Annotated in this window: 225 protein-coding genes, 4 tRNA genes, 1 pseudogene and 2 riboswitches (1 of these 232 running past the window's edge); of the genes and pseudogenes, 117 read left to right on the plus strand and 113 right to left on the minus strand. The window is 69.9% G+C overall.

The window, feature by feature from the left end:
• Window positions 1-696: 696 nt before the first annotated feature.
• The 4 genes from FH608_RS05450 to FH608_RS05465 all read right to left on the minus strand — a co-directional run bounded on the left by FH608_RS05450 (window position 697) and on the right by FH608_RS05465 (window position 4,427).
• Window positions 697-1,506, minus strand: a complete 810-nt coding sequence (locus FH608_RS05450) for a DUF6461 domain-containing protein (protein WP_226899024.1) — start codon at window positions 1,504-1,506, stop codon at window positions 697-699.
• 201 nt (window positions 1,507-1,707) lie between these two features.
• On the minus strand, window positions 1,708-1,914 hold the full coding sequence (locus FH608_RS05455) for a CopG family ribbon-helix-helix protein (protein WP_139629080.1): 207 nt from the start codon (window positions 1,912-1,914) through the stop codon (window positions 1,708-1,710).
• A 49-nt stretch (window positions 1,915-1,963) separates the two neighbouring features.
• Window positions 1,964-3,148 carry a tyrosine-type recombinase/integrase gene (locus FH608_RS05460; protein ID WP_226899175.1) on the minus strand — a complete coding sequence of 395 codons (1,185 nt, stop codon included), beginning with the start codon at window positions 3,146-3,148 and terminating at the stop codon, window positions 1,964-1,966.
• Between the two features lie 88 nt (window positions 3,149-3,236).
• The gene (locus FH608_RS05465; protein ID WP_193318249.1) at window positions 3,237-4,427 is read right to left on the minus strand and encodes a helix-turn-helix domain-containing protein; all 1,191 of its coding nucleotides are present in this window, start codon (window positions 4,425-4,427) and stop codon (window positions 3,237-3,239) included.
• A gap of 284 nt (window positions 4,428-4,711) precedes the next feature.
• On the opposite strand from FH608_RS05465, the gene FH608_RS05470 reads away from it, so the two are divergent.
• The 17 genes from FH608_RS05470 to FH608_RS54295 all read left to right on the plus strand — a co-directional run bounded on the left by FH608_RS05470 (window position 4,712) and on the right by FH608_RS54295 (window position 17,616).
• Window positions 4,712-4,930: a helix-turn-helix transcriptional regulator gene (locus FH608_RS05470; protein ID WP_139629084.1), complete on the plus strand. Its 219-nt coding sequence runs from the start codon at window positions 4,712-4,714 to the stop codon at window positions 4,928-4,930.
• Between the two features lie 78 nt (window positions 4,931-5,008).
• Window positions 5,009-5,467: a RusA family crossover junction endodeoxyribonuclease gene (locus FH608_RS05475; RefSeq protein ID WP_139629086.1), complete on the plus strand. Its 459-nt coding sequence runs from the start codon at window positions 5,009-5,011 to the stop codon at window positions 5,465-5,467.
• The gene (locus tag FH608_RS05480; RefSeq protein ID WP_139629087.1) at window positions 5,464-6,282 is read left to right on the plus strand and encodes a hypothetical protein; all 819 of its coding nucleotides are present in this window, start codon (window positions 5,464-5,466) and stop codon (window positions 6,280-6,282) included. Before FH608_RS05475 ends, FH608_RS05480 begins: the two co-directional genes overlap by 4 nt.
• A gap of 19 nt (window positions 6,283-6,301) precedes the next feature.
• A complete protein-coding gene (locus FH608_RS05485) occupies window positions 6,302-6,862 on the plus strand; it encodes a hypothetical protein (protein WP_139629089.1) in 561 nt (186 codons plus the stop codon).
• Between the two features lie 76 nt (window positions 6,863-6,938).
• Window positions 6,939-7,352, plus strand: coding sequence for a hypothetical protein (locus tag FH608_RS51260; RefSeq protein WP_193318250.1), 414 nt, complete (start codon window positions 6,939-6,941; stop codon window positions 7,350-7,352).
• Window positions 7,349-8,431 carry a bifunctional DNA primase/polymerase gene (locus FH608_RS05490; RefSeq protein WP_193318251.1) on the plus strand — a complete coding sequence of 361 codons (1,083 nt, stop codon included), beginning with the start codon at window positions 7,349-7,351 and terminating at the stop codon, window positions 8,429-8,431. Before FH608_RS51260 ends, FH608_RS05490 begins: the two co-directional genes overlap by 4 nt.
• A gap of 233 nt (window positions 8,432-8,664) precedes the next feature.
• On the plus strand, window positions 8,665-9,981 hold the full coding sequence (locus FH608_RS05495; protein ID WP_226899177.1) for a DNA primase family protein: 1,317 nt from the start codon (window positions 8,665-8,667) through the stop codon (window positions 9,979-9,981).
• Between the two features lie 334 nt (window positions 9,982-10,315).
• The gene (locus FH608_RS05500; RefSeq protein ID WP_139629096.1) at window positions 10,316-10,669 is read left to right on the plus strand and encodes a hypothetical protein; all 354 of its coding nucleotides are present in this window, start codon (window positions 10,316-10,318) and stop codon (window positions 10,667-10,669) included.
• Window positions 10,670-10,679: 10 nt separating this feature from the next.
• Window positions 10,680-10,985: a hypothetical protein gene (locus tag FH608_RS05505; RefSeq protein WP_139629098.1), complete on the plus strand. Its 306-nt coding sequence runs from the start codon at window positions 10,680-10,682 to the stop codon at window positions 10,983-10,985.
• Window positions 10,986-11,006: 21 nt separating this feature from the next.
• The gene (locus FH608_RS05510) at window positions 11,007-11,438 is read left to right on the plus strand and encodes a hypothetical protein (RefSeq protein WP_139629100.1); all 432 of its coding nucleotides are present in this window, start codon (window positions 11,007-11,009) and stop codon (window positions 11,436-11,438) included.
• A 73-nt stretch (window positions 11,439-11,511) separates the two neighbouring features.
• Window positions 11,512-11,928, plus strand: coding sequence for a hypothetical protein (locus FH608_RS05515; protein ID WP_139629102.1), 417 nt, complete (start codon window positions 11,512-11,514; stop codon window positions 11,926-11,928).
• Window positions 11,925-12,359 carry a hypothetical protein gene (locus FH608_RS05520; RefSeq protein WP_139629104.1) on the plus strand — a complete coding sequence of 145 codons (435 nt, stop codon included), beginning with the start codon at window positions 11,925-11,927 and terminating at the stop codon, window positions 12,357-12,359. The genes FH608_RS05515 and FH608_RS05520 overlap by 4 nt, the downstream gene beginning before the upstream one ends.
• Before the next feature lie 118 nt (window positions 12,360-12,477).
• A complete protein-coding gene (locus tag FH608_RS05525) occupies window positions 12,478-13,917 on the plus strand; it encodes a terminase large subunit domain-containing protein (protein WP_226899026.1) in 1,440 nt (479 codons plus the stop codon).
• 1,219 nt (window positions 13,918-15,136) lie between these two features.
• Complete coding sequence (locus tag FH608_RS05530) at window positions 15,137-16,174, plus strand: hypothetical protein (RefSeq protein ID WP_139629106.1); 1,038 nt, start codon at window positions 15,137-15,139, stop codon at window positions 16,172-16,174.
• Window positions 16,175-16,177: 3 nt separating this feature from the next.
• Complete coding sequence (locus FH608_RS51265; RefSeq protein ID WP_193318253.1) at window positions 16,178-16,336, plus strand: hypothetical protein; 159 nt, start codon at window positions 16,178-16,180, stop codon at window positions 16,334-16,336.
• A gap of 15 nt (window positions 16,337-16,351) precedes the next feature.
• On the plus strand, window positions 16,352-16,846 hold the full coding sequence (locus FH608_RS05535; RefSeq protein ID WP_139629108.1) for a hypothetical protein: 495 nt from the start codon (window positions 16,352-16,354) through the stop codon (window positions 16,844-16,846).
• Between the two features lie 485 nt (window positions 16,847-17,331).
• On the plus strand, window positions 17,332-17,616 hold the full coding sequence (locus tag FH608_RS54295; protein ID WP_139629110.1) for a CPCC family cysteine-rich protein: 285 nt from the start codon (window positions 17,332-17,334) through the stop codon (window positions 17,614-17,616).
• 127 nt (window positions 17,617-17,743) lie between these two features.
• Here FH608_RS54295 and FH608_RS05545 read toward each other — a convergent pair whose 3' ends face one another.
• Window positions 17,744-18,451, minus strand: a complete 708-nt coding sequence (locus tag FH608_RS05545) for a transglutaminase domain-containing protein (RefSeq protein WP_226899027.1) — start codon at window positions 18,449-18,451, stop codon at window positions 17,744-17,746.
• A gap of 153 nt (window positions 18,452-18,604) precedes the next feature.
• Between FH608_RS05545 and FH608_RS05550 the strand changes: the two genes are divergently transcribed.
• Window positions 18,605-19,036, plus strand: a complete 432-nt coding sequence (locus tag FH608_RS05550) for a hypothetical protein (RefSeq protein ID WP_139629112.1) — start codon at window positions 18,605-18,607, stop codon at window positions 19,034-19,036.
• 172 nt (window positions 19,037-19,208) lie between these two features.
• Here FH608_RS05550 and FH608_RS05555 read toward each other — a convergent pair whose 3' ends face one another.
• Entirely contained in the window at window positions 19,209-19,787 is a 579-nt protein-coding gene (locus tag FH608_RS05555) for a hypothetical protein (protein WP_139629114.1), read from the minus strand.
• Window positions 19,788-20,203: 416 nt separating this feature from the next.
• Between FH608_RS05555 and FH608_RS05565 the strand changes: the two genes are divergently transcribed.
• Complete coding sequence (locus FH608_RS05565) at window positions 20,204-20,950, plus strand: phosphotransferase family protein (protein ID WP_139629118.1); 747 nt, start codon at window positions 20,204-20,206, stop codon at window positions 20,948-20,950.
• A gap of 47 nt (window positions 20,951-20,997) precedes the next feature.
• On the opposite strand, the gene FH608_RS05570 is transcribed toward FH608_RS05565, so the two are convergent.
• Window positions 20,998-21,228, minus strand: coding sequence for a hypothetical protein (locus tag FH608_RS05570; protein ID WP_139629120.1), 231 nt, complete (start codon window positions 21,226-21,228; stop codon window positions 20,998-21,000).
• A 264-nt stretch (window positions 21,229-21,492) separates the two neighbouring features.
• Window positions 21,493-21,948: a MarR family winged helix-turn-helix transcriptional regulator gene (locus FH608_RS05580; protein ID WP_139629122.1), complete on the minus strand. Its 456-nt coding sequence runs from the start codon at window positions 21,946-21,948 to the stop codon at window positions 21,493-21,495.
• A 99-nt stretch (window positions 21,949-22,047) separates the two neighbouring features.
• On the opposite strand from FH608_RS05580, the gene FH608_RS05585 reads away from it, so the two are divergent.
• The 5 genes from FH608_RS05585 (at window position 22,048) to FH608_RS05605 (ending at window position 27,745) form a co-directional block, all read left to right on the plus strand.
• Window positions 22,048-22,902, plus strand: coding sequence for an NAD(P)H-binding protein (locus tag FH608_RS05585; RefSeq protein WP_139629124.1), 855 nt, complete (start codon window positions 22,048-22,050; stop codon window positions 22,900-22,902).
• A 355-nt stretch (window positions 22,903-23,257) separates the two neighbouring features.
• Window positions 23,258-23,821 carry a GNAT family N-acetyltransferase gene (locus tag FH608_RS05590; protein ID WP_139629126.1) on the plus strand — a complete coding sequence of 188 codons (564 nt, stop codon included), beginning with the start codon at window positions 23,258-23,260 and terminating at the stop codon, window positions 23,819-23,821.
• Between the two features lie 127 nt (window positions 23,822-23,948).
• Window positions 23,949-25,244 (plus strand): hypothetical protein, encoded by a 1,296-nt coding sequence (locus FH608_RS05595; RefSeq protein WP_139629128.1) that lies wholly within the window; start codon window positions 23,949-23,951, stop codon window positions 25,242-25,244.
• A gap of 84 nt (window positions 25,245-25,328) precedes the next feature.
• A complete protein-coding gene (locus FH608_RS53740; RefSeq protein WP_139629130.1) occupies window positions 25,329-26,537 on the plus strand; it encodes an AAA family ATPase in 1,209 nt (402 codons plus the stop codon).
• Window positions 26,537-27,745, plus strand: coding sequence for a vWA domain-containing protein (locus FH608_RS05605; protein ID WP_139629132.1), 1,209 nt, complete (start codon window positions 26,537-26,539; stop codon window positions 27,743-27,745). The genes FH608_RS53740 and FH608_RS05605 overlap by 1 nt, the downstream gene beginning before the upstream one ends.
• A 12-nt stretch (window positions 27,746-27,757) precedes the next feature.
• On the opposite strand, the gene FH608_RS05610 is transcribed toward FH608_RS05605, so the two are convergent.
• Both FH608_RS05610 and FH608_RS05615 read right to left on the minus strand, forming a co-directional pair.
• Window positions 27,758-28,690 (minus strand): phosphotransferase, encoded by a 933-nt coding sequence (locus tag FH608_RS05610; RefSeq protein ID WP_139629134.1) that lies wholly within the window; start codon window positions 28,688-28,690, stop codon window positions 27,758-27,760.
• Between the two features lie 101 nt (window positions 28,691-28,791).
• Window positions 28,792-29,373, minus strand: coding sequence for a TetR/AcrR family transcriptional regulator (locus tag FH608_RS05615; RefSeq protein WP_139629136.1), 582 nt, complete (start codon window positions 29,371-29,373; stop codon window positions 28,792-28,794).
• Window positions 29,374-29,513: 140 nt separating this feature from the next.
• Between FH608_RS05615 and FH608_RS05620 the strand changes: the two genes are divergently transcribed.
• On the plus strand, window positions 29,514-30,713 hold the full coding sequence (locus tag FH608_RS05620; protein WP_139629137.1) for an FAD-dependent oxidoreductase: 1,200 nt from the start codon (window positions 29,514-29,516) through the stop codon (window positions 30,711-30,713).
• Window positions 30,714-31,149: 436 nt separating this feature from the next.
• Here FH608_RS05620 and FH608_RS05625 read toward each other — a convergent pair whose 3' ends face one another.
• From FH608_RS05625 to FH608_RS05640, 4 genes are all read right to left on the minus strand, one after another.
• Complete coding sequence (locus tag FH608_RS05625; RefSeq protein ID WP_139629140.1) at window positions 31,150-31,842, minus strand: hypothetical protein; 693 nt, start codon at window positions 31,840-31,842, stop codon at window positions 31,150-31,152.
• Between the two features lie 71 nt (window positions 31,843-31,913).
• Window positions 31,914-33,080 carry an FAD-dependent monooxygenase gene (locus tag FH608_RS05630; RefSeq protein WP_139629142.1) on the minus strand — a complete coding sequence of 389 codons (1,167 nt, stop codon included), beginning with the start codon at window positions 33,078-33,080 and terminating at the stop codon, window positions 31,914-31,916.
• Window positions 33,077-33,670 carry a TetR/AcrR family transcriptional regulator gene (locus FH608_RS05635; protein ID WP_139629144.1) on the minus strand — a complete coding sequence of 198 codons (594 nt, stop codon included), beginning with the start codon at window positions 33,668-33,670 and terminating at the stop codon, window positions 33,077-33,079. Before FH608_RS05635 ends, FH608_RS05630 begins: the two co-directional genes overlap by 4 nt.
• Before the next feature lie 85 nt (window positions 33,671-33,755).
• Window positions 33,756-34,034 (minus strand): hypothetical protein, encoded by a 279-nt coding sequence (locus tag FH608_RS05640; protein WP_139629146.1) that lies wholly within the window; start codon window positions 34,032-34,034, stop codon window positions 33,756-33,758.
• A gap of 79 nt (window positions 34,035-34,113) precedes the next feature.
• Between FH608_RS05640 and FH608_RS05645 the strand changes: the two genes are divergently transcribed.
• Window positions 34,114-36,507 carry a glycoside hydrolase family 2 protein gene (locus tag FH608_RS05645; RefSeq protein WP_139629148.1) on the plus strand — a complete coding sequence of 798 codons (2,394 nt, stop codon included), beginning with the start codon at window positions 34,114-34,116 and terminating at the stop codon, window positions 36,505-36,507.
• Between the two features lie 15 nt (window positions 36,508-36,522).
• Here the strand turns inward: FH608_RS05645 and FH608_RS05650 are convergent, their stop codons facing one another.
• The 3 genes from FH608_RS05650 to FH608_RS05660 all read right to left on the minus strand — a co-directional run bounded on the left by FH608_RS05650 (window position 36,523) and on the right by FH608_RS05660 (window position 39,641).
• Window positions 36,523-37,503 carry an LLM class flavin-dependent oxidoreductase gene (locus FH608_RS05650; RefSeq protein ID WP_139629150.1) on the minus strand — a complete coding sequence of 327 codons (981 nt, stop codon included), beginning with the start codon at window positions 37,501-37,503 and terminating at the stop codon, window positions 36,523-36,525.
• A 104-nt stretch (window positions 37,504-37,607) separates the two neighbouring features.
• Window positions 37,608-38,951 carry a glycoside hydrolase family 6 protein gene (locus tag FH608_RS05655; protein WP_139629151.1) on the minus strand — a complete coding sequence of 448 codons (1,344 nt, stop codon included), beginning with the start codon at window positions 38,949-38,951 and terminating at the stop codon, window positions 37,608-37,610.
• 120 nt (window positions 38,952-39,071) lie between these two features.
• On the minus strand, window positions 39,072-39,641 hold the full coding sequence (locus tag FH608_RS05660; protein ID WP_139629153.1) for a TetR/AcrR family transcriptional regulator: 570 nt from the start codon (window positions 39,639-39,641) through the stop codon (window positions 39,072-39,074).
• Window positions 39,642-39,766: 125 nt separating this feature from the next.
• Between FH608_RS05660 and FH608_RS05665 the strand changes: the two genes are divergently transcribed.
• The 6 genes from FH608_RS05665 to FH608_RS05690 all read left to right on the plus strand — a co-directional run bounded on the left by FH608_RS05665 (window position 39,767) and on the right by FH608_RS05690 (window position 44,367).
• On the plus strand, window positions 39,767-41,542 hold the full coding sequence (locus FH608_RS05665) for an MDR family MFS transporter (RefSeq protein WP_193318310.1): 1,776 nt from the start codon (window positions 39,767-39,769) through the stop codon (window positions 41,540-41,542).
• Entirely contained in the window at window positions 41,539-41,955 is a 417-nt protein-coding gene (locus FH608_RS05670; RefSeq protein WP_139629157.1) for a hypothetical protein, read from the plus strand. The genes FH608_RS05665 and FH608_RS05670 overlap by 4 nt, the downstream gene beginning before the upstream one ends.
• Window positions 41,952-42,188: a hypothetical protein gene (locus FH608_RS05675; protein WP_139629159.1), complete on the plus strand. Its 237-nt coding sequence runs from the start codon at window positions 41,952-41,954 to the stop codon at window positions 42,186-42,188. The genes FH608_RS05670 and FH608_RS05675 overlap by 4 nt, the downstream gene beginning before the upstream one ends.
• 12 nt (window positions 42,189-42,200) lie before the next feature.
• Window positions 42,201-42,680 carry a universal stress protein gene (locus tag FH608_RS05680; RefSeq protein WP_139629161.1) on the plus strand — a complete coding sequence of 160 codons (480 nt, stop codon included), beginning with the start codon at window positions 42,201-42,203 and terminating at the stop codon, window positions 42,678-42,680.
• 85 nt (window positions 42,681-42,765) lie between these two features.
• Entirely contained in the window at window positions 42,766-43,506 is a 741-nt protein-coding gene (locus FH608_RS05685) for a M15 family metallopeptidase (RefSeq protein ID WP_226899029.1), read from the plus strand.
• Between the two features lie 12 nt (window positions 43,507-43,518).
• Window positions 43,519-44,367 (plus strand): NUDIX hydrolase, encoded by an 849-nt coding sequence (locus FH608_RS05690; protein WP_139629163.1) that lies wholly within the window; start codon window positions 43,519-43,521, stop codon window positions 44,365-44,367.
• A 9-nt stretch (window positions 44,368-44,376) separates the two neighbouring features.
• Here the strand turns inward: FH608_RS05690 and FH608_RS05695 are convergent, their stop codons facing one another.
• A complete protein-coding gene (locus tag FH608_RS05695) occupies window positions 44,377-44,691 on the minus strand; it encodes an STAS domain-containing protein (protein WP_193318254.1) in 315 nt (104 codons plus the stop codon).
• Between the two features lie 51 nt (window positions 44,692-44,742).
• On the opposite strand from FH608_RS05695, the gene FH608_RS05700 reads away from it, so the two are divergent.
• Window positions 44,743-44,832, plus strand: a tRNA-Ser gene (locus tag FH608_RS05700).
• A 4-nt stretch (window positions 44,833-44,836) separates the two neighbouring features.
• On the opposite strand, the gene FH608_RS05705 is transcribed toward FH608_RS05700, so the two are convergent.
• On the minus strand, window positions 44,837-45,400 hold the full coding sequence (locus FH608_RS05705) for a methyltransferase family protein (RefSeq protein WP_139629167.1): 564 nt from the start codon (window positions 45,398-45,400) through the stop codon (window positions 44,837-44,839).
• A 65-nt stretch (window positions 45,401-45,465) separates the two neighbouring features.
• On the minus strand, window positions 45,466-47,637 hold the full coding sequence (locus tag FH608_RS52445; RefSeq protein WP_226899031.1) for a MinD/ParA family ATP-binding protein: 2,172 nt from the start codon (window positions 47,635-47,637) through the stop codon (window positions 45,466-45,468).
• A gap of 114 nt (window positions 47,638-47,751) precedes the next feature.
• Here FH608_RS52445 and FH608_RS05715 point away from each other — a divergent pair, with 114 nt between their 5' ends.
• On the plus strand, window positions 47,752-48,708 hold the full coding sequence (locus tag FH608_RS05715) for an NAD(P)H-quinone oxidoreductase (protein WP_139629169.1): 957 nt from the start codon (window positions 47,752-47,754) through the stop codon (window positions 48,706-48,708).
• 5 nt (window positions 48,709-48,713) lie between these two features.
• Window positions 48,714-49,232 (plus strand): bacterial proteasome activator family protein, encoded by a 519-nt coding sequence (locus tag FH608_RS05720; RefSeq protein ID WP_139629171.1) that lies wholly within the window; start codon window positions 48,714-48,716, stop codon window positions 49,230-49,232.
• Here the strand turns inward: FH608_RS05720 and FH608_RS05725 are convergent.
• On the minus strand, window positions 49,223-49,993 hold the full coding sequence (locus FH608_RS05725; RefSeq protein WP_317135547.1) for an HAD family hydrolase: 771 nt from the start codon (window positions 49,991-49,993) through the stop codon (window positions 49,223-49,225). The genes FH608_RS05720 and FH608_RS05725 overlap by 10 nt on opposite strands.
• Before the next feature lie 250 nt (window positions 49,994-50,243).
• On the opposite strand from FH608_RS05725, the gene FH608_RS05730 reads away from it, so the two are divergent.
• A complete protein-coding gene (locus FH608_RS05730) occupies window positions 50,244-50,447 on the plus strand; it encodes a cold-shock protein (protein ID WP_043619750.1) in 204 nt (67 codons plus the stop codon).
• 160 nt (window positions 50,448-50,607) lie between these two features.
• Window positions 50,608-51,981, plus strand: coding sequence for an exo-alpha-sialidase (locus FH608_RS05735; protein WP_139629175.1), 1,374 nt, complete (start codon window positions 50,608-50,610; stop codon window positions 51,979-51,981).
• On the opposite strand, the gene serS is transcribed toward FH608_RS05735, so the two are convergent.
• The 7 genes from serS to FH608_RS05775 all read right to left on the minus strand — a co-directional run bounded on the left by serS (window position 51,945) and on the right by FH608_RS05775 (window position 62,939).
• Entirely contained in the window at window positions 51,945-53,207 is a 1,263-nt protein-coding gene (gene serS / locus FH608_RS05740; protein WP_139629177.1) for a serine--tRNA ligase, read from the minus strand. The genes FH608_RS05735 and serS overlap by 37 nt on opposite strands.
• Window positions 53,208-53,696: 489 nt before the next feature.
• Window positions 53,697-54,617, minus strand: a complete 921-nt coding sequence (gene pheA / locus FH608_RS05745) for a prephenate dehydratase (RefSeq protein ID WP_139629179.1) — start codon at window positions 54,615-54,617, stop codon at window positions 53,697-53,699.
• A gap of 62 nt (window positions 54,618-54,679) precedes the next feature.
• Window positions 54,680-55,099, minus strand: a complete 420-nt coding sequence (locus tag FH608_RS05750) for a DUF4446 family protein (RefSeq protein ID WP_226899033.1) — start codon at window positions 55,097-55,099, stop codon at window positions 54,680-54,682.
• 22 nt (window positions 55,100-55,121) lie between these two features.
• Window positions 55,122-56,318, minus strand: coding sequence for a glycosyltransferase 87 family protein (locus FH608_RS05755; RefSeq protein ID WP_226899036.1), 1,197 nt, complete (start codon window positions 56,316-56,318; stop codon window positions 55,122-55,124).
• A 2,970-nt stretch (window positions 56,319-59,288) separates the two neighbouring features.
• Window positions 59,289-60,992 (minus strand): polyprenol phosphomannose-dependent alpha 1,6 mannosyltransferase MptB, encoded by a 1,704-nt coding sequence (mptB, locus tag FH608_RS05765; protein WP_226899038.1) that lies wholly within the window; start codon window positions 60,990-60,992, stop codon window positions 59,289-59,291.
• Window positions 60,993-61,373: 381 nt separating this feature from the next.
• A complete protein-coding gene (locus tag FH608_RS05770) occupies window positions 61,374-62,108 on the minus strand; it encodes a glycosyltransferase family 2 protein (protein WP_139629180.1) in 735 nt (244 codons plus the stop codon).
• 483 nt (window positions 62,109-62,591) lie between these two features.
• Complete coding sequence (locus FH608_RS05775; RefSeq protein WP_139629181.1) at window positions 62,592-62,939, minus strand: STAS domain-containing protein; 348 nt, start codon at window positions 62,937-62,939, stop codon at window positions 62,592-62,594.
• Between the two features lie 187 nt (window positions 62,940-63,126).
• Between FH608_RS05775 and FH608_RS05780 the strand changes: the two genes are divergently transcribed.
• The gene (locus FH608_RS05780; RefSeq protein WP_226899040.1) at window positions 63,127-63,642 is read left to right on the plus strand and encodes a hypothetical protein; all 516 of its coding nucleotides are present in this window, start codon (window positions 63,127-63,129) and stop codon (window positions 63,640-63,642) included.
• Here FH608_RS05780 and FH608_RS05785 read toward each other — a convergent pair.
• Both FH608_RS05785 and FH608_RS05790 read right to left on the minus strand, forming a co-directional pair.
• Window positions 63,590-64,690 carry a sensor histidine kinase gene (locus FH608_RS05785; RefSeq protein WP_139629184.1) on the minus strand — a complete coding sequence of 367 codons (1,101 nt, stop codon included), beginning with the start codon at window positions 64,688-64,690 and terminating at the stop codon, window positions 63,590-63,592. The genes FH608_RS05780 and FH608_RS05785 overlap by 53 nt on opposite strands.
• Entirely contained in the window at window positions 64,690-65,388 is a 699-nt protein-coding gene (locus tag FH608_RS05790; RefSeq protein WP_139629186.1) for a response regulator transcription factor, read from the minus strand. The genes FH608_RS05785 and FH608_RS05790 overlap by 1 nt, the downstream gene beginning before the upstream one ends.
• Window positions 65,389-65,482: 94 nt before the next feature.
• Between FH608_RS05790 and FH608_RS51270 the strand changes: the two genes are divergently transcribed.
• The 3 genes from FH608_RS51270 (at window position 65,483) to FH608_RS05800 (ending at window position 66,579) form a co-directional block, all read left to right on the plus strand.
• Window positions 65,483-65,653 (plus strand): hypothetical protein, encoded by a 171-nt coding sequence (locus tag FH608_RS51270; RefSeq protein ID WP_153260726.1) that lies wholly within the window; start codon window positions 65,483-65,485, stop codon window positions 65,651-65,653.
• The gene (locus FH608_RS05795) at window positions 65,650-65,850 is read left to right on the plus strand and encodes a DUF6412 domain-containing protein (RefSeq protein WP_139629188.1); all 201 of its coding nucleotides are present in this window, start codon (window positions 65,650-65,652) and stop codon (window positions 65,848-65,850) included. Before FH608_RS51270 ends, FH608_RS05795 begins: the two co-directional genes overlap by 4 nt.
• An 87-nt stretch (window positions 65,851-65,937) precedes the next feature.
• A complete protein-coding gene (locus FH608_RS05800) occupies window positions 65,938-66,579 on the plus strand; it encodes a YidC/Oxa1 family membrane protein insertase (RefSeq protein ID WP_139629190.1) in 642 nt (213 codons plus the stop codon).
• A gap of 14 nt (window positions 66,580-66,593) precedes the next feature.
• Here the strand turns inward: FH608_RS05800 and FH608_RS05805 are convergent, their stop codons facing one another.
• A complete protein-coding gene (locus FH608_RS05805; RefSeq protein WP_226899042.1) occupies window positions 66,594-67,025 on the minus strand; it encodes an ATP-binding protein in 432 nt (143 codons plus the stop codon).
• A gap of 186 nt (window positions 67,026-67,211) precedes the next feature.
• The gene (locus FH608_RS05810; protein ID WP_139629194.1) at window positions 67,212-69,062 is read right to left on the minus strand and encodes a sensor histidine kinase; all 1,851 of its coding nucleotides are present in this window, start codon (window positions 69,060-69,062) and stop codon (window positions 67,212-67,214) included.
• Between the two features lie 98 nt (window positions 69,063-69,160).
• Between FH608_RS05810 and FH608_RS05815 the strand changes: the two genes are divergently transcribed.
• Entirely contained in the window at window positions 69,161-69,733 is a 573-nt protein-coding gene (locus FH608_RS05815; protein ID WP_139629196.1) for a methylated-DNA--[protein]-cysteine S-methyltransferase, read from the plus strand.
• On the opposite strand, the gene FH608_RS05820 is transcribed toward FH608_RS05815, so the two are convergent.
• The 5 genes from FH608_RS05820 to FH608_RS05840 form a co-directional block, all read right to left on the minus strand.
• A complete protein-coding gene (locus tag FH608_RS05820) occupies window positions 69,699-71,030 on the minus strand; it encodes a purine-cytosine permease family protein (RefSeq protein ID WP_139629198.1) in 1,332 nt (443 codons plus the stop codon). The genes FH608_RS05815 and FH608_RS05820 overlap by 35 nt on opposite strands.
• A riboswitch (TPP riboswitch) is annotated at window positions 71,021-71,133 on the minus strand. Its footprint overlaps the gene before it by 10 nt.
• A gap of 63 nt (window positions 71,134-71,196) precedes the next feature.
• On the minus strand, window positions 71,197-71,520 hold the full coding sequence (locus FH608_RS05825) for a rhodanese-like domain-containing protein (RefSeq protein WP_139629200.1): 324 nt from the start codon (window positions 71,518-71,520) through the stop codon (window positions 71,197-71,199).
• Between the two features lie 210 nt (window positions 71,521-71,730).
• Window positions 71,731-72,609: an Fpg/Nei family DNA glycosylase gene (locus FH608_RS05830; RefSeq protein WP_139629202.1), complete on the minus strand. Its 879-nt coding sequence runs from the start codon at window positions 72,607-72,609 to the stop codon at window positions 71,731-71,733.
• Window positions 72,610-72,654: 45 nt separating this feature from the next.
• On the minus strand, window positions 72,655-73,260 hold the full coding sequence (locus FH608_RS05835; RefSeq protein ID WP_139629204.1) for a TenA family protein: 606 nt from the start codon (window positions 73,258-73,260) through the stop codon (window positions 72,655-72,657).
• Between the two features lie 10 nt (window positions 73,261-73,270).
• A complete protein-coding gene (locus FH608_RS05840; protein ID WP_226899044.1) occupies window positions 73,271-74,512 on the minus strand; it encodes an LCP family protein in 1,242 nt (413 codons plus the stop codon).
• Window positions 74,513-74,757: 245 nt separating this feature from the next.
• Between FH608_RS05840 and FH608_RS05845 the strand changes: the two genes are divergently transcribed.
• On the plus strand, window positions 74,758-76,110 hold the full coding sequence (locus FH608_RS05845) for a hemolysin family protein (protein WP_139629882.1): 1,353 nt from the start codon (window positions 74,758-74,760) through the stop codon (window positions 76,108-76,110).
• Window positions 76,107-77,117 (plus strand): hemolysin family protein, encoded by a 1,011-nt coding sequence (locus FH608_RS05850; protein WP_139629206.1) that lies wholly within the window; start codon window positions 76,107-76,109, stop codon window positions 77,115-77,117. Before FH608_RS05845 ends, FH608_RS05850 begins: the two co-directional genes overlap by 4 nt.
• Window positions 77,118-77,428: 311 nt before the next feature.
• Here the strand turns inward: FH608_RS05850 and FH608_RS05855 are convergent.
• A tRNA-Leu gene (locus tag FH608_RS05855) sits at window positions 77,429-77,511 on the minus strand.
• Window positions 77,512-77,710: 199 nt separating this feature from the next.
• On the opposite strand from FH608_RS05855, the gene FH608_RS05860 reads away from it, so the two are divergent.
• The 7 genes from FH608_RS05860 to pknB all read left to right on the plus strand — a co-directional run bounded on the left by FH608_RS05860 (window position 77,711) and on the right by pknB (window position 86,414).
• The gene (locus FH608_RS05860; protein WP_026214157.1) at window positions 77,711-78,451 is read left to right on the plus strand and encodes an FhaA domain-containing protein; all 741 of its coding nucleotides are present in this window, start codon (window positions 77,711-77,713) and stop codon (window positions 78,449-78,451) included.
• 17 nt (window positions 78,452-78,468) lie between these two features.
• Window positions 78,469-78,939 (plus strand): FHA domain-containing protein FhaB/FipA, encoded by a 471-nt coding sequence (locus FH608_RS05865; protein WP_139629208.1) that lies wholly within the window; start codon window positions 78,469-78,471, stop codon window positions 78,937-78,939.
• A complete protein-coding gene (locus FH608_RS05870; RefSeq protein WP_139629210.1) occupies window positions 78,936-80,234 on the plus strand; it encodes a Stp1/IreP family PP2C-type Ser/Thr phosphatase in 1,299 nt (432 codons plus the stop codon). The genes FH608_RS05865 and FH608_RS05870 overlap by 4 nt, the downstream gene beginning before the upstream one ends.
• Entirely contained in the window at window positions 80,234-81,613 is a 1,380-nt protein-coding gene (locus FH608_RS05875) for an FtsW/RodA/SpoVE family cell cycle protein (RefSeq protein ID WP_193318257.1), read from the plus strand. The genes FH608_RS05870 and FH608_RS05875 overlap by 1 nt, the downstream gene beginning before the upstream one ends.
• Window positions 81,610-83,070, plus strand: coding sequence for a peptidoglycan D,D-transpeptidase FtsI family protein (locus FH608_RS05880; RefSeq protein WP_139629212.1), 1,461 nt, complete (start codon window positions 81,610-81,612; stop codon window positions 83,068-83,070). Before FH608_RS05875 ends, FH608_RS05880 begins: the two co-directional genes overlap by 4 nt.
• 21 nt (window positions 83,071-83,091) lie before the next feature.
• Window positions 83,092-84,453 (plus strand): serine/threonine-protein kinase, encoded by a 1,362-nt coding sequence (locus tag FH608_RS53745; protein WP_139629214.1) that lies wholly within the window; start codon window positions 83,092-83,094, stop codon window positions 84,451-84,453.
• 83 nt (window positions 84,454-84,536) lie between these two features.
• Window positions 84,537-86,414 carry a Stk1 family PASTA domain-containing Ser/Thr kinase gene (pknB, locus tag FH608_RS05890; RefSeq protein WP_139629216.1) on the plus strand — a complete coding sequence of 626 codons (1,878 nt, stop codon included), beginning with the start codon at window positions 84,537-84,539 and terminating at the stop codon, window positions 86,412-86,414.
• A 180-nt stretch (window positions 86,415-86,594) separates the two neighbouring features.
• Here pknB and FH608_RS05895 read toward each other — a convergent pair whose 3' ends face one another.
• The 3 genes from FH608_RS05895 to FH608_RS05900 are packed head-to-tail and all read right to left on the minus strand — an operon-like array spanning window position 86,595 to window position 87,932.
• Window positions 86,595-87,167, minus strand: a complete 573-nt coding sequence (locus FH608_RS05895; RefSeq protein WP_139629218.1) for an anthranilate synthase component II — start codon at window positions 87,165-87,167, stop codon at window positions 86,595-86,597.
• Window positions 87,164-87,322, minus strand: coding sequence for a hypothetical protein (locus tag FH608_RS51275; RefSeq protein ID WP_193318258.1), 159 nt, complete (start codon window positions 87,320-87,322; stop codon window positions 87,164-87,166). The genes FH608_RS05895 and FH608_RS51275 overlap by 4 nt, the downstream gene beginning before the upstream one ends.
• 4 nt (window positions 87,323-87,326) lie before the next feature.
• Entirely contained in the window at window positions 87,327-87,932 is a 606-nt protein-coding gene (locus FH608_RS05900; protein WP_139629220.1) for a class E sortase, read from the minus strand.
• Window positions 87,933-88,074: 142 nt separating this feature from the next.
• Here FH608_RS05900 and FH608_RS05905 point away from each other — a divergent pair, with 142 nt between their 5' ends.
• The gene (locus FH608_RS05905) at window positions 88,075-88,320 is read left to right on the plus strand and encodes a cell division protein CrgA (protein ID WP_139629222.1); all 246 of its coding nucleotides are present in this window, start codon (window positions 88,075-88,077) and stop codon (window positions 88,318-88,320) included.
• 35 nt (window positions 88,321-88,355) lie between these two features.
• Here the strand turns inward: FH608_RS05905 and FH608_RS05910 are convergent, their stop codons facing one another.
• On the minus strand, window positions 88,356-89,228 hold the full coding sequence (locus tag FH608_RS05910; RefSeq protein WP_193318259.1) for a rhomboid family intramembrane serine protease: 873 nt from the start codon (window positions 89,226-89,228) through the stop codon (window positions 88,356-88,358).
• Between the two features lie 184 nt (window positions 89,229-89,412).
• Window positions 89,413-89,952 (minus strand): peptidylprolyl isomerase, encoded by a 540-nt coding sequence (locus FH608_RS05915; RefSeq protein ID WP_139629224.1) that lies wholly within the window; start codon window positions 89,950-89,952, stop codon window positions 89,413-89,415.
• 211 nt (window positions 89,953-90,163) lie between these two features.
• Between FH608_RS05915 and FH608_RS05920 the strand changes: the two genes are divergently transcribed.
• The gene (locus FH608_RS05920; protein WP_139629226.1) at window positions 90,164-90,598 is read left to right on the plus strand and encodes a hypothetical protein; all 435 of its coding nucleotides are present in this window, start codon (window positions 90,164-90,166) and stop codon (window positions 90,596-90,598) included.
• A gap of 77 nt (window positions 90,599-90,675) precedes the next feature.
• Here FH608_RS05920 and FH608_RS05925 read toward each other — a convergent pair whose 3' ends face one another.
• A complete protein-coding gene (locus FH608_RS05925; protein WP_139629228.1) occupies window positions 90,676-91,152 on the minus strand; it encodes a hypothetical protein in 477 nt (158 codons plus the stop codon).
• Between the two features lie 123 nt (window positions 91,153-91,275).
• Between FH608_RS05925 and FH608_RS05930 the strand changes: the two genes are divergently transcribed.
• Entirely contained in the window at window positions 91,276-91,947 is a 672-nt protein-coding gene (locus tag FH608_RS05930; protein WP_139629230.1) for a response regulator transcription factor, read from the plus strand.
• A complete protein-coding gene (locus FH608_RS05935) occupies window positions 91,944-93,395 on the plus strand; it encodes a sensor histidine kinase (RefSeq protein WP_226899046.1) in 1,452 nt (483 codons plus the stop codon). Before FH608_RS05930 ends, FH608_RS05935 begins: the two co-directional genes overlap by 4 nt.
• On the opposite strand, the gene FH608_RS05940 is transcribed toward FH608_RS05935, so the two are convergent.
• The 5 genes from FH608_RS05940 to FH608_RS05960 form a co-directional block, all read right to left on the minus strand.
• Window positions 93,368-94,327: a GNAT family N-acetyltransferase gene (locus FH608_RS05940; protein WP_139629232.1), complete on the minus strand. Its 960-nt coding sequence runs from the start codon at window positions 94,325-94,327 to the stop codon at window positions 93,368-93,370. The two genes, FH608_RS05935 and FH608_RS05940, sit on opposite strands and share 28 nt — an antisense overlap.
• Window positions 94,328-94,337: 10 nt before the next feature.
• Complete coding sequence (locus tag FH608_RS05945) at window positions 94,338-94,673, minus strand: hypothetical protein (protein ID WP_139629234.1); 336 nt, start codon at window positions 94,671-94,673, stop codon at window positions 94,338-94,340.
• Window positions 94,670-95,068: an SgcJ/EcaC family oxidoreductase gene (locus FH608_RS05950; RefSeq protein ID WP_139629236.1), complete on the minus strand. Its 399-nt coding sequence runs from the start codon at window positions 95,066-95,068 to the stop codon at window positions 94,670-94,672. Before FH608_RS05950 ends, FH608_RS05945 begins: the two co-directional genes overlap by 4 nt.
• Before the next feature lie 110 nt (window positions 95,069-95,178).
• Entirely contained in the window at window positions 95,179-95,757 is a 579-nt protein-coding gene (locus tag FH608_RS05955; protein ID WP_139629238.1) for a PadR family transcriptional regulator, read from the minus strand.
• A gap of 35 nt (window positions 95,758-95,792) precedes the next feature.
• Entirely contained in the window at window positions 95,793-96,587 is a 795-nt protein-coding gene (locus FH608_RS05960; protein WP_139629240.1) for an MBL fold metallo-hydrolase, read from the minus strand.
• A gap of 30 nt (window positions 96,588-96,617) precedes the next feature.
• Between FH608_RS05960 and FH608_RS05965 the strand changes: the two genes are divergently transcribed.
• Window positions 96,618-97,049, plus strand: coding sequence for a VOC family protein (locus FH608_RS05965; protein ID WP_139629242.1), 432 nt, complete (start codon window positions 96,618-96,620; stop codon window positions 97,047-97,049).
• Between the two features lie 22 nt (window positions 97,050-97,071).
• Here FH608_RS05965 and FH608_RS05970 read toward each other — a convergent pair whose 3' ends face one another.
• The 3 genes from FH608_RS05970 to FH608_RS05980 all read right to left on the minus strand — a co-directional run bounded on the left by FH608_RS05970 (window position 97,072) and on the right by FH608_RS05980 (window position 99,794).
• On the minus strand, window positions 97,072-97,710 hold the full coding sequence (locus tag FH608_RS05970; protein ID WP_226899048.1) for a response regulator: 639 nt from the start codon (window positions 97,708-97,710) through the stop codon (window positions 97,072-97,074).
• Entirely contained in the window at window positions 97,701-98,861 is a 1,161-nt protein-coding gene (locus FH608_RS05975; protein WP_139629243.1) for a sensor histidine kinase, read from the minus strand. Before FH608_RS05975 ends, FH608_RS05970 begins: the two co-directional genes overlap by 10 nt.
• A 63-nt stretch (window positions 98,862-98,924) precedes the next feature.
• Window positions 98,925-99,794: an alpha/beta hydrolase gene (locus FH608_RS05980; RefSeq protein ID WP_139629244.1), complete on the minus strand. Its 870-nt coding sequence runs from the start codon at window positions 99,792-99,794 to the stop codon at window positions 98,925-98,927.
• Between the two features lie 66 nt (window positions 99,795-99,860).
• On the opposite strand from FH608_RS05980, the gene FH608_RS05985 reads away from it, so the two are divergent.
• From FH608_RS05985 to FH608_RS05995, 3 genes are all read left to right on the plus strand, one after another.
• Window positions 99,861-100,247, plus strand: a complete 387-nt coding sequence (locus tag FH608_RS05985; protein ID WP_139629245.1) for a hypothetical protein — start codon at window positions 99,861-99,863, stop codon at window positions 100,245-100,247.
• Window positions 100,248-100,249: 2 nt separating this feature from the next.
• The gene (locus FH608_RS05990; protein WP_139629246.1) at window positions 100,250-100,636 is read left to right on the plus strand and encodes a hypothetical protein; all 387 of its coding nucleotides are present in this window, start codon (window positions 100,250-100,252) and stop codon (window positions 100,634-100,636) included.
• 139 nt (window positions 100,637-100,775) lie between these two features.
• Window positions 100,776-102,113, plus strand: coding sequence for a hypothetical protein (locus FH608_RS05995; RefSeq protein ID WP_139629247.1), 1,338 nt, complete (start codon window positions 100,776-100,778; stop codon window positions 102,111-102,113).
• Window positions 102,114-102,201: 88 nt separating this feature from the next.
• Here FH608_RS05995 and FH608_RS06000 read toward each other — a convergent pair whose 3' ends face one another.
• Together FH608_RS06000 and FH608_RS06005 are read right to left on the minus strand one after the other, a co-directional pair.
• Entirely contained in the window at window positions 102,202-102,630 is a 429-nt protein-coding gene (locus FH608_RS06000; protein WP_139629249.1) for a protein-tyrosine phosphatase family protein, read from the minus strand.
• Between the two features lie 115 nt (window positions 102,631-102,745).
• Window positions 102,746-103,411 (minus strand): GntR family transcriptional regulator, encoded by a 666-nt coding sequence (locus FH608_RS06005; protein ID WP_139629251.1) that lies wholly within the window; start codon window positions 103,409-103,411, stop codon window positions 102,746-102,748.
• A 111-nt stretch (window positions 103,412-103,522) separates the two neighbouring features.
• Between FH608_RS06005 and FH608_RS06010 the strand changes: the two genes are divergently transcribed.
• Entirely contained in the window at window positions 103,523-104,467 is a 945-nt protein-coding gene (locus FH608_RS06010; protein ID WP_139629253.1) for a threonine ammonia-lyase, read from the plus strand.
• Between the two features lie 606 nt (window positions 104,468-105,073).
• Entirely contained in the window at window positions 105,074-105,940 is an 867-nt protein-coding gene (locus tag FH608_RS06015; protein WP_139629254.1) for a hypothetical protein, read from the plus strand.
• Between the two features lie 702 nt (window positions 105,941-106,642).
• On the opposite strand, the gene FH608_RS06020 is transcribed toward FH608_RS06015, so the two are convergent.
• Together FH608_RS06020 and FH608_RS51280 are read right to left on the minus strand one after the other, a co-directional pair.
• A complete protein-coding gene (locus FH608_RS06020) occupies window positions 106,643-107,887 on the minus strand; it encodes a glycoside hydrolase family 16 protein (RefSeq protein ID WP_139629256.1) in 1,245 nt (414 codons plus the stop codon).
• Window positions 107,888-108,013: 126 nt separating this feature from the next.
• Window positions 108,014-108,175 carry a hypothetical protein gene (locus FH608_RS51280; RefSeq protein WP_153260709.1) on the minus strand — a complete coding sequence of 54 codons (162 nt, stop codon included), beginning with the start codon at window positions 108,173-108,175 and terminating at the stop codon, window positions 108,014-108,016.
• Here FH608_RS51280 and FH608_RS06025 point away from each other — a divergent pair.
• On the plus strand, window positions 108,174-109,061 hold the full coding sequence (locus FH608_RS06025) for a M23 family metallopeptidase (RefSeq protein ID WP_139629258.1): 888 nt from the start codon (window positions 108,174-108,176) through the stop codon (window positions 109,059-109,061). The genes FH608_RS51280 and FH608_RS06025 overlap by 2 nt on opposite strands.
• Before the next feature lie 82 nt (window positions 109,062-109,143).
• Here the strand turns inward: FH608_RS06025 and ehuA are convergent, their stop codons facing one another.
• Genes ehuA through ehuB form a run of 4 tightly spaced genes read right to left on the minus strand, consistent with a single transcriptional unit; the run spans window position 109,144 to window position 112,264 of the window.
• Complete coding sequence (gene ehuA / locus FH608_RS06030) at window positions 109,144-109,905, minus strand: ectoine/hydroxyectoine ABC transporter ATP-binding protein EhuA (RefSeq protein WP_139629887.1); 762 nt, start codon at window positions 109,903-109,905, stop codon at window positions 109,144-109,146.
• 34 nt (window positions 109,906-109,939) lie between these two features.
• Window positions 109,940-110,593, minus strand: coding sequence for an ectoine/hydroxyectoine ABC transporter permease subunit EhuD (gene ehuD / locus FH608_RS06035; RefSeq protein WP_139629260.1), 654 nt, complete (start codon window positions 110,591-110,593; stop codon window positions 109,940-109,942).
• Window positions 110,590-111,321 carry an ectoine/hydroxyectoine ABC transporter permease subunit EhuC gene (ehuC, locus tag FH608_RS06040; RefSeq protein WP_226899050.1) on the minus strand — a complete coding sequence of 244 codons (732 nt, stop codon included), beginning with the start codon at window positions 111,319-111,321 and terminating at the stop codon, window positions 110,590-110,592. Before ehuC ends, ehuD begins: the two co-directional genes overlap by 4 nt.
• 7 nt (window positions 111,322-111,328) lie before the next feature.
• On the minus strand, window positions 111,329-112,264 hold the full coding sequence (gene ehuB, locus FH608_RS06045; RefSeq protein WP_139629262.1) for an ectoine/hydroxyectoine ABC transporter substrate-binding protein EhuB: 936 nt from the start codon (window positions 112,262-112,264) through the stop codon (window positions 111,329-111,331).
• Window positions 112,265-112,789: 525 nt separating this feature from the next.
• Here ehuB and FH608_RS06050 point away from each other — a divergent pair.
• On the plus strand, window positions 112,790-113,377 hold the full coding sequence (locus FH608_RS06050; RefSeq protein ID WP_139629264.1) for a hypothetical protein: 588 nt from the start codon (window positions 112,790-112,792) through the stop codon (window positions 113,375-113,377).
• Between the two features lie 13 nt (window positions 113,378-113,390).
• Here FH608_RS06050 and FH608_RS06055 read toward each other — a convergent pair whose 3' ends face one another.
• A complete protein-coding gene (locus tag FH608_RS06055; protein WP_139629266.1) occupies window positions 113,391-114,056 on the minus strand; it encodes an HNH endonuclease family protein in 666 nt (221 codons plus the stop codon).
• 153 nt (window positions 114,057-114,209) lie between these two features.
• Complete coding sequence (locus tag FH608_RS06060) at window positions 114,210-114,725, minus strand: CGNR zinc finger domain-containing protein (protein WP_226899051.1); 516 nt, start codon at window positions 114,723-114,725, stop codon at window positions 114,210-114,212.
• 118 nt (window positions 114,726-114,843) lie between these two features.
• On the opposite strand from FH608_RS06060, the gene FH608_RS06065 reads away from it, so the two are divergent.
• Window positions 114,844-115,707, plus strand: coding sequence for an SCO6745 family protein (locus FH608_RS06065; RefSeq protein ID WP_139629269.1), 864 nt, complete (start codon window positions 114,844-114,846; stop codon window positions 115,705-115,707).
• 104 nt (window positions 115,708-115,811) lie between these two features.
• Here FH608_RS06065 and FH608_RS06070 read toward each other — a convergent pair whose 3' ends face one another.
• The 4 genes from FH608_RS06070 to FH608_RS06085 all read right to left on the minus strand — a co-directional run bounded on the left by FH608_RS06070 (window position 115,812) and on the right by FH608_RS06085 (window position 123,551).
• Window positions 115,812-121,376 (minus strand): WXG100-like domain-containing protein, encoded by a 5,565-nt coding sequence (locus FH608_RS06070; protein ID WP_139629271.1) that lies wholly within the window; start codon window positions 121,374-121,376, stop codon window positions 115,812-115,814.
• Between the two features lie 6 nt (window positions 121,377-121,382).
• Window positions 121,383-121,682 carry a hypothetical protein gene (locus FH608_RS06075; RefSeq protein ID WP_139629273.1) on the minus strand — a complete coding sequence of 100 codons (300 nt, stop codon included), beginning with the start codon at window positions 121,680-121,682 and terminating at the stop codon, window positions 121,383-121,385.
• Window positions 121,679-122,062, minus strand: a complete 384-nt coding sequence (locus FH608_RS06080) for a YbaB/EbfC family nucleoid-associated protein (protein ID WP_226899052.1) — start codon at window positions 122,060-122,062, stop codon at window positions 121,679-121,681. The genes FH608_RS06075 and FH608_RS06080 overlap by 4 nt, the downstream gene beginning before the upstream one ends.
• A gap of 235 nt (window positions 122,063-122,297) precedes the next feature.
• Window positions 122,298-123,551 carry a pectate lyase gene (locus FH608_RS06085; RefSeq protein ID WP_317135548.1) on the minus strand — a complete coding sequence of 418 codons (1,254 nt, stop codon included), beginning with the start codon at window positions 123,549-123,551 and terminating at the stop codon, window positions 122,298-122,300.
• Between the two features lie 416 nt (window positions 123,552-123,967).
• Between FH608_RS06085 and FH608_RS06090 the strand changes: the two genes are divergently transcribed.
• On the plus strand, window positions 123,968-124,465 hold the full coding sequence (locus tag FH608_RS06090; RefSeq protein WP_139629277.1) for a MarR family winged helix-turn-helix transcriptional regulator: 498 nt from the start codon (window positions 123,968-123,970) through the stop codon (window positions 124,463-124,465).
• Here FH608_RS06090 and FH608_RS06095 read toward each other — a convergent pair.
• Entirely contained in the window at window positions 124,436-125,269 is an 834-nt protein-coding gene (locus FH608_RS06095) for a helix-turn-helix domain-containing protein (protein ID WP_139629279.1), read from the minus strand. The two genes, FH608_RS06090 and FH608_RS06095, sit on opposite strands and share 30 nt — an antisense overlap.
• Window positions 125,270-125,489: 220 nt before the next feature.
• On the opposite strand from FH608_RS06095, the gene FH608_RS06100 reads away from it, so the two are divergent.
• Window positions 125,490-126,221, plus strand: a complete 732-nt coding sequence (locus FH608_RS06100) for an alpha/beta fold hydrolase (RefSeq protein WP_139629281.1) — start codon at window positions 125,490-125,492, stop codon at window positions 126,219-126,221.
• Window positions 126,222-126,309: 88 nt separating this feature from the next.
• Here FH608_RS06100 and FH608_RS06105 read toward each other — a convergent pair whose 3' ends face one another.
• Together FH608_RS06105 and FH608_RS06110 are read right to left on the minus strand one after the other, a co-directional pair.
• The gene (locus FH608_RS06105) at window positions 126,310-126,777 is read right to left on the minus strand and encodes a cupin domain-containing protein (RefSeq protein WP_139629282.1); all 468 of its coding nucleotides are present in this window, start codon (window positions 126,775-126,777) and stop codon (window positions 126,310-126,312) included.
• Between the two features lie 22 nt (window positions 126,778-126,799).
• On the minus strand, window positions 126,800-127,381 hold the full coding sequence (locus tag FH608_RS06110; protein WP_139629284.1) for an isochorismatase family protein: 582 nt from the start codon (window positions 127,379-127,381) through the stop codon (window positions 126,800-126,802).
• Between the two features lie 131 nt (window positions 127,382-127,512).
• Here FH608_RS06110 and FH608_RS06115 point away from each other — a divergent pair, with 131 nt between their 5' ends.
• The 5 genes from FH608_RS06115 (at window position 127,513) to FH608_RS06135 (ending at window position 130,390) form a co-directional block, all read left to right on the plus strand.
• A complete protein-coding gene (locus FH608_RS06115) occupies window positions 127,513-127,971 on the plus strand; it encodes a MarR family winged helix-turn-helix transcriptional regulator (protein ID WP_139629286.1) in 459 nt (152 codons plus the stop codon).
• 96 nt (window positions 127,972-128,067) lie between these two features.
• Window positions 128,068-128,292, plus strand: coding sequence for a hypothetical protein (locus FH608_RS06120; RefSeq protein WP_139629288.1), 225 nt, complete (start codon window positions 128,068-128,070; stop codon window positions 128,290-128,292).
• The gene (locus FH608_RS06125; RefSeq protein ID WP_139629290.1) at window positions 128,289-128,939 is read left to right on the plus strand and encodes an SRPBCC family protein; all 651 of its coding nucleotides are present in this window, start codon (window positions 128,289-128,291) and stop codon (window positions 128,937-128,939) included. The genes FH608_RS06120 and FH608_RS06125 overlap by 4 nt, the downstream gene beginning before the upstream one ends.
• A 25-nt stretch (window positions 128,940-128,964) precedes the next feature.
• The gene (locus tag FH608_RS06130; RefSeq protein ID WP_139629292.1) at window positions 128,965-129,648 is read left to right on the plus strand and encodes a DUF998 domain-containing protein; all 684 of its coding nucleotides are present in this window, start codon (window positions 128,965-128,967) and stop codon (window positions 129,646-129,648) included.
• A gap of 64 nt (window positions 129,649-129,712) precedes the next feature.
• Window positions 129,713-130,390, plus strand: coding sequence for a DNA alkylation repair protein (locus FH608_RS06135; RefSeq protein WP_139629294.1), 678 nt, complete (start codon window positions 129,713-129,715; stop codon window positions 130,388-130,390).
• A gap of 1 nt (window position 130,391) precedes the next feature.
• On the opposite strand, the gene FH608_RS06140 is transcribed toward FH608_RS06135, so the two are convergent.
• Window positions 130,392-130,727: a hypothetical protein gene (locus FH608_RS06140; protein WP_139629296.1), complete on the minus strand. Its 336-nt coding sequence runs from the start codon at window positions 130,725-130,727 to the stop codon at window positions 130,392-130,394.
• 182 nt (window positions 130,728-130,909) lie between these two features.
• Between FH608_RS06140 and uppS the strand changes: the two genes are divergently transcribed.
• Both uppS and FH608_RS06150 read left to right on the plus strand, forming a co-directional pair.
• Window positions 130,910-131,647: a polyprenyl diphosphate synthase gene (gene uppS, locus FH608_RS06145; RefSeq protein ID WP_139629297.1), complete on the plus strand. Its 738-nt coding sequence runs from the start codon at window positions 130,910-130,912 to the stop codon at window positions 131,645-131,647.
• Window positions 131,644-133,077, plus strand: a complete 1,434-nt coding sequence (locus tag FH608_RS06150) for an oxygenase MpaB family protein (protein ID WP_139629299.1) — start codon at window positions 131,644-131,646, stop codon at window positions 133,075-133,077. The genes uppS and FH608_RS06150 overlap by 4 nt, the downstream gene beginning before the upstream one ends.
• A 9-nt stretch (window positions 133,078-133,086) precedes the next feature.
• Here the strand turns inward: FH608_RS06150 and FH608_RS52455 are convergent, their stop codons facing one another.
• Window positions 133,087-133,560: a hypothetical protein gene (locus FH608_RS52455; protein ID WP_226899053.1), complete on the minus strand. Its 474-nt coding sequence runs from the start codon at window positions 133,558-133,560 to the stop codon at window positions 133,087-133,089.
• Window positions 133,561-133,652: 92 nt separating this feature from the next.
• On the opposite strand from FH608_RS52455, the gene FH608_RS06160 reads away from it, so the two are divergent.
• From FH608_RS06160 to FH608_RS06175, 4 genes are all read left to right on the plus strand, one after another.
• Entirely contained in the window at window positions 133,653-134,279 is a 627-nt protein-coding gene (locus FH608_RS06160; protein WP_226899054.1) for a GNAT family N-acetyltransferase, read from the plus strand.
• Window positions 134,280-134,360: 81 nt separating this feature from the next.
• On the plus strand, window positions 134,361-135,239 hold the full coding sequence (gene lgt, locus FH608_RS06165; protein ID WP_139629301.1) for a prolipoprotein diacylglyceryl transferase: 879 nt from the start codon (window positions 134,361-134,363) through the stop codon (window positions 135,237-135,239).
• Between the two features lie 263 nt (window positions 135,240-135,502).
• On the plus strand, window positions 135,503-137,347 hold the full coding sequence (locus FH608_RS06170) for an endonuclease/exonuclease/phosphatase family protein (RefSeq protein WP_139629303.1): 1,845 nt from the start codon (window positions 135,503-135,505) through the stop codon (window positions 137,345-137,347).
• 317 nt (window positions 137,348-137,664) lie between these two features.
• Entirely contained in the window at window positions 137,665-138,351 is a 687-nt protein-coding gene (locus tag FH608_RS06175) for a hypothetical protein (protein WP_139629304.1), read from the plus strand.
• An 83-nt stretch (window positions 138,352-138,434) separates the two neighbouring features.
• Here FH608_RS06175 and FH608_RS06180 read toward each other — a convergent pair whose 3' ends face one another.
• Window positions 138,435-138,905: a hypothetical protein gene (locus FH608_RS06180; protein WP_139629305.1), complete on the minus strand. Its 471-nt coding sequence runs from the start codon at window positions 138,903-138,905 to the stop codon at window positions 138,435-138,437.
• Window positions 138,906-139,327: 422 nt separating this feature from the next.
• Here FH608_RS06180 and FH608_RS54300 point away from each other — a divergent pair, with 422 nt between their 5' ends.
• Window positions 139,328-139,495, plus strand: coding sequence for a DUF6368 family protein (locus FH608_RS54300; RefSeq protein WP_226899179.1), 168 nt, complete (start codon window positions 139,328-139,330; stop codon window positions 139,493-139,495).
• A gap of 224 nt (window positions 139,496-139,719) precedes the next feature.
• On the opposite strand, the gene FH608_RS06185 is transcribed toward FH608_RS54300, so the two are convergent.
• Complete coding sequence (locus FH608_RS06185; RefSeq protein WP_139629306.1) at window positions 139,720-140,118, minus strand: hypothetical protein; 399 nt, start codon at window positions 140,116-140,118, stop codon at window positions 139,720-139,722.
• A gap of 590 nt (window positions 140,119-140,708) precedes the next feature.
• On the opposite strand from FH608_RS06185, the gene FH608_RS06190 reads away from it, so the two are divergent.
• From FH608_RS06190 to ltrA, 5 genes and pseudogenes are all read left to right on the plus strand, one after another.
• Window positions 140,709-141,311 carry a hypothetical protein gene (locus FH608_RS06190; RefSeq protein WP_139629307.1) on the plus strand — a complete coding sequence of 201 codons (603 nt, stop codon included), beginning with the start codon at window positions 140,709-140,711 and terminating at the stop codon, window positions 141,309-141,311.
• Between the two features lie 66 nt (window positions 141,312-141,377).
• Window positions 141,378-141,612: pseudogene (locus tag FH608_RS52465) on the plus strand (transposase); the annotation flags it as partial.
• 355 nt (window positions 141,613-141,967) lie between these two features.
• Window positions 141,968-142,381 (plus strand): DUF4279 domain-containing protein, encoded by a 414-nt coding sequence (locus FH608_RS06200; protein ID WP_139629310.1) that lies wholly within the window; start codon window positions 141,968-141,970, stop codon window positions 142,379-142,381.
• A 196-nt stretch (window positions 142,382-142,577) separates the two neighbouring features.
• Complete coding sequence (locus tag FH608_RS06205) at window positions 142,578-143,036, plus strand: hypothetical protein (protein ID WP_139629312.1); 459 nt, start codon at window positions 142,578-142,580, stop codon at window positions 143,034-143,036.
• A 638-nt stretch (window positions 143,037-143,674) separates the two neighbouring features.
• The gene (ltrA, locus tag FH608_RS06215) at window positions 143,675-145,096 is read left to right on the plus strand and encodes a group II intron reverse transcriptase/maturase (RefSeq protein WP_139629314.1); all 1,422 of its coding nucleotides are present in this window, start codon (window positions 143,675-143,677) and stop codon (window positions 145,094-145,096) included.
• Window positions 145,097-145,267: 171 nt separating this feature from the next.
• Here the strand turns inward: ltrA and FH608_RS06220 are convergent.
• A tRNA-Ala gene (locus FH608_RS06220) sits at window positions 145,268-145,340 on the minus strand.
• Between the two features lie 463 nt (window positions 145,341-145,803).
• Window positions 145,804-146,451 carry a TetR/AcrR family transcriptional regulator gene (locus FH608_RS06225; protein ID WP_193318260.1) on the minus strand — a complete coding sequence of 216 codons (648 nt, stop codon included), beginning with the start codon at window positions 146,449-146,451 and terminating at the stop codon, window positions 145,804-145,806.
• A 125-nt stretch (window positions 146,452-146,576) separates the two neighbouring features.
• Here FH608_RS06225 and FH608_RS06230 point away from each other — a divergent pair, with 125 nt between their 5' ends.
• On the plus strand, window positions 146,577-148,193 hold the full coding sequence (locus tag FH608_RS06230; RefSeq protein WP_226899055.1) for an MFS transporter: 1,617 nt from the start codon (window positions 146,577-146,579) through the stop codon (window positions 148,191-148,193).
• Window positions 148,194-148,383: 190 nt separating this feature from the next.
• On the opposite strand, the gene FH608_RS06235 is transcribed toward FH608_RS06230, so the two are convergent.
• Both FH608_RS06235 and FH608_RS52470 read right to left on the minus strand, forming a co-directional pair.
• On the minus strand, window positions 148,384-149,112 hold the full coding sequence (locus FH608_RS06235) for an HAD-IA family hydrolase (protein ID WP_139629316.1): 729 nt from the start codon (window positions 149,110-149,112) through the stop codon (window positions 148,384-148,386).
• 15 nt (window positions 149,113-149,127) lie between these two features.
• Window positions 149,128-149,247, minus strand: coding sequence for a DLW-39 family protein (locus tag FH608_RS52470; protein WP_218154143.1), 120 nt, complete (start codon window positions 149,245-149,247; stop codon window positions 149,128-149,130).
• Window positions 149,248-149,675: 428 nt separating this feature from the next.
• Here FH608_RS52470 and FH608_RS06240 point away from each other — a divergent pair, with 428 nt between their 5' ends.
• A complete protein-coding gene (locus FH608_RS06240; protein ID WP_139629319.1) occupies window positions 149,676-149,888 on the plus strand; it encodes a heavy-metal-associated domain-containing protein in 213 nt (70 codons plus the stop codon).
• Between the two features lie 92 nt (window positions 149,889-149,980).
• Here the strand turns inward: FH608_RS06240 and FH608_RS06245 are convergent, their stop codons facing one another.
• Complete coding sequence (locus tag FH608_RS06245) at window positions 149,981-151,231, minus strand: MFS transporter (protein WP_139629321.1); 1,251 nt, start codon at window positions 151,229-151,231, stop codon at window positions 149,981-149,983.
• Window positions 151,228-151,665: a carboxymuconolactone decarboxylase family protein gene (locus FH608_RS06250; protein ID WP_226899057.1), complete on the minus strand. Its 438-nt coding sequence runs from the start codon at window positions 151,663-151,665 to the stop codon at window positions 151,228-151,230. Before FH608_RS06250 ends, FH608_RS06245 begins: the two co-directional genes overlap by 4 nt.
• 79 nt (window positions 151,666-151,744) lie before the next feature.
• Here FH608_RS06250 and pdxR point away from each other — a divergent pair, with 79 nt between their 5' ends.
• Window positions 151,745-153,121, plus strand: a complete 1,377-nt coding sequence (gene pdxR / locus FH608_RS06255; protein ID WP_139629325.1) for a MocR-like pyridoxine biosynthesis transcription factor PdxR — start codon at window positions 151,745-151,747, stop codon at window positions 153,119-153,121.
• A 19-nt stretch (window positions 153,122-153,140) separates the two neighbouring features.
• On the opposite strand, the gene FH608_RS06260 is transcribed toward pdxR, so the two are convergent.
• Entirely contained in the window at window positions 153,141-153,659 is a 519-nt protein-coding gene (locus tag FH608_RS06260) for a universal stress protein (protein WP_139629327.1), read from the minus strand.
• Between the two features lie 109 nt (window positions 153,660-153,768).
• On the opposite strand from FH608_RS06260, the gene FH608_RS06265 reads away from it, so the two are divergent.
• Genes FH608_RS06265 through FH608_RS06270 form a run of 3 tightly spaced genes read left to right on the plus strand, consistent with a single transcriptional unit; the run spans window position 153,769 to window position 159,806 of the window.
• Window positions 153,769-156,966, plus strand: a complete 3,198-nt coding sequence (locus FH608_RS06265; protein ID WP_139629329.1) for a BTAD domain-containing putative transcriptional regulator — start codon at window positions 153,769-153,771, stop codon at window positions 156,964-156,966.
• A 35-nt stretch (window positions 156,967-157,001) separates the two neighbouring features.
• Complete coding sequence (locus FH608_RS51285) at window positions 157,002-157,163, plus strand: hypothetical protein (protein ID WP_153260666.1); 162 nt, start codon at window positions 157,002-157,004, stop codon at window positions 157,161-157,163.
• Between the two features lie 48 nt (window positions 157,164-157,211).
• Window positions 157,212-159,806, plus strand: coding sequence for a LuxR C-terminal-related transcriptional regulator (locus FH608_RS06270; protein WP_139629331.1), 2,595 nt, complete (start codon window positions 157,212-157,214; stop codon window positions 159,804-159,806).
• Here the strand turns inward: FH608_RS06270 and FH608_RS06275 are convergent, their stop codons facing one another.
• The gene (locus tag FH608_RS06275) at window positions 159,807-160,520 is read right to left on the minus strand and encodes a hypothetical protein (RefSeq protein WP_139629332.1); all 714 of its coding nucleotides are present in this window, start codon (window positions 160,518-160,520) and stop codon (window positions 159,807-159,809) included.
• 60 nt (window positions 160,521-160,580) lie between these two features.
• Here FH608_RS06275 and FH608_RS06280 point away from each other — a divergent pair, with 60 nt between their 5' ends.
• Both FH608_RS06280 and FH608_RS06285 read left to right on the plus strand, forming a co-directional pair.
• Window positions 160,581-161,255, plus strand: a complete 675-nt coding sequence (locus tag FH608_RS06280) for a DUF6199 family natural product biosynthesis protein (RefSeq protein WP_139629334.1) — start codon at window positions 160,581-160,583, stop codon at window positions 161,253-161,255.
• A gap of 88 nt (window positions 161,256-161,343) precedes the next feature.
• A complete protein-coding gene (locus FH608_RS06285; RefSeq protein ID WP_139629336.1) occupies window positions 161,344-162,045 on the plus strand; it encodes a DUF899 domain-containing protein in 702 nt (233 codons plus the stop codon).
• A gap of 63 nt (window positions 162,046-162,108) precedes the next feature.
• Here the strand turns inward: FH608_RS06285 and FH608_RS06290 are convergent, their stop codons facing one another.
• From FH608_RS06290 to FH608_RS06300, 4 genes are all read right to left on the minus strand, one after another.
• Window positions 162,109-166,137, minus strand: a complete 4,029-nt coding sequence (locus FH608_RS06290; protein WP_139629338.1) for a S8 family peptidase — start codon at window positions 166,135-166,137, stop codon at window positions 162,109-162,111.
• 54 nt (window positions 166,138-166,191) lie between these two features.
• Window positions 166,192-166,335, minus strand: a complete 144-nt coding sequence (locus FH608_RS51290; protein WP_153260661.1) for a hypothetical protein — start codon at window positions 166,333-166,335, stop codon at window positions 166,192-166,194.
• Window positions 166,336-166,409: 74 nt separating this feature from the next.
• The gene (locus tag FH608_RS06295) at window positions 166,410-169,295 is read right to left on the minus strand and encodes a helix-turn-helix transcriptional regulator (protein ID WP_226899059.1); all 2,886 of its coding nucleotides are present in this window, start codon (window positions 169,293-169,295) and stop codon (window positions 166,410-166,412) included.
• Window positions 169,296-169,426: 131 nt separating this feature from the next.
• On the minus strand, window positions 169,427-170,332 hold the full coding sequence (locus FH608_RS06300; protein ID WP_139629339.1) for a LysR family transcriptional regulator: 906 nt from the start codon (window positions 170,330-170,332) through the stop codon (window positions 169,427-169,429).
• Window positions 170,333-170,369: 37 nt separating this feature from the next.
• Here FH608_RS06300 and FH608_RS06305 point away from each other — a divergent pair, with 37 nt between their 5' ends.
• Both FH608_RS06305 and FH608_RS06310 read left to right on the plus strand, forming a co-directional pair.
• Window positions 170,370-171,245 carry an SDR family NAD(P)-dependent oxidoreductase gene (locus FH608_RS06305; RefSeq protein WP_226899061.1) on the plus strand — a complete coding sequence of 292 codons (876 nt, stop codon included), beginning with the start codon at window positions 170,370-170,372 and terminating at the stop codon, window positions 171,243-171,245.
• Window positions 171,246-171,331: 86 nt separating this feature from the next.
• Entirely contained in the window at window positions 171,332-171,616 is a 285-nt protein-coding gene (locus FH608_RS06310; RefSeq protein ID WP_139629341.1) for a hypothetical protein, read from the plus strand.
• Between the two features lie 211 nt (window positions 171,617-171,827).
• Here FH608_RS06310 and FH608_RS06315 read toward each other — a convergent pair whose 3' ends face one another.
• Window positions 171,828-173,159, minus strand: coding sequence for an aminotransferase class I/II-fold pyridoxal phosphate-dependent enzyme (locus FH608_RS06315; RefSeq protein ID WP_139629344.1), 1,332 nt, complete (start codon window positions 173,157-173,159; stop codon window positions 171,828-171,830).
• Window positions 173,160-173,195: 36 nt separating this feature from the next.
• Between FH608_RS06315 and FH608_RS06320 the strand changes: the two genes are divergently transcribed.
• Window positions 173,196-173,855: an FMN-binding negative transcriptional regulator gene (locus FH608_RS06320; protein ID WP_139629346.1), complete on the plus strand. Its 660-nt coding sequence runs from the start codon at window positions 173,196-173,198 to the stop codon at window positions 173,853-173,855.
• Window positions 173,856-173,951: 96 nt separating this feature from the next.
• Window positions 173,952-174,431, plus strand: a complete 480-nt coding sequence (locus FH608_RS06325; protein ID WP_139629348.1) for a GbsR/MarR family transcriptional regulator — start codon at window positions 173,952-173,954, stop codon at window positions 174,429-174,431.
• A gap of 172 nt (window positions 174,432-174,603) precedes the next feature.
• On the opposite strand, the gene FH608_RS06330 is transcribed toward FH608_RS06325, so the two are convergent.
• The 4 genes from FH608_RS06330 to FH608_RS06345 form a co-directional block, all read right to left on the minus strand.
• Window positions 174,604-175,929: an SUKH-4 family immunity protein gene (locus FH608_RS06330; protein ID WP_139629349.1), complete on the minus strand. Its 1,326-nt coding sequence runs from the start codon at window positions 175,927-175,929 to the stop codon at window positions 174,604-174,606.
• A 116-nt stretch (window positions 175,930-176,045) separates the two neighbouring features.
• Window positions 176,046-176,825 (minus strand): hemerythrin domain-containing protein, encoded by a 780-nt coding sequence (locus tag FH608_RS06335; protein ID WP_226899181.1) that lies wholly within the window; start codon window positions 176,823-176,825, stop codon window positions 176,046-176,048.
• Between the two features lie 122 nt (window positions 176,826-176,947).
• Entirely contained in the window at window positions 176,948-177,124 is a 177-nt protein-coding gene (locus FH608_RS51295) for a hypothetical protein (protein WP_193318317.1), read from the minus strand.
• A 352-nt stretch (window positions 177,125-177,476) separates the two neighbouring features.
• Window positions 177,477-177,914 carry a hemerythrin domain-containing protein gene (locus FH608_RS06345; protein ID WP_139629351.1) on the minus strand — a complete coding sequence of 146 codons (438 nt, stop codon included), beginning with the start codon at window positions 177,912-177,914 and terminating at the stop codon, window positions 177,477-177,479.
• A 22-nt stretch (window positions 177,915-177,936) separates the two neighbouring features.
• Here FH608_RS06345 and FH608_RS06350 point away from each other — a divergent pair, with 22 nt between their 5' ends.
• The gene (locus FH608_RS06350) at window positions 177,937-178,584 is read left to right on the plus strand and encodes a TetR/AcrR family transcriptional regulator (protein ID WP_139629354.1); all 648 of its coding nucleotides are present in this window, start codon (window positions 177,937-177,939) and stop codon (window positions 178,582-178,584) included.
• A gap of 117 nt (window positions 178,585-178,701) precedes the next feature.
• Entirely contained in the window at window positions 178,702-180,180 is a 1,479-nt protein-coding gene (gene hpnR / locus FH608_RS06355; RefSeq protein ID WP_139629356.1) for a hopanoid C-3 methylase HpnR, read from the plus strand.
• Here the strand turns inward: hpnR and FH608_RS06360 are convergent.
• From FH608_RS06360 to FH608_RS06390, 7 genes are all read right to left on the minus strand, one after another.
• A complete protein-coding gene (locus FH608_RS06360) occupies window positions 180,170-181,207 on the minus strand; it encodes a S66 family peptidase (RefSeq protein ID WP_139629358.1) in 1,038 nt (345 codons plus the stop codon). The two genes, hpnR and FH608_RS06360, sit on opposite strands and share 11 nt — an antisense overlap.
• A 5-nt stretch (window positions 181,208-181,212) precedes the next feature.
• A complete protein-coding gene (locus FH608_RS06365) occupies window positions 181,213-182,007 on the minus strand; it encodes a cytochrome c oxidase assembly protein (protein ID WP_139629360.1) in 795 nt (264 codons plus the stop codon).
• Window positions 182,004-182,516 (minus strand): DUF2243 domain-containing protein, encoded by a 513-nt coding sequence (locus tag FH608_RS06370; protein ID WP_226899063.1) that lies wholly within the window; start codon window positions 182,514-182,516, stop codon window positions 182,004-182,006. Before FH608_RS06370 ends, FH608_RS06365 begins: the two co-directional genes overlap by 4 nt.
• Window positions 182,517-182,703: 187 nt before the next feature.
• Window positions 182,704-184,911 carry a heavy metal translocating P-type ATPase gene (locus tag FH608_RS06375; RefSeq protein ID WP_139629363.1) on the minus strand — a complete coding sequence of 736 codons (2,208 nt, stop codon included), beginning with the start codon at window positions 184,909-184,911 and terminating at the stop codon, window positions 182,704-182,706.
• 17 nt (window positions 184,912-184,928) lie between these two features.
• Window positions 184,929-185,885: a hypothetical protein gene (locus tag FH608_RS06380; protein WP_139629365.1), complete on the minus strand. Its 957-nt coding sequence runs from the start codon at window positions 185,883-185,885 to the stop codon at window positions 184,929-184,931.
• Window positions 185,882-186,094 carry a heavy-metal-associated domain-containing protein gene (locus tag FH608_RS06385; protein ID WP_139629367.1) on the minus strand — a complete coding sequence of 71 codons (213 nt, stop codon included), beginning with the start codon at window positions 186,092-186,094 and terminating at the stop codon, window positions 185,882-185,884. The genes FH608_RS06380 and FH608_RS06385 overlap by 4 nt, the downstream gene beginning before the upstream one ends.
• Before the next feature lie 24 nt (window positions 186,095-186,118).
• Window positions 186,119-186,400 carry a metal-sensitive transcriptional regulator gene (locus FH608_RS06390; protein WP_139629369.1) on the minus strand — a complete coding sequence of 94 codons (282 nt, stop codon included), beginning with the start codon at window positions 186,398-186,400 and terminating at the stop codon, window positions 186,119-186,121.
• A gap of 352 nt (window positions 186,401-186,752) precedes the next feature.
• A riboswitch (cyclic di-AMP (ydaO/yuaA leader) is annotated at window positions 186,753-186,894 on the plus strand.
• Between the two features lie 11 nt (window positions 186,895-186,905).
• Here FH608_RS06390 and FH608_RS06395 point away from each other — a divergent pair.
• Window positions 186,906-187,715 carry a glycoside hydrolase family 25 protein gene (locus FH608_RS06395; protein ID WP_193318261.1) on the plus strand — a complete coding sequence of 270 codons (810 nt, stop codon included), beginning with the start codon at window positions 186,906-186,908 and terminating at the stop codon, window positions 187,713-187,715.
• A 213-nt stretch (window positions 187,716-187,928) separates the two neighbouring features.
• Here the strand turns inward: FH608_RS06395 and FH608_RS53750 are convergent, their stop codons facing one another.
• Together FH608_RS53750 and FH608_RS06400 are read right to left on the minus strand one after the other, a co-directional pair.
• Window positions 187,929-188,063 carry a hypothetical protein gene (locus FH608_RS53750; RefSeq protein ID WP_264372877.1) on the minus strand — a complete coding sequence of 45 codons (135 nt, stop codon included), beginning with the start codon at window positions 188,061-188,063 and terminating at the stop codon, window positions 187,929-187,931.
• A gap of 153 nt (window positions 188,064-188,216) precedes the next feature.
• On the minus strand, window positions 188,217-189,341 hold the full coding sequence (locus tag FH608_RS06400; protein ID WP_193318262.1) for an FAD-dependent monooxygenase: 1,125 nt from the start codon (window positions 189,339-189,341) through the stop codon (window positions 188,217-188,219).
• Between the two features lie 64 nt (window positions 189,342-189,405).
• On the opposite strand from FH608_RS06400, the gene FH608_RS06405 reads away from it, so the two are divergent.
• Window positions 189,406-189,858 (plus strand): MarR family winged helix-turn-helix transcriptional regulator, encoded by a 453-nt coding sequence (locus FH608_RS06405; protein WP_193318263.1) that lies wholly within the window; start codon window positions 189,406-189,408, stop codon window positions 189,856-189,858.
• Window positions 189,859-189,875: 17 nt separating this feature from the next.
• On the opposite strand, the gene FH608_RS06410 is transcribed toward FH608_RS06405, so the two are convergent.
• The gene (locus tag FH608_RS06410) at window positions 189,876-190,271 is read right to left on the minus strand and encodes a hypothetical protein (protein ID WP_139629376.1); all 396 of its coding nucleotides are present in this window, start codon (window positions 190,269-190,271) and stop codon (window positions 189,876-189,878) included.
• A gap of 101 nt (window positions 190,272-190,372) precedes the next feature.
• Window positions 190,373-190,981 (minus strand): flavodoxin family protein, encoded by a 609-nt coding sequence (locus tag FH608_RS06415; protein WP_139629378.1) that lies wholly within the window; start codon window positions 190,979-190,981, stop codon window positions 190,373-190,375.
• Between the two features lie 133 nt (window positions 190,982-191,114).
• On the opposite strand from FH608_RS06415, the gene FH608_RS06420 reads away from it, so the two are divergent.
• From FH608_RS06420 to FH608_RS06440, 5 genes are all read left to right on the plus strand, one after another.
• Window positions 191,115-192,344: a helix-turn-helix transcriptional regulator gene (locus tag FH608_RS06420; RefSeq protein ID WP_193318264.1), complete on the plus strand. Its 1,230-nt coding sequence runs from the start codon at window positions 191,115-191,117 to the stop codon at window positions 192,342-192,344.
• A gap of 142 nt (window positions 192,345-192,486) precedes the next feature.
• Window positions 192,487-192,999: a GNAT family N-acetyltransferase gene (locus tag FH608_RS06425; RefSeq protein ID WP_226899065.1), complete on the plus strand. Its 513-nt coding sequence runs from the start codon at window positions 192,487-192,489 to the stop codon at window positions 192,997-192,999.
• Window positions 193,000-193,157: 158 nt separating this feature from the next.
• The gene (locus FH608_RS06430) at window positions 193,158-194,093 is read left to right on the plus strand and encodes a sensor histidine kinase (RefSeq protein ID WP_193318265.1); all 936 of its coding nucleotides are present in this window, start codon (window positions 193,158-193,160) and stop codon (window positions 194,091-194,093) included.
• A gap of 136 nt (window positions 194,094-194,229) precedes the next feature.
• Window positions 194,230-194,553 carry a hypothetical protein gene (locus tag FH608_RS06435; protein WP_139629386.1) on the plus strand — a complete coding sequence of 108 codons (324 nt, stop codon included), beginning with the start codon at window positions 194,230-194,232 and terminating at the stop codon, window positions 194,551-194,553.
• On the plus strand, window positions 194,554-198,216 hold the full coding sequence (locus FH608_RS06440; RefSeq protein WP_139629388.1) for a hypothetical protein: 3,663 nt from the start codon (window positions 194,554-194,556) through the stop codon (window positions 198,214-198,216). It abuts the gene before it with no gap.
• A gap of 111 nt (window positions 198,217-198,327) precedes the next feature.
• Here the strand turns inward: FH608_RS06440 and FH608_RS06445 are convergent, their stop codons facing one another.
• Complete coding sequence (locus FH608_RS06445) at window positions 198,328-201,468, minus strand: BTAD domain-containing putative transcriptional regulator (RefSeq protein ID WP_317135549.1); 3,141 nt, start codon at window positions 201,466-201,468, stop codon at window positions 198,328-198,330.
• Between the two features lie 247 nt (window positions 201,469-201,715).
• Between FH608_RS06445 and FH608_RS06450 the strand changes: the two genes are divergently transcribed.
• Window positions 201,716-202,153, plus strand: a complete 438-nt coding sequence (locus FH608_RS06450) for an ATP-binding protein (RefSeq protein ID WP_139629391.1) — start codon at window positions 201,716-201,718, stop codon at window positions 202,151-202,153.
• A gap of 98 nt (window positions 202,154-202,251) precedes the next feature.
• Window positions 202,252-203,112 (plus strand): TIGR03619 family F420-dependent LLM class oxidoreductase, encoded by an 861-nt coding sequence (locus FH608_RS06455; protein ID WP_139629393.1) that lies wholly within the window; start codon window positions 202,252-202,254, stop codon window positions 203,110-203,112.
• A 30-nt stretch (window positions 203,113-203,142) separates the two neighbouring features.
• Here the strand turns inward: FH608_RS06455 and FH608_RS06460 are convergent, their stop codons facing one another.
• Window positions 203,143-203,643 (minus strand): Lrp/AsnC family transcriptional regulator, encoded by a 501-nt coding sequence (locus tag FH608_RS06460; RefSeq protein ID WP_226899066.1) that lies wholly within the window; start codon window positions 203,641-203,643, stop codon window positions 203,143-203,145.
• Between the two features lie 66 nt (window positions 203,644-203,709).
• Between FH608_RS06460 and FH608_RS06465 the strand changes: the two genes are divergently transcribed.
• Together FH608_RS06465 and FH608_RS06470 are read left to right on the plus strand one after the other, a co-directional pair.
• A complete protein-coding gene (locus tag FH608_RS06465; protein WP_139629896.1) occupies window positions 203,710-204,591 on the plus strand; it encodes a PhzF family phenazine biosynthesis protein in 882 nt (293 codons plus the stop codon).
• Between the two features lie 17 nt (window positions 204,592-204,608).
• On the plus strand, window positions 204,609-205,106 hold the full coding sequence (locus tag FH608_RS06470) for a nucleoside deaminase (protein WP_139629395.1): 498 nt from the start codon (window positions 204,609-204,611) through the stop codon (window positions 205,104-205,106).
• Between the two features lie 293 nt (window positions 205,107-205,399).
• Here the strand turns inward: FH608_RS06470 and FH608_RS06475 are convergent, their stop codons facing one another.
• Complete coding sequence (locus FH608_RS06475; RefSeq protein WP_139629397.1) at window positions 205,400-205,741, minus strand: hypothetical protein; 342 nt, start codon at window positions 205,739-205,741, stop codon at window positions 205,400-205,402.
• 1,032 nt (window positions 205,742-206,773) lie between these two features.
• Between FH608_RS06475 and FH608_RS53755 the strand changes: the two genes are divergently transcribed.
• Both FH608_RS53755 and FH608_RS54305 read left to right on the plus strand, forming a co-directional pair.
• Entirely contained in the window at window positions 206,774-207,142 is a 369-nt protein-coding gene (locus tag FH608_RS53755; protein WP_264372878.1) for a hypothetical protein, read from the plus strand.
• Window positions 207,123-207,257 carry a hypothetical protein gene (locus tag FH608_RS54305; protein WP_394367660.1) on the plus strand — a complete coding sequence of 45 codons (135 nt, stop codon included), beginning with the start codon at window positions 207,123-207,125 and terminating at the stop codon, window positions 207,255-207,257. Before FH608_RS53755 ends, FH608_RS54305 begins: the two co-directional genes overlap by 20 nt.
• Before the next feature lie 67 nt (window positions 207,258-207,324).
• Here the strand turns inward: FH608_RS54305 and FH608_RS06490 are convergent.
• The 9 genes from FH608_RS06490 to dnaA all read right to left on the minus strand — a co-directional run bounded on the left by FH608_RS06490 (window position 207,325) and on the right by dnaA (window position 219,066).
• Window positions 207,325-207,398: transfer RNA gene (locus FH608_RS06490), tRNA-Ile, on the minus strand.
• Between the two features lie 138 nt (window positions 207,399-207,536).
• Entirely contained in the window at window positions 207,537-208,232 is a 696-nt protein-coding gene (locus tag FH608_RS06495; RefSeq protein ID WP_139629403.1) for a DUF3566 domain-containing protein, read from the minus strand.
• Window positions 208,233-208,235: 3 nt separating this feature from the next.
• Complete coding sequence (gene gyrA, locus FH608_RS06500; RefSeq protein WP_139629405.1) at window positions 208,236-210,734, minus strand: DNA gyrase subunit A; 2,499 nt, start codon at window positions 210,732-210,734, stop codon at window positions 208,236-208,238.
• A 12-nt stretch (window positions 210,735-210,746) separates the two neighbouring features.
• The gene (gene gyrB / locus FH608_RS06505; RefSeq protein ID WP_139629406.1) at window positions 210,747-212,690 is read right to left on the minus strand and encodes a DNA topoisomerase (ATP-hydrolyzing) subunit B; all 1,944 of its coding nucleotides are present in this window, start codon (window positions 212,688-212,690) and stop codon (window positions 210,747-210,749) included.
• 338 nt (window positions 212,691-213,028) lie between these two features.
• A complete protein-coding gene (locus tag FH608_RS06510) occupies window positions 213,029-213,529 on the minus strand; it encodes a DUF721 domain-containing protein (RefSeq protein WP_226899067.1) in 501 nt (166 codons plus the stop codon).
• Entirely contained in the window at window positions 213,519-214,763 is a 1,245-nt protein-coding gene (gene recF / locus FH608_RS06515; protein ID WP_139629408.1) for a DNA replication/repair protein RecF, read from the minus strand. The genes FH608_RS06510 and recF overlap by 11 nt, the downstream gene beginning before the upstream one ends.
• 64 nt (window positions 214,764-214,827) lie before the next feature.
• The gene (gnd, locus tag FH608_RS06520; protein WP_139629410.1) at window positions 214,828-215,775 is read right to left on the minus strand and encodes a phosphogluconate dehydrogenase (NAD(+)-dependent, decarboxylating); all 948 of its coding nucleotides are present in this window, start codon (window positions 215,773-215,775) and stop codon (window positions 214,828-214,830) included.
• A gap of 45 nt (window positions 215,776-215,820) precedes the next feature.
• A complete protein-coding gene (dnaN, locus tag FH608_RS06525) occupies window positions 215,821-216,960 on the minus strand; it encodes a DNA polymerase III subunit beta (RefSeq protein WP_139629412.1) in 1,140 nt (379 codons plus the stop codon).
• A gap of 528 nt (window positions 216,961-217,488) precedes the next feature.
• Entirely contained in the window at window positions 217,489-219,066 is a 1,578-nt protein-coding gene (gene dnaA / locus FH608_RS06530) for a chromosomal replication initiator protein DnaA (protein WP_139629414.1), read from the minus strand.
• A gap of 463 nt (window positions 219,067-219,529) precedes the next feature.
• On the opposite strand from dnaA, the gene rpmH reads away from it, so the two are divergent.
• The 7 genes from rpmH to FH608_RS06565 all read left to right on the plus strand — a co-directional run.
• A complete protein-coding gene (gene rpmH / locus FH608_RS06535) occupies window positions 219,530-219,667 on the plus strand; it encodes a 50S ribosomal protein L34 (protein ID WP_020547366.1) in 138 nt (45 codons plus the stop codon).
• A 62-nt stretch (window positions 219,668-219,729) separates the two neighbouring features.
• Entirely contained in the window at window positions 219,730-220,092 is a 363-nt protein-coding gene (rnpA, locus tag FH608_RS06540) for a ribonuclease P protein component (RefSeq protein ID WP_139629416.1), read from the plus strand.
• Entirely contained in the window at window positions 220,089-220,370 is a 282-nt protein-coding gene (gene yidD, locus FH608_RS06545) for a membrane protein insertion efficiency factor YidD (RefSeq protein WP_139629418.1), read from the plus strand. The genes rnpA and yidD overlap by 4 nt, the downstream gene beginning before the upstream one ends.
• A 4-nt stretch (window positions 220,371-220,374) precedes the next feature.
• Window positions 220,375-221,298, plus strand: coding sequence for a membrane protein insertase YidC (gene yidC / locus FH608_RS06550; protein ID WP_139629420.1), 924 nt, complete (start codon window positions 220,375-220,377; stop codon window positions 221,296-221,298).
• Between the two features lie 20 nt (window positions 221,299-221,318).
• Window positions 221,319-221,807 (plus strand): Jag family protein, encoded by a 489-nt coding sequence (locus FH608_RS06555; protein WP_139629421.1) that lies wholly within the window; start codon window positions 221,319-221,321, stop codon window positions 221,805-221,807.
• A gap of 375 nt (window positions 221,808-222,182) precedes the next feature.
• Entirely contained in the window at window positions 222,183-222,854 is a 672-nt protein-coding gene (gene rsmG / locus FH608_RS06560) for a 16S rRNA (guanine(527)-N(7))-methyltransferase RsmG (RefSeq protein WP_139629423.1), read from the plus strand.
• Between the two features lie 146 nt (window positions 222,855-223,000).
• On the plus strand, window positions 223,001-223,772 hold the 5' portion of the coding sequence (locus FH608_RS06565; protein ID WP_317135550.1) for a ParA family protein. It continues 146 nt past the right edge of the window; only the first 772 of its 918 coding nucleotides appear in the window; the start codon lies at window positions 223,001-223,003; its stop codon lies off the right edge, out of view.

The following is a 223,772-nucleotide window of genomic DNA, read 5'->3' on the forward strand; positions in this document are numbered from 1 at the left end:
TTCGTCCCCTTCGTGTTGATATGAGCGAATCGAAGGATTACGGAGTGGCCGTCTCTTGTCACATGGATCTCTCCCACACCACAGCATGGGCTAGATCACCCGCACACCATCTCCCTGGACGTGAACGGGAGCGGTGTGCACGTTCACCAAGTCTGCCTGTACGGACCGCAGCAAGCACCCGATACAGCCGCACGTACAGCAACCCCGCTTCACGCGGTCACACCCCACCGGCCCGTATCTACCGGTTGAGCATGACGAAGAGCGGCCGACGATGCGCCTACCCTTTCCGACGGATCAGATGGGCAACACCGTGGCTAAGGCCGTGACGATCGCGGACTTCGGTACCCGTCGTACGGGCTGGGACGGTCGCCGGCAAGCCCTCCTCCGTCGGACCTTGCCATCGGGTGAGCATGGCTGAGGTGACAGCAGCGCTGACAGCAACGCCCCCACACACCGACGCATGCGCGCCGCCATCCACATGTGCCTGATCACGGTCTCCATCATCCGAGCAGGGCGGTTGTCCCGCCTGAAAAGCGGACGGTCGTGCTGGTCGCTCAGAAAGTCTTCTCCGCCTGAAGGGACGTCGTAGGCGGTCGACTGTTCATCTGCTTGGTCAGGTTCTGCTCAGTGAGTGCAAGCTCGAAGACGTTACCTGGTTGCCGCGGATCCCATCCGTGAGGGAGCGTATGGCTGTGGTTACTGCGAGTTGGGGGCGACTCCACACAGGTAGACCGACTGTTCCAGCAGTTCCGGCGTCACCTTGACCCCAGTCAGGTACTCGGCCATCGCGAAGAACGACTCACTGCTGTGTGCGGCGTCGAATTCGACCTGCCGCGCGATCTCGGTGAATTCCTCCTCCCAGCTGGTGAAGGAGTCGATGTCGGAAAAGCTTGGCTCCAAAGCTAGACGCTCCTGGCCGTCTTCCATCCATAGGAAGTCTTCCTGCCCGTTGACATTGCGGAAATGGGATACCAGCCGCGTGCCCGCCGACAACCGTCCAGCAATGCTGGGGAGAACGCCCATGAAGCCGTTGGGTTCGACGATGAACGCCCAGTCACTGATGGGTGTGACCCCGAAGAAGTGGCTATACCCGGAGCCAGACCTACCGAGGTCGGAAACCCCTGCCTTGATCAGCTCCTTGAGTCCCATGGGCGGAAAGCCTTCGGCCCCGGTCCTGGCCAGAACCTGCTCAGGTGTCAGCCCGCGAACGAGGGTGAAGCAGTATGCCTCCCGAAGATCGGTGTACTCGTCGTAGATGAACCGGCCAAAGGTGAACCAGGCGTAGTCAGCGGCAGTCGCAATCATGCCGACATGCTGCCAGCCGAGGATGACAAAACGCAGCCACAGATGGGCGCGTCCCCTCTGTGTCAGGCTCAAGCGGGACAGGTGACCGCCAGGAGTCAGCATCAGCAGTTGTCTCGGGACAGCCGCGGTCTGGCCGATCTTGCTAACGCCGTTGCTAACAATGTCCCCAGACGCCGGGATACGCCCGTGGAACCCGATCAAGTCGGGGAGGTCGTTGAGCAGGTGCTTCTGACGGTGGTGGACACTTGTGGAAGATCGCGAACTGGCTACGGATCAGAAGGTTACGGGTTCGACTCCTGTCGGCCGCGCATAGCTTGACCAGGGAGTTCCTTGATCGCAAGGGACTCCCTGAGTCGTTTCTAGGGGTCCACTGCAGCAACGGTTGTAGCAACCAGGATGAGTTCACTGCGGTTCACCCCTGTTCGTCTCGGATTCCGCACGGCCCGCTTCTGTGACTAACTGACTAACTTGCTGGGTGCGCCGGGCGATGAATTCGTCCACCGCCTTGCTGATGAGCCAAGAGCGACTGCGCTCCTCGCGCTCCGCGATCGAGTCGAGGGCGCGGGTCTGCTCGTCCGAGAGGCGGACGCTGGTCACCGTCTTGGCCATGACTACAACGTAATACGTTCGGCTACGGAATACCAGAGACCCATGGACATCACTTCGCCCCTACCCTTCCGAGCTTCGCCAGGGCACCGTCCATCGAATCGGCGGCCTTCCGCTGCACCTCGGCTGAGAGATGCGTGTAGATGTCGGACGTCGTCGCCAACCGACTGTGCCGCAGCGCACCTTTGATGCCCTGCATGTCGAGCCCCGCCGCGTGCAGCCACGTCGCAGCCGTGTGCCTCAGGTCGTGAATGCGGATTCGCTGTCCATCTGGACGAACGATTCCAGCCCGGTCGCATAGTGCGGTCCAGGATCGGTTCGCGTTCCGTGGCTCGACCGGGGTCCCCACGTGTGTGGTGAACACCCACCCGGGATCGGCCCAGTACTCCGCCGCCAACCTCTCGACGGCCTGCTCCTTGCAGTGCTGCTTCAGCACCGTGATGAGGGTGGCGGGGATGGCCATAGAGGCGGTGGAGCCGTCCGTCTTGCCCTTCACCACTGCCAGTTGGCCGCGCCGCCGGCCGGTCTCCTGGTCGACGTCTCCCCGCAGACGCTGAAGGGACGGGCCGACGTTCACCACCCCGGCCTCCAGGTCCACGTCCTCCCAGCGCAGCGAGAGGGCCTCGCCTCGCCGCAGGCCGAGCCCCAGGATGGTGAGCCACAGCACGCCCCACCTGTCGTTGACCGCCTCGCTGAACAGCTTCTCAGCCTCTTCCGCAGTGAGCGCCGTACCTCGGGCGCTCCTCCCAGAGGGGGGCTCGACGAGTTCCGCCACATTGCGACTGATCAACTCGTCCTTCAACGCCGAGTTGAGCGCCGCCCGGAGGACCGCGTGGCAGTAGTTCACCGTCCGAGCAGAGAGCAGCTCGACTGGTGGCGGATCCTCACCAGGCTTGAGCTTCCTCTGCCGGGCAGAGGGTTTCTTCTGAAGTTCGAGCAGCCATTCGCGTAACCGAGCCGGCGACAGCTTCGTCAACTGCTCGCCACCGATGTGCGGGTTGATGTGTAGACGCACGTGGTCCGCATAGGAGATCCGGGTGGACTCGGCGAGCTTCCCGGCCGCAACCCGCTGCTTGAGCGTGACGTTGGCCCACTGGTTCAGGAACCGCTCCAGCGTGATGCCCCGACCGCTGGTGATCGGCCTGCCGTCCTCGACCTGGCGCTGTAGCTCGTGCCACTTCTCCCGAGCTCGCTTCTGCGACTTCGAGGAAACAGTGGGCCGTGACCCGTCTGGCATGGTCACGGTCCCAATCCACATGCCATCAGCGCGCCGATAGAAACTTCCTTCTCCGTTTGCGCGCGCCCGAGGTTTGCCACGTCGTGACTCAGAAGATTTCAACTGGCTTCTCCGAGCTAGATGGGGACGAAATGTAGCCATACTCAAAGCTGTTTTTCAGTTCAGCTTCGAGGATTAGAATTGAACGATCGGACCCGCTTATCTCTAGGACTGGTCCCGGAAACTTTTCTTGATCCTTTTGGATCTGCCTAAGCGCCTGATGTCGAGTGTGAAATCCGCCCGCCGCCAGGCCGACCCCGCCCCTTTCATCGTTCTTCCACCGCCGGACATACTCATACTGCCGACTATTGACTTCTCTGAATTCATAAGTGTATTCGGCGTTTTCGGGCACATAAGCCGCCACCGAGAACCACTGCGGGTCATGTGAACCACTGACCTGCCTGATATGCGTTGGCACGTGTGGGGCAAGGGCTTTAAGTAGTTCTATATCCTTCATCACCTTATCTCTATCGGCATATGGTCCCGTCGCTACAGTTTGGCCACTGTTTCCCAATACGACCAGGGCGTGCCCGTTGGATTGAGAGCTTTGCATGACACCGAACCAGCCGATTCGATCATCCCTGCGATCCTCCCCTTTGCAGGACAGATACCTAATAAACGCAATATCCAGCAACACAGAAGCGACGTCGGAATACTTAGACCCTCCAACCAAGAGCATTTCAGAGTCGATCGTGAGAAAAAAGCTAAATTTTCCCTCGGAGTGGCGTTGCACGCTAAACTGGCCTCGTTTGCGGGCTGCCGCGTCTGGGTCAACAGCGGCAAGAGGTTTTCTATAAAGATCAGCCATACGCGATTGCGCATCTACCACTTGCTGTCGGTTGTGCGCCAAAGCCCGCATCGCCCGATCCACAGTGAGCTCAGCGTTCTTCTGCTGATCCTGAAGTGCGCGAATCTTCAGAGACTGCTCTACAAGCTGGTCCCTAAGCGGGTCAGGACTCGCCACTGCTACCGAACTGCCAATCAAGTCCTGCAGCGGCACATTGAAAATAAGCGCGAGAGCTGCCGCTTCATTCAAACGAATCGGCCGAGTTCCAGATTCCACCTTACCGATCTGTGTCTGGTGAAACTGGAGGCCGGCCTGCTGCGTGAGACGATCCGCTAGCTCTTCTTGCGACCACCCGCGAGCTTGCCGAAGCTCTCGGACACGGACCCCGAAGATCGCTTCGAGTCCGCCATCCCTCATGAGGTTCGCTGCGGTTCGCCGAGGTTCATGCTCCATGGGATTGAAGGTAGCAACCTATGCCAAGTTGCGCCATCGGTCCGGCGATGCCACCATGGTCCACACCGGCGAACCTCCTGGCGCTTGAGTCTCTCAAGCTGACTGCGGTTCGTTGCGGTTCGCAACTTGCACGTCGGGGCTCCCAGCCCCTGGAACGAGTACGGCCCTGCCTCAGCGCGCCAACGCCGAGAGCAGGGCCTAGACGCTCCGAGCTCTACCTGCAGGACCAGCAAGACCTTCCCAAGTCAGTCAGTCACTAATTGCAAGCAGAAGAGGAGCGGTGCATGGATACTACCGACGCACCCGTTGTCCCTGGTAAGCGGCTGCTCGATTGGAAGTTCATCGCCGAGGACGCGGGCATCGGGAAGACCCAGGTCTTCGCCCTGCTCAAGTCTGGCGAGCTCCGTAGCGTCAAGATCGGCCCCAAGACCAGGCGCGTCCCCCGCGAGTGGTACGAGGAGTGGCTGGAGAGCCTCAAGGCCACCGCCATCAACGACTGCTGATCTCCCCCATCTGAACCCGACCCCGGCCCGCGTAGGGCCGTGGGCCTCTAACGCACACCGTCTTTCAGATGGGGACCCATGTACACGATCACCGTGTTCGGGACCCCCGCCCCGCAGGGGTCCAAACGGCACGTCGGCAAAGGCGTGCTCGTCGAATCCTCCACCCGCCTCCGCCCGTGGCGTGAGGCGGTAAAGCAGGCCGCCCTCGACGTCCGCGAGCAGACCCTCCAGGGTCCGCTCAGCGTCGAGATCGCGTTCACCTTCAACAAGCCCAAGTCCGCGCCCAAGACGAAGGTGACGTACCCGGTCACCCGCAGCTCAGGCGACCTCGACAAGCTCTGCCGGGCAGTCCTCGACGCCCTCACCGACGCCGGGATCATGCGCGACGACAGCCAGGTCATCGAGCTCATCGCCGCCAAGGGCTACGCCGGCGAAGACGGCGAACTCGACATCCCCGGCGCCGTCATCGAGGTCCGCGAACTCAACGGCCCTGACATCCCTGGCGTCCTCACCGTGCGCGAGGTGACCATCCAGTGAGTCTCGACCTTGTCACCCTTCCTTTCGTCCCGAACGGCGGAGACACCCCCATCAGCCTGGTCAAAGAAGACCTCGACCACATCATCACCAACGACCTCAACAACAGCCCCCGCTCCCTGCAGATAGAGATTGGGCCCAGCGAGATCAACCACAAGTGCGCCCGCTGGCTCGGCTACAAACAGCTCGCCACCCCCACCATCAACGAGCAGGGGTTGGCCTGGCGGCCCGCCGTCGGCACCGGCGTGCACTCCCTCCTGGAAGGCGTCTTCCGCCGCACCAACGAGATGCTCGGCACCACCCGGTTCCTCATCGAGCAGCGCGTCACCATCGGCGACGTGTGCGGCCAGCCGATCCGCGGATCCTGCGACCTCGCTGACCGGGTTAACGGCATCACCGTGGACTGGAAGATCGTCGGCCCGACCACGCTCCGCAGAGTCAAGGCGGAAAAGAAGCCGAGCGACGAATACCGCGCCCAAGCCCACGCCTACGCCCGCGGCTTCAACACGGCAGGCGTCCCCATGGACCGTGTCTCCATCTACTACTTGCCTTCCAACGGCGAATTCGCCGAGGGCTACTTCTGGTCCGAGTCGTACGACGAGCAGATCGTCCTCAACGCGCTCAAGCGACTCGAGGCCATCACCACGCTCACCAAGTCAATGGGCACGGCCGCGCTCGGCCTGCTGCCCACCGCTGACGCGTACTGCACGCGCTGCCCGTACCACCGCGCGGGCTCCCAAGATCTCGCCCAGGGATGCCCTGGCGACCCCGCCGCCCTCAACCGGGCGACGAACAGCATCACCAGCCTCATCGCATAACAGCTAAGGAGCAAACAGCATGACCAGCGCAAACGACTTCCTCATGGCCGGTGGCACCACCTCGGCGAAGTTCGCCACCCCCGGCACCACCGTCTCCGGCACCATCTGCCGTCAGCCCGAGGTGCAGCAGCAGCGCGACTTCACCAGCGGCAAGCCCAAGACGTGGGACAACGGCGACCCGATGATGCAGCTCCAGGTCGTCCTCGCCACCGACGAGCGCGACCAGGAGATCCCCGACGACGACGGGGAACGGGCCATCTACGTCAAGGGCGCCATGAAGAAGGCCGTCCAGGACGCCGTCCGCAAGTCCGGGGCGAAGGGCCTTGAGATCGGCGGCACCCTCACCGTCACCTACACCGGCGACGGCACCCCGTCCCAGAGGGGCATGAACGCGCCCAAGCTGTACTCGGCCGCGTACGTGCCGCCCGCCGCCAAGACCGCCAACGACGTGCTCAACACCCCCGACCCCGACCAGCCCGCCGCTCCGGCCGCCCAGAACGCGGCACCGAACGCGGAGGCGCTGGCCGCCGCCGGGCTCACCCCCGAGCAGATCGCCGCGATCCTGCAGAACGCCAAGTAGCCCGGCCCAGCCCGACCGGTCCGAAGCCGGGGCCCACGTGCGAGCCGTGGGCGGGCACGTTGAAAGGGGGTACACGATGCCGCTCGTCCGCATCGTCGTAGACGGCCACCAGGCCCTGGTCTATTCGCCGTTCGACGCGAAAGACCTGGTCAAGTCGATGCCTGACCGGAAATGGTCGCCCGGCGACAAGGCTTGGATCATCCCGGCCTACGACGTCGACGACCTCAAGGCCGTGCTCGAAGCGTCGAACTACACGGTCGTCATCACCCACAAGCAGCAGACCAAGCAGGAGCAGCGCCAAGAGCCCCCGCCCAAGAGCGGGCGCGGCGTGCAGACGTGGGCCGACCTGATGTTCACCGCACTCCCGGACCCGCTCGCCGAGAAGGCGTTCAAGGCGCTCACCCGGGTGCTTCACCCCGACGTCGGAGGGTCCACCGAACAGATGCAGATCCTGAACGCGGCCCGCGACCGGTTCGGGCGTTCCAAGTGACCGACCTGCTCGACGCCGCACTCGGCGTGCACGAAGCCGGGCTCTGCCTCATCCCGGCCCGAACCGACGGCAGCAAGGCGCCCGTCGTCCACTGGTCCACCTACCAGCACCAGCGGCCCACCGAGGAGGACATCCGCCGCTGGTTCACCGGCGACCGCTTCGACGGGTTCGGCGTCGTCTGCGGCACCGTTTCCGGCAACCTGGAGATGCTCGAGTTCGAGGGCCGCGCCATCGCCGAAGGCATCCTTACCCAGTACATCGAGCTCCTGGAAGACCACGGGCTCGGCGACCTGTGGGAGCGGATCACCCGGGGCTACAGCGAAACCACCCCCAAGGGCGGCCTGCACATCCTGGTCAAGGTGGACGGCGAGCTGCGCGGCAACACCAAGCTCGCCCGGCGCCCCTCCACACCCGACGAGCTCGCCGCCTGGAAGGCCGACCAGCAGGCCGGCATCGACGCTGAGCAGGACGAGGCGGTGCGCCAGCGCCGTCAGGCCGCGCTCGACAAGGTGACCCGCGGTGAGCAGGTGCCGCAGGTGCTGATCGAGACGCGCGGCGAGGGCGGGTTCGTCGTCATCGCCCCATCCAGCGGGCGCACCCACCCCAGCGGCAAGCCTTGGACGCTCGTCGCCGGCGACCCCGCCACAATCGCCACCATCAGCGAGGAGGAGCGCAACGCCCTCCACGCTGTGGCGACCCTCCTCGACGCGATGCCCGCCGTCGAACCCCCCGCACCCGCGCCCCCGACGCGTGGGGCAGAGCCCCACACACGCGGCGATGACGACGTGCTACGCCCCGGCGACGACTTCAACGCGCGCGCCGACTGGGCCGACATCCTCGAACCCCACGGCTGGCGGCACACCCACACCTACGGCCGGGCGCGCGGCTGGACCCGGCCCGGCAAGAACATCGGGCCCTCAGCCACCACCGGCCGCAACGACGGCGACAACCTGTACGTGTTCAGCAGCTCCACCATCTTCGATACGGAGAAGCCCTACTCCAAGTTCACCGTCTACACGCAGCTCGAGCACGGCGGCAACTACGCCAGCGCCGCCCGCGCGCTCCGCCTCCAGGGGTAGGCGGGGAACGGCCCCGCGACGACTTCTCCGGCCTCCTCACCGACCCTCCCAAGGGCGACAGTGACGAGGAGAAAGACGAGGAAGAGGACCGGGACGACGACTTCTCGTTCCTGCTCGGCGAAGACGGCAATCTCGCCACCGTCCACCCCATCCGCCCGAAGACAGAAGCTCAACCCCAGGACGTCGCCGAGTCCACCTACCGCTACAGCGAGGACCGCAACGCGCTCGCGCTCATCGTCCGCTTCGGCGATGTGATCCGGTACTGCCCGGACCGCAGCAGGTGGCTCGCCTGGGACGGCCGCCGCTGGCAATGGTGTGAATCCGGCGGAGGCATCGTCGCCGAGTACGCCAAGAAGATCGCCCGCTCGCTGCCCGAACACGAGAACATCGACCGCAAGTACAAGGCGTCATCCCTGTCCGCCCGCGGCATCAACGCATGCCTGACACTCGCGCGGTCCGACAAGCGCGTCATGGTTCCGTACTCGGCGCTCGACGCGCACCCCTGGGAACTCAACACGCCGGGCGGCATCATCGACCTCCGTACCGGGAAGCTTCTCCCCTCCGATCCGGCCAAGCTGCACACACGCATGACCCGGGCCACACCCGACTTCGAGGCCGACCTCGGACGCTGGGGCGAGTTCCTCACCGACACCTTCGGAGACGAGCAGCCCCTGATCGACTACATGCAGCGCCTGGTGGGGTACAGCGCCATCGGTGAGGTCGGGCCGCATATCTTGCCTTTCTGCTTCGGCAGCGGCGGCAACGGCAAGGGCGTCTTCCTCGAGGCGTGCGCCTACGTACTGGGCGACTACTCCGGTAAGGCGCCCCGCGGATTCCTCACAGTGAAAGCCAGCGATCCCCACCCCCAGGAGATCGCCAAGCTCGCCGGCGCCCGCATGGTGCTCTGCTCCGAGACGAACGAGGGCGACAAGTTCGACGAGTCCAAGGTCAAGGAACTCACCGGAGGTGACAGTCTCACCGGTCACTTCATGCGGGAGAACGACTTCACGTTCATCCCCAGCCACACCTTGTGGCTGATGGGCAACAACAAGCCGTCTGTCCGTAGCGGCGGCCGGTCCTTCTGGCGCAGGCTGCGCCTCATCGGTTTCGAGCACGAAGTGCCCGAGGGTGAGGCTGTCGACGACCTGCAGGGGATTCTCGCCCGCGATCACGGAGCCGTGATGCTGGCCTGGATTGCCCGCGGGGCCGCCGCCTACGCGGCTCAAGGGCTTGCAGAGCCGAAGAGCGTCACCGACGCCACCGCCGAGTACCAGAAGGAGCAGGAGACGGTTGATCGCTTCGTGGAGGAGCGGTGCCACATCGGAGGCGGCGACCGCGTCACGGTCAAGGTAAGTGTGCTATACGCCGCCTACGAGAAGTGGTGCGGCATCGAGCGGTGCGAGCCGGTCACGAAGACCTCATTCACGTTGAAGCTGAAGAAGTACGGCATCGAGAGCAAGCCGCTCGGCAAGAACCGCGACAAGACGTACACCAACGTCGGCTTGATTCCGGATGAGGATCAGCAGAACGCGGACGAGTGGTTCAAGTGATCACCGCAGGGCGGACAGGTTGGCGGACAGGTTTGAAAAAACCAGTCCGCCCTCTGACCTGCAAAAACACCCATAAAGGCGGACAGGTTGGAATGCAACCTGTCCGCCCTCTGACCAGCCTGAACACCGCGACACGCCGTAAAGGCGGACAGGTTTCTCGACCTTGTGCAGCTCTAACGCGCGCGCACACACACGCGCGCGCATTCACCGTCATACCTGAAATCAGTGAAACTTGTCCGCCAAACAAGATCAAGATCTATGTTTCCGCAGCTAACAGCACGTGCGAGCTACGAGGAAACCTGTCCGCCCAACCTGTCCGCCCTCGAGGTGCGAGATGACCGAGCACCTCATTGAACGCCCCCTCCAGCCCGGCATCTGCCCCCGCTGCCGCGCTCTCGTACTCGCCGGCCATAACGCAGGCATCCTCACCATCGTCGACCCGGCACCCCTCGACCGGCGCAACGAGATGCTCGCCCTCCTGGCAGGCCGCAACACCTACGACCTCATCACCGAAGGCATCCCGCCACGCCTCTACGCCGAATGGCGGTGCTCATTCCGGATCAACGGCACCCGCCGCCATCCCGTTGTCGCCGCCCACCCCTGCAAGGGCCGCGGCTTCACCCCCGCCAAACCGCCCAAACCACCTACCCCACCGATTCAGCCCGTACTCGAAGAGATCCCTTTCTGAAAGGAGCACCATGACCATCACGATCAACCCGCGAGAGCTCAGCCATGACGGCTCTTGCGACAACGACAGCCCTCACGGCCACCCGTGCGGACGAGACGCCATCGCCGCCGTCCTGTCCGCCACCCAGCCCGAGTGCTGGAGCGACGGCGCGCCTCCCGCCAGCGTGGCGTTCCTGTGCGCGGACCACCTCACCACCGAGCCGATCGCGCAGCGCGAGCACGCCGAGCACAACGCCCGCGGAGCCGAAGGCCCCTCGCTCGAGCTGTGGGCCGCGCTGCTCGACAACTACCCCCAGCCCATCTACCTCGCCCCGTGACCAAACGACAAGGAGAGAACCGTGACCACCATCGTCATCTTCGACAGCAGCACCCGCTGGGGTAGCGGCGAGACCCGCTGCTGCCTGTGCGCCAGCCTCTTCACCTACGACCTCAACCAGAAGACCATCCCCGGCATCAAGGCGCCCGACCTCTGTCCGCAGGGATGCGGCGACAGCCGGGAGCCGAACACCCACAAGGGCGGATGCCCCGCACTCGGCGGCGACATCTGCGCCACCTGCCTCTCCCAGATCGCCACCGACCCCGAAAGCATCCGGTTTGGTCTCCGCGTCCGCATCAAGGACCTGCTCGCCCAGGCCAACGTCCTGACCGCCTACCTGGCCGCCAGTGAATGGAAGAACGAGCTGGCGTTCTCGGAGATCCCCTGCCCCAAGTGCGGCACCGAGATTTACCGCCGGCCCGGCGAAGACCCCCTCTGCACCATCTGCGAGTGACCAGCGACAAGACCGCCCTCGCGGGTACCGAGGGCGGTCACCCCAACAATCCCACAACCAAGGAGAACGCCCGATGAGACAGGACAGCATGACCCCCGAGTGGGAGATCGACGAGTTCGTCAAGACGTGGCTGCTGCAGCACGCCGACGGCTTCCGCGCCGGCACGATGTGGCTGGCCACCGGCCCGCTCAAGACCGAGGTGTACGAGATCGCGAAGATCCACCGCGACCTCCACGACGGCGGGTTCAGCGGCACCGACTCCTGCGTCTATGACGCCACCCTCGTCCCCGGTTTCCTCGACTACCTGAAGGACTCCCCGAACGAACGGGAGATCTACGACGGCGTCGAGGAGATGGCCGACATCAACAAGCGGCAGGGCACCAACTACGCGCTGAACTCGTGGCCCAAAGAGGCGTACGGCGTCGGTTTCGACGACGCGTTCATGCTCGGCTTCGCCAACGCCTGCTACGTGGCGGTGAAGTTCCGATGACCACCGTCACCGCGCTCCCGCCCCGCGGCGGCGAAGCCTTCGACCTGCCCGCCGGCGCCCGCGAACTCTGCCAGGAGTACATGCGTGGCTTCCAGGCCGGGCTCGCCTGGCTGGATTCCGGGGCGCCCGTCTCCGAAGTCGACGCCATCGCCGACTTCTACGAGCAGACCCGCCCCGGCCAGCCGTCCGAGGAAGCCACCCACTACGAAGACGCCGACCGGTTCCTGAACCTGTTGGCCTTCATGCACCTGAACGGCCACGGCCACCGGTTCGTCATCGCGAACGGTCCCGAGGTGCGGGCCGAGCACATTCGCGACTACGGCCCGCAGTTCCTCGCCTGGGACATACCAGGCCGGGTGTTCACCGTGACCGCGCTCGACTCCTTCGACGACGGCCTGGCCACCGCCGTCTGGCAGGCCCGCCGAGGCTGACGACATGTCACGGGTTCCCAGCGCCGGGAACCCGTGACGACCTGCACCAACGGACCTGCGTATCCCTCAGGGATGCGCAGGTCCACCCGCACAACCAGCACAACCTCAGGGGGACCACATGCGGACTGAGCTCACCTACGACCACCTCGCCGCTGTCCGGAGCTATCTGCCCGAGCTCGACCGGGCTCTCGTCCCCAGCAATGGGCGCCGGCGCCACTGGAACCAGCGCGAACTGTCCTCCGAGCAGCGCGCCCGCATGAACGCCCAGGCCGTAGCCGAGCGCGAAGCGAAAGAGCGCAACCTGGGCCTCGGGTTGAAGGCCCTCGGGAACGCGCCGGCGCCGCTCGACCTGTCCGCCCTCGACGCCCGCGACCTGATCGTCACCTCCGTCGCCGAGCTGGAGGAGGCGGTGTGCGACAAGCTCGGCCTCACCCCGCTCGCCCGACCCACCACCGCCGAGCGGATCACCCGCCTGATCGGCCTCCTCGACCGGATCGCCCTCCACGAAGACCTTGCCGACCACGTCCACGCCGAAGCCGCCCGCCTCCGCCAGACCGCCCGCATCGTCCTCGGAGAAGCCGAGCCCGTCGTACGCCTCACCGCCCGCTGCATCCACTGCCGATCCCTCAGCCTCCGCGCCTACCCCGAGCGCGCCGTAATCGCCGCCCGCAACGCGTTCGCTCCGTTGACGAACCCGGAGTTGTTCGGAGTTCTGGCCTCCCAGGTTCATTACACGAACGGGGCGGCCACGGCCACGATCCTCGGTCGCACCGTCCACGTCATCGGCGCAAACGACGCGAAAGCAGAGCCGAAGGTGCGCGGAATGACGTGCGCCGGCGCGTACGTGGACGAGGCTTCGACCCTGCCGAAGGACTTCTTCGACCAGCTCAATGCCCGGTGCTCCGTCTTCGGTGCGAAGATCTTCGCGACCACGAACCCCGACAACCCGGGCCACTGGTTGCGCAAGGAGTACCTGCTCCGGCCCTCGGAGACGAGCCTTCGAGCCTGGCACTTCCGGTTGGACGACAACATCCACCTCGACCCCACGTACGTCGAGACGATCAAGTCCACGTACACCGGCTTGTTCTACAAGCGGTCCGTGCTCGGGCTCTGGGTCCAGGCCGAAGGCGCGGTCTACGACTGCTTCGACGACGACCTGCACGTGGTGGACATCCTCCCCACGATCACCCGGTGGATCTCGCTCGGCATCGACTACGGCACCGCGGCGCCATTCGCCGGCTTGCTGCTCGGCTTCGGTGTGGACCGGAAGCTGTACCTGACCCGCGAGTACCGGTACGAGTCGAAGAAGGCTCACCGCCAGTTGACCGATGTCGAGTACAGCGAGCGTCTACGGACGTGGCTGACCGAGGTCCCCATCCCGGGAACCACGCTGAAGGGCGTACGACCCGAGTACGTGGTCGTGGACCCATCGGCGCTGTCCTTCCGCGTACAGCTCCACAACGACGGCCTGACCACCCACCTGGCGAACAACGACGTGCTGGACGGAATTCGAAACGTGGCCTCGCTGCTGGCCACGCGCCGGCTGTTCGTCCAATAGCTCGTGCAAGGGGCTGGTCGAGGAGTTCCCGGGCTACAGCTGGGATCCGGACAAGGCGGAGAAGGGCGAGGACGCCCCGATCAAGGCCGACGACCACAGCCTCGACGCGATGCGGTACGCGATCCACTCGACTCGCTCGTTGTGGCGCAACCAGATCGCTCCGCCTACTGCGCAGGCTGCATAAACGGACTGCATGACGCCTGCATAAACGGACATTTGGGGACGTTTCGCTGCCGATTTCGTCTCGACGTTCGCCGCAGCGCTGTGACGTGCGGAAACGACAATCCGCCACCGAACAGTATGTTGATTCTGTGCTGTTACTTCTGAGTAACAACGTTTGAGCCAATCCCGAGGGCGTCCGGCCGACACCCGGGCAGATGTCGGCCGGCGCCCGCCTGGACCACTACCCGAGGCGGGTAACGCCCTCGATCGAGGCCCTACGCACGCTCTTCACGACGTCGCCGCCGACATAGAAGTCGTAGAACCCGTACCGCGGCTCCATGCGCTCCGCCCTGACCGTCTCTCGCCGCCGCGGAGACCGCCACAGAATTTCAAAACTGTGCATTCCTCATGCTCTTTCCTAATCGGAAAACAATTACCCCTTAAGTATCTAGGAATGCTTTCAGAAAACATTAGTCTGCCCCGTTTTCGCAGGTCAGAACGCTAGGAGATTCGATGCCGCTGCCGAGCGGCGGCGCCTGGCCGCCCCCAGCTATCGCCCAGATCCAACCCAAGCTCGCCGAGTGGTCCGCGTGGTACTCCGGCGAACCTGACGACCTTGCCGCGGTGTACGGCGGCCAGAGGGCCGAGGACACCACCGGGTTCTTCGCCTCCGAGCGGGGCGGATGGCGTGCCACTGTAGGTCGCACGCTGGAGCGCTGGTTCTGGGGCACCCGACCCACCTCCGCCCAGCCGCGGACCAAGCTCCACGTGCCGTTGGCGTCCGACATCGCCGCCACGTCCGCGAACCTCCTGTACGGCGAGATGATCTCCATCACGGCCGAGGACAAGACGACGCAGGCACGCCTTGAGACCCTGATCGAGGACTCAGGACTCCACTCGACGCTGCTCGAGTCCGCCGAGCTCGCCGCAGGGCTCTCCGGCGTGTTCCTGCGCGTCTGCTGGGACAAGAAGATCCGTCCCGACGGACGGGCCGTGGCTCGCCGCTGTCCACGCCGACAGCGCCATCCCCGAATTCCGTTGGGGGCAGCTCGTCGCGGTGACGTTCTGGCGCGTCGTCGAGGACGACGGGCAGAAGGTGGTTCGCCACCTCGAACGCCACGAGGTCGGCTCCATCCTGCATGGCCTGTACGAGGGTGACTGCGACAACCTCGGCACCATGGTCCCGCTCACCGAGCACGAGGCCACAGCTCACCTCGCCGAGGCCGTCGACGCCGAGGGTGCGGTCGAGACGCGGATCCCGTACCTGACCGCCAGCTACACTCCGAACATCAAGCCGAACCGCATCTGGCGGAACATCCCCGCCGCGGCGTACCTCGGCCGATCCGACATCCAGGGCGTAGAGCCGATGCTCGACGGCCTCGACGAGGTGTACTCCTCGTGGCGCCGCGACATCCGGCTGGCCAAGGCTCGCCTGATCGTCCCGAACGCGTACCTGCAGAACATGGGGCGCGGCCAGGGCGCCGGCTTCGACCTGGAGCAGGAGCTCTACGAGGGCATCGAGTCGATGTCCGAAGAGGGCGGCCTCGACATCCACCCCCAGCAGTTCCTGATCCGACACGAGGAACACAAGGCGACCGCCGCCGACTGGCTGGAACAGGCCGTACGCGGCGCCGGCTACTCGGTTCAGACGTTCGGCGGAGAGGGCGACGTCGCCGCCACCGCCACCGAGGTCATCGCGCGGCAGGAACGCTCCTACACCACCAGGGCGAAGAAGATCGGGTACAACCGGCGCGGTGTCAGCGATGCCCTCGTCGCACTGCTCGCCATCGACGCCGTGGTGTTCGGCTCAGGCGTGACGCCCGACCGGCCGACGCTCGAATGGCCCGACGGCGTGGCCACCGACCCGAAGGCCCTCGCCGAGACGCTCAACCTGCTCAACCAGGCCGAAGCGGTCTCCACCTGGATCAAGGTCAAGCTGCTGCATCCCGACTGGGACGACCCGGAGGTGCAGGAAGAGGTCGACCGGATCAAGGAGGCCTCGCAGGCGGTGGAGGACCCGTTCGCTCTCCCCCCGGAGATGACCGGCCAAGACCCCGAGCCGTCCGAAGGGCAAGACGGCCCTCCGGAGGAGTAGGTCATGGCCGTCTACGTCACGTACGGCACCATCGAACTGGAATGGTGTGAGCACTGCCTGACCACGTCGCTCGCTGTCGCCGACGTGTACGTGCTGGCCGGCGACCAGGTGTATCGAGCCGGCCGATCCGCCGTCAGGTGCGTGACCTGCGACCAGACGTGAGGTCGGGAGGTCCTCGTGGCAGTTGATCAGGACCTCCTCGACCGCATCGCCGGCACGGTGGCCGACCTGTACCGCGAGGTCGAGTCCGCGCTCGTCGTCGCCGTGGCCCAGCGCCTGCGCGCCGAGCCTGCCCTGCCCTCACCGTTCGAGGAAGGCAAGCTCGACGCCATCCGCAAGCTGCAAGCCTCCGCCCGGCTCATCCTGGCCAGCCTCCAAGCGACCCGAGCCCGGGTTATCCGTGAGGCCATCGCCAAGGCGTACCGCTCCGGCGGCGAGGCTGCCATCGCGGACCTGCCAGCCGACTGGTTCCCGAAGTCGCAAATCGGCCAGCAGGCGCGGGAAGCTCTACAGCAGATCCCGAACGCCCGGACGATCGAGAACATCGCCCAGGCGCTGCACCAAGACGTCGGCAGGGTGGACATGAACATCCTGCGCGCCCCCGTGGACGCCTACCGGATGCATCAGAGACAGGACGATGCTAACGCAGATGCTGACAATGCCCCGGGATGACCATGGACGCTCACCCCGACAGGTCACCGGCTTCGGCCCACGAACGCCACAGCAGAGATCTGACCGCCACCACTGGCACCCTGAAATGTCCGCCTGCCCGATCCCTGCCATCACGCGACGGGCATGTTCGCAACGTGGGCACCCGCGCCTCATCGAGCGAATCAGCGGGCGCGCCGCGCACAAGGCACGTTGCCTGCTCGCCAGGGTTCGGCCCGACGTCGATCGCAGAGACCGCGTCTCTTGAGGCCTTCGTTATGCAAGGGGGTCCCGCGCCGCGCAGGGCGATGCGGACCAGGTCGTGAGAGATTGCAGCGCCTTCCCAGGCCGCCGGGTCTGTCGCGTGGGTGAGGGAGGCGACGTCCCCGGCAGTGTCCATGGTTGCTCCTGAGCCCGGCGATGGCCGAGCATCGCCCGGTGCTGAGATGCACCAGCCGCTGCCCGGTCTCGTCGGTGCTATCCGGCCAGTTTGACATTACGGTGGCCAGATGAAATTCGTAAACGCTCATCGACCCGAGGGTGACGAACCGCATCCGTGTCCTTGCTGCGGTTTCCTCACCCTTGCGACACGAGGCGGATACGAGATCTGTCCGGTCTGCTTCTGGGAGGACGATGGACAAGACGATCACGATGCTGATGACGTTCGCGGCGGCCCGAACTACGAGCTGAGCCTTACGCAAGGACGGCGAAACTTCGCGGAGTTCGGCGCGAGTAGTAGACGAGTACTGCCTCATGTTCGCCTTCCTCGCTCTGACGAGCATCCCAGCAGGTGATCTTGCTAATACCGCTGCCGAACGGCCAGCCCGGACCACGATAGACGGGCACACCGGGCCGCCTTGGCGATGAAGACCGTCGCTCATCGGAGGGGCGAAAATGCCGTACGGACGTATCTCACGCCTTTCAACGGCTCATCATAAGATCCGCTGGAATACGTATCGGCAGGCACAGGGTTTGCCCGTGCTTGCCGAAGAGGTCGTCACGCGAATCGAAATAGCCGAGATCGGTTAGAACATGACCTGACAGGTCACATGAGGAGCAGGTGCTGCCATCCCAGTCCACGGCGGTGCGCGCGATCGCGTCGAAAAGTGTTTCGCCGCCTGTGTTGGTGAATCGGCCTCCCACCTGCAGCGTGCCAAGGTCGCCATAAAGCTCGGAAACGGGCACCCACTGATCCCCAAGGAGGAATTCCGGCCAGGCGAGCACCACCTGCCGGGGAATCAGCGCACGCAGCCGTGGGAACCGCGGATGCCAGAAACGGCCGTCGACCAGTAATCCCCTCACCCGAGTGGCGATCCCGTAGCCGCGTGCCACGGCCTCCAGCAGTGCCAGTCGCTGGCTGCACGAGCCACGTTCCAGACCAAGAGTCGTAGAGGCGGGTTGCGTTTCGTTCAGGGCGTACACCGGCCGCACGCGGGCTGCGATGAACCGGTGGGCCGTGATCAGGAATGCTCGCTCCGCCCCCGCACCGACGTCCCGTATCTCGGCCGTGAATCCCAGCACCCGAGGATGCTTCCAGTCGAGGATGGGCGTGGCCGCCGAGCTTCCCGTAACCGTTTTTCGCGGGGAAACGGGCGCATCACCGCCGCGTCGCAAGAAAGCCGATTTCACTCGATGATCTTATCATCGAGCTCTGATTAACCACCTGTGACGATGATCTCGGACCGGTCGGCTACCCGGCTGTTAGGAGCAGGCCGACCATTCTGCACCATGTCCTCACACATACTGCGCATCGCTCGCATAAACGTCTGATCTGATGACGCCGTGATAGAGCGGCGAACCCCGCAGGCGCGCGAGGTCTACTGGACGTTCGGATGCGGGTTATCCGCGATCATCGCAATAGCATGCGAAACGTTCGGGACCTTTCTTGATATCCGCCTGGTGGCTCGCGCGCAACTCTACTGCCTGGGTGACCTGAGCTCCGGAGAGAATTTCGCCGGCACCATCTGGGCTCTGAGCCGGATCGCGATCTTTCCAGTCGTCTCGGTGCTGTCAGCGCTTCTCGCGCTGTCCTTCCATCTGCTGACCCGGCTGCCCTGGCTGGCCGGCCGCATATGGCCAGGGCTCATTCTGCTGGTTCTTACCGTTGCGGGCTCCATCGCCGGGCCTATGGCGATGACTCTGTACGACGTGGCCGCCGAAGGTACTCCAGGCGATTGCGTCCTACCGTGGTGGCCCTCCTGGCTTCCCTCGTAACGCCACAGGCTTCACGATTAGGGTTTCCTTGTATGAGCTGCTCGAGCACGCTTGTGGACAGCCATGACGGGCTTCCGCAACGCGGAACCCTCCACCCGCGGCTGACGTGATCGCGTCCCTTCCCCGATCGGCCGACGGCCCGGCTCCAGCCGTGTCTATCGTGCGGTGCTTCTCAACAATTGAGGGCGGCGGTGGTCTGGGGCCGGCCAGAGGTGGGGTCCAAGATCATGGAGAACGTCCGCCCGTCGGCCACCTCGATCTCCACCGAACTCGGCCCCGTCCACCTGACCGACTCGTAGGCGTCGTCGGGGACGTCGTCGTTGAAGCAGCCGAGATCCCACTCTCTGCTGAGCAGCCCGCCGTCCCTGCGGACGCTGAGCCACATCACGCTGTCCGGCCCGAGACCCGCCGGTGACCGCTGCAGCCGGATCCTGTACGGGTCCGGTCCGTCGACGAAGCCGACCTCTTCGGTCGAGGTGAACATAAGAGCGACCGATCCCACGAAAAGCGCGGCACACGACCCCAGCACGGCGAGGACGGAGACCAGGATCCGTAGCCGCTTCCACCGCAGTCCGATGGCGGCCGACGCTGTCAGGAGGCAGGCCAGCACACCGAGCGCGAATGGATGATTCAGGTGTTCTCGCAAGAGCACCAGGTCGGAGTCATGGAAGTACACCAAAGCTGCGAGGCCACCCGTGCAGAGTGAGGCGGCCAGTAGTACGAGCGAGCGAACAGGCATCGCGTATCCCATCGGTGAGACGCATCGAGATCATGGCAGCACGTGGTGCCGTGATCGCGGCGTGCACTGAATCTCGACGAAATCTGCACGGCCATTGAGGGTGGTACAAGGGTGTTTCAGGATTGGCTGCTTGATGTTCTGGAGAGTCGGTGCAGGGTGGCCGTGCGGCTTCGGTGTTTTGGCAATCGAAGGCACGTCGGCGGAATTTCGATCGGCTTCCCTTTCAGTGGGGCAGCTGTGCTGACAGCAACATCGCGGCACATGACCGCCATCCTTCCCTAAGGGCTCCTGACAGAAGTGGTGGACTTGACCTGGTCGGCGGTCGGTGTCGCGCACGAGGCCGCCTGGTAGCGGGACGCCGTCAGCCGCACAATCGCACAAGATAAACCCGGTGACGTCGACAATCATCCTCGGGATACTGGTCGCCCATGGATGAGGTCAAAATGGTCGTCGCCCATTCCGAGCGGGCGACCCTGCGCGTCGGCGACGTGTTCCTGAAGGTGGACGCCGATCAGGCACGCATCGACGTCGAGGTCGAGGCGATGGCCCTGGCGCCGGTCCCGACCCCGAAGGTCCTGTGGCGCAAGCCGCCGGTGCTCGCGATCGCCGCGGTCAGGGGGACGGCGCTCGGCCGCCTCGGCGAGCCGTCGACCGCGTCCCCGGCAGCGTGGGCCGCGGCGGGCGCCGCCATCCGGAGGTTGCACGACGCGCCGTTGCCGCCCAGGCTCGGCCAGGCCAGCCGGGGCCTCGACGAGTTGGCGGCGGAGCTCGATGGCCAGTGCGAGTGGCTCGTGACGAACGGCGTCCTGCCCGCTGACCTGGTCACCCGTAACCGGCAGGTCGCCGAGGCCGCGCTCCGGCCGTGGACACCGGTCTTCACGCACGGCGACCTACAGGTTGATCACGTGTTCGTCGATGGAGACGGGATCACGGGCATCATCGACTGGTCCGAGGCGGGCCAAGGTGATGCCCTGTACGACCTCGCCACCGTGACGCTCGGACACGAGGAGCACCTCGGCGACGTCGTCGCCGGCTACGGCACCGACGTAGACCTCGACGTGATCCGCGCGTGGTGGTCGTTGCGAAGCCTGCTGAATGTTCGCTGGCTGGTCGAGCACGGCTTCGACCCGTTCGCGCCGGGCTGTGAGGTCGACGTACTGAGGTCCCGGCTGTGATGCTGTAAGGCTGCGAGGCTGCGCGGGACCGACTGCTCCGAAAACGGTCAGTGGGTGAGGCCTCGCCAGCAGATGATGGTGGCGGTGGCGAGGTCCATGAAGGCTTCGTGGATGTCGTCGCGAATCTCGCAGCGTATGCGCAGGCGGCGGAGCCAGTGCAACAGGGCGATCGTCTGCTCGATCAACCGGTGATGCCCACCTGGGCCGGAGCCGTGCGGGGTGGCACGGCGGACGATGGCCGGTTCGGCCCCTGCGGCCCCCGAGGTCCCCGTGGCCACGCGGCGATCGTCCTGGGGCCGCGCCTGAGCCGAATGGCCGTCCGGTCGCGTGCGTGAAGGCCGGCTACTCACCGGCCAAGGCATGACGTTCACGGTCGGCACGCCGTGAGCGAGGTGGCCCAGCGCCTGGCCAAGGGCGAGGGTCGCCCCGGCCCGTTCACCCTGGCCAGGCTTTTCGGCCCTGAGGTGGCGCCGGCGCGGGGGGCCGAGCGTGTTAACCGCGGTGAATGGTGTAGCCCTCAGTCGCTTCGCGGCAGCGCCACGTCAGGTGCCGGGCGAGTCGCGTTGATCGACGGGGGCGGCCAGCAGAGCGGTCGCCGAGCGGTGGATCTTCGTCAGTGCGCTGAGGAGATGTTCGCGTTCGACCTCGGTGAGGTCGGCGGTGACCTGCTCTTCGAGCAGCCGCCGTTCCTTCTCGATGGGTGCTTGCAGGGCGCGTCCGGCGTCCGTGAGCCACAGCCGGACCAGCCGGTTGTCCCGGTCGTCGCGGCGCCGGGTGAGCAGGCCCGCCGCGGCCATCCGGGTGGCTGCCTTGACCACGTTGGGGGTCGTGACGTTCAGCGCGGCGGCGACCTCGCCCGGGGTGCGGCCGTCCTGCCGCCACAGCACCGCGAGCAGGTGATCTTGCCCTAGGTGCAGCCCGTGGCGCCGCACGGCCGTCTCGGCCGCCGCCCGCAGCGCCTTCGACGCCTTGCTGTGCAGGTCCAGGAACTCGGGCACGTCGAGCCTTCCGGTGATGTCACGGTGCGATTGACAGCAGATCGTGTACCGGTTAACGTTCTGCTCGATCGTTAACCGGTATACGAACTGGGGAATCTCATGATACTCATCACCGGTGCCACCGGGAACATCGGCCGCGAGCTCGTCCGCGAACTGGACGAGCTCGGCGTGCCGTTCCGCATCATGGTCCGCGACCCAGCCCGCGCGGCCGCGTTGCCCGAGCGCGCGGAACGGGTCGTGGCGGACCTGAGCGACCCGGCAACGCTGCCGCCCGCCTTCGCCGGAGTCGACCGCCTGTTTCTGCTCACCCCCGGCATCGGCCTCGACCACACCAGGCACGCCGTCGCCGCCGCCCGGTCCGCCGGGGTGCACCACATCGTGCACCTGTCCTCGTTCAACGTACTCGGCGACCCCATGCCCGCCATGGGCCGCTGGCACCACGAGCGCGAGCAGGCCATCCGGGCCTCCGGCATCCCGGCCACCTTCCTGCGGCCCGGCGGCTTCATGACCAACGCCTTCGACTGGCTGCCCACCATCCGCGAGGCGGGCTATGTCCTCGATCCGGTCGGTCCCGGCCGGTACGCACCGATCGACCCCGCCGACATCGCCGCCGTCGCCGCCCTGGCCCTGACCGGTGACGGCCACCAAGGCCGGGAATACGTCCTCACCGGCGAGGAACTGTTCACCGTCACCGAACAGGTCGAGATCCTGGCCGCGGCGGCCGGCCGGGACATCGCGATCCGGGAAGTGACCACCGCCGAACAGGCTGTCGCCTCCCGATTCCCCAACGGGGCACCTCCGGCGCTGGCTGAGGCCATCATCGAGGGGTTCCACCTCATGCGCGCCGACACTGCCGGATTCCGTACCGACACCGTGGAACGGCTGCTCCAGCGCAAGCCCCGCACCTTCGCCGCCTGGTGCGCACGCAACGCCGACGCCTTCCGGGCCACCTGATCCGCACGTCCGCACTTCGGTGACGTCGCCCCGCGCCTCGCTACGACGTCGGCATGCGTTGCCGGGTTGATCTGCTTCGTCGGCGGTGTTCCCCGGACAGGGCGCGGCGGCGGGACCGGTCGAAGGGCGTGGCAGCACCAGGGAGTGAGCCGCAGCCGGACAGCAACGCCGACTCGTCCGGCTGCCTGGCAGCGCGGGTGTTGCCGTACGGACGCCTCTCGAGCCGCCATAAAGCTAGGACAGTTTTTCTGCGTTCCGTTACAAAGCGCCCCACGCACGAGAGCACATGAGGCGTGCCGATGCGCGTCGACGCCACGGGCGCAGGCAAGGTCCCTTGTTCTACGATCATGGGCTCATGAGCCCATTGCCCACGCTCTCCGCCGCCGAAATCCCCTCAGAACGGCTCCTGCTTCGCAGAGCGTTGCACGATGCCGACCGCGAAGGACTCATCGAGCTCTCGACCGATCCCGAGGTTCGGGCGTACCTCGGTGGTCCCCGGCCTCGGGATGAAGTCGAGCAGCAGCTCGATGCGGTGCTGACCGGCGACGCGACGACCAGGCCGGGCAATTACGTTGTCGCGGACAACGCGACGAACCGAGTCATCGGAACGTTGATGCTCGCCCGCCGGTCGATCGATCGCCCCGGGCATGTCACCGAGGATGGCGAGGAGCTGGAACTGGGCTACGTCCTGCGGCGCCGTGAATGGGGCGCGGGGTTGGCCTTCGAGGCCGCGACGGCCGCGTTGCGCGCCGCGGCTGACGAACTTGCCGACCAGCCGGTCGTGCTCGTGACCCAGACCGCTAACGAGCGATCCCTGAAACTTGCCGCCCGCCTTGGCTTCCGGCCCATCGGCACGTTCGAGGAGTTCGACGCTGAGCAGACTCTGTGCAGCGCTGCCCTGTCCATGTTCCGACTCTGACCGAAGGCGCGTCCGCCGGCGCCCGGCCTGTGATGCTCTTCTCGCTCGGGCCGGAAGACGCTACGCTGATCACGATGAATACCTCCTACATCAGATTGGGGGCCCCGTTCACGCAAGGTGAGTGCTGATGACGCACTCGACCTCGAACGAGGATTCCCGCCTTTCCCTCTGGCTGCGCGTGCGCGAGTTCGCCGTGCCGGCCCCCATGATCGAGTCAGCGACCGTCCTCCGTGCCACGGGAGACTGGGCGGCAGCGTGTGCGGCGGCACACGTGGACGTCGATCTCAACCTGCGCCAGACAGCGCGCCTTCACGGCCGGGAACTGGCCGCCCGCCTCCGTACCGATCTCCGTCATCTGGCGCCTGACCTGCTGCGCTGGCACATGCCGAGGATCGCCCCGAACGGCCTGCTACGTCCGGGTCTGACCTTGTCGCTGGCCCGGTACGGCGAGGGGGACGGCACGGTTCACCTCGTGGCCAGGACCCCGCCGGCCTGGGCGGATGCCGGTCAGCGGATCAGCCTGGCGCTCTGGGACGGTTCGCGCTCCGGACCGTACCCGCACCCGCATCCGAATCGACGCTTCCGGCTCGACCTGCATCGCCACCTGTGGGACGCGCGCAGGGCCGGTGAGCTGCGTGCACGTTCGGAAACGGCGCCGCACGCACGAGGCTGGGCCGTCGATCGGTGGCCGGCCGAGGCTCGGTTGCTGCTCCGCGCCGAGGGGCAGGACGAGGGTACGGTCGCCGTCCGGGTCGGCGGGCGGCGTCAGGTGACCCTCGATGTGGACGCATCCGGGGTCCGTGACCAGGGCAGACAAGGCGGCCAAGGGCCTGCGCCGCCGCTGATCCTTCCTGATGCGGCGACCTGGGTCCTGCCCGACCTGGCGTTGCTGCGGGCCGGGCTGATCGAGGCCGACAGGCTGCACCCGCTCGTCGCGGCGGCGCTCGTACCCAGCGGGTCGCCGACCGCCGAGCCGTACGGCCACCAGAGCGAGAACGGGACGCGAACGGTCGAGTGCCGCGGCGCCCGGCACAGAATCGGGCTGGTCGACGGCGTGCTGGTCGCCCTGGATCACGACGCGACCGAGATCCGGCGCGAAGAACTGCTGGCCGCGTTGACCGGCACCCCGTTGCCCTGTCTGCAGGCGATCGAGACAGCCCACCGTTCCCCGGACTGCCTTCTCGACGTCCGCACACAGCTGGAACACGGCGACGACGCCGGTGCCCAGGCCACTGTCGACCGTCTCCTCGGAGCTGGTACGCGGTTGCCTGAGGGCGCGCTGCGCGACGTACTGGAGGAGGCGGCGCGGCGACAGATCGACCACGGGCTGTTCCGTGCCGGGCTCGGGCCGGGACCGGCCAAGCAGCCGGACCGCAGCCCCCGCAAGGGCCGGGCACGCCCGCGCCACGCCACATACCCCTGACGCTTTCCCGGACCTCCCAAGGTTTCCAAGACCTCCAAGGTCCCAAGAACTCCACGGTTTCCTAGACCTCCAAGGTGATTCATCATGCTTACGTCTGTTCATGCCTCGCGCCTCGAAGTCGCCGACGACCTGCTGTCCCTGCTCCGCGACACCACCACGGAGCCACGTACCGACGCGCAGTTGGAGGCCCTGACCCTGGCCGTGGCGGCCGACCTGCCCGTCCTGCTGTGGGGGGAGCCGGGGATCGGCAAGACCGCGGCGCTGCAGCAACTCGCCGAGGCGCTCGATCTGCCGCTCACGACCGTGGTCGCCAGCGTGCACGAGCCGTCCGACTTCTCCGGCCTGCCGGTGATCGGTGACGACCCCGCCGTGCAGGGCGTCCCGATGGCGCCGCCGGACTGGGCCGTACGTCTGGCTCGCGCGGGCCGGGGGCTGCTCTTCCTCGACGAGCTGTCCACGGCGCCGCCCGCCGTACAGGCCGCCCTGCTCCGCCTGGTTCTGGAACGGCGGGTCGGGGCCCTGCGGCTCCCGGCAGGCGTCCGGATCGTGGCGGCCGCCAACCCGCGTTCCTCCGCCGCCGACGGCTGGGAGCTGAGCCCGCCGCTCGCGAACCGGTTCGTCCACCTGCAATGGCGGCACGACCACGAGGTCGTCGTACGCGGCCTCGGCGGGACCTGGCCGCGCGCGAGCCTGCCGTGGCTCCGCCCGGAGCGGCTGTCCGAGGCGGTGGCGTTCGCCCGGCGTGCGGTGTGCGGGCTCCTCACCGCCCGCCCCGATCTCGTACACCGGCTGCCGAACAACGAGGCGCACCGAGGCGGTCCCTGGCCCTCCCCTCGCAGCTGGGAGATGGCGTTGAGCCTGACCGCCTTCGCCACCGCCGCCGACACGTCCAAGGAGGTGCTGTCCATGCTGGTCAGGGGCACGGTGGGAGACGGGCCCGGGCTGGAGCTGCTCGCCGCCATGGACCGGATGGACCTCCCCGACCCCGAGGCGCTGCTGGCCGACCCGGCGACGGCCGAGCTGCCCCGGCGGGGCGACCTGCGCCAGGCCGTGCTCGACGGTGTGGTCGCGGCTGTGCGGAACCGTCCGGAGAAGGGCCGGTGGGACGCGGCATGGGCGCTGCTCGTACGAGCGCTGGAGACCGGCGCCCCTGACCTGGTGGTCGTCCCCGCCTCCACGCTCGCCGCGCTGCGCCGCGCGGACTGGGAGGTCCCGGCCTCGATAGAGAGGCTTGCCGGGGTGGTCTCCTTGGGCAGGAAGGCGGACGAGGTCGCGGCGCGGGTGGCGGGCTGATGGACACGGAGAAGCTGTTCACTGCCCGGTTGTACGCCGCGCGGGCCCGGCCCTATCTGGCGACGGCGCTGTTCGCGCTGCAGCCGGTGGAGTCGCGATCCGTGCCGACGATGGCCGTGGATCGGCACTGGCGGTGTTACGTCTCGCCGGCGTTCGTCGCGCAGACCTCCGTGGAGGAGCTGGCGAGCGTGTGGGTGCACGAGGTCTCCCACCTGCTGCGCGACCATCACGGCCGCAGCGACCGGGTGGCCCGGCAGCGGGAGCTGACAGGGCCGGGAGAGCGGCTGCGGATGAACATCGCCGCCGACTTCGAGATCAACGACGACGTGTACGGCGACGGGCTGGCCTGGCCGGAGGGCGCCGTCCAACCGCAGATGCTGCGGCTGCGCGGAGGCGAGCTCATGGAGGACTATCTCCGCCGGTTCCGGCTCGGGCCGTACACCCAGTCACTGGTCTGGCTGGACTGCGGCAGCGGCGCCGACGGACTCGACCGGGAGTGGGATCTCGGGCCGGAGGGCGCGTACGGGCTCAGCGACCACGAGCGGGAGGCGGTCCGGTTCCGGGTGGCGCAGGGCATCAACGCCTATCCGGGGGACGTGCCGAAGGGGTGGCGGCGGTGGGCGGAGGAGGCCTTCCACCCGCCGCAGCCGTGGCAGGAGTTGCTCGGTACGGCCATCCGCTCGGCGGTGTCGGGGCCCGGCGTGGGCGAGGACTACACCTACGGCAGGCCGCCACGGCGCTCGGCCGCCCTGCCCGGCGCCATCCTGCCGAGCCTGCGGCGCAGGCCGCCGCGGATCAGCGTGGTCATCGACACCTCCGGATCGGTCAGCGACGCCGAACTCGGGAGTGCGTTGCTGGAGGTCGCCGCGATCGTCCGCGCCGTGGGCGGCCGGCGCGACCTGGTCAGCGTCCTGTCCTGCGACGCGGCGGCCGGGGTCGCGCAACCGCTGTGCCGGGCCGAGGGGCTGACGCTGGTGGGCGGGGGCGGCACGGACCTGCGTGCGGGCATCGCCAAGGCGCTGCTGGCGAGCCCGCGACCGGACGTCATCGTGGTCCTGACCGACGGGCAGACCCCGTGGCCGAAGGAACGGCCGGCGTCCCGCATGGTGGTGGGGCTGTTCTCCCGTCCCAAGCGGTCGTACGAGAACGATGCCGCGTACGTGCCGGACATGCCGCCCTCGTGGGCGCGGGTGGTCGACATCGGTTAGAACAGCCCGCGTTCAACCGAGGTTGCACCGCTTTCTGAGCCAGGCCAGCGTGGCCAGGCCGATTGCGCGTTTCGTCCGGAAGATGGGCTCCAGTCCCTGAGGTGCGGGATGGAGGGAGCTTCCGAGGAACGCGCCGGCGTGGGCGGCGATGACGCCGTTGACGGCGTGGGGGTCGAGTCCGGCGGACGACGGGTGCTCACGCAGGAAGGGGTCGGGATCGATGCCGTCCGCTGCGACGCTGGACAGCAGGATGACCAGGTCGACGATCGGTGAGCCCAACCGGGCGTGCGGCCAGTCGACGAACCAGACCTGGTCCTCGGTGAGCAGGATGTTGTGCGGGAACAGGTCGAAGTGAACGAGGGATTCGCCGCTCGCGATTCGCAGCCCCGTTCGTTCGGCGCCGACGAGTAGGGGGAGGTTGTCGGCCGCCCAGGGCGACAGCTCCGGCAGCCGTACCGACAGGGTGGGGTCTGCGGCGACTTCGGCCCATCCACCCAGGCGAGGATGCTCGTGCGGCAGGGCCATGGGGGACGGAGTGAGCGTTTCCGACAGTCGCGCGAGCTGGGCCAGCACTCGCCTCAGGTCGGCCGCGGTCCAGGGGTGCGCGGGTTCGGCGCCGTCGATGTGCTCGAAGGCGAGTGCGATCCAGTGGCCGTCGTCGATGGTCCCGATGAGCCGGGGCGCCGGGGTGTCCGCCGGCAGGGAGGCGGCTATGCCTGCTTCGTCGCGATAGGCGGCGACCTCGGAGGGCCATTGGTCGGCGTTGATGGCCCTGACGAAGAAGCGCCGGCCGTCGTCCAGGTGCAGGCGCGAGGCCAGGCCCGGGGAGAAGCCGCCGGCGCAGTTGCGGGCGTCGACGACATGCCCGCCGAGCAGGTTCTCGATCGCGTGGCGAACCGGCTCCGGCACTGCTTTCCAGCGGACCCGGTCTTTGCTCGCGGCCATGGGCACAACTCCTCGGGGCGGACGACGGCACGCGGCCGCCGCTCGGCGGGTCGGGGTCTGTCGGTCGGGCGCCCACGGCCTGGCGCGCGCCGGAGGTGCGGCTAGCCGGGCGCGTGCCAGCCATGCGCGAGGATGTCGAAGATCTCCTCGACGGCCGCTCGTGGATCCTGCCGTCCGCGGGTGAGTGCCGGAATTTCCAGGACGAAGCGGGCGAGTGCCTGGCAGGCGACGTTGTCGCGGCTGACGCCGACGTCGTCGGCGATGGCTGCGCTGAGGGCGGCGGTGTGCCGGGTCCACATGCGTTCGGAGTACGCCCGCAGCGTAGGCGTGGATTGCACGAGATCGGTGAACTCGGGCTGCCGCGGATGGGTCGCGATCGGGATCCACGACGTGAGGACGTGGTCGCGGAGCGCGTCGACGATGCCCTGGCCGGCGGGGCGCTCGCGTACCACGGCGACCAGCTCCGCCTCCCGGTCCTCGTCCTTGTCGAAGACCAGTGCCTCCTTGCCGGGGAAGTGCTTGAACAGCGTCGTGGTCGACACGTCGGCGGCTTCGGCGATGTCTCGGATGCCCACCCCGTCGTAGCCCTGCTCCAGGAACAGTTTCAGGGCGGCGTCGGCGATCGCTTGGCGGGTGGCCGCCTTCTTGCGCTCGCGGCGACCGACGGCAGGGGGCTGGCTCATGTGCACACCGTATCAAAAGTGGCCTCGGGCAATAAGTTGAACTGTTGCACTTTTTTACTCGTTCTGCTTTTCTGAAGACTCAGTGCTCGCTGCCCCACAGCCGTCGCGTACGCGCCAGTCATGAACGAGAGGGCCCAACCATGAACTCACCAGCACCGTCCGCCGCGAGAATCGGCATCGTCGGAGCAGGACCCGGCGGCCTCACCTGTGCCCGCATCCTGCAGAAGCACGGCATCCGGGTGACGGTCCACGACCGCGACCCGCACCCGGGAGCGCGCAACCAGGGCGGCACCCTCGACCTGCACGCCGACGACGGGCAGCTCGCCCTGCGCGAGGCCGGCCTGATCGAGGAGTTCTTCAGGCTGGCGCGCCCGGAGGGGCAGGAGATGCGCATGCTGGACACGGCGGGGCGGATCCTGGGCCACCACGTGCCCGGCGAGGACGAGCTGTTCAAACCGGAGATCGACCGCGGGCAGCTGCGCGATCTGCTGCTCGGCTCGCTGGAGCCGGGGACCGTGCAGTGGGGCCACGCCGTCGAGAAGGTCAGCGGCCCGGCCGACGGGCCGCGACGGGTGCACTTCGCCGATGGCACGACCGTCGAGGCGGACCTGGTCATCGGCGCCGACGGCGCGTTCTCACGGGTCCGCCCGGCGGTGACGCCGGCCGCGCCGCAGTACACCGGGGTCACCTTCCTGGAGGCCTGGTTCCAGGACGTCGAGAACGCGCACCCCGGCCTCGCCGCGCTCGTCGGCCAGGGCAGCGCCACCGCGGCCGACGGCGACCGCGCCCTGTTCGCCCAGCGCAACAGCGGCGACCACATCCGGGTCTACATCATCCAGCGCCTGCCCGCCGACTGGATCGCCGCCGCCGGGCTGAGCGCCGACGACACCGCCGGAATCCGCGCCTGGCTGCTCGACGCCTTCTCCGGCTGGTCGCCGCCCTTGCTACAGATGATCACCGACAATGACGGTCCGTACCTCGATCGCCCCCTGTACGCCCTGCCTGTCCCGCACACCTGGGAGCCCGTACCGACCGTGACCCTGCTCGGCGACGCCGCCCACCTCATGCCGCCGCTCGGCGTCGGCGCCAACCTGGCCATGCTCGACGCCTGCGAACTCGCCCTCGCGCTGGCCGGCTCCGCCACGGTGAGCGAAGCCATCGGCCGGTACGAGAAGACCATGCTTCCCCGTGCGGCGGACGCGGCCCGGATCCTCGAAAAGGGCGCCGAGGCGCTGCTCGAGCGGCATGACAGCCATGACGGTCCCCACGGCGGATACGTCCCGGGCCAATACCTCGAGGACCGCCAGGCGGGCCGAGTCACACCGCAGGCTTCATGGTGAGCACGTGGTCGGCGAAGCGAACGATGGCGAGGCGTCGCTCGTGGAGGCGGCGGCCACTCGTCGCCCCGGTCGGCGCAGTCTCGCAGGGCGTCCGTGAAACCAGGTAACTGCTGTTCCAGAGCGGCCGTCGCCTTGGTGATCAGCTGGAGGGATGGGGTGCGGAGCGATTCCCTGATCGTGTGGCCCGCCAGTTCGCCGTCCGGCAGCAGGGTTCCGTAGACGAATCCGGCCACCGTGTGGAGAGGCTGCGGCCACTCCGCCTCTTGCCGTCCGTTACTGGCCGGGTCCTGCGATTACGGCGGCGACCGCGAGTTGTTTCGCAGGGTCGAGGCCCGGCAGGAGCAGCATGATCAATCGGAGTCAGAGTGGCCGATCCGAGCCGGCTTTCATGGCGGCGTGAGTGAAGGGCGGCTCGCGAGTGTGCGGATGACGTGCCTCAGCAGAAGACGATGGCGGCGCCCGTCGCGATCGACTGGCGGGCCGCGGCCATCAGCTGCAGGCAGGTGAAGGACTCCACCCCGTACCGCCGCCAGCCCTCCTTGCCCGCTTTCGAGCCGTCCATCGCTTCGTCCACCTCGTCGGACCACGGGTCGAGATCGTCCGGTAAGCCGAGCCGCTCGGCGATGAGCCGGCAGTCCTCCAGCAGCCGCTGGGACGAGCCGATGTACTCGCCCGTGACCCTGTCGTCGATCAGTATCGGCCCGAAGTCGAGGGGTACGTAGAAGCCTTCGCAGTCGCTGTGCTGGACCAGGTGGTCGAAGCGGCCCGCCGCCGCCTCGGCGGAGCCGATCACGGTGACCCGGTCACCGAGTTCCAGGGCGTGGTGGGGATGGCGGCTGTAGAACGTGGCCAGCAGGGGGTCGTCCGCGGCCTCCTCCGCGTCGGCCGGCGCGGGGAGCGCTCCCGTTTCGGCCAGATGGACGGCCAGGCGGCGGAGGCAGTGCAGCCCGCTGTAGCCGTACATGTCGAAATCGGCCGCATCGTCGAAGGGGAGGTCGGGTTCCGTCCAGGCGGGAAAGCCGGCCTTCGCCAGGGCTTTGCTGATCGCGGCCAGGTCCTCGCCGAATTCGTCGGCCGCGTCGTCCCTTTCGGGATCGGCGAGAATGCCCACGGCGATAGTGAGTGCCATGGCAGGCATCCTGCCGCAGAGGTATCGCCGACGTCACCAAGGAATGTGAGGCCTTTCCCCGGAATAGCACCCTAAGTCCGCGCGGGCAGGATGCTTCCCGCCCCGAACTGGCTGCGCAGCACAGGTGCGAACGTTTCGCGCATGATGACCCGGCTGACCAGGTTCTGTGCCACCAGGCCGGCGCGCGAGGCAGGCACCAGCGTCCGGGTGAAGCGCAGGGCGTTGCGCTGCCGCCGGGTGACCTCGCCGTGCATGCGCTCCTGGTAGCGGGCGAAGGCGCGCTCGTGGTCGCGCTCCGACTCCAGCGCCTCGGCCAGGAGGTACGCGCCCGCCATCGCCATGGACACCCCCTGGGCCGACACCATGGTCATGCAGCCGCACGCGTCGCCGACCAGGGCCACCCGGCCGCGGTGCCAGGAGGGCATCACGATCTGGGTCATCGTGTCCATGAAGATGGACTCCCCGTCCGGGGCGTCGGCCAGCAGCGACGGCGTGAGCCAGCCCATGCCGCCGAAGCGCGAGCGGAGCAGCTCCGGGCGTTCGGCGCGCGGAACGTTCCCACTGTGCGACGACCTGAACAGGAACAGGGCGACCAGCTCGCCGGGCTCACCGGTCGGGTAGACGACGACCTGCCGGCCGGGCTCGGTGTAGTGGGCCCGCACCCGTCCCCAGTCGTAGCGGTCGGCGACCGGGTAGGAGGCGAGGCGGCAGCCGAGGTAGTGGGCGAAGCCCGGCTCGGGGCCGAAGACGAGTTCCCGCGTACGGGAGTGGATGCCGTCGGCTCCCACCAGCAGGTCGAAGCGCTGTGTGCCACCGCCCGTGAAGTCGATCTCGACGGCCGTGCCGGTGTCGCGTACGGCGGCGATGGACTCTCCGAAGCGGATCTCCACGTCGTCGCCGACGGCGTCGAGGAGGGCGCCTTCCAGGGTGGTGTGCATGAGCGGCAGGTGCGGCCCCTTGATGATCCGGTCGAGGAGCGCCTCCGTCATGCGCGCGCCGGGGCGGCCCGAGGCGTCGACGAACGCGACGGTGTCGACCGGTAACCGGTACGGCGTCAGGCGGTCGAGGATGTCCATGCGGGCGGCGACGTCGTAGCCCGTGCCGAAGAAGTCGACGCCGTACCCGCCCAGGCGGCCGTGCGGGGCGCGCTCGACGACCACGGGTTCGTGGCCGTGGCGGCGCAGCCAGTACGCCAGCGTGAGCCCCGCGATCCCGGCCCCGGAGATGAGAACCTTCACGAATCTCCTTCCAGCAGCTTCTCCACCGAGGACAGCGCCTCGTCCACGGGAAGATCACTGTCGATCATGTGGTGCAGCATCAGCCCGTCGATGGCGGCGACGACCAGCGTGGCGACTCCGGTCGCCCAGGCCGGCGGCCGGCCGGGACGCAGCAGAGCGAGGCGGCCGGCGATCTGCTCGCGTGCCTTGCGGAGCTCGTCGCGCAGCATGGCGCCCAGGGCGGGGTCGCGGGTGGCGCCCGCGATCAGCTCGGCGGCCAGGCGGGTGGTCCGCTCGTCGCCGGTCGTGTGGGGGAGCATGCTGCGGATCATGGCCAGCGCCGCCCGCTCGTCCTCGGCGCCGAGGAGCTCGGCGACCATCGGGCCGACGATGAGGTGGGTGGCCTGCCGGAAGATGGCCGCGTGCAGCCCCGGCAGGCCGCCGAAGTGGTAGTGGATCAGACCGGGGTTGGTGCCGGCGCGTTCGGCCACGGCGCGCGTGGTGACGCCGGGCCAGCCGTGCTCGGCCAGCAGGGCGATGCCGGTTTCGACCAGCTGCTCGCGGCGGCGATCTCCTCGCGTCGAATTTGGTCGGTCGGCCAAGTTGGTCACTCGACCAATTTAGCACGAGTGCGAAGGCGCGGCTTCAGGTGATACACGAGCGTGGCGGCGTGGCTTCAGGTGGTAGGTGCGCGACTCAGAGGACGCCGAGGTCGCCGAGCGGCGTGCGCCAGTAGTCCTCGTCGAGGGGCCTGCTCTGGAGCATGGCCTCGGTGTCGGCACGGGTCCGGTCGAGGTCGGCGGCGGCGTGGAGGATCCTGTTGAAGATCCGGAACGCCTCGTCGTCCCCCGGCCGCATCCGGCTGCTGCGGATGCGGTTGTACCAGTACTTCTGCTCCTCCTCGATCCGCGGCAGGAGCTCGGAACGGGTGAGGGTGCGCGCTTCCTCGATGGTCAGCCGTTTGAAGCCCGACATGGGCTCATTGTGGCGTGCGCGGTCGGGCGGCGGAAAGGGCTAGGATTCTGTGGGAACGATCCCACAACCGGAGGCACTCATGGATCAGAAATGGGAGCTCCGGGGCTTCCTCGGGGACGACTGGCAGCTGCACCGGGCGCAGCTCCACGCCAGGGACGGCCGCGACGCCGGGACGTGGATCCCCGCGCGGGTGCCGGGCAGCGTGCTCGCGGACCTGCTGGCCGCCGGCCAGGTGCCCAGCCCGTACGTCGGCCGCCAGAGCCTGCAGTCGGAGTGGGTCTCGCAGCGCACCTGGGTGTACCGAAGGCGCGTCAGCGCGCCCGACCTGGGCGAGGGGCAGCGGGCGTTCCTGGAGTTCGACGGCATCGACTACGCCGCCACCGTCCACCTCGACGGCGAGCGCGTCGCCACGCACGAGGGCACGTACGTCCCGCTGGTCGTGGAGATGACCGGCCGCCTGACGGGCGAGCACAGCCTGGCGGTGGTCGTCGACCCGGCGCCCGTCAGCGAGCCGCAGGTCGGCTACACGTCCAAGGTCGCGGTGCACAAAGGTCGGATGACTTACGGGTGGGACTTCTGCCCGCGCATGGTCCACCAGGGCCTGTGGGGTCCCGTACGGCTGCGCGTCACCGGCCCCACGCGCCTGGCGGACGTCTGGGCCCGCCCCGTGGGCGACACGCTCCATGTGAGCACGGAGCTGGACGGCCCCGAGACCCGGGTCGAGCACGTGCTCAGGGACGCCGAGGGCCGGGTGGTGGCCACGGCCACCGGCGCGCGGGCCGTCCTGGAGGTCGAGCGGCCCCGCCGGTGGCGCCCGAACGGCCACGGCGAGGCTTACCTCTACGAGCTGACCACCACGGTGGACGGCGACGAGCGCAGGATCCGGGTCGGCTTCCGTGACGTGCGGTTCCGCGCCGAGCAGGCGGGCGCGCTCCCGTACCGCCTGATCGTCGACGGAGAGCCGATCACGATCAAGGGCTGGAACTGGGTGCCCGCCGACGCCCTCTACGGCGCGGTCGGAGCGGACAAGGTGCGCCACCTGCTCACGCTGGCCCGCGACGCCGGCGTGACGATGCTGCGGGTCTGGGGCGGCGGGCTCATCGAGAGCGAGACGTTCTACGACCTTTGTGATGAGTTCGGGATCCTGGTCTGGCAGGAGTTCGCCCAGTCCAGCTCCGGCATGCGCAGCGTGCCCAGCGAGGACGAGGGGTTCGTCTCCCGGATGGCGTGGGAGGCCGAGCGGATCGTGCCCGCCCGCCGCAACCACCCGAGCCTGGCCGTCTGGTGCGGCGGGAACGAGTTGCAGCGGGCCGACGGCGTGCCGCTGGCCGACGCCGACTCCCCCGTGCTCCAGGCGCTGCATGACGTGGTGACCCGGCTCGACCCCGACCGGCACTGGCTGCCGACCTCCCCCTCCGGGCCCGCGTTCGCCGACGTGGCCGGCGGCCCGAGCCCGCACGACGCGCACGGGCCGTGGGAGCACCAGGGGCTGTCCGATCACTACGGCTTCTACGACCGGGGCCGGTCGCTGCTGCTCAGCGAGTTCGGGGTCGAGGGGATGAGCAACCTGCGGGCGATCGAGTCGGTCGTGCCCGCGGAGGAGCGCCACCTCCCGACGACCCGCCGCCCGGTGTGGGACCACCTCGGCCGCTGGTGGAACAACGAGCCGCTGGTCCAGGAGGCGTTCGGCGGCGCGATCGGCGACCTCGCGACCATGTCGAGGGCCAGCCAGTTCCTGCAGGCCGACGGGCTGAGGTACGCCGTGGAGGCCAACCTGCGCAGGCCGGAGAGCTGCGGCGTGCTGCCGTGGCAGCTCAACGAGTCCTTCCCCAACGGGTGGTGCACGGCCGCCGTCGACTACTTCGGCGAGCCCAAGGCCGCCTACCACTATGTGCGTCGCGCGTACCGGAAGACCCACGCGTGCGCCGTGCTCCCGGCCCAGCGCGTGGACGGCGAGGTCGCGGCCATGGTCTGGGCCTGGTCGGACGGCCCGGTGGAGGTCACGGCCCGGTTCCTGCGCCTGGACGGGAGCGAGCTCGCCAAGGAGCACTGGACGGCCGAGGCGGGGCCGCCGCGCCCGCTCGGCGAGATCAAGTGCGCCGGCGACGGCGGGCTCGTCCTGCTCGACCTGTCCACCGGCAGCCGCTACCTGCTGACCACCGGCTCCGGCCTCGGCGACCTGCTCGACCTTCCCGAGGCCCGGGTCTCCACCCGGCTGGAGGCCGCCGGCGACACCTGGACGGTGCGGCTGCGGCACGAGGGCGGGCCGGCGGCGCCGTTCCTGCGGCTGCTCGACGCCCGCCCTGCGAGCGCGCCGGGGTGGGCGCGATGGGACGACAACGCCTTCGACCTGCTGCCCGGCGAGGAACGGGTGCTCCGGTGCGTGTGGGACGGCGTGCCGAAGGAGGAGAGACGCGTGCTGCTCGACGGCTGGAACGTCGGCCCGCACCTCATGAGCACCCCGGACATGTAACGCCCGTCGGGCTGATCAGAGGCCGTGCGCCTGCGCCAGCAGCTCGGCCGAGCGCAGCCACGCCTTCCTGTCGGGCGCGGCGAAGGCGACGATCAGCTCGTCGGCGTCAGCGTGCCCGGCGAACCAGTCGACGTACGCCTTGACCTCCGACACATCCCCCACCGCCGAATATTTCGCCATCTGCACGATCTGCTGTCCGGCCGGCGACTCGAGGATCATGTCGGCCTCCTCCGTCGTGAACGAGCGCCCCCGTCCGAGGAACCTGCTCACCCGCAACCGCTTCGAGGCCAGGAACTGCTCCTGCGCCTCCTCCGCCGTCTCCGCCGCGATCACGTTGAGCGCGGCGATGACGTGCGGCCGCTCCAGCTGGGCGGACGGCTGGAAGTCGCGCCGGTAGAGCGCCACGGCCTCCTCCAGCGCGGCGGGCGCGAAGTGGGAGGCGAACGCGTACGGGAGCCCCAGCGCGGCGGCGAGCTGCGCCCCGAACAGGGAGGAGCCGAGGATGTACAGCGGCACGTTCGTGCCCTTTCCCGGCGTGGCGTGCACGCCCGGGATCCGGGTCTCGCCCGTCAGGTAGCCCTGGAGCTCCAGCACGTCCTGCGGGAACGCGTCCGCGGAGGCCGGGCTGCGGCGCAGGGCGCGCATGGTCGCCTGGTCGCTGCCCGGCGCCCGGCCGAGGCCCAGGTCGATCCGCCCGGGATGAAGGGTTTCGAGGGTGCCGAACTGCTCGGCGATGGTCAGCGGCGAGTGGTTCGGCAGCATCACGCCGCCCGCTCCCAGGCGGATCGTCCGGGTGTGGGCGGCGATGTGGGCGATCAGCACGCTGGTCGCCGACGAGGCGATGCTGTCCATGTTGTGGTGCTCGGCGTACCAGATCCGCCGGTAGCCCAGCTCCTCTGCCCGCTGGGCCAGGGCCACGCTGGCGGCGAAGCTGTCGGCCGCCGTCTCTCCCTCGCCGATGTGGGCCAGATCCAGGATGGACAGCGGCAGAGCCATGAGTACGCGCCTTTCGCAGTGCGGTGTGACCTGGGTCTGTGCAACAGCCGCGAAGGCGCCGTTATTTCATGGCGGGCCCCTTCGACAAGGGGCCCGCCGGGTGGTCAGGAGGCCGTGCAGCTCACCGGCGACGGCACGCCGTTCTGGCCGTTCCAGTTGCCGACGAAGCCGAACGTGGTGCTCGCGCCGGGCGCCAGCGAGCCGTTCCAGTTGAGGTTCGTGACGCTGACGGTGCCGCTGCCCGACAGGTTGCCGTTCCACAGCTGCGAGATCGTCTGCCCGTTCGCGAAGCTCCAGCCGACCTTCCAGCCGGAGATGGCCGACGAGCCGGTGTTCTTCACGGTGACCTCGCCCTGGAAGCCACCCTGCCACTGGTTGGCCACCTTGTACGTGGCCGAACAGCCGGACGGCCCCGTGGTGGGCGTCACGGTCGGCGTGACCGTGGGCGTCACGGTCGGCGTGGTCGGGGGGTCGTCGGTGGGCTCGCCGGCGGCGACGGCCAGGTCGTACGCGCGCTGCGGCACGAACTGACCGGCCGCCGCGATGCACCCGTCGGCCTCCCCGGGTGGCTTGACCCAGAGGTAGGCGGCGATCGCGGAATCACCCGTGTTCGTGGTGCTCCAGATGCCGGTCGCGCGGCCCGATGGGTCGCACCACTCGCTGCCCTGCGGCCCGTTGCCGTTGCGGCTGGTGTCGATGACCGCCTTCAGCCCGGACACGCCGGTCGCCGCGATGACGCTCTTCGCGTACGACACCAGGCCGGGTGTGGACCGGTAGTTGGAGGTGTTGACCGCGATGCCGTCGGCGCTGCCCCTCACGTCGGCCCCGTTCAGCCTGGAGGCGGCCTCCGAGGCGCTGAGCCAGGCGTCGTGCCCGATGTCGAAGTACACCTTCACCTGCGACGACGTCGCCTTGAACGCCCGGCCCGCGTACGCCATGGACGCCTTGACCTCGGCCTGCTGCGAGGAGCTCATGCAGTTGGTCATGATGGCCAGCGCGTCCGGCTCCAGCACGATCGTGGCGGGCCGGCCGCCGAGCCCGGCCGCGACCTGGTCGATCCAGGAGCGGTACGCCGCATGGTCCGGCGCGCCCCCGGCGCTGGCGCCGCCGCAGTCGCGGTTCGGCATCTCGTACACGACCAGGATGGGGATCTTGCCCGCCGCGGCGGCGGCGCCGACGTACGCGTCGACCTGGCCGCGCACGGTGGAGGGGTTGTACGAGGCGAACCACCGGCCCTGCGGCACGGCGGCGATCCGGTCCCTGATCACGGGGGTACGGCTGTCGTTGGGGTTCGCGGCGACCCACTCGGCCGCCTTGGTCTGGGGATCCACGTAGAAAGCGGAGTCGGCGGCCTGGGCGGTGGTGGTCGAGGACATGATGACCCCGCCTGCCACGGCCGTGGCCACCGCGGCGAGGAGCGCCGCCAGCACGGGTCTTCTGCGAGACATGAAAGTACTCCGTCCGTCATGTGGGAGCGCTCCCACCGGCACCCGGATGGTAGGTAGCCGTCGCTGTCCACACAAAGACCTCCGATCGCTGCGTGCCGCGTTTGCGCAGCTCAGACCGGACTAAGCAGGTGAAACTTTCAAGCACGCCTCGAAGACCGCGGTGAGCCGGTCGACGTCGGCCGGGGTGGGTTTCTCCGGGCCGAGACGGCGGCGCATCGCGCCGATGCCGATGAGCGTCCCCGTCGCCATGCGGGCCCTCGCGTGAGCGTCGGGGCCGTCGAGGCGCTCCTCCAGCGGCTTGAGCACGGCCGTCATGAGACGCTCGCGGGCCACCGCCTGGACCTCGGGATGCCCGGCCGAGCGTTCGAGGGTGCGCAGGATCGGGCTCTCCGGCGGCTGCTCCATGCGCGCCGCCGCGTATTCGGCCAGCCGTCTCGGCAGGCCCTCGAAGTCGCCGCCGAACAGGTCGCCGAAGGTGGGCTCGCCGTCCAGGACGGCCCCGAACAGGCCGGCCTTTGAGCCGAAATAGCGCCCGACCAGCGCGACGTTGGCGTCCGCCGCCGCGGCGATCATCCGGACGGTCACTCGCTCGTACCCCTGCTCACCGAACAACGTGCGCGCCGCGCACAGAATGCGCTCCCTGGTGGCCTCGCGATCACGTGGCCTGGCGTCCGTCGCCTGGGCGTTCATGCCCGCACTCTACTCAACCGGAACCCACTTGCCGCGCGGCTAGTAAACGCGCGTATACTCATCTGAGTAAAGCTGTAGTAAGGGGATGTGGTGTAGTGGTAGCGCAGATCGCGGCCGCACCCCCCATGAAGCGGCAGTACACCCACCGCGAAATCCTCGAGGTCATGTCCGGGCTCATGCTCGCGATGCTCACGTCGATGATCTCGACTTCGGTGGTGGGCACGGCGCTGCCGACGATCGTGGGGGAACTGGGCGGGCAGGACCAGTATTCATGGGTCGCCTCGGCGACCATGTTGACGATGACGGTCTCGACGCCGTTGTGGGGGAAGCTGTCCGACCTTTTCGGGCGCAAGCTCCTCTTCCAGACGGCCTTGGGGTTGTTCGTCGCGGCCTCGCTGGTGGCCGGTCTGTCACAGAACATGGGCCAGCTCATCGCGGCGCGGGCCGTACAGGGCCTTGGTGTGGGTGGTTTGTCGGCACTCGCGCAGGTGATCCTGGGAGACATCGTCTCGCCCCGCGAGCGCGGCCGCTACTCCGGCTACATGGGTGCGGTCTTCGGCATCTCCACGGTCGCGGGGCCGTTGCTCGGCGGGTTCCTGGTGGACAGCGACTGGCTCGGATGGCGCTGGTGTTTCTATGTCGTGGTGCCGTTCGCGGTGGTCTCCTTCATCGTGATCCAGAAGGTGCTGAAGCTGCCGAAGGTCAAGCGCAGCACCTCGATCGACATCTGGGGCGCGACCACGATCACGGCCAGCGCCAGCGGGCTCATGCTGCTGCTGACCCTGGGCGGCGTCGAGTTCGAGTGGAACTCCTTCTGGACGTACTTCCTCGCGGCGATCACGCTGCTCATGCTGGCCCTCGCGGTGGTGGCGGAGCGGACCGCGCGTAACCCGATCCTGCCGCCGAGGTTGTTCCGCAACCGCACGTTCGTGCTGACCAGCCTCGCCTCGCTGTTCGTCGGCATGGCGATGTTCGGCGCGATGATCTACCTGCCGCAGTACCTGCAGATCGTCAAGGGGCTCAGCCCGACCGAGTCAGGCCTGATGACGCTGCCCATGGTGATCGCGCTGTTCGTGTCAGGTGTGGTCTCCGGAAAGATCGTCACCGCCACCGGGCGGTGGAAGATCTTCCCGGTCGTCGGCCTGCTGATCGTGGCCACCGGGCTGTTCATGCTCTCCAAGCTGCACGTCGACTCCAGCGAATGGCTCATCGGCTTCGACGTGGCCGTGCTGGGCATCGGGCTCGGCCTGACCATGCAGATGCTCATCCTGGCCGCCCAGAACGGCTCGGAGCTGCGGGACATGGCCTCGACCACGTCGGGCGTCTCGTTCTTCCGCTCCCTGGGCGGCGCGGTCGGCGTGGCGGCCTTCGGCGCGATCCTGACCAACCGGCTCAGGGACGAGATGGCCGAGATGCTCAGGGCCGCGCACATCGCGCTGCAAGGTGGCGGCGACGTCAAGCTCGGCAGCCCCGACGCGATCCAGCAGCTGCCCGCGCCGATCAAGAACATCGTGCTGGAGGCGTTCACGCGGGGTCTGGAGACCGTGTTCATGGTCGGCGTGCCCATCGCGCTGATCGGCTTCGTGGCCGCTATCTTCCTCAAGGAACTGCCGCTGCGCAGCGCCTCGGCTCCCCCTCCGGAGACGAAACCGCTCAGCAAGGACGACCTGGTCCTGGCCGGTCTCCTGCTCGAACTCATCGCCCAGCGCATCGAGCGGGTGAACGGCGAGCGCTCGGCGCTGCTCACCGCGGTCGCCAGGATGGCGCCGCCCGACGGTCGCACGGAACGCGAGCGGGCCAGAACGGTCGCACACAACGTGCTGCGACCCACGTCCCGCGCGCTGATCGCCCAAGCCGCGCCACCGCAGAAAGACCTCGTATCAGGAGGAATCACACAATGATTCGCAAGTTCGTGGGCACCGTCGCGGCAGCCCTGGCCGTACTGGCCGGGCTGTGGCTGATGATCGCGCCCTTCGCGCTCGGCACCCAGCCGGAGAACGCCGACTGGACGAGCGCCACGCAGTCCGAGTTCTTCAGCGGCCTGGGCGTGGCCGTCGTGGGGCTCATCGGCGCGATCTGCTTCGCCGCGGCCATCTACGAGGAGCTCGTGGTGCGGGGCCTGGTGGAGGTACGCCAGCGCAAGGCCGAGCCGGAGCCCGAGCCCGTGCCCGTCCCCGCGCCCCAGGCGTCCTCCGCGGAGCTGGCGAGCCTGCTGGCGCCGCTGGTCGAGGCGCTGCGCGAAGACCTCAGCAACTCGGGTGAGCACCGCAGGAACGGCAAGGCTCCCCTGGTCGGAGTGGAGGAGAACCGATGAAGGCAAAGCTGGGCGTCATCGCCCTCGTCGTGCTGTTCCTGGGCGGCCTGTGGCTGGTCGCCGCGCCGTTCGCGGTCGGCTACCAGGCGAGGGGCGCCACCTACGTGGACGCGACGGTCAACGACCTGTGGCTCGGCGGCTCGCTCGCCGCCATCTCGTTCGTGTCTCTCGTGATCTACGCGGCCGACGCCCTGCGCGAGCTGGCCCGCCGCGGCAAGCACTCCGACGCCTGACGCGAGCGTGCCGTGTTCAGCGGTGACCCAGACCCCTCCTCGTGGGAGCCCCTGACCGGTAGGCTCCCCGCTGGGCAGTTCGAGATCGGCAAGGACGGCGCCGGCCTGCTCGTGGTGGGCTTCGACGGATCGGGCCCGAGCCGCAACGCGCTCGCGTACGCGGCCGGGCTCGCCCGGAGAGACAACGCCTCCTTGCTCATCGTCTTCGTGGAGTCCCTCAACGGCGCCCCCATGTGGTTCTTCGCCGGATCGCCCATCATCCCCGACGCGGCGGCCGACCTGACCGAGGACCTGCGGGAGGAGTTGAAGGACGCGGGCGTCCCCTGGCAGTTCGTCAGCGTGCGGGGTGATGCGGCACGCGAGCTGGAGACGCTGGCCAACGCTCACATGGCCGACGCCATCGTGGTGGGGCACTCGCGCTCCACCTGGCACGGCTCGGTGGCGGTCAGGCTGGCGAAACGGGCTCGCCACACCGTGCTGATCGTGCCCTGATCGCGGCGGTCGGGGCAGCGAAACGAGCTCGCCGTATGGCGCTGATAGTGCCCTGAGCTGCCCGAACGTCGCATATGGTGGCGAGATGAAACGTGCTGCCGCCATGGCGTTCGTGGTGCTCGCGTCCGTTTCGTGCGGGACGACGCGGGCCCCTGCCACCGCGGGCTCCTCCTCGCAGGTGCCCGCTCCCGCACAGGAGATGGCCGACACGGCCACACCCACGGCCACACCCACGGCCACTCCGAGCCCTACCGGCCCGCCGAAGTTCAGCGCCAAGGTCACGCGGGTCTCCCGTGACCGCCTGCCGTACTCGTGGCGCCCCGGCTGCCCGGTCCACTACCGTGACCTCCGGCTGATCACCATGTCGTACTGGGGCTTCGACGACAAGCCGCACACCGGCGAGATGGTGGTGCGCAAGACGGTCACCGACGACGTCGTGACGGTCTTCAGGAAGCTGTACGACTGGCGCTGGCCGATCAAGCAGATGAAGCTGGTGGACGCGTACAAGGCCGACGACTACGCCTCGATCGACGCCAACAACACCTCCGCCTTCAACTGCCGCAAGGCGACCGGGTCCAGCAACTGGTCCAACCACGCGTACGGGGAGGCCATCGACCTCAACCCGCTCCAGAACCCCTACGTCACCGCGGACGGCGGCACGGCGCACGAGAACGCCAAGAAGTACACCGAGCGGCCCATGAAGGGCAAGGGCGTGATCAACCCAGGCGACAAGGTGGTCAAGGCCTTCGCCCAGGTCGGCTGGGAGTGGGGCGGCTACTGGTCGGGCACCAAGGACCTGCAGCACTTCAGCAAGGGCGGAGGCTGAGACAATCATCCCATGACCGCCAAGGACGGGGACGGCTGGGCCGAGTGCTCGCAAGGCCATCGGCACTGGGGGCTGCACGGCGCGTCGGGGCTGCTCGCCGTGCACCATGACGCGCTCGGCGTGCCGTACGTGCTGATGCAGAAACGCGCCATCTGGAGCCACCACGGCGGCACGTGGGGGCTGCCGGGAGGAGCGCGCGACAGCCACGAGGACGCCGTCACCAGCGCGCTGCGCGAGGCCCACGAGGAGGCGGCGCTGACCGGCGACGCGCTGCGGGTGCAGGGCGTCTTCCGCGACGACCACGGCGGGTGGGCGTTCGAGACGGTGATCGCCGAGTCGGCCGAGCTGCTGGCCGCGGCGCCCGCCAACGGCGAGAGCGACGAGCTGCGCTGGCTGCCGCTGCCCGAGGTCACCGACCGCGAGCTGCATCCCGGCTTCGCGGCCACCTGGAGCGACATCCAGGTGGCGATCAGGCCGGAGACCGTCGTCCTCGACGTGGCCAACATCGTGGGCGCGCGGGCCGAGCACGGCTGGTGGCGCGACCGGCTCGGGGCCGCGACCCGGCTGCTCGAGGCCGTGGCGGGCGTGCGGCTGGCGCATCCCGTGCTTTCGCAGTGGTATCCGCGCGTGGTGGCGGTCGTGGAGGGCGCCGCCAGGAGCGCGCCGGCCGTGCCGGGCATCCAGGTGGTCGCGGCCACGGGCAGCGGCGACGACGCGATCGTCGACGTGGTGCGGCGGGCCAAGCCGTGGGAGCGCGTGCTCGTCGTCACCGCCGATCGAGGGCTGCGCGAACGGGTGCGCGGGCTGGGCGCCGAGACCACCGGCCCGACGTGGCTGCTCTCCCAGCTCGGCAAGCCTTAGAGGAGCACGTCAAAGTACGTCGTCGAAGGCGGCCTTGAGCCCCGTCACGTCGAGGACCCTCTGCAAGACCCCGTGCACCCCGACCAGGCGTAACGAGCCGGCCTGCGCGGAGACCCGGCGCTGGTGCTCCACCAGCGCCCACAGGCCGCTGGAGTCGCAGAACTCCAGCTCCCCCATGTCGAGGACGAACTGCACCCGCCCCTCCTCCAGGAGCGCGGCCAGGCAGTGCCTGAGCTGCGGCGCCGTGACCTTGTCGAGGTCACCGTCGAGGCGCACGAGCGCGGCCGCGTCACCGCGCTCCACCTCGACGTTGAGATCTGCCACCTCCTGAACGTACACCGCTGTCACCACAGCCGCTATCGTGGTTTCCGCACGGGAGGGTTCGCATAGTGGACGAGTGCAGCCGCCTTGAAAGCGGCCAGGTCAGCGATGGCCTCGTGGGTTCGAATCCCACACCCTCCGCCAGAGTTCAATACACGAACGGGACAAGCCGGGCAGTGTGCCCGCGGTAGGTCGCGTACTCATCGCCGAACCTGTCGACCAGCAGCAGCTCCTCCGAGCGGATCCGCCAGCCGTAGGCCACCAGCATGAGCGCGCCCACGACCGCGAAGGCCATCCAGTTGCCGCAGCCCACGCAGCAGCCCGTCCAGACGAGCAGGCTGCCGGCGTATCCGGGATGACGGATCATCCGGTACGGCCCGGACGTGACCACGTGCTGGCCGCCCGTCACGTGCAGGGTTCGGGTGTAGTACGCCCCGAGCGTGATCATGCCCCAGGCGCGCAGCCCCAGCCCGGCCGCCATCATCCCCACCCCCACCCAGCGCACCTCGACCGGCAGCCATCCGACTCCCAGCAGTCCCAGCACGACGATGAGCACGATGGCCACGTTGTAGGCGGCGACGAGCAGCAAGGTGCTACCCCTGTCACCGCCACGGTCGTCCGGGCCGTCGGCGGCGGCACGGCGGCGGAGTGCGATCTCAAAGCCAAGCCACAGGAGCAGACCGGCGATGGCGAGCCAGTTGGTGATCGGCATGACACCATGCTCACCGGAGCGTGACCGATCGACAAGCGGGTGAGCCCGGCCCGATCACCTTCCGATCACTCGCGGACGCCCGCGAAGCCGTCGCCCACGCAGGCGGCGAGCTGCAGGTAGGCCTCCCTGGTCGGCTCCTGGAGCCGGTCGAGGTCGATCTCCGCGCCCTCCTCCAGGTGCGGGTCGTACGGCACCCGGACCACCGCGCGACACCTGGCCGCGAAATGGGCCTCCAGCTTCTTGATGTCGACCGCCGACTTCGTACGCGGCCGCACGCTGCAGAGCACCACGGTCGCGTTCTTCACCAGGTCGCCGTAGTGGTGCGCCTCCAGCCAGTCGAGCGTCGCCGAGGCCGCCCGCGCGCCGTCCACGGACGGCGAGCTGACCAGCACGATCTGGTCGGCCAGCCCGAGCACCCCGCCCATCGCCGAGTGGAGCAGGCCGGTTCCGCAGTCGGTGATGCAGATGGAGTAGAAGTTCTCCAGCACCTGGGAGACGTCCTGGTAGTCGGCGCCGCTGAACGCCTCCGACACCGACGGGTCGCGGTCGGAGGCGAGCACCTCCAGCCGGGACGGCGCCTGCGAGGTGAACGCCCTGATGTCGACGTAGCGCTTGACCTGGTCGCGCTCGTTGAGCAGGTCGCGCACGGTGGCCGAGGTCTCCAGGACGAGCTTGTCGGACAGGGTGCCGCGGTCGGGGTTGGCGTCCACCGCGATCACGCGGTCGCCGCGGATCTGGGCCAGGGTGGCACCGAGGCCGACGGTGGTCGTGGTCTTGCCCACGCCGCCCTTGAGGCTCAGCACCGCCACCCTGTGGTGGCCGGTGGTGACGGGGGTGCGAGCCCTGGTCATCAGCTCGCGGCGGCGGCGCACCTCCGGCGGCTCGCCCGGCTTGATCCAGCCGCCCGACGCCTTGTAGACCATGCGGCGCCAGCCCTTGGAGGGGGCGTTACGCCGTCCGCGGAGCAGGTATTCGGGGTCGAGGCTCTCCGCCGTGGGCCGGCCGGTGACCGGGGGGCGCGGCGGGGCGGTGAACACCGGGATCGGCGCCTGGTGGCGGCGCCGCTCGGGCGGCGGCGGGATCTCGCGGTCGGCGGGACGCCACGCCTGCTGCTGCCCGGCGGGGATCTCCCGGTCGGCCGGGCGCCATTCGGGCTGCTGCTCGGTGGGACCCCACTCGGGCTGCTGCTCAGCCGGTGGGGGAAGCTCCCGGTCGGCGCGGCGCCACTCGTTCTGCTGCTCGGTGGGACCCCACTCGGGCTGCTGCTCAGCCGGTGGGGGAAGCTCCCGGTCGGCGGGGCGCCACTCGTTCTGCTGCTCGGGCCACTGCGGGCGCTCCTCCTGATGGCGGCCCTCGGGCTGCTCGGGACGCGCCGCGCGCCCCTGCTCGGGCTGGTCGGCCGGGCGCTCCTCCTGGCGGGAGCGCTCCACGTCGAGCGGACGATCCCGCTGCGGGGCGCTCTCGGGCTCGCGCTCCTGCTCTTGGGGCCGCTCGGGCGACTCCAGGGTCTCCTTGGCGGGCAGCGGCAGGATCGGCTCGGTCCAAGAAAGGCGCACATCGGGCACGGTGTGCTCGGGCTGCTCGTCCTCCTCGGTGCGCTCCTCGCCGGCCGGCGCGGCCTCCGGCTCCGTCCACTTCGGTGGCTGGATGCTCGGGAGCGTGTCGGAGGACTCCGGTTCCGGGCGCTCGGCCTCCGAGGAGTCGTCGGCGGCCTCCGGCTCGGGGGCGCGCGCCCACTCGGGGACCGTCGACCAGGACGACTCCGCCGTCTCGCCCGCCGCCGTCTCGGCGGCGGGCGGCTCGACGGGCTCAGGAGGCGTGAACGACAGCGAGTACGAGTCGGTGTCGTCGGGACGTGGCAGCGGCCTCAGCGGAGCGTGGAACGGGTCGTCCGCGCCCGGCGTCGAGGCCGCCTCCTTCGTCCCGGTGCCCCCGGCGGCACCGGTCGTGCCGGCCGTACCGAGCCACTCGGCGGCCTCGGCCTCGCTCTCGGGAAGGTCCTCGGCCGCCGCGGCGCCGTACACGGAGTCGACGGCCGCGCGGAACAGCGGCGGCGTCGGCGTGTCGTGCTGCGCGGGCACCAGCAGCCACGGGTCCTGGGGGTACGGCGAGGCGACCGGCTCGTCGGCCGCTGCGGCCGAGGCGCTGACGGGGACGGGAGCCTCCTCCGACTCCTTGATCGCGTCGAGCCACGCCAGCTGTTCCTCGAGCGATTCCTCTCGATCGTGTCTTGCCACCGTGTTCCCCCTCGGGTGGGTCTAAAGGGGCAGCAAATACCTTGCAGATTAACGTGACGCGCCGCCGCGGAGCCCGGCAACCCACAACTTCTTTGCCCGGCTACCGTAGTTCGCATGCGAGCCATTGAGATCGCCGAGCCCGGCGGACCCGAGGTGCTGGAGTGGCGTGAGGCGCCTGACCCGCGCGTCGAGCGGGGGGAAGTGCTCATCGAGGTGGCCGCCTCGGCGGTCAACCGTGCCGATGTGCTGCAGAGACAGGGATTTTACGAACCCCCGCCCGGCGCGCCGCCATACCCGGGGCTGGAGGTCTCGGGCGTGGTGGCCGAGGTCGGCGCGGACGTGGAGCAGTTCAGGCCGGGCGACGAGGTGTGCGCGCTGCTGGCCGGCGGCGGTTACGCCGAGCGCGTAGCCGTGCCCTGGCAGCAGGTCATGCCGGTGCCTGACGGGGTGCCGCTGCGGGAGGCCGCCGGGCTGCCGGAGGTGGCGTGCACGGTGTGGTCCAACGTCTTCATGATCGGGCGGCTGCGCAAGGGCGAGACGCTGCTGGTGCACGGCGGGGCCAGCGGGATCGGCACGTTCGCGGTGCAGCTGGCCAAGGCGCTCGGCTCGCGCGTCGTCACGACCGTCGGCACGGCGGCCAAGGCCGAGCGCGTCAGGGAGCTCGGCGCGGACGAGGTCATCAACTACCGCGAAGAGGACTTCGCGGACAAGGTACGCGCTGACGTGATCCTCGACATCATGGGCGCCAAATACCTCGCGGGGAACGTACGCGCGCTCCGCACCGGCGGCCGGCTCGTGGTCATCGGGCTCCAGGGCGGCCGCAAGGCCGAGCTCGACCTCGGCGCCCTGCTCGCCAAGCGCGCCGCCGTCCACGCCACCGCGCTCCGCTCGCGTCCCGTGGACGAGAAGGGCGCCATCGTGCGTAGTGTCGTGGACAACGTGTGGCCGCTGGTCAGCGCCGGAGCGGTGCGTCCCGTGGTGCACGCCGAGGTGCCGATGGCGGACGCCGCCGAAGCGCACCGAATGTTGGATTCGGGAGAACACGTCGGCAAGATCCTGCTAGTACGGTGAGTGTTATGAATGCTGAGGACAACAACACCCCCCACATCGTGGTGGTGGGCCCCGACTTCCAAGGTCAGGGCGATAGCGGCGAAGACGACCGGTCGGTCACCAACCTGGTCGAGCAGCCCGCCAAGGTGATGCGCATCGGCAGCATGATCAGGCAGCTTCTCGACGAGGTCCGGGCGGCTCCGCTCGACGAGGCCAGCCGCAAGCGGTTGAAGGAGATCCACGAGTCCTCCATCAAGGAGCTCGAGGACGGCCTGGCGCCGGAGCTGGTCGACGAGCTGGAGCGGCTGTCCCTGCCTTTCACGGAGGAGAACGGCGCGCCGCCGAGCGAGGCCGAGCTGCGCATCGCGCACGCCCAGCTGGTCGGCTGGCTCGAAGGGTTGTTCCACGGCATCCAGACCACGCTGTTCGCGCAGCAGATGGCGGCCCGCGCCCAGCTGGAGCAGATGCGCAGGGCGCTGCCCGGCGTGCCGCCCGGTGACGACCAGCAGCAGCGTCCGCACGGCGGCTCGGGCCCCTACCTGTAGAGGCGCTCGATCACCTGCGCGACGCCGTCCTCGTCGTTGGCCGCGGTCACGTGATCGACCGCAGCCAGCACGTCGGGGTGCGCGTTGGCGACCGCGTACGACGTACCTGCCCAGCTCAGCATGGGCAGGTCGTTCGGCATGTCACCGAACGCGACCGACTCCGACGCCCTGATCTCGTGCTGCCCGGCCAGCGCCGCGAGGGCCGTGGCCTTCGTCACGCCCTGAGCGCTCATCTCGATCAGCCCCTTGCGGCTGGAGTGGGTGGCCGTCACAAGATGGCCCACCAGCCGGTGCACGGTGTCCTGCAACTCGTCGGGGTCCATGCCGGGGTGCAGCGCGAGCAGCTTCGCGCACGGGCGCGCGGTCACGGAGTCAACGCATACCCCCCGAGTGTGCTTGTCCAGGCCACCGAGGAGGAAATCGGACTCATGCGCAAAACCCACTTCATACTCGACCGAAAATGCGAGATCGGACACGTTCGCTCTTAGCTGAGCCACCACTTCCCTGAGCACGTCCACGGTGATCAGGTGGGATTCCACTATCCGTTCGGTATGGAGATCGTAGATCAGCGCGCCGTTGGCACAGATCGCGAGCCCACGGTGACGTACGGCACCCGCGACCCCGCCCATCCACCGCGGCGGCCGCCCCGTCACGAACACGAGCATCCCTCCGTATTCCTCGACCTTGGCGAAGGCCGAGGCAGTGCGGGGAGACACGGTTCCGTCGGTGCGCAAGGCGGTCCCGTCGAGGTCGGTGGCCACAAGACGGGGCGTGGGAAGGCTGTGCATAACAGGTTCCAGTTTGCCCGGTGATGCCGCCTGACAGAAATCTTCGTTGGTACGGGAACACCAACGCTCCAGAATGGTGTTAGATGTGATGGCGTTGTATTAGCTGATCCCGTAGTGAAAACCAGCATGACTTTGTCTGAGCCACCCCGGGTGCTTGCTGTACGACACACCGGGACCCACGAGGTGTGGGTCCCATAGATTCACATCCTGAGGGAGAGCTTTTATGGCTCAGGGAACCGTCAAGTGGTTCAACGCCGAGAAGGGCTTCGGCTTCATCGCCCCGGACGGCGGTGCGCCGGACGTGTTCGTGCACTTCTCCGAGATCGTCGGCAACGGCTACCGCAGCCTTGAAGACGGCCAGCGGGTCGAGTTCGAGATCACGCAGGGCCAGAAGGGGCCGCAGGCCTCTCAGGTCCGAGCCATCTGACCTGTAACAGCTAGACAGACCGGGGTTCGCTTCCAGCGGGCCTCGGTCTTTTGCGTGTTCCGGGTTGGTCACGGCCGCGAACCTTCCGCCTCCTCCGATCATCCACCTCTACATGAGGTACGCCTGGTTATGCCACCCTGTGACCGTTGCCGGGGTTTTCGTGCTGTTGGTCAACGACCATCTGCTCAAGCAGGCCTGGCCCGGGTTCGTCACGGGCAAGCTCAGCGACGTCGCGGGGCTCGTCGCGGCCCCCGCACTGGTGGCCCTGCTGTTCTGGCGGCGGGCCGACCTGGCGGCCACCGTACTGACCGGGGTGCTCTTCGCGCTCGTGAAAACGACGGAGACGGGCGCTGAGGCGGCCTCCCATGTCTGGACCCTCGTGGCGGGTCCGTCGCGCGTCCTGGCCGATCCCACGGACCTCCTGGCGCTGCCGGCGCTCGCCCTGGCGTGGTGGGTACGCCGTCGCAGCCTGGAGTCGGGCTCCTCGCGCTGGCGGGTCGTCGTCACGATGCCGCTGGCCGTCCTCGCGGTCACCGCCACGTCGGCGGCGCCCATGCCCACCGCCCGTTCGGTCGACGTGGACGGGGACCGCATCACCGTCCAGGTGACGAGCGGCGTCACGCGGGTCTCCGAGGACGGGGGCGCCACCTGGTCCGAGTCGTACGACAGCCCGCCCGAGGGCAGGCCCTCGCCTCAGAGCGCCGCCTGCGTGCCGAGGCAGGCCACGCGGTGCTACCGGCTGGTCAAGGACCGGATGGCCGTGGAGCAGTCCGACGACGGCGGCAGGACGTGGGAGCCGTCGTGGGCCATGAGCCAGGGCGACAGCGAGCGGATGGCCAGGCGCTATTCGGGGATCCCCGGGCAGAGCTCCATGGGGCTGGCCGTGCAGGCCCGCCCGGGAGGCCACGTCGTGGTCGTCGCGAACGGCCTGGACGGCATCCTCGTACGCGACGTCTCCGGGCAGTGGCAGCGGCTCGGCTGGCCCGGCGGGACGGAGGAACCGGCCGCTGAGGTCGACCTGACCCTGGAGTTCATCGTGGCGATCTTCCTGGCCGCCTGCATGCTGTTCGGCGGCGTCGGGGCGGGGCTGCGCCGGTTCCACCTCGCGTACATGATCTTCGCTTCGGCCGCCTGCCTGGGCCTCTTCACCATGCTCATCAGCGCGAGCGCGCCCGCTTCGTCCACCACCGAGGCGTTCATGCCTTCGCTCAGCTGGTCGGAACTGGTGCCGCTGATCGGCGGCAGCGTGCTCGTCACCGTGGTCGGCGTGCTGGTGTCCTTCGTGCTGGCCTGCACGGGCCGGGCGCGGGGCGCTCATGTGGCCGTCGGCCTGGTGGCCGCGCCACTGGTCTTCGCGGGCGTCTACACGCCCTTCTACGGCTGGTCACAGGGCGCCCCGGGACCCTACTGGGTCGCGGTCGCGCTGGCCGTGCTGCTGACCGGCCTCGTGGTGCTGGCGGGCGCCCTGCTGATCAGGCACGACGCCCGCCGCCGGTCCTACTTGGACGGCTCCAGCACCTCGAGACCCACGTAGGGCCGCAGCGCCTCGGGAACCACCACGGAGCCGTCGGCCTGCTGGTGGTTCTCCAGGATCGCGACGAGCCAGCGGGTGGTGGCCAGCGTGCCGTTGAGCGTGGCCAGGTGCCGCGGCTTGCCGTCCTGGTCGCGGTAGCGGGCGGAGAGCCGGCGCGCCTGGAACTCCGTGCAGTTGGAGGTCGAGGTCAGCTCGCGGTAGCGGCCCTGGGTGGGGATCCACGCCTCGCAGTCGTACTTGCGGGCGGCCGACATGCCGAGGTCGCCCGCCGCCGTGTCGATGACGCGGTAGGGGACCTCGATCTTGGCCAGCATCTCCTTCTCCCAGTCGAGCAGGCGCAGGTGCTCCTCGTGGGCGTCCTCCGGACGCACGTACGAGAACATCTCGACCTTGTCGAACTGGTGCACCCGGATGATGCCCCTGGTGTCCTTGCCGTACGAGCCGGCCTCGCGGCGGAAGCACGACGACCAGCCGGCGTAGCGCAGCGGCAGGTCACCGGCGTCGAGGATCTCCTGGGAGTGGTATCCGGCCAGCGAGACCTCCGACGTGCCGACGAGGTAGAGGTCGTCCTCGGGCAGGCGGTAGATCTCCTTGTCGTGGGCCACGTGGAAGCCGGTGCCCTGCATGGTCTCCGGCTTGACGAGCACCGGCACGATCATCGGCGTGAAGCCGGCCTCGATCGCCTGCTGCATGGCCATGTTGAGCAGGCCGAGCTGCAGGCGCGCCCCGAGGCCCTTGAGGAAGAAGAACCGCGAGCCGGACACCTTGGCGCCCCGCTCCATGTCGATGGCGCCGAGCCCCTCGCCCAGCTCCAGGTGGTCCTTGGGCTCGAAGTCGAACACCCGGGGCTCGCCGTGCGTCTCCAGCACGACGTAGTCGTCCTCGCCGCCCTCCGGCGCGCCCTCCTCCACGATGTTGGGCACCGTCTGGAGGAGCTCGTCGAGCTCGCCCGCCAGCTTCTCCGCCTCGGCCTCCGCGGCCTTGACCTGACTCGCGAGGTCCTTGGCGCGCTGGAGCAGCGCGGTCTTCTCCTCCCCCTGCGCCTTGGAGACCGACTTGCCCATGCTCTTCTGCTCGGCGCGCATGGACTCGAACGAGGTCAGCGCGGATCGGCGGCGCTCGTCCAGGTCGAGCAGCGTGTCGACGACGGAGTCGTCCTCGCCGCGGGCACGCTGCGACGCCCGCAGTCGGTCGGGATCCTCACGAAGGGTACGCAGGTCAATCACAAGCCAAAGGCTACCGGCGCGGAGCGGCACCTCGCCCCTGGATTACCGCGTACACGCCCACCCGACTCCCGAACCCGTCCCCCAGCTGCCGCCCACCTGGCACCGGCCCGGCCCCGCCTCGCGACGGCCCGGCCCGCCCGGCCCCGCCTCGCGACGGCCCGGCCTGCCCGGTCCCGCCTCGCATCTGCTCACCCGGGCCTGGCGCCGACCCCCAGCCCCGGCCACTTCCGTTCCAGCTCAGCCTCACACCGTGCCCCGGGCGAGCCCCGCGCCATGCCGACACGGCCGCCGTCACGCCGCGGACGCTTCCACGCGAGCCGAGGGCGCGAGCACGGGAGCGCGCGAAGCAGCGGGCACCGGTCTCGGAGCCACTGGGCACCTGGCACGTGAACGCCGCGCGCTCCGGCCGACCTACGCACCACCCGGCCGGACGGACGCCTCGCGCTCCGGCGCCGACCCACACACCAGCCGGGCGGGCGGGCGGACGGATCAGACCTGGCCGGCGCGTATGCGGGCGAGCCAGTCGCCCGCCTCGGCGAACTCGGCATCCGACGTGCCGCGCTTGATCTGCGGCGCGATGCCGTCGGCCCGGGGATAGCTCCCGAGGAAGCGCACCTCGCCGCAGATGCGGTGGAGCCCCGCGATGGCCTCCCCGACCCGCGCGTCGGCGATGTGGCCCTCGAAGTCGAAGTGGAAGAAGTAGCGCCCGATGCCGTCACCGGTCGGCCGCGACTCGATGCGCGTCAGGTTGACCCCGCGCACCGAGAACTCGGTCAGCATCTCCAGCAGCGCGCCCGGGTGGTCGTCGGCGAGGAAGACGACCAGAGTGGTGCGGTCGGAGCCGGTCGGCGCGGGCAGCGGCCCTGGACGGCTCACCTTGACGAACCTGGTCACGGTGTCGGACCGGTCACCGATGTCGGCGGCCAGCTGCACCAGGCCGTAGTGCTCGCCGGCGATGCGGGCGGCGATGGCGGCGTCGTACGGCGAGCCGGGCAGCGAGACCTCCTGGGCCGCCGCCGCGGTCGAAGGGGCGGACACCACGACGGCCTCGGGCAGCTCGCGCGCGACGAAGGCGCGGCACTGGGTGATGGCCGCGGGATGCGTGTAGACCCGCTTGATGTGGGGGATCTCGGTGCCGGGCCTGGCCAGCAGCGAGAACTGCACGGGAAGCAGCAGCTCGGCGGTGATCAGCAACGGCTCGCCCCAGGCGAACTCGTCGAGCGTCGTGGTGATCGCGCCCTCGATGGAGTTTTCCAGCGGCACGACGGCGCCGTCGGCGTCACCGGCGCGGGCCGCGTTGAGTGCGGCGCTCACGTTGGCGCAGGGCAGCCGCTCGGCCGTCGGGTCGAGGAGCCGCAGGGCCTCTTCGGTGAAGGTCCCTTCCGGTCCGAGATAGGCGAGTCTGGGCATGCATCAAGAGTATCCGCAGGTGGGCCGCCCATGCGCCGCTTTCGCTGGTGACGTACCTGGAGTTACAGGGTCTCCGGCGCCCGGGAGAGGATCATCGGACCGAGCCCCAGCCTTGCCGCCCGTACCGCTTCCTCCTCCTCGGGCGACAGCGGCTCGCGCCCTTTGCCGCCCACCACGGGCCGCACGTACGTACGGGTCTCGCTGCGCCCGTTGATCGAGGTCAGCACGATGCCGTCACCCAGCCCGTTGATCATGGCCACCGAGAACGACAGGCGCCCGGTCATCTCGGAGAGCGCGTCGTACCGGCAGACCGCCACATCCCTGATGGCCCTGAGATCGCCCGCGCCCTCGCTGCTCTGCCGGACGAGCATGCGCCGGCAGTCCTCCACGGTCGCCCTGGCCTGGCGGAGCGCCAGATACCCGACGAACACGCCGCTGACCCCGGCGACGACGCCCACGATCACCCATACGGTAACGAGCACGTCACAGAGGGTAATGCTTCGGTCATGCGATCTCGCGGCGTTTCGGCAACCAGGTCACCAGCAACCACACGAGGGCCAGCGCTCCGAGCCCGTACCCGTTCTGGACGATCTTCCCCAGCACCACGCTGACCCCCGGGATGTCGGCCGCCTTCAGCGAGACCCCCCACCAGGGGACCGGCACCACGTAGAACAGCCACACCCCCGCCGCCACCCGCAGCCTGACCGGGTCGCGCCCGTCCCCGACGATGGCGCCGAGCACCACGACCACCCAGGCCAGGTGGTGGATCCAGGCGACCGGCGAGAGCAGCACCGCCATCAGCCCGACCAGCGCGACCGCGGTGAGGTTGTCGTTCGCCCTGTACGCGTCCCGCGCGCCGCGGAACCCGTACCACGCGACCACGGCCACGACGGCGACCCAGATCAGGGACGTCGCCAGATCGGGCAGGTAGAGCCGGATCAGCATGCCGCGGATCGACTGGTTGGTGGTGGCCGCGTTCGCGCCAAGGCGTTCGGGATCGAGCAGCGCCGAGAACCAGAAGTCGGCCGCGTCCCTCGGGATCACCGCGAACGGCAGCAGCGTCAGGACCGCCGTCGTGAACGCCGCCATGAAGAACGTCCGCCACTGCCGCGTGACCAGCAGGTAGATGAGGAAGACGCCCGGCGTGAGCTTCACCGCCGTGGCCAGCCCGATCAGGAACCCGCGCGGCCACCAGGGCCTCCGCGCCACGCAGTCGGCCAGGCAGAGCGCGACCAGCAGGATGTCCACCTGCCCGAACCGCACCTGGTCCCTGATCGGCATCACGTACGCGCACGCCACCACGAGCGCCGCGAACGCCCACGGCGCGTACTTCCGCCCGCGCAGCGCCTCCCTGAACGCGAAACCCACGGTCACGGCCAGCGCCACGAAGATGCCGGCCGTCCAGACCCACTGCGCCGTCCCCCAGGACATCTCAGCCAGCCCCACGGCCAGCATCGCCGCGACGGGAGGGTAGGTGAACGGCAACAGCTGCGGGGCCGGCGTGACGTAGTCGTAGACCGGCCGTCCCTCGAGCAGCATCTGCCCACCGGTACGGTAAACGTCGAGGTCGACCAGGCGTTGGTCGTCGGGGTTGGTGAGCCACATGTGCACCAGAGGAGCCACGGCCGCGGCGGCCACGAGCACCACGACCGCCCACGTCCACCACTGCCGCCGTCTCACCAGCACCTCGCCACTTGTCACGATGTGGCACGTTACCGTGGGCTTGTTTGATCGAGGGGCAATCACTGGGGGTTCCGTCCATGCCATACGCCACGCCCGGCCGGTACGGCGAGCACGACGTACGGCATGCCCCTGCCCAGTCGCTCCCGCCCTCCGCCGCCATGTCGTGGACCGCCCAGGACACCTCCCCGGCACCGGCGCCCCCGCGCCCGCCGGAGGAGGCGCAGGCACGCCGCGGCAAGCGCGCCGTCGCCGCGCTCCTCCTGGGGCTGACCACCGTGAGCACCCTCATCGCGTCGCCGGCCCCCGCAGCGGCAGCCTCCCTCAGCGCGCCCCACGCTCTGTCGCCGGACGCGCACCAGCCCCCGGCCATGAGCAAGGCCCCGGGCTCCGCCGCGGGAACAGCCGTACGAACCCACGCAGGACGGCCGGCCTCCGTGGATCCGGCCTCCGTGGATCCGGCCACCGGGAATCCGGCCACCGGGAATCCGGCCACCGGGAATCCGGCCACCGGGAATCCCGTCACCGTGGATCCCGCCACCGTCCAGGTCGCCGCAGGAGCAGGGGCCACCGGCCCGGAACGAGGCAGCACCCCGGGACAGACCGGGACTCCGTCAGAGGCTGGGGCCCCTGCGCAGGTGGGCGGTGCTTCGAGGCTGGACACCGGGGCGGCCCCGCGCGTGGCCGTCATCGGCGTGCCGGGGCTCGAATGGAGCGATCTGGACCCAACGCGGACCCCCACCCTGTGGGCCCTGGCCGGTCAGGGCACCTCAGCCTCGCTTTCGACGCGGGCCGTGCCACCGCCGGACCGCGGCACCACCTGCCCCGCGTCCGGCTGGCTGACCATCTCGGCAGGCCAGCGGGCGGGCACCCCGGGCAAGGGCTGCACCCCGCCCCCCGTCCCCCAGGCGGCGGGCGAAGCCGCCGAGATCCCGGGCTGGCAGACGCTCACCGCGTACCAGTCCGAGACCGGCTACGACGCCCAGCTGGGCACCTTGGGGCAGCTGGTGAAGGACAACGGGGGCAAGGTGGCCGCGGTGGGGCCGGGCGCTGCCCTCGCCGGTGCCGACAAGTCCGGAAATATCGCTAGATACGCCCCCACCCCTGACGGCGTCGGGGACCTGACCCCGTACAACCTGATCATCATGGAGGCCGCCGACCTGGCCACGGCGTGGATCCAGCAGCCCCTGGACGAGTACGGCGTGCCCATCGCGCTGCCGGCCACGGCCCGCCAGGCCGCCGCGAGCCGGGCGGACCACCAGATCGCCGCCCTGATCGCCAAGCTGCCCTCCGACACCACGATCCTCCTTGCCGGCATCTCCGACGTCTCCCCGGGCGCGCACCTCCACGTGGCCATCGCCAAGTCCCCCAACGGCCCGCCGTACGCCCAGGGCTACCTGACCGCCACCTCCACCCGCCAGGACGCCCTGGTCACCATCACCGACCTGACCGCCACCACCATCCAGATCCTCGGCCTCCCGGTGCCGCGCCAGGTGGTGGGCCGTCCCTGGCAGCCCAGCGGCTCCACCTCCGCCGCACCGGCCGAGACGGTGGCGAGGCTCGCGGACGGGGATCTGGCCAGCCAGGTGCTGCGGACGGTGCGCGGCCCGTTCTTCACCGTCCTGGTGACGCTCCAGCTCCTCTTCTACGCCCTCGCCGCCCTCGTCCTACGCCGCCGCCGCTCCACACTTGCCCATGCAGGCACATCATCGCTCACATCCACCAGCACCTCCTCGCCCACACCCTCCGAGGCCACCACCGACGAGCCATCGCCCACACCGTCCGAGGCGACCGCGGCCATGCCGGCACTCAAGCACCGCAATGCGGTCACCGGACACACGGCGTCGCCCGGTCACACCAGCGCGCCCACCTCTGACCGCAGCAACGCAACCGCTGACACGCCATCCGCCGGCCACGCCAACACGACCGCCAACACGGCGTCGCCCGGCCGCACCGACGCGACCCCCGACACGCCCACCCCTGACCGCACCAGCACGTCCTCAGCCACTCACACCAGCCTGGCCGGGGCCGCTCACCTCGCGGGCGCCTCGACGCTCCTCAAGGCGGTCCAGGTGGTCGCGGTGGTCAGCGGGGCCATCGCCGTCTCCACGTTCCTGGCCCAGCTGGTGCCGTGGTGGACGCTGCCGGTGCCGATGGTGTCGGTCGTCGTGACGATCCTGGCCATCGCCGCCCTGGTCACCGCCCTGGCGTTCGCCGGGCCGTGGCGGGCCCACACGCTCGGCCCCCTGACCGCGGTGGCCGCCGTCACCTCCGTAGCGCTCCTCATCGACGTCATGACGGGCTCCAAGCTCCAGGTGAACGCCGTGACCGGCTACGAGCCCGTGACCGGGGGACGCTTCTACGGCTTCAGCAACATCGCCTTCGCCGTCTACTCCACGGGCACCATCCTCGGGCTGGCCGGGGTGGCCCAGTGGTTGCTCGGCAAGGGGCTGGCGAAGGTCGTGGTCGTGGGGATGTGCGCCGCGTACGGCATGCTCGCGGTCTTCGCGGACGGGTGGCCCTCGTGGGGGGCGGACTTCGGCGGCGTGCCGGCGTTCGTGATCGGGCTGGCGGTCTTCCTCATCCTGCTCTCCGGCCGGCGGGTCTCCGTGCTGAGGCTGCTGCTCGTCGGTCTGGTGGGGGCCGTCCTGGTGGGCACGCTTTCCGTCGTCGACTGGCTGCGCCCCGAGGCGCAACGGACCCATCTGGGCAACTTCGTCCAGCAGATCATCGACGGCCAGGCGTGGACGGTCGTCTGGCGCAAGTTCAGTGCCATGATCGGGGTGACCGTCGGGAACTGGTCACTGACCCTCCTTTCGCTGGTCGCGCTGGCCTTCCTCTTCCTGGTGCTCGCGCGCCCGTCGCGCTGGGGCGCCTCGGCGCTCGGGCAGGCGTACCAGCTCGCGCCGGCGCTCCGGGCGGGTCTCTTCGGCGCCCTGACGTGTGCCTTCGTCGGCTTCCTGATGAACGACTCCGGCATCGCCATCCCCGCTATGGCGCTGACGGTCGCCGTGCCGCTGACACTGGCGGCCTGCGTTCGCGCCCTGCAGCTCGCCACGCCCACAGGATCAGCGCCACCGTCAGGGCGAGCAGCGCCCAGGCGAGCTGAGGTCTGAGCACGGTCCGCAGCCACTCGAGGTCTTCTGGCTGCCCGTCCACCCTGGCCGGGAGGTACGCGAGCGACAGGACCAGCAGGTGGGCGACCACGAAGCCGTCCACCGCGGACCCCGCCACCAGCGCCAGCGCCCCCAGCGCCAGCCCGTCGTACCACGGCAGGATGTAGGGCGTCGCGAACACGTATGCCACCACCAGCGCCGCGGCCACAACCGGCGCCTCCAACCCGCGATCGCCACGCACGCCCCCCGCACCCAGCCCGCTCGCCGCTCGGGAACGGGAGGACAGGCGGAGCAGCGACCAGGCGACGAGCGCGAGGACCAGGAGCGACCCGACCTGGATTTCTCCTCGGTACGCGCTGCCGGTGCCCACGAGGGACTGGAGCCACCCCTGGACGAGCTTCCAGAGCGAGGCGTGGGAGATCGATTTGCTGGTGCGGGTGATCGGGGCGATCGCATCCGGGCCGACGATCGCGTATCCCACGACCACCACCGCCACCGCGCACGCCGCCATGAGCGCCAGCCGGGCGGGACGTCGCCGGAGCTCCCAGGCCGGGCCGAGCGCCGCCAGACCGGCGTTGACCTTGATCGCCACGCCCAGCCCGAACAGGACGCCCGAGCCCACCGGACGGCCTCTGGCCAGGAGCGCCGCCACCATGCACGCGATGGCGAACGTGTCGACGTGCAGGCCCGCCACGAGGTGGTAGAGCAGCAGCGGGTTGGCCGTCCAGAGGAGGGCGGCACGCAGGCGCCTGGCCGGATCGTCCCGCGTGAAACGGTCAATGAGGAGGCCCGTCACGATGAACGCGGCCGCGTTGAACAGGGCCAGCACGAATATCGTCAGGCGGAGCGAGTCTCCGCCGACCCAGCTCGCCACCGCCTGCAGGGCCGTCGCCACCGGGCCGTACACGCTCGGCTCCTCACGCCACGGCTGCTCCACCGCGTCGGCGATGGGGTCACCCGGCAGGTCGACCGCGCCATGGGAGTACGGGTCGAGACCGAGGGTCACCATGCGGCCGTACGCGGCGTAGTTGAGGTGGTCGCCCGAGCCGGAAGGGGGGAGGAAGGCGAGGATCGCCGCGGTCAGACAGCCGAGGAGCACCAGAGTGCGCGCGCTCGGCAGCGACCGGAGCCAATGCGGCACCCCCTTCCCGGCGTCCTCATGTCCCCGTGTGAGCTGGGCTGACGCATGCCGTGCGCGGATGGTCGAGGTGGAGGCGGCGGGTGAGACGGGAGCGTCGCTGATAGAGCCGCCCCGCGTCTGACCGTCCGGTGGCGAACTGTCCGAAAGGTTCCAGCTCGCAGCGTCGTGGGCGGGGGGTCGAAGGAGGGCGAGGGCGGTCAGGAGGCCGAGGCCGCCGAGGGCGAGCGCGGCCGCGGCGAGGGCGATCACCAGGTGCGGCTCGGGGTGGACGTCGAGAGAGTACGGCGGGTGCCGGCTCGGGCCGGTCAGGCGAGGGACCATCGGCGACGGGCCCAGGAGACCTATGCCGATCGTCAGCAGGATCGAGGCGCCGATCGCCGCCGTGGCCACCCAGGCGAGCCGACCCCGTGCCCTGTCGCGCCGCTTCTCCGAAGTCACCGGCAAATTCCAGCACACTCGCGAGGTGGCTTTGGCCGGGCGAGGCTCTCCTGTGGATAACCGAGTTCGAGTCCTGGACTCCTGTGGACAAGGTCCGACCCTGCTGCGGATCGGCGCCCTGTTCGTAGACCGATCGGGTTCCGCGGACGTTCCGCCTGCCGGCCCTCGGAGTGCTGTCCGGCTGCGGTTGGAGTCCGCGCCGACCCGTGTGGGGCGTCCCTGCCCGCACCTTCGACGAGGCCGACCGGCCGAGCCCATGTCGGCCTTCGATTCGCGGCAGAGCAAGTGCCCGGTCGTACAAAAGGCGAAGCCGCCATCGCGGCGGCTTCGGGTCTCGTCTCCGGGTGAGCGGTGGGGTGCCCTGGGAGGTGTGGAGGTTGGTCAGCGTTTGGGGCGCATTTTGCCGAGATTTTGGGCGATGACCGGCTCTCGCGTGGCCAACGCGCGGGCCACGTCCAGGAGCTGTCCGGCCCGGTGGAGCTGGGCTCGCCAGTCCGTCCCCGTGGCGCGGTGCGACATGTCGACCTCGACCTCGACGACCCGGTAGCCCTTGCGCAGCAGGTCGATCGTCAACCCCGTCTCCACCCCGAACCCGTGCGCCAGCGGCCGCGCCGCCTCGAAAGCGGCTCTGGTGAGGCAGCGCTGCCCGTTGAGCGGCTGCGCGGCCTCGAAGCCGGTGGCCCGGCGGATGCCCTCCTTGGACAGGCGTACGACTAAGCCGTGCCCGCCCAGCTTCACCCTCGACGTGAAGACGGCGATGGTCATGTCGGCCTTGGACGCGCGTACGGGCTCGATGAGAGGGGCGGCGGCGTGAGCCGTCTCGCCCAGGTCGGCGTCGAGGAACAGGAGGTGGCGAGGAGCACCGTCCTCGTCGAGGAGGCGGACGGCCTCCGCTCCCGTCTCCATCGCGGCGGCCTTGCCCTTGTTGCGGCTGTGGCGTACCACCCGGGCCCCCGCCGCGCGCGCCACCCGCCCGGTCTGGTCCGTCGAGCCGTCGTCCACGACCACGACCAGATCGACGCCGGGCAGCTCCGCGGCGGCCCTGACGGTGGCCGCGATGCGGTCGGCTTCGTTGACTGCCGGGATGACGACCGCTGTGTCGCCGTCACTGCTCACCGATCATCACCTCCGCGCACGACACCGTCCGGGGCCGAGCGCCATTGCCGATGTTCCACGCCGCCTCCGGGGCCCCGCACCGTCGCCGGCGCGTCGAGCGGACCGTTGGAGGCCACGCACCATTGTCCACCTCGCCGGGTCGCGGCCATCCGGGTCATGCGGCATCGCCGCCGTTCCGCAGCGCGGACGGCCGCCCCGCCGTGGCCGATGCGCGCGGCATCGCGGCCGACGGCAGCCCCGCCGTGGCCGATGCGCACGGCATCGCGGCCGACGGCAGCCCCGCCGTGGCCGATGCCTGCGGCAGCGCCCCTGTAAGGGCTACGGCAGCACGACGATGACCGGCATCCCCGCCACCGTAGGCGACCTCGCCATCCGGCACCCGTGCCTCCGGCCCGTGCGTCGCCGCCGCCCGGATGCCCCGGTGGCGGGACGCGACGGGACCGGCCGGCGCGGCTTCGCCTCGGCGCCCGCGTGCAGATCCCGTCACGAACCCTCGGCTATGAGGAACTCCTGCGGCACCTCTTCGTGCACGGTGAACACCGAGTCGAGCCCGGTGACCTGCAATATCTTGCGTACGGCAGGGCGCGGGGCGGCCACTTCGAGCGCCCCTCCCTGCTCTTTCATCCGTTTGAGCGCCGAGAGCAGCACGTTCATCCCCGTGGAGTCACAGAAATCCACGGCGGACATGTCGATGACCACGCGGCTGGGCCCCTGCTTCAGCAACCGAGTGAACTCGGTCTGCAGGTGAGGCGCCGTGTAGAGGTCGATTTCTCCGGTGATGGCAACGAGTGCTGACCCGGCATGTGATCGAGTCGAGACCTTGAGCTCCACATGGGCAGGCTAGCGGCGCGGAGGCTTCCGGTCACGTTGTCACGCCGATAGGGCGACCACAGGTTTTTGTCCTCCGTTTGGGCTCCATGGAAACGGAGAGTACGCGAAGCTTGACAGCGTGACACCGGAACCAGCACGGCCTCACGGCGAGGGAGGGGCTGGGGCACGACTGGCGGGCCCCGCGTCGATGAAAGCTGACAAGTCCGAAGATCCTCAGCGCCAAGGTCTCCGAGAGCGCCTGGAGACCATCCTCATCCGCACAGAGAAGGCCACGTCATGGCACGAAGAAGCGGGCCGCCTGCGCGGCCTGGTCAACCGCGAGGGCTATGTCCCCATCCGCGCCCGGCTCGCGGTCGAGGACCTCGACTTCCTGGCCGGTGCCCGCACTGATCTGCTCCGGTTCTCCGAGCTCGGGCTGAGGCTGCTCGACCTCCACCAGCCTCGCGACGCGGGAGGGATCACCAGCGACGCCGCCAACCCCATCCTGCGGTGCCGGAGCTGCATGTGGCGCTGGCCTTGCCCGACATTTCGGGCAATGTCGGAGTCGTTCGGCGGCGCCAAGGAGACGGCCGACGAGACGGCCGACGAGACGGCCCAGGAGACGGCGCAAACCCAGCAAACGGTCCAGGAGACGGTCCAGGAGGCAGGCGTCAGCCCAGCAGCGGGAGGCGGATCTGGAAACGGCAGCCCGGCCCGTCGTTGACCACCTCGATCATCCCGTTATGCGCCTCCACGATCCCCTGGGCGATGGCCAGCCCGAGCCCCGCCCCGCCGTCCGCGGTGGGCGTGCGCGCCGCCTCACCTCGGAAGGCCACCTCGAACACCCGGGGCAGGTCCTCCTCGGGAATGCCCCCGCAGCAGTCCGTGACCGACAAACAGGCCATCCCCTCGCCGTCCACCCCGGCCCGCAGCACCACGGTCCGGTCGGACGGCGTGTGCCGGATGGCGTTGACCACGAGGTTCCCCAGGGCCCGGCCGAGCGCGCCCGCGTCGGCGTCCACCGGCACGGAGGCCGCCGCCTCGGCCGTGAGCACCACGCCCTTGGCCCGGGCGAGCGGCTCCGCGCCGGCGAGCGTGTCGGCCACCAGGTCGGCGAGCCCGATGCGGGAGCGCGACAGCCGCAGCGCCCCCGCGTGGATCCGCGACAGCTCGAACAGGTCGTCCACCATGGCCGAGAGCCGTTCCACCTCCAGCTTGATCTGGCGGTGATAGCGCCCGACCGTCAGGGGGTCCGAGACGACCCCGTCCTCCAGCGCCTCCACCATGGCCCGCATCCCGGCCAGCGGCGTGCGCAGGTCGTGGCTCACCCAGGCGACGAGTTCCCGCCGCGCGCCCTCCAGGGCCCGCTCCCGCGCGTACGCCTCCTCCAGGGTGTTCGCGATCGTCTGGAGCTCGGCCGGCAGCCCCTGCGGCGCCGTGAAGGGCATCTGGCGTACGGCGGACACGAGCCGCCTGCTCTCCCCCACCACCCGCTTGGCCAGCACGAACGCCACCCCGAGCCCCACGAGGCCGCCCACGGCCACCACGCTGAGGACGAAGTCCTTGACGGCGCCCTCGATGATCATCTCCATGATGATGGCGACGACCCCGGCCAGCGTCGCCGCCACGGCGACCACCACGACCACGGCCATCATCACGCCGATGGACCTGGTACGCAGCCACCACATCACCCAGATGCCGAGCAGCGCGATCACGAGGCCGAGCCCAGCCGTCACGGCCACGACCATGGGCAGCTCACCGGGTTGCGGCATCAGGCACCGCCTTCCGACGGCTCGTACCGGTACCCGACCCCCCAGACCGTGACGATCCTGCGCGGCCGGGTCGGATCCGGTTCGATCTTCTCCCGCAGCCGCCGCACGTGCACGGTCACGGTGGAGGAGTCGCCGAACGACCACCCCCACACCTGGTTCAGCAGGGCCGAGCGGCTGAAGGCCTGCCGCGGGTTGCGCATGAGGTAGGCCAGCAGGTCGAACTCCCTGGCCGTCAGCATCACCTCGTCCCCCCGCAGGCGTACCTCGTGGGCGCCCACGTCCACCACCAGGTCCTCGTCGCGCAGCACGCCCGTGCCGCCGGTGACGGACGCCCCGCGCGCCCGCCGCAGCACGGACTGCACGCGCAGCGCCAGCTCGCGCGGGCTGAACGGCTTGGTCACGTAGTCGTCGGCGCCGGTCTCCAGCCCCACCACCCGGTCGATCTCCTCGCCGAGCGCGGTCAGCATGATCACGGGTACGGGCCAGCGCTCCCTGAGCTTCCTGCACACCTGCAGACCGTCGATCTTGGGCAGCATCAGGTCGAGCACCATGAGGTCCGGCGGGTTGGCCAGCGCCCTGCGCAGCGCCTCCGCGCCGTCGCCGACGCACTCGACCTCGTGGCCGTCGCGTTCGAGATAGCGCGCGACGACCTCGGAAACGGTCGGATCGTCATCGACGACCAGGATGCGGGTGTTCACCACTTCACGGTACGGCGGGCGTGCATCGCAGTGATATGGACGTCATTGCTTCGTAAGCGTCGCGGATCATGGCCTGAGGACGTACGGTGGCCCCATGGGTAGAGTCGTGTTGCTCGTCATAGGGACCCTCCTGGGTCTCTTCGTGCTGTTCAACTTCCTGCTGCCGATGGTGGTGGGCCTGATCAAGCTGGCGCTGATCGTCGGCGTGATCGCTCTCGTGGCCTTCATCGCGGTGACCGTGGTGAGCAAGTCCCGGTCGAGTTGACGTCCTTCCTGTTCGACCCGTGGCTGGCCGGGATCACCATGATGGCGATCCTGCTGCTGGCCATGTGGGCAGCGGCACTGCTGCCCGTTCTCAGTGGGGAGTCGCCGAGCTTTCCGCTGACCTACGCGCGCCGTACGGCCTTCCAGCGCCAGCGCGACCCGGACGCGGCGGGCCGCTCGCGTCCACGAGCCCCTTGAGCATGCCCCGCTTCGACGTCAAGCGGGGCTCCTCCTGAGACATGAGTGAGCCCTGGTCCACCTCGCTCGAATCTCGGAGTAGGGCTCATGATCGATTCTCTTGTCACGTTCGTCGTCGGCGTGTCCGGGGGCAGTGCGGCTCTCGGCATCGTGCTGTTCACCCTGGCCGTACGCCTGCTGCTGCTACCGCTCAACGTCCGCCAGACCCGCGCCGCCAGGATCCGCGAGCGGCTCGCCCCCAAGCTGCGCCGGTTGCGCGAGCGCCACGCGCGCAACCCGGAGCGCCTGGCCAAGGAGACCTCGGCGCTCTTCGCCGAGGAAGGCACCTCGCCGTTCGCCGGATATCTGCCCATGCTGGCGCAGATGCCGTTCCTGTGGTTGATGTACCGGGTCGCCACGCATCCGACCGCCCTGGTCGGTCATGACCTGTTCGGTGCGCCGCTGGGCCAGCAGGTGGCCGGGGTGGTGGCCAATTACGGTCTGGTCAGCATGCCATTTTTGGTCTTCGCACTGGTCATCGCACTGATCGCGACCGTGGCATGGCTCTCCGCGAGGAGGATCACGGTCGGCGAGGAGCTTCCGGGCTACCTGCGCAAGATCATGCCGCTGCTGCCGTACGGCTCCGTGCTGGCCGCGCTGGTGCTGCCGCTCGCGGCGGGGCTCTACCTGCTCGTCTCCACGGCCTGGGCCACGGGCGAGCGCGCGGTGCTCGCCGCCCGGCCCCTCTGAGTGCCGGGCAGTCGCTAGCCGGCCTCTTTGAGCGCCGTGACCTGGCCGTTCATCGAGGCCTTGGGTGCGGCCAGGATGGCCCACACCGTGGTCGTGTCACCGTCGTGCCTGACCCCCCAGCTCTCCGCGACGTATTCGACGATGCCGAGCCCCCGACCCCCGAGCGAGGACAGGGTCGGGCGGCCCGCGCGGGGCTCGGTCGCCGCGCCTCCGTCGCTCACCGCCACTTCGATGTGATCGTCACTCCTCAGCCAGGCCACTCTCACCATGCCCGACGGCAGGGGGTGCGCGTGCCTCAGCGCGTTGCTCAGCAGCTCGCTCACCACCAGCACGGCGTCGTCGATCGCCGCCGAGAAAACCCCGCAGTCCTGCAGGTCAGTGCTCAGACGCTGGCGGGCGACGGCGACGCTGGACGGCGCGTACGGCAGCAGCACCACGCTTGACACACCCACCTCCCCGTTCCCTGTGCCCCCCGCGGGAACACTCCCCGGTACGACCGAAATGCCCCGTTACTCGATCCCAGAAACCGCATCTCGATCACAGCTTGTACACATTGGACGATAGATCAGCGCAACTGTGACCACCTCGTTACCGCACCGGTGTGTCGGGTCCGATAGGGGAAAACAGCCGTCTCATGCGCCGCCCTTGCCCGCGCGCAGCAGGAGCCGCATGCGCGTGCCCCCTTCGGGTCGTGGATGGGCGCTCACGTCTCCCCCCTGTGCTCTGGCGAGGCTGCGGACGATGTAAAGACCGAGCCCCACTCCACCAAACCTTCTCCGGTCGCCGCTGTCCACCTGGACGAACCGCTCAAAGATCCGTTCACGGTCGGTCGGGGCGATACCGACCCCCTCGTCGTCGACGACCACGACCACGTTGTCGGCCTCGGGCCAGGCCGCCACGCTGATCAGCCCGCCCTTGGGCGAGTACTTGAACGCGTTCTCCAGCAGCTGGGCCAGCACGATGTCGGTGGCCAGCGCGTCGCCCAGCACGTACGGGAGCCCGTCGGGGATCGCCACCTCGACCCGGTGCCTGTCCGACAGGGCGGGCAGCCCGAGAGTGGCCGCGTCGATCCGCTCGGCCAGGTCGAACTCCTCGATCCTGACCTCCAGCTCGTCCGCCCCGGCCCTGGCCCCGAGCAGCAGGTGGTCCATCAGGTCACCGAGCGACCTGGCCCGTTCGGCGATCGTGTGCACGGCCGAGCGGCGCTCGGGGTCGCTCATCTTGTCCCAGCGCCGGTCGAGGGTGCTGGCGAAGCCGCGCACGATCGTGATCGGCGTGCGCAGCTCGTGGCTGGTCGTGGCCAGGAACAGGTCCTTGGCCTCCTCCAGCTCCTTGGCCGTGGTCACGTCGCGGAAGTCGATGACGATCTCGCCGGTCTCCTCGATCCGCGCGCTCACGACGTCCAGCCAGCGCCCGCTCTCCATCTGGAACGTCCCCTTCTCGCCCGGCTCGGGCAGCGGGAACGGCGGCGGCCCGCCGATGACCGCCTCGGCGGAGAAGGCGGTCAGCTCGGCGGCGGCCGGGTTCCAGCGCACCACGCGGCCAGCCCCGTCGAGGACGGCGATGCCGTCGGCGCTGGCGTCGAAGACGGCCTGCTCGTGCGCCCGCTGCCGGACGGCCTCCTGGTAGGCCACCGCGTTGCCGACGGCGATGCCCGCGTGCCCGGCCAGCAGCTCCAGCAGCTCCAGCTCCAGGTGCCCGGGGGTGCGCTGGGCGAACAGCGCGTACAGGGCCCCGTACGGGCGCCCGCCGACGGCGGCGAGGCCCAGCGCGATCGTGTGCAGGCCGTTCAGCCGCGCCCACACCAGGTCCTCCAGCCCGTCGGACTCCAGCATGACGGTCTTGCCGGTGCGTAAGAGCTTGTCGACCAGGCTCGTCCGCAGGTCGGTGGTGGTGCCCCGGATGGCCGCGGGCAGCTGGTACGTGCTGACCAGGCGTAAGCGCTCGCCCTCGATCAGCACGAACCCGCCGGCGTCCGCGCCCGTCAGCTCGGTCAGGGAGGCCGAGATCCGGTCGAGCACGGCCGACAGTTCCAGCTCGGAGTTGATGTCGCCGACCACGTCGGTCAGCCGGCGCACCAGCCGCTCGCGGCGCGCCATGCGGTTCCTCGCCAGCTCGTCGGCCCGCGCGAGGTGGTGCACGCAGACGTAGCCGGCCACGGCGCTGCCCAGGCGCAGCGCGCCGATGTCGACCCGCACGTCCAGGACGGTCCCGTCACTGCGTAAGCGCTTGGTGCGGAGCGTGACCTGCCCGCCGGTGCGTACGCGTTCGAGCACGGCGTTGTGCTCGGCGGTGAGCTCGGCGGGCACGATCGGCGCCCGGCGCCCGAGCATGTCCTCCGCCGTCCACCCGAACAGCCGCTCGGCCGCCTCGTTCCAGAGCAGCACGCTCTGATCCCGATCGACGACCACGACGGCGTTGGGCGAACAGGCGAGCGCCGCGCGAGCCAACTCGTCGTCACTACCGGCCCATTCGTCCCCCACACCTCCATAGTGCCCGTGGCGCGGTGAGTCCGCCGGGCGATCCGTCCGATACGCTGCGGTCACGGTGATTCTCGGCGGGTGGGGAGGGGGTGAGTGCCATGTCGAGCAGTGATCTCGATGCGCTGTTGCGCGTGACCTCCAGCACCTATCGCGGCGAGACCCCTCCGGACATCGCCTTCGGCACCTATGACGGCGCCGTCGGCAGGCTGGTGCTCGCGGTGACCGGCAAGGGCATCGCGGCGTGCAGCTTCGAGCCGGAGAACGACGTGTTCGAGCTGGTCATGAGGCATGCGGGCACGTTCATCGGGCAGGACGCGCGGCGGCTCGACCCGGTGCGCAGAGAGCTGGACGCCTACTTCTCCGGCCGCCTGCGCACGTTCGCGACGCCGGTGGACCTGACGCTGGCGACGGCGTTCGCCCGCACGGTGCTGCAGAAGACCATGGCGGTCCCGTACGGCACGACGACGACGCTGGAGGCGATCGGCGTCAGCATCGGCAGGCCGCGCGCGCTGCGGGCGATCGGCAACGCGCTGGCCTCCAACCCGGTGTGCGTGATCGTGCCGTGCCACCGGGTGGTGCGCGAGGACGGCGAGCTGGGCGACTACGCGGGCGGCCCGGCCGCCAAGCAGCACCTGCTCACCGTCGAGCAGCGCGCCTCCGCCAGCCGATGAGCAGCGTCACGAGCGCGGCCACGATGGCCGCGCCGAGCGCGCCGTTCATCCACGGCTGCCTGGTGAAGCCGATGGCGTCGCGGACCGACACCCAGATCGCGTCCCACTGCGGGACCGTGGGTGTGGAGGTCGTCAGCCAGTACGCCACGAAGCCGAGCGCCCACGGCACCACCCTCGACCAGCGTGAGGGGGCGTCCTCGGCGGTGTTCCAGCCGCGCGAGCCGCCCAGCACGAAGTAGTCCACGGCCAGCACCGCGAACATCGGCACGAACACCGCCCCGATCACGCCCAGGAACGCCCCGTACGAGTTGACGTCGACGATCAGCGCGATCGCGACGGTCAGCACGCCGATGGCGGTGGAGAAGATGCGCCGGTCGACGCGCGGCAGGAGGTTCTGCAGCGAGACCGTGGTGGAGTAGACGTTGGCGAACGACTGGTCGGTCTCGCGCAGCACGAGGATCCCGAAGAACAGCGCGCCCAGCGGCACGGCGACGAACGGGCCGAACACCGACGTGGCGTCGGTCTCCACCGCGCCCGCGCCCGCCATGGCCACCGCGTACACGCCCAGCCCCAGGCAGGCCACCTGCGCCAGGGTGTAGCCGCCCACCACGCCGGTGAACGCCGCCCCGCTCGACCTGGAGTGCCGGGCGAAGTCGGCCGCCATCGGCACCCACGACACCGACAGCGCGATCACGTAGTCGACGGCCGGGGCGAACGCCGTCCACGAGCCGCCCGCGTACTCAGGAGCCCTGGTCAGGAAGAACCAGGCGAACCAGAGCAGCGACAGGACCACGCCGACGGTGACGTACCGCCGCAGAATCCTGATCGCCCCGAGCGGCCAGATCGTGAGCGCGGTGGTCAGCACCCCCGCCACGATCACCCACACCTGGTACGCCACCGACGGGAAGATCGCGCTGCCCGCCTTGGCGATCACCCACAGCTCGAACGCGCCCCAGCCGAGCATCTGGATGATGTTCAGGATCGTGGGCACGTACGAGATCCGCGCCCCGAACAGCCCCCGCAGCAGCACCATGGCGGGCTGCCCGGTCTGCGTGCCGGGGACGGCGGCCAGCCCGACCATGGCGGTGCCGATCAGGCTGCCCACCACGACCGCGATCAGCGCGGCGGACACGCTGAGCGGGGCGTCGCCGAGCGGGTTGAGCAGGAACAACGCACCGGAGAAGCCCAGGAGGCTGACGCCGAGGTTCGCCCAGAGCGCGCCCTGGTCGAGCACGCCCAGGGTCTTGGGCGCCTTGCCTTCGAGAGTCAGCGGAACTTCGTCGGCGACATGCGTCATCGCACACTCCCTACGCCGGCATTACCCGGACAGGTTCAGGCGGTCGGCAGCGGACCTGCTGCCCTCTCAGCCCGGCGAACCCCGAGCTCCCGCGACGATCTGAAGTTAGCGCCCTCATCATGCCCTAGTGGCGCAAAAAACGCCATAGTGGGCGATTACCTGTGTTTTACGCCACGAACGGCGGCTGCCCGGTCTCGCTGACCATCGGACGGCGGGAGTACTCCCACGACTGCATGCCGCCGCCGACGTTGACCGCGTCGCGCCCGAGCTGGTTGAGCCAGGCCGCCACCTGCAGGGACCGGCCGCCCACCCGGCAGACGACATAGACGGTGCGGTCGCCGGGGACCTCGTCCACCCGGCCTTGAATCTGCGTCATGGGAATGTGCACCGCCTCGGGCGCATGCCCGGCGACCCACTCCTCCTGCTCGCGAACATCGAGCAGATATGCGTCCGCCGGCACGGCCCCGGCCTCGATCTCAGGAACGTTCATCCCACCATCATCCCCTGTAACAACTCTTCTCTTACGGCTGCGCCGGGTTGCCCGCACGCGCCGACGCCAGCTAACAGTCTTTCCGTTACGGCTGCGCCGGGCTGCCCGCACGCGCCGACGTCGGTTCCCGTCTGTCATGGCCGGTCGTGAAGGCCAACGGGCCGGGCGCCGTGACGAGCGCCCTCTTGGCCGTTTCCGTGGCTCGGAAGGTCATTTGAGCAGCCGGGAGAGCCGCCGGTCCGCGAGGGGCTTGCCGCCGGTCTGGCAGGTGGGGCAGTACTGCAGCGACGAGTCGGCGAACGACACCTCCCGGATCGTGTCGCCGCAGACGTCGCACGGCTGCCCCGTCCGGTTGTGGACGCGCAGCCCCGACTTCTTCTCCGCCTTGAGGTCCTTGGCCGCCAGCCCGTGCGCCCGCTCCACCGCCTCCCCCAGCGTGGTCACGATGGCCTCGTGCAGGTCGGCGATCTGCGCGTCCGTCAGCGACGAGGCGATCTTGAACGGCGACATCCTGGCCGCGTGCAGCACCTCGTCGGAGTAGGCGTTGCCGATGCCGGCGATGACCTTCTGGTCGCGGAGCAGCCCCTTGATCTGGGTACGGTTGCCGCTCACGATGCGCTTGAGCGCGTCCACGGTGAAGGACTCGTGGAGAGGGTCGGGGCCGAGGGCGGCGATGCCAGGGACGTCGTCCGGATTTTTCGTGACATAGACGGCGAGGCGCTTCTGCGTCCCGGCCTCCGTCAGCTCGAACCCGGGCGCCGGCCCCTCCTCGTCGGGCGCCAGCCGGACGCGCACCGCGAGCGGGCCCTTGCCCGGGCGCACCGGCTTGGCGCCGGACAGGTCGTCGCGCCAGCGCAGCCACCCCGCCCTGGCCAGATGGATGACCAGGTGGAGGCCGTCACAGTCGAGGTCGAGGAACTTGCCGTGCCTCGACACGCCCGTGACGGTCAGCCCGCCGAGCGCGGTCACGGGCGGATCGAACGTCTTGAGCGCCTGCACGGCCACCACGTCCACCGCCAGGATCGTGCGGCCCACCGCCCGCTCGCGCAGGAAGTGGGTGAGTGACTCCACTTCGGGAAGTTCCGGCATGTCCCCAGCGTACGGCGCTCACCGGGCTGTCCACAGCCTGTGGATTCAGGGCACGTCCCAGAAGGCCAGCTCGTGCGCCATCCCCTCGGCGAACAGCGCCCGCGCCCTGGCCGGATCGGGCTCCGCCTCGTCGATCATCTGCCCGATGCGCGCGGTCAGCGCCGCGAACCCCGGGTCCGCGTACGTGTCCACCCAAGCCCGATACCTCGGCTCAGCAGGCGGATTCTCCGCCAATATGCGCCCGAGACTCGAATATCCCCACATACACGGATAAAGCGCGGCCAGCCCCTCCCCGTAAGAGCCGGCCGACTCCAGCAGGAACGCCGTGTACGCCGCGCACGCCGGCCCCTTCACCGCCCCCTCCAGGTCGGCCCCGAACTCCGCCGACATCGACCGGTGCAGGCTCAACTCGTCGTGGTACGTGGCGTGCGCCAGGTCCACCAGGTCGCCCAGGTGCCCGTCGGGCGCCTGCCAGGCCAGCCGCGCGAAGACCCGTACGTAGTCGAGGAGGAACAGGTAGTCCTGTTCCAGCCACGACCTGAACACCGGCTCGGGCAGGTCGCCCCGCCCGATCCCGGCCACGGTGGGATGCTCCAGCTGGGCCTTCAACAGCGGGCGGCCGATGGCGTGCAACGTCTCCGAAATGCTCATGAACCGGAGGTTAGTTGTCGAGGATGTCCTTCGGGATCGGCTTGTCCTCCTTAAGCGCCCCGAAGAGGGCCAGGGCCTTCGTGCGGTCCCACTTGATCGCCTCGCCGCCGTTCGCGAGCCTCTCGGTGCCGCCGAACGGCACCACGGTGGTCACGGGGCTGTCGCCCATCGCCAGGCCGAGCGAGAGCAGGTCGAACGCCCCCGTCCCGTCGTCGACCGCGACCGCGTCGGTGGCGCTCATCGCCAGCGGGATCGACTGGAACGGGTTGATCAGCACACCGGGACTGGCCGCCTTCTTCACGACCGCGCCCAGGAACTGCCGCTGCCGCTTGGTCCGCTCGAAGTCGGGCAGCGCGCCGCCCTTGCGGGTGCGCACGTAGCCGAGGGCCTGGGAGCCGTTGAGCACCTGCGTGCCCTTCTTCAGCTTGAGCCCGGCCTTGGGGTCGTCCACGGCGGCCCGTACATTGATCTCGACCCCGCCGATGGCGTCCACGATGTTGACGAACCCGGCGAACCCGATCTCCATGTAGTGGTCGATGTGCACCCCGGTGACCGTCTCCACGGTGCGCACCAGGAGCTTCGGCCCGCCGTTGTAGGAGGCGTTGAGCTTGTCGCGCCCCTTGCCGGGGATGGAGACCGCGGAGTCGCGCGGCAGGCTGACCAGCGACGGCTTGTCACCGGTGTCGGGGATGTGCAGCAGCATCATGGAGTCGGTACGCTGCCCGACCGCGCGCCCCGTGGCCAGCTTCCTGCGCTGCGCGGCCGTCAGCCCCTTGCGACTGTCGGAGCCGACGAGCAGCCAGTTGGTGCCGGGGGTGTCGGCGGGACGGCCCTCGTAGTCGTCGAGCACGCCCTCGATCCCGGTGATCCGCGAGTCGATCCAGAAGAACAGCCCGACCGCGGCCACGAGCAGGACGACGAGCAACCCCGCCAGGATCTTCAGAACGGTCTTGCCGGAGAGCCGCCGGCGCGGCGACCGCGGAGCGGTGGAATCGGGCTCGCGGTCCCTGGAACGCAGCGGCCGCATCGGACGGTTGCCGGAGCGCTCCCTCCCGTAGACGCGGGAGCCGGCCCTGGGCGGGTCAGAGGGCGGAGGAGCGGGAAGCTTGTGCGTGGGCGCGCCGGGCTGCCCGGCGTACGGCACCTGATGGGCCGGCGCACCCCCCGAGCGCAGGCCGTCGCCGCCTCTCGGCGGCAGCGGGCGGCCGTCACCAGGTGAGCGCATGGCCCGCGTCCGGTCGTCCTCAGACACTCGATTTCTTCCCTTCGTTTGACATAGACGCTACGTCCAACCCCCAGGCAGTGAAGACTTTCCGGCAAGGTTTTCCCACGGAAAAGTACGCGGAACCAGCGGAGAGTCACTCCGGAAACATAGACGCCACCGGCATCGTTACGGTTTATGGACGACGCCTACTTTGAAGGGATGATCGTGTCCGCTGCGGACCCGTGGAGTCTTCGCCCGTGCTCAGGCACGGGTTCCTCTGAGAGCTCACCATGGTGAGCGCCTATCTGGGCCTTCTGGCCCTTCTCCTCCTCACGGCGGCGACCGGCTACTTCGTCGCCCAGGAGTTCGCCTTCGTAGCCGCGGACCGCGCCCTGCTGCGCGAGCAGGCCGCCGCGGGCGACCAAGCCGCGGAAAAGGCCCTTCAGGTCACCTCCCGCCTGTCCTTCATGCTCTCCGGCGCCCAGCTCGGCATCACCGTCACGGCGCTGCTGGTGGGCTTCCTGGCCGAGCCGGCCATCGCCACGATCGTCCGGCCCTGGCTGGCCGACACCGGCATGCCCGACACCATGATCACCGGCCTCTCGGTGGCCGCCGGCGTGTTCGTGGCGACCGTGGTCCAGATGGTCCTGGGCGAGCTGGCGCCGAAGAACCTCGGCATCGCCAGGCCCGAGCCGGTCGCCAAGTTCCTGGCGGGCTCGACACTCGCCTACCTGGCCGTCGTGGGCCCGGTGGTCAAGCTGTTCGACTCGGCTGCGACGGGCCTGCTCAGGCGGGTCGGCATCGAGCCGGTCGAGGAGGTCGAGCACGGCGCGACGCCGGAGGAGCTGTCCCGCATCATCGAGGAGTCGACCCAGGCCGGCGAGCTGCCGCCGAGGCTCTCGGAGCTCCTGGAGCGGGCACTGGAGTTCGGCGACAGGACAGCGGAAGAGATCATGGTCCCGCGCCCCCGCGTCGTGGCGCTGCGCGAGGACCAGCAGATCGCGGCGCTCATCGACATCATGCGCAAGTGCGGCCACTCCCGCTACCCCGTCCTCGACGAGGACGGCGACGTGACAGGCGTGACGGGCGTCCGTGAGCTCATCGCGTCGGGCCTGGAGGAGGGCACGATCGCGGCGGTCACCCGGCCGGCCCTGCTCATCCCCGACTCGCTGCCGCTGCCGGCGGTCCTCGACAGGATGCGGGTGGCCAAGGACGACATGGCCTGCGTCATCGACGAGTACGGCGGCCTGGCCGGCGTGATCACGGTGGAGGACCTGGCGGAGGAGCTGGTCGGCGAGCTCGTGGACGAGAACGACCCGGAGCCGGCCGGCGTGGTGGAGCACCCTGGCGGCGTCTGGGAGGTCCCGGCCGCGCTCCGCCTGGACGAGGTGGAACGCGCGACGGGCATGGCACTCCCCGAGAGCGACGACTACGACACCCTCGCCGGCCTGGTCCTGGCCAAGCTCGGCAGGATGCCCGAAGAGGGCGACAAGGTGACGGTGGAGATGGACAGCCAGGCAGACCCCTTCGCGGACGAGGAAGAGTCCCGGCCGAACCTGGCGGAGCTGACGGTCATGTCGCTCAACCGCAGGGTCCCCGAATGGGTCCGCGTGGCCCCGGTCCAGCACGCGGAGGCGACCCGATGACCCTCCTGCTCCTGAGCCTCGCCCTCCTGGCCTTCAACGCCCTGTTCGTGGCCGCGGAGTTCGCCTTCGTCTCGTCGAGGCGCCACCGCCTGGAGGAGATAGCCGCCCGCAACAACAACCGCCTGATCCGCATGACGGCCAGGTCGGCGATAGGCGGCGGCAAGCAGCTCTCGCTCATGCTCGCGGGCGCCCAGCTGGGCATCACCCTCTGCACCCTGGGCCTGGGCCAGGTCACGGAACCGGCCATCGAGCACACCCTCGAACCGGTGTTCGCGACGATCGGCATCCCGGAGTCACTCCGCCTCCCGATAGCCCTCACCATCGCCCTGGCCCTGGTCACCTTCCTCCACATGGTGGTGGGCGAGATGGCCCCGAAATCCTGGGCACTCACCCACCCGGAGCGATCGGTCCTCCTCCTCACCCTCCCGTTCAGGGCCTTCACCTGGCTGATGCGCCCCCTCCTGTCGGCCCTGAACGCGCTGACGAACGCCATCCTGCGGGCCTTCGGCGTCCAGCCCCGCAACGAACTGGCCACCACCAGAACCCCCCGCCAGCTGGCCATGCTCGTGGGCGAGTCAGGCCGCATGGGCCTCCTGGACAGAGAGGAACACGACCTCCTGACAAGAGCTCTGAGACTGGGCGACGAAGGCATCGAACCGCTGATGGTCCCCATAGAAAAGGCAGCAAGTGTCGCGCCCACGGCAACGGCCCAGCAAATCAAGCAAGCTGCGGCCCAAAGCGGCCACCTGAGACTCCTGGTAGGCAAAACCGGCGCCCTCCACGCCAGGGACGCTCTCCTTCAACCAACCAAGACAGCAGCGGACCTGAGCAGGCAGGTCCCGAAACTCCCGTCGACCACCCAGGTCCCGGAAGCGGTGACAACCCTCCAGGAAGCAAGGGCTCACCTGGCCCTGGTCACCAACCAGCACAACGAAGTGGTGGGCATGGTGACCCTGACGGACCTCTTGGGCGAACTCCTGGACACCAGAACCCAGACTGTGACCTAACCCACAATTCAAAGCGGGAGCACCCCCCAAAAACCCCGCTCCCTCTTGCGATCGAGCAAACACTTCGCCAGTGTGGACCTGCACAAGCAGAAACCCCAGCAGGATGGGGGTAGCAAACCCCAGCAGGATGGGGCCACAAGCAGAAACCCCAGCAGTATGGGGGCAGCGGGGGAAACCCCCGCACAGGGGGGTTCGGGGGAACTCCCCCGAAAGACGCTGGGGGTCCGGGGGTCATCCCCCGGGAGAAATGACGAGGGGACCCGAGGGAGCAATCCTGAAAGGATTGCGACCAAGAGTCCCCAGTCACCGAGTGGGCGAGGAGGGATTTGAACCCTCACGTCCTTTCGGACACACGGACCTGAACCGTGCGCGTCTGCCGTTCCGCCACCCGCCCTTGTGGGTGCGGAAAGAACACTAGCACGGAACAGCCAGTGGTACTGAACCCGGATACGATCGCATAAGACACGGGAGCGGAGGAGCTGGGCGCGACAGCCGACGAGCGCCAGGGACGCCGTGACGTGGAACGAGCGGAAACCGGGCGCCGGGCGCGTCTGGGGGCCGCGATCATATGCACGGAGGAAGGGAGGTACCCGGTGGGAGTCCTTCAGCGCTTCGAGCGAAGGCTCGAAGGCTTGGTTGAGGGAGCCTTTGCGCGGGCGTTCAAATCTGACCTTCAGCCGGTCGAGGTCGCCAGCGCGGTTCAGCGGGAGATGGATGAGCGTGCGGCGATCGTCGCTCAGGGTCGCACGCTCGTGCCCAACGACTTCGTGGTCGAGCTGTCCACGACCGACAGCGAACGGCTTGAGGTCTACGCCGACAGCATCAGCCACGAGCTGGCGAACCTAGCCAGGGAGTACGCCAAGGAGCAGGGCTACTCCTTTGTGGGACCGGTCCGGGTCCGCTTCGAGACGGCCGGCGACCTCGCTGTGGGGTTGTTCCGCATCAGGTCGGGCGTCATCCGCGGCGCGACGGTCGAGCAGGACGAGATCCGCCAGCCGGCGAGCGACCTGCCTCCGTCGAGACCGCACGCGTTCAACGGGCGGCCGCGGCTGCTCGTCTCCACCCAGGACGACCCGCAGGGCGACCGTTCCTACGAGCTGACCACTCCGGTGACCTTGCTCGGAAGGGGCACCGACTGCGATCTTCGTCTGGTCGACCCGGGGGTCTCGCGGCACCACGCGGAGCTGCGGGTGGAGGGCCAGACGGTGGCTCTCGTCGATCTCGGGTCCACCAACGGCACTTTCGTCAACGGCCAGCCGGTACGCAGGATCGAGCTCCAGAACGGCACGCGAGTGACGCTGGGGCGTACGACTCTGGTGTTCCGGCGCGATTAGGGGTAGACAAACGGTCCATGTCCGAGCTCACGCTGCTGCTGATCCGGCTCGCCTTCCTGGCGGTGCTGTGGTTCTTCGTCGTTGCCGCAGTCGGCGTGATCCGGACGGACTTGTTCGGTTCACGCACGGCGCCGGCCGGCCCTCGCAAGGGCGGCAAACCCGCCAAACCGGTGGTGAAGCCCAAGAGCAAGAAGGGCGAGCCACGCCAGCTCATCGTTACCGGTGGCCCTCTCCAGGGCACCACCATTAACCTCACGGAGACGCCCATCACGATAGGCCGGGCCAATGACGCCACGCTGGTAGTCACGGACGACTACGCTTCCAGCCGGCACGCCCGGCTCTTTCCCCAGGACGGTCAGTGGATCGTGGAAGATCTCGGTTCGACCAACGGCACGTATCTCGACCGCTCGAAAGTCACCCGCCCGACCCCGGTGCCGCTCGGTGTTCCGATCCGCGTCGGCAAGACAGTCATTGAATTGCGCAAATGACCATCGCACTCCGCTACGCCGCCCGCTCGGACGTCGGCCTCCTCCGCGAAGGGAACGAGGACTCGGCGTACGCTAGCGGCCGCCTGCTCGCCGTCGCCGACGGCATGGGCGGGCACGCACACGGCGAGGTGGCGAGTTCTGTCGCCATCGCCGCCATGGCCTCTCTTGAAGAGGCCCAACAGGGGGGTGACCTGCTCAACGCCATCGAGGCAGCGGTACGCGACGCGAATCGCAGGCTGCACGAAATGGTGGGGCGGGATCCCAGCCTCAAAGGCATGGGCACGACTCTCACGGCCATGCTCTGGCACGGCACCCAGGTGGCTCTGGTGCATGTCGGCGACTCGCGCGCCTACCTGCTCAGGCGCGGGGAGCTCTACCAGATCACCCATGACCACACGCTGGTTCAGCAGCTGGTGGACGACGGGCGCATCACGCCGGAAGAGGCGGCCACGCATCCGCAGCGCTCGATCCTGCTGCGCGCGCTCGACGGCAGCGGCGAGGTCGATCCCGACCTGACGCTCCGCGAGGCGCAGGTGGGCGACCGCTACCTGCTCTGTTCCGACGGCCTGTCGGGCGTGGTCAGCGCGGAGACGCTGCACGCCACGCTCACCAACATCGACGATCCCGAGGAGGTCGTGCGCCAGCTCATCGACCTCGCCAACCGGGGAGGTGGGCCCGACAACATCACGTGCGTGCTCGCCGACGTGGTGGAGATCATCGACGAGCAGCAGGCGCAGGCGGAGGCGTCCATCGTGGGCGCGGCCGGCATGGCCCGGCTGCACGGGAGCCCGCAGGACGGCCCGCCGGGGCGATCGAGCGCGGTGACCGCACCCCAGCCGGTGATCGCTGACGACGAGCTCGACGAGCCGGTGGCCGAGGCGCCCCGGAGCTCGGGCAGGCGCCGTCGTCTGTGGCCCGTGCTGGTCACCGTGCTCGGTGTCGGCATCGTCGCCGTCGGCGGCGTCGGTTTCTTTGGATACCGGTGGACCCAGGACCAGTTCTTCGTCGGAGCTAGGGGTGACGAAGTGGTCGTGTTCCAGGGGATCAAGAAGGAGCTGGGGCCGATCCAGCTGTTCGAGGTCCGCAAGCCCACGGGAAGGCAGCTGTCCCAGCTGTCCGAGGCCGACCAGGCACTGATCAGGAGCGGCATCCCGGTGACCAATGTCGACGAGGGTATGACGAAGATCAACGCCTTGAAGTTCGAGCAGGACGACAAGGGCGGCGACACCCCCGCGACGACCGCCACCACGTCGCCCACGCCATCCGCGAGCGCGACCAAGACGAAGCAACGGTGATGAGCGAAGCCGCTGTCTCTCCGGTCCCGATGCCGGCCAAGCGCCGCGGGGCCCAGCTCGTCATGCTCGCGATTGCCGTGGCGATCGTCATGGGGGCCTACGCGAACGTGGGCCTGGCGATGACCGGCTCGGTGCCCGCGGGCATGCTGACGTACGGCCTGGGCCTGGGCGGCCTGGTGCTGGCCGCCTACCTCGTCCTGGCCAAGTTCGCCCCCTGGGCGGATCCGCTGATCCTGCCGCTGGTGACGTTAGTCAATGGCCTCGGCCTGGTGATGATCTACCGGCTGGAGGCGGCGAAGATGCCGGGCGCCTCGGCCACCAACCAGATCATCATGACGGGCATCGGCGTGGTGCTGTTCAGCGTGACGCTGCTGGTGCTGCGCGACCACCGGGCCCTGCAGCGGCTGACGTACACGGCGGGGCTGGTGGGCGTCGTGCTGCTCATCTCGCCGCTCACACCCGGGCTGGGCAAGGAGATCAACGGCGCGCGCATCTGGATCGGCTTCGGCTCGGCCAGCATCCAGCCGGCGGAGTTCGCCAAGATCGCGCTGGTCATCTTCTTCGCCGGCTACCTGGTGGCCAAGCGTGACGTGCTCGCGCTGGCCGGGCGGCGGCTGCTCTTCATCGACCTGCCGAGGGCCCGCGACCTCGGCCCGGTGATCATCACGTGGGCGGTCGCCATCGGCGTGCTCGTCCTGCAGAAGGACCTGGGCTCGTCGCTGCTGCTGTTCGGCGCGTTCGTGGTCATGCTGTACGTCGCCACGCAGCGCACGTCGTGGGTGCTGATCGGCATCCTGCTGTTCGTCGGCGGCGCGTTCCTCGCCGGTCAGCTCTTCAGCCACGTGGGCGACCGGTTCGACGTGTGGCTCGACCCCGGCTCCGACGAGTACTACTCCCGCGAGTTCGGCGGCAGCTACCAGATCATGCAGGGCCTGTTCGGGCTGGGCGCGGGCGGAATCCTGGGCACCGGTCTGGGCCAGGGGCACCCGGAGCTGATCCCGCTGGCGTTCTCCGACTTCATCTTCAGCGCCACGGGTGAGGAGCTCGGCCTGACCGGGCTGATGGCGCTGCTCATGATCTACGCGCTGATCGTGCAGCGCGGCCTGCGCACCTCGCTCGCGGCCCGCGACCCCTACTCCAAGCTGCTGGCGGGCGGCCTGTCGTTCATCCTCGCCTGGCAGGTGTTCATCATCGTCGGCGGCGTGACGAACCTCATCCCCCTGACCGGCCTGGTCACCCCGTTCATGTCGCAGGGTGGCTCGGCGCTGCTGGCTAACTGGATCCTTATCGCGCTATTGGTACGCATGTCGGATACGGCACGGCGGCCTCCGCCCCAGGCGATCCAGAACGAAGGACTGACGCAGGTGTTCCAGCGATGAACGGCACCCTGAAGCGCGTGGCCGTGGCGTGCCTGGCCATGTTCGCGCTGCTGATGATCAACGTGAACTTCCTGCAAGCCGTGCGCGCGGAGGAGCTGCGTTCGGACGCCCGCAACACCCGCAACTACTACGAGCGCTACGCGATCGAGCGCGGCCGGATCACGGCGGGCGGCAAGGTGCTCGCGGAGTCCGTCGAGACGAAGGACCCCAGGTTCAAGTTCGTCAGGAAATATCCGGAGGGCAAGCTCTACGCGCACGTCACCGGCTTCTTCTCGCCCGAGAGCGAGAGCGCCATCGAGCGGTCCGAGAACCAGCTGCTCAACGGCTCCAGCGCCGACCTGCTGCTGCGGCGGAGCATCGACCTGTTCACCGGCGAGCCGACCAAGGGCGCCAACGTCGACCTCACCATCAACCCGAAGGCGCAGAAGGCGGCCTACGACGCGCTGCGCGGGAGCGGCAAGCGCGGCGCGCTGGTGGCGCTCGACCCGAAGACCGGCGGGATCCTGGCGATGGTCTCGCTGCCCACCTACGACCCGGCCGAGCTGTCGGGCACCGACAAGGGGGACGTCTTCACCCGCTATGACGAGCTGGCCGAGGAGAAGGGCCAGCCGCTGCTCAACCGTACGATCGAGCAGACCTACCCGCCCGGCTCGACGTTCAAGGTCGTGACGGCGGCGGCCTTCCTGGAGGACGACTCCTCGCGCGGCCCGCAGACCACCGTGGACGCGCCGCAGCGGCTGCCGCTGCCCAACACGAACATCAGCCTGCCCAACTACGGCGGCGCGGCCTGCGGCTCCGGCCAGGTCACGCTGGTGTACGCGCTGGAGAGGTCCTGCAACACGCCCTTCGCCAAGATCGGCATGGAGCTGGGCTACGACGCGCTGAAGGAGCAGACCGAGAAGTTCGGCATGGGCCTGCCGATCGCCGTGCCGATGTCGGTGGCCAACAGCGACTTCGGCGACGAGGAGGACAAGGCGGCCCTGGCCATGGCCTCCATCGGGCAGCGCAGCAACCGGATGACGCCGCTGCAGATGGCCATGATCGCCGCGGGCATCGCCAATGACGGCAAGGTGATGAAGCCGTACCTCGTCAACAAGATCACCGACGCCAAGGGCGACACCGTCGACGAGGCCGAACATGACGAGCTGACGGAGGCCGTCAGCTCCGAGACGGCGGCCAAGCTCCGTGAGATGATGGTGAGCGTCGTGCAGAACGGCACCGCCAACCTGGCGCAGGTCCCCGGCGTCCAAGTAGCGGGTAAGACAGGCACCGCGGAGACCACCGACGGTCAGCCTCCGCACGCCTGGTTCATCTCCTTCGCGCCTGCCGACGACCCGAAGGTGGCCCTCGCGGTCATCGTCGAGTCGGGGGCGGCCAACGTCGGCGCGGAGGCGACCGGCGGCCACACCGCCGCGCCGATCGCAAAGGCCGTGCTGGAGGCGGTGCTGAACAAGTGAGTGACGGTAACCTGCTGGACCATGCGGCTCCGTAACCGCTACCTCCTGATCTCCCGCATCGCCACGGGCGGTATGGGAGAGGTCTGGCGTGCCCGCGACGAGCTGCTCGGGCGCGAGGTGGCGGTCAAGATCCTGCGGAGCCACATCTACGCCGACCCGGCCTTCCGCGAGCGGTTCAGGAACGAGGCGCGTCTGACCGCGGCCCTGGCCGATCCCGGGGTGGCGCAGATCTTCGACTACGGCGAGCAGAGCGACCTCGCCTACCTCGTGATGGAGTTGGTCCACGGGGAGCCGCTGTCGGCCATCCTGGCGCGAAACGGCGCCATCGGGGCCGAAGTGACCCTCGACGTGGTGCACCAGACGGCCAAGGCCCTGCACGCCGCCCACTCCGCCGGGATCATCCACCGCGACATCAAGCCGGGCAACCTGCTGGTCACGCCCGAGGGCACCATCAAGGTCACCGACTTCGGCATCGCCAGGGCGCTGGAGGCGGCGCCGGTCACGCAGACGGGCACCGTGCTCGGCACCGCCCAGTACGTCAGCCCCGAGCAGGCCCAGGGCTTCCCGCTGACGCCCTCGACCGACCTCTACTCCCTGGGCGTGGTGGCGTACGAGTGCCTGGCCGGGCGCCCGCCGTTCCGGGGCGACAGCCAGGTGGCGATCGCGCTGCTCCACCTCAACGAGGCGCCGCCGCCGCTCGGGGTGGACGTGCCGGCGGCGGTGCGCGAGCTCGTCATGTCGCTGCTGGCCAAGGAGCCCGAGCAGCGGCCCGCCACGGCCATGGAGGTGGCCGACCGGGCCTACGTGCTGCGCGAGTCGCTGGCCACGGCCGGGCCGGGCGCCGACCTCAGCATGCTCACCGACCCGGGAGGCTTCCGCGTACGCGAGCCGGGTGCGGTGGACGAGCGGGCTGACGAGCAGGTGACCGACCACCTCGGCGAGGCGACCATGCGCGTCGAGCCGGCCGGGAGGAAGCGGCACCGGCGCTCGCTGGCCATGGTGGCGGCGGCCGGCTGCCTGGCCGCCGTGGGGCTCAGCGCCATCACGTTCGCCAGCAGCCCACCGCCCGCGCCGCCGCCCGACGTGGCCGAGCCGACCAGGCCGTCGGCGCGCGTGTCGGAGCAGCCGACGCCCACGCCGAAGAAGAAACGCACCCGGCGACAGCCCGTGGTTCCCGTGAAGTCGCAGAGGCCTATACCCTCGCGGTCGGCTACGGTAAGCAAGTCGGCAACTCCTACGAAGAAGCCGACGCCCAAACCGACCCCGACTACGCGAACCCCGACACCCACACCGACCCCAACGCCCACCACTAGACCGACAACTCCGACACCCACCGCCTCGCCGGACCCGGGTGCTACAAACCCGTCCAAGGAGGAGACGTGATGCGTTATGGGGTCGATGATGGACACCGGCGGCCCCCCGAGCTGGCCGGTACCCAAGATGAACGGTAAGGGACAGTGCAGGAAATGACTCAGCCTCGGCTACTCGGAGGTCGCTACGAGCTCGACGGTGTCGTCGGGCGTGGCGGCATGGCCGAGGTGTATCGTGCCCGAGACATCCGGCTGGACCGCATAGTCGCGATCAAGACCCTCCGGTCCGACCTGGCGCGCGACCACACCTTCCAGGCCCGTTTCCGCCGCGAGGCACAGTCCGCGGCGTCGCTGAACCACCCGGCCGTGGTCGCGGTCTACGACACCGGCGAGGATGCCACCGACGGCACGCCCGTGCCGTACATCGTGATGGAGTACGTCGACGGCCGGACGCTGCGCGACCTGCTGCGCCAGGACCGGCGGCTGCTGCCGGAGCGCGCGGTCGAGCTGGTCGACGGCATCCTGCGGGCGCTCGACTACAGCCACCGCGGCGGCATCGTGCACCGCGACATCAAGCCGGCCAACGTGATGATCACCCGCGCGGGCGACGTCAAGGTGATGGACTTCGGCATCGCGCGCGCCATGGCCGACTCCGCGGCGACGATGACGCAGACGGCCCAGGTGATCGGCACTGCCCAGTACCTGTCGCCGGAGCAGGCGCGCGGCGAGCGGGTCGACGCGCGCAGCGACATCTACTCCACCGGGTGCTTGCTCTACGAGCTGCTGACCGGGCAGCCGCCGTTCACCGGCGACTCGCCCGTCGCGATCGCCTACCAGCACGTGCGCGAGGAGCCGATCCCGCCGTCGCAGATCGACCGCGACATCCCGGCGTGGGCCGACGCGATCGTGCTCAAGGCCATGGCCAAGGACCCGGCCCATCGCTACCAGAGCGCGGGCGAGATGCGGGCCGACATCCAGCGGGCGATGTCCGGCATGCCGGTCGACGCCCAGACGATGGCGATGACCGGCAACTACGGCCAGGGCACGCGCATGATGACCGCCACCCAGGCGGGGCACGGCCCGGCCACGCAGCGCACGACCGCGGTCCCGCCGTACGAGTACGACGAGGGCGGAGGCGGCGGCCGGGGCTCCCGGCGCAGGGCCAGTGGCGGCGGCGGAGGCAAGGCCGTCAAGACCGCGCTGTGGATCATCGTCCCGCTGCTGATCATCGGCGCGTTCATCACGGTGGGCTACGTGGTGTTCGCCTCGAAGGACGCGCCGAGCGACACGCAGATCAGCATCCCCTCGCTGGCCAGCCAGGAGGCGAAATACGCCCAGCAGCAGCTCGTCACCCTGGGGCTCAAGGTCGACGTCGTCCAGGACTTCAGTGACGACGTCGACAAGGGCAGCGTGATCAAGACGGAGCCGCCCGCCAGCACCAAGGTCGAGAAGGGCTCCTCCGTCAAGCTGTTCGTGTCGAAGGGCCCGGAGAAGGTCAAGGTGCCCGACGGCCTCATCGGCGCCACGCAGGCCGATGCCATGAGCCAACTGGAGGCCGCCGGGCTGCGCGGCACGGTCAAGACCAAGGTCTCCTCGAAGGAGCAGGGCACGGTCATCGACACCAGGCCCAAGGCCGGCGAGGAGCTGGAGAAGGGCGGCACGGTCACGCTCTACGTGCCCAAGGAGCTCTCCGAGGTGCCCGCGGTGATCGACCTCACGGTCGAGGACGCCACCAAGCGGCTCAAGGCCGCCGGGTTCAAGGTCAAGGTCGTCCCGCAGCCGAGTGACGTGCCCGAGGGCACGGTCATCCAGCAGAACCCGGGCGAGGGCGCCAAGCAGCAGCCGGGCACGACGATCACGCTGGTGGTCTCCAGCGGTCCCGAGACCGGCGGCACGGATCAGCCGCCCTTCACGGACGAGCCGTCGGACGAGCCGACGGACCTGCCGACGGACGACGGGTCGGGCGACTTCCCCAACCAGGACGAGCCGCCGCCGGACAACCCGATCGGTGACGAGGGCCTCGGCGGAAACTGAGGCACCGGAGGGGCCGCCCGTTCCGCGGGCGGCCCTTCGCCGTTTCCGGGGCCGTCCCGAGGAACCGAAGATGCGGGCACTTCCGGACAACTGAAGATCCGCGCACACAGAAAACGCCCCCGCCGCTCGGGGGCAACGGCGGGGACGCTCACTAGGTTGTCGTCCGAAGCGTGAGCTTCGTTACACGATTCCGCGCAACCAATTCCGCAGCAGCCGGTGGCCGTGCTCCGACAGCACCGACTCGGGGTGGAACTGGATGCCCTCCACGGGCGCCTCACGGTGCCGCAGGCCCATGATGACGCCGTCCTCGGTGCGGGCCGTCACGTCGAGCACCTCGGGCACGGTCGCGGGCACCACGGCCAGCGAGTGGTAGCGGGTCATCCGCACGGGTGAGGGCAGCGTCTCGAACACGCCCCTGCCGTCGTGGGCCACGGCGCTCGTCATGCCGTGCACGAGCTCGGGCGCGCGGGACACGGTGGCGCCGTACGCGACGGCGATGGCCTGGTGACCGAGGCAGACGCCGAGCAGCGGGCGGCGGCTCTCGGCCGCGTGGCGGACGAGGGGCACGCTGACACCGGCCGCCTCGGGGGTGCCGGGCCCCGGGCTGATGAGGACGCCGTCGAAGCCGTCGGCGTCTCTCACGCGCACGTCGTCGCGCGGGCGCACGTCGCAATCGGCGCCCAGCTCGCGCAGATACTGCACGATGGTGTGGACGAAGCTGTCGTGGTTGTCCACGACCAGCACGCGGCTCATTTCCTTACGGTCACCTCGTCAAGCGTCACCATGGGCTCGAGGAGCGGGAACACGACATACCACAGTACGGCCACCGCGACGGCGACCAGCACGGCGGCGGTCAGCACCTTGGTCCGGGTGGTGCCGGGCAGCTTGCGCCAGAGCCAGACGTACACGTCGTCACTCCTTTCTCGGCTCGGTGTCCTTGAGCACCCCGTACACGACGAGGCGCTGGGCGGCCGAGTATTCGGGGTGGCAGGTGGACAGCGTGATGAAGGCGCGGATGGGCCGGATGTCTGGTTTGCCGGGCACGGGGGCGAACACGTCGATCTCGTCGGGCTCGACGATGTCGTGCGAGGTCACCCGGTAGGTGTAGCGGGCCTCGCGGGTCTCCAGGATGATCTCGTCGTCCCGTTCGAGCTCGTCCAGCTCGTTGAACGGCGCCGCGTACGTGGTCCGGTGGCCCGCCACCGCGAAGTTGCCGATCTGGCCGGGCATGGCGCTGTCGGGATAGTGCCCGGGGCCCTTCTTCAGGTGCTCGGCGTCCACCCCCTCGACCACGGCGTACTCGTAGTCGGAGCCCAGCCTGGGGATGCGCAGCAGGGCGACGGGTTCGCCCGGCTTTGCGGTCCTGATCTCCTTCCTCGCCGCCAGCTCGTGCTGGAGGCGCACCTGCTGCGACTTGGTGTACGCGCCGGTGCCCCAGAGCAGGTACGCGCAGAACAGCATCAGGATCAGGCCCGCGGTGATGCTCGTCTCCCCCACGGCCCGGAGCATGGCCCGCATGCGATCAGCGTATTCGGGCGACATATGACAGTCCGGGATCGCCATGTCCCGCGCGTGGCGGATATCCTGACGGGACTTCAACTACGCTTAACGCAGAGCCTGCGGACGATCCGGAAGCCCAGGCCCTCAGCAGGAGTTACCAGTGCCAAAGTCCAAGGCTCGCAAGAAGGCGGTCTACACGCCGCCGCAGAGGTCGCAGCAGGTCAAGATCAGCCCTCGCTGGCTGGCGCCCACGATGGTCGTGGCGTGGATCATCGGCATCCTGTGGATCGCCGTTTACTACGTCGCCCCGGAGACGCCGTTCCTCAGCGACCTCCAGAACTGGAATCTGCTGATCGGGTTTGTTTTCATCATCTTCGGTGTGGTGCTTTCCACCCGCTGGCGTTAGTTCTTTCCACAGTTTTTTCCACAGCCTGAGGAAAGTCAGCTCAGCATGGCGACGATGGCCGATGCCCTGATCATCACGAGCACGGCCAGCACGACCACCGCCCCCACGATCGCCAGCACCTGCCAGAGTGTCCGGTTGTTGCTGGGGGCATAGGCCAGCGCGCCCGCCAGCAGCGAGCCCGTGACCAGGCCGCCGACGTGTCCGGTCCAGCTGATGTTGCTCAGCACGAACGTGAGCACGAGGTTGATCGCGATGAGCCCGGCCACGTAGCGCACGTCGAGGTTGAGCCTGCGCCCGACCACGAACGTGGCGCCGAACAGCCCGAAGATGGCGCCGGACGCGCCGACCGAGGCGGCGCCGGGCGAGTCGGCCCAGAGGCTGAGCACCGAGCCGCCGATCGCGCTGATGACGTAGAGCGCCAGATAGCGCACGTGGCCGAACGAGCGTTCCAGGTAGGGGCCGACGACCCAGAGCGCCCAGCAGTTGAACAGGATGTGGAAGATCCCGCCGTGGACGAGCGCGACCGTGAACAGCCGGTAGTACTCGCCGAAGGCGGCCACGCTGAACGGCTGCATGGCCAGCGTGCTCGTGACCTCGTTGCCGAGGAGGTATTGGGCGCCGTAGACCAGGAGCGTGACGACGAGGATGGTGTACGTCACGATCGGCGTGCGCACGAGGTTGCCGCCGAAGGCGGACCTGGCCTGGCGGATGCCCTTGTTGCCGTCGGCCACGCACTCGGGGCACTGGAAGCCCACGGAGGCGTCGCGCATGCAGTCGGGGCAGATGGGGCGCTCGCACCGCTGGCAGCGCACCCAGGTCTCCTTGTCGGGGTGCCGGTAGCACGTCGGCACCGCCTGCTCGGGCTGCTCGGGCTGCGGGGGCGGGCTGGGCGGCGGCTGGCTGGTCATGCCGAAAGCCTATGACGTACCCGCGTGTCCCGCGCCCTGCCGAACGCCCCGAGAACGCCGAACCGCCCTGGAAGGGGCCGCGAAGGGGCCGCCCGCCGGACGCCCCGGGAGGGAGTCGCCGGCCGAACGCCTCGGGCCCCGGGGAAGGAGCCCCCGGCGGGACTCCCCCTCCGTCAGGGCGACGTCAGGACTGGACGCGGTCGATGGTGACCGACTCCAGGATGACGTCCTCCACCGGCCGGTCGTTGCGGCGGTCGGTGCGGGTCTTGGCGATGGCGTCCACCACGTCCTGCCCCTCGACCACCTCGCCGAAGATCGTGTGCTTGCGGTTCAGGTGCGGCGTCGGCACGACCGTGATGAAGAACTGCGAGCCGTTGGTGCCCTTGCCGAAGCGGACGCCCGCGTTGGCCATGGCCAGCAGGTACGGGCGGTCGAACGACAGCTCCGGGTGGATCTCGTCGTCGAACTCGTAGCCCGGCCCGCCGATGCCCTGACCGAGCGGGTCGCCGCCCTGGATCATGAAGCCGGAGATGACCCGGTGGAAGATCGTCCCGTCGTAGTAGCGGCCGGTGCTCTTCTCGCCGGTGCCCGGGTGCGTCCACTCGCGCCCGCCCTCGGCGAGGTCGACGAAGTTGCGCACCGTTTTCGGCGCCTTGGTGGGGAAGAGTTCGATCTTGATATTGCCGCGATTGGTCTGCAGGTTAGCGATCAGCTTCTCAGCCACGAGACAGCTGCCCCCCTCTGTACACAGGGTTGGTTCGTGATGTTGTGAGTCGTACGGCCGTTGGGCCTTCTGGGCCATCCTCCCACGGCGCGCCATGATTGAGCCGCCTTGTCCAGGGAAGGTCAGGCTCGGGGCCCCAACGACAGGGGAGGTTGTCGTGTCCCGGACAATGAACAGACGCCGCGTGACCGTCGAAATACCGGTCACGCGAATGGGCCGAATGAAGGCCCGGGCCGTACAAACCGGCCAGCGGATGGCGCCGAGGGCGGACCAGGCCAAGGTGGCCGCCGCCCAGCGCTTCGAGGACGCCCGCTACTGGGCGGCGCCGCGGCTCAGGTCCGCTGCGCACGGGTTCGAGCAGCAGGTCGCCCCCATGGTCAGCTCGATGCTGACCCGGGCGGCCAGGAAGATCGAGCCCACGCCCATGCGGGCGCGGCGATGGCCCATGCTCGTACTGATGACCGGTGTCGCGGTGGGGGCCATGGGCTACATGTTCTACCGCCGCAACGCCCAGCAGTGGACCGAGCACATGAAGGAATCGGCCTCGGATGCGACACGCTGGGTCGGCGACAGGGCGGACAGAGCCGCCGAATCCGCCGAGCGGATGGCTGACAAGGCGGATGAGACATCGCGCAAGATGTCCTGATGCGGCGCTGCCAAGCACGGAAGGCGCGCCCCCGGCCACGAGCCGGGGGCGCGCTTTCGTGTCAGAGGACCGCTGCCTCAGTCCGCCTTCTTGCAGATGATCTTCATCATACGCGCGAAGCCTTCGGGCCCGTCGACCGGCGCCTCCCCGTACACGCGAGCCTCCTCCCCTGGCTTCACGTGCACGGTGCCCGCCTTGCCCGGCTCGGCAGGCAGCATCTCCGCGGGCTCCCCGCCGGGCGTGACCGGCTGCGCCGGCTCTGCCGGCACGGCGAGCGCCGCCTCGGGAGCCTTGGGGGCGTCCTCCGGGCCGAGGGCCTGGATCTCCACCGTGTCGCCGCGCTTGACGGCCTTGATCCCGTCCCGCGCGATGATCTTGCCGATCTCCCCCGCCGGCTTGGCCTCGGCCAGGGTGACGGTCTTGCCGTCGGCCGTCGTGCAGGTGACCGCGCCGGCCGGGGCCGGAGCCGCGTCATCGGCGAGGGCGGAGCCCGCCAGGCCGGTGACGGCGAGTACGGCGACCGCGCCGAGCACGGCGAGACGTCGCTTGAACATGGGTTCTCCTCACTGGAGTCGGTCGGACCCCCTGACGATCCCGGAGCGAACCCCGCGAGAACCTGAAGAGACCTGAAATGATCTTCAGGTTCGCTTTAGGTCGGCTGAGGCACCCTGGTCGGTGTGCGAGTGCTACTGGTCGAGGACGAGGAGCGGCTGGCCGACCTGGTGAAGGGCGGCCTGGCCGGCGAGGGCTTCGCGGTGGACGTGGCCCACGACGGGCGCGACGGGCTGTGGATGGCCACCGAGAACACGTACGACGTGATCGTCCTGGACGTGATGCTGCCCAGGATGAACGGGTACGCGCTGTGCTCCAGGCTGCGCGAGGCGGGCGACTGGACGCCGATCATGATGCTCACCGCCAAGGACGGCATCTACGACGAGGCCGAGGCGCTCGACAACGGGGCCGACGACTACCTGGCCAAGCCGTTCTCGTACGTGGTGCTGCTGGCCCGGTTACGCGCGCTGGTGCGGCGGGGCGGGCGGGAGCGGCCGGTCTCCATCACCGTGGGGGATCTCGTCGTGGACCCCGCCGCGCTGAAGTGCAGCAGGGGCGAGGTGCAGGTGGCGTTGACGCCGAAGGAGTTCGCGGTGCTGCACGCGCTCGCGCGCCGGGCCGGTGAGGTGGTCTCCAAGAGCGAACTGCTGGCCCAGGCGTGGGACTTCTCCTACGACGGAGACCCGAACATCGTCGAGGTCTACATCAGCGCCCTGCGCCGCAAGATCGACGTGCCGTTCGGGCGGACGACGCTCATGACGGTCCGGGGCGCGGGCTACCGGTTGGAGGCGGCGTGAACCGGCTGCGACCAGTGCTCGGGCGGCTGCGGCTCGTTCCGGCCGGCCTGCGGCCCGTGCTCCCGGGGCTGTCCTCCGTGCGGTTGCGCGCCACTGTCGCCGCCACGCTGGTGGTCGCGCTCGCCCTGGGGCTGGCGGCGCTGGCGCTGGTGACGGTCCTGCGCGGCACGCTGCAGCGCAACGCGGACGCGGAGGCCGCCAGGAGGGCCGTGGCGGCGGTGCCGTACGCGAAGACCATGGAGCTCGTGCCCGCCACCCCGTTCACGCCCGGCACCGCCGTCCCGTCCACGCCCGGCACCGCCGCCCCGGCACCGGAGGGGCCCGTCACGGTCGCGGGCAGGGCCGGCGTCGTGCGCCTCGCGGACGGCACCACGGCCACGTTCGCCGACCCCGACCTGATCCTCACCAAGGGCGAGCCTGCCCCGGCCGCAGGCTGGGCGGAGCCGCAGGAGTACGCCGTCGCCGGACTTCAGGTGAGCACGGCGGGCGGGCCGGCCACGGTCTGGTCGCGGGTCTCCCTGGACGGCGCCGAGGAGGCGCTGCGCACGCTGTACGGGGCGCTGCTGCCGGGCGTGCCCGCGGTGCTGCTGGTGGTGGCCGCGATGACCTGGCTCTCGGTGGGCCGCGCGCTCGCCCCCGTGGCCGCCATCAGGGCCAAGGTGGCCGACATCACGGCCCGCGACCTGCACCAGCGCGTGCCCGTACCGCGCTCGAAGGACGAGATCGCCGCGCTGGCCACCACCGTGAACGGCACGCTCGACCGCCTGGAGACGGCGGTGGACACGCACAAGCGGTTCGTCGCGGACGCGGCGCACGAGCTGCGCAGCCCCATCGCCACCCTGCGCGCGCGGCTGGAGCTTGCCGAGCCCAGCGAGCTCACCCGAGAGGCCCTGGCCGACGTCGAGCGCCTGCAGTCGCTGGCCGCCGACCTGCTCATCCTGGCCAAGCTGGACGCCGGCGAGCCGCTGCGCACCGCCGAGCTGGACCTGGGCCAGGTGGCCGCCGAGGAGTCCCTGCGGGCCAGGCGCCGACCCGGCGTGCGGGTGGAGCTGGACATCGAGCCGGACGTGGTGATGAAGGGCTCGCGCGCGCACCTCGACCGCCTGGTGACGAACCTGGCCGACAACGCGGTCCGGCACGCCGCCTCGACCGTGCGGGTACGCGTGCGCGCGGAGGAGGGGCTCGCCGTGCTGGAGGTGCGGGACGACGGGCCGGGGATCCCGCCGGAGCACCGGGAGGCGGTGTTCGCCCGGTTCACCCGGCTGGACGAGGCGCGGGCCAGGGACGCGGGCGGGGCCGGGCTGGGCCTGCCGATCGCGCGGGACATCGCGCTGCTGCACGACGGCACCCTCGTGTACGCAGATTCCGGATTTATCGCGAAATTTCCCCTGAAATGCTCTCAGGCTCCCCCGCGGGAGCGTCAGGCCGGCTTGACCGGCAGGGCGTAGGTCGTGAGCCGCCTGACGATCTCGAACCCGGCGCGGCGGTACACGCTCACCGCTCCCGTGGGGTTGTGCGCGTCGACGCCGAGCCCGGCGCTCGCGTACCCCTGATCCATGAACGTGGCGAGGGCGTGCCCGATCAGCGTGCTCGCCACACCCTTGCCGCGCCACTCCCGCAGCGTGCCGACGATGTGGATCCACGCCTGCCGCTCGCCGGCCGGGACCGGCTGGGCCGCGAAGAAGTAGGTGATCAGCACGCCCACGGCGCGGTCGCCGGCCAGCGCCACGAACGACGACTCCGGGCGGAAGTTCCTGGAGCCGGTGATGATGGCGCGCCAGCTCTCGGGCGTGTGGCGCACGCTCCCCCAGTGGTCGAGAAAGGCCTCGTTGCGCACGTCGCGGGCGCCGTCGTCCAGCTCGGGCGTCCAGGCGGCGACGGACACGCCGGCCGGCGGCACGGGCACGGGCAGGTCGCCCGACAGGCTCCGCGTCATGCGGGCAAACGTGCGCACGGCGCTGAACCCGGCGCCCTCCAGCAGCGCGGCGAGGTCGTCACGGCCCTCGTAGACGTCGAGCTGGAGCTCCGGAGGGACGCCGGGATAGGCCCTCTCGCTCAACCCCGGCGCCGTCCGGATGCTCCAGTCGATGATGTGCCTGCCGAGCCCCCGCCCGCGGTAGGCGGGGTGCACGCCGCCCGCCAGGTGCATCAGGTGCACGCCGTCGGCGGACTGCCTGACCGGGAGGTGGCCGAAGGCCACGATCCGATCGCCGTCCCTGGCCGCGAGCGTGCCCTCGGCCAGGTCGATCAGGTCGCCGGACAGGAGTCCCACGACGTCGTCGACGCCGTGGAACTCCCCCGTCCGGTCCTCGGCCTCCATCGCGGCCCACAGCTCGGCCACGGGCCGGGCGTCCTCCAAGGTCAGTGGTCCCCATTCCATGACCGGCAGACTAGGCCAGTCTGGTGGCGCACCCCAACCGCTTTCCGACGCGCTTGAGCGCGTCGGCGAACGACCGCCGGGTACGCTCGCCGAACCCGATGAACAGCCGGTTGGCCAGGGCCACGGCCCAGTAGTTGCCCGCCACGTTGTAGACGCGGTGGACCAGGCGCGTGCCCTCGGGGTCGGTGGTGACCGACCACTCTCCGCGGTACCACCAGTCGCCCTGGTAGGCCAGGCTGTGCTCGCCCAGCTCCGTCCTCGGCGTGCTGTCCACCACCACCGGCCACACCTGCTCGACCGGGGCCGCGATCACTCCCGCGACCTCGGCGATGAGCTGCTTTCTCATGGCTTGCGCACTCGGGTGTTCTGGAAGGAGGCGAACCGCCAGCCCTCCGGTGTGCGCAGCGCGGTCATCGTGATGGCCGAGTCGCGGCTGGGGTCCGGCTCGCCGTTCATGAACGCGGCGCCGCCCACGATCACCAGGGCGACGTCGTCGGTGAGCGACTTGACCATCGGCTCGGGCCCTCCCTCGGCCAGCTTGATGTCGAGCTTGAACAGCCCGCGGTGCGCCTCCTCGATGGCCTGCCTGCCCTTCAGGTGCTGGCCGAAGAACGTGATGTAGTCGGCGTCCTCGGTGAAGAGCCCGGCGTAGCCCTCGGAGTCGCCGGCGTTCCAGGTCTCCGTGATGCGCGCGAGGAGGTTGTTGATCTCCTTCTCGGTGGACGTGTTCTCTGCGGACATGGCACTGCTCCCTCTGTCGCGGCGCCTATCCTGTGAATGCGAGTTCGGCAGGGCAGGCGCCTTGTTCGGATGTCGGCCGCCGGGGTGTTGGCGCACTCCGGCGGCCTCTTTCACGGCTCGACCGCGGCCGTGGTCGGCCAGTCGAGCTCGCCTTTGTCGAGCCGGTCGAGAAACCGCCTGATCCAGTCGAGCTCGGCGGTGTGGACCGCGTGCTCGTACTCGACCTCCACCATGAGGATCTCGGGCATGCCGCTGCCGGCCATGGCCCTCATGTGGGCGTCCATGCCGGCGAGCATGCCCTCGATGGTGGCCGCGCGCCCGCGCAGGGCCCGCTGCGCCTCGCCCGGCGGCAGGCAGCCGAGGAGCGAGACGCCTGCCACGAAGCCGCGCCGGTCCGGCTCGGGTTTCTCCAGCAGCCGGCACAGCTGGGTGGCCAGCTCCTCGCGGCCCTCGTCGGTGATCTCGTAGACCGTGCGCTCGGGCCGGCGGCCCTCGCGGTCGGTCTTGGCGGGCACGATCAGCTCATCCCTGACCAGCCGCTCCACCGCGTGGTAGAGGCTGCGCGGCAGGCCGGTGACGTAGTCCTTGTGCGTGTCGATGATGAACCGGTGCAACTCGTACGGGTGGCTCGGGCGCACGGTGAGCAGGGCCAGGACCGTCAGGCCCACCAAGCTGTGGCGCTGCGCCATAGTGCCTCCCTCTATATTGCAACTTGCAATATAGCTCAGGAGTCGAGCTGACGGAAGGCCCGCTCGATGGCCTGCCTGGTCACGTCCTCCGGATAGGGGAAGAGCTTGATCAGGTCGCGCAACCCCTCGACGTGGGCCCGCTTGGCCAGCTCGGCCACCAGGGCCAGCTCGTCGTGCTGCGCCTGCGCGAACGCGCGGTCCACCACCGCGCCGTGTCCCGGCACGATCACCGTCTCGGGCAGCTCGGCCAGCATCGCCGCCGTGGTGGCCGGCCAGTCGAGCGGGTACGAGTCACTGAACGCGGGCGGCGCCCCCTCCTCCACCAGGTCGCCGGCGAACACCACGCCCGCGTCCGGCACGTGCGCCACGACGTCGTTGCTGCTGTGCCCGAGCCCGAAATGCCGCAGGTGCACGATGCGACCGCCGATGTCGAGGCTGGCCGCGGACGTGAACGTATGGTCCGGCGGCACGATCGTGACCTCCTCGAACTCGTCACGCCGCTCGGGCCGCCTCTCGATCATGACGGCGCGCTGCTGCTCGCCGTACTGCTCGATCTCCTCCGCGCACCTGACGTGACCCCAGATCTCGGCGGGGCCGAAGAGCGCGTTGCCGAAGTAGTGGTCGAAGTGGGAGTGGCTGTTGACGACCGTCCACGGGCTGCCGGTGATCCTCCTGATCGCGTCGACCAGGTCCGCGGCCTCCCTGTGGGAGCTTCGCGTGTCGAGCACCAGGCAGTGCCCGTCGCCCACGACCAGACCCACGTTCATGTCGAACGACTCGTGGCGCCGGACGTAGACCCGGTCGCCGACTTCCAGCCACTGCTCGTTCATGCCAACGAACCCTACTTTTAGGATCGACCCATGGCATATGACTTCCAGGTCGTGATCGACACGAGCGACCCCCACTCGCTGGCTGACTGGTGGGCCGACGCGCTCGGATGGAAGGTGGAGCCCCAGGATGAGACGTTCATCCGTCACATGATCGAGAAGGGCCACGCCACCGACGACGACACGACCCGGCACAACGGCGCGCTGGTGTGGAAGGCGGGCGCGGCCATCAGGCACCCCGACGGTCTCGAACGCGCGCCACGGGTGCTGTTCCAGCTCGTGCCCGAGCCCAAGACGGTCAAGAACCGCGTGCACCTCGACATCCGGGTGGGGGCCGACCACATCGAGTCCGTGGTCGAGCGGCTCGCCGCCAAGGGCGCGACCGTGCTGCACCGTGGCCGCCAGGGGCCCAACTGGTGGGTGACGATCGCCGACCCCGAGGGCAACGAACTGTGCATCACCTGAGGAGCGAGCCTCTGCTGGGGCGTCACCTGAGGTAGGCCAGCACTGCGAGCACCCTCCGGTGCCCGTCGGACTCGGGCGGCAGGTCGAGCTTGGCGAAGATGTTGGCGATGTGCTTGGCCACGGCCGCCTCGGTGACGAACAGCTCCTTGGCGATCGACGCGTTCGTGCGCCCCTCGGCGATCAGGCCGAGCACCTGCTGCTCGCGCGGCGTGAGCCGGGCGAGGGGGTCGCGCCGGCGTCTCAGCAGCTGGCGCACCACCTCGGGGTCCACGACCGTGCCGCCCCCGGCCACCCGGTCGAGCGCCTCGACGAACTCGCGTACGTCACCTATGCGGTCTTTGAGCAGGTAGCCGATGCCCGCGCCGTCGCCCGACTCCAGCAGCTCGGCCGCGTAGGTCTGCTCGACGTACTGGCTGAGCACCAGCACCGCCAGGTGCGGGTCGCGCGCGCGCAGCTCCAGCGCGGCCCGCAGCCCCTCGTCGGCGAAGCCGGGCGGCATGCGCACGTCGGTCACCACGGCGTCGGGGCGGTGCTCGCCGACGGCGGCGACCAGCGCGGGCGCGTCGCCGACCTGGGCGACCACGCTGTGGCCGAAGCGTTCGAGCAGCCCGGCCAGGCCTTCCCGCAGCAGCACGGCGTCCTCGGCGATCACTACCCGCACGGGATCTCCACTCGTATCAGGGTCGGCCCTCCGGCCGGGCTGGACAGGGACAGTCTTCCGCCGACCACGGACAGCCGGTCGGCCAGCCCGGTCAGCCCCGTGCCGCCGCCCGGGTCGGCGCCGCCCACGCCGTCGTCGTACACCTCGACGACCAGCGTGCCGCCCTCCACCCGCGCGGTGACGGCGGCCGCGGTCGCCCGGCTGTGCTTGGCCAGGTTCGCCAGGGCCTCGCTGACCACGTAGTACGCGGTGACCTCCACGGGCGCGGGCAACCGGCCGTCCAGCTCCACGCGTACGTCGACCGGCACGGGCGAGCGCCCCGCCACGTCGCGGACCGCCGCGCCCAGCCCCCGGTCGGTGAGCACCTGCGAGTGCACGCCCCTGATCAGCTCGCGCAGCTCGGCCAGCGCCTGCTTGGCCTCGCCGTGCGCCCGCCCGACCAGTTGCGCGGCCGACGAGTCGTCCGGCAAATCCAGCCTGGCCAGGCCGAGCGTCATCGACAGAGAGACCAGCCGCTGCTGCGCGCCGTCGTGCAGGTCACGCTCGATCCTGCGGCGCTCCACCTCGAACGCGTCCACCAGCCTCGCCCGTGACCGCAGCACCTCGGCCAGTTCCGAGCCCTGCGGCGCGAGCACCGCGCGCACCATCGCGCCTCTGGCGCCGCCCCAGGCGGTGATCGTGTACGCGGCGACCGGCAGCAGCAGCACGCCCGCCACGCTCGCCGCGGTGGCGATCTGCCACGCCGTGGTGGGCTGGACGACCGGCGAGAGGATGAGGACCACGGGGCCGGCGACCGTGAAGGCCAGCATGATCAGGTCGATCCACCACAGCGCGAGCACCGTCATGATCGCCACCCCGGCCTCACGCCTGCGCCGGTCCGGCACCTCCGGCAGCGGCACGCCGTCCACCAGCCGCAGCCGCCGCCGCTCGAACCAGGCGACGAGGGGCACGCTCAACGCCAGCACGACCGGCACCGCGAGCAGGCCGAGCGGCACCGTGGCGAGCGCCACCGTGGCGAGCGCCACCGCGACGGCGGCCACCCCGGGGACGGCACTGCCGAGCAGGTACGCCGCCGAGCGCCACGGCCAGGCGGAGCCGAGGAAGGTCATCGGCCGCTGCGTGAGCGCCTCCAGCGCGGTCCTGTCGAGCACTCTCCGACGGTATCCGCTGGTGGGAGGGTGGTCAGTAGTGCTGGGTCTACCTCGTGTGGGGGCTCATTTGCCCAGGAATTTGGCCAGGACGGGCGCGAACGCCTTCGCGTCGACCAGGTGCGGCTGGCCCTCGACGGTCTCGCGTACGGCGCCGGGGACGTGCGCGGCGATCGCGTCCGCGGCGGCGCCGGAGATGCGCGCGGCCATCGAGCCTGAGGTGTGCGCGGCGATCGAGCCCGCGGCGGCGGCGCGCACGCCGGTCGGACCCGCGTCGTGGCGGGGCTCGCCCCAGGCCACAGGACGGCTTCCCGTCCCGCAGGTGGCCACCAGCGTCGGGCAGGCGATCCGGGCCAGCCGCTCGGCCGGCGGCCGGCCGTCGCCCAGGCAGGCGGCGTCGTACGCGAGCGTCGGCGCCAGGGCCTCCATGCGCGGCCATTCCGGCGACTCGCGGGCCTGCTCCACCATCTCGTCCGTGGCGCCCGCCGACACCATGAACAGCGCGAACGCGTCGCCGCGGCGCCCATCGGCCAGCAGCGCGCGCAGCCGCTCGACGTAGGAGAGCCAGCCGGGCTCCATCGCGTACGGCACCTCGTACACCGCCAGCCTCGCGATCGACAGCCCCGCGGCGGCGGCTTCGAGCGCGAGCGCGCCGCCCGACGAGGCCCCGAACACGTGAGCCGCGCCGCCCGCCGCCTCGATGAGCGCGGCGATGTCCTCGATCTCGCGCTCGACCGCGTACGGGAGGGTGTCGCCGCTGTCGCCCCGGCCGCGCCGGTCGTAGGTGTAGACGGTGAACCGGTCGGCCAGCTCCTGCGCGAGCTGCGCGTTCGCGGAGCGGTCGGCCGCGGCTCCGCCGACGAGGATGATCGCCGGGCCGTCGCCGAGGCGGTCGTAGGCGATGGAAGTGCCGTCTTTCGCCGTGACGCGGTGCATGTGGACTCCTCCGGAGTCTCGCTGAGTGACTGTCGGCGGCGGCGTTACAGGACTACCGTCGTGCGTATGGCGATGCCCATTCCATCACGGCGGAATTCCGTGGACAACGACAAAGCCTCCGACACCCCCGCCCCACCGTCGTGGCCCATGTCCGCTCCCCGGATTTCTCCCGGAGAGCGGACAGAGGAAACCGCATCAATCATCGTGAATTTAGACAAAGCGACGCTTGATGCCATTCAGCAGAAGGCCCGCTCGGATGGCCGTATGATTTCCGACGTGATTCGCGCGGCGGTGGAGCGCGAAGTCGGCAACATGACCCACGCCACCATCCTCATCCAGCGCTGGAACCTGCAGCGCGAAGACCTGGACCGCGCGGCCGACGCGCTTCAGGTGGACCGGATCTCCGACGACGTGATGCGCGGGCTCGGCCTGCATCGGAATCAAGAGGACTGACCATGCTGCCTGGGCGCGTTCTCGATGTGGGAGCGCTCGTCGACATAGCGGTCGCCAAGACCAACCATTCGCGCAGCATCGCGGCGCTGTGCCTTTACCGGGGCGGCGGGCTGTGCATTCCCGCGACCGCCCTGACGCTGGTCTATTCGATCGTGCCGCTCGCCACCAAGGTCGAACTCTTCGATCTGATCAGCAGCCCCGCCGTACAGGTCGACGACCTCACGGCGGGAAAGGTGCCGGACGTCGCGGAAATCCTCGACGGGTCGGGCGACATCGCGGCGGGGCACGTGATTTTATGCGCGCGGGCCACCCGGTGGCCGATCCTGACGGACCGCCCCGACATCCTGCGCAACCTCGACCCGGGAATCCTCGTGGACCCGCTGCCCTGACACCCTGGCGAGTCGCCCGGCCTCTGCCACGGCGTCCGGGCCTCGCCCGGGTCGGCGGTCCGATCGGTGTCCGAAACACCCACTATTGTGGGGGCTCCTATTGTGAAGGGGCCCGGACACACGAGGAAGCGGATCCACCTTGGCTCATCGCGCCCTGGTCATCGCCATGTTGCCCGCGATCGCGCTGCGACTGCTCGCCGTGCTCGGTTTCCCGCCGTCGATCCTCTTCTTCGGCGACTCGTTCGCGTTCCTGCGCGAGGAGCTTGCCCCCGGCACCACCCGGCCCTCCGGCTACTCGCTGCTCCTCGCGGTGCTCCGCCCCGCGCACAGCCTCACCCTGGTGACGGTCCTGCAGCACCTGCTGATGCTGGGGCTCGCGGTGGCGGTGTACGCGCTGCTGCGCCGCCGCGGCCTGCCGGGCTGGGGCGCGGCCCTGCTGGTCACGCCGCTGCTGTACGACGAGTTCCTCATCCTGCTCGAGCACATGATCATGGCGGACGCGGTCTTCATCGTGCTGGTCACGGTCGCGATCCTGCTCGTGATCTGGCGCGTCACCCCCGCCACGGCCGCCACCGGGGGCCTGCTGCTCGGCCTGGCCGGCATCACGAGGACGGTCGGCCTGCCGCTGCTGATCCTGACGGCCGCGTACCTGCTGATCAGGAGGTACGGCTGGCGTCCGATCGTGGCGCTGCTGGTGGCGGGCGCCATCCCGCTGGGCGCGTACGCGACGTGGACGAAGGCCGAGAAGGGCAAGTTCGCGCTCACCGAGGCCGACGGGAACTTCCTGTGGTCCAGGACCATGAGCTTCGCCGACTGCTCGGTGATCAAACCGCCCGAGCGGCTGGCCGTGCTCTGCCCGAACATGCCGGTGGGGCAGCGCCCGTACCCGCCGCACTGGTTGTGGGAGAGCTTCTCGCCGCTGCTCAAGGTGCCGGGGACGGCCCACCGCAACCAGCTCGCCGGGGAGTTCGCCAGGCAGGCCATCCTGGCGCAGCCCGGCGACTACCTCGCGGCGGTAGCGACCGACCTGACGCAGCTGCTGCGCTGGGAGCGTACGGCTGTGGACGAGAAGACGCCGTACAAGTTCCCCTCCGACGAGCGCCCGCTCAACAAGTCCGTACGGGGGATCGCGGAGTCGTACGAGGGGGGACCGGCCGCCACCAGGGTCGTGGAGCCGCTCGCGGGATGGCTGCGGGCGTACCAGCGCTTCGGGTACGTGCCGTTCCCCCTGCTCATGCTGGCCCTGGTCGGCGTGCTCGCAGCCGCGCTGGTGCGGCGCCGGTGGGACGCGCTGCTGCCCGGGGTGGCGGCGCTCGCGCTGGTCGTGTCGCCGCCGTTCCTCGCCGCGTTCGACGTGCGGTACGTGATCCCGGCGATCCCGCTGATCTGCCTGGCCGCCGGACTCACCCTGGGCACCCGCTCACCGTCGCGCACGGAGTCGCCCGAGACGGCCAGGGAGCCGCTCAACGTGACCTGACGGTTGGGCGTGCGCCCCGACTCCGGAACCGCGGTGCGAGGCTCTCGTACCGGGCAGCCGGGATCCGCCGCGACCTGAAGCCGGGCGCCTACGTGAAGCGGGCGACGAAGCGGCGCTGCCAGGGGGTCTCCACGGCGTGTGGCGAGTAGTGCTCGCGCACGTACGCGACGGCCTGGTCGGCCGGCACCCCGTCGAGCACGGCCAGGCAAGCCAACGCCGTGCCCGTGCGCCCGCGCCCGCCACCGCAGGCGACCTCGACCCGCTCGGACTCGGAGCGGGCCCACGCCTCCCGCAAGGCGACGGCGGCCGCGTCACGGTCGGACGGCAGCCGGAAGTCGGGCCAGCGCAACCACCGATGCTCCCACTCGAAGGGCGAGGGACGGCGCCCCAGCAGGTAGAGGCCGAACGCCGGCCGCGGACCCTCCGGCAGCGGCCGCCTCAGGCCCCGCCCGCGTACGAGCCGGCCGGAGGGCAGCCGCAGCACCCCCTCGGCGCCGGGATTCCAAGTCTCGGTCATGCGTGGCAGCGTAGCCAGCGCCCTCGAACCGGCGTACCCCATTCCGCTGCCGGCTGACTGCGGCAGCGGTATCGACCTTCGTATACGACGCTGCCGGCCAGGCAGCCACTTGCGGCTATTCCTGGGTGAGCCAGGTCAGCACCAGCTCCATGCTCTCCCGCCAGTGCTCCTCCACCATCTCCGCCGCGTGCGTGAAGTCGCGGGCCACGACGGCGGCGAGGATCTCGCGGTGCTGCTGGTTGACGGCGTCGCGGGAGCGGACCTCGCGCATGAACGTCAGCTCGTAACGCGACAGGTTGACCCGGAGCTGGGTGGTGAGCGACACGAGATGCTGGTTTCGCGAGGCGGCCACCAGCACTCCGTGCCAGACGGTGTCGAGCCGCCAGCGTCGCACCGCGTCGTCGCAGCCCGCCAGTTCGTCGAGCGTGCGGTGCAGGGTGTCCATCGCCGCGGCGTCCGGGGCGTGGGCGGTGCGGAGGGCCAGGCCCTCCAGCGCGCCGAGGATCGGGTAGAGCTCGGTGACCTCCCGGCGGTCCAGCGCCCTGACGGTGAAACCCCTGGCCAGGGCGGACGACAGCACCCCCTCTGACTCCAGCCTGAGCAGGGCCTCGCGGATCGGGGTGCGGGACACCTGCAGCACGCGACTCAGCGCGGCCTCCGTGATGGAGGATCCCGGCGGATAGTGCCCGGACAGGATGGAATCGACGATCCGGGCGTACACCGCCTCGCGTAGCGGCTCGTTGCGCTGGATCGCCTGCGGGGCTGGGTCGGGAGAGCTCATCGGTGGTCGCGGACTTCCGTCGTGGCGTCTGCGCCCGGCACTCCCGAGCGCACGCCTAGCGTATCGGTGCCACAGGCCGATCGCCGCCGAAAAACGTATACGATAGGCGATGTGAAAACCCCTGGCCTGTCGCTCGACAGCATCGAGCAAGCGAGCGAGCTCATCGATCCCTCCTTCCTCCACACCCCGCAATACGTCCATTCCGGGCTTTCCCGGCGGCTGGGCCGCGACATCGCGGTCAAGGTCGAGACGCTCAACCCGATCGGCTCGTTCAAGGGCCGCGGCGCCGACCACTTCATGCGCAGCCTGCCGCCCGGGCGGCAGGTGGTTTGCGCGTCCGCGGGCAACTTCGGCCAGGCCATCGCCTACGCGGCCAGGGCCCGCCAGATCGGCGTGACGGTCTTCGCGGCGACCACCGCCAACCAGGCGAAGGTCGCCGCGATGCGTGACCTGGGCGCGCGGGTCGAGCTTGCCGGCGCCGACTTCGACGCGGCCAAGGCCGAGGCGCGGGCATACGCCGACCGGCATCCGGAGTGCCTGTTCGTGGAGGACGGCGACGATCCGCGCATCGCCGAGGGCGCCGGCACCATCGCCGTGGAGCTGGCCCCGATGGACGTCGGCACTCTGCTGGTGCCCGTCGGCAACGGCGCCCTGATCAGCGGGATCGGCTGCTGGATGAAGGCCCGCTCGCCACGCACCAGGATCGTGGGCGTGTGCGCCGCCGCGGCCCCGGCGATGGCGCACAGCTGGCGCGAGGGCCGGCCCGTGCCGTCCCAGGAGGCGGCGACCATGGCCGACGGCATCGCCGTCCGCGAGCCCGTCCCGGCGGCCGTCGACTGGATGCGCGACTACGTGGACGACGTCGTCATGGTGCCGGAGGAAGCGATCCTGCGGGCGGTTCACGTCGTACGCGACACGCTGGGGCTACTGGTCGAGCCGTCCGGCGCGGTGGGCGTCGCGGGGGCGCTCCAGCACGACTTCGCCGACGGGCCCTTGGCGACGATCATCACGGGCGGCAACCTGTCCGACGCTTTCCGGGCGGAGCTCACGTCGTAGCAGGGGGCCCGGAAAGGGCGCCCAGATCAGGCACACAGCCGTAGCGCCGACCCACACGCCGGCGTGTCGGCGTGTCGGCGCGGGGGCGCGGGGGCGCGGCGATGCAGAGGCGGAGGGCGCGGCGATGCAGCGGTGCGGCGATGCGGGGGGCGCAGCGGCGCGGGGCACAGGGCGACGGCCGGTGCGAAGACGCGGCGGCGCGGCGGCGCGGGGGCGCTGCGATGCGAGGCGACGACCGGGGCGGAGACGCGAAGGCGCAGAGACGCGGCGGCACGGGGCGCAGGAGCGAAGACGCAGCGGCGCGGCGATGCGGGGCGACGGTGCGGGGGCGCGGGGTGACGGCAGGTGCGGAGGCACGGAGGCACGGCGATGCGGCGGTGCGTGGCGACGGCCGGTGCGGGGCGCGGAGGTGCGGTGGGGCGGGGGGCATGGCGGTGCGGAGGCGTGAAGTGGGGGTGGCCGGGAGGCGGCATCCCTGACTCCTGGGCCTCCAGCTTTCTGACACCGAAATGTGGAAATTCTGGTGACAGGTAGTGAACTGTCCCTCATCCTTTGTTATGGTCGCTCCTCGTCCGGAATTGGGACAACCTTTACCTGAGGAGAATCATGAGGACCCCGAGAATCGTCGCCCTCACCACCGCTGTGGCGGCGGCGGCCGCGCCCATGCTGGCTCTCGCGTCCCCAGCGATCGCCGAACAGCGCACCACCACCACCGCGACCACCGTCCAGAGCGGCCCTCTGGACTGGCTGACCTACACCCTCAACGCGACCCAGCAGCTCGACCGCGTCAAGAAGCTGCTGGGCACCGGCTACGTCCCCCAGGCGTTGAGCGTCTCCAACGCGGCCAACCCGCAGTACCTGTCCGTCTGGGTCAAGGACGCCACCCGTAAGGTGAACGTCCTCCAGGGCCTGTCCACGACGGACCTGCAGAAGCGCATCGCCGAGCAGCTGAAGCTCGGCTACCAGCCCACCGCGATCACCGGCACCGGCTCGGGCGCGAGCACCGTCTTCGCGGCGGTCTTCGAGAAGACGACCCAGAAGGTCCAGTCCAAGCTGGCCATGACCAAGGACACCTTCGCGAAGGTCAACGCCCAGCTCAGCGCCGCCGGCTTCGGCGTCGCCTCGCTCGACGTGTACGGCACGGTCGAGAAGCCGCTCTATGCCGCCGTGTGGGTGGCCGGTGCCGCCACGGGCGCCGTGAAGGTGTCCATCGGCCAGACCGTGGAGGAGCGCGGCAAGGAGCTGCTGACCATGGCGCGGCAGGGCCTGCGCCCCGTCGTCATGGCCGTCGAGCCGGGCAACCTCATCACCACCGTGTGGAGCAAGGGCAGCACGGCCGGGCTGAAGGAGTACCTGAACCTGTCGCAGGTGTCCTACACGCTGAAGTCCACCCAGCTCAAGGCGCTGGGATACCAGCCCACGATCGTGGACACGGAGGGCGGCCGCATCTCGTCCATCTGGAGCAAGGGCTGAGCTGATCAGGCCCTGACAGCCGCACGCCTCCTGGGCCGACTCGTGTGAAGGCTCGTATGCCGCTGGGTTGTGGGTGGGCGGCGGCGGGCAAGTCGGATTGTTGGAAGGTGGGCGGCGTGCAAGTCACTTGTTGGGGTGCGCCGCGTGCAAGTCACTTGTTGGGGGTGGGCGGCGTGCAGGTCGCTTGTTGGGGGTGACCCGCGTGTCGCTCGTTGGGTCGCATGTCACCTCGCCCTCCCGGAGTCGCATGTCGCCCGTATCGCCCCGTCAAGGGTCTTCCCGCGCCCCATCGAGCGTCTTCGACGCCTCGTCCCCGTCTTGCAGCGCCTTGTCGCCTGTCCCCTGACGCCTCGTCCCCCGTCTGACGGCGCCTCGTCGCTCGTCTGGCAGCGTCTCGTCGCGCGTCCTACTGACGTTTCGTCGTGAGTCTTAAGACGTCTCGTCGTGGGTCGGATGTCACGGCTCTGCCGGCGCTGCTCCCTCCCGTTTTCCCCGCTCCTCTCCCGGGGGAAGCTCGTGCGGTGGGCGGGGTGGCGCGGAAGAGGGGGAGGCGCGCCGGTGGCCGCCCGTCGGCGCCCCCAGGTCATGGCCTTGGGCCTGGGGCGTCGACGGGCGGGCCGGTGGGCTGGGTGATGCCGGTGTGGGTGGGCTCCTGACCTGGGTGGGGCCCATTCCCAGACCTGGGGCGTTACGGGAGTGGGGTCAGGTGCGGGTCCAGCGTTGGTTGGCGCCGCCGGTGCAGTCCCAGATCTGGAGCCGGGTGCCGTTGGCCGAGCTGACCCCGGTCGCGTCAAGGCACTTGTTGGACTGCGGGTTGACGATCTGGCCCGTCCCCGAGTTGTAGGTCCACCGCTGCGCCCCCGTACCGTTGCAGTCGTACAACTGCACCTGCGCGCCGTTCGCCGTGGAGCCGCTGGTGACGTCCATGCACTTGCCGAGCGCGCGGACCGAGCCGTCGCTGTTCCACGTCCAGTTCTGGGCGGCGGTGCCGTTGCAGTCCCAGAGTTGTACGGCGGTGCCGTTGGCGGTGGCGGCGCCGGCGACGTCGACGCACTTGCCGCCGAAGCCGGTGATCCGGCCGCCGCCCGTGTCTCCGCTGGGCGGCGCGTAGACGCGGACGTAGTCGACGGTCATGGTCTGCGGGAACGTCGTGGACGCGTCGGGGTAGCCGGGCCAGTAGCCGCCGACCGCCACGTTCATGATCATGAAGAACGGGTGGTCGAAGACCCAGCGGTTGCCCCCGAGGTCGGCCGGCGTGCGGCGCTGGTATTCGACGCCGTCCACGTACCAGATGATGAGGTTCGGGGACCAGTCGACGGCGAAGGTGTGGAACGCGTCGGCGAAGGCGCCGGAGATCGAGTACGGGGCGCCGATGCCACCGGAGCCGGAGTAGCCGGGGCCGTGGATGGTGCCGTGTACGGTGCTGGGCTCGCGGCCGATGTTCTCCATGATGTCGATCTCGCCGCTGTTGGGCCAGCCGGCCGATCCGATGTCGTTGCCGAGCATCCAGAAGGCCGGCCAGATGCCCTGGCCGCGCGGCAGCTTCATGCGCGCCTCGAAGCGCCCGTAGGCCCGGGTGAAGGTGGCGGAGGTGAGCAGGCGGGCGGAGGTGTACTGGCAGGTGCCGTAATGGCACTGGTAGTTGGCCGGGTTCTCCCGGCGGGCGGTGATCACCAGGTTGCCTGAGCCGTCCATGGCGGCGTTGCGGGTGCTGTTGGTGTAGTACTGCTGCTCGTTGTTGCCCCAGCCGCTGCCGCCGATGTCGAATCGCCATTTCGACGAGTCGACGGCGCTGCCGGCGGCCCCGTTGAACTCGTCCGACCAGACGAGCGGGCCTGGGGCGGGAGCCGCGGCGGCGGTGCCGGCCATGGGGGCGACCAGCGCGATCATCGCGGCGAGAGCGGTACCGATGATGAGCAGGGCTCTGGAGCGGGGGGTGCTGACCATGTGGGTTACCTCATCGGATCCACGGATGGAGTTTTACGAAAACCTTCCGGCACGATCAGGGGCACTGTCAAGAGAGCGCTCTCTGCCCGAAATATCTCGATAAAACGCCGCAAGGCGGAGAGCGCTTCACAGGCTGCCGCACACCCGCTGTCCGCAGCGCGGGCTAGAAAATTTCATCTGCGCGACATTGATGAAAAGAAATTTCAGAGTTATGTTCACCATCACATCGATGATCTGGGCGCGCCACACCGTATCCCCCCATACGCACCTGTCCAGAGAGGTGAGCATGCCCCCCACCCCCACCTGGTCGAAGACCCTCACCGCCCTGTCACTCGCCTTAGCGACGACCCTCGTCCCCCTGGCCGCCTCGGCGCAGACCAGCAGCGCCGGCGTCCTCGCCGTGTCGCACAAGAGCCCGTTCAACTGCGGCAAGACGTTCTACGCCAACAACTGGACCCCCGGCCACAACCCGTCGGGTTCCATCGACTGGCAGAACTACGGCAGCGACGCCATCAACGGGGAGACCGTACGGGCCACCGCGGCGGGGACCGCGACCTTCCACGACGCGGGAAGCACCAGCTACGGCAAGTGGATCGAGATCACTCACGGTGACGGCACCAGGACCCGCTACGCGCACCTCGCCACCATGGTGCGGGCCGCCGGCGGCTCGATGACCGTCGGCCAGGGCACCGCGATCGGGACCGTCGGCTCGACGGGCGGCTCCACGGCGCCGCACCTGCACTACGAGCAGCGGACCTCGGGCGGCGCGATGGACACCAGCCCGACCGTGGACGGCGTGACCGTGTCCCTCGGCCAGAAGAAGGCCATCACCAGCTCCAACAACTGCGGCGGCAACCCCTACACCCCCGAAGAGGTCTGCGGCAGCGGCTACTCGGTCATCGACTCGGCCGGGCTCACCGGCGGCCGCACGTACCTGCTCTACAACTCCGGCAACGGCTACAACTGCGTCGTGACGATGAAGACGTCGAACGTCGGCACGCCGTCGTCCATGTCGGCGTTCCTGGAACCGCAGGGCGCGAGCAGGACCACCGACTCGGGCAGCTACGGCTACTACGCGGGCCCCGTCAAGCGCAGCGCGCCAGGCACCTGCGTCAGGTGGGGCGGCTCGGTCGGCAGCAGCTCGTACACCAGCCCCTTCGAGCACTGCGACTGAGCGGGGCCGAGCGGAGCTGAACCCAGCTGAACCCGGCTGAACACCCAGCTAGAGCACGGCGGGCGGCGCGCCCGCGGCTCCCTCAGGCGTTCAGTACGGCCTGCAGGAAGTCCCGGGTGCGCTGCTGCTCCGGCTCCGTGAAGATCTGCTCGGGCGGCCCCTCCTCGACGATCTGCCCCTGGTCGAACATGAGGACCCGGTGGGAGATGTCCCTGGCGAAGTTCATCTCGTGGGTGACGCACAGCAGGGTCAGGTTGCCCTGGTGGGCGATGTCGCGCAGGAGGTTCTGCACGCCGGAGACGAGTTCGGGGTCGAGCGCCGAGGTGACCTCGTCGAGCAGCAGCACCTCGGGTTCCATCGCGAGGGCCCGCGCGATGGCGACCCGCTGCTGCTGCCCGCCGGACAGCTGCGACGGGTGCGCCTGCGCCTTGTCGGCCAGGTCCACCATGTCCAGCAGCTCGCGCGCCTTCTCCTCCGCCTGCTCGCGCGGGACGCCGAGGGCGCGGACCGGCGCCTCGGTGATGTTGCGCAGGACGTTCATGTTCGGGAAGAGGTTGAACTGCTGGAACACCATGCCGATCTTCTTGCGGACCTGGCGCAGGTGGCGCTCGTCCGCGGGCACCTTCCGGTCGCCGCGCCGGACGTGGGAAAGGCATTCGCCGTCGACGTGGATGGTGCCGGAGGTGACCCGTTCGAGGGTCATCAGCAGGCGCAGGATCGTGGTCTTGCCCGACCCGCTCGGGCCGATCAGCGTGACGCGCTCGCCGGGTTTGACGTGGAAGTCCAGCTCGCGCAGGACCGTCACGTCGCCGAACCGCTTGACGACCTGGTCGAACCGGATCATCAGGGGCTCCTCGGCCTGGGTGCCGGGCTGGGTTTCAGGTGTCAAGGCGGCGCTCCATACGGCGGATGAGGATCGACGCGGGGATCGCGATGAGCAGGAAGAACAGGCCGGCGATGGTCATCGGCTCCAGGTAGCGGAAGCGTTCTGAGCCGAGCTCGCGGGCGAGTCCGATGACGTCGACGACGGTGATGACGGACAGCTGCGGAGACTCTTTGAAGATCGCGACGAGGTAGTTGCCGAGGGCGGGCAGCGACCGGCGTACGGCCTGCGGGAGGACGACGCTGATCCAGGTCCAGTGGCGCGGCAGGTTGAGGGCGATCGCCGCCTCCCACTGGCCCTTCGGGACCCCTTCGATGCCCGCCCGGTACACCTCGGAGGTGTAGGACGCGTAGTGCACGCCGAGCCCGATGATCCCGGTCGTCAGCGCGGTCATCCTGACCCCGAAGTCCGGCATCACGTAGTAGAGGACGAAGAGCTGCACCAGCAGCGGCGTGCTGCGGATGAACTCGCTGATCGCCCCCACCGGGCGGCTGATGTACGGCCGGCGCGAGCGGCGCAGCAGCGCCACGAAGAGCCCCAGGACGAAGGCGAGCACGGCCCCGCCGAGCGTCGCCTGGAAGGTGACGAGCAGACCCTGGGTGAGGAGCCCGGGGAGGATCTCCAGCGTCCAGTCCCAGTCCCAGATCATCGGGCCGCCTCCACTGCCGTCGCGGCCCGGCGCCGCGGTCTCTCACGGCCCACCACCCGGGCGGCCCGCCCTTCGACGAACCTCATCAACAACGTGATCAGGTACGAGAGCAGAAAGTAGATCGCCAGCAGCAGTGCGAAGACGATCAGCTGGTCGCTGCCGGAGTTGACCAGCAACCGGCCCTCGTAGGCCAGGTCGGCGACGGTGATGGCGGACAGCAGCGACGTCGCCTTGAGCAGTTCGATGAGCAGGTTGTTCATCGGGGGGACCATCTCGACGAACGCCTGCGGCAGCACGACGTACCGCATCCGCTGGAACGGCGAGAGGTTGAGCGCGACGGCGGCCTCCAGCTGGCCGCGCGGCACGGCGCGCACCGCGCCGCGCACGACCTCCGAGCCGTAGGCGCCGAGGTTGAGGCCGAGCGCGAGGATGCCGGCGAAGAGCTTGTCCAGCTGGAAGCCGGTGAGGAGGGGCATCGCGTAGAACAGCCAGAACAGCTGCACCAGCACCGAGGTGCCGCGGAAGAACTCCATGTAGACGCGGGCGGCGGCCCGCACGCCCCGGTGGCGCGAGGTCGCCATCAGCCCCACGGGCAGGGCGATGGCGATGGCGAGCACGGAGCCGCCGACGGCGCTCTGCAGCGTGATCACGGCCCCGTCGCACAGGAAGGGCATCGTCTCGCCGAGGGCGCCGGGCAGTTCCGCGCTGCACGGATTGATGGTGATCATGCTGGTGTCAGGAACCCGCGCACAGCTGTTGGGCGGTGAGCTTGGCGGCGTTGTCGACCTCGGTCTGGGTGAAGCCGAACTTCTCGATGATCGGCAGCACGCCCTTGGCGTCCTGCAGCTTCTTCAGCTCGGCGTTGAACGCCTGCAGGAGCGCGGTGTCGTTCTTGCGGAAGCCGTAGCCGCCGGCGCCGACCTGCTCCTTGCCGTCGACGACCGGGACGAACGACTCGGTCACCTCGAGCGCCTCGTCCGCGTACTGCTGCTGGAGGGTCCAGCGCAGCGAGACGGCGGTCAGCGCGATGGCGTCCACCCGGCCGGCGAGAATGCCCTTGAACGCGGCGTTCTGGTTGGGGAAGACCTTGATCTGGTCGCCCTTGACGCCGCCGCTCTCCGCGTACCCCTTCTCGACGGCGCCTTCGAGCACGCCGACCTTGGCGCCGCCCTTGGCGATGTCCTCGAAGCTGGTGATCTGCTTGGGGTTGCCCTTGGCCACCAGGAACGCGTTGGCGGCGGCGTAGTCGGGGTTGGAGAAGGCGATCTGCGCGCACCGCTCGGGGGTGATGAACATGCCGGCGGCGATGAAGTCGTACTGTCCGGACTGCAGCCCCGGGATCAGGGAGCCGAAGGAGTCGACGATCTGCGCCTCCAGGTTCTCCACGCCGAGCGCCTTGAAGATCACGCGGGCCACCTCGGGGGCCTCGCCGGTCAGGTTGCCGTCCTTGTCGCGGTAGCCGTACGGCTGCTCGTTGGCGATGCCGACCTTGATCGTGCCCGCCTGCTTGAACTTGGCGAGTGGGTCGGCCTCCACGCTGGCACCGGTGCTACCACCACCGTTGTCGACGCGGCTGCAACCGGCGATCAGGGCCGGGGCGCCGGCGAGCGCCGCCACGGTCAGTCCCGAGCTCTTGAAGAAATCCCGACGTGTCCAGCGGTGGGCCGTCACGCTTCGCTCCCGTTCGTCCCGATGTCGTTACCATGCTTGTCCGAGCGGATCTTCAGCAACGGGCGGACCTGCCGTTCCGCGCGTTCATCGGACCGGCGATGTGTTTCGCCAACATGTGCCCCGAACCTAGCGGACCGCCTCACGTGCCCTTTGGCGGCGATTTCGGGCGGCGATGTTTGAGGTACCGGGGCGACGGGGTAGGGCAGCAAGCTTGTCCGCTTCCTGGACGCCGTCACGGCTCGAAGACCTGTTGCGGTGATTGCAACATGGCGCTGACCAGGGTAAACGCGTCGACCAGCGCCGAGCCTCTGCCTTGCGGGAAAGCTTTCAGGATCGTCACGGAACGGTCGCGATCCGGGCACGGCACACCTGTGCCGATAAGAAATTTTGTGATCCGGCTTACGGGACATTGATGTCAACCTGTGACATGGGCAAACCCGCGTCCGGGCCGTCCAGGGGTCGCGTCAGGGCGATCCCCGGGCGAACCCTGATGCCCGTGCCGCCCCGCGAGATGAAGATCGTGGCATGAAAATCGCCAAGCTCGCCGCCGTCGCGGCACCGCTCCTCATGCTCGCGTACGGGATCATCCGGCTCGTCGGCCGGATGGACGGCGTGTACGGGCCCGGCCTCGACTGGCAGGCCGCCCACCTGGCCAACCTGGCCGGCCTGATCCTGTTCGTCCCGCTGGTGCTCGCCATCCGCCGCCTCCTCGCCCCCGGCTGGGTCAGGGAGGCCGTCGTGGTCGTCTCGCTGGTCGGCGCGGCGACCTCGATCGTGCAGTTCGTGGCCGACATCGTGGAGGGGCTGCTCGCGGCCGACAAGGCCGGCATGCGCGAGCTCAGCGCGCAGTTCCACTCCGTGCCCGGCGTCGATCTCGCCTTCTACCAGGTCGGCCCCCAGCTGCTGTACATCGGGATGATCGCGCTCACCGCGATGCTGGCCCGCGAGCGCACGCTGCCCTGGTGGAGCGTGGCCGTGGTGCTGGTCTCCAGCCTGCTGCCGCTGGCGACGCTGAACCTGATCCCGGTCAGCGCCGCCGGCTACCTGGTGGCGCTCGTCCCGCTGTGGCGCCCGCAGGAGCGGCAGGACACCGCCCGGCTCGCCACGAGCTGAGACGGGCACGGTTTCAGCAGGTACGGAGCATGTTGAGCAGGGCGACCCGCTCCCTGCGGGTCACGAAGAGCCGGTAGTGGTGCTTGACGGTGATCCACGAGGTGGCGTACCGGCACCAGTAGGCGCGGCGCTGCGGGCGCCAGCTCTGCGGGCCCTGGCCGCCCTTGGCGATGTTGGCGGAGTGGCTGACGGTGAGGAGTTCGGGGCGGGTGAGGTCGTTGGCGAAGGCCCGCCGCTTGGCCTTGCTCCAGCGCTTGGCGCCCGAGCGCCAGGCGTAGGCGAGCGGCACGACGTGATCGACGTCCACCTGCTTCTCGCTGGTGAGGCGCTTGCCGTCGTACGGGCTGTACCAGCTCCCCTTGACCGGATGGCAGGAGGCGTCGCGGCGCACCCGCCGCGCGTCGCGGGCCAGGACCGTCTCGCGGGTGCTGCACGTGCCCTTGTGATGCTCCCAACGAGGCTGGAACCGCTCGCGCTTGTAGCCGCGGATCGATAACGGCCGGGCGACCTTGAGCTGGGCCAGCATGCGCCGGGCGAGGGTCGCGGTCTCGGCCTGTGCTCGCTTGCGCGGTTCGGCCGCCGCCCGGGGGGCGGTGAGGGCGGCGGTGATCGGGATGACCACGAGAGAGAGCACGGCGACGTGGGCTGCCCGCCTCAGGGAGATCGTCTTTTGACCCATGCCCAGCGACATCCCCGCTCGTGACGGCGATAATCACGCCGCCCGGCGGCCGGGCGTCAGGCCGTCGGCACCGCCACGGTGACGCGATCGTCCGCCACCGTGACCACGCCGCTCGGGTATTCGCGCCGCATTCGCACCGAGGCGGTAAAGCCCTCAGAGCGAGCGGCCCGCGCGCCTGGCCCGGTAGGCGCTGGCCTTGGCGCGGTTCTGGCACGACAGGTCGCAGAAGCGCCGCGAGGCGTTGCGCGTCGTGTCGAAGAACACCAGCGAGCACTTCCCGGCCTGGCAGGCGCCGAGGCGGTCCGACTGGCCCACGCCGATGACCATGGCCAGTGCCGTGCCGATGTCCGCCGCCCAGGCGTCCACCAGCGGCGCGCCGGCCCGGTGGAAGGCGAGCACGAGCCTCTGGTCGGGGTGGCCGAGCAGGCTGGGCACCGCGCGGTGCCGGATCAGCAGGTCGTTGAGTCGCGTCGCGACCACCCGGATCTGATCGCCCGCGCCGAACACCGGCCGCAACTCGGCGGCGACCTCCGCCAGGCCGTCGGCGTCGGCGGCGGTGAACGGGCCGGACTCGGGCAGGCGGGCGCTGATCGCGGCGAGCCTCTCCTCGCCCGAGCGCGGCGGGGTGGTGGCCCGGCCGTGCGCGGTGGTGACGGCCAGACAGTTCACCAGCAGAACGGCCCGCTCCGCCCATCTGCCGACATAACTGTCTATTTCCTGTTGACCAGTGATGCGCCATGCCTCTATCGTCACCGTCATAACGTATCTAGACAGTGAGGATGTGTCGATGTCCGGGCAACTCGCACGGCAGATGTGGCATCAGATCGAGCCGGTGCACGCGACGGTGTACTTCAGCCCGCAGGCGTTCGAGGAGGCGGCGAAGCTCGGCTACGACGTCGAGTCACGCTGGCCCAGCTACTTCGCCTGGCGGGCGGCGCCGCTGGGCGCCGCGGGACCGCGGCTGGTGACCGCCATCTCCTACAGCTTCAGCCCCGCGATGATCTCCGGGTTCGTTCCCGCCATCTGGGCCACCGCGACGCCGCAGCAGGTGCTCGACGCCCGGTTGCGGGCGGTCGACCACACCCTCCGCGCGATGTTCGACGGGACGGACCAGCTGAAGGAGGCCGCCGAGCTGGCGATCCGGGCGGCGGAGAGCGCCGACCTCACCCACCGGCCGCTGGCCGCGGCCAACCTCGACCTGCCGTGGCCGGACGAGCCGCACCTCGCCCTGTGGCAGGCGTACACGGTGCTGCGCGAGCACCGCGGTGACGGCCACCTGACCGCGCTGCGCGCCGCCGGCCTGGACGGCTGCGAGGCGCTGGTCTCCTTCGCCGCCGTCGGGGCAGCGCCGGTCGCCAACTTCGCCGGGCGGGGCTGGAGCGACGAGGAGTGGGAGGCCGCGCGGGAACGGCTGGCCGGTCGCGGCCTCGTCGACGCGGACGGCACCGCCACCCCGGCCGGGCAGGCCCTGCGCGACCAGGTCGAGCGGCTCACCGACGAGCTGGCGGCCGGGCCGTGGCAGGCGCTGGGCGAGGCGGGGGCCGCGCGCCTGGCCGAGCTCAACCGGCCGCTGCTGGGCGCCGTGTTCGAGTCGGGCCTGCTGCCCATGACCAGCACCCTGGGCATCGGGACGGTACGCGTGCCCGAGTGACCGGACCCGTACCCGAGTGACAGGACGCGTCCCCCACCTGACGGGACGCGTGCCCGCGTGACCGGACGCGCTCGCCCGGTGGCGACCGGGCGTACCCGGCCGGGTCAGCGCGCGATGACCCCAGGATGCGCGGCCTCGAACCCGGCAAGCCCGTCAGGGGTGAGCCGCAGGTAGAGGCCCCTGTCGACGTCGACCACCAGCGGCCTGCCCGCGCCGTAGAGGACGACGGAGATGTCGAGCTCGAGGTACGTGTTCTCGTGCTGCTCCTCCAGGAAGTTGCGCTCGACGACGTCGGCGTGGCGCGACGCGGCCTCGTCCGCCGTCTTCACGCTGCCGCCGACCCCGCCGAAGCCCAGGTTCCCCTCGCCGGCCGATCCGGCGGACACGCCCGCCCGGGCGGCCCGGCCCCGGCCGTGCTCCTGGCCGTGCCCGGCGGTGCTCATGGTCTGCGCGTAGACGCGCTGCTTGACCAGCGCGCCGGCGATCTCGCGGGCCCCGTTGACGTCGATCCCGACCCTGCCGACCCCCGGGATCTCGTAGTCATGCGCGAGAAGCCGGTGCAGGTGGGCGCGCATGGTCCGCTCCTTGGTGGCCTCGGCCAGTGACATGCCGGCCGGGCGCGAGAGCTCGAACCCGCCGGGCCGGTGGTCCAGCGACGGCGCCCCCTCCCGGAGGCGCGGCGGCACCGCGGCCACGGGCGCCCACTGCTCCACCACCGTGGCGGCCGGGAAGGCGACCTGGCTGACCTCCCCCTTGGGGACGCCCCGCCCGAGCGTGGTGGCCACCGTGCCCGGTCCCGCCGCGTCCGCCCACCGCGGGTCCGCGGCGGCGACCGGCGTGCGCGCGGTGACCGGGGTGCCCGGCGGGACCTCCGTGGTGAGGTGCCCCGGCACCAGCACGCCGACCTCGCCGTCCGCGACCGCTCTGGACGTCGAGGTGACGCCGACGTGCCGGTCGAAGAGCCGTACGGCCCCGTCGTGCCCGGTCGCCTCGCCCACCCTGAGCAGCACGTTGCGGGCCGCGCCCTGCACGGGCTCCAGGACCGGCCGGACGTGGGCGCGCTCCAGCGTGATCTCGTACGTCACCGGGTGCGTGAACTCCTGCGGGGCCTCGCGCGTCTGGTAGCGGTTGATGTCCTTCGCGTTCGTCCCGTGCGCGTCCACGGTGTGGGCGTCGCGGTCGTTCGCGTACCCGACCTCGGCCCCCCGCAGCCGGCCGTCGGAGGACGTGGAGTAGCGCGCGAGCAGCTCCGTACCGTGGTCCGTGCCCGCCTCGCGCAGGCTCATGTCGCCGCTGAGGCGCTCGCTGCGGAGCATGAGGCCGGTGTCGGGACGCTCGCCGACGTGTACGCCGTCACCGACCTCGGCCGTGACCCGGATGCCCACGCGCTCGACGACCCGGCCGTGCTCGTCCGTGACGAACAGCCACGAGGAAACCCCGTTCCCGCGCAGCTCGCCCAGCTTCGTGGCGAGCGCGTCCTGGCCGTAGTGGCCGCGCAGGTGCTCGGCGACCGGATGGTTCGTGAGCTCCTGCCCGGGGAGGAGCAGCTGCTCGTCGCGGAGACTGTCCAGAATCCTCGGGAGTACGGCTCGCGCGTCGAGGTGCTGGACGAAGGCGGTGCCCATCGCGGCCTCCGGCGCGGAGTAGGCGCGGGCCGTCTCCGTCGCCCGCCCCGCGGGCTCCGGCCCGTCCAGCCCGTGACGGCGTGCCACCTCGTCGGGCAGGACGACGTCCATGATCTCTTCGACCCGGACGTACGTGGTGGGGCCCCGTTCGACCGTCTCCCCGTCGGTCCTGGTCGGCGTGACCTCCAGGACGAGGTCCCCGCGATACCAGTGAGAGGTGCTTTCGTCCGAGTACGTGACCCGGGCGACGTCGCTGCCGCCCAGGTAGGAGCTCTCCAGCGTCATCCGCTTCGCGGCGCCGTGCACCCCGGCCCGCGCCACGATCTTCCGCTCGCTCCCCCTCGCGTGCTCTCCCGCCTCCCCGTCGCGGCCGAGGGTGGCGCGCAGGCCGGTCCTGGCGTGCCCGCCGAGGGACCGCCTGCCGCGCTCGCCGTCCGTCATCTTCGAGTTGCTGTTGGAGTAGATCTCGTGCTCCACCCCGGTCCCCGACCTGACGTGCCTCAACCCGGCCACCTCGGCCTTGACGTGCACGTCGTGACGCCAGCCCCCGCGTTCGGACACGGTGTGGTGCAGGCCGTCGGGGTGAGACGTGATCATGGTCTCCAGCCTGATCACGTCGGTGGCGGTCTCGAACACCGCCGGCACGTCCAGCCGCTCGACCGGCGCCGGCAGCCCCGCCCAGTCGGCGTAAGCCCTGGCCACCACCTGCGGCAGGTCGGGCATCGCGCCCAGCCGGACGATGGCGTGCAGCCGGTCGTCATGCGCCCACACGTCGCCGGGCGGCTCGACCGACGACTCGACGCGCCCCAGCCGCGCGACGTCCCCCGCCAGCACCGGCTCCTCCGGCAGGTGGGAATGCGGTACGAGGATCTCCGCCCGGCTGCCGTGCACCTCCCACGACGTGTTCGTCACCTCTGTGCCGTTCCGCGAGATCCGCATCCTGACGTCGAAGGAGAGATCCCGCGTGACGGTGAAGCCGCCGCCGGTCTCCGTACGGTCGTACCTCGTGTGGCCGGCGGAGAAGCCGACGCTCTCCGCCTTCGCGCCGCTCCCGATCAGCGCCAGGTTGGCCGGGTCGATCTTGAGCCCTTCGCCCACCTCCAGACGCGCGGCGGCGCGCACCTCCGCGCGGCCGCCGGCGGTGGTCTCCCGCTGGCTGGTGTCCATCCGCGACGTGATCCGGCGCTCGTTGGCCGTCATGTCGGTCGAGCCGACCTCGTGCCGCCGGCCCAACGCGCCCTCGGCCAGGACCTCGAAGGTGTAGCCGCCGATCGACCTCTCGTACCTGATCCCGTGCAGGGCATGCGTCAGGTCCGCCTCCAGGGCCACGCCCCCGAAGCGGCTCTCGATGTCCCGCACGACCTGCCGCCTGATCCCCGGCGACAGGTCGGGCAGCGCCTCGTCGACAGCCTGGCGGATGCCCGTGCTGAGGAGCGTCTCCGAGTGGACGCGGATGCCGCTGCCCAGCCCGGTCCCCCGCCCGGCCGCCAGCGTCTCCGGCTCCAGCGGGTGCGGGTCGTAGCCGCGATGCGGGAGTTCATCCTGTACGAACTCCGCGCGTACGTCGTCCAGCTCCTGGTGGAGATCGGCGAGTTTGCGCCGGATGTCGTTGAACTCCCCCTGCGGCCGGAGATCGTGGCCGAAGACGTCCCGCTCCATCCCGGGCGCGTCGCGCGCCGGCACGGTCAGCTCGGCCTTCACCTCGACCTCGAACGTGCCCAGCCTCTCGCTCTCGACCTGGAGCCGCATGTGCGCGTCGTACGCGGCGACGTCGGCCGTCCTGGTCAGGACGGTGTGGTTGCCGTGCGCCCGGAGGGTGGTCGTCGCGTGGTCGGAGCCGAAGCCGAACCCGCCGATGGCCCGCCCGAGGACCTCCGCCCTGTCGCCGAGGCTCACGCCGATCTTGCCGCCCGCGTGCACGTTGACGCTCGCGCCCTGCCGACGGGCCGTCCCCTCGCTCTCGCGCCGCCCCAGGTCGTCCCGGAACATCGCCTCGACCGGCGGCCGCCCGCTCCCGTCGACGGGCTCGATCCGCGTGATCCGGCCGGTGACCTCGATGGAGTCCTCCGCCGATCGCAGCGCGGAGCTCCTGTACCTGACCGCCTCGGAGGCGGCCCCGCTCGACATCAACGACTGGCTGCGGTTCTTCATCCCCTGCTCGTTGAGCAGGGTGGAGGTGAGGTGCTCGACGATCTTGACCACCTCGCCCGCGGGCACGCCCGCCGACAGCGCCCGGCGCTGCACCTCCAGCACCACGGGAGTGACGTCCATCCCGCTGATCGCGATCCCGTGATCGCGGAACTTGTGCTCGGCCCCGGCCGGGACCTCGTGGCGGGGCAGCGCCGGAGGGTGGTCGGCGGCCGGCAGCGGGCCCTCGCGGGTGAACTGCTTGGGGAAGGGGAGCGTCACGGACAGCTCGGGGACCGCCGCCGTCGTCGTGACCATCTCGCCGTCGCGGTAGACGTCCAGGGTGATGTCCGCGGCGAAGAAGTCGTGCGCCGGGGAGACGGTCTTGTGGCCACTGATCACCTCGACGCTGTTCGTGTGGGTCGTGCGCGACGTGCTGCTGATGCCCGTACGCGGCAGGGCGTTCGCCTCGGCCTCGTCGGACGAGTGGTTCAGCGCGCGGATCAGCCCTGCCGTCCGCTCCAGGGTCGAGGCGTGCGACGACTTGCCCTCCACGCCGTTCCCGCCGAACGCGACCGGCTTCTCGGGCGCAAGGCCCGGATGCTCCACGTACGTGAAGTCTGCCGGCCTCAGCTTGAGGTAGATGACCTTGTCCCCGGCTCTGAGGGCCACGCCCCTCTGGAGGTGCTCGGTCCAGGCGTCGCGGTCGCCGTGGGAGAGTGCCTGCGCGAGCCAGTCGCGGATCGCGGCGCGCTCCCGCTTGGTGACGCCGGTGATGCCGTCGGCCAGCGCCTGAGCCGCCGCCCTCGGTGCTGCCGGCACCGTGACGTCGTGCACGGCCGTCTCGCCCAGGGCGCCGATCTCGATGGTGCGCGGCGGATGCATGTCCGGCCCATCCTCGCGCACCGCCGGGCCGTCAGCCCCGGCCGCCGCCAGTGCCGTATCCCCGCCGCTCTCGGGCACGCGCGCGGAGTCGGGTGCTCGCACGGCGTCCGGTACGTGGGCGGCGTCGGGGCCATAGGGCAGGGTCGTGAGCAGGTGCTGCCCGTCCGCCCCCAGCGCGCTGGACGTGATGCCCTTGGCCAGGAGGTCCCAGCTGAAATTCCCCTCGGCCAGCATGGTCCCCGCCGTCGTGATGCCGCCGGTCAGGGCGTACTGCGCGGCCTGCCCGTACAGCGACGAGTTGGCCGCGGCCAGCAGCTTCTCGGCCGTGGACATCTCGGCCCTGGTCAGGCCGGCCCGAAGGGCGGGCGTGGCCAGCCGGCTCAGCCCGCCGGAGACCAGCCCCATGAGCCCGCCCATCGCGCCCCCGCTCAGCGCCGAGATCGCGAGCTGCCGGACGTCGATCTCGTCCCTGCGGCCCTGCGCCAGCTGCACGGCCTGGACGCCCAGGTCCATGCCGGCCACGATCCCGGCGAACAGCGCGATGTTGCGCAGGCACTGCCTGGCGATCTGCGCCACCGTCATCCGTGCGAGCCGGAGGCGTGGCGGGATGAGCGCCAGCGCCTGCCCGCCGCCGACCAGGGCCGCCCCCAGCAGGTACGCCAGCTGCGCGATCAGCAGCCAGACGGTGACCTCGATCATGTACTTGGCGTACTGGATCTGCACTCCCACGCCGTTGAGCGCGACAGCGGCCTCCACCAGCTGCTTGACCACGGCGGCGACCTGACCGCCGGCCACCCTCTCGACATGCGCCGCGAAGGCGAGATGGGCCTCGCCGTCCCACGCGGAGCCGATCCTGGTCGCGCTTCCCGGCTGGTCGGCGCCGGTGCCCTCGACCAGCCGGTGCGCGGCGGTCACGCAGGCGTCGGCCAGCCGGAAGCAGCCGGACTCGTCCCCTTCCGGCCAGTCCATCCCGACCACCCAGCCGACGTACGGCTTGGCCCAGTCGGGCACCAGGAGCCCGTCGAAGCCCATGGACGATCAGCCGCGCCCGGCGTGGGGCCGCTCCGGCGCCTCGTAGGTGCGAGCGCTCGCGCCCAGGCCCGAGGCGACGCGCTCCAGCTCGTCGAGGTGCGCCTTCAGCGCGTCGAAGATGCCGCGCTCGATTCCGGGCAGCTTCCTGGCCAGCTCGGCGCCGTACGCGTCGTCGCCGAGCGTGTTTCTGTCCCGGTCGAAGGCGGCGCGCAGCTCGTCACGCACCTCCTCGGCGTGGCGCTCCAGCTCGTCGTAGACCCTGGCCTCGCGGTGCAGCGCCCCGAACTCCGCGTAGTAGCCGCTCACGGGGGCGGCTCCACGGGACCGGGGAAGAACGGGTCGAGCGTGGCGCGCTCCCCGAAGATCTCCTCGTACGGCACGCCCTCCGGCATGAGAGGCGTCAGGAGCCGCCTGCCGCGTTCGGAGACCGCGGCGGTGGCCTCGCCGGCCTGCCGCATGATCGCGTCAGCCAGCTCCGAGGGCGACATGGCTCGGTACACGCGGGGGTTGAGCTGGATGCCGCGCAGGTGACCGTGCCGGCCGACGGTCACGCTCACCATCCCGTCCTCGGAACGTGCCGTGTGCTCAAGGGCGGCGAGTTCTTCGTACGCTTCGCGGGCACGGGTCAGGTGCTGGTTGATCTCACCCGCGAGCTCGCTGATCTCCGCCTCGAACGCATCCGCCACAGACGCACCTTCCGTACGTTTTCCCCGGCCAGAAGGAACTTTAGGGCGGTTATTTCGCCGAACTTCGGCCCGCTCCGCAAGGTTCGCCGGTTGTTCAGGCATTTGTCACTGATCCCGTACGGCGCCGGCTGGAACACGACAGGCGAGCCCGTCCATCAAACCACCACCCGCCCCCCGCTCGCCGGCGGCGGGCCTTGAGGAAGGGCGCGCTCCCTCAAGGCCCTGGTTCACCTGCCTAGCGGTAGGTGATGTCGGAGGAGGAGTAGATGCAGTTCACGCCGTCGGCGCCGGAGCCGATCTTCTCCGGCTCCTGGCCCTTGGGCACGCCGCGGTACTTCTCGCAGATGGTGGCGCTGCCGTACACCGTGATCCGGCTGAACCGGGCGGTGTCGCCCCAGTTGGTGTTGATGCCGGCCAGCACCTTGGTGGAACGGGCGGTGACGCCGTCCATGACCACGTGCCGCTGGTAGGAGGAGGAGCAGTTGCCGCAGGCCCGGTAGAGCTTGCCGGAGCTGTGCACCTGGAAGTTCCTGATGGTCAGCGTGCCGGCTCCGTTGTGCTGGAACACCTTGTCGGAGGCGGACTTGGCGCCGCCGCCGTCTACGAGGTAGGTGGCCGAGGAGCTGGACGACATGAACGTCGCGGCGTCCTCGCCCACGTCGTTCCACCACACGTTGCGGATGGTGCACGAGCCCAGGCAGTGGATGCCGTCGCCGGCCGGGGCGTCGATGATGACGTTCTGGATGGTGCCGCCGTTGGCCACCTCGAACATCGGGTCCTGGCTCTCGCTCTGGCCGCCGTCGCCGATGCCGTAGTAGCGCTTCATGCCGCCGTCGAAGAACGTCCCGGCGTTCCGGGTCTCGGTGATGTGCACGCTGCCGGTGTCACTCGGCCACGAGCCGCTGCCGTCGCCGCCACCGCCGTCACCGCCGCCGCTGCCCACCTTGACGAGCTGCCACTGCTGGTTGGCGCCGTTGAGGTCGTCCCACTGCGAGATGCGGGCGCCGTCGGCGGTCGACCACTCCCACACCTCCAGGGCCTTGCCGCTGTTGCGGTTGATCAGCCGTACGTAGCCGCTGTCGGAGTCGACCAGCCTGAACTGCTGGTTGGCGCCGTTGAGGTCGGCCCACTGGACGACCTGCGCGCCGCCCTCGGTGGACCACTCGTAGATGTCCACCACCTTGCCGCTGTGCCGCGACTTGAGCCGGTAGTAGCCGCTTCCCGAGCTGACGAACTGCCACTGCTGCCAGTTGCCGTCGTTGCGGGGCCACTGCACGAGCGGCGAGCCGTCATTGGTGGCCAGGTTGTACACGTCGAGCGCCTTGCCGCTGTGCCGGTTGACCAGCACGTACCAGGCGCTGGTGTCGACGCTGGCCGCCTCGGCCGGGAGCGCCGTCACGGCGGTGGCGCCCGCCATGGCCATGACCATGGCGGCCACGGTCGCGATCAGGCGGCGCCAGCCGCCTCTGGACTGGGATTTGAGTGTCAAGGCCGCTGTCCCTGCTTTCTGCGCTTCTTGTTGGTAAGCGCTTTCCCACTGGTCGTACGGATGCCCGTGCCGGAATAAGTTGGGAGAGCAGCCTAATGAGGGATGTGGCTGCCCCTTCTCGAGTCTTGATCGCACGAGCGGGGAGGGCCGTCAACCGGCAGGCCGGGATCGGCGCGCTGACCTGCGCCTGCCGGTGAAACTTTCACGGACGGGCGAAGGCGGCGGCATGGTCGCGGGCGAAGTCCGTCAGGTCGCGTGCCGGACACCCGGTGAGGTCGGCCACGTCGGTGTGTCCGTGATCTTCTCCTTCCCGCCTCTCCGGGAGGCCGGAGCCACGTGGCCGTTAACCTGCCTGTGCAGATAGTTATTCCGGGGTCGGCGGCCAGCCGGGGCGCGGAGGCGATACGGTGCTGCTCATGGCGACCGAGAGGCTGGGAGAGCTCGAAGACGAGGCGTGGCGGGGGTTCCTGCTCACCCACGATCGGATCTGGCGGGCGATCGAGGCCGGGCTCGCTCCGCTCAATGTCAGCATGGCCGAGTACAGCGTCCTGGCGCTGCTGGGCGAGGCCGGCCGGGACGGCATGCGGATGTCGGAGCTCGCGCAGCGACGTCTGATGTCCACCGGCGGGTTCACGAGGCTCGCCGACCGGCTGGAGCGCCGCGGGCTGATCGAGCGGCGGCGGGCGGCCGAGGACGGCCGCGGCTTCACGGCGGTCCTGACCAAGGAGGGCAGGGCTCTCCTGCGCAAGGCCTGGCGGCGGCAGCACAGCGACCTGCGCACGCTCTTCTTCGACCGGCTCGACGACGAGCACCTGCGCAACCTCACCGAGATCTGGGCCCTGCTCGACCCGAGCACGGAGGGCCCGCCGAACGAGCGCTCCTCGTCACCGCGCGACGTCGAGGGCGGTCATTGAGGCGAGGAGTGCGAGCTTCTCGGCGCTGTCAGTGCCGGGGTCCGGGTGATAGACGACGAGCGTCTGGCCTTCCGCCCCGCCGACGCCCAGCCTCTCCCGGTTCAGCCGCAGGGCACCGACCTGGGGGTGGTGGATGCGCTTGGGCGCGCCTTCGCAGGCCACCACGTCGTGGCGGGCCCACAGTCGGCTGAAGCGCGGGCTGGCGAGGGAGAGCTCCCCGACGAGCTCGATGACGCGGGGGTCGTCCGTGTCGGTGCCGACGGACTCGCGGAAGCCCGCGACCATGCCCCCGCCGGCGTCCTCCCAGTCGGGGTAGAGGGCCTGCTCGGCAGGGTCGAGGAACACGTCCCGCAGGCGGTTGCCCCCTGCCACGAGGCGCGGTGACAGCGCGGTGGCCAGCGCGTTGGCGGCGAGGACGTCGAAGTAGCGGCCCTCGACGTACGCGGGGAGCGGCAGCGTGGCGACGAGCTTGGCGATGCCCGGAGGGATCGCCTCCCTCCGGGGCCGGCGCGTGCGCCGCCGGGGCCTGTCCGTGCCGAGGCGCAGCAGGTACGCCGTCGCGTCGTCGTCCAGCCGCAGCACGCGGGCGAGCGACTCGAGGACCTGCACGGAGGGGTTGCGGTCACGGCCCTGTTCCAGGCGCATGTAGTAGTCGGCGCTGATGCCGGCGAGCATCGCGACCTCTTCCCGGCGCAGGCCCGGCACGCGCCGTACCCCTGTAACCGGGATGCCGGCCTGTTCGGGAGTGACGAGCTCGCGGCGGGCGCGCACGTAGTCGCCCAGCAGGTTCGTTTCGCCGCTCATCCCTCCACTGTATTTGCGCGTACGCGCAGGTGCCTGGTCCTGTCACCCCCAGGATCGCCAGGGATCTGGCTCCTTCCCGGCCCGGGCCGCAGCCTGGTCAGCGGGCCGCCGAGCCGCCGTTTCCGCGCGAGGAGCGCGCACCGGAACAGACGCCTCACAGGCGCCGGGCGAGCTCGGAAGGCGGCCCTCGTCCTCTACCGGAGAAGCAAGGAGCTGCACGATGTCGACATATGTGCTCGTACACGGTGCCTGGCACAGCGGACAGTGCTGGGAGCGGGTGGTCCCGTTGCTGGAGTCGGCCGGGCATCGGGTGGCCGCGCCGTCGCTGACCGGCTACGGCGACAAGGCGCACCTGCTCGGCCCCGAGGTCGGGCTCGACACCCACGTCGCCGACATCGTCGGGCTGATCACCGAGGAGGACCTCACCGACGTGGTCCTCGTCGGCCACAGCTACGCCGGGCTGGTCATCTCGTCCGCGGCCAACCAGATCCCGGATCGGATCGCGCACCTGGTCTACCTCGACGCGATGGTCCCCGAGGACGGCGAGAGCGCGGCCGACGTGCAACCCGTGACCCGCACCCTGATCGAGCGCGCCCTGGAGTCCGGCAGCGGCTGGCGGGTCCCGCCGCTGCCCGAGCTGCCGCCGCCCGCGGGCCTGTTCGGGGTCACCGATCCGGCGGACGTCGCCTGGCTGCGCACGATGCTGTCGGACCAGCCGGTGCGCTGCCTCCAGCAACCGGTCCGGCTGGACAACCCGGCCGTGAACGCGGTCCCCAGGACGCACATCCACTGCGTCGCCGGGATGCCGGAAGGCATCACGCGCCGGCCCGTGCCCGCGACGCAGCCGAACGGGACCCCGGCGCAGGTGTGGGAGCTGGAGACCGGCCACGACTGCATGATCACCATGCCGGTCGAGCTCGCCGGGCTGCTGCTCAAGCTCGGCCGGCAGTAGGGGACGCGGCCCCGCGACGGCCGGGCGCTTTCGCGCGTACGGCCGCCGGGGCCGGAACCGGTCACACCGGCCCCGGCGCGGTGCTTCCTCATCGGGGCGGGCCGACGACGACCTGGCCGTAGGCGTCGGCCGCGGCGGCCAGGGCGTCCTCGGCGATCTCGAAGCCCTCGGGCCTCGGCGTGGACATGTCGCGTCCGGCGTGGCGGAACATGCCCTCCAGGCCTCCCGGCGTGGCGATCAGCAGCAGGTCGGCCCGTTCGGAGGTGATGCGGTAGCCGTGCGGGACGTTGCGGGGCAGGTAGACGATGCCGCCTTCGGACAGCTCGTACTCCTGGTCGCCGGCCCAGACCAGGGCGGTGCCTTGGATCAGCATGAAAACCTCGTCCTCCCGGGTGTGCAGGTGGAACGGCGGGGCCTGGCCACGCGGGGCGTCGAACCGCCCGACGGTGAGCCGACCGCCGGTGGCGGCGCTGTCCAGCAGGACGGAGAAGGTGCTGCCGCCGAGCCATTCCAGTTTCTGTTGCTGTTCGGGCTGGGCCAGGTAGGGGATGCTCATGGTCTGCTCCTTCGAGCGCGCGTCATGACGCCGGGATGAGGGCGGCGACGATGGGGATGATCTTCTGGCCGGCCGGCGACGCCCAGTTGCGGGCCAGCTGGGTGAGGATCATGTTCGTCGAGGCGATGCCGGCCCCGGCCTGGTCCATGCGGTGCAGCGCGATCTCGTCGGCCGCCTTGGTCATCGACCCGCCGGCGTCGGCGACGACCTGCACGCGATATCCCTGCTGCAGCGCGGTCAAGGTGGGATAGACCGTGCAGACGTCGTTGGTCACTCCGGCGATGATCAGGTTGCGGCGGCCGGTGGCCCGTACCGCGGCGGCGAACGCGGGGTCGTCCATGGCGTCGACCACGCCCGCGCGCCGGATGCGGCCCTCGTACTCCTTGGGGGCGATCTCGGCGAACTCCGGCAGCAGGGGGCCCTGCGCGTGATCTTCCATGGAGGTGGTCATGATCAGCGGCATGTCCAGCGCCACCGCGGCCTTGGCCAGGGCGAGCGCATTGGTCTTGACCTCGTCCTGGTCGGCCGAGCCTACCCAGCTCATGGTGCCGGTCTGGTGGTCGATGAGCAGAACCGCCGTGTCTTCGGGGGTGAACAGGGCCATCGTGGGCTCCTCTCGGTACGGGCCACAGTATTTGTGTGGCCAGCCACATAAATACTAGGTACGAATTTAGGTGGCTGGCAACCTAAGTTACGATTTGTGTGGTCGGCCACAGATTTGGGGAGGTCACCACCATGGCGACATCGCAGCCGCCGAGCGCCGCACGCGCCGGACACCTGAGCTACGCCATCTTCGCCCTCGCACGGGTCCACCGGGCCGCCGCGGGGAGCATGCTCCGCAACCTCGGCCTCCACCCCGGCCAGGAGCTGCTCCTCATGCAACTCTTCGACAGAGACGGCCAGACGCAGTCCGAGCTGCTGGACAGCGTCGGCCTCGACCACTCAACCGTGTCGAAGTCCCTGCGCCGCATGCAGGAGGCCGGCCTCGTCACCCGCCGGCCCAACGAGGACGACCGGCGGGCACTCAACGTCTGGCTCACCGACCGCGGCCGGGCGATGCGCGAGCCGATCGAGGCCATGTGGGCCACCCTGGAGGAGATGTCCACCAGGAACGTGGACGAGGAAGCGATCAGGTCGTTCATCGCCACCGCTCGCACGATCGAGGACTCGATCAGCACCCGCGAGGACGGCTGAGCGGCGGCCACAACATCCTCGCGTCACGGCAGCCCGGCCGGGAGATCTATCCTTCAGCGTTGACTTATATAAGTGAAGAGTGAGATTGTTGGCCTCATGCACGCACTCGACGTGCTCGGCGCCGCCGGCACCCACCCTGGCGCCCGCTCCGCACCGCTCGGGGAGGTCGGCCGCTGGCTGGAGCGCCTGCGCCGGTTCTGGAGCCGGCACCTGGACGCGCTGGGCACCGAGCTCACGCGTTCCCGGCGCCGCCCGCCGGACGAGACGCCACCCGCGGCGGGACGGCCGGACCCGAACAACGAGAAGGAAGACGGCGAATGATCGACATATTGCACCAGGTCAACGCGGTTCACCGGGAGATCGGCGACCAGGCGGTCGCCACCGGCGCCGGCCGCTCGCTGCTGCTGCGGCGCACGTACGACGCCCCGATCGAGGACGTGTGGAGCGCCTGCACGGACCCCGACCGGATCGGCCGATGGCTCGCCCCGATCGAGGGCGAGCTGCGGCCCGGCGGCACGTTCCAGCTCAAGGACAACGCCGGCGGGGAGATCCTGCGCTGCGAGAAGCCCCATCTGATCAAGGTGACCTGGGTCCTGGGAGAGGGCATGCCCACCGAGGTCGACGTGCGCCTCGCACCCGGCGGTGACGGCGGGACCGTCCTGGAGCTGGAGCACGCCGCACCCGCCGAGATCGTCGACGGCATGGTGGGCACGCACGGGCCCGGCGTCACGATCGGCATCGGCTGCGGCTGGGACCTCACGCTGCTCGGCCTCGACCTGTTCCTGCGCGGCATCACGTACGACTCCGCGGCCTGGGGGACCACGGCCGAGGCGAGGGAGTTCGTCACCGCCGCCTGCCACGCGTGGGGGCCTGCGGTCCAGGCCGCCTGGGGTACCGGCGACGACGACCTCGCCGCGGCCGTCGCGTTCGTCGTGCAGCAGTACGCCCCCGCGAACGGCAGCGACTGATCCGCCCATGACGAGGAGCAGAGCGATGACCGGGAACCTCACCACCACAACCATGGCGGCCGGCGGGACGACGCGGACGCTGCTGATGTGCGGCGCCGCCGCCGGCCCCCTCTACATCGTCGTGGTCCTGCTGCAGATGCTCACCAGGGACGGGTTCGACATCAGCCGGCACCCGGCCAGCATGCTGAGCAACGGCGACCAGGGATGGATCCAGGTCGCCAACTTCGTGGTCAGCGGCCTGCTGTTCGTGGCTGGAGCGGTCGGCCTGCACCGCGTACGGGATCCGGCCGGCGGCGGCGCCTGGGGGCCGCGGCTGGTCGGCGTCTTCGGCGCCGGGATGGTCGGCGCCGCCTTCTTCGCCGCCGACCCGGCCGACGGCTTCCCGCCGGGGACGCCCCTCGGCCCGCCCACGACCATGAGCACCTCAGGGATGGTGCACCTTCTCGTCGCCGGCCTCGCCTTTCTGGCACTGATCGCCGCGTGTTTCGTGTTCGGCAGGCGCTTCGCGGCGGCCGGCCGCCGCGGCCGGGCGGCCGTCAGCACGGTGACCGGCGCGCTCTTCCTCGCGGCCTGGATCTCGGTCTTCGCGTCTCAGGGGTCCCGGGTGGCCAATGTCGCCTTCGCCCTCGCCATCGCGCTCGTCCTGGCCTGGACGTCGCTCCTGGCCGCGTACCAGCTGGGTCGGCCGGGCGCGGCGACACCGGACTGACCGCCCGCACCGTGAAATCCGTTCTCCTAGGCTGAACCTCGCACGTGATGGAAAGGAGGCCGGCATGGCCGAGACGACGGTGGCCGAGGTGATGGCCGAGCTGGCCGCGCTCGAGGACCCGAAGGCACGCGAGGTGAACGAGCGACACGGTGACGATCACGGTGTGAACCTCGGCAAGCTGCGCGCGCTCGCGAAGCGGCTGAAGACGCAGCAGGAGCTCGCGTGCCGGCTCTGGGAGACGGGTGACACCGCGGCGAGGCTGGTGGCGATCCTGATCTGCCGCCCGAAGGCGTTCGAGCGTGACGACCTGGACCGGATGGTGCGCGAGGCACGCGCGCCCAAGGTGCACGACTGGCTCGTGAACTACGTCGTGAAGAAGAACCCGCACGCCGAGGAGCTACGCCTGGCCTGGTCCGCCGATCCCGACCCGGTGATCGCGAGTGCCGGCTGGGCGCTGACCACCGAGCGCGTGACGAAGAAGCCCGACGTGCTCGACCTCCCCGGGCTGCTCGACGTCATCGAGGCGGAGATGAAGGACGCCCCCGACCGCCTGCAGTGGGCGATGAACCACTGCCTGGCGCAGATCGGGATCGACCACGCCGAGCACCGTGACCGTGCGATCGGCATCGGGGAGCGCCTGGAGGTGCTCAAGGACTACCCCACCTCCCCGGGCTGCACGTCTCCGTACGCACCCACCTGGATCAACGAGATCGTGCGCCGGCAGCGCGACAAGGCGTCGTGAGCTACCCGTCCTCGTCGTCACGGTGCAGGTAATCCTCGAAGGTGGGGCGCCGGTCCGCCATGCGCTGTGACCACAGAAGGCCCGCCAGCCGGAAGGGGAACATGACCAGCTCGATCACCCAGCGCCCCGACCGGTAGGCCAGTCCACCGGCCAGCCCCACGAGGGCCTTGAGCGCCTTCCAGGGGTGTGCCAGGGCCGCGACGGCCAGAACCAGGCCCACGCCGGCGATGCTCATCCCGCCGAAGTCATCACCGTCGTCCCGCTCCTTCTTGCTCACGGGCTTCTTGCTCACGGGCTTCTTGCTCACGGGCTTCTTGCTCACGGGCTTCTTGCTCACGGCGCGAACCTCACGGCTGAGGGCGTGTCGATGACGCCGTACGTCACGTGTCCTCCCCATCCGATGGAGATCGTGATCGCTAGCGTACGTCCGAGCCGGCTTCGACACCGCTGAAGGGGCCGGCGCCGGGGACGGCCTCCAGCTTGACAGCACGGAAAGTAATTATAGAGTAACGTGCAGTTATGGGGGTGGTCATGGCCGTGCCTCGTCATGTGGCCTGTGTGATGGACGGGAACGGCCGGTGGGCCACGCAGCGCTCACTGCCTCGCACCGCAGGTCACGAGGCCGCCGAGGCCGCCGTGATGGACGTCATCGAGGCGGCGCGCTCCTCCGGGGTGACGTGGCTGAGCCTGTACGCCTTCTCCACCGAAAACTGGCGGCGACCGGCCGCCGAGGTCGACATCCTGATGAGGCTCGTCCGCCGGGCCATCCGCAAACACGCGCCGGTGCTGCACGCGCGGGGCGTCCGCTGCCGGTTCCTGGGCATGACCGATCCGCGGATCCCGGCACCGCTGGTCAGGGACATCACCGACCTGACGACGCTCACCAGCGACAACAGGCGCATGACGCTCACCGTCGCCTTCGACCACGGGGGCCGCCGCGACATCGTGGAGGCCGCCCGTTCCCTCATCCGCTCCGCCATGCCGCCCGACCAGGTCACCGAGGCCAGCTTCGCCCAGCACCTGCCGTACTCCGACACGCCTGACGTCGACCTGGTGATCCGCACCTCCGGCGAGCAGCGCATCTCCAACTTCATGCTCTGGCAGGTGGCCTACGCCGAATGGGTCTTCCCTCAGGTGCTCTGGCCCGACTTCCGCGCAGCCCACTTCTGGGAATGCCTCGACGCCTACCGCCGGCGCCAGCGCCGGTTCGGCGAGGTACGCCAGTCCACCACCATGACCGGAGAGGGTCTTCGATGAGTCACACCGTCCCGGAGGAGAGCGTCGACGTCTTCGGTCCCGACTCGATCCTGCGCCGCCTGGTCAACGAGGCGCGCTGGGGCCTCGCGGTGACCCGGGCCACGCTGCTGGAAGCCGCGCATCCGCAGATCGGCGCGGCGTTGATGGAGAACTCCACGTTCCTCACGCGCCCGTGGCGCCGGCTGCGCAACACCACGATGAGCTCGCGGCGGATACTCGACCCCGACCCGCGCGTACGCGACCGCGAAGTGGCCCGGCTCAACCGCCTCCACGCCCGCATGTCCGGCACCGACGCGCAGGGCCGGCCCTACGACGCGACCGACCGCGAGGCGCGCGCCTGGGTGGTGGCGACGCTCTTCGAGTCGACGGTGACGATGTGCCGGCTGAGCGGCGAGTCGCTCGACGCCGAGGCGATGCGGCGGCTCTACGACGAATACCGCGCCTTCCTGGCCCTGATCGACGGCGACAACGACCATCTGCCCGCGACGCTGCCGCAGTTCTGGTCCTACTACGACGACGTCATCGAGCATCGTCTGGAGAACAACGAGGCGGTCGGCGTCATCCTCTACCGCCTCTTCGCCAACGTGCCCGCCCCTCCGGTGCTGCGCGGCCATCCCGCGGTGTGGGCCATGGGCCGGGCCGTGGCGGCCCCCGTGGCCACCGCGGTCACCATCTCCTCGCTCCCCGAGCCCTTCAGCCGCCGGCTCGCCCTGCCCGACCTCCCGGGGTCCCGGACACTCATGCACTCCGCCTACCTCACCGCCGCGCTCGCCACCCGCTACCTCCCGGAGAGCTGGACGCGCGTGGAGTTCTTCATGGGCCTGCTCGACCCCTCCGGCGCGGAGGCGAGCCCATGGGATGCCGTACGCCGCAAGGCGGGCAAGGTCGCCGCCCTGGCACGCCTCCTCACGCCTGCGTCCGACGCCTCCGCTGCCGACGAGAGCGGCCAGGTCATCCGTTCGGCTGAGCGGTTCTTCACCGACGTGCTCGACCAGACCGGCGACGGCTGCCTGCGCTGGCCCGACCTGGCCGCCATGGCAAGAGAGATCGCCACCCGGCTCGACCTGGGCGAACGAGACGAGGAGCGGTTGTTCCAGGCCTACGCCGCCTGGTGGCGGGAGCTGCAGGCCGCTCTCGACAGCGACGGCGACGGACGCGTCACCCGCCAGGAATACGCCGCGGCGGCCGCCCTCCTGCCCGGCTCGGGGCTCATCAAGATCGCCGACGTGCTGTTCGACGTCACCGACGCCGACGACGACCAGAAGATCGACGCCCAGGAATATCGCAACCTGTTCCGTACGGCCTTCCACCGGGATCTGACCGGCGGCGACGGCAGCTACTCCCGCAGCGCCTTCGTCAGGCAGTTCGTGTCCTTCATGACGGGCCGGCAACACTCGAGCGCCTACAACTCGCTCCTCTCCCAGGAATGACGGCGGCCGTCATGGGCTGACGTACCGGAGGTTGAGCGTGTCGACATGCCCTGACCAGCGCAGTGTCAGGTGCCAGCAGCCCGCCTTCGGCAGGTCGATGCCCGACGGTCCCGGCCCACCCGGCACCTCACGGAGGACGGGGGTGCCCGAGCCGTCCAGGTACGCCTCGATCTTCAGCGGGTCACCGGCTTCCTGGGGCACCCGAGACACCCAGAGGATCTTGTTGCCTCGATTCTCGTCGGGCGGCGCCAGCAGCGGGTCGCCGAACACCACGGCGGCGATGTCACCACGGTCACCCACGACGTACGGCATGCTCTGCTCCGGAGGATGGAACCCCGCGCGGGCCCAGGTCGGAAGCGGGGCGGGCGAGAGCTTCTCCGGGCATGAGGCGGCGCCGGGCGACGCGGGCGCCTCGGCGGGCTCATCACATGCCACCAGGCAGCACACCATGGCCGCGGTCAGGAAGAGGGCCCTGCGGAGCATGTGCGGCTCCCTTTCACAAGAAGGGCATATCTGGACGCAATGACTACACCGCCGGGCACCCACAGGTTCTGCGGCAGCAGGGAGTCGCGCCGGTGACGTTGACGTACGCGGTCACCGTCCGACGAACATGGCGCATGACCCGCGCCCTGTCGACCCCGCCCGTCATCGCCGCCGGCTTCCTCGCCGGCTCACCCCAGCCCGCCCTTCCCGCCGCCGGAGGCCTGCTGCTCCGCCCCTGGGAACGGACGGACGCACCGGCATTCCTCTCCGCTTACCAGGACGACCAGATCAGGCGCTGGCACACGCGCCGCCCCTCGACCGAGACCCAGGTCCTGGAGTGGTTCGACACCTACCGGCAGGACTGGGAACGGGAGCGGGGTGGCCACTGGGCGATCACCCGCGACGGCGGCGAGGTGCTCGGCCGGATCGCCCTCCGCGGCCTCGACTTCGACGACGGCACAGCCGGGGTCGCCTACTGGGTGCTCCCGGCCGCCCGCGGCGCCGGCGTGGCGTCCCGCGCCCTCACGGCGCTCACCACCTGGGCGCTGGACGAGATCGGCTTCCACCGCCTGGAGCTGGACCACTCGACGCGCAACGCGGCCTCCTGCAAGGTCGCCACGAAGTGCGGCTACCTCCTGGAGGGCACCAAGCGGAGCGCCGCCGTACACGACGACGGCCGACACGACATGCACCTGCACGCCCGCATCCGAAGCCGTTGAGGCGGTTCGCCGGTCAATGATGTGCGGACCCCCGCCTTCCACGGCCGCGCCGAACCCTCCCCATTCGGTACCGTCTCCGATATGCCCCTCGCTTCGATTCCCAGCCCTCCCGAGGGGGTCTGGCAGCTCGGATTCATCCCGATCCGGGCCTACGCGTTGTGCTTCATCGTCGCGATCGTCTTCGGCGCCTGGCTGAGCGAGCGACGCTGGCGCGCCCGGGGCGGCGAGAAGGGCACGATCAGCGACATCGCGGTGCCAGGGGTGATCTTCGGCCTGATCGGCGCCCGCCTCTACCACGTCATCACCGACTGGCAGACCTACTTCGGCCCGCGTGCGATCAAGGAGCCCTACCAGGCGCTGTTCATCTGGGAGGGCGGGCTCAGCATCTGGGGCGCGGTCGCTCTGGGAGGCGTGGGCGTGTGGCTGGCCTGCCGCCGCCGTGGGCTCCCCCTCACCGCCGTGGCCGACACGGTCGCGCCCGGCATCGCCTTCGGGCAGGCGATCGCCCGGTGGGGCAACTGGTTCAACCAGGAGCTGTACGGCGGCCCGACCACGCTGCCGTGGGGCCTGGAGATCGACCGGGCGCACGGCGGCGAGCCGGGCGTGCTCTACCACCCGACGTTCCTGTACGAGTCGCTGTGGGACGCGGCGCTCGGCTTCGGGCTGATCCTGGCCGGCAGGCGCTTCACGCTCCACCACGGCCGGCTGTTCGCCCTCTATGTCGCCGGCTACACGTTCGGGCGGTTCTGGATCGAAGGGCTGCGGATCGACCCGGTCGGCGGGGTGGACCACGCGGTGACGCTCCTGGGGCTGCGGATCAACCAGTGGACGTCGATCGTGCTGTTCGTCGGCGCGCTGGTCTACCTCTGGGTGACTCGTACCAGGGACACCGAGGAGATCGTGGTACCGGCCTCGCACAAGCAGAACGACGGGGAAGCCGACGCGGTCAGCAGCCCTTGACCGCCGGTGTCGTACGTCCCAACCCATGACCTTCACTCCCGCGACCGCCGCACCCGTCCATCGGTCCATGCCATAGGCCGGCGCGACCGCAGGACCGCATTACCGACCGGCTGGATGGACCCGTTAAGCGCGCCAGAGATACCACGCCGGCGGGAGCCGGCGGATTTCGTCCCCCAGCCAGGGCCTCTGGTCACGGAGGATCGGAGCTGGCCCGATGGAAGGCGACCGTTGATTTCCCTTCGTCAATGACATAGACGATCTTCATGACAAGACTGACAGGGCGGATACTGACCGCCGTCGCCGTATTACTGCTGCCGTGGGCCGTACCAGCTACGGCCGCGGCTGGCAGCTTCGAGTACTCCTACCGGTGCGACGGCGAGATCGTGACAACGCCGGGCCCGGAGAATGTGGGCAAACTGTGCACGATCCTGGCGAACGGGCCCGCGGCGGACGGCCAGGTTCACGAGATCAGGATGGCCATCAGGCAGCGGGACCTCGGGTACGTGTGGATGCGGGCCACGCTGTACACGACGAACGGTAAGGCGGAGTCGCACCCCTTCGTGGTGCCGGAGGGCGAGTTCGAGCTCGACGCCCACGACGCGGCATTCGCTCAGGGGCAGGCAGGCACGCAGGTGCGGCTGATGACCTGGAACCTTCTTGGCGGAGGCAAGCTCGACGGCAAGGACTACACCGGTGAGAACCTGAAGCAACTGATCGAGTACGTCAACGAGGTCAATCCCGACATCTTCTTCGTCGTGGAGGCCTACGGCTCGGAGACCGCCATCCTCCAGGGGCTCAACGCCGGGCGAGCCTCGACCGACCTGTACAACTCGGTCCCGATCACGGTGGCCGAAGAGGCGAAGTACCGCAATCTCTGGCTCTTCACCAAGCTGAAAGTGGCCCAGCGCTACACCGAACGGCCGGAGATCAGCGACTTCCACTTCGGCGGCGCCAAGCTGCTGCTGCCCGACGGCAAACCCATCCACGCCTTCACCATCTGGTCCCGGCACGAGGACTCGGTCTTCGCCCCCATGCACCACGCCGTGGTGAACACCCAGTTCGGCAAGCCGGTCTCGCCGACGATCGACACGATCGTCGGCTACGACGACACCAGACGTAACGCGCAGGGCCAGGCCATCCTGCAGAAGGTGGTGCCGTATTACGTCAAGGACGACGCCCCCGTGCTCATAGGCGGTGACTTCAACGCGTGGTCGTACCGGGACTGGACCGGCCAGTTCGCCGACGCCCGCGGCCACGCCGGGCTGACCGTGCCATGGACCTACACCAAGCAGTTCGCCGACGCCGGCTTCTACGACACCTTCCGCTACATCAACCCCGACGCCGGCCTCTATCCGGGCCGCACCTGGAGCACGATGAGCGGCTTCGGCATCGCCCCCGCCCGTATCGACTACCTCCTCTTCCGCGACAGGAAGGCGCAAGTGCGCGTGCTGGGCGCCCGTACCGACGTGCGGCGCCTGCCTCGCCACCAGGGCGGCTACCTCGACCAGGAATACCCGTTCTACTCCGACCACGGCGCGGTCATCGCCGACCTTCTGATCACCGGAACGGGGCCGGGCCCGAACCGTCCCATCGTGATGGAGAAGCCGGAGTACGCGCCCGGCGCCTGGCCCGCACCGCCCGCGGGAAACCCGATTCCACCGTCGGAGCTGTCCGCCACGGCGAGCACGTTCAAGCCGGTGAAGGGGGATGCCAAGCGCGCGGTCGACGGCGACCCGTTCACCTACTACCACTCGTGGTATCCCGACGCGGCCGATCCCACGGTGAGCCCGGCCCAGCCACACACCATCACGGTGGACATGGGGCGGGAGCGCGTGCTGTCCGGGGTCCGATTCGTGCCCAAGCTGTCCGCCGCCCTCTCAGGAGCCGGCAATCCGGTCGTCAACATGACCGGCACACCGCTCCGAGGCGTGCTGGAGGTCAGCACCGACGGTACCTGGTGGGCGCAGGCGGCAAGCGTGACCTGGCCTCGGATCACCGGGCCGAACGACGTCCCCCTCAACGGGGTCAGGGCCCGCTATCTACGGCTGCGCGTGGACAACGGGATGGGTGGCGCAACCTCGATCGCTGAGATCACCCCGTACGAATGAGGCTGTGAGCCATCATTTGGAACGTCGAGCAACAGGACCGAGCGCTAAGGCCGTCCCTCGAGGGCGGCCTTACCGGTATTGGCAGGTACGCACCGCAACGGGCCTCTACCTGCTCTGACCCAGAAGCCGCGACCGGCTCCCATGATCCCCGATCACCCCGTCCGCCGGCAGATTCTCACCGTCATGACCGACACCGGCCAACCCACAGGAGCCCGCGACCTCAGCTCACCGAGCCTGCATGCCTACCGCCAGGCCCGCAGCCGTTCTCCATGTGCTCGTCGGGATCCATCCCGGGGATGCCGTAGTACAACGTAGGTGTGAAACGAGCCCTCGTCCTGACGGTGGCCGCCACTGCGCTGGTGGCCACAGGTTGCGGACGTGGCTGTGATCTGTCGAAGCCCCCGAAACCCTCGGCGGTCCAGGGAAAAGGACGGCCGGTGCGTATCCAGCCCAGCGAGAAGCTGATCGGGGTGCCGTGGGCCGAGCGCGATGCTGCCGTACCGAAGCCCGCCGACCCTTCCCCTACCGAACAGATGCTTTACGACCTGCAGCACCAGACCCTGAACATGGCCGGCGCATTAGGTGAGATCGACGCCGGCCGGTGCGACAAAGACATCGACACGAAGGTCGGGTTCACCACTCGTTGCACCGTCACGTACGAGGGGGTCGAGGTTCCGTGGATCGTGGAGATCACAAGTATGGGACGGGGCCCGTACAGCGGCTCCTTCAGCGTGGATTACTGGTACACCGCTCGCCCTTTGTCGGTCGTGGTCACAGCGCGTGGGGTCTACGACCGGTTCGCCTGGAAGTTGGGGGGTGCGTTGGAGGAGCACGAAGGGCGGTGCGACAAGATCCCAGACGTCTTCCTCGCCAAGATCGGCCAGGAACTCAGCTATCGCTGCCAGAAGATCGAGTGGTCATGCGACAACGGCGACTTCCGCTTCTCGTGGCGCGACCTGCGCATCCGTATCAACGACAAGGGTCACTTGACTTTCGTGGAGTGAGCGCATCCCGGTTCGCGACGCCACGTCATCTGCCGGGCCGTCTCCGCGTCGAGAGACCCGCTCATGCCGAGGACAGCTGTTCGTCACAAGAAAGCGTCGGGAACAGGCAGGTCAAGCGCTCCCAAGAAACGGACGGTCTTCACCTCGACGAAAATCTCCGCATCGTCGAGCTGATCGACGTCCTCCTCCTCGTCCCACTCGACATCCTCAGGGGCGATGTCCTCGGCGAGGTAGGCGCGGAGCTCGCGCTCTTTCACCTCGCGCTCCGCACCGTCAGCCACGCCGTGCACGTGGCTCCACCAAGAGACCAGTCCCGCCGCCTCCCGCTCCACGTCGGTAGGCGCCGAGGCCTCCGGATCCTCAAAGTAGGTTCGGGGGGTGTAGCCGAGGTAGGCGACGCCGGCCCCCGGCCCTGTCGGCTGGTAGATGACAGTGGCAATGTCGCTGTCGTAAATGTTCACCATGAGCCAGGGTTCGGCAAGATCCTGCTCTTGATCAGGCTCGCGCTCCTGCCAGCGCACTCCGTCGTAGAAGTAGGTGCCAAAGAAGCCCATCAGCTCTTGTCTCTCTCGGCGACGATCAAGGTTGAACCGCGGTCATCATGTCGTACGGCGCCTTCACCGCGTACCCATCTGGGTCCCGTTTGGCTTCCATATCGGGCACGCAACTGAAACGCCAGCCACGGTGCGCAGTGGGCCAGGGCTGAGGCACGAAGCCTGGACCGTCGATCGCCCCAGACCATGCACGACGGCCGGTCACGCCGTGGTGATCATAAGGGCTGCATCCGTGCGGCGGCGTGGCAGTCCCGTCCAAAGCGTCCGGTCGGTACGGCGTTGCAGGCGTACGGTGCCCGGCCGGTCTCCCTCGGCCAGCCGGGACCAGCGCCCTGGCCAGCGCATGTTGGGTGAGTTCACCGACGGCGGGCTGCTCGGGCCACCAGGATCTTGCCGGTGAGAAAGCCAACCGCGCCGCTGGCGTGCTCTTCCTACCTACGTTGACGGCACGAGCCGCCGGCATCTTGCCCCTGTCTCATGCTGCCCTTCCGGGGCTCATCGCCACGACCGATTCATGGCACGCGGTTTACGGCTCCGCGGAGTTCCTCAGAGCTTGGGCCGCACAGCCTGGCTTCCGACTCGTGAAGTAACCGGCGCCGGCCCTTCAGCCCACATAGACGGGCCGAATGCCGTCACGCTGCACGCTGGGGAGCGAATTGACGCAGGAATCCGCGGATCAAGAGTGGAGCGTCGTTTCTCACTGCAAGGCCATACTGACCTGCGCATGGCTGCAAGGTGCCTGAGGCCTGATAAAGATCAGCCCGCACATATCCCGGATCTTGGTTTAGTAGGCTCCTACAGTCTGCCTGCCACGCTACTCGTCCTCGTCGTACCACTCCATTGAGAGCACCTGACCGAAGTCGGCCGTCGATTGGATCACCACAGCGCGTTCGGCGAATCGGTCCGGCAGGTGAGAACGCTGCGCTTCATGGAAGATCATGATTGGGCCGTAGGCGGGTTGGAGCACACAGCCCAGCTCACGGGCGACTCCGATCATGAAGTTGTCGGTCCCGCCACCTGAGGGGTCAGTAAAACTACAGGAACCGTCCTCGGAGATGTAGACCTCGGTCTCGGTGCCGTCACCGGCTCGCAGACTCCAGAAGACATCGTTCTGATCAACGACAAGCGGTCGGATCAGGGAACGTACGTGCTCCGCGTCAAGCTCCTCTTCCTCGCCATTCACATAGCGAGTGAGGAATACTTCAAAGCTCATACGCGGTGATCGTAGCCGAAGGCACGGCTATGCCTGAGGGCGCTCGGCAGCTACGCCCGCACCCCTCCTGACGTGATCATCTCTGGCCTGCCTCGGCTTGTCCCGGGTTGACGTACCGTTCGTCGGCAGTCCATGGCGAAGACAGCCTCCCTGGTGAGTTAAGGCGCACTGAACCAAACTCGATAGCTCGCATTTGGATGCGGTGATCAGCCGCGTTGTTCGGTGAGTCAGGGTGAGGAACGAACCTTGGATCGTCGATCGCCCCCAAGCACGTACAGCGACCCGCCACGCCGTGGCGATCGAAGGGCTCCAGTTGTACGGCGGCGCGGCAACGCCGGTCGGAGCGAGCAGATCAGTTTGGAACCGGTGACACCCTTCGATGCGAACTCCGGTGAGGCGTACCGCTCCTGATCACCAGATACCATCCGGTGCCGTCAAGTGCTGTGGGGATGACGTCCGGTGAGGTCGGCTGCGTTCCCGTGCCAACGAGTCCGCCGACTTTTCGCTGACTCCCTCGACCTTCCAACTGCCGGCGAGCCCTCACACCTTCAGCAACCGCACACACGAGCAATGCGTGGATACTGACGGCCATGGTCATCGTCGACGCCGTCCTGGAAACCTACGACGCGGATGGCTTCACGGCCTGGCCGATCGCGCAGCCGTCGAACGACCGCCTTCTCGCGCTCTCCGGCCTGCTGTCTCCCGCCGAGGTAGGGACGGCCATGGCCGTCATCTTCAGCTACAACGGCATCCCCGTCACCCACGCCACCAACCTGACCGGCGCGCATCTGGAACAGCATCTCGCCGAAGCAGAAGGCCTAATCGCTCCCGGGGGACTGCGCTTTCGCGACAACACCACGGGCGTCACCATCGCACCCGGTTGCTGCTTCGGATTGGAGAACTGGCGGGACTGGTGGGACGTGATTGGGGGGCAAGAACCCTGGCTCGGCCACGACCCCACGCCGCACATCACACATCTGGGTAATGTCATCCAACTCCGGCAGCACGATGGTGACTCTTCTTCCATCGAGATCACCCGCGGCGAGCTCGCCAGCCTGCTCGCTACCGCCCGACAGCACCTCACTGACTTCCTCAACCTCGCACGGCAATGGGCGACGGCCACCACCCCAGCGCTGGCCGACGGGCTCATTTCAGCTCTCGACCAATACTTGCTGATCACTATGACGGAGTAAGCGCACGCCAAGGCCGTGGCTTCTTTCGATGCGAAGCATTCGCATCGATCGCTTGACGTGGCTCGCCGGCGTGTCGACGATCGGACGATCTTGGCGGCGATCGTGTACGTGACCACCACGGGGTGTGCCTGGCGGCAGGTACCGCCGGTCTTCGGCGCCTCCTGGCAGACGGTGTCCCGCCGCTTCACCGAATGGAGCGCCGCGCGCGTGAGCCAAGCTGTACCGGATCCTGCTGGACGAGCTCGGCACGCGAGGAGATCTGGACTGGTCGCGGCGCGCGGCAAAGGACGCCAACCGACGGATCGCAGACGCTCTCAGCGCGCGAGTGGAGGCGGAAAGACAAGATCGCCGCCCTGATGGCTAGTGACCCATTAATGACCTGAGCACCCCGCCACAAGATCGGTGGCGGGGTGTTCTGGCTGGTGGAGCCTAGGAGATTCGAACTTCTGACTTCCTGCTTGCAAAACGGTCTGATCTTCAGGCGCAAAGGTTTCGACCTGCGCTGAGGACCGTCCGCAAGGGACCGTGATTGACCGCTCCTACCGCCCCTAATGGCACGCTGATGGGACGACGATCAAGGTCTTGAGCAGTAGAAGCGACTGCCCCTGCGCAGTCGTGCAAGCGCCCGCCAACCCTCGAACCGCTACCGTGTTCACGTGATCGTCGAGCAGCAGGTCTACTTCATGATCCAGTCCGATGAATTGGATCCTGAGCAGATCACCCAATACGTGGGCGTCGAGCCGACTCGGTCTGAGGCGAAGGAGACACGACGCGGCAGGAAGAGTGGGCGCCTGATACCGCCACGACACGACTGGATGCTCGACTCCGGCCTTGCGGACACCACCTCACTCAATGAGCAGGCGGAAGCCGTGATGAATCAGTTGGCCGGCGCCTGGGATCGAATCGGAGAGCTGAGCGCTGGTGGCGCAGCTGCCACGTTGGTCATGCTTCGGTCGTTCGAACCGGGAGAGCGCTCCAGCCCGCGAGGCCTCGTTCTTGACGAAGAAGCCATCGGTTTTCTTCACAGAGCCGGAGCCGATCTATGGATCGACGAGTACGACTTATCGTAGGGCTGTCGATGGAGACGCCCGCGCGGTTGGCTTCGTTCACGAGATGGGGCGCCAGATGTTCGCGACTCTCGGCGTCACGCTGCCGGCGCCGCGTGCCGAGATGTTCGTGCGAACCGGCACCACCTGCGGATCTTGCCCGCCGGTGGCACCGAGCCGGGTGCGAGTGCGCGGGTCTGCCGATGAGCGTCGCACGGCGGTGAGCATCGAGAGCATGGGCGAGGCGCAGGCTGTCGAGGTCGGACGTCCCGAACCACGCCACGGCGTCGTGCTCGTCCGGCGCGGCGTTGAGGGGTGTCCCGGTCCAGCTGTCGACCAACCAGATCTGCATGGCGAACGTCGCGGTCCGGATCTCATGCATCGGCGGGCCGGACGGCTCAGGTCAGCTGGCATGGCAAACGTTGTGATTTGGGTGAAGCCCTATGAGGCCGCTAATCACACCCCAGGCACAGAGGGCCACAAGGGCCTATGCGGCTGGCATGGGACGACTTTGGGGCGTGGTCCGTGTCCGAACGAACCGTACGCGAGCGTGAAGCTCAGATACGCGGACTACGAGCCTGTGCAGTCGGCATGCATCGAGGCCCTCAAGGAGATCTCACAGCGCTACGGCTTCGCGATCCCGCAGGAGTACAGCGAGCGTGTAGTGGAGAACAGTTGATGTCGTAGCTGTACTTCTCAGCTGTAGTGCGCCACGAGGCGCTGTGTGACCGAGTGGAGGTGAAAGGACTCCACCGCCTGGCTGTCGCAGCAGCCGGGTGGAGCTGAGGGCAGCCTGATCCGGGGGACGCCGGTGAGGGTGGCAAGCAGCCCTGACAACGGGGAGACGGGCCAGAACTGCCAGATGGCTCGGGCTCCTCTAGCGAGATGAGAAGGTGCACGCGAGAAACCAGTGCTAAAGCCCCGTAAGCGAGGTGCCGGCTCCAACCTGGTGGATATGGGCCGGTGTGCAGTGCGTGACCACCCCAGGGTCATTCCTCGATGTGGTCAACTCCGAAGCCGGTCGACAGCGCCGGTGGGGAGGCCACGCTGAAAGCCTGCGGCGTAGGCGTGGCGATGCTGTCGGAGCATGAGCTGGGCGCCTCCCTCATCGATCGGTCATGCAGTGAACGTGGGAACCGCTCGTGGTCGCTCTTGGTTCCGGTCGGCCAGACCGAGATCGGGGGCAGGTCCGTCGCCGACTGACGGCCGCGGGTGGGACGGAGGTCTCGTAGTAGTCCGAGGGCGGGAAAGCCGCCCGCATGGCGAAGGAGACCAGCAGATCCGCAGGAAGGATGCTGGAATGCCGGGAGCGCGTCGGTGAACATCGGCGATCTGGAGGCGGCCCTGTTCAGGGCTGAGCGTCGGGTACTGGAGATCCAGACCAAACTGCACCGTTGGGCGGCCGCTGATGGCGGTCGCCGGTTCGACGACCTGTTCAACCTGGTGTGTGACCCGGCCTTCCTGCTGGTGGGCTGGGATCGGGTGCGGGGCAACAAGGGAGCACGCACGGCCGGGATCGACGGCAAGACTGTCATCTCCATCCAAGCCCGTATCGGGGTGGAGGAGTTCCTGGCCGGGCTGCGGACCAGCCTGAAGGGCGGAGTGTTTCGCCCGCTGCCGGTGCGCGAGCGGATGATCCCCAAACCGGGCACGGCCAAGCGCCGCCGGTTAGGGATCCCGACCGTGGCCGACCGGGTGGTCCAGGCATCCTTGAAGCTGGTGTTGGAGCCGATCTTCGAGGCGGATTTCCAGCCGTGTTCCTACGGCTTTCGCCCGAACCGGCGCGCGCAGGACGCGGTCTCCGAGGTCCAGTACCTGACCAGCCGCTCTTATGAGTGGGTGGTGGAGGCCGACATCGCGGCCTGCTTCGATGAGATCTCCCATCCGGCCCTGATGGACCGGATCCGTGGGCGGATCTGCGACAAGCGGGTGCTCGCGCTGATCAAGGCGTTCCTCAAGGCCGGGATCCTCGGGGAGGATCAGGTGCGCAGGAACACCCACACCGGCACCCCGCAGGGCGGGATCTTGTCACCGTTGCTGGCCAATGTGGCCCTGTCGGTCCTGGACGAGCATTTCGCCGCCCAGGTCGGCGACTACTTCAGCAGGCGACGGCGTCGCCATCGCGGGCTGGCCAACTACCGGCTGATCCGGTACGCGGACGACTTCGTGGTGGTCGTCTCTGGAACGAGAGCGCACGCCGAAGCCGTGCTGCAGGAGGTGGCGGGGGTTCTTGCCCCGCTGGGACTGCGACTGGCGGCCGACAAGACCCGTGTCGTGCACATCACCCAGGGACTGGACTTCCTGGGGTGGCGTATCCAGCGTCACCGCAAGCGAGGAACCAAAGATCAGCACTACGTCTACACCTACCCGTCGAAGAAGGCGCTGGCCGCCATCACGGCGAAGGTCAAGGCGTGGTGCTGGCAGGACGTGAACATGCCGTTCCCGGTCCTGGCGCGTCGGCTCAATCAGATGCTCCGGGGCTGGACGGCCTACTTCCGACCCGGCGTCTCCAGCGCCACATTCGGCTATCTCAGCCACGTGCTCTGGCGGCAGGTGTTCGGCTGGCTGCGGCGCAAACACCGCCGCACCACCTGGAGACAGCTTCGACGCCACTACTGCCGAGGAGGCTGGTGGCCGACCACCAGCGAGGCGACCCTGTTCGACCCGGCGACGGTCAGCACCACTCGTTACCGCTACCGGGGAGGCGCGATTGCCTCGCCCTGGCCACTGACGGCATGACGAACCTTCCCCACAACGGGATCTGTGGAGAGCCGGATGCGGTGAAAGTCGCATGTCCGGTTCGGGAGGCGGGCCGAGGAGACGGGTCAATTCGATACCGCGCCTCGGCTCGACCTCACCAAGCTCGAAAAGGCCACTTCCCGATCATGGGGAGTGGCCTTCCACGTGCAGTGGAGCCTAGGAGATTCGAACTCCTGACTTCCTGCTTGCAAAGCAGGCGCTCTGCCAACTGAGCTAAGGCCCCCTGATTAGGCCCGTGACCTGCGGAAATCATCCACAAGGGTCGCTGGGCTCCGTGGCACACCGTATCAAGTGCATAGCCTTCGCCGCCACTCGGTACGCCCGCGCAAGCCCGGCCCTGCCCGGCCTTTCGCCTCCGGAGAAGCTCGCGTCGATGCTGCCCCGGCGACCGTCATCCCGTTCAGCTGGCTCGGCAAGAGCGGCATCACACCTCGCCAAGCCGGACGTCCGCCCGCGCTGTCAGGCCGGCGCCTGCCACCGCAGGTCTGGGCTGATCATCCGGTCCTCGATGAGGAGGGCAAGAGCCTGCGGATGATCGCAGTGCACGTCGGATCGATGACTGCTCTGACTGGTGGATCCGCGCGGGGTTAACGCCGTTCCGGGAGTGTGGGTGCTTGGGCGGGGGGCCTCAGGGGTGGGGCGGGCTGCTGGTGACGAACGTGCGGTTACCGGGGCGATTGCGGTGGTCAGGGTTCTTCCGGCCATGGCGTCAGGGTGGGTGGTTCGCCGGGGAGGGGGGTGGGGTCGGGGATGCGGAGGCCGTCCAGGATGACCTGGAGGTTGCGGTCCCACTGGCGGGTGCCTGTCTGGAGGCCCAGCGTGTGGGGGCCGGTGGAGGAGGCGGCGGCCATGAGGAAGGCCACGTCTTCCCAGGTCACGTCCGTGCGCATCGCTCCGGCCTGTTGGGCTCGCTTCACCAGGAGTTGGATGCGGTCGCGAAGCTCGGCTCGGGAGTGGTCCAGGACGTCGCCGAGGCGCTTGTTGACGTCGCACAGCTCGTTGCGGAGATGGATGTAGGAGAGGGCGAACGCGGTGAAGCCGGACCAGGGGTCGGGGTCGGCCAGTCCGTCGTCGCCCTTGGTGATGATCTCGCCTAGCACCTCGCCGAGGACCGCCTCGAGCAGGGATTCGAGGGTGCCGACACGGCGGTAGAACGTGCCGATGCCCACGCCGGCGCGGCGGGCGATCTCGTGGGCGGTGATCTCGCCGCCCTCGACGGCGGCCTGGCGGGCGGCGACGACGAGGCGTTCCACGTTGCGCCGGGCGTCGGCGCGCGGACGTCGGCCGGAGCCGTCGTCGAGGAGCCGGTCCACCGCAGGCATTGCCGCTGTCATACGGCCAGCCTAGCAATAAGTGGACGAAACCGGTCCGATTTAAATGGACAAGAGGCGTCCGCTTGCGCTAGCGTCTGGATCCGGACGTGTGGCGTCCGCTTAGTGCTGGAAACGTGAGGTCGATCATGCCCAAGATTCCGCCGGGTCCGATGAAGATCACGGCGCTGGCCGCCGGGTTCGTCATGGCGAGCCTGGACACCACCGTGATGCAGGTCGCCGGGGCCACGATCCAGGAGCGCCTCCATGCGTCCCTCTCCCAGCTCACCTGGGCCGTGGACGGCTATGTCCTCACCTTCGCCGCCCTGCTTATGCTGGCCGGCGGACTGGCGAACCGGGTGGGCGCGAGACGTGTCTATGCGTGGGGTATGGCGATTTTCGGTGTCGCGTCTCTGGCCAGTGCGCTGGCACCGGGCATCGAGGTGCTGATCGCGGCGCGGCTCCTCCAGGGGGTCGGGGCGGCGCTGTTCATGCCGAGCTCGCTCGCGCTGCTGGTGCAGGCCTTCCCCGACCCGCGCGAACGCGCCAGGGTGCTGGGCATCTGGTCGGCGATCGTGTCCTCGTCCATGGCGCTGGGCCCGACGATCGGCGGCATCATGGTCAGCGCGTTCGGGTGGCCGAGCATCTTCCTGATCAACCTGCCGGTCGGCATCGCGGGCATGCTCCTCACCCGCCGGTACATCACCGGAACCGGAGGGGACGGCCGGCCGCCGGCGGTCCCCGGGCACGCCGCCGTCATTCTCCTGCTGGCCTGCGCCAGCTTCGCGCTGATCGAGGGGCCGCAGCTCGGCTGGACCGCCGCCCCGGTCGTCGGCGCCATCGCCGCCGCGGCGCTCGCCGCCGTCCTGCTCATCGTCCGCGAGCGTCGGACGGACAATCAGGTGATGCCGTGGGCACTGTTCCGCGACGCCCGCTTCACCGGCGCCAACGCCGTGGGCTTCCTGTTCAACGCCGCGTTCTACGGCTCGCTCTTCGCGATCGGCCTGTACGTCCAGCACGCCCGCGGCGCGAGCCCGCTCCAGGCCGGGCTGCAGATCCTGCCTCTCACGATCCTCATCCCGTTCAGCAACATCGCCTTCGCCCGCATCTCCGCGCGCGTCGCGGTCGGCCCCCTCCTCGCGGTCTCCTTCCTGGTCGCAGGGGCCTCCTCGCTGGCCCTGGCCGCCCTCGTGCCCTCCACCCCGTACTGGACGGCGGCCGTCGCCCTCGGAGTGACCAGCGTCGCGTCCGGGATCATCTCCCCCGCCATGACGACGGCCACGATGAACGCGGCGGGCACCCGGCACGCCAACACCGCGGGTTCGGTGCTCAACGCCAACAGGCAGATCGGCTCCCTCATCGGCATCGCCTCCGTCGGCGCCGTCCTGGCCGTCACCCCTGGCTGGGCTGGCGGAGCGACCCTCTCGTTCCTCCTCGTCGGTGCCGCCTACATCGCCGGAGCTGTGATCGCCTGGCGCCTCATCCACCTGCCTGAACGTCGCCAGGCCAGCGCCCTCACTTACCCCAGCTCAAGGACCCCAGCACCCCAGTCGTCCCAACCCGACGTCCCACGTCCCGAGGTCCGAACGTCCCGACGTCCCGACCTCCCGAGGTCCGAGCGTCCCGACTTCCCCGCCTCGCGACGTCCCAACCCGACGTCCCAACCGTCCCAAACGTCCCAAGCGACCGTCCCAACCGTCCCCGACAACCTCCCATGCGGTGCTAGCTCCGCTCCGGATCGGGGACAGCCATTCTCTGGACGGTGACGGCGAGGCAAGGCATTTGGGCACCTGATCTACGGAAAAGGCGGGTTGGAATGAGATGCGAGTCGCGTAACAACCGCAATCTGATCAGTCGCAGGCCGCAGGAGGTGCTTTGGCCGCCTGGCATGCGAAAGGCCAGGACGCTACCGTCCTGGCCGCGCTCCGTGAGCCAAGCCCCTTCGACGAAGGTGGCTTACCGGGCGGACGACGCAATGTGCGCCGGGCCGAGGTCATCGCTCAGTATCAGGCCGGGGAAGTCGGCGATCGACTCGAGGATGTGGGTGGCGCCGCCCTTGAGGAGGCGTTCGCGGCTGTGGACGCCCGTGAGGACGCCGGCCACGATCGAGGCCCCCGAGCGTTTGCCGCACAGCATGTCGCTCTCGGAGTCGCCGATGACGGCCACGTTGCGTACGTCGTTCACTCCGAGCCGGAGCACCGCGTGCAGGACCATGTCGGGCCAGGGGCGGCCGCGGCCGCCGGCGTCTTCGGGGGAGATGGCAAGGTCGATCTTGTCGTGCCAGCCGAGCACGCTGAGGACACGGCCCAGGGTGGCGCGGCTGAAACCGGTGATCAGGGCGAGCTTGATGCCGGTGCCGCGGAGCTTGTCGAGGACCTCCAGGGCTCCGGGCATGGGTGTGAGACCTGCCCGCTCCAGGGCGCCCTCGTAGGAGCGCTCGAACGTCAGGTTCGCCGCTTGCGCCTGGGCCTCGTTTCCGGGGAAGATCCCACGGAAGACATCGATCTTGGGGCAGCCCCGGGACCGGTGCACGTGAACCATGGCACGCGCGTACGCTCCGGTCCCGGGCACTATGCCCTGGGTCGCGATCGCCTCTGCGAAGGCGCGCTCGACCATGGCGATGTCACCGACTGTGGTGCCTGCCAGGTCCAGGCACACCAGCTTGATGGGGACGACGTCACTCATCGCCTCGCCGGTCGGTTAGTTCTCGGTGCCGGTCGCCTCGGTCCAGAGATCGAGCTCGGCGCGGTCGGCCTGCACCTTACGCCAGATCAGCAACCCCCCAAGGGCAATCAGCGCCAGAACGAGCAGCTTCTTCACGGTGTGACCCCACTTCTTCGACGGCCTCACCTGCCGGGGTGAGACCCAACGGTTGACAAGCAGCCTAGCAAGGGATGGCTGCGCTCCCTGTGTTGTGCGCGGACCAGATGTGCGGAATGTGCGGAGAACGCGTGTTCAGCACCAGGTCAGGGGCGACACGCCGACCCCCGACGGCCTCTTGGTCCCCCCTTCGGGCCGTGCCGGGCACCCGCCGGCCTGTGTCCGCCTCTGGTATCGGTTATCTCACGCAACAGCTCGATCATGCCAAATATCGTGCCTCGTTGCGCACGTCCGGGCCGGCCGAACGTGCGCGGGATGATGCGTGTCAGATGGCGGGGCCGTATCCGATGCCGGTTATACCCCTGGGGGGTACGGTGTTAGGCTCGGGTACGTTCGCGAGGGGCGACACACGTAACGAGGAGATCGGCATGAGCACCGTCGCATACACCGTGAAGGGCATGACCTGTGGCCACTGCGTGAGCTCGGTGAAGGAGGAGGTTGGCGAGGTCGCGGGGGTCACCTCTGTGGAGGTGGATCTGGGGAGCGGGCTGCTGACGGTCAACAGCGAGGGGCCGGTCGATCCGGCGGAGATCGTCGCTGCGGTCAAGGAGGCCGGATATGAGGTGGCGGGCGATCGATGAGGGGGCGGACGGCATGAGAGGGCCGGCGATCGGGGCTGATCGGGCCCGGGCCGTCCGCCATGGACATCCGGGCGTCGGGCTGGGGCGGGCGGCTACGTGTCCGCGGGCTGGGTGCGCAGGAGTGCCGCTTGGTGGTTGGCGAGTGGTGGTGAAGGACGCGTGGTGGTCGTTCCGCGCGTACGCTGCCCCCACCTGACCGCCGGTCCCATCGCGGCGCCAGAAGCGGCGAACACCGCCCCCATGGCCAGCCACCCGATCGTCCCCCCGCCCAGCACCAGCGTGGTGAGCACGACGGGTCCGAGCATCCTGGCCACCGCCGTTCCCGTGCCGAAGAAGCCCTGGTACTGCCCCTGCTTGTCCTCGGGGGCGAGCCCGAAGCTGATCTCCCAGGAGCCGGAGGCCAGCAGCATCTCCCCGAGCACCTGGAGGCCGGCGGCCGCGAGGAGGAACGGCCAGCCGTACGGGCTCAGCGCGAAGACCGCGCACGAGGCCAGCAGCACCAGGCCGGCGTGCCGCACCGACAGGGTGGCGCTGCGCAGGCCCTTCACCCGCCGGGCCACCCGCACCTGGAACAGCACCACGGTGCCGGTGTTGATCAGGAGCAGTACGGAGAACATCCAGGTGGGCGCGGTCGTGCGTGACGCGATCCAGAGCGGCAGCACCACGCTGAGCAGTGGCATGTAGAAGAGCATCACCGCGTTGATGAGCGTGATGAGGACGTAGGGCCGGTCCCTGAGGACAGCCTGCCGGGGAGCGCGGGAGGAGACGTCCGCGAGCCGCAGCCCGGACGTTCGTACGGCGGGCAGTCTGAGCAGCAGCACCGCGGCGGCCACGAAGCCCAACGCGTCGAGCGCGAACACCGCCACATACGCGGCCCGCGTGTCGAGATGCAGGGCGAGCCCGCCCAGGGCGGCGCCGATGGCCAGGCCGCCGTTCAACGTGGCCTGGAGGCCGGCCCGCACCGCCGTGCGTTCCGCGGGCGGCACCAGCGCGGCGAGGAGGGCCTGGCGGGCGGCCGACAGGCCCGTCTGCGCGGTGCCGTACAGGCAGGCGACCAGGACGAACAGGGCGAACGAGTGGATGAAGACGAACGAGGCGACCGCCGTGGCGGTCGTGAGCGCGAGGAGCACGGCGACGCCGCGCGGGCCGCGCCGGTCCGCCAGGTGGCCGAGTGGCACCCCGGCCACCGAGCCGACGGCCCAGCCCAGCGTGAGGCCGAGGCCGATCTCGGTGGCCGGAAGGCCGACGATCCTGGCGAAGTAGAACGCGGAGGTGACGAGGTAGACGCCGTCGCCCACCGCGTTCGCAAGCTGGGCGTAGGCCAGGATTCGCCGGTATTTCATGGCTTGTAGGAGGGAGGGGTCATCCGGGTGGACACTGCCATCCGGTTCCAGAAGTTGATGGTCGCCACGGCGACGACCAGCGTCGCCATCTCCTTCTCCGAGAAGTGCTCGGCGGCCCGCGCCCAGATCTCGTCCGTGACGTCCTCGGTGGACAGCCGGGTGGCGGCCTCGGTGAAGGCCAGGGCGGCGCGTTCGCGCTCGGTGAAGAACGGCGACTCCTGCCACACGGCCACGGAGTGCAGCCGGGCGTCGCTCTCGCCCGCCTGCTTGGCGTCGGCGCTGTGCATGTCCACGCAGTAGACGCAGCCGTTGATCTGGCTGGCGCGCAGGCAGATGAGGTCGAGGAGCTGCTTGGGGAGCGTGCTCCGCGTGACGAACGCGTCCAGCGCGCCCGCGTGCCGGTAGACGTCGCCGACCAGGGGTCCGAGTTCCATTCGTTGTGTCATGAGACCATCTTGGAACTCGTCTTGTCCCGATATAAGCTCCAATTTCTAGCGATTTGATTGGGCCAAGATGGATCTCCACATCACCCTGGAAGGCCGCGGTGACCTGGCCGCACAGGTCTACCGCCAGCTCCTCGACGCCATCCTCGACGGCCGCCTCAGATCGGGCGAACGGCTCCCGCCGACCAGGGAGCTGGCCCGGCGGCTGGAGATCTCCAGGAACACCGTCGCCCTGGCCTACGACCGGCTGGTCGCGGACGGGTTCCTGGTGGGGCGGGCGGGAGCGGGCACGTTCGTGTCGGCCGAGCCCGTACGCGGCAGGGCCGCCCCGAAGGGTGTCGTGCGCCCGCGCGCGATCTGGCGCGAGCTCGGCACCCCGACGGCCCTGCCCGCCGGCCGGTACGACTTCCGCGTCGGCGTGCCCGACGCCCGCCTGTTCCCCATGGAGGCCTGGCGCCGGCTGGTGGCCCGCGAGCTGCGGATCGGCATCGCCTCGTACGGCCGCCCGGCGGGACACGAGCCCCTGCGCGGGGCCATCTCCCGGCACATCGGCATCAGCCGCTCGGTCCACGCGGGACCCGGCGACGTGCTGATCACGAACGGCGCCCAGCAGGCGCTCGACCTCATCGGCCGCGTCCTGATCGAGCCGGGCGCCTGCGTGGCCGTCGAGGAGCCCGGCTACCCGCCGGCCCGCACGCTGTTCCGCTCGCTGGGCGCCCGCGTGACCGGCGTGCCGGTGGACGCGGAGGGCATCGACGTGGGGGCCATCCCCCGCGCCGCCCGCATCGTGTACGTCACGCCGTCGCACCAGTTCCCGCTGGGCACGCCCATGTCGCTGGCCCGCCGCGCCGCCCTGCTGGCCTGGGCCGAGCGCCGCAACGCGGTGGTGATCGAGGACGACTACGACAGCGAGTTCCGCTTCGGCGAGCGCCCGCTGGAGCCGCTGCAGAGCCTCGACCGCGCGGGCCGGGTGATCTACGTGGGCTCGTTCTCCAAGACCCTGCTCCCCATGCTGAGGCTCGGCTTCCTGGTCGCCCCGGCCTCGCTCGCGCCCGCGCTGCGCGAGGCGAAGCGGCTGTCCGACTGGCACAGCGACGTGCCCACGCAGGCGGCGCTGGCCCGCTTCATCGACGAGGGGCTGCTGGCCAGGCACATCAGGAAGGCGACCCGTGAATACGCCGCCAGGCACGCCATGATCGCCGACACGCTGGACGGTGACGAGCGCCTGCGGCTGGTCCCGTCCACGGCGGGCCTGCACCTGTGTGCCCGCCTGGCGCCAGGGGTGTCCGTACGTCCGCTGCCGGGGCTGGTGGTCGAGCGGCTGGAGGCGTACTGCGGGGAGAGCCCGGCCCTGCCCGGTCTGGTCCTGGGGTACGGCGGCATCATGAGGGACGACATCCCGGAAGGGCTCCGGCTGCTGCGGCATGCGCTGACAGAGCAGCACTAGAAAGCCGCCGAGCTGGGCCCTAGGGATGGCGGCGGCTCCAGAAGCGTCTGGCCCGGTCGTGCGACAGCTCGGGCTCGTCGGGGGGCGCGGGCTGCCGCACGATGACGACGGTAGTGCGGGCGTGGCGGGCGCAGTACATGCTGGTCGAGGGCAGGAAGATGCGGCTGAGCAGGCCGCGCCGGCCCCGCCCCAGCACCAGCAGGTCTCCTTCACGGGCCAGGTCGACGAGGTGGTAGCCGGGGTCGCCGACCCGGCCGACCACGGCCGTCGTGAGGTCGTCGGGCATCCCGCCCGCGACGTCCTCGAACACGCCCGTGACCACCTCGGTGCAGCGTGCCTCCTCGCCCGACCTGAGCGCGTGCTGGACGGGCAGCGCCTCGGGGAAGGGGTGGACGGGCGCGCGGCTCACGTGCACGGCGACCAGGGCCATCCGGTGCAGCCTGGCCACCCCGATGGCCCAGGCCAGCGCCCAGCGCGAGGCCGGGGACTCGTCCACCCCGACGATCAGCCTCGCGCCGCCGGGCAGTTCCTGTTCCACGGTGCCTCCTGTTGAGAAGTACGACCATAGTGCGCCGCCCTGTCTCTTACCGGGAGGTGGCACTTTCGAACTCTGGAGTCCCTCGCGAGCCCCGGCGTAGCATGCGGGGGTGGAACGAGGGTGGGTGCGGCCCCGTCCCGCCCTCGACCGGCGGCTGGACGGAGCGCTCACGCACAGGCTCACCTCGCTCGTCGCAACTACAGGCTACGGGAAGTCGACCGCGCTGGCCGGTTGGAGCCAGGCCGTCGGGGCGGTGTTGCACCGGCTCGGGCCCGCCGACCGCGACCTTCCGACGCTGGCGGGCGCGGTCGCGGCGGCCCTGTCGGAGAAGGTGCCCGGGCTGCCCGCCGACCTGGTGACGGCCGCGTCGGCCCCGCTCGGGCCCGACGCCGACGAGCTGTCCAGGGCGTCCGCGCTGGCGGGCGCGCTGGCCGAGGCCCTGGCCAGGCGGCTGCGGCGCGGGCTCGCGCTGGTCTTCGACGGCATCGACGCGATCGCGGGCGTGCCGGGGTCCGTCCGTTACGTGGAGACGCTCGTACGCGCCGCGCCCCGTCAGCTGCACGTGGTCACCGCGTCGCGGGCGCCGCTGCCGTTCCCGACCGCGCGGCTGCGCCAGGACCACGAGGTGCTCGACTTCGACGCGACGGATCTCGCGCTCACGCCGGACGAGACCGCCGCCTGGGCGCGCGACCGGCTGGGCGAGCCGGGCGCGGCCATCGCCGCCACGCTGCACGACGCCTGCGGCGGCTGGCCGGCGGCGGTGCAGGCCGCGCTCGAGGCGCTGGCCCGCGAGGACCCCGCCGGCTGGCCCCGCACGGCCGCCGGCCTGGCCGCGAACTCCGCCACGCTCGAACGGCTCACGCTGGCCGCGTACCGGGACCTGCCGGCGGCCATGCGCGAGCCGCTGCGCGCCGCGACCGTCCTGCCCGTGCTGACCGCCGAGCTGGCGGCCGTGCTCGGCGCGCCGCCCGGCACGCTCGACTCGCTGACGAGCCGCGGCCTCTTCCTCGAAGCCGGTCAGGACGGCCACCGGCTCACCTCGACCAGCAGGCACGTGCTGGCCAGGCACGCCCCGCTCGACAGCAGCGAGGCGCACGACGTGGCGGCGGTCGCGTCCCGCTGGTACATCGAGCACGACCAGCCCGAGCTGGCCCTGCGCGCGGCCGTCGCGACCGGGCATCCCGGCCTGGCGGCCTCCCTGCTGGACGCGTACGGCCTGCGCCTGGCGGAGCGCGGTGACGTGATCGCCGCGCTGGAGCTGCTGCCCGAGCCGGTCCGCCGCTCCCCGGCGATGACCAAGCTGGCCGGCATCGCCGAGCAGAACCGCGGCCACTGGACCCGCGCCCGGGAGCTGCTGGCCGAGGCCGCCGAGGGGCCGGCGTTCGACGCGCTCGTGGCCAGGCGGCTCGGCCTCATCGACCACCTGCGCGGTGACCTCGACGCGGCGCTCGCCATGTACGCCAGGGGAGACGCGTACGGCCTGCCGGCCGCCGACGCCGCCATGTGCGCCGCGTCCCAGGCGTCGGTGCTCTGGCTGAAGGGCGACCGGGCGGGCTGCGCCGAGCTCGCGGACAGGGCGCTAGAGCAGGCCGGCGCCGTGGGAGACCCGAGCGCGCTCGCGATGGCCCACACGGTGCTGGCCATGCTCGCCGCACTCGACGGCGACCGCCGCGCGAACGACGCCCACTACCTGCGCGCCCTGGAGTACGCCGAGCGCGCGGGCGACATCGTCCAGCTCATCCGCATCCACGCCAACCGGGCCTCCCGCTACCTGGACGAGGGCGCCTACGCCGACGCGCTGGCCGAGACGGAGATCGGCGGCAGGCTGTCCGATCTGGTGTCGTTCGCCCCCTACGCCGCCCTGAACGTCTCCAACCGCGCCAAGGCCCTGACCGGCCTCGGCCGCCTGGAGGAGGCGGCCACCGAGGCGGCCGACGCGGTGGCCCGGTGGGAGGCGATGGGCTCCGGGCTGGTCGGCACGGGCCTGAACCGGCTCGCCGAGATCCAGGTGCTGCGCGGCGACCGCGCCACGGCCGCCGCGATCTACCGGCGGGTGATCGCGGACCTGGCGCCGTCTGGCGAGGTGCAGTCGCTGTCCAACGCGCTCAACGGCCTGGCCGAGCTGCTGGCCGAGGACGATCCGGCCGAGGCGGCCCGCGTCGCCGGGCGGGCGCTGAAGCACACCGGCGGCATCGCGGGGGTGACCGCCAGGGTCGTGGCCGCTCGGGTTGCGCTCGCGGGCGGGCGGCGCGACGAGGTGCGGGCGCTGCTCGACGAGACCGAGCCGGTGGCGGCGAGCCGCAGGGACCACGCGGCCCTGGCCGCCGTCGCCGAGCTGCGGGCCGAGCTGGACGGCGACGCGCGGGCGGCCGACGAGGCGGTGCGCAGGTGGACGATGCTCGGCGACCCGATCGGGCGGGCCAGGGCCGAGCTGGTCAGGGCGGCCCTGGCCGGCCCGGCGACCGGCGCCGGCGCGGCCGAGCGGGTGCGCGAGCGCATGCACGCGATCGGCTGCCGTGCCCTCGACGGCCGGATCGACGCGCTGGTCGCCCGTGCCGCGCCCGCGCCCGGCGCGCGGGTGGTCGTCGAGACCCTGGGAACGTTCCGGGTGCTGCGGGGCGGCGTGCCGGTCCCGCGTACGGCCTGGCAGTCGCGCAAGGCCCGCGACCTGCTGAAGATCCTGGTCAGCCGCCGGGGTGGCGGGATCGGCAGGGAGCGGCTGGTCGAGATCCTCTGGCCGGGCCAGGAGGGCGAGGCGGTCGGGCTGCGGCGGCTGAACGTCATGGTGTCCACGCTGCGGGCGGTGCTGGATCCGGCGCGCGAGAGGCCGGCGGACGACTTCGTGGTCTCGGACGAGGGCACGCTGCGGCTCGACCTGTCCAACATCGACGTCGATGTCGAGAAATTTCTGGATCTGGTGGGTGAGGCCGTCCGGCTCGATCAGTCCGGACGTACGTCCGAGGCGCTGGAGCGGTGGGCGGCGGCCGAGAGCGCGTACGGCGGGGAGTTCTGCGAGGAGGACGACTACGCCGACTGGGCCGTCGGACTGCGCGAGCAGGCCCGGCTGGCCTACACGCAGGCGGCGGCCCGGCTCGCCACGGCGCGGGCGGACGAGCGGCGCCACGACGAGGCGGCCCGCTACTGGCTGCGGCTGCTGGAGCGCGACCGCTACGACGAGCGCGCCCACCTCGGCCTGGTGCGGGTGCTCGACCGGGCGGGCCGCCGCGGCGACGCGCGCAGGCGCTACCACCTCTACGCCGAGCGGATGCGCGAGCTGGAGGTCGAGCCCGCCCCGTACCCCACCTGAACCAGACCTGAACAGGACGGCGAGATGGTTCCCAGATGAGAACGGTCATCGTCCGGCTGGTCGAGCCCGAGCAGTCCGGCGGCCAGCTCCGCGGGCTGCTCGAAGAGGTGGGGGGTGAGGCGGTGCCGTTCACGGGCGCGGAAGCGCTCGTCGAGCTGCTGCGTGCCGCCGCCGGGATCGGCCGGGATCCGGCCTGAACCTCGCGCGAACCTCCGTCGCCACGATGGGTGCCGAGAGGAGGCGCGATGAGCGAGCAGGGGAGCGGTTGGCCGTTCGTCGGGCGCGGGGGGCAGCTGGCGGCCGTGCGCGAGGCGCTGCGGTCGGGAACGGGCGTCATGATCGCCGGCGAGGCCGGGGTCGGCAAGAGCAGGCTGGCGGCCGAGGCGCTGGCCACGTCGCCGGGGTACGCGGTGGTGCGCGCGCTGGGCACGGAGACCGCGTCGATGATCCCGTTCGGGGCGTTCGCGCACGTCCTGACGGGGCCGCCGGAGGGCGGCGAGAACCAGCTGCGCTGGGCCGCCCGCCACCTGCGCGAGCGCGCCCGGACGGTGGCACGGCGCGGCGAGCTGCTGGTGAGCGTGGACGACGCGCACCGGCTCGACCCGGCGTCGGCGGCGCTGGTGCACTACCTGGCGGGCAGCGGCGCGGCGCGCGTGCTGGTGACCGTACGGTCCGGGGAGCCGCAGCCCGCTCCCGTGGCCGCCTTGTGGAAGGACGAGCTGCTCGACCGGATCGAGCTGCCGCCGCTGACGGCGGACGAGGTCGGGCAGGTGCTCGCGGGCGCGCTCGGCGGCGAGGTGGCCGCGGAGACCGTACGCCACCTCGCCCGCGTCAGCGGGGGGAATGTGCTCTACCTGCGCGAGGTCGTGCAGGCCGCGCGCAACGGCGGCCGGCTGGCCGAGCGGGACGGCCAGTGGCGCCGGCGCGGCGAGCTGTCCATGTCGACCCGGCTGCGCGAGCTGGTCGAGGAGCGGATCGGCCACCTCGACGAGGAAGAGCGCGAGGTGCTGGAGCTGGTCGCGTTCGGTGAGCCGCTGGGCACGGAGCTGCTGGCGTCGCTGACCTCGGTCCGCGCGGTCGAGCGGGTCGAGAACCGCGGCCTGGTCGTCGCCGTCGGCGAGGGCAGGCGCGAGGAGCTGCGGCTCGGCCACCCCCTCTACGGCGAGGTGGTCCGCGGCGGCTGCGGCACGCTGCGCACGCGGCGGCGGCTGCGGATGCTGGCCGAGGGGCTGGAGGCCAGCGGCCTGCGGCGGCGCGAGGACGAGCTGCGGGCGGCCGTGTGGCGGCTCGACAGCGGGTCGGCCGCCGCCCCGGGAATGCTGGTGTCGGCCGCCCGGCTGGCCTGGGGCCGGCAGGATCCCCGGCTGGCCGAACGGCTGGCCAGGGCCGCGATCGAGGCGGGGGCGGGCGTGGCCGCGGTCGCGCTGCTCGGCGAGGTGCTCATGGTGCTCGGCGACGCGGAGTCGGCGCTGGCGGCACTGCGGCGCGCGGCCCGCGACGCGCTCACCGAGGACGACCGCGCCCAGCACGCCTTCAGCCTCGGGATCAACCTGGCGTGGGCGGGCGCCGACGCCGAGGCGTGCGAGGTGCTCGACGTGGCCGCCCGGACGCTGACCGAGCCCGCCTGGCTCCAGGAGGCGCACGTCTACCGGGCCGTCGCCGACTGCTTCGCCGGCCGGCTGGACGGGGCGGCCCGGTCGCTCGCCCGCGCGCGCACGCACGGGCCGATGACGGTACGCGGCGACGCGCACGCGGCGTCCATGGAGGCGTGGGTCGCGGCGTACTCGGGGCGGGCCGAGCTCAGCCTGGCCATCGCCGACCGGGCGCTGGCGAGCGTGGAGAGCTGGCGGGACGAGGCGCCGCACGCGCTGCCCAGCTTCCTGGACGCGCTCTGTGCCGCGCGGACGTTCTCCGGGCGGCTCGACGGCGCGGCCGCGGCCGCCGAGCAGGGGATGGAGCTGCCGGGGGCCGAGCTGTCGGTGTCGGGGTTCGCGGCCCACCGGGCGGCGGTCAGCCGGCTGCGCGGGGACGCGGCGGGCGCGCTGCGCTGGTGCGGCGACGACCTGGCCAGGATGCCGGCCCGCGAGCCGTACCTGGGGCGGGTGCTGGCCGAGCAGGCGCACGCGCTGGCGCTGCTCGGGCGCACGGATGAGGCCGCGGACGTGCTCGCGCAGGCCGCCGCCACGGCGTCCCGGTGGGCGTTCACCCGCCAGCACGCGATGCAGGCGGCGGTGTGGGTGGCGGCGGCGCGCGGGGATCTGGACGAGGCGGTACGGCTGTGCGTGCGGGCCGCCGGGCACGCGGAGGAGCACGGGCTGCTCGGCGGCCTGATGTTCGCGCTGCACGACCTCGTACGGCTCGGCGGCACGGCCGGTGAGCGGCTGCCGGCGCTGGTGGAGCGGATCGACGGGCCGCTCGTCCGGCTGCTGGCCGGGCACGCGCGGGCGGTCGGCGACCCGGCCGCGCTGGGGGCGGTGGCCGGCGAGTTCGAGCGGTCGGGCCTGCTGCTCTACGCCGCCGAGGCCACGGCGCAGGAGGCGGCGGCGTACCGGGAGGCGGGCCGCGGCACCCTGGCCAGAGGCGCGCAGACCCGGGCGTGGGCGCTGGCGAGGCGCTGCCCCGGCGTGTCGACCCCGGCGCTGGTGGAGCTGGCGACCCCCGAGCTCACGCCGCGCCAGCGGGAGATCGTCCAGCTGGCGGCGGCCGGCCTGACGAACCGGCAGATCGCCGACCGGCTGACGCTGTCGACCCGGACGGCCGCGAACCACCTCCAGGCGGCGTACGACAAGCTGGGCATCAACGACCGCACGCAGGTGGGCCGCCTCCTGGCGGCCCTCTGATCAGATGAGCTTGAGCAGTCCCTCGTGGAGGGCCCGCCGCTCGTCCTCGGAGAGGATCTCGTACGGCGTCGCGGCTCGCAGGTTGGTGCGCTCCTCGATCCGGGCGCGGACGGGCCCGTCCCGCAGGCCGACGATCTCGGCCGCGGACAGGCCCTCCGCCTGCCAGGCCGCGGCGTGCGCGTCGGCCCGGTGGTAGCGCAGCGCGGCGAGCCGGTTGAACAGCAGCAACCCGGCCCCCGCCCCGTCCGGCTCGTACGGCGGCGCCATCAGCTCCAGCGCGCCTCCGGGGACCCGATCCGCCTGGGCACGGTCGAGCACCCGCCCCGCCGGCCCGCTCATCGCGGGCAGGTCGTGCCCGGCCCAGATGCGCTCGGCCACGGCGCCGTGCACCTCGTACAGGCGGTGGATGTAGGCGAGCCCCGCCGCCGTCAGCCGCAGCTGCCCGTCACCGCTCTCGGCGAGGGTGCCCTCGCGGAGGTGCTCCCGGATGCCGGCCTCGCGCCCTTCGGGGTCCCCGTACCGGTAGATGGTGGCGAGGTCGGCGCGGGTCAGCGACCGCAGCGGCAACGTGAACCGCAGGTCGACGAGGAAACCCCCGGTTCCGGACAATTCGGCGACCGAACGGCGGGCGGAGGCGTGCACGTTGACGTGGACCGCGTCGATGACGGGCGCGATCGCCGCCGCATATCCCGATATTTCCTGAGGCTTCGGCATTGGGCGCCATTATGCCCCTTGCAGTGGAACACGAGGCTGTGACTGTTCGTCCTACCGTTCGTGATCACGCTCTACATCATCGGCTCGATCTTCTTCTTCGTCATGTCCCTGATCAATCCGCGAACCCTGTGGCGGGTGACGAGCGCCTGGCAGTACCGCGACCCCGAGGCGAACGAGCCGAGCGACCTCGCATACGGGTTCGGGCGGGGTGTCTCGTTGGTCATGGCGATCGTCTTCCTGCTCGTCGCGCTCGGCCAGTGCTCCGTGGAGAGGGAGAGAGAGGCCCGGTACGCCACCGAGCCCACCCCGACGAAGACGATGACAGAGCAGGAGATCAGGGCGTTGAGGAAGGCGGAGGAGAATCCGGAGCCCTACCACCTTGAGGAGGACGGGGTGGCGCGGAGCCTCCACTCCGACCCCGGGAAGGGCTACGAATCCGGTTACATCGCCGGCTATCGGGGCGACCCGTCCTCCAGCACGATCACCGTCGTCTACAGGCTGTCCCCGTGCACGCATCTCCATACCGCCTGGGCCGACGAGAGATACCCCGGTGAGGGGGTGAGCATCCGCATGTATGAGGCCACGGACGGGAAGAAGCTCTCGAAGGGGTGCCCGAAGAAGGAGAGGAACCGCCCCCTCCTGCGATCCAAGAAGCTCCCGCTTCTGCAGCCGCTCGGCTACCGGGACGTGCGTGTCTTCCACGGGAGCACGCTCGAGAGGATCGCCGATCGGTGACCGCGCGGACGGCCACCGATGAGTTTCACGACCGGCTCAGGTCCATCCCTGGGACACCACACCCACACTCCTGATCAGGGAGGGGACCATGAGCACGAACGCACTACCCCCCGTCGTCGACGCCGAGACCTGGCAGAAACAGCTCGACGCGCTCCGTGCCAGGGAGAAGGCCGCGACCCGGGAGCTCGACGCCATCGCCGCCCAGCGCCGGCGCCTGCCCATGGTCCGGATGCCGGACTACACCCTTGAGGGCGAGGACGGACCGGTCCGGCTGGCCGACGTCTTCGACGGCAGGAGCCAGCTGATCGTCTACAACCACATGTGGTTCGCGGGCGAGGAATGGCAGTGCCCGGGGTGCACGGGCTTCACCTCGCAGTTCACCCGGCTGGAGTTCCTGGACAAGTACGACGCCCGGTTCGTCGTCGTCACCCAGGGCCCCATCGACGAGGCGATCGCCTACAAGCGGCGGGTCGGGAACGCCATGGCCTGGTACTCCACCGCCGGCAGCCCGTTCGGCGCCGACGTCGGCGCGCCGCCCGGTGCGGGCTTCGCCGTCAACGTGTTCCTGCGCGACGGCGACACCGTGTACCGCACCTGGCACACCAACGGCCGGGGCACCGAGCAGCTCTCGCACAGCTTCGCGCTGATCGACGTGCTTCCGTACGGGCGGCAGGAGGAATGGCAGGACTCGCCGGACGGCTGGCCGCAGTCGCCCACCTACAGCCGGTGGGCCACCTCGCAGGACATCGCCGCCCTCTACGGCCCGCAACCCTCCGGCGGCCCGTCCTGAGCCGCCCCGGATGCTCGCCGGCCCGTCGCGGCCGCCCCGCCGGGCGACCGCGACGGGGGGTGGTCAGCGGAGGTTGAACGCGCGGAGCGTGGTCTGCTTGACGCGGTTGCCCGCCGCGTCCCACGCTTCCACCTTCAGGCTGACCGCTCCCTTGGTGGCGCGGTAGTGCGGATATCTCGTGCTGGCCGTGTAGACGCCGTCCCGGCCCCGCTTGAGGCGGGCGGGCTGCCAGGTGGCGCCGTCGTCGGTGCTCGTCCAGAGCCGCACGCCCTCGATCCTCGGCATCTTAGCGGCCGAGGGCCCGTGGTAGGCCTCCAGCTCGAAGGTGTGCCTGCGGCCCGCCGCGACCGTGTTCTCGTCGGACAGGCTGTCACCCAGGTCGTAGCTGACGAAGACCGCGGGAGTGGTACGGCACTGCTCGAGCGGCCCGTCGATCCACCACGCGTAGCAGTTGAGGCCCGGCCTCACCTGGTCCTCACCGGGTGGCGCGGTGAACGTCCACTCGATGTCCTGCAGGTCGTTCCTGGCCGTCAGCCGGTAGGTGCCCACCTCCTTCGGCAGCGGGTAGCGCGGCAGCGTGGTGAACGGCTCGACGGGCGCGTTCTGGATCTCCTGGCCGTCGCGGTACAGGTGGAGCTCGTACCGCGGCTGCAGGTCACCGAACACGACGCCGTCGTCGCGCCGCTCCTTGACCCCGCTGACCATGGACGGGGTCACCCAGAGGTTGCCGTTGTGCACGCAGATCGCGCAGGGGAGCCCGATCACGTTCTTCTCGAGCGGGGCGGCATCAGGATCAGCGAGCCCGTACACCTTGTCCGAGGCGGTCGCGGCGCCCGGCACGCTCGGCATGGCGAACCACTCCTGGCGCGTCCTTCCCGGCCTGTCGAAGACGTTGACGCGGTAGCGGGACTCCTCGACATATCCGTCCGGGCCCTGCGGGATGATCGCCGACATGCCCGACGAGCTCACGACCTCCGGGGCGAGCGGCCACAACCACTGGGTCCTGCTGCTGGGCATCGGGTTGGACCACTGCAGCGCGTTCGGGCCGGTCCCCGTGTACGTGATGTCGTCGACCTTCCAGCCGGACCGCCAGTACGAGTACTTCGTGTACGGCCCGGAGTGCGCGTTGAAATCGACGCGGTGCATCTGGCGTTCGGTGACCTTGTAGTGCATCGACCGCGGGATGCGGCCCTCCTCGTACGGCTTGAACACGTAGGAGTACGGCGTGACCGGCGTGCCCTCGACCCTGATGGTGACCGGACCGCGGGCGACCTGCTCGCGCACCTTCATGCCCTCGGCGTTCGAGACGTAGGCGAAGGGGATGCCGATCGGCAGCCTCGGGCCGCTGAACGGCTTCTGCGAGATGTCCAGCGGGATCGGGCAGGTGGACGGCTGCTCGTTGAAGGCCAGGATGCCGGCGGCGCCGGCGTCCCTGATCGCTCCCATGCGCTCGATCTGCAGGCCGCACGCCAGCCCGAAGATCTGTTCGGCGGGCTCGGCGTCGATCAGGACGAGCGCTCCGCTCAGGTCCTTGCCCGCGAGATCCTCGGGACGGCCCTTGCCTCCGTCGACGACCCTCAGGTCCTTCCGCCCCTCGAAGGGGATGTAGTTGGCATGGGACTCCGCCGGGTCGGAGATGTGGACCTTGGAGACCGGGTGCAGGGTCGTCCGTTTCGGCGTGCGCATGGTCATGGTGACCTCGGGCACGCCGAACTCCCACTGGCCGGTGAAGCGGAAGCCGCCCTTGGTGACCTTCTCGGTCGGCAGCGCCCACACCTTCTCCCACGACCCCAAGGGCCTGTTGTTCAGGAGGGTCCCGCCGTAGACCTGTCCGCTGGGCAGCGTGCGCTGGTAGAACAGCTCATACAGGTTGTTCAGCGGCTCCGCGGTCTTCGGGGTGGAGAAGCGGATCTGCGTGGCGTCGCGGGCGTCGAGGGTGATCTCGGTGTCGCCGGTGATGGTGAGCTCCGGGTTGAACAGCCAGCCCCGGTTGGCCCGGTCGTCGCCGTCCACCCAGTCGAGCACCTGCATCACGCTGACGGTGCCCGCGGGGACCCGGGTCACGACCACGCCCACGTCGCTCACGCGGTACGGGCCGAGCTCGCCCTTGGTCCCGTCGACGTCGACGACGCTCATGGCCGTCGGGGTGCGCGGCTTGCCGTCCCTGTCCAGGGTGTGGACGACCAGGTCGTACTTGGGGACGTCGCGCACCGCGCCCACCGGCGTGGTGAGCTGGACCCCGTCGGCCTCGGCCGTGACGGCTCCGCTGTGCGTGCCGAGGCCCAGCCCGGCCACCTCCAGGGTGACGGTCGTGCCGGCCGTGCCGCCTGCGGGGATCGTCAGCGTCGCGTCGGCGATGCTCAGCTTCGCCCCGCCGCTCATCTCCGCCTTCAGGGCGAGCGTGACGGGCTGGTCGCCGAGGTTGGCGTACGTGACCTGGCCGGTCTGCGCCTCCTCCGTGCCGTCCAGCAGGCCGAAGTCCACGCCGCCGCTCGTGGCGAAGACCTGCTGCCGGGTCGCCCGATCGAGGTCCACCCGGCCCGCGCCCTGCTCGTAGACGGTGAAACCGTCGTCCTTGGAGGTGGACATCAGCGCGGTCTTGAGCTGCTGGGCCGTCCAGTCCGGGTGCTGCTGCGCCATGATCGCGACGGCGCCCGACACGTGCGGCGTGGCCATGGAGGTGCCGGACATGCCGGTGTAGTGCTCGTCCACCGGGGAGCCCAGGCTGGTGCCGGCCGCCCGCGCGGCCAGGATGTTCACGCCCGGCGCCGCGATGTCCGGCTTGAGCCCGCCGTCCAGCCGCGGCCCGCGGCTGGAGAAGCCGGCGAGCTTGTCGTTCTTGTCCACCGCCGCCACGGTCAGCGCCGCGTCGGCCGCGGCGGGCGTGCTGATGGTCTCCGGGTTGGACAGGTTGCCCGCGGCGACCACGAACAGCGTGCCGGTCTCGGCGGTCAGGTCGTTGACGGCCTGGCTGAGCGGGTCGGTGCCGTCACTGGGGTCGCCGCCGAAGCTCATGCTGACGGCCTTGACGCCGCTGTGCGCGGCCCACTCCATGCCCTCGATGATCCAGGATTCCTGGCCCTCGCCGTTGTTGTTGAGCACCTTGCCGACCACCAGCCGCGCGCCGGAGGCGACACCCTTGTACTTGCCGCCGGAGGCCGCGCCGGTGCCGGCGATGGTCGAGGCGACGTGGGTGCCGTGCCCCTGCAGGTCCTGTACGGCCTGCTCAGGGACGAAGGACTTGCTGTCGGTGATCTGGCCGGCCAGGTCGGGGTGGGCGGGATCCACACCGGTGTCCAGGACGGCGATCTTCACCCCTGTCCCGTCGTAGCCCCGCTCCCACGCCTGGGGCGCGCCGATCATCGGTACGCTCACGTCCAGGTCGGCCTTGACCTTGGCGTCCAGCCAGATCTTGGCGATTCCGCCGCTCAGCGTGTCAGGCGTCCTGGCAAACCCCTGCCCGGCGGCCTGCTGGGCCCGCACGGCCTCCCAGAACGCGCCCGCCTCGGTCTTGGAGACGTCGAGGGCCGAGGCGTGGATGCTCTCCAGCGTCTGGGTGGGCTCGCTGGCCGGCACCGCGGCGGCCGAGCGCTTGACCGCCGCCTCGGGCTGCTCCTCCGGGTACTGCACGATGACCGGCAGTTGCTTGGCCACGTCGTCGGCGTAGCCGTTCTCCGCCAGGTACTTGACGTCGAAGAGCCGCTTGTCGAGCAGCCCCGCCTGGACGGCGGCGACCGCGTCGTCCGGCAGCACGAAGACGCCGTCCGGGGTGAACTGCGTGAAGAGGTTGACGCGACGGTCGCCCTGGCGCTTGCCGGGAGCCGTCTCGACCCGATACTTCCCGGGGACCTCCTGGGTCAGCTGGACCTTGTCACCGGTGATCAGCGTGATGACGACCTTCCGGGAACGCACGCCGGTCAGGGTGACGTTCTGGTCGGTCTGCGCCGTTGAAGAGGCGCTGGGTGCGGGGGTGGCCTGCTCGGCCGGGGTGGTGGCGGACGCGGGGACGGTGGCCAGTCCGGTGGTGAGCACCGTGACGGCGGTCAGGAGTACGCCTGCGCGGCGCGCTAATGGGGGGCGGGGCAGTGCCATGATGGCCTTTCTCTGGAACCGGCGGCGGGGCGGGAAGCCCCTTTCTGCGAGGGATCAGACGGGCTCGAAGCCGTCAGGGGGTCTGGGCGGTTCCGGCTCTTCCTGGTGAGCGGCGTCGGCGGGTCCGGCCGGATCGTCTCCGTCGAGGCCGGGTCCGTCCGGGTGCTGCTCACCGGGCTCGGACATGGTTTCGGACATGCCAGAAGTGTCGCTACAGCCATACGGGGGTGGATATGGGGTGACCCATGGGGAAAAATCCCCAATTTACGGATTTAGTCGCCTGGGAGGAGGTGGCGGGCGAGCTCCGTCCGCGACCGCGCGCCGACCTTGCGCATGGCCGCGCTCACGTGCTTGTCCACCGTCTTCGGCGACAGGAACAGCTCCCTGGCGATCTCCTGGTTGGTCAGCCCCTCCGCCGCCAGCCGGGCCACCTGTTCCTGGCGCGCCGACAGCGCCAGATCGTTCCCGCCCTGCCCGGACCTGCCCCGGGCGTCGCCACCGTGACCTGACCTGTCCTGGCCGGGCGTGACGGGGCGGACCCCCCACCTGCGGCCCAGCCCGGTCGCGCGGTCCAGGTCCCAGCGCGCGCCGAGGCTCCCGTACATCCGGTGGGCCTGGCCGAGCCGCGTGGCGGCGGCGGGGTCGCCCAGGGCGAAGAGGCAGGCGGCCGCTTGCTCGTTCGCCTGCGCCGCCTCGTACAGCGCCGGGACCTGCTCGAACGCGTCCGCTGCCGCGGCGAACTCCCCCGCGCCCTCCGCCCAGCGCTCCCCCGCCGCGGCGAGCAGGCCGCGGGCGTGCCCGAGCGCCGGTCCGGCCAGCGGCGCGTCGAGCCCGGCCAGCCGGGAGGCGTACCGGGCGACCACGTCCACGGCCTCCGCGGAACGGCCCGCCACCAGCAGCGCCTCCGTCAGCGCGGGCAGCACCCGGACGGCCACCGGCCACAGCCCGGCCGCCTCCCAGTGGACGTCCGCCTCGGCTACCGTCGCGATCGCCTCCTCCGGCTCGCCCCGGGCGGCGGAGAGCCTGAGCAGCATGGTGACGGGCAGGACGAGATCGTCGAGCTGCCCGCGCGTCCTGGCCGTGGCGATCGCGTCCAGCAGGGGCGAGAGCGCGGGCTCCTGTCGGCCCCGCACCGCGCCCAGGCAGGCGGCCACGATGTCCACCATGATCCGCTCGTGCGGTTCGTCGCCGAAGTGGTCGCGCAGCTCGTCCAGCCGCGCGGCCAGCCCGTCCCAGGCGCCGTCGACGTAGTCGGCCACGGCCAGGTTCACCAGGCAGCGCAGCTCCAGCCGCCCCCGCAGGTCGGGCTCGGCGCCGTCCTCGATCGCCGCGGTCAGCAGGCGGCGGCCCCTGCGGTGGTGGCCGCTGAACAGGGCCGCGCCCCCGATGGAGCGGTAGGCGTTGACCTCGCGGCGCAGCAGCCCCCGCCCGCCGGTCTCCCGTAGCAGGTCCTCCGCCAGGTCGGCCCAGCGTGGATCGCCGATCACCACGAAGATCATGGCGATCTTGCCGAGCACCAGCATCCGCATGGCGGGGTCATCGACGGAGGGCAGGGTCGCGAGCGCCCTCTCCAGCCACGACTTGCCCTCGCCGAACGGCAGGCCGGAGGGCGGGCGGCCCACTCCGACCATGGCCCAGGCGGCCAGTCCCGGCTGGTCGGCCAGGTCCTCGACGGCCTGGGCGAAAGCGTCCCAGATGCGGGCGTCGTCCGTCCGCGTGCGCTCCAAGTGCAGCGCGAGCAGGAGGCGGAGCGTGCCGCGCAGCGGGCGCGGCACGTCCTGCTCCAGCGCGCCGGTGATGAGTTCGACGACGGGCGGCGGGCGCAGCAACTCCAGCGCGGCCCAGCCGAGTTTCACCGTCAGCTCCGCCCGCCGTACCGCGGGCAGGTCGGTGTTCCTGAGCACGTCCTCCAGCAGGCGCGTGGCCTCGGCGTCGTCGCCCAGCCTCGACGCCTGGTCGGCCGCCTCGATGGCGGTCTCCACCCACTGTCCCGCCCGGCCCGCGTGACGCAGGTGATGTGCCAGCCGTCCCAGCGGCAACGGCCGCAGCCCCCGTACGGTGTCCGCGGCGGCGGCGTGCAACGCCTGGCGCCGGCCGAGCGGGATGGCCTCGTAGACGGCCTGCGCCGCCAGCACGTGCCGGAACCCCACCGAGCCGTTCGTCTCCGCGAACAGCCCCGAGCCGAGCACCTCGTCTATCGCCCCGCCGTCGCCTGTGCCCTCGCCCTCGGCGGCGGCGAGCAGGCCGATGGGCACCGGTGTCTGCAGCACGGCCGCCCGCTCCGCCACCTCCTTGGCCCCGCGGGAGAGCCGGGCGACCCGTTCCTGCACCGAGGCGCGGACACCGCTCGGCACGTCCAGCTCGTCGAGCGCCCGCCGCGCCCAGCCGCCCTCCCACCTGATGAGCGTGCCCCGCGTGCGCAGCAGCGCCAGCAACTCCTGTACGGCGAGCGGCAGCCCGGACGCCCTCGTGCACAGGTGCTCGGCGAACTCGGCCGTCACCTCGTCGGCCTCGAGGATCGCCGAGGCCATGGCCCGCGTCTGGGCGGCGTCGAGCGGCGGCAACACCAGATGCTCGCTCCTGATCGCGTCCGAGGTGCGCGCGGTGATCGCGCGTACCGAGGCCGGCGCCTCCTCACCCCGGTACGTCAGCACCACGCGGAACGTGGCGGGCAGCACCGACATCAGATAGGTCAGGAACTCGATCGTCTGCCCGTCCGCCCAGTGCAGGTCCTCCACGACCAGCACGGCGGGCCCGAGCGCGGTCAGCACCTCGACGAGCCCCCGGAACATCCGGTGCCGCTCGGCCGCCCGGTCGTCCAGCGGGGGCGACGTCTCCGGCAAGACCGCCGCCAGCTCGGGCAGCAACTCGCGCAGGGCCCCCGCCACCGGCGACAGGGCCGCACCCGCCAGCTCGGGCGCGCGTCCGCGCAGCGCCTCGACGATCGGCCCCAGCGGGAACGGCTCCCTGATCTGCACGCAGGTGCCGCTGAGCACCCGCAGGTCGGCCACCGATGCGCCGCCGAGCAGCTCGGCCACCAGGCGCGACTTCCCGATGCCGGCCTCGCCCTCGATCACGGCCACGGCGGGCGCGGCGGCGACGAGCGCGACCAGCCGCGCGAGCTCCCTCTCCCGACCCACCAGAACCGGAGAGACCACTCGCCCAGCATGCACCCGGTCATTCAACTCCACGCAAGGTATTAGATCAACGTCGCCCTGGGCCGCTGACGACCGCGGGCTCTTCCCTGGCGAGCTGCATCGACCGCGTGGGGCCGGTCACTCGGGGGCGGTCACTCGAAGGTGGCGACACCGGTGAGATGGGTGTGGGCGATCTTCCGGAAGGCCGCCACCATGCGGCCGCGGTCGCCCCCGCGCGTGGCCAGCACGACGTGGCTCGGTTCGACGCCCTCCAAGGGGATCGTGGCGAGGTCGGGGCGCAGCCGGCTGGTGTACTCGCCGGCCGGGATGATCGCGACGGCCTGTCCGGTGGCGACGAGTTCGGTCTTGTCCTCGACGGCCTCGATGAGGGGGCCGCCGGGTGCGGGGCGCCCGCCGGGCCGGGGGTCGACGCGCCAGAAGGCGTTCCAGTCAGGGTCGGTCACCCGTGGCAGGGGTTCGTCGGCGATGTCGTCGAGGGTGACGGACTCCTTGCCGGTCAGGCGGTGGTCGACGGGCACCACGAGGACCCGGGGTTCGTCGTAGAGGACCGTCACGTGCAGGCCGTCGGTCGCGAGCGGCAGCCGGGTCACCACCGCGTCCACGCGATGATCCAGCAGCGCCTCGCGCGGCTCGTTCCACGCCACGTGCAGGGTGCGTACCTCGGCGTCGGGGTGACGGTGGCGCAGCTCGCGCACGGCCGGGGTGACGATGAGGTTCATGGTGTAGCCGATGGTGATCCGGGTCGGCCGGGCGGCGGCCCGGGTGCGCGCCACGGCCTGGGTGGCGGAGCGCAGCAGCGCCCTGGCGAGCGGGAGGAACACCTCGCCGGCCTCGGTGAGGTCGGTGCCTCGCGGGTTGCGGTCGAGCAGGCGGGCGCCCAGTTGCTGTTCGAGGCGGCGGATCTGCCTGCTCAGGGACGGCTGGGTGGTGTGGAGGGCTTCGGCGGCGCGGCCGAAGTGCCGGTGCTCGGCGACGACCGTGAAACACTGCACCAGCCGCAGATCGAGGTCCACCGCCGCTGGAGGCTGGTCAGGCATACCCCCAAGCATAAGCCCGCGTGACGTGCGGTGATACGTGGAGCGCATTGCTCAATACGAATCATTCATTGGACGTGGGCGCTTCTCGGGCCGCAGGCTGAAATCAGCGGCCGGGCACCGTCACGGTGCCGCGTCGGGCCGCCTCCCATGGACTATGCGAGTGGAGTTCACCATGCCCGCACCTGCGGCCCTGATCACCGGAGGAACCAGCGGAATCGGCAGGGCGACCGCCGAGTTGCTGCATGAGCGCGGATACCGGGTGATCGTCACCGGGCAGAACCCCGAGACCATCGCCGCCGCCGAGAAGGCATTCCCCGAAGAGATCGTCGTGGTACGGGCCGACGCCCGGTCCATGGAGGACATCGATCGCCTCGTGGAAGTGGCCCGCGAGCGCTTCGGCACGCTCGATCTCCTGTTCCTCAACGCCGGCATCACCCGGCCGCGACCGATCGAGGCCATTGACGAAGCCACCTATGACGATCTCTTCAACGTCAACGTCAAGGGCCAGTTCTTCACCCTCCAGAGGTGCCTCCCCCTGTTCAACGACGGAGGATCCATCATCTTCACCGTCGGGATCGGCGTGACCAGGGGAATGGTCGGCGGATCCGCCACGGCGGCGTCCAGGGGTGCCCTTCTGCCCCTCGTGCCGTCCCTCGCCCTCGAACTGGCACCCCGGCGCATCCGGGTCAACGCCGTCAGTCCCGGCGCTATCGACACGGAAATCTGGGCGAAAACGGTCCAACCCGAGATGCTCGAAGAGGTCACCAAGGCGACGGCCTCCCGGATCCCCCTCGGGAGGTTCGGGACCAGCAGGGAGATCGCGGAAGTCGTGGCGTTCCTCGCCTCGGACGCGGCCGGCTTCGTCACCGGGGAGAACATCGTCGTCGGCGGCGGGTCCGGGCTCAGCGTCTAGGCCCGCCGCCGTCTCAAGAGCCTGCTCGGAGCCGTCAGCCGCCGGATTTCGTCGCCTTGGGCGACGGGCCGGCGGAAGCAGTCGCCTTGGCCGACCCACTGGCGGAAGGGCCGGCCGACGGACTCGCCGACAGACTCGCCGACGGACTGGCCGACGGACTGACGGTGGCGGTCGGTGAGGCCGTGGCGACGGGGACGGCCTGCGTCGGGGTGCTGGTCGAGGTCAACACCAGCGCTCCGATCGCTCCGACCACCATCGCCATGACGACGGCACTGCCGAACCAGAACCTGCGCACGACGCGTTTGTGCTGCTCCTGCAGCTTGGCCTGTTCGAGCCGCTGTGCGGCGCGCCTGCGCTTCGCCTTTCGCTGAGACATGGGCACTCCCCGGAATCTCTTCGGCCGTCACCATAAAAGATGCGGCGTAACGCGGACCTAAGAGATCTTCCTCCGCGACGTGATGCCCGCCTCTCGACGTCGCACCGGGGTCTGCGCCTCGTGGACCGCCTTTCGGTCGGCTGGGGCTATCGCTCGGGGTCGGCTGTACCCAGGCAACGGTGGGTGAGGGGCGGCCCGCCCGCGCGTCAGCCGTAGCGGCCCGTGGGTGCGGGTGGGTGCACGGCGGTGGTGAGGGCGTCGGCGAGGGGGTCGATGTCGTGCTCGCCCAACGTCGACACCGTGAGGCGGAGGGCGGGCGGCGTTCCGAGGCGGTTGCGGGCGCCCGGTGCGGCGGCCCAGCCCAGGGACAGCAGCCGAGTGATGGCGGTGGATTCGTCCGGGACGGGGACCCACACGTTGAGGCCGCTGCGGCCGTGTGCGCGGATGCCGCGTGCCGCCAGCGCCGTCACCAGGCCGTCGCGGCGCCGCGCGTACGAGGCCGCCACCGCCGCCGTGTCGACCGCGTCCGTACGCCAGAGGTGGGCGACCGCGCGTTGCAGCAGGTGGCTGACCCAGCCGGCGGCGAGGCGCTGGCGGCCGCGGAGCCGGTCGAGCGTGACGGGGTCGCCGGTGATCGGGGCGACCCGGAGGTCGGGGCCGAGGGCCTTGGCGGTGGAGCGGGTGAGCACCCAGCGCCGGGTGGCGCCCGCCAGCGGGTGCAGGGGCAGGTCCACGAAGCCGGCGCCGTGGTCGTCCTCGATGAGCAGGACCTCCGGGTAGGCCGCCAGCAGCTCGCGCAGCGCGTGGGCGCGTGCGGAGGAGACGGCGGCGCCGGTCGGGTTCTGGGCGCGGGCGGTGATCACGACGGCGCGTGCGCCCGCCCGCAGGGCGCGGCCGAGCTCCGCGGGTAGGGGGCCCTCGTCGTCGAGCCGCATCGGCACGGTGCGCAGCCCCAGGGTGGCGGCGAGGTCGAGGAGCGCCGCCCAGCCGGGGTCCTCGACGGCCACCGCGTCGCCGGGACGGAGGTGGGCGGCGAGCACCCGTTCGACCGCGTCGAGGGTGCCCGAGGTGATCGCCACCGGCCCGGCCGGGATGCCGTCCGCGCGCATGCGCTCCCCGGCCAGCGCGATCAGTTCCTCGTCGTCGCCCGTGCCGTACAGGGCGGGCCGTTCCGCGTGCGCGCGGGCCGCGGCGGCGAGCGCGTCGCCGAGGGGCGGCAGCAGGGCCGGGTCGGGGTTGCCCTTGGACAGGTCGCGTACGCCCGGCGGCACCTCGATGCGGATCTCCTCCCGGACGGTGCTGGCCGGGCGCGGCCTGACGCGGGTGCCGCGCCGCCCGGCGGTCTCGATGACGCCGCGCTCGCGCAGCAGCCGGTAGGCCGCCGCCGCCGTACCGGGGCTGACTCCGGCGTCGGCGGCGAGCTCGCGCACCGGGGGGAGGGTCGCGCCCGGTGGCAGCCGCCCCTCGGACACGGCGGCCTCGACCCCGGCCGCTATCTCGCTGGCAGTCGTGCCCCTGGTCCGATATTTTTCTAGCACAAATCGTATTATGTACTAATACAAAGAGGTACGCGAATGCTCATCCACCCTTGGGACGCGGCTCATGACAGCGACGAATGGCGTGCCTGGCTCCGTACGCACGACTTCGGCCTGCTCGCCGCGAACGGCGTGAACGGCGGCCCGCCGGTCGTGGTGCCGACGCATTTCCTGTTCGACGGCGAGGAGGTGGCGCTGCACCTGGCCAGGCCCAACCCGATCTGGTCCGCGGTGGAGGCCGACCCCGTGGTGGTGGTGAGCGTGCACGACGACTACGCCTACATCCCCTCCACCTGGCGCTCCGACTCCCCCGTCCCCGAGGAGGGCGTGCCGACCAGCTACTACGCCTCGGTCCAGCTCACCTGCCGGGCGCGCATCGTGGACGACAAGGAGGGCAAGGCCGACATCCTGCGCCGCCAGCTGGCCCATCACCAGCCCGACGGCGGGTATGGCGAGGTGGCCGCCGACGCGGGGCCGTACCGGCGGCGGCTGTCGGGGATCCGGGGGCTGCTGCTGGAGGTGATGGGCGTGCGGGCCAAGTTCAAGTACGACGACCACCGGCCGGTCGAGTTCCGCCGCCGGGTGGCGGACGGGCTCGCCGAGCGCGACCTGCCGGGCGACGCGGGCGCCCGGGCCCAGCAGCTCAGGCGCATGGCCAGGGGTGGCCAGGCGCATGAACAGGGCGGCTCAGGTGCATGAACAGGGGTGATCAGGCGGACGAGCAGGGGAGTGCGGACGCATGGACTGGGGACGGTGAACCCGCAGGTCGGCGACGGTGAACTTTAGGATGATCCCATGAGTACGCAGGACGGCCCCGATCGGGAGCGGGTGCTCGAATGGGTCGAGCGCGTGGCGGCGTTCGTCTCCGAGGAGTGGGGTCTGGCTCCGATCAGCGGCCGGGTCCTGGGCTGGCTCATGGCGTGCCACCCGCCGGAGCAGACGGCGAGCGACATCGCCGGGGCAATCGGCGCGAGCCGCGCGTCGCTGACCACCAACCTGCACCTCCTGACGTCCATCAAGCTCATCCGCAGATGCCGCAAGCAGGGCGAGCGGAACGTCTACTACCGGATCGAGGACGACGCCTGGGCCAAGGTCATCCGGCTCAAGCTCGCCGCGTTCACCGCGTTCGACGAACTGGCCGCCGACGGCCTGCGGCTCGGCTGGGCCGACCAGGCGCAGACAGGGCGCATCGAGGCGGCCAGGACGGCCATCGCGGCGCTGGCCAAGGTGCTCGACCAGGCGCCCGGCGACCACGGCCTCCACAGCTGTGGATAACCGGCCCTCCCTGTGGATAACTCACCCGTACGCGGCCCCCACCAGCACCACCTCAGGAAGGCCCCAGCCCCGGCAGATACTGCGAAAGCAGGGTTTGACGGACCCTCATCACAGCTGTGCGAACCTGTGTGCACACCCTGTGGATGAAAACGGCCCGAGCGCCGCCGGATGATCAACGGGAGGGGTGGATGAGGAACGCGACCTCCTCGCCCTCCGGCACCTCCACCGCGAGCCCCGCGCCGGCCAGGATGCCCGCGATCAGATCCCGGTCGCCGGACCATTGCAGGGCGAGATCGTCCACCAGATCTCCGTAGGCGTCGAAGGCCGAGGTGTGCGACTGGGTGGTCCAGAAGACGGCCTTCGGCGTCTCCCCCGCCGCGGTCGCCTCGTGGACCCGCTGCCAGCCCCCGGAGGCGGTCGGCCAGAGGTCCGGCTCGGCGAGGTACCCGTACGCGGCCAGCCGCTCCAGCGCCCGTACGATCCTGCACAGATCGGACGGCCGGTCGGTGGCCAGGCAGGTCACGACCCCTTCCTCGGGCTTCTTCAGGCCGTGGACCGCGGCGAACAACTCGTCCATGGCGGCGTCGGCCTGCCTGCTCAGCTCGTGCTCGTCCAGGTCGAGCAGCGAGTCGTACGGATCGTCGCGCTCGGCCTGCCCCGGCACGGAGACCACCAGGCCCTCCCGGGCGAACGCCGCCTGGACGTTGGACGGCAGCCCGCCGCGCCACGCGATCGGCACGTCCTTGAGCAGGGTGCCGTCCGGGGCGAAGGGAGGGTCGCCGGCCGGGCTGAGCAGGCCGCTGGTCTCGCTCTCGTACGCGAACCGCTCGGCGTCGACGATCTGCCAGCCCTCGCTCTCCAGCCGGTCGAGCGCCCGGCGGAAGCCGTCACGCGGCGCGACCGCCCTGGACACGGCGACCTCCGCGCGGCGCTGTTCGAGGAACGCCCGCGTCTCGGCGATGAAGCTCCGGCCCATCAGCGTGTCCATCACCATGGACCACCACGCCTCGGCGTCGGTGAAGGCGGCGGGGTCGAGCTCCCTCAGCGCCAGCCACAGCTCCTCGGTGTGCCGCTGACCGGCCTCCGGGGGCGCGCCGTTCAGTGCCCGCTGGCGCAGCCTGAGCCGGTGCAGGAACTCGACGAACGTCCCCAGCGAGCTGTTGACCTTCTCGGCCCGCGGCTCGCCGTCCATCGAGAGCAGGCCGACCACGCCGTCGCGGAGGTCGAGGAAGTAGCGCATGCCGGTGTCACCCGACGTGCCGCCGAGCGTCAGGACGTCGACGTCCCCCTGACCCGTCCTGAACACGACCAGCGAGCCCACCCTCGGCTCGTCGGCGACGAAGGTGGTGAAGGCGAGGTCCGCGCGTACCGGTAACCCGACCTCGGACAGGATCCGCGCGTCCGCGTCCGACAGACCCTTGTCGCGGCACTGCGCGACGTCCATCAGCAGCAGGCCCTCGTCGCCGAACGCCTCGACCATCTCTTCGTGCGTGACCACCCTGCGGCACCTTGTCGTCGGAAGTAGGAAGTCGTTGGGGCGGCCTGAGGCGTGCGACGTCAGGCCCGGAGATCAACTTCCCCAAGCGTAGGGGATCTTCGACAGGGCCCGCGCACTCAGATGCGCGGCGTGAACTGCGCCAGGTTGTAGATGCCGAGCGCCTTCTCGATGTCGGCCACCTGCTGGACGACGCCCGTGAAGCCGGCCGCGCCGAAGCGGCGGTGCTCCTCGTCCTCGAAGATCTCCCCCATCCGGGCGAACTCCGCGGGCGGGACGACGTCGCGCAGGGCAGGGAAGACGACGGTGTCCTCGCGCGCCTCGTGCGGCTCGTACATCTTGATGAACGCCCCCATGTCGGCTACCAGCTCGCGGCGGCCCTGCTCGCTGACCGGCCCGGCGGTCGCTTCGAGGATGCGGCCGGTCAGTACGCGCCCGCGCTGGTGCTGCGTGACGAGCACCGAGACGGTGTCGGCGAGCTTGCCGGCCTTGACCAGGGGCGGGAAGACGTACCGCTCCTCCAGCCGCTCGTGGTACTCCTCGATGAAGTTCCGGATGATGCCCGCCCCGGCGTGCAGCTCCCGCGCCGGGACCTGCTGGTCGCGGCGGATGCGACGGATGCCCTCCCGGTAGATGAGCAGGACGCGCTTGAGCACGCCGTGCTCGCGCATGAGGTCCTCGGGTGGCGTGACCTCTTCCTCCTCGCCCGCCTTCCCGCCGCCGGAGGTCGGCGTCTTCGTAGGTGTCCGCGTCGGCGTCGGCGAGAGTTCTATGCCCTGCTCCCGCGCGACCCTGTTCACCTCGCGTACGGCGCCGCAGCCCGTCAGCACGACCGGCATGCCCAGCAGCGCCCGCCGCCGCATGCTCGCCCTGCGCTCGTCCCTCGCATCGCCCGTCATCGTCAGCCACCTCACCCGCATGCTCCTCCTGGAAGCCTGCCCCGCCGCCGGTGACCTGACGCGATACGGCAGGTAATGCTTGGTTGAGAAGCACCGGCGGCGGCTCCCGTCACGGGGTGCCCTCAGTACGTGCCCGAGCAGCCCTTGCAGCCGGCCGGCGGCACCGGGCGTACGTCGCTCCAGCCCGCCTTCCTGACGATCGAGGCCGACCACGGGACGACCTGCGCCAGGCCCGGAACGGGCGCCACATGCTGAACCGCCCACAGCTCGCCGCTGCCCGGATCGATGACGAGCTGCACGCGGTCGGCTCCGCGCGTGGGCAGTTGCAGCGCGATGCCTCGGCGGCCGTCGGGGTCGCGGACGCCGTCGAGGACGCGCTCCTGGCCAGTGCCCGGTAGAGGGATCGAACGTCTCCCGCCGGTCGAAGGCGATCAGGAAGGTCTCGGACGCGAGATCCTCGGCGACGTCGAGTCCGACCCGGCGGCCGATGTAGCGGCGTATCTCCGCGTAGTGAGCGTCGAAGACCGCTTCGAACGCGTCAGGGGCAGTGATCACTCATGGACTCCAGAATGAGACGGACACCCCTGTTTGCCCGATCGAAGCCTCCCCTTCCCGCCTATTTTGCCGCTGTCGGCGGACCTTGGAGAGCCCTCAGAGGTCGTCCGGCGGGTCGATCATCTCGTTGAGCAGCGGGACGAGCTGTTCCTCCTCGTAGTCCAGATGGGCCTCCAGCTCCCCGGCGAGCCGGTCCAGCTCGGCTCCCGTCGCCTCCCGGTCCCCGGTCTCCACCAGCGCCCGGATCCGGGCCAGGATGCGCGCCACCGTCCGGTGCTCGCTCCTGAGCCGCGTCAGGACCTCGGCCAGCTCGGGGTGCAGGCCGTCCAGGTGGGGGAAGAGCACGTCGTCCTCTCCCGTGTGGTGCGCGTGGAGGGCCTCGCAGAACGTCAGGCAGTGCTCGCGCAGGCTGGGCCCCAGGGCGGCTGTGCGGCGGAGCTCCGCGAGGTCGCGACGGAATCCGTCGTGCAGTTTCACCAGCTCGTCGCCCCAGGCCACGAGCCTCTCGTCAAGTTCGGGTTGTTTTTTATACATGTATAGAAAGTAGCATGGCGGGATGCCGGCACGCACGGGGCGACCCCCCAAGATCTCCCGGGCGGACATCGTGTCCGCCGCCCACCGGATCATCGACGCGGAGGGGATCCACGGGCTGACCATGCGCAGGCTGGCCCGCGAGGTCGGCACCACGGCCATGGCGCTCTATCACCACGTGCGCGACAAGGACGAGCTGCTGCGGCTCCTGCTCGACGAGTACGCGGCCGGGATCGAGCTCTCCGACGTGCCGGGCGGCGACCCGGTCGAGCGGGTCGTGTCCGCCGCCACCGCCATGCGGGCGGCACTGGTCGGCTCCCCCTGGATCGTGGAGGTGCTGAGGGCGGACGACCTGCTGTCCGTGCACGCGCTCTGGTTCCCGGAGACGATCATCGACGGGCTCGTGGGCGCGGGGCTGGAGCCGGAGGAGGCGGTGGACGCGTACCGGATCATCTGGCACTACACGGCGGGCGAGATCAGCGCACGGGCCGCGGCGGCGCGCAGGCGCGACAGGGGCGGGCCCACCTATCGCGGCCAGGTCTTCGCCGGCCTCGACCCGGACGAGACGCCGCGCCTGGCGGCGCTGGGCGAGCGATGGGAGGAGCTGACCGCCCGCGACACCTACGACAAGGGGGTGCGCGCGCTCGTGCGCGGCCTCGTCACCGGTCCGTGACAGGCCGGCCCACCGGACAATCAGCCTGATTACACTAGGAAACCACTGGGTAACAGCTTGCAATGAGACGCTCGTGGCGCCGTGACCGGGGCCGGTCAAGCAGAACGGGGACTGTCGATGCGCACCCTCCTGGTACACCCCAGTGGCCTGATGTATTCGGAGATCTTTCTGCGGCTGGAACCGCTGGGCCTGGAACGGGTGGCGGGCGCGCTGCGCGCGGCCGGTCACGAGGTGCGCCTGCTCGACCTGCAGGTCTTCTCGCACCGTGACCTCCACCGCGAGCTGCTCGACTTCGAGCCAGAAGCCGTCGGGTTCGGCCTCAACTACCTGCCCAACGTGCCGGAGGTGCTCGACCTGGCCCAGCGCGTGAAGAGCCTGTTCCCGCGCTGCTTCGTGTTCGCCGGCGGGCACAGCGTCTCCTTCATCGCCTCCCACGTCATCGCCCAGTCCGAAGGCGGCCTCGACGCGATCCTGCGGGGCGAGGGAGAGGTCGGGGCGCCGCTGCTGCTGGCCGCCGCCCGCGACGGAGGGCTCGGCGAGGTCCCCGGCGCGGTGACCGCCGAGGGCGCCTGCGGCAAGCCGCCGCTCCTGCTCACCAGCCTGGACGAGCCGCGCCCGGCACGCGACCTCACCCGGCGCCGCGACAAGTACTTCATCGGCGTGCTCGATCCCGCCGCCTCGGTCGAGTTCACCCGCGGCTGCCCCTGGGACTGCTCGTTCTGCAGCGCCTGGACCTTCTACGGCCGCAGCTACCGCAAGCTGTCGCCGGAGGCGGCCGCCGAGGAGGTGGCCTCGATCCGCGAGCGGGGCATCTTCATCGTCGACGACGTCGCCTTCATCCGCCCCGAGCACGGCGACGCCATCGCCGCCGAGCTGGAGAAGCGCAGGGTGAAGAAGGAGTACTACCTGGAGACCCGCGCCGACGTGCTGCTGCGCCACCCGGAGGTGTTCGAGCGGTGGCGGCGGCTGGGGCTCACCTACATGTTCCTCGGCATGGAGGCGCTCGACGAGGAGGGGCTCGACCTCTACCGCAAGCGCACCAGCCCCGACCAGAACGTCAAGGCCCTCGAACTCGCCCGCGCCATGGGGCTCACCGTCGCGATCAACCTCATCGTCGACCCGTCCTGGGACGTGCAGCAGTTCGAGCTGGTACGCCGGTGGGCGCTGTCGGTGCCCGAGATCGTCAACCTCACCGTCATGACGCCCTATCCGGGAACGGAGATCTGGCACACCGAATCACGCAACCTCACCTCGCGCGACTACCGCCTGTTCGACATCCAGCACGCCGTGGTCCCGACGAAGCTCCCGCTGCGCGAGTTCTACCGCGAGCTGGTGAAGACGCAGGCGGTGATGAACCGCAAGCACCTCGGCGTCGCCGCCGCCGGCAAGACGCTGGGCATCATCGGCCGTAACCTGCTGCGCGGGCAGACCAACTTCTCCAGGGCGATCTGGAAGTTCCGCTCGGTCTACAACGCCGGGCGGCAGTACGGCGACCACCTCCGCGAGGTCCGCTACCAGCTGCCGGTGCCCGACCAGCGCGCCGTCAAGCCGGCCGACCGCCGCGAGCTGTACATCCACCAGCGCCCTAGTACGTGACGGTGATGCGGCCGGCGACGGCGTCGACCGTGACGGTGCCGCCGTACGGGACGACCAGCTGCGGGTCGGTGTGCCCGATGTCCACGTTGAGGACGACAGGGACGTCCGGGCTGTACTCCTCGAAGGCCCGCAGCACGGCCTCCCGCTGGGCAGCGACGTACGCGGCCTTCCGGTCCGGCGCCAGCGGGCTGTCCAGCGACCACGCCTTGGGCCGCGCCATGATCGCGGCGCCGAACCGCTGGAGCAGGCCGCGCTCGCCCATGCTCATCAGCACGCGGTACACGTACGCGGCGTCGGGGAGCTCCTCCGTGGTCTCCAGGAACAGCACGCAGCCGTCGTAGGCGGCGACGTCCTGGATGTGGGTGCCGACGCGCAGGTTCCAGTCGACGATCTCCAGGCAGCCGCCCCATGACGGGCCGGTCACCGTACGGCGCGGGCCGTGCCACTGCCAGCCCTCGCCGGGAAGCAGGTCCGGCTCGCCCTCCAGTGACGCCGGGTCGTTCCAGTCGCGCTCGACGTCGGTGTACTTCTCGGCGGGGCGCAGGTCGTACGCGTCGTGGGTGAACAGCGCGGCCCGGACCGCCTCGGCGGCCTGGGTGTGCATCGCGCCGCCGCGGCCGAAGAGCGTCATGATCGTGCCGCCGTAGTAGGACACGATGCCGAGGTTCCACAGGAAGTTGCACAGGTTGGTGTTGTCGCTGATGCCGAAGAACGGCTTCGGGTGAGCCCTGAGGAGGTCGGCGTCGAGGTGGCGCAGCACCTTGATCTGGTCGTCGCCGCCGATGGAGGTCAGCACGGCCTTGATCGACGGATCGGCGAACGCGGCGTGGACGTCCGCGGCACGCGCGGCCGGGGACGCCCCGAGCTCGCGGGTCGTCGGGTATTCGACGGGGACGAGCCCGAAGTCCTCCCGCAGGCGGGTGAGACCCAGCTCGTACGGCGCGGGGAAGATCGCGGGCAGCGCGGCGCCCGGCGACAGGACCGCCACCTTGTCACCGGGCTTCGGCTTGTCGGGGTAGGCGGGCATGCGGCTCAAGCTACCCCGCGGGCACCGCCTCCGGCCACGGCTTTACCGCCGGCGGCAAGGGCCGTGCGGGAGGGCCGCCACGTGGTCACCAGTGCCAGGGCGAGCAGCAGCTCGGCGATGTCCCCGCCGTAGTACATGATCTCCGCGGCGCCGCGCCGCTCGTCGCCGGGCACCGGCACGTCGACCCACACGCCGGCGTACATCAGCTGCGACAGCCCGCTGTGCACGGCGATGGCCACCCCCAGCACGACGAGCCGCCGCGGCACCGGCGACCGGTGCGGGGCCGGGTCGGGGCCCGCGATCACCCAGGCGAACAGGTAGCCGGACAGCAGGAAGTGCAGGTGCACCAGGTGGTGCGGCAGCTCGCCCGCCATGGTCAGCTCGTACAGCGGCGTGCAGTACAGCGCGACCAGGCCGCCCGCCGACAGCACCAGCGCGGTGGACGGGGCGGAGAGCGCGCGGAAGGCGCGGCTCCGGAGCAGCGCGGTCAGGCGGCGGGCGTGGGCGGTGGGCAGGGTGCGGAGCAGCAGGGTGACGGGCGCCCCGAGCACGAGGGCCACGGGTGCCAGCATGCCGATGAGCAGGTGCTGGAGCATGTGCCCGCGGAAATCGTGAGCGGCCTGCGCGGCGACGGGACCGGTCAGGGCGAGCACGACCAGCGCGCAGCCGGCGACGAAGCTCGCGGCTCGCCACGCGCTCCACCCGCGGCTCCTCGTCAGGGTCGCCGCGAGCACGTATCCGGCCGCGGCGAGGACCGGCAGGGCGGCGGGCAGCAGGCCACCCTCGTGGTGCGCCGTCACGAGGCCGGGGCCCGGGTGAAGTCGATCACGCTCGCCCCGCGTTGCAGGCCCCAGCCGGCGACGACCAGCAGCGCGCCGAACAGCAGGAATCCGACGTCCCACCAGGTCTGGTACGGCCCCGTACGCACGTGGTGGATGCCCAGCAGGTGGTGGTCGACGATGCCTTCCACGAGGTTGAACAGGCCCCAGCCGACCAGGATCCATCCCCACAGCGCCCGCGACCGCCAGATCCGGCCGCGCGAGCGCGTGACCCGCGAGTAGAGCAGCGCCAGCCCCGTCAGCACCGACAGCCAGGTGAACGTGTGGAAGAGCCCGTCCCACAGGGTGTTCATCTGCAGGCCGGGCACGGTGTCGGGCGAGTAGTACCGGATGCCGACGTTGTCGGTGTCGGTGCTGCTCAGCATGTGGTGCCACTGCAGGAGCTGGTGCAGCAGGATGCCGTCGACGAATCCGCCCAGTCCGATCCCGAGGATCACGCCTGGAACGGCGATGTCCTTCCGTGCCACCACGCTGCCTCCCCCAGATCTCGCCCCCGTGGTACCGGCTATACCCGCCGGGGGCTGAGGCAGACGAAGCTTCCAGGCCCGCGACCGAGGAGCGATCATGGATCACGTCGCCCAAGGCCGCGCGGTGACGCACCGGTGCCACCACGGGCGCTGAGGTGGCCGGAGGATCGTCTCCGGCCACCTCTTGGGATCACGAGAAGCGGCGCAGCCGCAGGCTGTTGCTGACCACGAACACGCTGGAGAACGCCATCGCGGCTCCGGCGATCATCGGGTTGAGCAGGCCGAGCGCGGCCAGCGGCAGGGCGGCCACGTTGTAGGCGAACGCCCAGAACAGGTTGCCCTTGATCGTGGCCAGGGTGCGCCGTGACAGCCGCAGCGCGTCGGCCGCCACCCGCAGGTCGCCCCGTACGAGCGTGAGGTCGGAGGCCTCGATGGCGGCGTCGGTGCCCGTGCCCATCGCGAGCCCCAGGTCGGCCTGGGCCAGCGCGGCGGCGTCGTTGACGCCGTCGCCCACCATGGCCACCACCTTGCCCTCGGCCTGCAGCTGCTTGACCACGTCGACCTTGCCGGTCGGCAGCACGTCGGCGATCACCTCGTCGATGCCCACCTCGGCCGCGACGGTCCTCGCCACCGCCTCGTTGTCGCCGGTCAGCAGCACCGGGGTCAGCCCTAGCGCCCGCAGCTCGGCGATGGCCTGCCTGCTGGTCGGCTTGACCACGTCGGCGACCACCAGCACCGCGCGGGCCTTGCCGTCCCAGCCGACCGCCACCGCGGTGCGGCCCTTGGCCTGCTCGGCCTCGAGCGCCTGCCGGAGGCCGGCGGGCAGGTGCTGGGACCACTCCTCCAGCAGCCGGGGACGGCCGACCAGGACCGCGTGACCGTCCACGACGCCCTGCACGCCGAGCCCTTCGACGTTGGCGAAGTCCTCGACCGTGGCGTCGGAGCCGGCCTCGCGGGCGACGGCCTGGGCGATGGGGTGCTCGGAGGCGTGCTCCAGCGCGCCGGCCAGCCGCAGGACCTCCTCGCGGGTCTCGCCGTCAGCCAGGTGCACGGCCACCAGGGTCATCTTGCCCTCGGTCACGGTGCCGGTCTTGTCCAGGACGACGGTGTCGACGCGGCGGGTGGACTCCAGCACCTCCGGGCCCTTGATCAGGATCCCCATCTGCGCCCCTCGCCCGGTGCCGACCAGCAGCGCGGTCGGGGTCGCGAGGCCCAGCGCGCACGGGCAGGCGATGATCAGCACCGCCACCGCCGCGGTGAACGCCGCCGCCGCCCCGTTCCCGGTGCCGAGCCAGAACCCCAGCGTGCCGACGGCCAGCGCGATCACGATCGGCACGAACACCCCGGAGATGCGGTCGGCGAGCCGCTGCACGGCCGCCTTGCCGGTCTGCGCCTCCTCCACCAGCCTGGCCATCTGGGCCAGCTGGGTGTCGGCGCCGACCCGGGTGGCCCTGACGATCAGGCGGCCGCCCGCGTTCACCGTCGCCCCGGTCACCGCGTCGCCGGGGCGGACCTCGACGGGCACGGACTCGCCGGTCAGCATCGAGGCGTCCACCGCGGAGGTGCCCTCGACGACCACGCCGTCGGTGGCGATCTTCTCCCCTGGGCGTACGACGAAGGTGTCGCCCGCCTTGAGCTGGTCGGTGGGGACGCGGCGGCCGTCGGCCAGCTCCACGTCCTTGGCGCCCAGCTCCAGCAGCGCCTTGAGCGCGGCCCCGGCCCGCCGCTTGGAGCGGGACTCGAAGTAGCGCCCGGCCAGGATGAACGCGGTCACTCCCGCGGCGGCCTCCAGGTAGATGTTGCCGGAGCCGTCGCTGCGCGCGATGGTGAGCTCGAACGGGTGCGTCATCCCGGGCATGCCGGCCGTGCCGAAGAACAGCGCCCACAGCGACCAGCCGAGCGCGGCCAGCGTGCCCATGGAGATCAGGGTGTCCATGGTGGCGGCGCCGTGCCGCAGGTTGGTCCAGGCCGCCTTGTGGAACGGCCAGCCCGCGTACACCACCACGGGCGCGGCCAGCACCAGCGACAGCCACTGCCAGTACGTGAACTGCAGCGCCGGGACCATGGCCATCGCGATCACCGGGACGCCGAGCACGACCGACGTGATCAGCCGCTGGCGCAGCGTCCGCAGCTCGTCCTCCGGCTCCCGCGCCGGCGCCTCGGCAGCGGGCGGGGCGGGCAGCTCGGCCGTGTAACCGGCCTTCTCCACCTCGGCGATCAGCTGCTGCGGGTCAACGCCCTCGGGGAAGGTGACCTTCGCCTTCTCCGTCGCGTAGTTCACCGTCGCCGTCACGCCGTCGAGCTTGTTCAGCTTGCGCTCGATCCGGTTGGCGCAGGAGGCGCACGTCATGCCGCCGATCGTGAGCTCGACTGCTTTACCTTCGGTCAAAGCGGACATCACCCCTCCATTCCCGCTCAGTGCGTGTGATCACCGTGGGACGGGCCGGCGCTCGGCTCCGTCGTGGGCTCCGTTGTGGGCTCGGGCCGGCCGGTTCCGGCCCGGGCGGTGAAGTCGGCCGTACGGACCTCGTCGCCGTGCTTGAAGTCCAGGAACAGCCGGTAGTCGCCGCTGCTGGGCACCTCCGCGTAGAACGTGATGTCCGGCCCCGCCCTGTCGCTGTCCTCCGGGTGGACGTGCAGGTAGGCCAGGTCACCGGCCCGCAGGGCGACCAGGTGTCCGTACGCGCCGAGATACGGCTGCAGGTCCGTCACCGGTTCGCCGTCCTTGCTGACGCTCAGCGTCAGTTTGCTGGCCTGGCCGGGGATCAGGTTACCCGCCAGGGAGACGGTGTAGCCGTCGACGGTGGCCGTGCTGCGGGCCTCGGGCAGCGCCCGCGGCTCGTAGTCGCCCGCGACCAGCAGGTCGGTGCCGAGGGTCAGGCCGGTCCCGCCGGTGGGGAGGAAGTCGGCGAAGGCGCGGTAGGCGCCCGGGTCTTTCAGCGTCAGCCGTACCGACCAGACGCCGTCGCCCGCCTCGACCGGGTGCAGGTGCCTGAACGTCGTCAGGTCCCGGGAGACCACGATGAAGTGCAGCTTCTTGTCGTGCTGCACCTGGAAGTCGGTCACCGGCTCGCCGTCCGGCCCCGTCACGGTGAACCGGAAGTCGGTGGGCTCGCCGGCCTTGACGGTGGTCAACGGGTTGAGGGTGTAGCCGTTCTGGGACACTTGGAGCCCCCCGGGGGTATCGTTCGGCGCCGAAGAGGCGCCTGCGTCGTGGCCGCCGTGGCCGGCGGGAGTCGCGTGGGCCGCCTCGTGCCGGGGCTCGGCCGGGGCGGGCCCGGCCTCCCCCACCGCGCTCCCGACGCCCAGGGCGCCGCCGAAGACGACGGCCAGCCCCACGACGTAGGCGCCCAGTTTGGTGGCCGCGTTCATGCCGGATTCGCCACCTCGTAGCCCGCTTCCTGCACGGCGGCGACGATCGCCGACGCGTCCACGGGGCTGTCGCTCTGCACGGTCATCAGGCCGCCGGCGAGGTCGACCTCCACCGAGGTGACCCCGGCGACCTCGCTGACCTCCTCCTTCACCGAGCTCACGCAGTGGCCGCAGGTCATGCCCTTGACGGTGTAGGTAGCGGTAGCCATATCGGATCAACCCTTCTTCGTGTGTCAGGAGCGGACGAGCCGCGCGATGGCGTCGGAAGCTTCCTTGACCTTGGCCTGGGCCTCGGGGCCGCCCTTGGCGGTGGCCTCGGCGACGCAGTGGGCCAGATGGTCCTCGAGCAGCGAGATGGCGACCGACTGCAGGGCACTGGTGGCCGCCGACACCTGCGTCAGGATGTCGATGCAGTACTTCTCGTCCTCGATCATCCGCTGCAGGCCGCGCACCTGGCCCTCGACCCGGCGCAGCCGCCGCAGCTGGTCCTGCTTGTGATCGCTGTAGCCGACCATGTCTCCCCCTTCCGACACCTTGAACGTACCATACCCCCCTACCGTATTCCAAGCCGCCACTTCGAGCCCGTCCTCACCCCGGAAACGACGCCACGTCACAGGAGTAACTCGAGGGCGTTTTCTGAACGGGGCCCGCTGCGGCCGGGCCGCAAACCTTTACCAAGCCGGAAACCCCGGCAGGCACGGGGTTTCAGCGCCATTCACGCGCCTGCCCGCGCAAGTCCGATTTATCCCTACTTGCGCCTTCTGTGGCGATATGTATATGTTTCGCGCAATTGCGGCATTGATCTGGCGATCCCTCACCGCGTCCCTGCCGCATCGTTGACCGGACCCGGACGCCGTCCTCCCTGACGGCGTCCGGCCGCCGAATCCGCGCCACGCGGAACCGGGGACCCACCTTCCGGGGTGAATCGGGCACCAGCCCAGCTGGGCCCGTAGGGCACTTCCACGCCCGAACCCGTCAGCTAACCCGGTAGGCGGCATGGAAGCAAGGAGTCAATGCCCCATGCTCAAGCCCAGGCTTGCCGCATTCACCCAGACCCTCACGGACCGCCTCGACCTTCTCAAGCACCGCATCGACCTGTCCTCCAAGCGCCTGCGCTTCGTCGTCGCCGGCACGGTCCTGCTGGCCGGAACCGCCTCCGTCGCCACCGTCACCGGCACCGCGCTCGCGGCTCCCGCCGCGCACGCACCCGAGCATCCCCCCGTACAAGAGGCGCAGCAGGCCGGGGCCCTCACGTACGGCCTGGACATCTCCAACTACGAGCCCCTGTACGACTGGAGCGACAGCCAGGCCCAGTTCGGCATCATCAAGGCCACCGAGGGCACGGACTTCCGCGACGCGTCCTTCGCCCGGCACTGGCACGAACTCGGCCAGAAGGGCATCGTGCGCGGCGCGTACCACTACGGCCACCCCGCCAACGACCCCGTCGCCGAGGCCGAGCACTTCCTGTCGGTGCTGAACTCGCAGCCCGCCAAGCCCGGCGACCTGCTGGTCCTCGACCTGGAGACCACCGACGGGCAGTCCGTCTCCGCGGTCAACTCCTGGGCCAAGACGTGGCTGGCGCACGTGAAAGAGCGGACCGGGGTGACCCCGATGTTCTACAGCGGCTGGAACTTCGCCAACACCTACGGCCACGGCCTCGCGGAATACCCCCTCTGGGTGGCCCACTACAGCAAGGACAAGGGAACGGTCAGCCCGCCCGCCGACTGGAAGTCCTGGACCATCCACCAGTACACCGACTACCCCATCGACCAGAACGTCTCCGCGCTCTCCGCCGACCAGCTCCGCGACCTGGGCCGCCAGACGGCCTGACCATCGCCGCGACCGTCGTCCTCCTCAGCCCTTGATCGCACCCACCAGCCCGTTGACGAAGTACCGCTGCAGGAGCAGGAAGAGCGCGGTCACCTGGAGGACGATGATCAGCGACGCGGCCATCACCTCGTTGTAGCGGGGCACCTCGCTGGAGATCAGTGACTCCAGGCCGAGCGGCAGCGTGAACGATCGGACCGGCGTAGGCGAAACGCTTCACTGGACCCTCCTGAGCAGGCGCGCGTTGGCCAGGGTCAGCAGGACGGCGCCGGCGAAGAGCAGCCAGCCCGGCGCGCTCGCGTGGCCGAGCGACGGCGCCAGGCCCTTCATGAACGCCAGCCGGTCGGCCATCAGGCCGAGCACGTCGGTGTGGCCGCCCGACCCTGACCGTACGTGACCCGCAGGGCCTGACCGGGACCGTCAGCCTGGTGATCACGGTCGCGGCCAGGAACGCGTACCTGGACCGCACGGCGTACTGGGTCGGCCGGTTCGCGGCGGCCGGCTTCAGGCAGGGGCCAGGGCCGTGAGACGGTTGCTGAAGCGGGCGAGCATGGCACTTTGGGACGTCTCGGAGAGCAGCCGGCCGACCAGCGGCGGAATCCGCCAGTTGGCCGGGCTGCGCCGGGCCAGCCGGGAGACCAGGGAGACGTGGGGGTAGCGGGCCCTTTCGTAGGCGCGCAGCCGCTCCGCCACGTCGCCGCCCTGGGCGAGCGAGCGCCCGAGCACCCACACGTCCTCGAAGGTCTGGTTGGCGCCCTGCCCGAGGGTGGGCGGCATGAGGTGGGCGGCGTCTCCGAGCAGGGTGATCCGGCCCTTGCCCCACACCCGGCGTACCTTCTGCCAGTGGTGGCCGAAGAAGTCGAGGTCGTCCTCGGACGCCTGGGCCAGCACCTCGGGGACGGGCGAGGCCCAGTGGCCGAAGCGGCGCCGCAGCATGGCCAGGGGCGCGGCCGGGCGTGGCTCGCCGGGGGACCAGCGCACGTCGAACCACCACTGGAGCAGGCCGTCCCCGGCGGGGATGAGCCCGCACGCGCCCTCGCGCCCCGTGATCATGAGGTGCACGTGGGTGCGGGTGAGCTCGATGTCGACGGGGCTGAGGGCCTGCCAGGTGCCGAACGTGGCCGTCCGGATGGGGACGTCGCCCCACAACGCGCGCCGCACGACCGAGTGGTGGCCGTCGGCGCCGATGAGCAGGTCGCCCGTGGCGGTCGAGCCGTCGTCGAAGGCCGCCGTGACCCGGTCGCCGTCCTGGTTCACGGCGCGGCAGCCCGTGCCGTACCTGATCAGGTCGCCGGGCAGCCCGTCGGACAGGCGTTCCAGCAGGAGGCGGCGGGAGATCGACCTGCTGGGGAAGCCGTAGCGCGCGGCCGCGTGCGCCATGTCGGACCTGAGGCGCAGCCGGCCGTCGGCCGTCAGCGCGTCGATCCGGTCGAACCGGCCGCCGACCCCGTCGAGGCTGATGCCGAGATCGTCGAGTACGGCGGCGCCGTTGCTGAAGATGGTCAGCCCGGCGCCGCCCGTGCGCATGGCGGGCGCCTGCTCGTAGACCCGTACCTGGTGACCGGCGGCCAGCAGGCTCCGCGCGACGGCCAGGCCACCCACGCCCGCGCCGATGACGAGAACGTCCACCGTCACCTCCACATCGAAGATACTTCGATTCAAAGATACATTGATATGGAGTAGATTGGGGCGGGTGGCCGACAAGCATCCAGAAGAGGACGTCTTCCGCGAGTTCCTCATCGCGGTCATGCTGCACATCGAGGCGGTCGGCGACCGGCTCGGCGTGCACCACGTCGACGTCGCCGCCCTGATCCTGCTGGAGATGCGCGGGCCACTCCCCGTGGGGGCGATCTCCGAGGAGCTGGGGCTCCCGTCCGCGTCCACGACCCGGCTCATCGACCGCCTGGAGAAGGCGGGCTACGTACGGCGGGTGCGCGGCGAACGCGACCGGCGCAAGGTCACCGTCGAGCTGGTCGAGGACGGCATGGCCGCGTACCACGCCGCCCGCGAGACGTCCGAGCGACACCTGCAGGAGATCCGCGCGCACTACACGGTGGAACAGGTGCCGTTGATGCTGGGCATGCTCACCCGCGTCGCCCGCGCCTACCGCTCGGCGACCAGGGAACTACGCGACGATCCCGCCTGAACCGCGCGGGCCCCGGGTCAAGGCTGCTCAGCTCGCGGCGCGGGCTTGAGCTTCCCGAGGACGCGCGCACGGAGCGAGCTCGCGAGCAGACCGAGGGGCGCCGTGATCATGAAGCCGGCCATGACAGGGACCCCCAGGGCGAGGTAGAGCTCGGGGCCCTTCTCGGACACCCAGGTCTCGGGCAGAAGCTGGGAGAGCGTCAGCATGACGAAGGGCGCCACCAGTCCGATGACCAACGCGCCCGGCAGCCGGGCCAGGAACGCGCCCAGCGCGCTGAGTGGGAACGGTGCCAGCAGCACCGTCGTCGCCAGCTGGATCTGGTCGTCCTGCTCGGGCGCCGGCAGGTGGACCAGAAGCACAAGCGAGACAACCACGCCAAGCCCGGCAAGAGCCGACCTGAATAAGAAGCTCACCGGGTCAGTATGGCGCGGCATTCACGAGGCGGAATCGGCGAGTTCCGTGAGTGCGGATTTTCATGGGGCGTCGTCAATGCGATGGAGAGCTGCCACCAGCCTCACCTCTCACCCGTACCGCTGGCTGGCTCGGAGAGACGCGCGGTCTCGAGGAGGCGGGCCTGTTCGGCCACCCGCTTGCCGAGGTGCTCGGCGGTACGGAGGTCCGATTCGGACATCTCCTCCGGCCCCTGGTCCACGTTGGAGGACGCGGCCGCCCCCAGCCACACCCCAAGGCGGTTGAGGTCGCTGACCGAGCCGGTACTGGAGTTCCAGCCCGGCAACAGGTCCAGCCCCACCCACAGCATGCCGTGCTGGGCGGCGAGCAGGGCCATGTACTGAAGCGTGTGCAGCTTGTCGCCGCTCTTGGATCCCGAGTTCGTGAAGCCGGCCGCGAGCTTGTCCTTCCACGCCTGGCGCTGCCAGCGAGCCACCGAGTCGCGTGCGAAGGTGTGGAATTCGGGGCTGGCGGACCCCATGTACGTCGGCGAGCCGAAAACGATCGCATCCGCCGTATCCAGCAGCTCCCACTGGCCCTCGGTCATCGTATCCACGGACAGCAGCTCGGCCTTGACCCCGTCCACCGACGCCGCACCGTAGCGCACCGCCTCGGCCATCCGCGCGGTGTGCCCGTAGCCGCTGTGGTACGCCACCATCACCAGTGCCGTCATATCGGTCTCCTCCCTGATCGGCCGGATGCCAGCATCGCCACGCCGGCGCAGGGGCGGACCACCCGCTTGGACAGGGCCGGCCCGCTCGAACGGGTGGCAGGACCTTGCCGGCGGCGGGGTTAGCATGCGCGCTATGAAGGAGGAACTGAGCGCCTTCCTCGACATGCTGCAGGCCCCGCTGGAGGAGGTCCTGCCCAGGCTGTCGACGTTGGTGGCCGAACTCGTTCCGCACAAAGGGATGGTCACGTTCACCGGTGACTGCTTGGTGAGGCCGTCGCTGCACACCCATGGTTTCGACGCGGTGAGCACGGACGAACTGGCCCGGCTGGCCGAACTGGTCAGGGTACGGCGGTCGTGGTTCGGGCGTGTGGCACTGGCGGGGACCGAACGGCCGGTGCTGGCTGTGACGATCAGCCCACCTGGCATGGCGCGGGGGTTCGTCGCCATCGCGCTCTCCGCGCCGGACGAGCCGTCGCCGGAGGCCGTGCGGACCGTCCGCCGGCTCTTCGAGCTGGTGACCGTGCAGGTGAGCAACCGGATGACGGCCGCCGAACAACCCGCCGCGGCCGGTATTCCGTCCCCCTCTGTCGCCGATGCCACCGAGGCACACGCCACCACCCTCACCGCACTGCTGGGCGTCCTGCGGGCCAAGCGGCTCGACGACGCCACGGCCCGGCGCACCGCCATCGAGCTGGCGGTGCCCGCGCTGATCGAGGCGCGGGCGGGCGGGGAGCGCAGGCTCGACCAGGAGCCCGCCGGCGAGGCATTCGCCGCCGTGGCAGGCAAGCTCGACGTGCTCACCCGCTATCACGACATCGCCCTGGAGCTGGAACCACCTCGACCGCAGGACCGGCCACTGCCCGGGACGGTGGCGAGGGCGGCCAGGGCGATCGTGCGCGCGGCCATACTCACCATGCTCCAGCAGGGAGCGTTGGGGCGGATCAGGCTGGCGTGGCAGGTCGAGGACGCGCAGCTCGTGGTGAGCGTACGCGACGACGGGCCCGGCGCGATCACGTCCGAGGATCTGGGCGTCCATCGCCTCCTTGAACGGGCCGTCGAGCTCAACGGGACCGTCACCGTCGACTCGGTGCCACACTGGGGTACGACGATCACCGTGGTCCTCCCGCTGTCCCAGAGCCCCGCACTCGAACGCCCGGCCGGCTCGCTCGATTCGCTCAACCCGCGGGAGCAGGAGGTTCTGGAGCAGCTCACGCTAGGGCACCGAAACCGGGTGATCGCCCACCACCTCGGCATCAGCGAGAACACCGTCAAGTTCCACGTGGCCAACATCCTGGGCAAGCTCGGGGTCGGCTCACGCGGCGAAGCCGCCGCGCTCGCCCTCCGCCCGCAGGCCAGGCCATAGGGGACCGCCCGCACGGCGCCGTTCCGCATCCTCCCCGGCGTCGCGCGCCGCGAGCCCGGAGCCCGATAACTGTTCGACGCCACCCGCTCTCGCGGGCACCATGGTCGCCATGCCAGGACTCATCGACCCGACCAGCACGTTGATGGCGTCGTTCCTGGCCGCCGTGGCCGAGTTCCGCGCGGATCTCGAATATCCGGCTTCCTGGTTCGTCGAGGATGTCGACCCGCAGGCTCTGGTCGACCCGGCGGCCTTCGAGGCGTACACCGCACGCTTGGTGAACGAGCGGACCGCATCGGGCGTACGGCCCGGTTTCGTGCCGATGACCACCCTTTGGTGGGTCGACCGCGGGCGATTCCTGGGAAGGCTGGCCATCCGGCACCGGCTCACCCCCGTGCTGGAGCAACTCGGCGGCCACATCGGCTACGACGTCCGCCCCAGCGCGCGCCGCCAGGGCCACGCGACGGCCATGCTCGCCGCGGCGCTGCCGATCGCCCGGTCTCTTGGCATCTCTCAGGCTCTGGTGATGTGCGACAAGTCCAATGTCGCCTCACGACGAGTCATCGAAGCCAACGGCGGACAGCTGATCGACATCACCGAGCACAAGCGCCGCTACTGGGTCCCGACCGCGAGATCGTCCACGGACACGGACGGTTGAGGCCAGGCGGGCGGGGTCAGCGGCCTTACGTGCTCCGGCGGCCATCGCCGCGAGCGACAGCAGACCGACAGCCGTCACCCCCTTTCCGACAGCCCGCCGACAGGGCCGTACGGCAACGTGGATATCGACCAGTAATGGCGGTATGGAGGAACGACGAGATGGACAAGCACGCTGACCTGGCCGAGGTGGCGACCCTTGCACGCTCGGGGCCGATCCTCACGCACCCGCGTACCGGCTGCTTCGACCACGCGGCCCGCCCGGGTCTGCCGCAGCCGCGGGTCGCTCTCAGGGCGGAGACGGCTGACCGGTTCGCGGCCGGCGGTTGCGCGGAACACGTGGCGCGGGTGACGGAGTGCACGGACGGTGTGCCCGAACGGATGCGGCAGTTCGCCTCCGACGCCTCCCACGAGCTGCGCACCCCGCTCGCCGGGCTGCGCGCGGAGCTGGAGGAGGCCCAGCTGCACCCCGACCAGACCGATCTGGCGGACCTGTTCGAGCGCGCCCTGAGCGACGTGGCGCGGCTGGAGGGCATCGTCGCCGACCTGCTGCTGGTGGCCCAGGTGGGGGCGAGCACGGCCGCGGAGCACGAGACGCTCGATCTGGCCGAGCTGGTACGAGCCGAGCTCTCCCGCTGGCCGGACGGCGTCGAGATCGAGCCGGCGCTCCAGCCGGAGGCCACGGTCGACGCCGTACGCGGCCACATCAACCGGCTGCTCGCCAACCTGCTCGCCAACGCGCAGCGCCACTCCCGGCAGAGGATATGGGTCGAGGTGCGCCGCGACGGCGACACCGTGGAGCTGGCCGTCTCCGACGACGGCGCGGGCATTCCCGAGGCCGACCGCGAACGCGTGTTCGATCAGTTCGTCCGGCTGGACACCGCGCGCAGCCGCGACAAGGGAGGCACCGGGCTGGGCCTGGCCATCGCCCGCCGCATCGCCATGGCGCACGGCGGAACCCTCACAGTGGAGGAGTCGTGCGTGGGCGGCGCTCGCTTCGTGCTCCGCCTACCGGCGGCCGACGCCCCCTCGGCGCTGCCGGCCAACGGTGCGAGCGCTGAGGCCACGCCTGGTGCGCCCTGGGCGGATCGCCCTTGAATGTGCATCTGCATGGGTCCTAAGATCGTGAACACTTTCAGTCTGGAAGATGGAGACGAGACGACCTACGTGGAAGGCGGGCGGTGCAGGCCCACGGACCTGGCCGGCCAACTTTTCAGTGGCACGGAGTACGACAATGCCGGAACAGCCCGATGAGTTGGCGTTCGCCGAGCAAGAACTGCTCGGCATCGCCCGCGAGGTGGCCAAGCTTGGCGGCGGGCTGGACACGGTAGGCACCGATCACCACACCGCCACCGCGGCCACCTGGGCGGCGGTGACCGACGACGAGTACGGCCGAGCGTTCCGCCGGGTCCACGAGCCCCGGTTGGAGGCGCTCAACCAGCTGTTGACGCTGCTCGCCCGGCAGGTGAACGAGCGCGTCGACGAGGTCGGCGTCCAGGCGCGGGGCACCTACAGAAGGGCCGAGGACGATTCGACCATCCGCACCGCGGAGGCGTGAATGAGCCTGACCGGGCTGCCCGCTTCTCTGGAGGGCTACCTGCTCGGCGGGGTCTACCCCCAGGCGGAGTGGGAACCGTGCAACGCGCGTGCGGAGGAGTTCGACAGGCTCGCCGAGCGCCTGCGCATCTTGCGCGAGGAGCACGGCGACCGCGTCAACACCGTCCTGGCCACCGGCACCTGGTCCGGCCCGGCCAAGGCCGAGTTCGAACGGCTGTGGCAGCAGCTGAACTCGGCCCCCCAGCACGCCGGGACCCCCGCAGGCAGGGCACGTCAGGCCACGAGCGCGGCCGCCACCGGCCAGAGAGCCGCTCAGACGGTGCAGATGCCCTCCGACGGGCTCGGCTGGCTGCACCTGTGCGAAGCCGAGTGCCGCGCCACCGCGGCGGCCCTGCGCCAGCAGACCAAGACGACCGAACTGGTCCGCTACGAGATGCGTGTCACCGCGCTCGTCGTGGCCGCCCTGTTGATCGCATATCTCGTCTGGCGCCTGGCCAACCCCACAGCCGCCGAGATGTGGCGGCAGAAACTCCTCCGCCACTATCGCGACGTCCTCGTCGCCATCAAGAACGGCGGCCTCCGCGCCATCCTCCAGCAGCTGGGCAAGGCCTCCATGGTCAGCGCCGTCGTGGGCGCGGTGATCGGAGCGCTCATCCCGCTGCTGGCGCACGTGTGGGCGGTCAGCGACGGCAAGGCCAAGTGGAGCGACCTCGACCTGAACCGCCTCGGGCTGGCCGCCCTCGAAGGCGGGATAGCCGGCGCGATGTTCCCCGGAAGCGAACTCGCCCTGGCCAAGATGTTCCCCAACCTGTCACGCGGAGCCGCCACGCTGATCATCTCCGCGGTCAGCGGCGCCGCCGTCGCCACCGGGGAGATGGTCGCCACGGGCGACTGGAGCACCGAACGCTTCCTCCAGGCCACCACCAGCTCCCTCATCGGCGGGCTCGGCCCGCTCGCCAGCGGCCACGCACTCCCCGAGGCCCACGCCACGAGCGCTGCGGCCGGCGCCACGCGGACCGCTCACACGGACACCACCGCACCCCCCGCCCACGTCCCGGACGGCGGCGGCGCGCCGATCCACGCCTCACCCGCGCGCCACGAGGGCGCTCCACCCCCTCTCGACCCCATCGACGGCAGACCGGGGCAGGACTGGGGTTCCACCACACAGGCCGGCAACCACAGTGATTCCCCCACCGTACGGCCCGGCGGCCCCGAGCCAAGGGCGCCAGGACACGGCGAGAACACCACCCTGGCAGCCGGCGCCGCCCCGGACGCGCATCCCGCCCCGGTCCACCACAATCCCGGTCCCCGCGACCACGGCGATACGACTTCTGCGGGGACAACGGCACCGCAGGCACACAACCTTGCTCAACCCGGCGAGACCACATCCGGCGCACCCCCCGGCGCATCCGGCCCGCACATCACGCACGGATCAGCGGATCCCGGACACCGAACCCTGCAGAGCGCCGCCCCCTCGCAGGAGGTAGCCACCACGGCTCACCCCGCGGAAGAGGTTCGCAGAGGGGTGGGCCTCGCGCACCAGCATCTGCCGGGCCGGATCACCGTCGGCGAGGCACGGGCGCTGAGCGGCCTCGCCGACATGCTGCCCGGCCTTGAAGGCCGCACGGAGACGGCGTCGAATCCTCCCGTGATCAGGGAGATCCTTGGAGCGCGTAGCAACCGGCAGCTCATCGCGGAGTTCCTGGACGCCGTGCGCCGCGGTGACCACGCGGTCCTGGACGCGAGCAACCCGCACCAACTCGCCCGGGCACTGAACGACAACCTCATCGCGCGTACCGGCCTGGACGCCGACGCGCCCCGGAGCGGTGACCGGCCAGGGGGCACGTGGCGGACGCGGAGGCCGGAGGATCCCGCCATCGTCCAGGAAAGGACCGGGCGGGCCATCGCCGAGCACGCCGGACACGACCCGAACGCGTTGACCACGGCGGAGGCTCGGCTGCTGGCCAGGCTGGACGCGATCTCGCCCGGCCTGAAAGCGGGAGACTGGAACGGAGGGCTCGTCCACCCCGACGCTCCCAGGCTGTGGCGTGAGATCAGCGATGGCCATTTGCGGACCTGGTCCAGCGCTGCGGACGCCGACGCCCAGGGACGGTACCGCGCCTCCGCGCTGACCGAGGTCTACCTCGACGCACTGCGTTCCGGCGACGAGGCCGTCGCCACGGCGCGCACGGCCGCCGAGATCGATCAGGCGATCCGCGGCTTCATCCACAGGAGGGTCGGGGAGAACCTCGCGCTGGATGCGGGCCTGCCCGAGCTGACCGCCACGGAAATATCGCACCTCGCCGACCTCGGCCCGCTCCTGGAGGGCGGTTGGAGCCGGCTGGGCGGGAATCTACTCGTTCGTGAAGAAGGGATTCTGCACACCAACGCGTGGGGTGACCGGTCCTACTCAGTCATCGGTGAAGCCATCGCTGACATGGGCGGCAAGCGCCACTTCGCCGAGCTCTATCTGGAGGCCAGGCGTAACGGCGTGGATCTCACGCAAGAACTCGTACCGAGCGTCAGCCATTACGACTACCTGCACCGGAACGACGACATCTACCGGCTCGGCGCCAAGCTGAACGCCTACCGCATCGAACGGACGCTCAGCGCGATGCCCGACCTGCCGATGACGGCGGCGGAGAAGCACACCGCCAGGGCCATCGCCGATGATGTGCTCAGGCGCGCCCAGCTCGACCGGCGGCTCGAAAAGCGGGAAGGCGATTTCCTGCCGAATCATCTCACTCTCGGGTACGACCACGAGTTCTGGAGGATGGGGTTCGACGCGGCGGAGGCGCGACTGGTGCGTGACGAGCTGCTCCCCCGGCTCTTCACGCTGAGCGGGTACGAATCCTTCGGCCACAGCTCCGCCGTGGCACCCACGCACCCGATGGCCCGGCTCGCCAACGCCCTCGGCGACGCCGAGCTGATCACCACATACATCGACGCGTGGAAGGCGGCCAAGCGCGGTGACGCCGACGGCCTGGCGGTCATCCACGCCGCCGACCCTGGCACCCTGGAGTCGGCCATCCGCGGGTTCACCGACGTGCACGAGAAGATCGGCTCACGGGTGATGCACGAGACCGGCTTCCTCAGCCGCGACACAAGCCGCACCATCGCCGACTTCTGCCCCGACCATCGAGCCCTCGGCCGTTTCGACCAGCTCATGGGCAGGTCGGACACCGATCTTCCAGGCCCGCTGAAGGATCTCGCCCGGCTGGTGGGCGGCGTCGACTTCTTCGGCACACCGGAAGACATGACGATCATGACCGGCGCGCTGCGCATGGGGCCGCCGCGTTCGGCACGTGAGACCCTGCACCGGCTGTTCATCGCCGCGGCCGGCTGGCACAAGCACGGCTACGACGCCGTCGACCCCGACCCGCGGCGGCTGCAGGACCTGCATGCGGCACTGGACGCGGACGATCCCGCCCTGGTGGCCATGGCGTTGATGGACCATGTGGTCAACCACCCGGACCAGATGTGGCGCATGGATTCCGGCATGGTCATGGCGCGAGTGAGCGAGCTCGGGGCCGCACGGCAGCCGGTGAATCTGGAAGCGCTCGCCTGGGAGCTGGAGGAGGCCCGCAGGCGTGGCGCCTCGTGGAATGTCGCCTACCTGGACGACATGATGAAGCGGCTGCTCGGCCTTGAGGATCTGGACTGAGGACCTGGACTGAGGATCTGGACTGAGGTCTGTCCGACGCGAGCCGGGCGGCCCTCGTCCGAACCCGTCCGCCATGGTGGCCGTTCCCGAGAGCTGCGGGCCGTAGCCCGTTCATCGCGAGCGCGGCATCCTCGCCACGCAGTCGCCGGGCGTCAGCCTGGCGCCGCGGTCGAACTCGGCGGCGAAGGCGTCCTCGCCCAGGGCGGCCTGTGCCCTGGCGGTGATCCGGTCGACGTCGCCGCGTTCGGCGGCGGGCATGGGCGCTCCGGCAGAGCGCCTGGCAGCGTCCGCGGCCCCCAGGAGCCCGGCCGCGTGGTCATGGTGTCCGAGCAGGGTCTGGGCGCCGGCCAGCCCCTCCAGCGCGAGCGCGAGCGCTCGGGGGTCGCCGGTGGTCTCCGCGTAGGAGAGGCCGTCCAGATGCCGTGACAGAGCCGTCTCGCCGTCGCCACGCTGTTCGGCGACGAAGCCGAGCTCGGCCAGGAAGAACGCGGGACCTTGCGCGAAAGCCACGTGCCGGTACCGGTCGAGCATCTGCTCCATCCTCTTCTCAGCGGCGTCGAGCTTGCCTTCCCGGCGATCGATGAGGGCGAGACCCACTTCGCAGTGGAACTTCCCCGTCACGTAATGCTGCTCGACGGCCAGCCTCTGGGCTCGTTCGTGCAGCTCCCGTGCCTGTACGAAATCACGGCGCAACAGGGCGAGCCGGCCGAGCGCGACGATCCGGTCAGCGACATCGGACCAGAGCCGCAGCTCTTCGGCCATGTGCAGTCCTTCGCTCTCGAGCCGGACGGCTTGCGCGTAGTCGCCAGTGGCCTCGGCCAGGTACGCGAGCGGGCGGATGGTCTGCAACTGGCCCCAGCAGTCGCCGAGCTGCCGGAACAGCCGTGCACTCTGCTCACCGTACTGCCGGAGAGCCCGCAGGTCGCCGCTCACCATGGCCTGGACGGCCGCGGTGCCGAGCGCGGCGGCCGTCCCCCAGCGGTCGTCGAGTTCCCGGAGTGCGGCCAGCGCCCGGCTGACGAGCTCTTCGCTGGCGGCCAGATCGGTGGTGCTGGTGCACAGGGCGAAGCCGAGGAGCCACTGCGCCCGGGCCCGCCGCACCGGGTCCTCGATGTCGGCGAACTCCCGGTCGCAATCGTAGGTTCGGAGCTTCCGGTCGATGCCTTCGCCGGCCAGCAGGCCCAGGCCGGCCCGCCAGACCTCGGCAGTGGCCCGCAGGTCGGCCGGCGCGTCGCCGTCCGCCTCCAGCGCTCGGTCGAGCGCTCTACGCACCTGGCCGAGGCGGCCGAGCAGGAACCAGCACCACGCCAGGTCGGTGGCCAGCTGGAGCGCGCCGGTGGAGTCGCCCTGGCGCGCCAGGCCGTCCAACGCGCTCCACAGGTTGGCGCTCTCGCGGTCCATGCGGTCGAGCCATTCGCGCTGCTCGTGCCCGCGCAGGCGCGAGTCGGCGCGTTCGGCCAGCGCCCTGCAGTACTGGTGGAAGCGGTGCTGCACGCGATCGAACTCGCCGGCTTCGCGCAGGCGCTGCCGGCAGTAATGGGCCACCGTCTCCAGGAGCCGGTAGCGGGGGCCGTCGGGGTGCTCGGTCATGGTGATCAGCGAGCGGTCGACGAGGCGGGCCAGCACGTCGACGACGTTGCCGGGGTCGATCTCGGCGCCGGAACAGATCGTTTCCGCCGCCCCGAGGGTGCACCCGTCGGCGTGGACGGCCAACCGCCGCAGGACGACCCGCTCGGGCTCGGTGAGCAGGTCCCAGCTCCAGTCGATCGTCGCGCGCAGGGTCTGCTGGCGCCTCGGAGCGTCCCTGCGGCCGGTGGCGAGCAGCCTGAACCGGTCGTCGAGGCGGCGGACGAGCTCGCGCACGCCCAGGGACGGGACCCGGGTGGCGGCCAGTTCCAGCGCCAGGGGTATGCCGTCGAGCCGACGGCACAGTTCAGAGATCTGCCGGGCGTTGCCCGCGTCCAGGCTGAAGGTGGGCGCCACGGCGGCGGCGCGCTGCCTGAACAGCTCCACGGCGGCGCTCTGCCCGAGCGGCGGCACAGGCCAGACCGTCTCCCCGCCGAGTGCCAGCGGCTCCCGGCTGGTGGCCAGGATCCGCAGATCCGGTGCCGCCCTGAGCAGCAGCTCGACCAGCTTGGCCACCGATTCGATGACATGCTCGCAGTTGTCGAGGACGAGCAGCAGGCGCTTGGCGCGCAGCGCGTTGGCCAGCAGCTCGCTGGGCGAGACGGACGCCTCGATCGCGGCGTTGTCGTCACGGAGGCCCAGAGCTGCGGCGACGGTGCGCGACAGCGCGTCCGTCGTGGGCGGCGACTCGTCGCGGTGGTGTCCGGCGAGCTCGACGAGCCAGACGCCGCCGGGATGGTCCGGCCCGGCCCTACCGGCCGTCTCTATGGCCAGCCGGGTCTTTCCCACTCCGCCGGGGCCGGTGAGAGTCACGAGCCGTCCCGCCCGAAGGAGCCATTGCAGCTCTTCGATCGCCTCGGTCCTGCCTATGAGGCTGGTGAGTGGAGTGGGCAGGTTGGTACGTACGGGCGTGACCGACGGAACCGGCGGGCTCAGCGCCGAATCCTGCTCCAGGATGGCCTGGTGCAGAGCGGCCAGCTCCGGGCTGGGGTCCAGCCCCAGCTCCTCGGCCAGCTGTTCGCGTAGCCGCGCGTAGGCGGCGAGGGCATCGCCCTGCCGTCCCGCGCGGTAGAGCGCGCGCATGTGCAGCGCGCGTAGCCGCTCGCGCAGGGGATGGCGGTCCACCAGGTCGCTCAGCTCGCCGACCAGCATGACGTGTTCGCCGAGTTCGAGACGGGCCTCGGCCAGGACTTCCACGGCGGCCAGGCGCTGCTCTTCCAGACGTTCGGCGGCCCCCCGGGCGAAGTCCTGGTCGGCGAAGTCGGCGAAGGCCGGTCCGCGCCACAGCTCCAGCGCCTGCGTCAGCAGCGCGGCGCCGGCCCGGGGATCCTTGGTCTCCTGCGCCTGGGAGGCCAGCGCGGCGAAGCGACCGGCGTCCGTCGCCTCCTGCTCGACCTTGAGCAGGTATCCGGGCGGGCGGGACACGACGAGATCCTGAGCGCCCGCCTCTGCCTGCTCCAGTGCGTGCCGCAGCCGCGACACCTTCAGTTGCAGAGCGCCGGCGGGGTTGGCGGGCAGGTCGTCCCCCCACAGATCGTCGATGAGGCGGTCGGCGGGGACGGAACGGCCCTGGTGCGCGAGCAGGTCGGCGAGCAGCGCGCGCACCTTCTTCTCCGGGACCGCCACCGTTTCACCCTCGGCCGTCCACACCTGCACAGGGCCCAACACCCCGAAGCGCATATTCCCAGGTTAGCGCCGTTACCGACAGCGAACCGACACCTCTGACCACCGTTCCGACAGCGGTTCGAAAGGCGCTGCAGGCAGTCTGGAAAGCGAAGGAACAGCACAGGTCGGCTCGCGTACGGCGGGCGTCGGAACCGCAGCGCTCGTCCCGCCGCCGTAAGCCGGTCCTTGAGCCGGAGGGAGCCTCGAGATGGTCACGAAGCTCGGGTCCTCAGGAGATGGCCACACACGGGAGTTCCCGGCCATGCTGGAAGAGGTCCGGCGCGTTCGCCAGTTCGCGGCCGGCGTCGTGGCCAGCCACCCATGCGCGGACGAGGTGCTCCTGGCGGCGTCCGAACTGGCGGCGAACGCTGTCGAGCACTCCACCGCCGACCGTCACGGCCGGATCAGAGTGCGCGTCGTCCACGTCGCGGACGCCGTCCACATCGAGGTCGAAGACCCAGGCGGAGCCGGCGCGCCGCAGCTCGGCCGGGGAGGTCAGGAGGCCACGCGGGGACGCGGCCTGCTCCTGGTCGACAACCTCTCGCGCGACTGGGGCATCACCCACGACCGGAACCGCACCAGGGTCTGGTGCGAGATCGGCTGCGCCTGCACCGGCATTCCGGTCATGGGGGAGATGGCCGCATGACACTGTCGCCGAGCAGGCCGTACCGATTTGCCTTGCCACCGGTGTCAAGCTTCTACGGTAATCGCAACGGAGCTCGCGTCGATGGCTGGAGAACCGCAGTGAAGTTCGCGATCAGTTACAGCACCGCCTACTACGGCGCGGTTGATCCCGACGGGATCGTGGCCTTCGCCCGGCACGCCGAGGAATGCGGCTTCGAGGCCCTCTACATGCCGGAACACATCGTCCTCTACCCCGGTGCCGGCTTCGGTAGCTTCCAGTTCCCGCCCGATCTGCCTTTCGTCGACCCGCTGGACTGCCTGAGCTTCATGGCCGCGGCCACCGACCGGATCCTGCTCGGCACGGCCGTGCTGCTCCTGCCGTACCATCATCCGGTCATCCTCGCCAAGCGCCTGGCCACCATCGACGCGCTGTCCAAGGGCCGGATGCGGCTGCTGACGGTAGGACTCGGCTCCCTGCCCGGCGAGGCGAGCGCTTTCGGAGTCGACTTCGCCACCCGCGGTCGGCGCGCCGACGAGGCGATCGACGTGCTCCGGCTGCTGTGGGGCGGGGACGAGAACGGTGTCAGCTTCGACGGGGAGTTCTTCTCGTTCGACAACGTGTGCATCTACCCGAAGCCGCACGGCCTCGCACACCTGCCCATCCACATCGGCGGATCGAGCCGGGCGGCAGCGCGCCGTGCCGGGCTGCGAGGCGACGGATTCTTCCCCGGCGGAGCGCTGTCCGCGGAGGAGCGCCGCGCCCAGCTGGATCTCGCCCGCTCGACCGCCGCCGCGGCCGGACGCGACCCGGACGCGCTCGAGTACACGCGATGGGGGTCGATGGACATGGAGCCGGAACGGGTCGAGGAGCTCGCGGCGCAGGGCGTGACCCGCGTCGTCGTGAGCCCCGCCGCCGGCTCGCCCGACGATCAGCGCATGGAGATGACCGCGTTCGCCGAACGGTTCGGCCTCGGCAAATGAGAGCCAGGGGAGGGCGGCCGGGCCACGCGTTCAGTCGTGTGGCAACGGGATCGGGCGGTCGGCAACGATCTCGTAAATGAGATCCGTGGTGATGGACCCGACACGGGCCAGCTCGGAAGTGATCTTCTCGAGGTCGCTCATGTCCGTGGCGACGATCTCCATCACATAGCAGAACTCTCCGGTAACACGCAGACAGCGCACGATCTGCGGCTGGACGGCCAGGGTGGCGGTGACCTTGTCGTACAGCGAACCGTGGACCTTCATCCGGACGATCGCGCGCAAGGAGTAGCCCAAGGCCTCCGGCTCGACGCGCGCACGGTAGTCCCTGATGACCGCGTGCTCCTCCAAGGAGCGCAGCCGGGTCCGGGTGGCCGAGACGCTGAGCCGGATGGTCTCGGCGAGCGTGGCCAGGGTCGCGCGGCCGTCGGCCTGGACAGCGCTGATCAGGGCACGGTCCACCTCGTCCAACGGCCGCACGGCCGGTCTGTTGGTCATTCCTGCAGGATGCCGCAGATTCTGCGCCGATTCCACCGCTGGTCGAACGATTCGGTGTGTGACATCCCGCACCGGCTACATAGCGTTGACCTCGTGACAACCATGACACCGTTCTTCTTCGTCGACGTCTTCGCCGAACGCCCGCTCACCGGTAACCCGCTGGCCCTGGTGCCGGACGCCGACGGCCTGACTGTGGACCAGATGCGCGACATCGCTCGCGAGTTCAACCAATCAGAGACCACCTTCCTGCTTCAGCCCACCCGGCCCGGCGCCGCGTGGCGGCTACGGTCGTTCACCCCGATCGGCGCGGAGGTCGACGGAGCCGGGCACAACGCGCTCGGCGCCTGGCTGTGGCTCGCCGACCAGGGACTGACCGGAGAAGGACCGTCCCGGACGCTGATGCAGGAGATCGGCGACGACGTGCTGCCGGTCGAGGTCGTCCGCCCGCACGGGGAAGGTGTGCGGGTCGTGATGGAGCAGTCCTCACCGGTGTTCGGGCCCAGTGTCGAGGACTCACGCCGCCTGGCTGCCGCACTCGGACTCCGGCCCGAGGAACTGCGCACCGACGCACCGGCGCAGGCCGTCTCCACAGGGGTCTCCCACCTGCTCGTCCCGCTGGTCGACCGACCGTCGGTCGACGGCACCGCCGTGGACTCCCGGGCCCTGGCCGCGATCCTGGCCGAGGTGGGCGCCGAAGGGTGCTACGTCTACACCACCGCACCCGGCGATCCCGAGGCGGACGCCTACAGCCGGTTCTTCAACCCCACCGTCGGCATCGTCGAGGATCCGGCCACCGGCACGGCCGCCGGCCCCCTCGCCGCCCTCCTCGCGCGCACGCGAGGCATCGACGCGGGCCTGATCATCATCGAACAGGGCCACAAGCTCGGTCGGCCCAGCCGGATCCAGGTCGAGATCGACGGAGACCGCGTACGGATCTCCGGCTCCGGCATCGTCACGGGCCGCGGAGAGCTCAGGCTCGCATGAAACCGGGAGCGACCACGATGAACGCCGACGACCTCACACCCACCGACCTGACGCATCTGCGCCGCTGCATCCAACTCGCCGCCGAGGCCCTCGACGCGGGCGATGACCCCTTCGGATCCGTCCTCGCCGACGCCGACGGAGCCGTCCTCGCCGAGGACCGCAACCGCGAGACCACCACCGCCGACCCGACCGCCCACCCCGAGCTCGCCCTGTCCCGGTGGGCGGCAACGAACCTCACCCCACGCCAACGATCGACCGCGACGATGTACACCTCGGGAGAGCACTGCCCGATGTGCTCGGCGGCGCACGCCTGGGTCGGACTGGGCCGGATCGTCTACATCCACTCCGCCGCCCAACTCGCCGGCTGGCGCGCCGAGCTCGGACGCCCCGCCTCACCCGTGCGGAGCCTCCCGATCTCTGAGATCGCACCCGGCATCGCCGTCACAGGCCCGGTGCCGCCTCTCGACAAGCAGATGCGGGATTTGCACACCCGGGCGGCCGAACGTCGCGCCTGATTCAGGCGGCGCACACTGACCCCGGAGTGGCTGCGGTTCCAAATCGGCGGGTGCGGAGCCCTGAACGCATGCCCACCCTGTAGATCATGGATCCAGCCCGCAGCCGCCGGCGTCATCCGATCGATGGGGCGTTCCCCCGGGGCGGACGCTGGGTGGAGTTCCCATGACTCGAACCTGGGACTGTCAGCACGATCATTCACCGTGTCGTACGGCTCTCGCCACGGAAGATGCCAGCGTCGGCGGCTGAATCAGTCCTGGTGCAGGGACGTTGCCGTCCTCGTCGCCGTCAGGTGTCAGACGGTGGGTCGCCCGGTGGAGTCGAGGTAGCCCAAGAATGCGCTGTGCAAGCCGAGCGACGTATGGTCGGTGCCGTTCTCATCTACCAGACGAACCATGCCCGTTTCTGCGCTGGGACTTCCGCCATTGATCGTTACGCAGTAGCCGAACATCATCGAGGTGAGTTCACGCCGGAGCAGCCATTGGAGCTTGTTGCGCGTGTCCTCGGGCTTCTCGGGGTCGGGGGTGACTCCATAATCGCCAGTCAAGATCTGGGATGTCAGCTCCTCGATTGTCCCATCGAGAGTCACGGCCCAATCTTCGAACACGGCATTGATGATTTCCTCGGACTCAGCCACGACGTGAACATACTACGTTCCTGCACTTCATCCGCCTGCCCGATCTTCCCATTTGCCTCGTCCAACCGAAGGGCAAGCGCGCCAAGGACCAGGAGACAAGCTGGAGCTCCTCGCTGGAAAACGACTCCTGAAGGTACCCGAAGTGTTGAGGGTTCTCGGGCTGAGTCGACGGCCGATCCATTACCTGATCAGGGCCGGCGACCTGGAGTCCTGCAAGATCGGCCGTCGTCCGGCGCGTGCCCTTGGCACCCGTTGATGCGTACGTGTCTCAGCTCAGGGAGGAGGCGGCATGAAGCCCAATAAGAGCATACGAGCGAACGGCGAAGGCACCATCTACCAGCGGAAAGACGGTCGATGGTAAGGCGCTGCCTTCGTCCTGGCTCCGGACGGCACCTACAAGCGGGTCCGCAAGAACGGCAAGCCTCGGGAGGAGGTGCGCGGCAAGCTAGTAGAGGCCCTCGACCGGTCGCGGCGTGGCCTTCCGTAGCGGATCGCCGCCGGTCACTCGGTCGGGACGGTCTATGAAATGAAGGTCACCCTCAGCGCTGCCCTGGATCAGGCCATGCGAGAAGAACCGTGATCCGGCTGACCACCGGCCGGACCGCCCGGACCTACTCCACCCTTACGGCCACCGTGAGCCCGTGCTGGCGCTCGACTTCGGAGCCGCCTGCGTCCTGGTCACCACCTGAGGACTCGTGACCGCAGACGACCTGATGTTCGCGCGCCAGCTCGCCCACGAGGCCGCCCGCTACGCCCGCTCGGTCGAGCGCACCTACCGCGCCCTGACCGCCGACCACGATGACGCAGCAGGGGGCGGCATGAGCAGCCTCAACCCGTACACCTACCTCACGCTGTCGATGCAGCCCGGCTCCAGTCCGTCCCCCGCTCGATCCTCAGCGCAACCGTCCGTGGACGGCCGACGAGGCGCGGAGCTTCCTGCGAGCAGCACGCGCCGATCAGCTTTACCCGGCCTTCGTGCTGGCTCCTGGTGTACGGTCTGCGCCGCGAAGCGAAGCCCTCGGACTTCGCTGGATGGACGTGGACTTTGACGAGGGACACGTGGACATCCGGCGCCAGCTCGTCCGAGTGGGCAGGGAACTGCACCACGGGCCGGTGAAGACCAACGCCGGCAAGCGATCACTTCCGCTGCTCGGCATCGTCCGGGAAGCGCTGGAGGTTCAGCGGCGAGGGCAAGAGATCATGCGCGAGCAGGCGGGGGAGCACTGGACGGACACAGGGCTGGTCTTCACCACAAGATCAGGACTCCACATCGAACCCCGTAATCTCGCGCGCTCCTTCACCCGGATCGTCAAATCAGTGAACCTCCGCCCCGATCCGAGTACACGACCTGAGGCACACCGCTGCCTCGCTGCTCAAGAAACTGGGCGTCGCGCCACGTGACGCCATGGAGATCCTCAGGCACAGCAGGATCTCGGTCACGATGGAGATCTACACCCACGGCGACGGCGAGAGCCGGGAAAACGCGATCAGGATGGTCAACAAGCTGTTTGAGTGAGCCCGCTGCAGTACCGGTTGCAGTAAAACGCCCCGGAGCTTGATCGCTTCGGGGCGTTTCTGCTGGGTGGGGCTACCAGGACTTGAACCTGGGACCTCTTCCTTATCAGGGAAGCGCTCTAACCGACTGAGCTATAGCCCCGCGCACACCGAACGTTATCGCATCCGCAGGAAGGAGGCGAACTGGTTGTTCGGATGAGGAAAGCTTACCGCCTCCGGCGGGCTACTCGCGCCGTCCCGGTCGTGCCGGGACGGCGCGGGCGCCGCGTCTAGCCGGCCTTCACTCGGCCTCGCTGAAGGTCACCTCGACGCCCCCCACGAGGTCGGAGGCGATGTTGTAGATGACCGCCCCCAGCGTGGAAAGCGCCGTGATCAGGACGACGTTCACCGCACCGAGCAGCGCGGTGTAGCCGAGGATCCGCACCGGCTCGAACCACGAGGCGATGTCGATGGGGATCGAGCTCTGGCCCTGCTCGCCCTGGCCGAGCTGGTTGACCAGGTCGACGATCGAGTCGAACACGCCCAGGGCCGACAGCACGCCGTACAGGACGGCCACCGCCACGAACAGCACCACGAAGCAGACCAGGGACACCACGAAGCTGAACTTCATGGCGGACCACGGCTCGACGCGGCGCAGGACCAGGTGCGCCTTGCGGGGGAGCCGGGCCCCCGCCGAGTTGGACGACTTCTTCTTCTTGGGCAACTCGACGGCGGGCGGAGGTGCCTCCGTGGCCAGCGAGGGACGGACGCGTACCGTGTCGTTGCCCTCGGGGGGCGAGGCGGGCGACGGCGAGGACGCGGGCGCGGGAGCCGACGACCGCGCCTCGTCCCGGGCTGGGCCGGGATTGGGCTGCGCGGGAGTCGTGTCCCTGCCGTCATCGACCGCGCCGAATATTTCGGTCTGGTTGGGCTTCTTCGGTTGTTGTCCGTTACCCGAAGCCGCCTTTGTCCTGGCGGGGCCACCCTGGGCGCTCATGGACTACTCTCCTCCCCCGTCTTCCACAGTTTCCACAGAAGTCTCCATCGACTCCGCGTTTCGGGCGAGGGCCACCACGCTGTCGCCTTCAGCGAGATTCATCAATCGCACTCCCATGGTCTGGCGGCCGGACTGCTTGATCTCGCCGGCACTCGTCCGGATCACCCCGCCGGCAGACGTGATCGCGAAGACCTCGTCCTCTGGGTTGACCATGACGGCTCCGACCAGCTTGCCACGGGAAGACACGATTTTCGCAGTCAGCACGCCCCTACCGCCACGTCCTTGAACTGGATACTGCTCCACTGGCGTCCGTTTTGCGTACCCAGCCTTAGTGGCGATAAGCACGTCTTGACCGTCGGCGATCCGATTCATGGCGAGAAGTTCGTCGCCTTCGAGGAACCTCATGCCGATCACTCCGCTGGTCGCCCGGCCCATGGGCCGCAGCGCCTCGTCGGAGGCGGTGAACCTGATCGACTGGGCTCCCTTTGAGACCAGCAGCAGATCGTCGTGCTCGGAGACCAGGCGGGCTCCGATGACCTCGTCGTCCTCCCGCAGGTTGATCGCGATCAGGCCGCCGGACCTGGGGGAGTCGTACTCCGACAACCGGGTCTTCTTGACCAGCCCGCTGCGGGTGGCGAGCACGAGGTAGGGGGCGACGTGGTAGTCGCGCAGGTCGAGGACCTCCATGACCGTCTCGTCCGGCTGCATGGCGAGCAGGTTGGCGAGGTGCATGCCGCGCGCGTCGCGCCCGGCGTCGGGCAGCTCGTACGCCTTGACCCGGTAGACGCGCCCCTTGTTCGTGAAGAACAGCAGCCAGTGGTGCGTCGTGGTGACGAAGAAGTGGTCGACGATGTCGTCCTGGCGCAGCTGGGCGCCGCGCACGCCCTTGCCGCCGCGCTTCTGCGCCCGGTAGAGGTCGGTACGGGTGCGCTTGGCGTAGCCGCCCCTGGTGATCGTGACGACGATCTCGTCCTCGGCGATGAGGTCCTCGATCGACATGTCGCCGTCGTAGGCGACGATCTCGGTCTTCCTGTCGTCGCCGTAGCGGCCGACGATCTCGGCGAGCTCCTCGTTGATGATCTCGCGCTGGCGGCTCTCGCTGGCCAGGATCGCGTTGTACTCGGCGATCTGCGTCATCAGGGCGTCGAACTCGTCCTGGATGGCCTGCCGCTCCAGGGCGGCCAGCTTGCGCAGCTGCATGTCGAGGATGGCCTGCGCCTGCACCTCGTCGATCTCCAGGAGCGCCATGAGGCCCTGCTGGGCGTGCGAGGCGGACTCGGAGGCCCGGATGAGGGCGATGACCTCGTCGAGCCGCTCCAGGGCCTTCAGCAGCGCGCGCAGGATGTGCGCCCGCTCCTCGGCCTTGCGCAGGAGGTAGCGGGTCCTGCGGACGATGACCTCGATCTGGTGGGCCACGTAGTGCCGGACGAACTGGTCGAGCCGGAGCGTGCGGGGCACGCCGTCGACCAGCGCCAGCATGTTGGCGCCGAAGGTGTCCTGGAGCTGGGTGTGCTTGTACAGGTTGTTGAGCACGACCTTGGCGACCGCGTCGCGCTTGAGCACGATCACCAGGCGCTGGCCGACGCGCGAGGAGCTCTCGTCGCGGACGTCGGCGATGCCGGTCAGCTTGCCCTCGCGCACCAGCTCAGCGATCTTGAGCGCCAGGTTGTCGGGGTTGACCTGGTACGGCAGCTCGGTGACGACCAGGGCCTGCCGCCCCTTGTCCTCCTCGACCTCGACCACGGCGCGCATGGTGATGGAGCCGCGGCCGGTGCGGTAGGCGTCCTCGATGCCGCGCCGCCCGACGATCAGCGCCCTGGTCGGGAAGTCGGGCCCCTTGACCAGCTTGATCGCCGCTTCCAGCAGCTCCTCGTCGCTCGCCTCGGGGTGCTCCAGCGCCCACTTGACCGCCGAGGCCACCTCGCGCAGGTTGTGCGGCGGGATGTTGGTGGCCATGCCGACGGCGATGCCGCCCGAGCCGTTGACCAGCAGCTGCGGGAAGCGCGCCGGCAGGACGTCGGGCTCCTGCGACTTGCCGTCGTAGTTGGGGCGGAAGTCGACGGTCTCCTTGTCGATGTCGCGCAGCAGCTCCATGGCGATGGGCGCGAGCTTGCACTCGGTGTAGCGCATCGCCGCCGCCGGGTCGTTGCCGGGGGAGCCGAAGTTGCCCTGCCCGTCGACCAGCGGGTAGCGCAGCGACCAGCTCTGCGCGAGGCGTACGAGAGCGTCGTAGATCGAGGTGTCGCCGTGGGGATGGTAGGTGCCCATCACGTCACCGACGACGCGGGCGCACTTGAAGTAGCCGCGGTCGGGACGGTAGCCACCGTCGTACATCGCGTAGAGCACCCGCCGGTGCACCGGTTTGAGACCGTCGCGGACGTCCGGCAGCGCCCTGGACACGATGACCGACATCGCGTAGTCCATGTAGCTGCGCTGCATCTCGGACTGGATGTCCACCGGCTCGATGCGGTCGGCCGGGGGAGTGGTGTTCACGTCCGTCACAGGTAAATGTCCTTAAACGTCGAGGAAGCGCACGTCGCGGGCGTTGCGGATGATGAACTCGCGCCGGGCCTCCACGTCCTCGCCCATGAGCACGCTGAACAGGTCGTCGGCCTGCGCGGCGTCGTCGAGCGTGACCAGGCGCAGCAGCCGGGTCTCGGGGTTCATCGTGGTCTCCCAGAGCTGGCTCGCGTTCATCTCGCCGAGGCCCTTGAACCGCTGCACGTTGTCGCGCGGCCGCGGGTCGGGCCGGCCGTTGGCGATGCCCTCGTTGATGATCGCGTCGCGCTCCGCGTCGGAGTAGGCGTAGGAGGCGTCCTCGCCCTTGCGGTCCCACTTGATCTTGTAGAGCGGCGGGCACGACAGGTAGACGTGGCCGGCCTCGATCAGCGGCCTCATGAACCTGAACAGCAGCGTCAGCAGCAGCGTGTTGATGTGCTGGCCGTCGACGTCGGCGTCGGCCATGAGGATGACCTTGTGGTAGCGCAGCTTCGCGATGTCGAACTCGTCGTGCACGCCCGTGCCCAGGGCCGTGATCAGCGCCTGGACCTCGTTGTTCTTGAGGACCTTGTCGATCCGGGCCTTCTCGACGTTGAGGATCTTGCCGCGGATGGGCAGGATCGCCTGGAAGCGCGAGTCGCGGCCGCCCTTGGCCGAGCCGCCGGCCGAGTCGCCCTCGACGATGAACAGCTCGCACTTCTCCGGGTCGTTCCACTGGCAGTCGGCCAGCTTGCCGGGCAGGCCGCTGCCCGACTCGAGCAGCGACTTGCGCCTGGTCAGGTCGCGGGCCTGGCGGGCGGCGATGCGGGCGCGCGAGGCCTGCAGCGACTTGTTGATGATGTCCTTGGCCTCGCCGGGGTTTCGCTCGAACCAGTCGCGCAGGTGGTCGTTGCAGGCCTTCTGTACGAACGACTTGGCCTCGGTGTTGCCCAGCTTGGTCTTGGTCTGGCCCTCGAACTGCGGGTCGGACAGCTTCACCGAGACGATCGCGGTCAGCCCCTCGCGGACGTCCTCGCCGGAGAGGTTGTCGTCCTTGCCCTCCTTGAGGAACTTCTGCTCGCGGGCGTAGCGGTTGACGATCGACGTCAGCGCCGCGCGGAAGCCCTCCTCGTGAGTGCCGCCCTCCGCCGTGTTGATCATGTTGGCGAAGGTGTAGACGGACTCGGAGTAGGAGTTGTTCCACTGCATGGCGATCTCGACCGCGATGCCGTCGCCCTCCTCCTCGAAGGAGACGATCGACGAGTGCGCCGGCTCCTTCTTGGTGTTGAGGTGCCGGACGAAGTCGGTCAGGCCGCCCTCGTAGCAGTAGGTGACGGTGTGGGCCTCGCCGTTGACGTGGTCGGGCCGCTCGTCGGTGAGGGTGATCGTCAGGCCCTTGTTGAGGAAGGCCGTCTCCTGGAAGCGCCGCGAGAGCGTCTCGTAGTTCCACGCGGTGGTCTCGAAGACGTCGGGGTCGGGCCAGAACGTGATCGTGGTGCCGGTCTCGTCGGTGCCCTCGCCCCTGGCCAGCGGCGCGAGGGGCTTGGACAGCTCGTAGCGCTGGCGCCAGTAGTAGCCGTTCTGCTTGACCTCGACGTCCATGGCGGTCGACAGCGCGTTGACGACGGCCGAGCCGACGCCGTGGAGGCCGCCGGAGACCGCGTAGGACTGGCTGTCGAACTTGCCGCCCGCGTGGAGCGTGGTCAGCACGACCTCGACCGCCGATCGGTTCTCCTTCGGCATGATGCCGGTGGGGATGCCACGGCCGTTGTCGATCACGCGTACGCCGTTGTCGGCCAAGAGCGTGATGTCGATCCTGCTGGCATAGCCTGCGAGAGCCTCGTCCACCGCGTTGTCCACGATCTCGTAGACCAGGTGGTGCAGGCCGCGCTCGCCGGTGGAGCCGATATACATACCCGGGCGCTTGCGGACCGCCTCAAGCCCCTCGAGTACGGTGATAGAGCTAGCGTCGTAGGACAACTGCAAAATCCTCCTGCCGCGGACACGCGGCGGGGGAGGCGATCAAATCGCAAAGCTGCCCCTGCCGTGCCCGTCACCGTCGTGAGTGCCCCGATGCGCGGTCACCCAGGGGAGTCGGCTTGCTGCCGGGGTGACACGCAAGCGGACGTGTCCGGAATCCGTCTTCATTCTACCGGGTCCGGAGCCCGAAGGTGGCAAGGAACGCGCCTGTGATGCCCTCTAGCTCGATTTGCCCCCTGTCCGAGCATCCCCCCTTCGGAAAGGGGGCTTAGCGCGTCTGCGGCTTTCTGATCGCTCCTGGCGCCCAACCGCGGCGGCTCGGAACGTGCCGGCCCCAGCTATCCATAGGTGTCGCGCGGGCCCCTGCTTCCGGTCACCCGCAACCCACCCGACGGTCTCGGAGCGTTCTGCGGGCCTCTGACCTTGACTTTCGTGACCGTGCCCGGTCCGAGCTCCTCGTTGAGCCTGCGTACGAGCGTGCGCGCGAGCAGCCGCACCTGCGTCGCCCACGCCGTCGAATCGGCCGAGATCAGCACCTCGCCGTCCTCGAACGACTCGGGCTTGGTGTGCGCGGCCAGGTCAGGACCCACGATGTCGATCCACCGCCCGAAGACCCCGCCGACGGCCACCGGACGCTCCCAGCCCCGGTCGGCCAGGAGGTCGGCGATGGCACGTCCGAAAAGCAGCGGGTCGCCGCCGTCCCTGCGCGGCCCCGCTGCCCTGCGCCTGGGCTCGCGGCGGGGGAGCTGGCCGCGCTTGGCCGCGTCGGCCTTGGCCTGGGCGAGCTTCTCCCTGGCCATCGCGGCCCCCCTCGCCGCGGGGTTGTCGTCAGCGGACACGGCTCACGCTCCCTTCGGCGACGTCGAACCTGGCTCCCGCCAGCTCCGGCGGGACGTCGTCCGGCACGGCCGCGGTGATGAGCACCTGCTCGGCCGGGGCCACGATCTCGGCGAGGCGGCGCCTGCGCTGGCTGTCGAGCTCGGCGAACACGTCGTCGAGGATCAGCACGGGGTCGCCGCCGTCGGCCCGCAGCAGGTCGTACGCCGCCAGCCGCAGCGCCAGCGCGAACGACCAGGACTCGCCGTGGCTGGCGTAGCCGCGGGCGGGCAGGTCGCCGAGGCCGAGGATCAGGTCGTCGCGGTGCGGGCCGACGAGCGTGACGCCGCGTTCCAGCTCCGCGGAGCGCACCTCCAATAGCCGCTCCCGCAGCCGCTCTTCAAGGGTTTTCCCCAAGTCTGTGGATAACGTCTGTGTATCGGAAGATCCCCGCTCACCGGGGTTTTCGCCGTCCGGGCCGTCCCCATCCGTGTCCCCACCTGTGGACAACGTGCTGCGGTACGCCAGCGTCGCGGGCGCGCTGCCCGGGGCGAGCGCGGCGTAGGAGCCGGCGACCAGGGGACGCAGCGCCTCGATGAGCTCCAGCCGGGCCCCCAGCAACTCCGCGCCGTGCCGGGCGAGGTGGGCGTCCCAGACCTCCAGAGTGCTCAGGACGTCGCCCGCGCCCGCCGCCGCGAACGCGGTGTCGCTCTCGGCCCGCCGGGCGCTCCTGCTGCCTCTGCGGGCCTGCGCGGCCGTACGCAGCAGCGCCCCCCGCTGCTTGAGCACGCGGTCGTAGTCGGCGCGCACCCCGGCGAACCTGGGCGCCCTGGCGACCAGCAGGTCGTCGAGGAAGCGGCGGCGCTCGGCCGGGTCGCCCTTGGACAGCGCCAGGTCCTCGGGGGCGAACAGCACCGTGCGCAGCAGGCCGACGACGTCTCGCGCCCTGGAGACGGGGGAGCGGTTGAGCCTGGCGCGGTTGGCCCGCCCCGGGTTGATCTCCAGCTCGACCAGCGCACGCCGGTCCTCCCTGTGGACGGCGCAGCGCACGATCGCCCGCGTCGCGCCCTGGCGCACCAGAGGCGCGTCGCTCGACACCCGGTGGCTGGAGTGCGTCGCGACGTAGCCGAGGGCCTCGACCAGGTTGGTCTTGCCCTGGCCGTTGGGCCCCACGAACGCCGTGACGCCCGGCTCCAAGCCGAGCTCCACGGACGCGTACGACCGGAAGTCGGTCAGCGAGAGGTGGGCGACGTGCACCCCACCGAGGTTAGTGCGAGCCGGGGGCCGCTGTGGTCACCGGCGGGCCTCGCCTGTGGAAAACCTAGCGGTCGCGGTCGCGCGCCGGCGGGATGACGTCCGCGCCAGGCGCGTCGGCGCCCATGCCGGTGCTGCCCTCGGTCGAGGAGATCGCGTGGCCGCCGAACTGGTTGCGCAGCGCGGCCACGACCTTCATCGCGGGGGAGTCGTCCTGGCGCGAGGCGAACCTGGCGTACAGCGCGGCGGTGATGACCGGCAACGGCACCGCGTGGTCGACGGCCGCCTGCACCGTCCACCGGCCCTCACCGGAGTCCTGTGCGTAACCGCGCAGCTCGTCGAGGTGCTCGTCGTCGTCGAGCGCCCGAACCAGCAGGTCGAGCAGCCAGGAGCGGATGACGGTGCCGGTGCGCCAGCTGCTGAACGAGCCCTTGACGTCCTTGACGACGTCGGAGGCCTCGAGCAGCTCCCAGCCCTCCGCGAACGCCTGCATCATGCCGTATTCGATGCCGTTGTGGACCATCTTCGCGAAGTGCCCGGCGCCCACGTCGCCGGCGTGCACGAAGCCGTCCTCGCCCTCGGGCTTGAGCGTGTCGAAGATCGGCATCAGCCGCTCGACGTCGGCCTGGGACCCGCCGCACATGAGCGCGTAGCCGTTCTGGAGGCCCCACACGCCGCCGCTGACGCCGCAGTCGACGAAGCCGATGCCCCTCTCCGCCAGCTCGGCGGCGTGTTTCTGGTCGTCGCCGTAGTGGGAGTTGCCGCCGTCGACGACGATGTCGCCCGCGTCGAGCAGCTCGCCGAGATCGTCGACCGTGGACTGGGTGGGCTTGCCCGCGGGGACCATGACCCAGACCACGCGCGGTGCCTGCAGGCGCTCGACCAGCTCCTTGAGGCTGGTCACGTCGCTGATCTCCGGATCGCGGTCGTAGCCGACCACGTCGTGGCCGCCGCGGCGCAGGCGCTCGGCCATGTTGCCGCCCATCTTGCCCAGCCCGACCATGCCGATCTGCATGTTGTCTACCCCCTTGTCAGGCTTCCATCATCCCCGATGACAGGATCAGCCTGACAGGCGGATGGGCATGATCAGATAGCGGTAATCCGTGGTGGCTCCGTCCTCCACAGGCTTTCCACCCGTGAGGATAGCGGGCTTCGTCGATGTGGTCATCTGGAGCCGCGCGACGTCGGAGTCGATGGCCCCCAGGCCCTCCAGCAGGAACTGGTGGTTGAAGGCGATGTTCATCTCCTCGCCCTCGTAGTCGACGGGGAGCGCCTCGACGGCCTGCGCCTCGTCGCCGCTGCCGGCCTCCAGCACGACCTCGCCGCTCTTGAACGCCAGGCGTACCGGGGTGTTGCGCTCGGCGACCAGGGCGACGCGCTTGACCGCCTCGACGAACGGGCCTGTGGACAGGTCCGCGCGGGCGGAGAACTCGGTGGGCAGCAGCGAGCGGTACTTGGGGAACTCGGGGTCGAGCAGGCGGGTCGTGGTCCGCCGCCCGGCGCTGGAGAAGCCGATCATGCCCTCGCCGGTGCCGCCCGCGGAGCTGAGCGCGATCTCCACCTCGGCACCGGTCGCGCCGAGCGCCTTGGCGGTGTCGGCGAGGGTCTTGCCGGGGATCATGGCGATGGCGTTGAAGTCGGGCTGCCCAGGCTGCCACTTCAGCTCGCGCACGGCGAGGCGGTAGCGGTCGGTCGCGGCGAGGGTCACCGTGTCGCCCTCGATCTCCATCCGCACGCCGGTGAGCATCGGCAGGGTGTCGTCACGGCCCGCGGCGACGGCGACCTGGGAGACGGCCGAGGCGAACACGTCGCTGCCCACCCGGCCGGCGGCCGGCGGCATGGCCGGGAGGGACGGGTAGTCCTCCACAGGCATGGTGAGGAGTGTGAATCGCGCGCTGCCGCACGTGACGACCGCCTTGGCGCCGTCCACCACGAAATCCACAGGCTGTGCGGGAAGGGCGCGGGTGATCTCGGCGAGCAGCTTGCCGGAGACCAGCACCACGCCGGGCTCGCCGGTGTGGAGTTCGAGCGTCACCTCGGCGGAGACCTCGTAGTCGAATCCGGAGAGCTTCAGCTGCTGCTCCTCGGTGACCTCCAGGCGCATGCCGGCGAGCACGGGCACCGACGGACGCGCCGGAAGGCTGCGTGCCGTCCATGCCACCGCCTCAGCGAGGACGTCTCGCTCGATTCGGAACATCACGGTGACCAGCCTCCTGGGTTCGTCGTTGATTCACGGTTCACTCTCCCGCACCTGAGCTCCGGGAGAACCCTCTATGGGTCTTGAGTTCCTTGTTAGAGAGATAAGAGGTCATCACACTAGGGGCTGTGGAAACTGTGGACAACCGGCGTTCTCGCTGATCAGCGGGGCTGTTTTCATCCACTGAGGCTGTTGATAACGCCTGGGGACAACTCGCGCGCCTGGGGATGACGAAACTTCACACACAGGCCGTCCACAGATCGGGGGTCCTTCATCCACCGTCCGAGGCCAGTTATCCACGAGGTTTCCACAGGTTTTCCACGGGGTAAGAGACCTACTTCTGGAGCCCCAAATCGGCTGTTCACAGGCCGTCCACAGGTTATCCACGGCAGACCCCGGGTTCTCCCCAGGATGTCCCCAACGTTGTCCCCAGGCCCTGTGGGGGATTTATTCGGGCATTGTGTGGCGAAGAGCGGGCCGGATTCGGCGTTTCCGCATTCCACAGAGTTATCCACAGGCTGTGCATGACGTTCAGGCCCCGCGAGATGTCCGCTTGATGCGCAAAGTCAGCTCGTTGACCTGGTTGTACATCGACCGGCGCTCGGCGATGAGCGACCGGATCTTCCGCTCCGAGTGCATCACCGTGGTGTGGTCGCGGCCGAACTGCTGGCCGATCTTGGGCAGCGACAGTTCGGTCAGCTCCCGTGCCAGGTACATCGCGATCTGGCGGGCGTTGACCAGCGCTCGGCTGCGCGAGGTGCCGCACAGGTCGTCGATGCTGATCCCGAAGTACTGGGCCGTCTCGGTCATGATGGCGGCGATGGTGATCTCGGTGTCGGACTCCGAGGTGATCAGGTCCTTCAGCACCACCTCCGCCAGCTGCAGGTCCACGCCCTGCCGGTTGAGGCTGGCGAACGCGGTGACCCTGATCAGGGCGCCCTCAAGCTCGCGGATGTTGGTGGAGATGCGGCTGGCGATGTATTCGAGCACCTCGGGCGGCGCGGCCAGGCCCTCCTGGATGGCCTTCTTCCTGAGGATCGCGATCCGGGTCTCCAGCTCGGGCGGCTGGACGTCGGTGATCAGGCCCCACTCGAACCTGTTGCGCAGCCGGTCCTCCAGCGTGGTCAGCTGCTTGGGGGCGCGGTCGCTGGAGATGACGATCTGCTTGTTGGCGTTGTGGAGGGTGTTGAAGGTGTGGAAGAACTCCTCCTGCGTCTGCTCCTTGCCCTCCAGGAACTGGATGTCGTCCACCAGCAGGATGTCGATCGCGCGGTAGCGCCCGCGGAAGCCGTCGGCCTTGTGGTCGCGGATGCTGTTGATGAAGTCGTTGGTGAACTCCTCGGAGCTGACGTACCTGACCCGCGCGCCGTCGTACAGGCTCTGCGCGTAGTGGCCGATCGCGTGCAGCAGGTGGGTCTTCCCCAGCCCGGAGTCGCCGTAAATGAAGAGAGGGTTGTACGCCTTCGCGGGGGATTCGGCCACCGCCACGGCCGCCGCGTGAGCGAACCTGTTGCTGGCCCCGATGACGAATGTCTCGAATGTGTACTTCTGATTGAGCCGGGCGGGTTCGCTGGGTTTGGTGCTCTTCGCTTCCCACCGGTTCTGCGCCGGCTCCGGCTCTTTCTCCACAGGCGGTGTGTACGGCTGCGCCTGTTCAAAAGAGAACCCAAGCTGTGGATATTCTGTGGACAGCTGAGGCTGCTCCGGCTGTGGAGAATAGAACTGCGGCGGCTCGGATGCCTGCTGGTGCTGGGGTTGCGGGGGCTGTGGGTAACGCTGCTGGTTCTCCACATTCTGGGGATAACTCTGAGTCACAGGCTGTTGATGACCGTCGTGCGACGGCTGCTCGGGCGCCGTCGTGTCGATCATCACGGCCAGCCGCATGTTCTGGCCGAGCTCCTGTGACAGCGCGTGCGCCACGAGCGGGCGCAGCTTGCGCTCGATGAGGTCCTTGAGGAAGTCGTTGGGGACGCCGAGCACGATGGTGTCGTTGGCCTGCGCGATCGGGCGCACCATGGACAGCCAGGTGCGCTGCTGCACCGACACGTTCTCGTTGAGGAAGTTGTCCAGCGCCCTCGCCCATACCGTGCCGAGGTCGACACCGTCCATGGCGCGACTCCCCCTCCTCCCTCTCGCGGCCCCCCGCGGTCGTTATCCACATGCTCGGCCGATCGCCACGCTCGGTGAGACCTTCGTCCACAGCGTGGGGGTCGAGCTTCTCACCCAGGTCCTCCACAGGAGATCCACAGGTTGTGCACAGGTCTGGAACTTGTGCACAGGCCTTGAGCGGGCCCAGAAGGGCCGACAGTATCTTTGTCCACAGCCGTGTTCAAGACGTTGTCCACAGCCTAGTGGTAGCTGGGTGCACTCCTGTGGACGCAGGCGTGGCGGTGGAAAAGTCGCCTGTGGAAAGGTGGATAACCCGTTCAGTTTGACCTGGACGGTCCTCGCCCCGTAACGTACGACGGTCGGCTTGTCATGCGACGGCTATTTCGCATGCCCTCGCTTCCCTGGCAGGCCATCCATGTGTGTAAGCGCCCTTGCGGCGCACCTTCAAGCCTGGAGCCCACCCGTGAGCAAGCGTACTTTCCAGCCGAACAACCGTCGCCGCGCGAAGACCCACGGCTTCCGGCTGCGGATGCGCACCCGGGCCGGCCGCGCCATCCTCGCCTCCCGCCGCCGCAAGGGTCGCGAGAAGCTGTCGGCCTGACCGTCCCGCGCCTGATAGTCGGCCCGCCGGTGGATCTCACCGGCGGGCGATAGGCATATACGGTGCTGTCACGGCAATCCCGCATGCGGCGCGGGGAGGAGTTCAACACGGCCGTCCGGCGCGGCAAGCGCGCGGGTCGGCCCACCTTGGTGGTGCATTTTGCCATTTCGGGGGAAGAGTCTCCTCGGGTGGGTTTCGTAGTGAGCAAGGCCGTCGGCGGCGCCGTGACACGGAACACGGTCAAACGACGGCTCAGACACCTGATGCGAGACCGTCTCGACCGGCTGCCGCGAGGTAGCCTGCTGGTGGTACGCGCCAATCCACCGGCCGCGTCCGCGCGATTCGAGCACCTGGCCGCCGAGCTCGACTCCGCGCTGGAACGTTTGCTCAGGCGGCGCGAGTCCTCGACGGGTGGACGAAAATGACGGAGCAGCCGCAAGGGGTGACGCCGAGCCTCGCAGCTCGGGCGCTGATCATCCCGATCCGGTTCTACCGGGCCTTCATCAGCCCGATGCTCGGCCCACGCTGCCGTTTCTACCCGTCGTGCAGTGCGTACGGGCTTGAGGCGATCGCCACGCACGGAGCACTGCGCGGCACCTGGCTGACTGTCCGGCGCATCGGGCGGTGCCACCCATTCCATCCCGGAGGTATAGACCCGGTGCCCCCACGCCCGGTCCGGTCCCACGAAACGCAAGGGAGATAGCTCGGTGGAGCTGTCCTGGCTCAACTGGCTGTACACAGCCGTCGCCTATGTCATCACCTGGATCCACCAGGCGTACAGCACGGTCCTCGACCCCAACAGCGGTTTGACCTGGGCGCTCACCATCATCACGCTGACCGTCTGCATGCGGATCCTCATCTTCCCGCTGTTCCTCAAGCAGATGCGGTCCTCGCGCAAGATGCAGGAGCTGGCGCCCAAGGTTCAGGAGATACGCAAGCGCTACAAGAACGACAAGCAGCGCATGAACCAAGAGGTCATGGCGCTGTACCAGGGAGCGGGCGCCAACCCGCTCGGTGGCTGCCTGCCCGTCGTCGCCCAGTTCCCGATCTTCATCTCGATGTTCACCGTGCTCCGGGCCATCGCGGCGGACCAGGCGAAGTTCGGGATGTCGCAGGAGCTCGTCGACAGCGCCAAACAGGCCTCCATCCTGGGCGCCCCGCTGCCCGCGACCTTCTTCGAGGCGCCCGACGTCAGCCAGAAGATCGTCATCGGCATCTTCGTGGCGATCAGCTCGTGCACCACGTTCCTCACCGTCCGGCAGAGCGTCACCCGCTCCATGGCACAGATGCCGGACAACCCCATGGCGCAGCAGCAGAAGATCCTGATGTACATCTCGCCGCTGTTCGCCTTCTTCAGCCTGAACTTCCCGCTCGGTCTCATCCTTTACTGGGTCACCACCAACCTGTGGACGCTCGGCCAGCAGCACTGGTTCTACAGCCGGCACCCGATGCCGCAGTTCGACGCCAAGGGCAACGCCATCCCCGTGCAGCCGAAGCCCGGCCTGATCGCCAAGATCCGGAAGACCACGCCGGAAGAGCAGGCTCCTCCGCCCCCGCCTGAGCCTAAGATCATTAGGCAGCAGCCAAGCCGGCAGTCCCGCAGCAAGCGCACCGGCAGCAAGAAGTCTTGAACACGAAGGAGAGGCCGGCCATGACCGAGGCCGAGCAGGAGAAGGCTCCTGATCTCAACGCGCTGGAGCAGGAAGGCGAGATCGCTGCCGACTACGTCGAGGGCCTCCTCGACATCGCCGATATCGACGGCGACATCGACATGGACGTCGAGGGCGACCGCGCCCTGGTCTCCGTCGTGGGTCTCAAGGGCAGCGAGCTCGTCGGCCCCGGGGGAGAGGTGCTGGAGGCGCTGCAGGAGCTCACCCGCCTCGCCGTGCACCGGCAGACCGGCGAGCGCTCCAGGCTCATGCTCGACGTCGGCGGCTATCGCGAGCGCCGCAGGGCCGAGCTGACCAAGCTCGGCACCGAGGTGGCCAACGAGGTCAAGGACGACGGCGAGCCCAAGTCGCTGCAGCCCATGACGCCGTTCGAGCGCAAGATCGTTCACGACGCGGTGGCGGCGGCCGGGCTCCGCAGCGAGTCCGAGGGCGAGGAGCCGCACCGCTACGTGGTGGTCCTGCCCGCCTGAGAGCGTCACGCCATCCGATCGGCCGTCCGCCCGCTCGCACGCGAGGCGGACGGCCGTTTTCGCATCTGGGGCCTCGGTACGTACGGAGCGATGCGCCGCGAACGTCCCGCCGTGGCCCGCGCCTCCTGGGGCATCGGCGGCGTGCTCGAAGGCCCTCTTCAGCTTGGCCCGCTAGTCTTCCACTGCGATCTCACCTTCAGCCATGGGCGGGAAGAACCTTGGCGGAGATCACCCGAAACCGAATCGACACCGAACGCCGGACACCGGACCCATCCACGTCCGGGCCGTGGAGCGGCCGCGGACAGACGCGGATCGACGTCGGCCCCGGCGTTCGCCTGAGCCAGGACCAACAGTTCCAGAAAGGGCCACCTACCAGTGAGCGATGAGCTTCCGGCGCCGCCGGACATAGCGCGGGACGTCTTCGCCGGGGAGGCTTGGGATCGCGCCAACGCGTTCGCCGAGTTGCTGGCGGGGCCCGGCGTGGTCCGCGGGCTGCTGGGTCCCCGTGAGGTGCCCAGGATCTGGGACCGTCACCTGCTCAACTGCGCGGTCGTGGCCGAGGTCGTGCCTCCGGAGGTGCGCCTGGTGGACATCGGGTCCGGTGCCGGCCTGCCCGGGCTCGTGCTGGCGATCGTCCGCCAGGACATCACGGTCACGCTGCTGGAGCCGTTGCTCCGCCGTACCGTGTTCCTGGAGGAATGCGTCGAGGCGCTCAAGCTCGACAACGTCGAGGTTCTGCGCGGCCGGGCGGAGGAGCTGGCGGGCAAGCGCGAGTTCGACGTCGCCAGCGCCCGTGCGGTGGCGCCGCTCGACCGGCTCCTGAAGTGGGCCATGCCGCTGCTGCGCGAGGGCGGGGAGCTGATCGCGATGAAGGGGGAGCGCGCCGCCGAGGAGCTCGCCGAGGCCGAGCCCCAATTGCGGGCCAGTGGCACGCGATCGGCCGAGCTCGTGACCGTCGGGCACGGTAAGGTCGAGCCGCCTGCAACATTGGTTCGGGTGGTAGCGGGTCGCGCGCCGGAGCGAGCCAGGCGGCGACGAAGGAGGTGACGGTCGTGCCAGTCGCGTCGAGCGGTCTTGGCTGGCCGGACGGCCGTCCGTCCGAGAGTCCAAGTGGGGTTGGCTGGCCCGAAATGGGCGTGTCGCGACGGTCAATTCCCGGCACCGGCACACCAGTGGTTGAAAGGATGGACATCGTGACCCAGACCCCCCTGAACCCCGGTGATTCGCCGTTGGTACGAGAGGCGCTCAGCTCAGTGGTTTCACGTGAAACATCCGCAACCCCGACCTCCGCCCAGACCCCCAGCGACGGGGACGGCAGCTGGCCGCGCCCGCCCAAGACCAGGGTGATCGCGGTGGCCAACCAGAAGGGCGGCGTGGGCAAGACCACCACATCGGTCAACATCGCCGCCGCCCTGTCGATGCACGGCCAGCGGGTCCTCGTGGTCGACCTCGACCCCCAGGGCAACGCCTCCACCGCGCTCGCCACCGAACACCGGGGCGACGTGCCGGACGTCTACCAGGTGCTCGTCGACGACCTCCCGATGGCGGACATCGTCAAGCAGGTCCCCGACATGCCGAACCTCTACTGCGCGCCGGCCACCATCGACCTGGCGGGCGCGGAGATCGAGCTCGTCTCCCTGGTGGCGCGGGAAGCCCGCCTCCGGCGCGCACTCGGGGCGTACGACTCGATCGAGCTGGACTACATCGTGATCGACTGCCCGCCGTCGCTCGGGCTGCTGACGGTGAACGCGTTGGTGGCGGCCGACGAGGTCATGATCCCCATCCAGTGTGAGTACTACGCGCTGGAGGGGCTCGGGCAACTCCTCAGGAACGTCGACCTCATCCGCGCCCACCTGAACCCGACGCTGAAGCTCTCCACCATCGTCCTGACGATGTACGACGGCCGCACCCGGCTGGCCTCACAGGTGGCGGACGAGGTGCGGTCCCACTTCGGCGACACGGTGC

The organism is Nonomuraea phyllanthi (genome assembly GCF_006334985.2).
GTDB lineage: Bacteria > Actinomycetota > Actinomycetes > Streptosporangiales > Streptosporangiaceae > Nonomuraea > Nonomuraea phyllanthi.

What these genes read in the sequence shown, in the direction of transcription:
- FH608_RS05455 (WP_139629080.1), bottom strand. Translation starts at nt 1,914, where the DNA reads ATGGCCAAGACGGTGACCAGCGTCCGCCTCTCGGACGAGCAGACCCGC.
- FH608_RS05460 (WP_226899175.1), bottom strand. Translation starts at nt 3,148, where the DNA reads ATGCCAGACGGGTCACGGCCCACTGTTTCCTCGAAGTCGCAGAAGCGA.
- FH608_RS05465 (WP_193318249.1), bottom strand. Translation starts at nt 4,427, where the DNA reads ATGGAGCATGAACCTCGGCGAACCGCAGCGAACCTCATGAGGGATGGC.
- FH608_RS05470 (WP_139629084.1), top strand. Translation starts at nt 4,712, where the DNA reads ATGGATACTACCGACGCACCCGTTGTCCCTGGTAAGCGGCTGCTCGAT.
- FH608_RS05475 (WP_139629086.1), top strand. Translation starts at nt 5,009, where the DNA reads ATGTACACGATCACCGTGTTCGGGACCCCCGCCCCGCAGGGGTCCAAA.
- FH608_RS05485 (WP_139629089.1), top strand. Translation starts at nt 6,302, where the DNA reads ATGACCAGCGCAAACGACTTCCTCATGGCCGGTGGCACCACCTCGGCG.
- FH608_RS51260 (WP_193318250.1), top strand. Translation starts at nt 6,939, where the DNA reads ATGCCGCTCGTCCGCATCGTCGTAGACGGCCACCAGGCCCTGGTCTAT.
- FH608_RS05500 (WP_139629096.1), top strand. Translation starts at nt 10,316, where the DNA reads ATGACCGAGCACCTCATTGAACGCCCCCTCCAGCCCGGCATCTGCCCC.
- FH608_RS05505 (WP_139629098.1), top strand. Translation starts at nt 10,680, where the DNA reads ATGACCATCACGATCAACCCGCGAGAGCTCAGCCATGACGGCTCTTGC.
- FH608_RS05515 (WP_139629102.1), top strand. Translation starts at nt 11,512, where the DNA reads ATGAGACAGGACAGCATGACCCCCGAGTGGGAGATCGACGAGTTCGTC.
- FH608_RS05520 (WP_139629104.1), top strand. Translation starts at nt 11,925, where the DNA reads ATGACCACCGTCACCGCGCTCCCGCCCCGCGGCGGCGAAGCCTTCGAC.
- FH608_RS05525 (WP_226899026.1), top strand. Translation starts at nt 12,478, where the DNA reads ATGCGGACTGAGCTCACCTACGACCACCTCGCCGCTGTCCGGAGCTAT.
- FH608_RS51265 (WP_193318253.1), top strand. Translation starts at nt 16,178, where the DNA reads ATGGCCGTCTACGTCACGTACGGCACCATCGAACTGGAATGGTGTGAG.
- FH608_RS54295 (WP_139629110.1), top strand. Translation starts at nt 17,332, where the DNA reads ATGAAATTCGTAAACGCTCATCGACCCGAGGGTGACGAACCGCATCCG.
- FH608_RS05555 (WP_139629114.1), bottom strand. Translation starts at nt 19,787, where the DNA reads ATGGGATACGCGATGCCTGTTCGCTCGCTCGTACTACTGGCCGCCTCA.
- FH608_RS05565 (WP_139629118.1), top strand. Translation starts at nt 20,204, where the DNA reads ATGGATGAGGTCAAAATGGTCGTCGCCCATTCCGAGCGGGCGACCCTG.
- FH608_RS05585 (WP_139629124.1), top strand. Translation starts at nt 22,048, where the DNA reads ATGATACTCATCACCGGTGCCACCGGGAACATCGGCCGCGAGCTCGTC.
- FH608_RS05590 (WP_139629126.1), top strand. Translation starts at nt 23,258, where the DNA reads ATGAGCCCATTGCCCACGCTCTCCGCCGCCGAAATCCCCTCAGAACGG.
- FH608_RS05595 (WP_139629128.1), top strand. Translation starts at nt 23,949, where the DNA reads ATGACGCACTCGACCTCGAACGAGGATTCCCGCCTTTCCCTCTGGCTG.
- FH608_RS53740 (WP_139629130.1), top strand. Translation starts at nt 25,329, where the DNA reads ATGCTTACGTCTGTTCATGCCTCGCGCCTCGAAGTCGCCGACGACCTG.
- FH608_RS05605 (WP_139629132.1), top strand. Translation starts at nt 26,537, where the DNA reads ATGGACACGGAGAAGCTGTTCACTGCCCGGTTGTACGCCGCGCGGGCC.
- FH608_RS05610 (WP_139629134.1), bottom strand. Translation starts at nt 28,690, where the DNA reads ATGGCCGCGAGCAAAGACCGGGTCCGCTGGAAAGCAGTGCCGGAGCCG.
- FH608_RS05615 (WP_139629136.1), bottom strand. Translation starts at nt 29,373, where the DNA reads ATGAGCCAGCCCCCTGCCGTCGGTCGCCGCGAGCGCAAGAAGGCGGCC.
- FH608_RS05620 (WP_139629137.1), top strand. Translation starts at nt 29,514, where the DNA reads ATGAACTCACCAGCACCGTCCGCCGCGAGAATCGGCATCGTCGGAGCA.
- FH608_RS05625 (WP_139629140.1), bottom strand. Translation starts at nt 31,842, where the DNA reads ATGGCACTCACTATCGCCGTGGGCATTCTCGCCGATCCCGAAAGGGAC.
- FH608_RS05640 (WP_139629146.1), bottom strand. Translation starts at nt 34,034, where the DNA reads ATGTCGGGCTTCAAACGGCTGACCATCGAGGAAGCGCGCACCCTCACC.
- FH608_RS05645 (WP_139629148.1), top strand. Translation starts at nt 34,114, where the DNA reads ATGGATCAGAAATGGGAGCTCCGGGGCTTCCTCGGGGACGACTGGCAG.
- FH608_RS05650 (WP_139629150.1), bottom strand. Translation starts at nt 37,503, where the DNA reads ATGGCTCTGCCGCTGTCCATCCTGGATCTGGCCCACATCGGCGAGGGA.
- FH608_RS05655 (WP_139629151.1), bottom strand. Translation starts at nt 38,951, where the DNA reads ATGTCTCGCAGAAGACCCGTGCTGGCGGCGCTCCTCGCCGCGGTGGCC.
- FH608_RS05660 (WP_139629153.1), bottom strand. Translation starts at nt 39,641, where the DNA reads ATGAACGCCCAGGCGACGGACGCCAGGCCACGTGATCGCGAGGCCACC.
- FH608_RS05665 (WP_193318310.1), top strand. Translation starts at nt 39,767, where the DNA reads ATGAAGCGGCAGTACACCCACCGCGAAATCCTCGAGGTCATGTCCGGG.
- FH608_RS05670 (WP_139629157.1), top strand. Translation starts at nt 41,539, where the DNA reads ATGATTCGCAAGTTCGTGGGCACCGTCGCGGCAGCCCTGGCCGTACTG.
- FH608_RS05675 (WP_139629159.1), top strand. Translation starts at nt 41,952, where the DNA reads ATGAAGGCAAAGCTGGGCGTCATCGCCCTCGTCGTGCTGTTCCTGGGC.
- FH608_RS05685 (WP_226899029.1), top strand. Translation starts at nt 42,766, where the DNA reads ATGAAACGTGCTGCCGCCATGGCGTTCGTGGTGCTCGCGTCCGTTTCG.
- FH608_RS05690 (WP_139629163.1), top strand. Translation starts at nt 43,519, where the DNA reads ATGACCGCCAAGGACGGGGACGGCTGGGCCGAGTGCTCGCAAGGCCAT.
- FH608_RS05705 (WP_139629167.1), bottom strand. Translation starts at nt 45,400, where the DNA reads ATGCCGATCACCAACTGGCTCGCCATCGCCGGTCTGCTCCTGTGGCTT.
- FH608_RS05715 (WP_139629169.1), top strand. Translation starts at nt 47,752, where the DNA reads ATGCGAGCCATTGAGATCGCCGAGCCCGGCGGACCCGAGGTGCTGGAG.
- FH608_RS05720 (WP_139629171.1), top strand. Translation starts at nt 48,714, where the DNA reads ATGAATGCTGAGGACAACAACACCCCCCACATCGTGGTGGTGGGCCCC.
- FH608_RS05730 (WP_043619750.1), top strand. Translation starts at nt 50,244, where the DNA reads ATGGCTCAGGGAACCGTCAAGTGGTTCAACGCCGAGAAGGGCTTCGGC.
- pheA (WP_139629179.1), bottom strand. Translation starts at nt 54,617, where the DNA reads ATGCCCAGACTCGCCTATCTCGGACCGGAAGGGACCTTCACCGAAGAG.
- FH608_RS05780 (WP_226899040.1), top strand. Translation starts at nt 63,127, where the DNA reads ATGAAAGCTGACAAGTCCGAAGATCCTCAGCGCCAAGGTCTCCGAGAG.
- FH608_RS05785 (WP_139629184.1), bottom strand. Translation starts at nt 64,690, where the DNA reads ATGCCGCAACCCGGTGAGCTGCCCATGGTCGTGGCCGTGACGGCTGGG.
- FH608_RS51270 (WP_153260726.1), top strand. Translation starts at nt 65,483, where the DNA reads ATGGGTAGAGTCGTGTTGCTCGTCATAGGGACCCTCCTGGGTCTCTTC.
- FH608_RS05800 (WP_139629190.1), top strand. Translation starts at nt 65,938, where the DNA reads ATGATCGATTCTCTTGTCACGTTCGTCGTCGGCGTGTCCGGGGGCAGT.
- FH608_RS05815 (WP_139629196.1), top strand. Translation starts at nt 69,161, where the DNA reads ATGTCGAGCAGTGATCTCGATGCGCTGTTGCGCGTGACCTCCAGCACC.
- FH608_RS05820 (WP_139629198.1), bottom strand. Translation starts at nt 71,030, where the DNA reads ATGACGCATGTCGCCGACGAAGTTCCGCTGACTCTCGAAGGCAAGGCG.
- FH608_RS05825 (WP_139629200.1), bottom strand. Translation starts at nt 71,520, where the DNA reads ATGAACGTTCCTGAGATCGAGGCCGGGGCCGTGCCGGCGGACGCATAT.
- FH608_RS05830 (WP_139629202.1), bottom strand. Translation starts at nt 72,609, where the DNA reads ATGCCGGAACTTCCCGAAGTGGAGTCACTCACCCACTTCCTGCGCGAG.
- FH608_RS05835 (WP_139629204.1), bottom strand. Translation starts at nt 73,260, where the DNA reads ATGAGCATTTCGGAGACGTTGCACGCCATCGGCCGCCCGCTGTTGAAG.
- FH608_RS05850 (WP_139629206.1), top strand. Translation starts at nt 76,107, where the DNA reads ATGACCCTCCTGCTCCTGAGCCTCGCCCTCCTGGCCTTCAACGCCCTG.
- FH608_RS05865 (WP_139629208.1), top strand. Translation starts at nt 78,469, where the DNA reads ATGTCCGAGCTCACGCTGCTGCTGATCCGGCTCGCCTTCCTGGCGGTG.
- FH608_RS05870 (WP_139629210.1), top strand. Translation starts at nt 78,936, where the DNA reads ATGACCATCGCACTCCGCTACGCCGCCCGCTCGGACGTCGGCCTCCTC.
- FH608_RS05875 (WP_193318257.1), top strand. Translation starts at nt 80,234, where the DNA reads ATGAGCGAAGCCGCTGTCTCTCCGGTCCCGATGCCGGCCAAGCGCCGC.
- FH608_RS05880 (WP_139629212.1), top strand. Translation starts at nt 81,610, where the DNA reads ATGAACGGCACCCTGAAGCGCGTGGCCGTGGCGTGCCTGGCCATGTTC.
- FH608_RS53745 (WP_139629214.1), top strand. Translation starts at nt 83,092, where the DNA reads ATGCGGCTCCGTAACCGCTACCTCCTGATCTCCCGCATCGCCACGGGC.
- pknB (WP_139629216.1), top strand. Translation starts at nt 84,537, where the DNA reads ATGACTCAGCCTCGGCTACTCGGAGGTCGCTACGAGCTCGACGGTGTC.
- FH608_RS05895 (WP_139629218.1), bottom strand. Translation starts at nt 87,167, where the DNA reads ATGAGCCGCGTGCTGGTCGTGGACAACCACGACAGCTTCGTCCACACC.
- FH608_RS05900 (WP_139629220.1), bottom strand. Translation starts at nt 87,932, where the DNA reads ATGCGGGCCATGCTCCGGGCCGTGGGGGAGACGAGCATCACCGCGGGC.
- FH608_RS05910 (WP_193318259.1), bottom strand. Translation starts at nt 89,228, where the DNA reads ATGACCAGCCAGCCGCCGCCCAGCCCGCCCCCGCAGCCCGAGCAGCCC.
- FH608_RS05920 (WP_139629226.1), top strand. Translation starts at nt 90,164, where the DNA reads ATGGGCCGAATGAAGGCCCGGGCCGTACAAACCGGCCAGCGGATGGCG.
- FH608_RS05925 (WP_139629228.1), bottom strand. Translation starts at nt 91,152, where the DNA reads ATGTTCAAGCGACGTCTCGCCGTGCTCGGCGCGGTCGCCGTACTCGCC.
- FH608_RS05940 (WP_139629232.1), bottom strand. Translation starts at nt 94,327, where the DNA reads ATGGAATGGGGACCACTGACCTTGGAGGACGCCCGGCCCGTGGCCGAG.
- FH608_RS05945 (WP_139629234.1), bottom strand. Translation starts at nt 94,673, where the DNA reads ATGAGAAAGCAGCTCATCGCCGAGGTCGCGGGAGTGATCGCGGCCCCG.
- FH608_RS05950 (WP_139629236.1), bottom strand. Translation starts at nt 95,068, where the DNA reads ATGTCCGCAGAGAACACGTCCACCGAGAAGGAGATCAACAACCTCCTC.
- FH608_RS05955 (WP_139629238.1), bottom strand. Translation starts at nt 95,757, where the DNA reads ATGGCGCAGCGCCACAGCTTGGTGGGCCTGACGGTCCTGGCCCTGCTC.
- FH608_RS05960 (WP_139629240.1), bottom strand. Translation starts at nt 96,587, where the DNA reads ATGAACGAGCAGTGGCTGGAAGTCGGCGACCGGGTCTACGTCCGGCGC.
- FH608_RS05965 (WP_139629242.1), top strand. Translation starts at nt 96,618, where the DNA reads ATGGCATATGACTTCCAGGTCGTGATCGACACGAGCGACCCCCACTCG.
- FH608_RS05980 (WP_139629244.1), bottom strand. Translation starts at nt 99,794, where the DNA reads ATGCACCGCGTCACGGCGAAAGACGGCACTTCCATCGCCTACGACCGC.
- FH608_RS05985 (WP_139629245.1), top strand. Translation starts at nt 99,861, where the DNA reads ATGGCGATGCCCATTCCATCACGGCGGAATTCCGTGGACAACGACAAA.
- FH608_RS05990 (WP_139629246.1), top strand. Translation starts at nt 100,250, where the DNA reads ATGCTGCCTGGGCGCGTTCTCGATGTGGGAGCGCTCGTCGACATAGCG.
- FH608_RS06000 (WP_139629249.1), bottom strand. Translation starts at nt 102,630, where the DNA reads ATGACCGAGACTTGGAATCCCGGCGCCGAGGGGGTGCTGCGGCTGCCC.
- FH608_RS06005 (WP_139629251.1), bottom strand. Translation starts at nt 103,411, where the DNA reads ATGAGCTCTCCCGACCCAGCCCCGCAGGCGATCCAGCGCAACGAGCCG.
- FH608_RS06015 (WP_139629254.1), top strand. Translation starts at nt 105,074, where the DNA reads ATGAGGACCCCGAGAATCGTCGCCCTCACCACCGCTGTGGCGGCGGCG.
- FH608_RS06020 (WP_139629256.1), bottom strand. Translation starts at nt 107,887, where the DNA reads ATGGTCAGCACCCCCCGCTCCAGAGCCCTGCTCATCATCGGTACCGCT.
- FH608_RS06025 (WP_139629258.1), top strand. Translation starts at nt 108,174, where the DNA reads ATGCCCCCCACCCCCACCTGGTCGAAGACCCTCACCGCCCTGTCACTC.
- FH608_RS51280 (WP_153260709.1), bottom strand. Translation starts at nt 108,175, where the DNA reads ATGCTCACCTCTCTGGACAGGTGCGTATGGGGGGATACGGTGTGGCGC.
- ehuA (WP_139629887.1), bottom strand. Translation starts at nt 109,905, where the DNA reads ATGATCCGGTTCGACCAGGTCGTCAAGCGGTTCGGCGACGTGACGGTC.
- ehuD (WP_139629260.1), bottom strand. Translation starts at nt 110,593, where the DNA reads ATGATCTGGGACTGGGACTGGACGCTGGAGATCCTCCCCGGGCTCCTC.
- ehuC (WP_226899050.1), bottom strand. Translation starts at nt 111,321, where the DNA reads ATGATCACCATCAATCCGTGCAGCGCGGAACTGCCCGGCGCCCTCGGC.
- FH608_RS06050 (WP_139629264.1), top strand. Translation starts at nt 112,790, where the DNA reads ATGAAAATCGCCAAGCTCGCCGCCGTCGCGGCACCGCTCCTCATGCTC.
- FH608_RS06055 (WP_139629266.1), bottom strand. Translation starts at nt 114,056, where the DNA reads ATGGGTCAAAAGACGATCTCCCTGAGGCGGGCAGCCCACGTCGCCGTG.
- FH608_RS06065 (WP_139629269.1), top strand. Translation starts at nt 114,844, where the DNA reads ATGTCCGGGCAACTCGCACGGCAGATGTGGCATCAGATCGAGCCGGTG.
- FH608_RS06070 (WP_139629271.1), bottom strand. Translation starts at nt 121,376, where the DNA reads ATGGGCTTCGACGGGCTCCTGGTGCCCGACTGGGCCAAGCCGTACGTC.
- FH608_RS06090 (WP_139629277.1), top strand. Translation starts at nt 123,968, where the DNA reads ATGGCGACCGAGAGGCTGGGAGAGCTCGAAGACGAGGCGTGGCGGGGG.
- FH608_RS06095 (WP_139629279.1), bottom strand. Translation starts at nt 125,269, where the DNA reads ATGAGCGGCGAAACGAACCTGCTGGGCGACTACGTGCGCGCCCGCCGC.
- FH608_RS06100 (WP_139629281.1), top strand. Translation starts at nt 125,490, where the DNA reads ATGTCGACATATGTGCTCGTACACGGTGCCTGGCACAGCGGACAGTGC.
- FH608_RS06105 (WP_139629282.1), bottom strand. Translation starts at nt 126,777, where the DNA reads ATGAGCATCCCCTACCTGGCCCAGCCCGAACAGCAACAGAAACTGGAA.
- FH608_RS06110 (WP_139629284.1), bottom strand. Translation starts at nt 127,381, where the DNA reads ATGGCCCTGTTCACCCCCGAAGACACGGCGGTTCTGCTCATCGACCAC.
- FH608_RS06115 (WP_139629286.1), top strand. Translation starts at nt 127,513, where the DNA reads ATGGCGACATCGCAGCCGCCGAGCGCCGCACGCGCCGGACACCTGAGC.
- FH608_RS06120 (WP_139629288.1), top strand. Translation starts at nt 128,068, where the DNA reads ATGCACGCACTCGACGTGCTCGGCGCCGCCGGCACCCACCCTGGCGCC.
- FH608_RS06125 (WP_139629290.1), top strand. Translation starts at nt 128,289, where the DNA reads ATGATCGACATATTGCACCAGGTCAACGCGGTTCACCGGGAGATCGGC.
- FH608_RS06130 (WP_139629292.1), top strand. Translation starts at nt 128,965, where the DNA reads ATGACCGGGAACCTCACCACCACAACCATGGCGGCCGGCGGGACGACG.
- FH608_RS06135 (WP_139629294.1), top strand. Translation starts at nt 129,713, where the DNA reads ATGGCCGAGACGACGGTGGCCGAGGTGATGGCCGAGCTGGCCGCGCTC.
- uppS (WP_139629297.1), top strand. Translation starts at nt 130,910, where the DNA reads ATGGGGGTGGTCATGGCCGTGCCTCGTCATGTGGCCTGTGTGATGGAC.
- FH608_RS06150 (WP_139629299.1), top strand. Translation starts at nt 131,644, where the DNA reads ATGAGTCACACCGTCCCGGAGGAGAGCGTCGACGTCTTCGGTCCCGAC.
- FH608_RS52455 (WP_226899053.1), bottom strand. Translation starts at nt 133,560, where the DNA reads ATGCTCCGCAGGGCCCTCTTCCTGACCGCGGCCATGGTGTGCTGCCTG.
- lgt (WP_139629301.1), top strand. Translation starts at nt 134,361, where the DNA reads ATGCCCCTCGCTTCGATTCCCAGCCCTCCCGAGGGGGTCTGGCAGCTC.
- FH608_RS06170 (WP_139629303.1), top strand. Translation starts at nt 135,503, where the DNA reads ATGACAAGACTGACAGGGCGGATACTGACCGCCGTCGCCGTATTACTG.
- FH608_RS06180 (WP_139629305.1), bottom strand. Translation starts at nt 138,905, where the DNA reads ATGGGCTTCTTTGGCACCTACTTCTACGACGGAGTGCGCTGGCAGGAG.
- FH608_RS06185 (WP_139629306.1), bottom strand. Translation starts at nt 140,118, where the DNA reads ATGAGCTTTGAAGTATTCCTCACTCGCTATGTGAATGGCGAGGAAGAG.
- FH608_RS06190 (WP_139629307.1), top strand. Translation starts at nt 140,709, where the DNA reads ATGGTCATCGTCGACGCCGTCCTGGAAACCTACGACGCGGATGGCTTC.
- FH608_RS06225 (WP_193318260.1), bottom strand. Translation starts at nt 146,451, where the DNA reads ATGACAGCGGCAATGCCTGCGGTGGACCGGCTCCTCGACGACGGCTCC.
- FH608_RS06230 (WP_226899055.1), top strand. Translation starts at nt 146,577, where the DNA reads ATGCCCAAGATTCCGCCGGGTCCGATGAAGATCACGGCGCTGGCCGCC.
- FH608_RS06235 (WP_139629316.1), bottom strand. Translation starts at nt 149,112, where the DNA reads ATGAGTGACGTCGTCCCCATCAAGCTGGTGTGCCTGGACCTGGCAGGC.
- FH608_RS06240 (WP_139629319.1), top strand. Translation starts at nt 149,676, where the DNA reads ATGAGCACCGTCGCATACACCGTGAAGGGCATGACCTGTGGCCACTGC.
- FH608_RS06245 (WP_139629321.1), bottom strand. Translation starts at nt 151,231, where the DNA reads ATGAAATACCGGCGAATCCTGGCCTACGCCCAGCTTGCGAACGCGGTG.
- FH608_RS06250 (WP_226899057.1), bottom strand. Translation starts at nt 151,665, where the DNA reads ATGGAACTCGGACCCCTGGTCGGCGACGTCTACCGGCACGCGGGCGCG.
- pdxR (WP_139629325.1), top strand. Translation starts at nt 151,745, where the DNA reads ATGGATCTCCACATCACCCTGGAAGGCCGCGGTGACCTGGCCGCACAG.
- FH608_RS51285 (WP_153260666.1), top strand. Translation starts at nt 157,002, where the DNA reads ATGAGAACGGTCATCGTCCGGCTGGTCGAGCCCGAGCAGTCCGGCGGC.
- FH608_RS06270 (WP_139629331.1), top strand. Translation starts at nt 157,212, where the DNA reads ATGAGCGAGCAGGGGAGCGGTTGGCCGTTCGTCGGGCGCGGGGGGCAG.
- FH608_RS06275 (WP_139629332.1), bottom strand. Translation starts at nt 160,520, where the DNA reads ATGCCGAAGCCTCAGGAAATATCGGGATATGCGGCGGCGATCGCGCCC.
- FH608_RS06285 (WP_139629336.1), top strand. Translation starts at nt 161,344, where the DNA reads ATGAGCACGAACGCACTACCCCCCGTCGTCGACGCCGAGACCTGGCAG.
- FH608_RS06290 (WP_139629338.1), bottom strand. Translation starts at nt 166,137, where the DNA reads ATGGCACTGCCCCGCCCCCCATTAGCGCGCCGCGCAGGCGTACTCCTG.
- FH608_RS51290 (WP_153260661.1), bottom strand. Translation starts at nt 166,335, where the DNA reads ATGTCCGAAACCATGTCCGAGCCCGGTGAGCAGCACCCGGACGGACCC.
- FH608_RS06300 (WP_139629339.1), bottom strand. Translation starts at nt 170,332, where the DNA reads ATGCCTGACCAGCCTCCAGCGGCGGTGGACCTCGATCTGCGGCTGGTG.
- FH608_RS06320 (WP_139629346.1), top strand. Translation starts at nt 173,196, where the DNA reads ATGCTCATCCACCCTTGGGACGCGGCTCATGACAGCGACGAATGGCGT.
- FH608_RS06325 (WP_139629348.1), top strand. Translation starts at nt 173,952, where the DNA reads ATGAGTACGCAGGACGGCCCCGATCGGGAGCGGGTGCTCGAATGGGTC.
- FH608_RS06335 (WP_226899181.1), bottom strand. Translation starts at nt 176,825, where the DNA reads ATGACGGGCGATGCGAGGGACGAGCGCAGGGCGAGCATGCGGCGGCGG.
- FH608_RS06345 (WP_139629351.1), bottom strand. Translation starts at nt 177,914, where the DNA reads ATGTATAAAAAACAACCCGAACTTGACGAGAGGCTCGTGGCCTGGGGC.
- FH608_RS06350 (WP_139629354.1), top strand. Translation starts at nt 177,937, where the DNA reads ATGCCGGCACGCACGGGGCGACCCCCCAAGATCTCCCGGGCGGACATC.
- hpnR (WP_139629356.1), top strand. Translation starts at nt 178,702, where the DNA reads ATGCGCACCCTCCTGGTACACCCCAGTGGCCTGATGTATTCGGAGATC.
- FH608_RS06360 (WP_139629358.1), bottom strand. Translation starts at nt 181,207, where the DNA reads ATGCCCGCCTACCCCGACAAGCCGAAGCCCGGTGACAAGGTGGCGGTC.
- FH608_RS06375 (WP_139629363.1), bottom strand. Translation starts at nt 184,911, where the DNA reads ATGTCCGCTTTGACCGAAGGTAAAGCAGTCGAGCTCACGATCGGCGGC.
- FH608_RS06380 (WP_139629365.1), bottom strand. Translation starts at nt 185,885, where the DNA reads ATGAACGCGGCCACCAAACTGGGCGCCTACGTCGTGGGGCTGGCCGTC.
- FH608_RS06385 (WP_139629367.1), bottom strand. Translation starts at nt 186,094, where the DNA reads ATGGCTACCGCTACCTACACCGTCAAGGGCATGACCTGCGGCCACTGC.
- FH608_RS06390 (WP_139629369.1), bottom strand. Translation starts at nt 186,400, where the DNA reads ATGGTCGGCTACAGCGATCACAAGCAGGACCAGCTGCGGCGGCTGCGC.
- FH608_RS06395 (WP_193318261.1), top strand. Translation starts at nt 186,906, where the DNA reads ATGCTCAAGCCCAGGCTTGCCGCATTCACCCAGACCCTCACGGACCGC.
- FH608_RS53750 (WP_264372877.1), bottom strand. Translation starts at nt 188,063, where the DNA reads ATGGCCGACCGGCTGGCGTTCATGAAGGGCCTGGCGCCGTCGCTCGGC.
- FH608_RS06415 (WP_139629378.1), bottom strand. Translation starts at nt 190,981, where the DNA reads ATGACGGCACTGGTGATGGTGGCGTACCACAGCGGCTACGGGCACACC.
- FH608_RS06420 (WP_193318264.1), top strand. Translation starts at nt 191,115, where the DNA reads ATGAAGGAGGAACTGAGCGCCTTCCTCGACATGCTGCAGGCCCCGCTG.
- FH608_RS06425 (WP_226899065.1), top strand. Translation starts at nt 192,487, where the DNA reads ATGGCGTCGTTCCTGGCCGCCGTGGCCGAGTTCCGCGCGGATCTCGAA.
- FH608_RS06430 (WP_193318265.1), top strand. Translation starts at nt 193,158, where the DNA reads ATGGACAAGCACGCTGACCTGGCCGAGGTGGCGACCCTTGCACGCTCG.
- FH608_RS06435 (WP_139629386.1), top strand. Translation starts at nt 194,230, where the DNA reads ATGCCGGAACAGCCCGATGAGTTGGCGTTCGCCGAGCAAGAACTGCTC.
- FH608_RS06440 (WP_139629388.1), top strand. Translation starts at nt 194,554, where the DNA reads ATGAGCCTGACCGGGCTGCCCGCTTCTCTGGAGGGCTACCTGCTCGGC.
- FH608_RS06450 (WP_139629391.1), top strand. Translation starts at nt 201,716, where the DNA reads ATGGTCACGAAGCTCGGGTCCTCAGGAGATGGCCACACACGGGAGTTC.
- FH608_RS06465 (WP_139629896.1), top strand. Translation starts at nt 203,710, where the DNA reads ATGACACCGTTCTTCTTCGTCGACGTCTTCGCCGAACGCCCGCTCACC.
- FH608_RS06470 (WP_139629395.1), top strand. Translation starts at nt 204,609, where the DNA reads ATGAACGCCGACGACCTCACACCCACCGACCTGACGCATCTGCGCCGC.
- FH608_RS53755 (WP_264372878.1), top strand. Translation starts at nt 206,774, where the DNA reads ATGGACGTGGACTTTGACGAGGGACACGTGGACATCCGGCGCCAGCTC.
- FH608_RS06495 (WP_139629403.1), bottom strand. Translation starts at nt 208,232, where the DNA reads ATGAGCGCCCAGGGTGGCCCCGCCAGGACAAAGGCGGCTTCGGGTAAC.
- gnd (WP_139629410.1), bottom strand. Translation starts at nt 215,775, where the DNA reads ATGCAGATCGGCATGGTCGGGCTGGGCAAGATGGGCGGCAACATGGCC.
- dnaA (WP_139629414.1), bottom strand. Translation starts at nt 219,066, where the DNA reads ATGGACGGTGTCGACCTCGGCACGGTATGGGCGAGGGCGCTGGACAAC.
- yidD (WP_139629418.1), top strand. Translation starts at nt 220,089, where the DNA reads ATGACGGAGCAGCCGCAAGGGGTGACGCCGAGCCTCGCAGCTCGGGCG.
- FH608_RS06555 (WP_139629421.1), top strand. Translation starts at nt 221,319, where the DNA reads ATGACCGAGGCCGAGCAGGAGAAGGCTCCTGATCTCAACGCGCTGGAG.